The following is a 229,216-nucleotide window of genomic DNA, read 5'->3' on the forward strand; positions in this document are numbered from 1 at the left end:
AAGCGGTGTACTTTCAATCTTTGTCTGTTCTGGCAGTTTCGTTATCTCTCGCTTAGATAAGTGATTAACTGCGCGGTGATGAATTGTTTCAATCCGTCTGATGTGTCCTTCAAATTCCCGCAGGAGGTCTTCAAATCTGTCGAGGTCGTTTCGATGTTGCTGGAGGCAGCCGTCAATCTTCTCAAAATTTTGGCTAAGGTCTTCGCTACATCGCTCGATCGCTCGTCTTGCGATAGTTTCTGCAATTCCTTGAGCAGTTCGCTCAACGTCGATTCCTGCAAATCGAGTCGCTTCGATAGGGAATCGACCTTCTGATTGACTGGCTGCAAAGCTTTCTGCAATGCGCTCTCCAATAGCTGTCCCAATTCGTTCTCCAACACTTTGCTCAACGCATTCTTCAGTGTGGCTTCGTCGAGTTGCACGATCACTTGCGGCGGTTCGAGGATATCTTTCAACGGCGGTCGCTTTTTCCCAAGTTTGGTTGCGGGCATAAGTGTTGTCTTGTAGGTGAGTGAGGGTGATGACAGGTGTTGGGTGCTGATCTGGCGTAAATTGCTTGCCAGTTCTTAGATTCGTTGTAGTGATTCCAAAAGCAGGAAGGGTCTGGAATAGATTGCCTTGCGGCTCTCTTTCGTCTCCGATGAATAGCACCCTAGCTTGCGAAACTTCAGCGCTCTGCATAAGACGATAAAAATTGTGCGCCGTCAACGATTCCGCTTCCCTAATGAGCCAAATTTCGTTTGATCGTTCTTCGGTCTGATTGAAATCTGATCGAGGGCTAAATTCCTGCACGGTGTAACCTTGACTTTCGGCAATTTGTCGATACAGGGTCAGTGCATAAGTTGGCTCATCTTTTTCCACTCCCTGCCACGCAATAAATTGGTCAGTTGATGTGGCTGCCATTCCTAATCCCTGTCGGCGTTCTTGCGTGAGAAATTCTGTGTCCAGTTCTGCCACGTTTTCCGAGGACGCGATCGCATTCCCAGATCCCTGTCCTTGCTGCACCGTTTGAAGAATCTCCCGCTTGCGTTTGACTGCGGTTTCGGTGGTGTAAAGATTGAGCGACAGATTGATGGCGACGAGTCGATTCATTTCATCGATCGCGTTTTGCAGTTGCTCCCAGGATTGCTGTCCGACAGAATCTTCCAGTGCAGGCTGCTCAATCGCTTCTCGGCAAAACTCAAATTCCTGATGTTCAGCAATCTCAAGCCCCACAACAGCAGCGGTAGCTGCCTTTTCTCTTCCAATTTCCGATACACTTTGGGCTTGATCAGATTCAGGAGTCGGGGGCAATTCCAATTTTTGTTCAGCGATCGCCCGTTCCCATCCCTCGATCAGCGCATCTAAAGGAATTTCTCTTTTATGCTGACGAGTGTGGAGCGTGGCTTGCTCGTACAGTTTGGCATCCTTTGACCGCTCAGATTGTTCTGCGTAACTCTCAATTTGCTGGCGACGAGAGCTGAAGAGATCACAAAGAGGTTTGCTATATCCCCTCAACTCAAACTGCCCATTCTTCCTCGGCTCGATTTCGTAGCCCATTTGTCGAAGTTCGTAAGCAATCTGATTCTGGTAAATTTGCCCCACAAATTTCTTATATGTGGTCATCTCCTCATTACTCAACGCCCGCCAGCTTCCGTCTTCGAGTTGTGTGGTGTTCAGGACGAATGCGTGGGTGTGGAGCTGCGGATCGCAGTTCCGACTCGTTGAATGGGGAAACAAAGCAGCCGTAATATTTCTAGTGAGAATTCGTTCTTGGCGTTGCTGTTGTCGATTCCAGACTCTAGCTTGGGGATAGCGATCTTCCATCGCAGTAAGTGCCACCGTAACCGCATGGTTGTGAGCTGAGATAACTCTTCTATCTTGTTGCAGGAGTGCCGCGATCGAGACGCTTTTGGGAGCCGAGAAACAGAAGTCTGTTCCCGCCCGATGCTTTTCTAAATTAATCGGTTTCGCGTGCAGCGAGTTCCCTGCCAAATCTACGCCAAGCACCAACTGATTGAACACTTCAGGCACAACCTCTCCTTTCAAATTCAGTGTTGCTGCACCTTTGCCGAACCAGCAGGATTGCAATTCAGAGGGATCGTTGCTGTTGAATCTACGATCGTCGTCTTTGCCGTGGTAGCCTGCTGCTTCTGTAGCACTCAAATTTTTAGAAGAAAGCATGAGTCACTATCCGTTCTGACTTTCTGAACCATAAGCTTTGCGGAACAAGGATCTGAGCGATTCTGAGCGGATTTCGTAGCGTCATGTGTGGGGAGTGGCAGAAAGGACGAATTCAGGAATACAGCCCAAGGAGCAATACGCAGTAAAAGTATGAAATCGAACACAAGCATTGAGAAGATAAAATGGGTCTTCAGTGAGAAAAGTGAAGCGAGATCTTCTGCGTGTATGGTTCTATTTAACCTAACAAATAAAGCTGATTTTGAGAGAAACTATCCTATAAATTCTAAAGTTATAAACTACGTTCTTACATCCTTATACCCTTACACTCTTATAGGTTTATACGTAAATTAAATATTAAAAATATCTGAATAGTATGCGCGATTTGGTTCTTTTAATTAGCATGAATACAAGTATTCAATGGTGAGAAAATGGCACGCAAGAAATCAAAAGAAGAGCAAGAACAACCAGACTGGCAGGGAGCTAGAGCAGAATTGGCATTCTGGGCGGAAACCCCAAAAGAAACGCCATTAGAGAAGTTTGTTCGAGAAGAGTTCAAAATGTTTCAAATGGCTTTAAGTCAGGGTTACACTTTCGCAGATATTGCTAGCTGGTTGAAAGAGAAGAAAGTGCCTGGAGCTTATTCAAAAAGTGTAGCTGCGGCGATCAAAAAAGTAGAAGCAAAAAGCGAAATCACTCAACTTCCAGCGCAGCTATTTACCGAAATTTCGAGTAGCTTTTTGCTAGGCGAACCGCAAGCGACGGAAATCAATTCACAGAAGCCTTATCTATTAAAAGGAAAGGAAGCTTGCAAGATTGTGATTGGATTAGAGACGCAGCCTGAAGGCAAGATTCAGTTTCGGATTCTTGGAGATGAAGATGAGAAAAATCACGCCATAAAAACAGAAAACATGGTGAAGAATTTGCGCGGACCGATCGAGGAAAAAGACTTGAATGCGATCGCAGCAAAGTTGGCAAAAATTGCAGATTGATTGTGTGTCATTTGTAACGCGATCGCGCATAATGAAACGGCATCACTGGGAAAATCGTGATGTCGTTTCTGTAATCATTCAAGGCTTGAGGGCGGGTATGCGAAACCAGAAGGAAACCATTCGCAAGATGGTCACTTATCTGAATAACGAGGAAAAAGATGGGGGCTTCTGGTTGCCCAACATTCAGCGTCCCTTCGTGTGGAGTGAGGATCAGATTGAACGGTTGTTCGATTCCATCATGCGCGAGTATCCAATCAGCACACTGCTGATCTGGCGCACTAAGTCTCCAGTTCGGCGACGGAAATTCATTGACAATTACAAATACTCGCTGAAACTGACTGATTTTCATGTGCCAGAGGACAGCAAGGTAAAACTTCTGGTGCTGGACGGTCAGCAACGGTTGCAAAGCCTATTTATCGGACTGAAGGGGAGCTATGAGAAAAAGGAACTGTTCTTTGACATTCTGAGCGGTGATTTGGTTGCGCCTGAAGACATTCGTTACCGCTTTCGCTTTTTCGATCCTAATACAGCAAAATTTCCGTGGGTAAAATTCAAAGCCGTTGTTTTCAGCAATGAGCTATTTGGTCGGCTTGCAAGGTCGATCGCGAATGGTGCTGAAGAACCACTCAGCGATGGTCAGCACGATCGTATCGAGGATAATGTTGCACGAATCGTCAAGCAGTTTTGCACCGATGAGATCATTGTCTATCAAGAACTCGACGGTGTGGATAATCCCAAGACGTATCGGGAAGACGACGTGGTTGAGATTTTCATCCGAGCCAATGCTGGCGGCACGAAACTTGGAAAATCGGATCTACTGTTTTCGCTGCTGACTGCAAGCTGGGAAGATGCCGACGAAAACTTAGAGGGATTACTGGAAGAATTGAATCGGACGGGTTACGACTTTACTCGCGATTTTATTTTGAAATCTTGCTTGAGTGTTCTCGATCGCGGTGCGCGGTACGAAGTCTCGAAGTTTCGGGATGGTGTAACGCGGGAAGAAATCGTGGAGAAATGGAACGCGATCGCGGATGCCATCAAAGCGGTGAAAGATTTCGTGTATGGCAAAACGTTTCTCCGCAGCGATCAGGCGTTGCCGTCCTATCTGTCGCTAATACCCTTGATTTATTTTCGCTATCACTTCCCCCAGCAGTGGAAAGACGCGCAGGATTTAGACACGTATCTACTCCGCAGCTTAATCACTGGAGCGTTTAGCGGAACGCCAGACAACTTGATCGATAAATGTACGCGCCACATCACGGAGATTGGCGATTTTGAGGTGCGCCAAATATTCGACCTCATTCGGGCGGATGGCAGAAACCTTGATATCACCGCAGACACAATTTTGAGCCAGCACTATGGCTCGAAAAACATTCATCTGATCTTCAATCTCTGGTACAAAGACTTCAACTATCAGCCAGCTTATGAGGGCAGCCTGCCGCAGGTGGATCACATTTTTCCACAGTCGCTACTGCGATCGGTGAAAGTTGCGAATCCAGAAACGGGGAGACATAACATCTTGCGCTACAAATGGCAGGAGCGCGATCGTATTGCGAACTGTATGCTGCTGACGGCTGAAGAGAATGGGGCAGGCGGAAAACGTGATATTCCACCGGAAATCTGGTTCAAAGATAAACCAGATAGTTATTTGAAGATGCACCTGATTCCTAAAAATCCTGAACTGTGGAAGCTCGAAAATTTTGAAGCATTCATCAAAGCGAGAGAAACGCTAATCATCGAGAAGTTTCAGCACATGATTCAAGCTACAGAGTAAGTTTGTCTTTTCAACTGGCTCTACCTCACCTCGAATTTTAAGCCCTCAAATTGGCAAAGTAATCGAGCAACTCTCGGTGGAGGAAGCGGTAACGACCGCCGTTGCGTTGTAGGATGCGGCGATCAGTGCAGTAGTTGAGGAATTGCGCCATGTTCCAGGGGGCAATGTTATTTTGCCAAAGGACGAAGCGGAGACAAACGTGCTGAATGCAAGCAATTCCACCGCCAAAGTTTATGCCAATCAAAAGCGCCATCAGTAACCCAGGCAGTAAGAAGTCAGGAAAGTTTGCGATCGCAGCATCTAGAAGACGATCCCACGCTTGTTCGGTGCTTGCCCAACTGATAAGAGGCGAAGACATCGCGAGAATTACCCCTGCTGGGTAGCTCAAAGCGCTTGTCCACAGCATACTTTGTAGGGAATTTTGGATACCTTGATTGGGGCGCGATCGTATTTTCAAATTCTGCTTTAGCCCGCCAATTAGCTCAACAATCAGCCCAACAATCAGCCCAAAAATTAGTCCATCAATCAGCCTACTCAGCCCAAAGATTATCCCATCCCGACCAGAAGACAGCCCACCAATCAGCCCAAGCAGTCCAAGAATCAGCCCATAAGTCAGTCCAGCAATTAACCCATTCTTTAACTCGCGTAACGTTTCTCGTCGCACATCCTGCGACATCGAAACTCTAAAGGATTCGACAGGATCAATATTACTCAGTCTAAAAATCAGCCCAACAATCAATCCATTCAGCCCAACCATCCCAAAAACCAGCCCAACAATCAGCCCATTCCTTAACTTGCGTGACGTTTCTCGCCGCGCATCCTGCGACATCGAAACTCTGAAGAATTCGGCAGGATCAATATTACTTAGTCTAAAAATCAGCCCAGCAAACAGCCCAGCAAACAGCGCATTAATCAGCACATCCTGACCAAGAATTAGAATATCAATCAGCCCAACAATCAGCCTAACAATCAGCCGATTTCGACGAAGTAACCGGGGTGCTTCAATCCAGTCAGGTTGTATATACTCAATCAGAATCTCTATCTGATTTCTCTGCTGCAACTGCCTCGCCAACCAACTCAAATATCGTTCTGTTTCTGTACAGTTTGGCTCCTGCTCTACTGTTCTGTAAGCCCAAATTTTCTTTTTTAAGTCCTCCCGCCGATCGCTCTCCCGCACTTCTTTCGATAACCGTCGATCGACATATCGCCCTAACAGTTCCGCCTCACTCGCAAACGGCGATCGCGGATCATAAACCTGAGCCGCCAGCGAAAGAAACAACGGAATCCGCAACAATCCCGGATCGCCCTCCTCGGTCGGCTGCATGAATTTTTGCATCGCTGGAACCGTTTGAATTGCGTTCCACAAATCAGAACCAACGTGCCGTAAATACTCCTGAATTTGTGAGTCGCTCAAGGGCTGAAGACAAACCGCACCATTCAAATTTCCTAACTTCATCCCCACTGTTTCAAATTCTTTGCTTCGACAGCACACAACCAATTGAGGATAATGCCGCGCAAATTCATTGATCTTTTGCGTACATTTCTGCTGTCGCTCTAGTCCAAGCTCATCCAACCCATCTAATAGCGGCAACAGCACCTGTCGATCAACCCATTGCTCATATAATTTCGCTTTCCGATTGCCCCCGTGCAACTCATACAACTGCTCAGTCAGCCATTGCTCGATCGATTGACTATCCTCGCGCCAAGTAGACAACTCAAACAACACCGGGATCACAGTTTTCGGTTGCGCCAGCGCTCCCATTACTAATTGCTCCGCCAATCCTAACAGCGCCGTGGTCTTCCCCGCTCCCGGCGCACCTAAAATTAGCAGTTTTCCCGTCACATCATCGCGCCCAAATGTTTGAATCAACAATTGATTCTCGATCGTGCCTCGATCTTCTCCGTGAATCTGTAACCGCCGCTCTGCTTCTAAAGGCGATCGATTCACAGGCGCGAACTGCTCCTCGATCGACACCTCCATCAGCGTTCGATTCTGCAACAGCACATCACTCAGCCGCTTGCGAATTTCCGGCAACTGCTTTTTCACCAACAGATTATGTGCCTAATCCCAATCGACCCCAGACGGATTAGCTTGACCAAACAACTGCACGATCGCTCGATTAATCGTGACTTGATTTTCATGGCTATTCTGAAACCCGATCGCAGTCTGCCCGCCTTGGACAAGTTGAACATCACTGTCTTGAATCGAACCTTCGCCAATCTGTTGATTTTGAGAGTGATCTTGAGAAGCCATCGTCGTTCTACAGTCCGAAAAAGTGAGCTGCTACACCAAGCCACGGCGCGATCGCTTTAAAGACCCCTGCTCCCGTCTGCCACAAACTCTTCCCGGCTTCCGAAGTTTCGTTCAGATTCTTCATTGCCTCGCTCACTCGCTTCAAATTCTCTCCAACTAAGCTTTTATTCGCATTTTCCTTTCCAGCTTCCCGCTTTGCAGGTTTAAGATAATCCAACACCTCATCCTGCTGCGCTTCATCTAAACCCGATTCCTTGACTGCCTTTTCTAGTTTTTCCAACAGTTGAAGAACTTCAGCCGTCGTGATGCCTTGCGTCTGATCGTCGGAGTTGCCGCGTTGGGTTGCGGCGAGGTCATTACCCGCTTGCGCCTGCTGAATCTGACTACCTGAAACGTTACCACCGATCGATTGAGATTGAGTTGGGGGCTTCTTTCCAAACATGGACAATTCGTTAAAGTTTTCCTAATTGTAGAAACTATTCACCAGATCCTTGTGGCATTACTGAAACTTTAAAGGATAAAAATGACCAATCGCACTTCGAGTGGAGCGCTTAGAGCTACTACTGTCAGGCATCTTGTCAAAAGGCGGCGAGCGACTCCAAGAAGTTCATGATCGACTTCGAGAAATTGAGCGATCGCACGAGTGATTTCACACAATTCCACCAGCAGGGCAATTTACCCGAAAAAAGGGGGCGGTAGCCCCCATAAAAGCAACTGCCAGACCAAACCACCTTCCATCAAACGAACGGATTTTTGATCCACTTTTTAAGAAGTCGTTCCCGCTCTGCTGGATTGCCCTGGAATGACTCCAAAGCGTGACCACCAGTGACATTGCGCGTCGGGTCAAACACCACCAACGCCACTCGATCGAGGGTAGCTGGAACGTAATATTGATAGAAATTGATTGCGATACCCGAAACTTGGCTCGGAACGAAACACAGCGTCAATGTGAGTCCACTGTTGTTTTGTTCTCGAAAGCGATTCGTTGTGTAACTTTCCCACGCCCAAATGCCATCTTCGTCACCGTATTTACCACTAATAAAAACGAGAGAGGGATCGTTCTTGAGTTGATTGTACGCAGCTAGAATTTCTTCCATTGTTCTTTCCTTGCTAAATCAAACTGTTGGGTAGATTTCCAGAAATTGAGAGAGTAGAGTATTCAGTCTTTGGCTAGTTCCGATCGTTTTCTCGTCATTGACTCCTACAGCCGCAGCATCCAATTCGGTGACTCAGCAAATGGGTTATCGAATAGATAAACAAAATTTCCTGCAACATGATTTGATGTGATTCTTATGACTGCACTACTGTGAAATTCTCCACCTTAAAGACTCATTAGAAGATTCAAAATGATTGAAACCTAATCTTCAATCTCTGTAACCGCAATCGTTGTCTAAGCACAAAAGACGTAACTGTAACCGCTGTACTGCCTGTAAATGCGTTGGTTACGATGGAGGTTCGCCTTTCTTGACTATTTAGATACGGCTACATTCAAGTATCAATTACTCGGTATCCACTTTCAGTCTCCTGAAGCAAACCTAGTGCGATAGCTTCATCTAAAAAGGGCTGAATTGCTTCATTCGATGTGATCTTGCGATCGCGCTTATTGCCCCATAAAAGAATGGCATTCCGTCGTGTAATCACTGTTCCAATTTTGGTCTTTAACCATCGAATAAAGTCACCCATTAATGGCAAAGCATCTGTCTCATCAAAATCACTTGCAAGATCGTCGTAGAGCGATCGTGGATCTTCAGAGTTAGTGACATCACTTGATTCAAAAAAGGTATCGCGTTCTGTCAGGCGAACTGGATTCGACCAATTCTTCTAATCGTTGACGATCGCTTTTCTGAATCGATTGATGAGAAGAAACCGAAGTAAAATTCGCGGCAACCTTTGTCGAATTCATTAGAGGAAGCCAACGACCTGCTACCCCAATTAATCGATCGAGTCCCAATTCTTCACATTCATCCAAAACATCGCGATCGGGCTTTCGCTCCGGAGCCAGCCCATTATTCTTCGCCGTGAGATATGTTGTTTCGTTCCAGCCAGGAGTTGCAGTCGGCACTTGTGCGACAAAGATAGGATTCATTGCCGTGACATTCGCTTTGGTCAGCCCCAAATCACCCATCGCTCCGGTCGGTGCGAGTGCCCAAATTACTAAACCGCGTTTACTTCCCATGCTAGAAATATCAGCCAGCTTGCCTTTCACCCCATTGACAAACTGAGTCGCGATCGCAGAATCCAAGCGTACTGCCGTTCCCATGATGCTATTGAGTTCATCAATCACGAGGATTTTAGGACGTTCAACGCTCGAAGGCATTGTGGTGAATTCTTCAAGCAAATCGTTCCACACGCCATAGGCAAGTCGCTTCTGCGTGTCGGACAACTCAGGGAAATAAAAGCCGGAAACGCGATCGCACATTGACCAATAGCGCCCATCTTCTTCAGGAATAAAGCCAGCCGAGATATAAAAAATACTGACATTTTGACCGAACCGTAACCGGACGAAACCAAGAGCATCTGAAGCGAGTTGTGATTTTCCCGTACGCGAAGCGCCAATAATAATTCGAGAGATGATAAATTTCCCAGCCGCCATCATCTCGGCAATGTTCATAATTTTGCGAACATTCTGAGGCGCGACCGGAGGTTGGGCTTGGGTCATATTTTGCTGAGAGAATGCTGCGATTTTGGAGGAATTGACAGTTTCACGAGATTGAACTGGATCAGGTGGGTAATGTGCCCAGTTCGAGGTGTCTTCAGCTTGTGGAAGCACAGGCTTATCGTGTTTTAGCTCATACTGTTCTGGGAAATCCCAAGCTCGATTGCTCAACTCAACCCCTCGTGTATCCGCAAATTTCAGCTCCTGGTAGACAGCATCACGACCTGCTTGCTCGACAAAATCCTGAAAATCATCACCTTCCAAGAATGGTGCAGCCAGCCCATTCTTGATAATCAGGTCTTTTGCCTTCTGTTTTTGAGTTTCTTTGTCGAAGATGCGTTTGACCATCAAAAGTCCGATCGCAATCCCTGCAATCGGAGAGGCAAAGCTGGCAACTCCCAAACCCGCAAACAGGGCAACCGCAGTATCCAGCATATAGCTGTCTTGATCGAGAGTCTCAAACGCACGTTCGCGCCACTCGATCGGTTCGCGATGATTCGATTTCGCAACAAAGCTAGACATAATGAATATCCCCAAACGTGAATACCAGGACGAGCGCACCCGTCCTGGACAGTCAGTTAAGCTCGCGATTTCCGGTAGAAGTAAATCAATGCGCCAATGCCAAGCAAAACTCGCAAAATCACTTCAATCGCAAACATTGTGCAGAGCGTCAGCGTGATATTCATCCAATTCAGGCGCTGAAACGCTCCGGTGCTGAGATAAAGCACAAACTTGAGGAAGCCACCCTCACACGGCGGATACACGATCGAGCAAATCACAAAATCTAAAATGTATGCCGCGATGCGAATCTTGCCCAAGTTCCGCAGAATCCCCAATGGCAGTTTGTTATACGCCGACTTCATGCCGACAGCAACCGGATCATCTTTATCGGTGATCGGGACGCGATGGGTACGATCGTGTTCGTCCAACATCACCCGCAGCAAGGCTTTGTCGCGAAATAGTACGATCGGAGCGCATTGAGCAAATTGAATAAAGCCCCACAACACAATGCCAAAAATCCATTGGGAACTTCATCCCAATGCCCGCGCTACGCCGCCGATCAGGGGAATCTTGCCGATAAAGCGACCAAAGCCAGTGACATCAGTTTGACCGAGCAGTTTTCCGACGACCGCCACGTAGGGATTGATGTTGAGGTAGGCAAAGTACAGTGCTGCAAGGCATCCCAGAACGTATAGGATCTTGAGAAATGTGCGGATGAACGCCTTGCCACTGCTGTCGTCGTAGTATTGGGTGGCGCGACTCGTTGTTTGCGAAGTGTTTTGATAAGTTGATTGACTTTTTGGATTCATAGCATTCACCGTTGATTAGGTTTCGTTCGTTTGACCTGACTGGCTCCTGCACGTTTGATCGCAGCTTCGACTACTTCCCTGTTTCCGGTAAAGGCAAGATGCTTGACCACAGGCGTTCTGGTCGTTGCGTCTCGGACAATTTCTCCGGTATTTCCACCTTCATCGCAGACGGTTGTACCCGCAGGTAGCGGAAAGCCAGTAGTGCGATCGCGGACAGGTTGATCTTCCTGGAGTGCTGCAAACTTGGACGGATCTTTGACCGCGACGACAAAGAGACAGCCGCGCTGATAGCGAGCGATCGCAATCTTCTCTTTCTCAGCTTTGTCGTCTTCGGATGCGAGCAGATCCATTTGCTGTGCTGTATTCGACTGCATCTGATTGCGGAGTTGCCCCATTTGCTGAACGTTTGTCGCAATGTTGTCCTTCGAGGCAATTGTTGCGATCGCAGCAACCACCAACAATCCGATGTTGAATTTATTGCGTTGCAATTGGCGTTTAAGTCGAGGGTTCAAGATACTGCCTCCAATCTTTAGTAATGAGTGAGCGATGGCGTTTGAAGCGTTTTAATCGTTGCTCTAATGCCCGTGCCTGTGACTCGGATTCACAGATTAGAAATTTGTGAACAGAATAGGCAATTCCCCGCTCATTTGCAGCTTTCAGCATTCGGCTTCCGGTGCCGTTGCGATGTTGCTTCATGCGCTGATTCAGGTTCTTACAACTGCCCAGGTAAAATCGTGCGCGATGCTTTGGTGATCCGAGTGGATAGACCAGGGCGATCAGGTAAACGAACCCAATGCCCTGCTGGTTCATGACTGATAAACACCCTCGCTAATCTGATTGATCAAAGCAGACATGAGCGGCATTGCGTCACAGTCGTCTGCGTTGTAGCGAATGAGAAAGTTGAGAAATTCGCAAACATTGGGTGTGGCTTCGCCGTGAAAAATCTCGATCGCGGTATCTTTCAAAGCCTGGGGTAATGTCATTCCGCCCTTGTTTGATAAATGAGATTCGGTATCGAAGCCTTGCCACAGCGAGAGAATCCCGATTAGCGTAAATTTTTCTACAGCAGTCAGAGCTTCAAAGTGATTGCCGAATTGATCCATCAGTTCAGCGATCGCGGGAGTTTCGTGATAGTAGGTTGCAAGCGAGTGTTTGGTTGGCATAATTCAAAAAGCTCCTAGATTGTTCAATTTGTGGAGTCATAGCCGTCCGATGGTTGGTCGCCGGGGACGGCTATTTGTTTATTGAGCAGTGCGAGATTGGCACTTAGCTATCCAGCAAGGCAAGCAATTCTTCATCTGCGGTTTCAGTTGATTGAGACGAGAGATTAGTTTGCACAGTCCGTTGTTTGAGTTGTCGCTTGTAATCGTTCAAAACGAAAGTAATGATCTCGGTAGGATCGTCTGTCCCCAGTTGTGTACCGATTTCGTTAACAAAGGGCTGGAGATATTCCCGAATGCTGCAACGCACCATCAGCTACCTCTTCGTTGCTTTAGTTGGGCAAGTTTTGCAAGACCACGAGCGTTTGCCCAATGCCCTTGAGTAATCGGCGTAATTCCCTTTGCAGTCAGTAGTTGCGTGATTTGAGGAAGTTCAGAACCTCCACCTACTGCCAGAACTGCGCTGCTGGTAGCTCTCCAAGGTTCGCCTGCCTTTAACGCCGTAGCGAGGGTAGATTGCACCCACGGTTTCAGTTCGACTTGATAGATGTGGCGGAAATTCCAGCCAGTCGTACCATACTCAAAGGTTTTTGCCTCGATCCCGGCTCTAATGATCTGACGATCGCCTTCACCATTTAATTGTTTGCGGGTTTCTAGATTTCGAGCGATCGCATCAATTAAATTCTCGACTCCACCTGGCGTAACTTTGCGAATGAGAAGTTTTCCTTTCGCACCAAAAACGCTGATGATGCAAGTTCCGTTGCCGAAGTCATAGAGAAGGGACTGTCCTTCTGACTCAATTTCGGATCTGGCAGTCACGATCGCGCCCACACCTTCTTCAACAACTGCGACGACTTTGACCCCGATCGTTGACACTTCTTTTCCATTGAAGCGAACAGTATGATTGCCATTGAGCAAGCTAGAAAGCTCATGACCAAAAGCTTGGGCATCTTGAATGCTGGCTACGAGCGTGAATGCCCAGTGAGACTGATGCGGCAGAGTTGCGATCGTGCCCAACAAAAGTTGTAAACCGTAATTCAATTTGCCTCGCCGATCATCCACAACGCGATAGTAACCCATAGGATTTTGCTGGTAGGCACTAATGCCTGATAGCCATCGATGGCTAATTAGCTCAGAGCGATCGCCACTAACGTATTCAACTAAACCAGTCAAAGGATCATAAATTTCGCTGTAAATTGGTAAAACATAAGACGGAATTAGGATTTCAGTCTCCTCAAAGATTAGATTTGTAGAGCCATTGCCGCAATCAAAACCTGCTGAAAGATTAATGAGCGGTGACCGCCTGTAAGTGGTTGTAGCTGTCAGTGCTGAAGTGTTGGGTGTCATGCTATTGACCCTATATAAGTAATTCAAAGCCTTGTAGCGTGAGGCATTAGCTGAAGATTTCCGTCTTGATTGGTTCACTGGCAGCGATTCCCAACCAGAGTTTAGAATTGGCTACCTCTGTCGCTAAACGTATGTTAGCATAGAATTACCATAGAATTAGATGCTGATAACATCTTTCGTTATGGCATTGCATCATTAGCGACACAAGGGAGGCTAAAATTCCATGGCACTAACGACTTCAACCGAAATGAGTAAGCGAACAACGATCGTCTTGCCCGACAAAATTTTTGCAGATCTCGAAAAATGGGCAGATGAAGAAGGCAGACCAACCGCGAATCTTGCAGCTTTTTTAGTAGAACAAGCTGTAAGAGCCAAATACTCTTCTGAATATCCAAAGCCAGAAAGTCGGACAAAAGACTAGCGCCGAAGAAACTTTATTTTTCAGAACTGAGGTGATAGCCAAGATGACAAAACAACTTTGGGAAAAGACAGTTGTTGGTAAACCATCTGCCCTATTTTGTCCAAGCAACGATGAGGAAATGTGTCTGTATTTACAACAGTTCTGTTTTCAAATAGAACTACCTCATGACCTCGGTAGAGGTCATCAAACTGTAGTGGAGTATGAGATTCTCCACCTTCAAATGATGGGTTACTGGTATGCCTATCACTACTTAGGAGAACGTAAAGCTGAACTTTTGCGAGAACTAGAATCAGAGCGCGGAGCCGGGTTTGAGCCAATGGCTCATGCTGCCTTTGCCCTACTAGAACTGTGTAAATGCTGTGTCCAAAGTGGGTATTTCCATCATTCATCTCAACTCATTTCAGTCTCTTACCAAAACTTTTATCAGGTTTGGATCTGCTTGCTGGTTGATGATATTCAAAGTGAATTGAAGCGAGGATTTCGCAAAAAAGAAGAAATTACTTCGATTAGAAGGGAAATTGACCAGGGGCGAGATTTGATCAAAAAACTTGAAAACATCCAAGTAGGAAAGGAAAAGGCAATAGACCTCTCAGGCAACGAGGAATTGGGATTGGTAGAAAACTCCGCTCTTGGAGCGTTGATCACAAGCATTGCTGCTTTTAGAACTGAGCCTGTTCCGAATAAAATCTGGAGGGCTTGGAATTATTACTTATCAAGGTTGAAGAAAGTAGCTACGAAGCAAAGCGAACCGGACAACGGACCCATGTTTTACATCGATGAACAGGGGCAACTCTGGCTTAAAGGCAAGGGTAATCAATCGCATTTATACCCTGAAGAAGACGCGCAGAAGATTTCAGCAATGGTTGCAGCACAGACTAACTTCTGGAAACGACATCCTGTCAGAATTCGCTAGCGTTGGATTGGGTTCGTAGAAAACTATGCAGAGGTGAATCGTTCAGGATACATACTTACCATGTCTTTATTTCAAGTGCTAAGTCTAACTGGTAATCGAGACCGCAGTGCAAACTTGCATCGCAACCTCAGCGGGTTTCGGACTTCTTTCCAGAAAAAGCTACGAGGAGAGCAGTGTGTAAAACAAAGAACTAGGTATTCATTGTTCTGTGTGCAAGAGTTAAAAGAGGCTAAGAGTTAACCAAACGAAAGGGAGAATTGAAGTGCCCCATCCCCGTTTAGAACAGTATCCACTTGATCACTTGGTAGCTACTAAGCTAAATGATCGAGATTATCAAAGTCTGCAAAAAAGAGTGAAGGAAGAAAGCTCTAGCCAAGCTTCTTTGGTTCGTCTTGCAATTCGCAACTATCTTCGATCGTCTTTTTAGGGCAGTCAAGTTTGCGAAAACAGCATTTACTTCTGGAGGTAATTACTACTCAAGAAAGTTGGATTCGCAAAGGGTTGACGTGAAGCCGTCAAACTCCGCAACCAGTGATAACTACAGTGCGAATGGGCGGGGAGACTAACTGAAAGCTTTGGCGAGCGCAGAAGTTAGTATCCCCTTGATTCACTATTTCTAATTCTAGGGGAACTTCACTCTATGACGCAAGAGTGTCATTGGATAAATTACCCTAGCCGCTGCATGGTCAACATCTCTAGCGCTCGCCTTTTGAACTAATCGAAAAACTAAGAACGAGCGTAAGGTTTTGCCCAATGTCAGCAAAGACTCAATTCATTGATCGCAATGTAGTGATTGCATTCCTCTCATTGCTCGGATATCAGGACAACGACGAAGTTTTCCTTCGGTTTTTCTACCCTAGCGGTGACCCTCGCAAAAAATCGGATAAAGGCAGGAAGTTGAACGCCAAGTTTCCTAACTTACCTTGGGAACAGATGGAGCAATTGCAATCGGCAGGTTATGGGTGCTATGTAGTTGTAAATGGGGGCGGACATAGGGACTCAGAGGTAATTTTGGGTCGTGCGATTTTTTATGAACACGACAACCTGGATAAAGTGGTTTCTCGTGATCTTTGGAAAACACTGAATCTGCCTGAGCCGACTTGCCAAGGAGATACGGGCGGAAAAAGTATCCACACTTATCTACGCTTGTCGAATTGCACTATTGATCAATGGACGAATCTACAGCTTGATTTGCTGGAATTTGCAGATGCCGATCGCAGTAACAAAAACCCCAGTCGTGTGATGCGCCTTATTGGTGCTACCTATCTTGCACCTGGACGGGAGCCAGTTCAGTCCGAGCTTATCAGTTGTTCTAACAAAGTCTACACTTACGAAGAATTGCGAGCGGCTATTCCTAGACGAAATGAGTTAGCGATCAAGCGGCAGTGGAGTGAATTTGATCGACAATTCAAATTGCCCACGACTAAGCGAGTACCTTTAATCGAGTGTCTCAGCAGAGCTAATCGTGTACTAATTGAGCAGGGCACTGGAGAAGGGCAACGCAACGATCGAGGATATGCTCTTGCTTGCGATTTGATTGGTGTTTCCAATTACCTGTCCAAAATTGCTCAACCTTACGAGGGTGAACCAAAGTTGTTATTTGAGCAGTACTGTAGCCTCTGCTCACCACCTTTAGAAGTTGCCGAAGCTGAATCAATCTGGCGAAGCGCAGAAGTGAGATCAACAGGCAGCAGTTTGTCTGAAAGTCAAATCGAAAATTGCATCAAAGGCTGGGAATGGCGGCAGAGATCGCAAGAGACTCCTTCAGAAATTTACAAGAGCCATTCAGAGGTGAATTACAAAGTTCCTGAGCAGACTAAAGCTGAACCCACTGAAGACCTCCCAAACTTTGAAGACACTATGCAACAGTTAGATTTGATCTTTGAGGTCTTTGGAGTCGGAACAGCCCGCTGGAAATGGGAAATTGGAGTTTTAGCTAAAGCGGTTAAACGAAGTCGATCAGAACTCCTCGAAATTTACCAAGACAAACAGAGCGAGACTGAACCGTTCGCCCCGGTTGATGTCACGGACTTTCTCAGTTCAGACCAACCGGAGCGCGAATGGTTGATTGCTGGGCACGTTAGCCTTGCTAGCACGATCGGTCTCATTGCTGATGGCGGCGTTGGTAAAACCTTGTTGGTGTATGACTTGTGCAAGGCGATCGCGACGGGCAACTCCTGGAACGGATTCAGATCGAAGCGATCAAAGGTGCTAATAATCCAGACTGACGAACCAGAAGTCGATACTAGGGAACGCTTAAATATTGCTGGTTTTCAAGCTTTAGAAGCTGGCTGGATCTTTATTGAAACGAATTGGCAATTCTGCAAAATAAGACAGTTAGAAGACTGGATCGAACAGCATTTTGCGAGTGAAAGTGGGTTTGTGGTAATTGACTCAATGTCCTCGGCAAACCGCTCCACACAAGCCGAAGAAAAGGATTCGTCTTACGCGGCTCCACTCTACAGCTTAAGAGACATTGCAAATCGAAGAAACGTCACATTCGTCATACTTCACCACACCAATAAAATGGGCGGTGCACGAGGAACGACGGCTTTTCGGAACAACTTGTCTGAAGTCTGGGTGTTGCGAAAAGGAGACCCCAAAGACAATTTAAAGCCAACACAGCGAATTTTAGAGATCGAGAAGTCGAGGTCAGGCTGTAACGGAATTTTCCAGATTGAGCTTAACGTTGATGATTACTCTTGGGACTATCAGGGTGATTTTGGGCTGGACGAAAACACACCTGTTCCATTGAAAGCGAGAATTCTCAGTTGGTTAGAGCAAAACCGTGGAACGAAATACGAAGCTGAAGAGTTACTAGAAGTTTCCACAGTAGGTGCTGGCAGCACAAAAGAAGCCATTCGCAAGCAGTTAGAACGGTTGAAGCGGCAAGGGTTAGTAGACTGTGAGGACCGCACTCGCCAATCTCAGGCTGGTACCCGTCGTTACAAAGTTTATTTCCTACCTGCTGCTCCAGTAGCTTCTGGACAAAGCCCTGACTCGCCTACCCTAGAAGCTTGTCCAGAAGCTAGTGCGAATCACTCATATCCAGATGCAGCAAGCCTTAGACCTTCTGGACAAGCTTCTGGACAATTAGCTTCTGGACAGCTTCAATGCGAACTTACAGAACTCACCTTGCCATTTGCCTCTGGTGAATACGCCGAAGACGATTGGACGGAGATTGAGAACGCTGCTGCTCCCAATCCTGAAGAAAATGGCAGGGATTTAGCGATCGGGGACAAAGTTCTTGCATACCACTCAGAACATTGGGAAGAGGCAGTCGTACTTAAGATTCCAATCAATGCTTCAAACGGCAAGAGTATTCGTTGCTGGAAGGTTCGTTTAGCAAACGGAAATGAAGTTCATATTTGGGAGCGCAGAAATTTAGCACCGCCTCACCATATACCTGACCAGTCCGAACTGTGAAAGAACAAGTCAACCACAAGGACGCGAATAAAGATGCTAATTCCCAAGAGTTCCTTAATCAAAGCTTGCCACATTCTTCAACCAACTTAAACTTCACAAATAACGATCGTGACCACCGAAAACTCAACCGAAATTCTCATACGCGCGATCGCGATCCTTGAACGCGCTGAAGCAATTCTCAATCACATTGAAGTCGAATACTTTTCACCTCAAAGTGAATGGGTGGATAAACACGCTGCTTCTAAGATTGTGAACAAACACTGGCAAACGCTGAACGTTTGGAGACGCGATAAAGCGAAGGGCTTAATCGAAGGGATTCACTGGCAGCACGACGGCGGTGAAGTCGTGTATCACGCTGAGATGCTGAAAGACTGGTATCGTCACCGTCGCAATCCTGAAGCTCACTTACGCACCATTGAGCAATCTGCCAAATCTCAGGCAAAGCGGCGCAAACCTGCCTAGTCCGCCAGAATATCAGGAGTCGCGATCATGCCCACTGATTCCAAATACGAATCTTTCAGCACTTTGGGATCGTGCCTCGTAATCGTTGCGACCTGCTCGATCGTCATTCCGTGTTCATAAATTGCATTACTGACAAAACTTTTTCTCAGCGTGTAAGGTCGCCTGTAGTCGATATTCTGTTTTTTGAGTATTGTTTTCCATGCTCCTTTATAAAACGTCTTTGCATTCAAATTCCCGCCTTTTTTGCCGGGGAAAACAAGCGCTTCTGGGTCAAAGTCCTCTGGTCTTCTTCGTTTCAGTAGTTCGCTAACTCGCAGTGGTAGATTGACGATCGCGGCATTGTGCGCCTTGGTTGGTTTGCGCTTATTTTTCGTGGTAATCGATTCGCCAATCCAGACCTCAGTTAGCTCATCATTAAAGTGCTTCCATTGCAGTGCAAGCGCTTCTCCGGTTCGACATCCCATCGACAAAAAGAATTCAACAAAATCAGCATAGTAACTGTATTGAGGGTCAGTTCGGAATGCTTGAACGATCTCTCTTAGCTCAGTTGTGCTAAATGCTTTTTCGCCTTGGGTTGGGGCAACTTTAATCGATTCGTGTACGACCTTCCAAGGATTGCGACCCTTGACGTACTCGCGATCGCTTGCCCAGTCCCACAACGCTTTCATCATGCCGATGCGCTCCTTTAGCGTCACGTCGCTGAGTTTCGTTGCTAAGTAATCTCGAAATCGAGCAGCACCAGATTCGTCCAGCGTGGAAACGGGATTCTTTTTGAAAAACTCCTTTACCGTGTTAAAAAGTGCCTTGTACTTATCGAGCGTCGTTTCGTACACTTTCTCAACTTCGATTTTGTACTCTAGCCACCGCTCATATAGTGTTACCACACTCAAAGTCGTAGACTGAAGCTGACGATCGGTATATTTATTCAAACTGGGATCAAACTGTCGGGTGTGGAGATCCGATTCAATCTGACGCGCCTTGGCTTCCGCGATGCGACGATTGATTTCAGTGTCGGGTAGCCCCAATGCCAAGTAGAAACGTTTACCGTTACCACCGAGATCCTTTGTCCATGTCCAACGGAGTTTGAGCCGGTCATCGATCGGCAGAATAGTAACGGTTCCCGATGTAGATTTTGCTCTAGGCATAAGGGAAAAGTGGGGCTAGCTTTTATTGGTGCGAAACTGGTACGACGGATTGGTGCGGTGTTCTTCTGGGGGTAATGGGGTTGGTGCAGCACACCAATTTCACACCAATAAACACTCTAGAACCCAACAAAATCGCTCCAGATTCATCAGCTAGTCTACACCAAGCGCAAAGGCGCACCAAAAGCGAAGGAGGCTCAAAACCCTTCAGTTTCAAGCCTCCCAGCTAATCGGAGCGGCGGGATTTGAACCCACGACCCCTACTACCCCAAAGTAGTGCGCTACCAAGCTGCGCTACGCCCCGATGCGCTTTCTGCCTATGCCCCGTAGAGCCTTCAGATTCAGAATACCACTTTTTGAAGGTTGAAAATTGGTAAATACATTTCTGAACACCAATTCCGCCCCTCAATTGGCGGCATGACAAATTATAACACGGTTTGGGTGAGAAGACATCAAGGCTTTACAACCGACTGAAAACGGCTGATGGCATTCAAATAAATAGAGACATCGTTTTGACTTTTGGCGACCTGCCACAGTGTCAGAATGCAACGGTCATACGTCATTGCCCCGTAATTTGAAAGCTGGAAATAACAAATGCCTTTGACCCATTGCCATTCGGGGGGTTCTTGGTGCTGTTTTAATACGAAGTTCTGGAGAGTCCTGACTTTCCACCCAAACATTTTTGCCGCATTGTCTTGGCTGATCTGCTGGCAAACCTCATCTAACATTAGAGTGTTCTTCATAGCGTCTCGACATCACAGAACTTCATTCGGTGTCTTGTTTGTTTCAGCTTTAGTTGCTGAATTAAGCTGAGTAGGCGTTGATCGTGGTCTGCAATCAGATCTGGGCAGCTTGCGCTTGTTGTCGGTGCAGTTCAATTTGTCCTTGTTGGTGAGCAGCTTTTAACAGGGGTTGGATGAGAGCCAGAGGCAGAAGATCAGATGCGAGATGGCGTAGATTCTGGCGATGGTGTTCAGATTCGCTCCGAAGCTGTTGAAGCTGCTGGTTCAGTTGGGGAGCGGCTTCGGCAAGGTTTCCGCCTTCGGCATCGAATTTGGCTTGCGCCGATCGTAGATTGTCTTCTGCGGTTTCGAGGGTTTCGATCAGGGTGTCTAGGCGGTTTTGTTCGGTTTGTAAATCGATTCGCTGCTGGTTGAGCCGTTGCTCGATCGCGTCTAGCGCTTGTCGATCGCGCTTTTCTGCCATGTCTCGACGTTTGCGGCTGACGAGAATTTCGAGGTCGGTGACGAGTCGATCGCTGAGTTCGAGTCCGAGGACGGCGCGAATGGCTTCGACGACGCTGGCAGGGGGGACAGACCCTTTAAACTGGCTGCCCCTTCTTCTGTCAACAGTGCAGCTTTCAATCAATCTGAATCATTCTGCTTGCAACGCTGATGAATTCTGGTGAGTGCTTGATCGGAATGGGTCGGCTCCATTCGCTGCCAGAAATGATGTTCTGCCTATGTAGCAAACCAATCATACGCTCAATGGCTCTACGAGACCCGATTAAAGTCATTTTCACAGGGTTATCGTCTAAGGAAGACTGTACGAAGTTCTCTTCTGGTCGTTGACCCAAATCGTCTGAGGCTTCTCTGTCAATGAACATCTTAAATACTCCATGTTTGAAATGACTGTCACACGAAATCGTCACAGTCCAATTAGTATTTAATACTAGCACAGTCCAATTGGACTGTATACGAGGATGCAAAGCTCTGACACGATTAATCATGCTTAGAGCAATTCTTCGTGTTAGGGCGTATGGGAAAAGCGGGTAAGGTTCTAAAAACAGTGATGCAGAATTACGGCATCAGTCAAGGGAAGTTAGCAGCAGCAATGGGAATTGGTGCATCCAATGTCTACCGTTGGGCGAACGAAATCCGCGATCCAGGTTCAGAAACCGTGATGAAAATTTTGGAAGCATTGGAAAAGTTGAACTCTGATGCGGCTACAGAATTTAGAAGGCTATATATGAGCAATGAGCTAGAGGAAGATGACTAAGCAATCTTCCAGAATTTTCGATGCCATTGCAGAGAGTCGATTCTGGGATTGTAGATTTCATTGTTAGGTAGAAGAATAGCTTCTCCGTCAAAATCTCGCATCGATCGCAAACCGTTCGGTGTTTCTTCGTGAAAGCGATCGCGAGGTATAACAATCCGATAATTCTCATCAATGCTAAACCAACCTCGATCGAACGCCCAATGATGATTCTTACAAAGTGCTAACCCATTATCGAAGTGATCATCTCGGAACTCAGAAAACGGCTTGATATGCGCTCCATCTACGATATCTTGGCTATTTTGACTCACGACTTTCAATCTGCAAAAGGCGCAACGCTGTTCATAGAGCGAAACTACAATTCGTCGAAAAGCCGCATTTCTGACGAAGGCTTTATCCTGATCCTTCAAATCACCGATCGTGTAGGTTGCTCCACCTTTCTCAAACAATCGAAGCTGAACGTTCTGAAGCTCATCAACTTGATACAACTCATTAAACTTTTGAGATTTAGCTGGAAACCATTTTTGAATTAAAGCTTCGGCTAATTGAACTCTTCTAGCGGCATCTTGTAGATACTCGAATAGCTCATCGTCTACATAAGCGTACTTCACAGCATTTCTTAGAGCAGACAAGCCCTTGATTTTGGTTTTCGTAGCGATCGTTGCCTCAAATCCAGGATTCGGCATGAGATACCAGAACTTATCGCCAGTGAGATGATAAAAGGGCAAAGCAATATCTGATCGATGCTCAGTAGTAACTAAGTGAGATGGACCCGTAGGGTTGGACAAGAAATAGATAGTGAATAAGCTACAGTTCTAGATCTCAATTCTACTAACTTTACTGATCTAGATTCAATTCACGCTTTTGCTTCTTTCATGTTCACATTCTTTAGACTACTACAATACACTTGATTCGGTGTCTTGTATTCTAATCCTTGATGTGGTCTGACTTGATTGTACCATTGAAACCAGTGTTTCACTTCTTGATTCAAATGCTGTCCATTCTCGAATGACTTGAGATAAATCAACTCATACTTCAAACTCCGCCATAATCGCTCAATGAAAATGTTGTCATGACATCTGCCTCGCCCATCCATGCTGATGTTGATTTGAGCTGCTTGGAGACAATCGATGAACGCTGTCGCCGTGAACTGTGCGCCTTGATCACTGTTAAAGATCTCTGGCTTGGGATAACCCGCTAATGCTTCATCCAATGCCTCCACACAAAACGCCACTTCTAACGTGTTTGAGATGCGCCATGACAAGACTTTGCGGCTGTACCAGTCCATCACTGCTACCAGGTAAAAGTGTCCCTTCGCGCCTGGAAGATAGGTAATGTCGGTACACCAGACCTGATTCGCATTCGTAATGGCTAATCCTCGCAGCAGATAGGGATAAATCCGATGCTCTGGATCGGCTTTGCTGGTATTGGGTTTCGGATAGATCGCATACAACCCCATCTCCCGCATCAACCGTTGCACCCGTTTTCGATTCACGTTGTACCCTCGCGATTGCAGAAACACCGTCATTTTCCGACTGCCGTAAAACGGCGTTTCCAAGTATTGTTCGTCGAGCAACCGCATGATTGCCAGTTCTTCTTCCGACGGCGGCAAAGCTTGGTAGTAGAAACTCGATCGCGCAATGCCCAACAATTCACACTGACGCACAATGCTCAACTCTGGATGCTCTGAATCTACCAAGGCTTTTCGGTCGGCAAGCCCAATCGTGCCGACCTGTTGGCTAAAAAATCTCGCTCCACTTGCAACTTGCCAATTTGTCGATATAACTCGTCAACTTGGGCGCTCGTTTCTGGCTCCACTGCACTCGATTTCGCACCGCGTTCAAACAACTCACTCGCACCGTCCAAAAGCTGCCGTTTCCAGTTGTGGATCATCGTGGGGTGAACGCTGTAATGACTCGCGATTTCCGCGATTGTCTTTTCTCCTTTAATCGCTTCGAGGGCGACTTTGGCTTTAAACTGGGCGCTGTGTTGTTTACGTTTGTTTTGGCTCATATCTACTCCTACCATGAGGTTGAGGGGTGTAGCTTATTCACCTGTCCAGTTTTTTTGTTCCACTTCAAAGTTCGACCAGTATTTGAGAAAAGTTGCAATGAGTTCCGGAGATAGATAAATCTGATTACGCTCAATTTTATTTTGTTCAAATAGTTCAATCACAGAAAGTAACAAACATGGCTTATGAGGAGCAACACCATGAGCATTATCAACCCTGAGTTTCGTGAACTTGTAGGTGTAAAAGTTTAGATCTTTGTTCATATACACTGCTCCTCTCAAGATAAATCTATGTTTAGTGATGCCCTAGAACTTGTATTAGCTGCTCAACTTGGTCAAGTTTGTTATAGAACCATCTGTGAATGAGGATAGTAGTTAAGCTAACTCTTGAAGCTGGCTCTTGTAGTAATTCAAATAGTGCATCATCGATCTGAGCGTATTTAACCGCCTGCTTCACTTCCTGAAAGGTCTTAAGCTTTATCTTAGATGTGATAATCTTTCTAATTCCTGGGTTTGGTGTTAGATGCCAGAATTTGTCGCCTTGCAAATGAAAGTAAGGTCTAGATATGTCTGGATTATGACGTTCTGAACCTAAATAGCTCCAAACCTGTAAGAAAGTTTCAATCAAGTTAGAAGACAGAAAGATTTGATTTCGTTTGATTGTGCCTGTTCTGATTAGTTCAATGACAGTCAGAACTAAGATGGGCTTGTGAGGCGCGATACCATGAGCGCGATCGACTCGTAACCGTGAGAATCGAATCGAGTAATATTGCAACTGATCTAAGTGATCAAAAGTAGCCATACATCACTCAAAAAACATATTGAAATTGATGTCCTCGTTGTCCTGTTCAAGTTTAGTTTTACTTAGAATCAATAGAATTTGCTTTGTGTAATTTTCAGCCCCAAACAATTCATTTTTTAGAATTCTAAAGCCTGCATTTGCATATTCTTCAAACACTCTAAGCCGCAGATCCTCATATTCTTCAGTTGAAGCAAGAGTCTTTGGATCTGCTGTTGCTGTAATTGCGAGTAAGTTGATTACAGACTCGTAGCCTCTTGTAAAGAACTGCTCTTGTGGAATTGGATCAGGCTCTTTTAAGGAAATTTTCTCTAGAGGTTCACGTTTCTTACGCTTCGCACCCAATACAGCCGCAAAAGTCACAATATCAGCATAAGTTTGAAAAGGCGAATTAGGCGTTACAGAGTTCTTTAGAGATCGAACAAACTCCGCTTTATCTTTTGCAACTCTAACTCTACCTTTCATGAATTAACGATCGCACAATAGCGTTTATTTTAAATCCCTCTGGAAATTCTGAACATTCTTTATCAGATGAACAATCGCACAAACTCCCTCAAGTTCGATCGCACTATCCCTTCCGCCCAAATCGATCGACTAACTCCTCCCGCGACAACCGAATCAATAAAGGCATCGCCTCAGTCACCGGAACCTCTAGCAACGCCTCAACCACGATCGACAACTCCTCATCCAAATCGCCAAACCGAGTTTCGAGCAAACTCTCGATCGCCCCGCGCCGCTCTTCCTGCCGCCCTTCCTGCCGCCCTTCTTGTCGCCCTTCTTGTCGCCCTTCTTGCAGAGCTTCCTGATACACTCGACTTCGCTTCAGATCATCTAATCCCAACATAGATTGAATTTCCTCCCGGCTTAACGATGCGAATTTGTAAACAACGATCGTTTCAACTAAATCAATTATCGCTTGGCTTGAAGCTTCGTCGATCGATTCTTCCTGCGTTCGTTCAATTAATTGCCTCGCCTGCGTAACAGCCGTTTCTTCTGGCTCAACCACCAGCTTGACAACCCCAACGCTCAAGGGCAACTCTGCCACTGACCCCAATTCATCCAAATAAATCCGTCTCACTTTTGGGCTATCCACTAGAACCTGATATAGCCTCGATTGATCCGGTTCTGTACTCCGCGTAGGATAAATCAAAACTCCCTGCCAATCGTAAGTATCTGGATTCTGATCCAAATAGAGAAAAAGTTCAGCAAAAAATCGATGGTGCAGCCGCTGATCTCTCTGCATCTGAATTTCACAAAAATAAGCTGGACGATCGCACTTGGTCGGCAACAAAACGCCATCGATCCGAAACGCAGTTTGCTTAATTTCAACAGAACGAAACGTATACTCTCTGGCGGTGTCTCCAGATTCTCCAATCAGTTCAAAGAAAATGCTGGGCGCAAGTTGGAAGATCCGATAAAACAGGCTATCCGTCTTCATCCATCAGCCTCTCGATCGACTTCCAACACCTCCGTATACTCAAACTCATTTGGACTCTGCCGCACCAGTGGAAACGTTCTGCCATTTAGCTCGATCAATTCCGATTGACTTTCTGGTTTCGCAGAATTAAACACCAAAACATATTCCTTGCCAATGTAAGGAGCCATTTCCGTTTCGACCTCACCGCGCCATTGCGTCTTCGTTGCTAACACCACTAACTGATCTGCCAGAGTCGGAATCAGCCTCGCAATCTGACGACGATAGTTCTCATCCAACGTGCCAAACGGAGAATCCATCACGATCGGGAAACTACTATCTGCCAACCCAAGCAGAGAATATTTCTTGCTCCAATAGCGGACGCGATCGATCACACTGCCAATAAAAGAAAGGCTCAAAATTTGGTTCTCCCCAGTCGAGGGAGCGACGACACTCTCGCCATCCATCAGCGTTTCGATTAGAACCAATTCATAATTTTCGGTGAGTTTTGGCACTTGAGTCTTAAACGAAACCTGTCGAAAAATCTTCCTTACCTTCTCTTCCAGCTTCTCCCGAAACTTTTGATCCACTCGTCGCCGCACTTCTTCAATTCTGACGATCGCATCTTCAGCCGCCGTAATTTGCCGCTTGATCTGCGCCTGCTGTTTACTCTTCGCCTTGAGATCTTTGATTTGCTTATTCAGGTTCGCGACTTCTGCATCAATTTCGTTAATATCCCGCGCCGCATTCTCATCTTCTCGATGCAGTTCAATAATCTTATTTTCAATCTGCTCCAATCGCTGCTCCATACCCTGCACATTCACGTCTTCGCTACCTTTCAACTGTTCTCGAATGTCGTCAAGCTGCGTTTCTAAAGTCGAGAGATGACGGCGCAAATTCTCAATGCTGGCTTGCTCTTGCTCCACCTCTGCCCAAAACTCAGGAATTTGCCGTTCGATGCTGCTCACTTCGCCACCCATGCGAATCACCGCCTCTTCGACATCCTGAATCCCAGAGCGATCGAGCCACGATTCCACTTGCTTTCTCGGTTTTGTCCCAGCTTTCAACGGAGTGCCACAGATACACGATTCCTCTTCGAGCAAATCTTCCACAAACTGCTGCTTGATTCCGGCTGGAAGCTCTCCTCGTTGTCGTAATTCGTCTGAGAGCGTGCGAAATTGAGCGATCGCATCCGTCAAAAACACGGCGTAGCCTCGCGCTGAAATGGTGCGTCGGAGCTTATCTTCACTCCGGTCTAACTGTGCCTGAATCTCCTCAACCTGCTGCTTGAGATCGTCTCGTCGTGCCTGAATCTGTCCAATCTGATCGGAAGCTCGTAATGCTGCACTGGTCTGAGTTTGCAAATATTTCTGATCTTCCATCTCGATGACAAGCGCCTCTCGCTTGATTTCGAGTTCTGTCCTCTCAGCAAGGAGATCATTTTTAGCTTGAACCAAGCGTTTTGTCTCAGGATCACCAATTTCTGCGAGTTCTTTATCTAGCGATCGACGCGCCTCTTTCAAATGATGAATCGCACGATCCAAAACTTCCACACTCAGAAGCGTTTTGATCGCTTTGGCGATTTCTGATTTGTTTTCAGACTTTGCCATTCGATCGATGCGTTCCCCATCAAAGAAGAAGTAACGATGCAGGCTATCTGGCAAAACCTGTCCAATTTTATCTTCTGGTAGTTCGGGCGGTTTGACCAACTTGTTATTAATTTGCAGCGCCAGTTCGCCCCCTTGTTCTTGCAGATCGGTTGAATTTGTTTTTTCGACGTAACACGATCGACGAGCACGATAGCGATTGTTGTTATGTTCAAACACCACTTCAACCCAACAATCGACCCGACTGTTTAATGCAGTTTCTGCGATCGCTCGTTTGTTAATATGCTGCTCTGGCGATGCAAATGCTCCCGTGTGCTGTCCATACAACACCCAGGTAAACGCATTCAGCAAAGTCGTTTTCCCTGCACCATTGTTGCCATGAACAACGGTGATACTTCGCCCTAAGAAGTTTGCGAATTCGATTTCGACTTCACCCCAAAACTGGCGGAAATTGAACAACTTAATCGAGAGTAGCTTCATTCAACCGCGTCCTTAATGATTTTGAGAATGTCTGCTTTAATCCTGGGTCGATCTGAGTGTATGTTCTCTTTCTCTAGAAGAATCACATCTCGAATAATCTTTTCAACCTCGGCAGGTGCGGTTGTAATCGGCTCTTCAATGTCATTTGTTTCTGCATTCATGATCAAAGCTCTAACAATTGATACTTTTCTTGCAAAGGTAGCAGTATTTTTCTGGCTTGTCCGCTATTGATGGCTAAATCCGCGAATTCAATAAACCGCCGTAACTCTTTTCGGAGCAGCGATCGCTCTGTGCTCCAAGATTCCCGACCCAAATCAGGCGGAATCACAATCATGTCAAACAGTTCTGCTCTTTCCTTGCCTGGACTCGGACGCAGAATCCGCCCTCGACGCTGAATGAATTGTCGAGGATTGCTACTGCTTGCCAAAATCACTGCCGACCGAATCGCCGGAATATCGACCCCTTCATCCAAACAACGAATCGCAACCAACCCTTGCAAGCTCCCCTGAGCGAATTGTTGTCGAAGCTCCTCCCGCTCAACCAATGTTGTTTCTGCCGTGTAAGGTTTCACACGATACCCCAATTCATCTAGTAAAGCTGTCACAGCTTCAAGGTGACGAGTACTTTCTTGTGTCACCTCATCTTCCACCGAACCATCTCCACAGTAAAACAGAGTATGTCGCGTCTGAAGACGATTCATCATCAGCGATCGTAAAGCCTCTAACTTATTCGCTGCTCCTCCCACGAGTCGAGCGCGTTGCATCAGTAAAGCCGTCAATGCCTCGTTTTCGTTGATGTCACCTCCCATTGCGATCGCTCGACCAATTTTACTGCTGAGTTCGGCATACTGATCGATCTCCGATCCCGTCAACTCCACCAAAATTGGATAGTAAACATAGGGAACTAATGCCTTAGCTGCGATCGCATCTTTGAGCGTAAACTCCGGCTCCAATACAGAACCAAAATAATCAAATAGCCGTTCACTCCCTTGTTCATCAAAATATCGTTCTGGCGTTGCAGAAAGTGCTAACCGTAAAGGAATTGCTTGAGGCAAGCTCGCCTCCAAACGAGTTGCTCCTAGATTATGCGCCTCATCACCGATAATCAGCGATCGCTTGGGGAAGAACTGAAGCTGAGACTGAAAACTCTCTCGAATCAAGGTTGCATTCGTGGTGATCACACTCATAAACGGTCGGTTGCCAGAATGCACAGCGAGTAACTGAGATTGCAATTCTCCTTGCCAATTTTGCGCTGTCTCAAACGCCAAAATTGGCTCCAACCCGAATTTTCTCGCCTCTTGTGCCCATTGAGTGACCAGATGACGGTAAGGACAGACGATCAACAATCCTTGAAGGGGCTTATTTTGTTGAAAACTCTTGCGGTAAAGTTCAGCCGCGATCGCGAGTGCAGTAATCGTCTTGCCACTCCCAGTCGCCATCTTCAAAGTGCCACATCCTTGATTCGCAAACCAATTGTCGATCGCTTGTCGTTGATAAGAACGAAGCGTTAACCCACTTGGAAGCAAAGGATATAAAGACGGAGTAACAGAATACTTAGCGCTTGGCTCTCGTACTCCCGTCGGCATTCGTTCAGAACAAAGCTTGAGTAGTGATCGCTTTGCCGCCTCTGGAAACTCCAACACTTCGAGATTGAGCGTTTTGTTGTCCCAAAGTCGCTGGAAATCGTCAATTTTCTCAGCAATCCGCTCATCGTCGCCAACTCGCCACGAGCGAAACACATCAATACATTCAAAGTTATTCCTCAATGCACTCACGCTCTCATTCGCAGAACCTGAAAACACAACGGTATTTCCCGCTCGATCGACAAATACGCCCAACTTCTCGTGATAAATTCCTTGCTCAAGGTTTCGATGAACTGCAAGCTTGATTTCTAGCAAGCCATGTCTCAATAACCAAGCAAGACAAGCAAGGCGATCCAAAATCACCTGCTCAAAATCTTGCTCCAACTCTCGTGATAACGCCTCTGCGATCACTTGCTCCCGCTGCTTCAACCCTTGCTGAATCGCATCAATATCTTCAGCTGAGAGATGGGGTGAAGCCACGAGTCGCATTCGCCCTTGAGACTGAATAAACGCTTGGAGTCCTTGTGCCGCAGCCGTCAACGCACTACTGGAAAAGAACCCTACAGCCCGACTATAAGTGACGGACTGCTGAAAGCAAGGAATGTAGAAATCCTGAACGAGATCTGCGCGATCGGTGCGATATTGATTCCGAAGCTTCAGTTCCTTTAAGCTCACAACTTCGCCCAGCTATCACCGATCTGAGTTTAGCCTCTCCTACAAGAATCACGCTTGCTAATTCAACTGATTAATCAAATCTGCTGCGATTTTAGACGTGTGATTCAGAATCCGACGACTCCGTTTTAATCGCAACGAAGTCGCCGTTACTACTTTTACTGCTCAGTCTCAGTTGATTGGGCACTTCCTAATTCAAATGATGGCACTTGGATGTGAGCGTTGCCTTTGGCTCACGCGAAGCGTGTCCGAACCAGCATAATGCTCCTCAATCACCGCCACCGAAGTTCCACACCAATCCGCAACGCGACGCGAGGGCACACCACTTTCCAGACAGAGCGTGATGAACGTGTGCCGACAGTTGTATTGGGGCAAATACTGCCGCACCTTCCCTTCTGCAACCAAGCGCTCAAGGATCGGCTTCCAAACCCGATTTAAGAAGTTATGCGTGTGCAACTCTTTGCCATTCTTAGCTGGAAAGACCAACATTTCTGGATGACAGTCTTCGGGTCGAATCGCCTTGAATAGCGTCCTCAACTCTTCGTTAATCGGGAAGTAACGAGGTGCATGGGTTTTGGTATCCTTCCGAATGCGAACATCGGTCGGCATGGCATCACAGATGTAGATGCGATTTTTTTCGACGTGCTTCCATTTGAGTGCGATCGCTTCTTCCGGTCGGCAGCCTGTGTGAAGCAGAAACTTCACGTAGGGAGCATAAAAGGAATGACGCACAGGAGTGAATTTCGGGCAATAGGTGTCGTTGTCAAAGGCGGCAATGATCGCTGCGACGCATTCTTTGGAAAACGGCTTCCGCGACACTCGACTCGCTTTGCGGCTCTTCGTCTTGATTTCAGCAACCAACTCTTTGAACGGGTTCTCGCTCACCAACTTCTTCCGAATGCCCCAATCACAGCAGGCGCTTAGTTGCTTGAGAGTCCGTTTTGCCATCTCCGCAGCATACTTACTAAGCAAGTGGGATTGAACTGCGGTAGCTTCGCTCCACGTAGTGCCCGCATCTTCTAAAAACGGCTTCGGGAATTTCTGAATCCGCTTCTCAATTTTGCCGTAATCTCGAACAATCGTGCTTTTCTCCAAATGCTCTCGCTGAAACTCGGTGTACTTGTCCCACAACTCAGCAAGGCAGGTCTTGGGTGGTGTTGGAATTGGTGTACAAATTGGTGTACTGGCAGTTGCCACGCTGAGCGCAGTTTGCGGCTTATACCGCTCTAGCGTCGGATCAAAGCGCTCGTAGATGATGTCCGATTCAATCTGCTTTGCCTTTGCCTCAGCAATCCGTCGATTCGCGATCGTGTCGGTCAGTCCTAGCGAGATGTAATGCCGTTTGCCTGCGTAGCTAAAACGAAGCTGTAACCAATCTTTGGAAACGATAATGGCCACAGATCCTTTGCGATTGCGATCTTTCGGCTGTTTTCTGGCTTGCATGGTGGTTTCTCCTAAATAACAGAGTTAACACCCCTTACAGTCCAAGGTAAAGCTGAAGTCTTGGGAACGGCTGAAAATCCGTACACCATTTGTACACCAGTTTTCGCTCCAAAAACGTCCAACGTGAAATTGGAGAAATCCTCGAAAGAACCTCTCCAATCCCTTTCTAGAGCTTGATTTCTCCTATGGCTCAGGCGAGATTTGAACTTGCGACCTTGGGCTTATGAGTTCTTATACCAAGTCCGCACGTAGAAGTTACAAAAATAGCGGTGCTAACGCCAAAATGATCAGCACAAACACTGCTATTAACGAAAGTGCGATCGCACATCCAACCACAACTAAAAAATCTCTTTGAGCGTTATTCATGCCGCTACCTTCCCGCCGGCGTGGATCACCCTCAATTCCTGTGAGAGCTGCTCTAATGCGATCGCTTGTTCTAACAGCGTGATTCGGTCATACTCTGGCAGATCGCTTAATCCCTGAAGCAAACAGCGAACAAAACTCTCAATCTTACGGACGTGCTCAGGATCGAGGTGTGTGCTTTCCATTGGTCATCATGCCGGGTGTGAGTCGGTCGATTTTTTCATTAATCAAGATTAAAGCCTGATGATTTTGTCTGAGCGCGTGAAAAATCTCTGTCTCGTTGCGCTTGCTGATTTGCAGTGCCGTATTGATATCGGCAGTCGTTGCACTCATGCGCTCGATCGCGATCGCAATCTTGTCATGACTCTGTTTGAGCTGCCGTAACACTTCACTTTGTTGTTTGAGTTCATTCGCACGATCGGCGCGTAAGTCCTCGATCAACGTCCGTGTCAGTTTGTCATCACTCGCTTCTTTCGTCTTAAAGAAGCTGACCGCCTCTTTCACGACATAGACCGCGATCGCGGCAATGATCCCGCCCTCAATCAGTGGAGGAGCTGGAGGAAGCGTGATTGGTTGGGGTTGAGTTTGAGCAATCAGAAATTCATTCATAACTAATTGAAAAACCTTAGCTCAGTAGTAGACAGAAACCCAGATGAGAGAATTCGCCAAAATCGCGCTGTAATCGGTTGCCCTAGCGCAAACAGTCGGAACTGATTCGGTCCGGAATCGAGTACATCTGCGACGGTGAGTGCGGTGAGCCAGTTCACATCGTCGGTAGAGTACTGCAACACTTTTCCGTTCAAGTAAGCTGAAACGCCGCCCCATCCCGGAATATTTCCGCCACCTAGCCGCACTGCCCGAACCGTGACCGCACTCGGAAAGGTTGCCTTAATCCATTCGACAGTGCTGCTATTTGTTCCAGCTCCCGTTGTCCCGTTGTTGTCAGAAAGATTGGCAAACGTGCCGATTAAGCCGCTAAAAACAGACGATTGGGAAGCAGTGTAAGCGGTGGTGATCACGTTGTATGCGAGCGGAGTAGGAGCGGCGATCGCCTGCAAAATCTGACTCTGACTCGCTTGGATCTGCTGCAAGGTTGCAGAATGATCGCTCTGCTTTGTCTGAATCTGCCCTAACGTAACGGTCTGGCTGGATTGCCCATTGAGCAACGTGGTAAGCGCGGTCAAGATTGCAGGATCGATCGCTACAGGTTGATCCAATCGCTGCAAAATCTGATTCTGACCTGTTTGCAGCGTATTGAGTTTGAGGACGTGCGCGATCTGATTTTCGAGAATGGCTGTGATGTTTGCAGACATCCCAGGATCGAGATCAAGCGCATCGATCGCTTGCAAAATCTGAGTCTGACCAATTAACACGGGCTGAAAATCAATCTCCCCGTTACCATCTCCCTCAGACAGAAAGACAGAGGATAGTTCAACCTGCACATCAAACGAGGTGGCGGGAATGGGCAATCGAAGCGCGATCGCACGATTGATAAACACGGCGGGATTCTCAAACTCGAAAATCTGAGCGTAAGCAGTCGCAACAATTTCGCGCTGATCAAACAAATCACCATTGTCTAGATTGACTTGAGCCACTGATACCGGAATGCCAGCAGTCCCAAAGGTCAAGCGGATATATCCAAGACCAGGCGCGATCGCGGGTGTGAATTGCCAGTCTTGCCCGATTCGGATTCGTGCGATCGTGCTCCAACTCATAGCGACTGTCTCACTCCCCCGCCTAAATGGTCTAGAGAAATCGAGTTATTGGTAGTGCCCAACGTTTTGATAATGGTTGCCCCGAAGAACATCCCCTGTGCAGGCACTCCCCCAACTCCCTCTAGAGCGAAATTGTCTAAATAGAAGCTCATTTTGGAATCTGCGATCGCAATTCTCAGATCGCGATTATCTGAGCTAACAGAGTTGATCGAAATGCCCGTATCGAGGGTCTGAGGGCTAGACCCCCCAACGGTGATGATTCTCCAGTTTGGGGAGCTGGCTAGATTTGCCTCTAACAAAACGCCGGCTGTCGGTGTGCCTGATTCGTTGTTGAAAAATCCGAGTCTGATAATCGAGTAGTCAGAGGCGGTTTGATTACTGACGTAAAAACGGCTTCTGAACAAGTCAGCTTTGCCCGCTTCTCGATCGAGTCGAATCGCATCTAACGCAGTTCTGATCGTCCGTCTTGCTCCTACGGCGGTTCCACTATTGAGCCTGTAATAGCCGGTAGAGGTGCCCGTGAGGAAGCTTGCACTCTGTCCAGTGCCCGATCCACCTTCAATGAAAGGCGCGATCGAGCCGCTGTAGAAATCGTTGAATAGATAGTCTGAGGGATTGAAGAATTTGTGCAGAGAGTTAAAGTCTTTCCCCACACAAACGATCGCATTATCTGAACGTTTCAGGTAAAGCTTTCCATCTGCAACATTGATCGCTAATTCTCCTAAAACTAGCTGACTAGCAGTAGGGATTCTATTAGCAACATCGGAGTTTTTCAGCTTTACCTGAGTCATTAGTAAGTGCCCCCATCAATCACTAAATCAGCGATTGCTTCATCGATCGCGTTTCCTAAATCTTGATGAGTCACAAAAGCACCCGATCCGCCGATTGTTTCAGGTGTGCCATCGTCTTCACCAATAAACAGCTTCTTAGAAACTGCTGAATAAGCCATCTCACCAGGCGCTAGATTTGTGGGTGCTCCGGTCTGTTGAACTGAACGTTTGATCTGAATTTTCTGAGACATTGCTAGTATTCTCCACCGTCTAAATCTTCGCCGTTTGTCAGAAGTCCTTCGATCCATCCATCACCGTCAAAGTCGGTGTTTTGCTCATTCTCATCACCAGGTTGAACCGGAAAACTTGAAAGAGCGCGATCGAGAATGACCTGAGCGTTGTAAATCCAATTGAGCGGAACAAATTCAACCCTAAATAGCGGTAGCCATTCAGGAATCGGAATGATTTCAGAGTCTTGCACTACGAGCTTTGAGAGGGCTAAATCTCCCTCTAGAGTCAAGATTCGTAAATAGCCTATTCTTCGGTATCGAATCTGATCGGACGCGAGAATTAGCCCTCTCACTCGTAGGAAGCGAGCTGCAATCAACAATGGATAGCGCTGAGTCTCTTCATTCCGCTGAGAGACTCGTAAAACTGCTATCCGCTCCCAATCCATTAGACTAGCGACACGTCGATCGCTACTCGCTTCAGTTGCAGATACTTATCTGGATGTGCAACCTGAATGTTTCCGAACTGAGTCATCAATTCAACTTCTGGTAGTTCGCCATCAGTAAAGGTTTCAGCAGCGTCTAGATCGACTTGCGTTGCTGTTGCAGTGAGCGATCGACCGTTCCAGTAACCAACGAGAACGTTCGCGCTTGCTGCGTCTTCAGAAGCAGCGATCACATATCCTAATGCAGCCATGAGAATCTCCTAAAAGATTGAGAAGTAAAGTGTGCGAGGATTTCCCTTGGCAAGGAGCTAAGGGAGAAGTCAGTCAAATTATGAGTAAGTCCGCTTGCGAACGCTGCGAATCTTTCTAACTTTGAAAGCTCCGATCGTTTTGTCCTTCCCTTGCTTAAAGGTTTCCTCAATTTTGGGAGTCGGAACATAGATCGTACGAGAAGCCGACCGGGTGCCAATTCTGCCAGCAGCAGTAAGCTTCACAAGTAAGCCATTTTGAAGCGCATCAGACAAAGAGACATCCTGCGCGTTTTCATCAGGCGTATTGCCTTTGTCGGTAAATCCCATCGTCGCAAACAGCGATCCTTGAGTGCGGGAATTCGCCATTTGAATCTGATACGTGTCATCACCAATTTTGAATGTCACGTAAGAGCGTTTACGTGATGGGTTTGCTGGAGTTGCCATATGATTAACGTCTTCTAAAGACGGAACAAGGTTATCTAAACCCGTTATATGGCTGGGATTTGCGCTTAGAAAATGTCTAAAAGCTTAAGCTTTCGGATTCAGTAGCGTGTTCGTAAACCCTTGCTGCATCAGCCTCACAGCGATTTGATTGCGGGCTAAAAATCAAAATAGCGAAATCTACGCATACAGCAACGACCAGTGATGGATCATTAGGCTACTAACTTCCGTGGATTTCGCTATCAATTTTTTATCGAGGTTGTCTAAGCAACAAAGTTCTAGAACCATAGCCCGCGATGAATAAATCCGCTTGCTGCAAGGTCATAATCGCGGTGGGTCGTCTGTCTCCAAGCCGTTTAGTCTCTCCTAAAATTCGCTTTGTAGGAGGCGTTGAACGTCGTTTCGTGGATGCCCTAGAAAACTTTGATTCATCAAAGCTAATGGATTGATCAAGCGAACAATCGAGCAGCTTTCTAACTAAATCTCGTGCGTCGTTTTCTTGAAAGGCTGCAATCCGCAACTGATAGCCATTTGCTTTATCTACATAGGCGTAAGTGGTTTGTGCAACTTGGTGCTTAAAGGTTTGTGGAAAATTCCGCTTGATGCTCATAGCTAATCGATCGATTTTTGCTTCATCTGCGCTAGTTGCAAAATCCTCTTTGAGCAGTCGGAATGAACATCGCATCGTGTGGCGTTTTTTCGCCTTTCGAGCTTTCATACTCTGTTTCGTTTCTGCAAACAATAAAATCACCTGCGGGTTGCCTTCCATCGTGATAATTTCGCGCTCTGGGGCTAACCATCCACGCGGCTCATCCATCGCGCCGCACACCATGTAGAAAAGCAGCATTCGCAGCATGGTCATATCGTTATTGTCATTTTCAACATGAGTACAAGCGCGTTTTAGTGCCCCACGAGGCGTGCTAATGTCATCATCGTCCGTGACATCTTTGAACCATTCCATCACCTCTTTGTTGATCGTTTTGCGAATGGTGTCTTGAATGAACTCAGGCGGGCTGAATTTATTGTTCATCGCTGTTACCTCCCTCAACACGATCGTCTTTCTGAATGTCTGGAGCTACACTTCCCGCTTTGCGCTCAGTCTCTTCAGTTTTCACAGGTTTATTGTCAGGACGTGATTTTGGTGTGAGTTCCTCGATCGCTTTCTTGAATTCAGCTTTCTGTTCTTTCAGTTCCTTGACTTCATCGCTGATCGAGCGAACATCACTTACCACGCTACTAATCGAGGATGCCGCATCATCAATGTTAGATAGTCCTTCGGTCATGCGCTCTAATTTACGCTGTGTTGCAGTCTGAGCGGTGACTTGTTCAGGCATCCAGCTGTAGGCGTTTTCTCCCACTACTCGGAAGCGTTTTAGAGCATTACCAATCTTTCCGGTATTTTCTGCGGTGAACTCAGCGATATTTCGCGCTGAATCTGCGATCGATTGCACTGTCCAAACAACGTTTGACGCAGTGGTGACGATGCGATTGAGCTTAGTAAATGTTGCTTTAGTTCCGTTCCAAACATCTTTACCTAGCGCGTTTTCCATTGTTTCGTTTACTGCTTTACCTAGCACTTCATTAAAGTCAAAGGCTTCTGTCACTTCTTTATCGAGTCCGAACATTGGTCCGAATGTTTGCACTGATTCTGTAACAACACTGCCTAATGTCTGTCCGAGATTTGCAGATAGCATTGCAGCATTGTGCAACGTTGCAGCGGTGCTTAAAACGTTCATTACTTGAGTTAAACGCGCTCGTAGTTCAGCTAGACCAAAGCGCGATCGAATATCGGCAGTACGATCGCCCATCATCTGAACAAACGGAGCCATGTTTGCGGGCACCTGTATGACCTCCTGAGCATAGACCGGGCGACCTAACAAACGATTCCAGCTTACGAACCGCTTAACTGTGACTGGCACCATTTCATTGTTAGTTCGTTGATTAAGCTGTAAATCAGCAATACAGGAATTTTGGCAAAGTTCAGGGGGTGATCTGTCTGGCTCTACTTCTCTACGTTGCCGCTGCTCAATCTCTCGAATCTTTTCATCGGGTACCCGTCCCTCTTTACCGCCAACGTTCGTCGTAACGCGCTCTTGAATGATTCTTTCTGTCGCAGATCCCGTTCGAGTGTTTGTAGACGTTTGTGTTTCTGACTGACCGACTCTGATTTCGTTTCGTCGAAACTGTTGCTGTTGTTGCTCAGTGACTTCTCTAAATCGTTGCTGTTGATACTCAAACCCAGGACGCGATCCTCCCCGAACGTCAACTAGACCAGGCGGCGGGACAGGAAGCGGGGGAGGAATTGGAATCGGTTGCGGGGTCGGTTGCGGTGCGGGTTGCGTCCCTGTTCCCGTTCCCGTCCCTGTTCCCGTCCCCGTTCCTGTTCCTGTGCCCGTTCCTGTAGCATCTCCAACGCGAGTCGCTCCATTCGGTGCTGGAGAAACGACGGGTGCGGGGGGCGGAAAACTGCCGATTAAGCCGATCGGCACTTCGGGCGGCTCATAACTGTCATATGTTCCTCGTCCCTTTAGCTCTGGCGGGGTGGCGGTTCCCGGTACGGGTCTAATGGTTAAAGTTGAAATATCAAGCTGTGGTCCGTTGTCGTTTTCATACGTTGATGTACCGTTTGGTTGAGTGAACTGGACAGAATAGCGCCAGTTTGGGGGGTAGATTCGTGCAAGCGGTTCGGGAGTTGAACGAATTTCAAAATCAAGCACGTCGTATTCACGGTAGTCACTAACAGCGGGTGCCCAGAATCGCAGGCGAACGGCACCGCTAAACGAAAATCTAGGTCCTGGTGTTGGCTCAAATCCTTCACGTCGCTCTACTCCCGATCCTGGCTGTAATCCGGGCGGGATGTTGCTGTTAGGCGCAGCATTCCCGCTAGTTCGTCTCCAGATTTCGTCGCGCTGTTGTTCTGTTAGTGGCGGTTTCCCAAGTAATCGCCGTATTTGATCCGCAGCACCATTCACGGCAGTTCTCAAACCACTCTGAACCGGTCCGCTATTAAGTGCCGCACTAAGTAGGGCACCAGCAGCGGCGGAAACCCCAACGCCAGCGGGTGTGCCTCCGAATCCACCACCAGCGCTCACACTTCCCCCACGTCCGCTCAATCCACTGCCTAAGCCACTTCCGACGTTTGGAGTACCACCGGGCGATGGGGTTGAAGGTGGAAGTCTTCGCGGCATGGTTAGCCCGTTGGAGGTTCTTCCACGCGGGCTGTTTAGCTGCCATTCTTGAATCGTGCCTGTCCCCCCTCCCGGCTGCATGGCACGATTGACAACCGTTGGACGGGTTGAATTATAGGTTTGAGTGTTGCTCTGGTAAGGATAGGGACTACTCGATCGCGGCGTTGGTCCGCGATTCGTCGTTACAGTGGGAGACGGATCAAGGGTTGTGTCATAGAGTCGCGATCGCAGATAAGGATCGCTCGGAGCTGGCGAGTATTTGTCATACCATTGAGCGGTAGAAAAGCTGTTTGGTACAGTCGGATTAGCTCTTGTTTGTGTGGACATAGCAATAAAAAAGAACGTCGATCGACGTTCTGAGTAGGAGGAGTATCGATCGACTTAGTTCGTGGTGTATGCAACGGGAATCTGCGCCTGAGAGATTTCTTTCACGCTCATCCACAACTTGCGCGAATCGGTTTTAAACTCTGGATCTAACTCCAATGAGAGGCGCAGAAACAATCGATCCGTTCCATCAGCGGCGCGAAAAATGCCGTTTTGAGCAATCAGCTCACGAATCGTATCGCTTTCTAAAACGGAATCGGTCGGATTGACTCGACAGAGGCACAGAACCACCCAGGCGGCTAATTGTTCAAGCGTGGTGATCGAGTTCGGGATCTGAGTCTGAATATTGACTGCGCTCATGAAATTTTCTCTCACGATTTACACGCTAGTAATTCCCACGAATGACCGAAATCACAGCAAAAAAGCCCTTTCTAGAGTCAGAAAAGGGCATGACGCTATTTGATTCTTCCCGATGCTTTCAACCCTACTCGCGTGTTTTTTGCTCTGGGTGCTTTACCTTTGGTTCGATCGACAGAGGTTGATTCGCTTTACACACAAACCAGCACCGACTTATCAGACTCATCGCAGCTCCACACCGAAACCTACAAAACAAAAGCGGAATCCTCGATATCAACGATTTTTCGATGCGGTCACTGGACAGACTCGACCCCAACCGACGAAACCAAAATTTATCAATTCAGCGCCAAACTCAAGCCACACCTCACAGACTTCATACCCTCAGTCAACACCGAAACCACCAAAAGAAGCGACTCCCTCACCCCAACCGTTACAGCGATCGCAACCTCCCACAATCTCTAGACCTCCTTCATCTCAGCATCAATCAGAAATTAACTTTGATGCTATCGGGCGGGAAGCGGCAAGAAGACGGCAAGATTTTGCCAAGGTGTCATCTAAAACGCAATACGAGCTTTACCGGCTGGCTCATGGTGATGTGAAAATGATCGATCGATTGCTCATCCATACGCGCTCGCGCAATCCCGATCGACCTGAGCAGTGGATCTGGGAGAAAGTCATCTGTGATTTAGAGCGCGATCGCGGTTATCGATAATCTCAACTTGAGACGAAACCCGCGGGACTAAAACCGGACTAAATCACCGTTTAGTGATGATTGAGAAAGCCCATTTTCTCGTGAGTCCCAATGAGACGATCGAACGAGAAAATGGGCTTTGATGAGTGAGGTTCTGCGGATCGACGCAGTACTTCAATTACTCAAACGGAATATCTTCACAGGATCGCTTTTCTATTTCAGCCTCAATTTCAGCGATACATTTTTGCCCGTATTCATGCCACGGTCGCCAACCAGATTGATTCACAATAAATTGCCACCCTTTTACGATCGAGGCTAGTTGCTCATAGCTGTAATTCTCCCAAGGCTCGAAGGTTGGATAAACATTAATCATTCTTTTCTCCAAAAAAGTGTAGTCTTGCGGTGTGATGCAGTACTTCAAGGATCGGTTTCTTCGGGTGGCTCACGTCGATCGATGAATTCTTCAATCATGCGGCGATTCTCGGTTTGCAGTCCGCGAATCTCAGATTGCATTTCGTCAATTCGCATAATCGTTGTATCGATTCGCGTGACTACGTCGCGCTGAAGAGCGATCAAGTCCTGCATGTTTTGAGTCAGAGTGCGCTGCCCTTCGAAGAGTGAGTTGATTTGTTCTTGCTGCGATCGCATCTGGACATCATGAGCGCGTAAAGTTTGTCCTGTGTAGTCGATAAATTGAGTCAGTGCAGCGGACAAGGTAGAAATAGTTTCCGGTTCATTTTGTTCTGACATAATTAGAGTGATTTTCATTGTTTCAAAAATTATAAACCCCGGCAGTTTGTGTGCGGGGTTTTTTCATCGGTGTAAAATCGGTGTCGTTCCGGTGTTGGATCGGTGTAAGTTCCGGTGTAGCCATCGGTGTGTTACACCGCTAAGGACACCGAACACCGCACCGATTCACCGATTTACCGATCCGCGTGATTCAAAGTGTTAGGAGAAGTCGCCATTCGCGCATAGAAGAATCGCGCCATTCTCCGAGTTGAATCCCGGTTAATGCTACTAACAATTCACGCAAATTGTCGGTGTTTAAGCCGTAGTTTCTCCCCCAGTTTGAGCGGATTTTCTCGATACTAATCCATCCGTCTTTATCGGCTTGCTGTGTGCCTTTCGCGCTGAGATATTCGAGGCATAGCCAGCCAATATCGCCGCAAGCTTGCATGACATCCTGTTTCACTTTTAAGAGATAGGTTGCTTGCTCTGGCGGTGCCAGCTCAGCATGAGGGGTAGTGCCCCATTCTTCGGTTTGTTCGGGATAGAGGTTTCCGAGTTCCTGCATTTGCTGATTGTGGTCTAAGTCCATCACTGCGATGTTGCGGTGATGCTGATTCATCATGCTGTGTGAGAGTTCTCGCTCAATCAGGGATTCTGTGAGGTCTTTTCGCCGTCCTTCTTTCTGCCACTTGGGGAGAATGTGAAGCGCGTGAATGAAGCAGAGAATCGGCACTAGAAAGGTGAGGAATTGCACTGCGGGCGGAAGGAGTCGCGCAAAGCAGACTAGACAAAACCAGGTGAGGCAACCCGCGCCAAAGGTGAGCGCCCATTGTTGCCCGTAGTGGGATTGTGGCATCCATTTCAGGTAGTGAGCCATCCGATTAACCCTCCAATCATCAGAGTGAGAAATAGCGCGATCGACATTCCAAGCGTGGTGTCTTCAGTCCAGCCAAAATGCTGATCGAGGAGTGGACCGGCAAAGTACGCCATCAAAGTCAGAACGAATACGAGGAGCAGCAGTACCCATAAGCCGATCGTGAGTGGGGGAAGGTGACGCGCCATTAGTCCGATAAAAGAACTAATGGCTAGACCTAACCCGATGAGAGTCGCCAGTCTAGCCAGTTTGAACATATTCAGTTACCTCCAGTGGGTTTACCAGTTTGAGGGGTGAGCGATTTCTTCTACTAGCCAAGGATTTACCCACATGGGGCAGTGATTAACGCTCCTTACCGCTGTGTTGACCCCGACGAAATTACCAGCGCTTGCTAACTTCGGAATAGAGCGCTTGATATTCGCTCACTCTCACCTCTGCTTCATGATGTGCCGCACTCAGCGAGTAGCCCATCTTGGCGTATTGCGGGGTGAGGTTGTAGAGCGTGTTGGCTTTGTTGACATCCACTTTCTTTTTGGTGGCAGTCGTGCGGGCAACGGTGGTCTGATAACCACGGAATGATGCTTGGTCGGATGCGTCCGATTGCTCGATCGACCGTAGCGATTTGTATGCCTGACGGTTGACTTTCGCCTGTCGCTGACGAGTCGCTGCACTGACCCGCAATTTATCCGCTTCTTCTTGGGTAAAGTTTTTGTGATTGGTGACAACTTTCTCGGTGCGGATTTCGGAAGCGTCGCCGGGGTTCCAGGGAGTGGGTGCGCCACTGGCGACGTTCATCACGTCGTTCTTGGTCATGATGCGGTTGATTTTGGCAGAGTTGCCGCTGGATGTTCCAAGTCTCATTTTGAATTTCTCCTAATGTCTGTAAGTTGAAATCCCCTGCTTTGAGGGATTTAGAGGTTAGCGATTGCAGAATGCAAAGCAGTTCGTCGGAACCACTTTTTCTTGGGTGACGATGACGGGCTTTTCGATGATTACGGGCTGGTTAGCGGTGGCAGCTGGTGGTGACATCGATGTGACCACAACTTGGGTCACGGCGGCGATCGCGGTCATCGTCGCGCCCATGAGTAGCCAGAATAAGCCGTCTTTTTGGCTCATCAATTTGGCGATCGCACTTTCGGGCACGATTCGATAGTCGATGCCGTTGTGACGATGGACCGGGAAGTCTTCAACGTTGGGACTTTGCCAGGGGATCGGTTTGTGTTTGGTCAGATTTGCCATGATGGTAGGTAGAAAAAACAACAAGGGCGATCGCGCTTCCCGATGGAGAAAGCACGATCGCCCGTTTCATCAATCAATTTTCGAGATTACGTACATAATTGGATTGCTCCGTGTTACTTGCAAGGTGGACGGAGTGCAAGGGGAGCGCGTCTCCCCTGCAACTAAGGCTTAATTGGTACTTGTTCTCCTCCTAAAAACGAACGGTTCTTACTGTGACGCTGATGTGTAGTTGCTGGCTACGCCTCAGCGTTTTTGTTTGTTAGGTTTCGTGTGCGCTTGCTCGGTCTAGAAAATCCGCGATATCCCAATCAACACTCTGCAACTCTCGAACAAGAGAACGCATTTGCGGAACTGTCAGAGACATAGGTTTGGCTCCGCGCTCCCATCTACTGATTGAAACGACGGAAGCGCCTAAACGCCTAGCAAGTTCTTCCTGGGAGATATTCCCAAGCCTTTCACGTAGTGCTTTCAAGGGTGATCCGCCTTCCTCGGATTGCAAGTTTGCTTCTATCATCTTATCATCAGGACTAGTCCCAAAGACAAGTCTTAAAGACAGGTTTTTGGGTGTACGATGCGGCGCGGGGTGAGATTTGCCGTCCTTCCCCGTGTCGCTACCCAATAATCCAACAAATCAGGTGATTTACCCGATTACCTCTACTGCCGTTGCTCATGCGAACGGCAAAAAGTCCAAAAGAAAGCGCGATCGCCCCCTCACCAGGAACGCGATCGCGCTTATCAATCAACTGTTTCTTATCAATTCATCATCTATCTACACAGAGGATACACGATGTCAAGCCATACGTTAAAACCGCTTTGCTACTATCAATCCGACCGTAGAGACGAAATCCTGAGTACGATCGCGCTTGAATTTGGCGATCACTTCGAGAAACTCACGATCATTCAGAAACGAGAAGCCCTTGCCGTAATGGGTCTTACTACTTTTGCGGAATCGCTCAGTGAAGCGCAGGTGATGTTTCACTGCTCAGTCATGTTTTCATGCGTTCCCCGAAACTTCTATCTCTTGGCAGAGCAGCTCACTCCAGATGGACGGCTGGCACTGTCGATCGCCCTGGCTCAATCCCTCCGGACTTACTCATGAACGATTTAGATAAGAATCACATCAGACGGCTTGAAAACCAAATCAGCGTTCTAACTCAGCAACTCATTCAAGCCAATCACGATATTGCCCGATTGCATATCCATCTCGGAAATGCGATCGCAGAATCCGACTCGATCGACTGGCAACGAACCGGAACCAAGATCGAAGGCAGAATTGCCGCACTTGAATCGCTTAAATTCAAACAGTCGCACACCTGGTAAGACAAAAGCCTGACGGCGAGATTGACCCCTACACCGTCAGGCTTTTGCTTGATATTGATCCCACGCGCCTAGCAAACACCATTTTGCTAGGACTTTTCACGCGAAAAATTACGTAACTTGTTGGAGACACTTCAAATGGTAGCAAGCCATAACACCCCCGTCCAATTCGACATTCGCAATTTTATCGAATTCGACTCTCAGAATCGCGCCATCTGCCCCGCTTGCCAATCTGCCAAAGGTGAGAGCTACACCAAGCGCAATCTATCCGTTGCACCGAATGGCGCTTACAAATGTCATCGCGGTTGCACCTCTGGAGAAATCAGATCGGCATTAGGAGCGGAAAAACCGCGTCAAGTGCCAACCGCGATCGCAAAACCCGCCACAAACATCACTCTGCCACCGCACCGCATCAAAGAAGCGCACGATCGACTGATGGCATCTGACGGACCCGCGAAACAGTGGCTACACGATCGAGGCATCACCGACGGACTGATCCAGCGTCATCAGATCGGCATCACCCGCGCCAAAGTCAACAATCAACAGCACTTGCCCGCAATCACGATTCCGATTCCCGCGAATGCTGACGGCACCCAGTTCTACCAGAAGAAACGAGTCGCGCCCTGGATCGACGAATCGAATCAACCGGAAAACTATAAGCCGTGGTCACAGTACGGCATTCCTAACAGCGTTTATTTCACCTGGCTACCCGCGAATGCGACTCAAACGTATCTCTGTGAGGGGGAATGGGATGCGATTCGACTCGGTGATCTGTTGAGAAATGCAGACTTAGAAATTGCCTGCGCCACATTCACCAGCGGGGCGGGAAATGTGCCCGGTCAAGATCAACTCGACCTACTGCCGGGTGAGGTGATCATCTTTTACGATCGCAATGACGCGCCACTGAAGAACGGCGATCGCCCCGGTGAAATTGGGGCAAGAAAAATCGCTAAAGCACTCGGAACCCGCGCCAAAATCGCATCTGTCCCCATGCTCGACGATTGCAGCGTCAAAGGTTGGGATGTCTCGAACGCGATCGAGGCGGGCTACTCGCTAGATGACTTCAAACAAGCGGCTGCCGAATCACTCGCGCTACAACCCGATGAACCGAAGAAGCGAGAAAACCCGCTACGAGCGCGGATGATCAAAAATATCGATCTGATTGCGCGGGCGGCAGATTATATCGACTGGCTTGTTCCAGACCTGCTCACCCCAAACGAACTCTTCATTCTCGGAACTCCCCCACGAACCGGAAAATCATTGTTTTGTCTGACGCTGGCAAAAGCGATCGCTACGGGTGGAACCTTTCTCGATCGTCCCGTTACTCAAGGGTCAGTGATTTATGTGAACTGCGAGGACGGTGAAACGAAAGTGAAATACCGTCAAACGGCTCAAGGTTGGGAGCAGTGGGGCTATGACCTGCCCGTCTACTGGTTCAACGAATTCAAACTCTCAGAGTTGAGTGACTTACGAGAGTTGATCGAAGAAATCGGAGATGTCCGCCTGCTTGTACTCGACACCTTAAGCCGGGTGAGAAACGACAACGCGAAAGAAAGCAGTTCTGAGATGGGACGGATTTTAGAACCGCTCCAGCAGCTCGCACGCGATACCGGCACCTGCGTTCTACTCACTCACCATCTCTCTGAGGCGACGCTCGAAAAAGATGATGACCCCTTTAAGCTACTGCGCGGTAATTCATCAATTCGATCGACTTGCCGGGGGGCAATGGTGATGTTGCCGGGTGAGAACTGCTATCGGCTCATCAGCGAAAACGGTTGGTGCGATCTCATGGATCTAAACGTTCGCATTCAACCTGACACGCTCGAATGGAAATTATTGGGCAATTGGAACCCGCGAGTCGATGGAGATATGAAGCAGCAAATTCTAGATCATTTGAACTTAGTAGGAATTGCAACGATTCAAGAAATCGCCACTGAACTTAACTTTAACGCGGGGTCTGTTTGTACTATTTTGCACCGTCTCCAACGCGAAGATATGGTCGAAAAAATCGGCGGGAAGGGTCGTCAACTGGCACACTACCAGCGTAGCGCCACTTTGTCCCAACAACTCAATATGCTGTTAGGACACCAGAACCCAGATGACACAAGCGATACAGCTTGTCCTAACAAAAAAATATTAGAGAATGATCTGCCTTTAAAAGTGATCAATTCCCCCAAAAGTGATCAATCAGAGACGCAAGAGAATTTTCCTCATGAGAGAAAGGTGATCACTTTTTCCCAAAATGATCACTTTTTTTCTAATACTCCCCCTCTGTTAGGACAAAGCTGTAAGCCAGATCCCGTAAGCGATGTATGTCCTAACAGCCCAGATCGCCTGTTAGGACAAGGTGATCAACTGTCACACAGGTTAGACCCTGTATTGACACCCCTAAAAGTGGGTGATCGAGCGGTCTATATCGGTCCGGATAAACCGATGAGTATGCTTTGTGGCAACCGTCATTTAGAAATCTTAGAAATGCAGAATGACCGGGCGATCGTCAAAAACAAAAAATGGGTGGTGAGCCAAACTGTCCCGCTGGCAGATCTGCGACGGGTATAGGGGGCTATGCGACGGCATAGCATCGACTCCTACGAACTGCTTCAGATTTGGCTTGCATACACCGAGTTTCAGTCTCACCAGCTTGAACCGTCCACCCTAAAGCGCGACTACGGCAAAATTTCCAAACGAGTCGCGCTCATGCCGCCATTGAGCGATGAAATCGCGGTGCGCGATTGGCTTATGCGACGGTATTCGACTGAAACCGTAAGGAGAATGCTGCAAAAATTTTCCGCTTGCTGTGGTTGGGCAGTACGATCGCGCTACTTGAAGGTGAATCCCTATGACGGTCTAGATAAAGACTTTCGCAAGAAAGCGAACAATCACGATCGACGGGCATTCACCGCCATAGAACGCGATCGCATTCTTACAGCAGTTGAGGAAAATCGCTTTGCCAGTCGTTACGGCAAATGGAAGCACTCGTTCTATTTGCCGTACTTTCAATTTCTGTTCTGGACCGGCTGCCGATTAGAGGAAGCGAACGCGCTCCACTGGCGGAATGTGTCTAAGAATTGCGATCGCGTCAAATTCTGCGAAGCACTCCCTGCTGACACTCGCATTCTCGGAAGCATCAAAACTCACAAAATTAGAGAGTTCAAGTGTAATCGAAGACTAATCCACCTCTTACAGAGACTCGATCGAGTTGATTCATTCGTCTTTCTCTCACCTGGTGGATCAGCGATCGATTCACACAACGTTTTAAACCGCACTTGGCGACCCGTCCTAGAAGAATTAGTCGATGAATCCGAGATACGCGAATACCTACCGTTGAAACACTGTCGCCATACGTTCATTACACTGGCACTTGAAGCGGGAATCGAAGTTAAAGACGTTGCTGCACTTGTTGGTAACTCACCAGACGTGATCTATCGCCACTATGCCGCGAAGAAACCAGATCTTGATTTACCAGAATTCTGATCAAAATAAGGGGTAAATTCTCGATAGAATTTACCCCTTACAAATCGCTAAAACCGATGGCTCAGGCGAGATTTGAACTTGCGACCTTGGGCTTATGAGTCCCCTGCTCTAACCACTGAGCTACTGAGCCGTACGCATTTGATGATACCACAATCAAATGCACGAATAAAGCGATCGCATAAAAAAGAATGGAGAAGATAAATTACCTTCTCCATGTCAAATCTCAGAACACTAGCTGCGAGACTGAGGCAACATTGCCATCGGATTCACAGCACCGCGACCCGGTAAATGCACCTCGAAGTGAGAGTGCGGTCCAGTACTAAATCCAGTGCTACCCATCTCCGCAATTTGCTGACCTTGGCGAACCTGCTGACCGACTCGAACCAAGACGCGGTTGTTGTGAGCATAGAGCGTCACACTTCCGTCCGCATGTTCAACTTCGACGAGGTTACCGTAACCGCCATCGTTCCAGCCTGCGGTGACCACTTTACCCGGAGCCGCAGCAACGATCGGAGTTCCGACTGGAGCCGCAATGTCGATACCTTTGTGCATCCGTCCCCAGCGCCAGCCATAGGGGGAAGTCAGAACACCCTTCGCGGGCCAGACGTAGCCGTTGAAGCGCCGGTTTGGCATGTAAGAGTCAGGACGACCCAGTGAGGGCAGATTCGGTGAGACGGTTTTGCCGACTGGAGAACGTAGAATCGGTGCATACGATTCAGAACCCGCTGGAGCCGCTGCAACAACTTGAGTTTTTGGCTTCGGTGCATCTGCCAGCATCCGCTCTAGTCGAGTTTGACCCGCAGCAGTGGGTACAGTTCGGCTCTCAGTCCGCAATGTCGCAGCGGGAGTACTCGGTCTAAACTGCGGATTGACGCGACGCGAAGGAGTTTCAGCAGCCGAAACTTTCGGAGCCTCACGCAAGGTCGATCGAGAAGACTGATACCGTTCCCGCAGGCGCGATATTTCCGATAACAGGGTGTTTACGTACTGATCATCGCTGCGACGAACCTCGACAGGTTGCGGTGCAGCAGAGCGGTTCCGAGATGGACTGAAAGCAAACTGACGGGCATCGCCACCTACTGCTAGGGGAACATTCGGAGTGACTGGATTTTGAGTCGAAGCAAGGCTTGGAACCGTTGGCACTTGAATATCAGCCGCGACTGGGGCTTGAGATTCAGAAGGGGGCGCAGGTTGAGGAAGCGCTTGAGCGATTTTTTGTGGCACCTTGATGAACTGGTTCGCTTGCACCAAGTTCGGGTTACTCAACTGGTTCAGTTGAGCGAGTTGGCGTGCTGAAATGCCGTGTGCTTGAGCGATCGAGGAAAGGGTTTCACCCGGATTCACGCGATACGTCATCAGGTTTGACGCATTCGACTGCGGCAGGGTTGCGACCTGCATGGGGGTCGATTGGGATTTTGCAGACTCCTCAGACTTCAACTCCGCCAAGCTTTGCTTCAATCGATCGCGATTCTGTCTCAATCCTTCGATCGCGGATTGTTTCCGCTTAACGGCCACCGAAGGAGCACTCTCTGCCTTGCTGACTTGCGGCGGAATCACGGGAACCGCTTTGAGATCAGGCAGGGATTGAATCGTCGTTCCAGCGATTTTGGCTTGATTGGTCGCGGGCACTTGCAGGACTTGTCCAACCGAGAGAACGGCAGTGGTCTGCAAGCTGTTCAAATTCGCCAACTTTGCGGCATCGATGCCGTAAAGCTCTGCGATTTTCCAAAGGGTTTGACCTTCTTGCACCGTATGGCTGACGGTTGGGACGGTTGCAGTAGGTTCGGAAACCTTGAGCGCATCTGCTGGAGTAGCCGTGTTCGGTGTCAGGTCGGATGTCGCGGGTTCAGCGGGGGTGGCGGCTTCCGCTTGCTGAGGAGCGGCTAAACCATAGGCACCGACTGAAAATGCGAGTCCAAGCATGGCAGCAGAGGTGCGAACGGTTCGGTTTGCCTCTGGAGTAAACTGCCGGGGGTGCTCCTCCGCACTCTCGGATTCGAGTACGCTATAAGGAACAGAATTTGGGTCTTGCGGAACTGCTCGTTTCAAAAAAACGACCTCCTAAAGTGTGCAGCATTTAACTGTCATCGAGTCCGAAACTTGGTGCCAGTCACTCGATTAAGTTTTTATCAGACAATCTAACTAGAGTCAGCGGTGATCCCCAAGCAAGACTACCCTACTTTCCGGTTTTTGGGAAATTTTGCTCAGTGGCTCTACTCGAAAGAATCGATAGCAGATTGTCTGAGCGACTGTCAACTCGTGAAGATGGCTTTGAGTGGCTGAATGGCAATCGTCACAAGGGCGAACAGAGTTTTGAAAATTCTGAACGATCGAGGGACTTAGAAAGCGATTCGGTGTGCTCATGTGCGACTCAACGAGTGGGACTGGGTAATCCTTTGTGAATTGATCCGACTGAAATCTTTTAGAACAAATTCGAGATTTTAGTCAAGTCGTTTCTTGTCCGTATTTGATGACAAGAAGTTAATGTAAACCATATCATCGCTCAACCGTAATTTCATGCAGGCGAATTTGATTTATTTTTCTTAGCGCTTTTATAGGGATTGCTGAGAGTCCTGACTAGCAAAGAGTTGAACCCCTGAATAAAGGGTCGATCGATTAAATTGAATTGATAGAAAAACCGCAGAATTACGGGCGCGAAGGATGAAATTTTCGATATGGATTTCTTATCTAAAAATCGCGATTTCGTGTTCCAAATCACTAATTTTTCAGGATGGATTTGCATTTTCTTGCTCAATCGAAAAGTGCGATCGCGCGTTGAATGGCGGAATTTTGCAGTCGATCGCGCGTTGATTTTCACGTATCTATATATAGATATCTAGCTGAGATATCCGAGTTGGCGACGGGCTTCAAATAGTCCAAGTGCGGCACTGACGGAAAGGTTGTAGCCTCGCACTTTGGGCTGATGGATAGGAATGTACGCAAGGACGGGGCAGATTTGCATCACGTCTTCTGGGAGTCCGTTGGTTTCGCTGCCGAATAAGAGCCAGTCGGAGTCTTGATATTCGATCTGGGTGAAATTTTGTGTGGCTTTGGCGCTGAAGCCGATCCAGCGCCCGCCTTGGGATTCGGAGTAGGTGCGAAAATCGTCGATCGAGTCGTGGATTTTGAGCGGGACGAATTCCCAGTAGTCGAGACCTGCACGTTTGAGGTAGCGATCGCTGATTTCAAAGCCGAGGGGTGCGACCAGATGGAGTTCGGTCTGAGTCGCGGCGCAAGTCCGGGCGATATTTCCGGTATTGGGAGGAATTTGAGGATGAACAAGAACGACTTTAGGCATGAAGTAAATCGGAGAGTGAGGAAGGCGGAACATCACTTTAGGGGAAAATTTGCGTATTGCTGCTTATATACAATTTCTTAATGATCAAAAGGGCAAGATGAAGCATTAGATATTCTAATTACATCCGAACATCTATCGAAAGGTGGGTGAAAACTTATGTTTTGTCATCGGTTCTTTATTTTTCTGGGGTTTAATCTGTCTGAGGTCGCAAGTTAGGTCAGACAAATGACGGAAAAAGTCTAGACAAATTGCGGAGTGAAGAAGTTTGATGAATTTTGTCGTGAATTAAATTGGGGAGGAGGCGCGATCGATCGTGTTTTGTGATAGGAAATACCATTTGGTGCCGTCCATTTTCGCGATGGGAAGACGGCGATTCCTGTTGAATTCATGTGTGATGTAGGTGTGATCGCGTTTATCGGTCAGATGAAGCGGTGTAAATCGGACACGAAAAAACCAGGAACACAGAATTTATTCTGCTGATTCCTGGTTGTCTGAATATCAATTGGAAAAATTAATTTTTTTGAACAGGTGCGGGAGATGCCTGTGAACTTGGAGCAGGACTCGTGGGAGTCACTCCAGCGGGCGGAGTTGTGGGGCTAGTCGTTCCACCTTGTGCCGCAGGTTGATCAGTGCTTAAGCGAGTAATTTGATCCTTAAATTGAGCGGGAGCCAGAGAAATCGCCTTATCAAAGAGCGGTTTCGCTTCATCTTTCTTGCCTTGCTCTTTAAGAACCAGCGCTTTGTAAAGAACGGGCTGGAAGTCATTCGCATTCGAGTTCGCGGCATCATCGAACGCGACTAATGCGTCGTCGTATCGTTTCTGAGACGCGAAGACTTTACCTAATAGAACTTGTACAGCGGTGACATCGACGCTATTCGGTTGCGATTTGTTCGCGGTTGGGGCTTGCTTAATCGTGTCTTGTAGAAGTCCGATCGCGGCTTCCGGTCGCTGCTGTTTGATTAATAAGTCAGATAATCCAGCCAATGCACTCACATCACCCGGCTTGGATTGAAGAATCGATCGATAAGCCTGTGCTGCTCCTTCGGGATCGTTCAACTGCTGTTTTGCTTGCGCGAGTAGAACGCCGTATTCGGTCTGATTTGGGTTCAGTTTGGCTAATTTCTCTAGCGGGTCGATCACTCCTTTTACATCACCAAGCTGTAATCTTGCTTCGAGCAGTCCCCGAAGTGCGGTAGGGTTTTCGGGTTCGCGTTTGAGGACTTCTTCGTACCCTCTAGCGCGGGCTTCAACATCTGCCTTCTGAGGAGTCGCAGCTTCAGAGGGACTCGGACTCGGTTTGTTCGCTTGGGGATTGGTGAAGGCTGAGGTAATCAGTGGAAGCATCGTGACACCGAGTAAGCCGACAGTTGCCACGATCAGGACAATATTTAGCAGCCAACGATTCTTCCGGATGTCGCTCACAGGATTACCTCACAAGTTTTCGCAGAGTGGATTAGCTAAGACGGAGTTAGCAGATTCAACGATAGCGCAAAGTTGTGAAAAAGGAGCAGGGAAAAGAGGGTGGGGAGTGGGGCTTTACTTGACTCCCTACCCCTTACTCCCCACTCTTGATTTTTCTGATTAGGCTTGAGCAGTTTGACGCGGAACTGCTGGGCTGGGCATCGATCGAGATTCTTTGGCTGAATCGACTTCGGTGATTTCGATGTGATTTAACAGCGTGGTGACGAAGGCGAAGAGCAGGAAAGGAAGCGATAAGACCAGGATCAATCCAACTGTTGCGAGTGCGTAGACGGGACGACTTGCACCCATCATTGCCATTGCAGCGGCAAGCGAGATAAAAATCACGATGAGCCAGACGATGATCTGACCATAAATATCGCCGAATGAAAGCGTACAAGTTAAGCGATACCGTTGCATATTATTCATGGTTTCTCAACGTAAAACGATTTAAGCAGTTCTCTAAACCTAGCGTTAACTTTTGGTGCAAGTTGATTTCTTCCAATTTTCGCAACCTTTTTTAATTTTCTTTTACGGTTAGTAATACCTTGTAGTGAGTGGGGAACGTGATCAACCCGGAGATCTGGATAAATACAAAATTGACGCAGGTGGACCAATTTTCCTTGTACGCTACAGGGTGTATCTGTTTGGACGATCGCACGATGCCGCAAGAACGAATTGAGATCTTATCTGCTGAGGAAGTCCGTCGAACGGTCAATCGACTGGCTTCGCAAATTGTCGAGCGATCGGGAGATTTATCAAAATTAGTTTTGCTCGGAATCTACACGAGAGGCGTTCCATTGGCGAAGACGATTTGCGATCAGATTCAGGTTTTGGAAAATGTTGTGATTCCGTTGGGTGCGATCGACATTACGTTTTACCGCGACGATTTAGATACGATCGGGGTTCGAACTCCTGCTAAAACAGAGATCTCATTTGATCTAACTGGAAAAACGGTGGTCTTGATCGATGATGTCATTTATAAAGGGCGAACGATTCGAGCGGCGTTGGATGCGGTGAATGATTATGGGCGACCGGAAGTGATTCGATTGGCAGTGTTAATCGATCGAGGACATCGTGAAGTGCCGATTCATCCAGACTATATTGGAAAACAGCTTCCGACCGCTAAAGAGGAGATGATCAAGGTGTATCTCCAAGAAACCGACGGGCGGGATGGGGTCGAACTTGTGAAAGGATAGGAAAACGGGAATCGAAATACTTTTATGAGTGGAGCAATGGAAACTCAGAATCGTAAAGCCGATCATCTGAGAGTGTGTCTGGAAGACGATGTGCAATGTCGAGAGACGACAACGGGACTCGAAAATTATTACTTTACGCATTGCTGTTTACCGGAACTCGATCGAGCAGAAATTAACATTCAAACCACTTTTCTGAATAAGCTACTGAGCGCACCAATTCTGATTTCTTCGATGACGGGCGGGACAGAGTTAGCGAAAACGATTAACTATCGACTCGCTGCGATCGCACAAGAATATCAGTTAGCGATGGGAGTCGGCTCGCAGCGAGTCGCGATCGAGAATCCGGAGGTTTCGGATTCATTTCGGTTAAGAGCGATCGCGCCCGATGCTTTATTGTTTGCAAATTTGGGAGCCGTTCAACTTAATTACACCTACGGAATTGAGCAATGCTTGAAAGCGGTGGATTTGCTCGAAGCGGATGCGTTAATTTTGCATCTTAATCCGTTGCAGGAAGCCGTACAAACTCGCGGAGATACGGATTTTCGAGGATTGCTCGATAAGATCGCGGTTCTGTGTGACAAGTTGCCTGTTCCGGTGATTGCGAAAGAAGTGGGAAATGGCATCTCGAAACCGATGGCGGAGAAATTGATTGCGGCGGGGATTAGCGCGATCGATGTGGCGGGCGCGGGCGGCACTTCCTGGGCAAAAGTCGAAAGTGGTCGCGCTCAAGATCCGAAACAGCGTCGATTAGGTTTGACGTTTGCAGATTGGGGAATTCCGACAGCGGATTGCATTACGCAGATTCGGCATTTGTCGGCAACGATTCCGCTGATTGCGTCGGGTGGATTGCGAAACGGATTAGATGTCGCGAAAACGATCGCGCTCGGTGCAGATTTAGCAGGGTTGGCGTTGCCGTTTTTGCAGGCGGCGAACGAATCCGAGGAAGCGCTGCATTTGTTAGTGGATATTTTGAAGGCGGAAATTACAACGGTTTTGTTTTGTACCGGGACAAAGGATTTAGGGGAATTGCGGCGATCGGGAGTGCTACAACGGCGGTAGTTCATTGAATGAAAATCGATCGCAAAATCAAAAACACAATTCCGCTGAAAATCGCCGATATCGGAATCGTCACTAACCACGTCAACACAATTGCTCGAATCGTTTCCATCCGAACCGATTTCAATCCCTGCACCAATCCCACACCAACAACGCCGCCCACCAGCGCGTGAGAAGTCGAAACAGGCAACCCATATCGAGATGCAATCAAGATCGTCGTAGCAGTTGCCAATTCTGCACACAGTCCGCCGCTGGGTTGCAATGAGATAATCCCTTCCCCGATCGTAGAAATCACCTTTCCACCCAAAACCGCCAATCCTGCCACAATTCCCGTCCCACCTAAAACCAATATCCAAATCGGAATTTCAAAATCTTGAACTGTTCCCGATCGCAAAACAGAGACGATCGCAGCAAATGGAGCGATCGCATTCCCCACATCATTCGAGCCATGAGCAAACGCAACAAAACACGCACTCACAACCTGAAATTTAGCGATCGTAGATTCTACCGTTTGTAAATTTTGAAACGCTGAAATCGATAAAGTACTGATTGCAACGACACCTAGAATCAGAGAAATATTTTGAATCGATAGATGAATCGCGCTTTGAATTGATTCTGCGATCGTTGGAAAAACAATGACACCAAAGATTCCAATCAGAACTGCACTAATCCAAGGAATCCATTGCTGTAAACGTGCGATCGCATTCGGTTGATCCAAAATGAAACGCTTAATTGTGCTATAAAACATCGCTGCAATTAGACCGCTCACGAATGGCGTAACAATCCAAGTGATTGAAATAAGTTCGATCGCATTCCAATTCACCGCATCGAGTCCAAACGCCAGCGAACCCACTCCCGCGATCGCGCCCACAGTCGCATGAGATGACGAAACCGGAAATCCAAACAAAGTCGCCACATTCAGCCAGATTCCCGCTGCAACGAGCACTGAAATCATGCCAATAATTAACATCTGCGGCGTGAATTGAGCCGGATCGAGAATCCCTGTAATCAGCGTCTCGGAGACGTTACGACCAAACAAAACGGCTCCAGTAAACTCTAGAATTCCGGCAATAATTAGGGCTTGTTTTAGCGTGACCGCTTTCGAGCCAACTGAAGTTCCCATCGAATTCGCGACATCATTTGCGCCTAAATTCCAGGCTAAATAGAACGCTAGTAAGCTCGATAAAATCAGAATCATCGTGAAAGCTCCGAAGCCAATTCACGTAATTTTCGTAATCCAGACAGCGATCCTCGAATTAATCGGCTTGCCGCGATCGGTCTTTTCATCATGGCGATCGCCATCGGAATCGCCTGAATTTTGCCATCTGAATTAATCACGGTGCTGAGATCCGGTAAATCGCCGCTCAGATCATCGCTGACGACTCGAAGCATTGCCACCGATCGCTGTTCCAAAATCGCGAATCCCTCCATATCGACCACAGCTGCTTTGTAGAATTCGCCCAAACTGCGTTTCTCAGTCACCGAACAAATCACGCGATCGCTCATTAATCCCAGCACTGGAGAAACCTGAAACTGATTTTGTAGTCGATTTGTTAAAGCGCGATCGCATTCCTGCACCTGTCCAGACAAATTGACACAGGCGTGATAAAGCGCGATCGTGCCGATTTCAAACTGAGGCGATAAACTGCCACATAGACCCATCACCAAAACATCCGATGCTTCAGAACAGCGATCGAGATCTCTTATAGCGGCTGCCCCTGCTGGAATGGCTATCACTTCTGGTGGATTTTTCTGAGCGCGAACCCCTTGAGAGACCGCTTGATATTCTGCACCTTGAGGAACGAGAATGACGGAAACCATCAAAAAAATAAAGTTTTACAACAAAATCTCGCGGTAAAACGGAGACACTTTCGATCATCTCAAATTCTTGTCGCTAGTTTACTTTTAGGTTTGATTTCTATGGATTTACCCACTCCACCGACTTCGCGAGAACGCTTTAATATTTCACGAATTGCGATCGCGAAACCTGCCCTCACCATTTGCATTTGGATTTTTATTACCGTTGCGGGTCTGTTCGCATTCAGTTCTCTAAAATACGCGCTGTTTCCTGACATTACGTTTCCGGTTGTCGTGGTGAATGCACAAGCGCCCTTAACGGTGACGACTGAAACAGAAAAACAAGTCACAGCACCGATCGAGCAAGCTTTGAAATCGATCGAAGGCTTGAATGATCTTCGCTCTTCAACGTTTCCGAATCAAACTGCGGTCAGTCTCTCGTTTGCGGTCGGTACAAGTCTGGAGGAATCCGGTCAAAGAGTTGAAGCGGCAATGAAATCGGTCACACTGCCGAAAGATTCAAAATACACGGTGACTGCACTGAATTTAAACGAATCCGCAGCGGTGAGTTATGCGATCGAAAGCACTTCGCGCAATCTCCAAGACTTAGTAAATGTCACTAACAATCAAATCGTTCCACAGTTGACGAAAATTCCGGGTGTTCTGAAAGTGAACGTGTTGGGAGCGGGTGGAAATGAACAAGGTGCAACACTGACGCGATTTAATGGAAAAGATGCGCTCTCCGTTCAAGTGATCAAGCGCGGGAATGCGAATACGCTCGAAGTCGTTGATGCGGCTGAGAAAGAAATCGCAACGCTAAGACAGAATCTTTCTAATGTCACGATTACACTTGCAGCAACGCAAGCGGAATTTATTCGACGGGCAACGCATTCTACGATCGAGGCGTTGATCGAAGCGATCGTGTTATCAATCATTGTGATTTTCCCATTTCTGCGGAGTTGGAGAGCGACGTTAATTTCTGCCTTAGCAATTCCGATTTCCTTACTTGGAACGTTTATTGTGATGGCGTTCTTCGGATTCAACTTAGAAACAATCACATTGTTGGCGTTAGCGCTCGTGATTGGCAGCGTCGTGGATGATGCGATCGTGGATGTCGAAAACATTAGCCGACACATCGAAGATGGAGCCACCCCAAGAGAAGCCGCGCTTCATGCCACGAATGAGATCGGATTAACTGTCACCGCAGCAACGTTTACAGCCGTTGCAGTCTTTTTACCGATCGGCTTAATGGGCGGTGTGATCGGTCAATTCTTCAAACCATTTGGAATTACTGTTTCGGCTGCGATGATTATGTCGCTCTTAGTCGCGAGAACATTATCGCCTGTTCTATCAATCTATATGTTGCGGAAACGTCCGGGACAAAACCAGAATCATACGAATGGGATTTGGTCACGGTTTAGCGATGTGTATTATCGATTGTTGCGCTGGTCATTGCGGCATCGGCTGATTGTTGTGGGAATTGCGATCGCGAGTTTTGCAGCGGGAATTGCAATCATTCCGATGATTCCTCAAGGCTTTATTCCGAAGCTCGATCGAGGTGAATTTAATGTTCGCTATACGGCTCCCCTGCCACAGATTCCACCCCAAGAAGAAATCGCCCGCATTGTGGCTTCCGGTGGACAAGTTCCGCAGATCAATCCGCTGCAAGATTCGCTCAATGTCGCGAAACAGCTTGAAGATGCAGTCCGAAAGTCTCCGGATGTCCAAACCATATTTACAACCGTGGGATCGCGTGAAGGAGAACCGAATAAAGGTTTGCTCTATGTCAGATTAAAAGACGATCGCTCTACTCCGACTGCAACCGTACAGGATCAACTGCGATCGACTTTGCCCCAAATTTCAGGAGTCTCTACCAGCGTTGAAGATATTCCCTTTGTCGAAGCAGGGAGCCAAAAGCCGCTTCAGGCAGGGATTAAAGGCGATGATTTAACAACGTTAGAGAAAGCGGGAACTGATTTGAAAAATCGCTTACAAACGATTCCCGGAATTGTAGATGTGACTCTAAGTGGAAGTAGCAATCGCAATGGACTTCAACAAATCGATCGACGAAACGGGCAGCGAGTCGTTTATGTCAGTGCCAACTTAGGTAAAGACCTTTCTTTAGGCGATGCAACCAATCGATTGGTCGAAGAATCAAAACCGATTCTGCCAGTTGGAGTCACACTGAGTTTAGGTGGCGATTCTGCCAGCAGTCAGGAAATCTTTGGGAGCTTTGGTAAAACATTAGGACTATCAGCGCTCTGTATTGTGATTGTTCTGGTCTGGTTGTTTCGTAGTTTGATTGACCCGATCGTGGTTGCTCTCTCTTTGCCTCTCGCGCTCGTGGGTGCAATGTTGGCGTTGTTAATTACTCAGAGTGATTTCGGCATGATTTCGCTGATTGGTTTTGTGTTTCTGTTGGGATTGACGAATAAAAACGCGATTTTGATTGTCGATTACATCAATCAACTCAGACGCGAAGGCTACGATCGTAATGCAGCCATTCTCCAAGCCGGACCGATTCGGCTCCGACCGATCATGATGACGACTGCTGCAACGATTCTGGGAATGGTTCCGATCGCAATTGGTTTAGGAGCCGGATCAGAACTACGATCCCCGATGGCAGTCGCGATCGCAGGTGGATTAATTACCTCAACTTTACTCAGCTTATTTGTGGTGCCTGTGGTTTATACATTGCTCGATGATCTGAAGCCTGGAAAGCGTCGTTAGTAAGAGTGATTTAACGCGATGAAAGCATTTGTTACAGGTGGGACAGGTTTCGTAGGAGCAAATCTTGTTCGATCGTTGCTCGAAAAAGGGTTTGAGGTGCGCTGCTTGGTGCGTCCTGACAGTCGATTAGAAAACTTACAAGGATTGAATGTTGAAATTGTTAGAGGCGATTTGATCGATGAACAATTAGCCCAATCCATGCAAGGATGCCAAGTACTATTCCACGTCGCAGCACATTACTCTTTGTGGCAGCGCGATCGAGATCTGCTTTACCAAAGCAATGTTCTCGGTACTCGAAATGTGCTCACAGCGGCAAGAAAAGCGGGAATTGAGCGATCGATTTATACCAGTTCGGTTGCAGCGATCGGCATTGATCCCAGGGGTCAACCGACAACAGAACAGTATCAGTCTCCAGTCGAAAAGCTCATCGGACACTATAAAAAATCGAAGTACTGGGCAGAACAAGAAGCCATTGTTGCAGCCCAATTCGGTCAAGATGTGGTGATTGTTAATCCGAGTACACCGATCGGCGCGTACGACATCAAACCGACACCGACCGGAGATATTGTCCTACGATTTTTGCAGCGTCGAATGCCGTCTTATGTGGAAACGGGTTTGAACTTTGTGCACGTTCGCGATGTCGCTGCGGGACATTTACTCGCCCTTGAGAAAGGCAAGACCGGAGAACGCTATATTCTCGGCAATGAAAATCTCAGCTTGAAACAACTTTTAGATGAACTGAGTCAGATCACTGGATTAAGTGCGCCTGCTCGATCGGTTCCTCTGTGGTTGCCGCTGAGTGTGGCATGGATTGACGAAGCGATTCTTACAAAATTTGGTAAAGCGCCGTCAATCCCAATCGATGGGGTGAGAATGTCAAAACAACCAATGTACTACAATCCGGAGAAAGCGATTCGTGAGTTGGGACTGCCTCAAACGCCAATTCGCACCGCTTTGGAAGATGCCGTAAACTGGTTTCAAGAAAATTTATCCGTTCAACCGATAGTGAGGAGATAGGAATGGGTGTTCCCTTACAGCAAGTGATTGGGATTGGCTCTTATTTAGTCAAACAGCGCCTGATGGGGCGAAAGCGATTTCCTCTGGTCTTGATGCTAGAACCGCTGTTTCGATGCAATCTAGCCTGTTCTGGCTGTGGCAAAATTCAGCATCCCGTCGAAGTGCTGAAACAAAATCTCACTCCAGAACAATGTTTTGCAGCGGCTGAAGAGTGTGGTGCGCCAGTCGTATCGATTCCGGGAGGCGAACCGCTGCTGCATCCACAGATTAGCGAAATTGTTCAGGGATTGATCGATCGTAAAAAATTCATCTATCTCTGCACGAACGGATTGCTGCTCGAAAAGAGCCTCGATAAGTTCAAACCCTCGCCCTATTTCACCTTCATGGTGCATTTAGATGGAATGCGCGACTGGCATGATCAATGTGTCGATCGTAAAGGCGTGTTCGATACGGCGGTCAAAGCGATCAAAGCCGCAAAAGCCAGAGGTTTCCAGGTCAACACGAACACCACCATCTTTGAAGGTGCTAATCCTAAAGAGATGCACGAGTTCTTCGATTTCTTGAACGAACTGGGTGTGGATGGAATGCAAATTTCTCCCGGTTATTCCTATGATTGGGCACCGGATCAGGATCATTTTCTCAAGCGCGAACAAACTCACGCCCTGTTCCGCCAAATCCTAGCACCGATGAAGATGGGTAAGAAGTGGAATTTTAGCCACAATCCGCTGTTTCTCGATTTTCTCATTGGTGAGAAAGACTATGAGTGCACACCTTGGGGCAGTCCAAGCTACAGTGTTCTAGGCTGGCAAAAACCTTGTTACCTCCTGAACGAAGGACATTACAAGACGTTCCAAGAGCTATTGGATAATACCGATTGGAGTCAGTACGGACGGAAGAGCGGCAATCCAAACTGTGCAGATTGTATGGTGCATTGTGGCTATGAACCGACAGCCGCGATCGATGCAATGCAACCTCAGAACATCGGTCGGGCGATGACTTCGGTGTTAGGAAAATAGCAATCCGGGTAGAGGCGATCCGCTGGGTCGTCTCTTTTACCGGGTTTGTCGATCGAGATCACAATCATAGCGGCTCTGAACAATTTGCAGCGGTTTCCAGCGCGAAAACCAGTACAAGCTATGAAAAATCCTCAATGAATTTTCTGAAGCTTCAAAGCTTACTAGCGCAATGTTATTCACGCCAATGATCTCCCGCCCGTCTTGAAACCATTTCCATTTCCAAAACTTCAACCACGATCGGTCTTGCTCAATCACCACCCAAGAGCGATCGAGATTCGGGCTATATCTCCGAACGGCTCTGCGTCGTAACCATCCTAAAGTGCATTTCCAGTCCGGCGGCTTCACAAATCGATTTTTTGAGGTTTCAATCATTCTAGCGGGACGATTCCAACCGAGCCAATGACGATCGGGTTCCGGTAGCAACCAATCTTTTAAGCGAGTGTGCAGAATCCGCGTCAGAAGTTCCTCATTTTTGATTGCGCTACAGGTGAGTTGAACGAGTGTATCGGGTGGTTCGAGCTGGTCTAGCTTTTGATGAGACAGTCGAATCGTGGAACTGTAGTGAATGTCACCAGAGAGAACTACGATCGCGGAATGCGCTTCAAACAACATCGTCAACACTGTTGCTAGTGCTGATGTATCAATATTCCAGGCATCACCGACATCCGTTGAGAAAACTTTTTTCTGGCGTAACTGCCAATGATGAATGCGATCAATGATTTTCAAGCCAAAGAGATTAGTCGGCGTAATCAAAATGGGGAATTGCTCCGGTGTACAAGCTTGGAGCAAAGAGAGCTGCTGTTTTAATGCACTTGGACAAAGTAACATCGGGGGTGCGACCGCCTTTGAGACTCCATACTGCTCTGCTTGTGTCCCCATCGGATAGCCGCGCCACGTTCGAGTATCTAACACAGCAATCCGATGACAAGGACTTGGAATACTGTAGTACCAAGTAAGCGTTTCTGAATGTCGATCGAGAATCATTACATCCTCATCGCGCACCAATTGAGGGAGTCCAGTTTCCGGCTCTTCGGGCGGCATTCCAGTGTAATTCGCGATCGCTTGATAGGCATCCTGATCAGTTCCTTTCGACTGTGACCAAGTTTGAGCCGCGTTTAACAATCGTTCTCCAGCTTGTCCCGCTTCAAATTGCTCTGGTGTATTTCCCCAACCTTGGAACATTGCATAAGCGAGCATTGCATTTTGTACGACTCTGCGCCCCAAGGGTCGCCCATACACTCGGAAACACCAAGCTCGATTTAAGTTCCAATCATCGCTCACCTCATGATCATCAAAAATCATATAGGTGGGAATGTTCGCCATCGCTCGTCGAACTTTCCAGAGGGTATGAGCAAATTGATGAATGTTCGGATGGAGTTCAATCTTTAGATTCGATGCCGCCCAAGCGACCGGAGACCAGACTAAAAGATAGGTCGCATAGTATTCTCCCAAGCTAAAGAGATGGTTCGTGACCTTGGTGCGCTTGTGTCGTAAGCCTGCGGTGAATCCTGCTTCTTTTGTGGCAACATCCGCTCTTTGTCCCGGTTGAAACTCTGAGGGAACACAGTAATCAATGTTGTCGCGTTGACCGATCGGTAATTTTTCCTGCCATCCGAGCAGCGTATCTCCTAGCGAACTTGCCAGCTTGAGAAAGAGATCAGCAACATCATCCCCGTAGATTTGATCACCTGTGAGAAACAATTGTTGCGGTCGATCGCGTAATGAAGCGGCTGTCGTTTCTAACAATTGATCCAAAATCGGCAAGGCATCGATTCCATGTCCGTGAGGTTTGCGACAGGAACCCTGAACGAACTTGAGATCCTCAATGCGATCGGGAGGTAGTACAAAGGTCGGTTTCTGGTGATCAAAATAGCTGAGTCTAATTTCTGGAAAGCGTTTTGAAGTTAACGCGGCTTCAAATTCGTAAGTTCGTTCAGCCGTCGTGAACTGTAGATCGTAAGCATAGATTTGATCGTTGTCTAAAACGCTCTCAGTTGATCGAGCGGTCACTGCAACGACATGAAGAAATTCTCCGATCGCAATTGTCGATCGTGTTCCTTCCATGACAGGGCGATCGATTTGTTCATTTCTGTAGATTCGCAGATTAACCGTACAAGCTTGCTGAAGTGCAACCCAAACCGTCACTGATTCTGGTTCAGTTCGTCGCAAGATTGGACCCGCCAACACTAAAGGCAACTCAGAGAAATCAAACATCTACGAATTCTGAGAATAGAACTACCAACATTTTGCCCGATCGACTGCTTTTTGCCATTGTTTGAAATCAGACTGCACCGAAGTTGATCGCGGTTCAAAAATGCGATCGATGACTCGATGTTCAACTAATTGATCATAACGCTGCCAAAATCCGCTGGCGAGTCCTGCCGCAAACGCCGCTCCGAGAACGGTTGTATCGCGAATCGCTGGACGCTCGATCGCAATGCCTAATACATCGGCTTGAAGCTGCATGAGAAAGTTATTTTCACAAGCTCCACCATCGACTGCAAGTTTCTGCAATGGAACCGGGCTATAAGTTTCAATTTCATCCACGACTTCTTTCACTTGAAACGCGATCGCTTCTAACACGGCTCGAACCATGTGTTCCCGCCTTACGCCGCCTGTGATTCCTAAAAATGCTCCTCGTGCGCTCATGTCCCAATGTGGTGTTCCCAATCCGCTCAATGCAGGTACAAAGTACACGCCGCCATTATCGGGAACTTGTTGTGCGATCGCTTCGGTTTCTTGTGCGGTTTTGATTAGTCCTAATCCATCTCTGAGCCATTGAACACAGGCACCGCTCGTGAACAGACTGCCTTCGAGTGCATAGCCTACCTGATTGTTCTGTGTCCAAGCGATCGTGGAAATCAATTGTTGATTCGATCGCACAATCTCCGAGCCAGTATGAGCGACAAGAAAGCTCCCGGTTCCATACGTGCATTTCATCAATCCAGGTCGATCGCATCCTTGCCCGAACAATGCCGCCTGTTGATCCCCCAGAATTGCAGTAATTGGAAGTTCAACTCCCAATAAATCCGTTGTTCCGAATGTTCCTAGACTTGGCTGAATCGAAGGCAAAATCTTTCTAGAAATGCCGAATATCTCCAGCAATCGTTCATCCCACTCCAGCGTTTTCAAGTTCATTAATAAAGTGCGACTGGCATTGCTGTGATCGGTCGCGTGAACTTTCCCACGGGTCAGATTCCACAAAATCCAAGTATCGATCGTGCCCGCTAAAACATTGTCTAAATCAATGCCTTGAACTTGATCAAGCAACCATCTCAGCTTTGTTGCAGAAAAATAGGCATCAATCACTAAGCCTGTTCGATCGTAGATTTCTTCAGTAAATCCCTGATCTCGCAATTGATTACAAAAATCTGCTGTTCGTCGATCTTGCCAAACGATCGCCCGATGCAGTGGCTTTCCGGTGTTTTTGTCCCAAAGTAAGCAAGTTTCACGCTGAACCGTTAAGCCGATCGCGGCAATCTCCGCCGGATTGATCGATTGAATCGTCGATCGAATCACCGATTGTGCTGCATTCCAAATCTCTTCAGCATCGTGTTCCAACCATCCCGGATGCGGATAGTACTGTTTCAATTCCAGATAGGCTTGTCCGGCAATCGTTCCGGTTTGATCAAAGAGAAACGATCGATTGCCTGTCGTACCGAGATCGAGAGCCAGAATATACTTTGCCATACGTCGCGCAGAAGATTGTCCAACACTGACAATAGCGAGAATCGGGAGTCATCGATCGTGACATTTTTTGACTTCTCTCCTGTCTTTAGTCCCCTTCAGTGGACTTCGCACGATTAGCCCCGAATTCTATTTCGGGACGAGTGAGCAACGAAGCAAGCCAGCACGTCCAACTCAAGTTCAGAGTTAGAACTTGCCAACATAACAAAAAGCTGGGTTGCAAGAGATTTCCCCAAGACCCAGCCTCTTAATGGTGATTTACGACTTGCTGAACTTAAATAATCCCGCGAATCTCTTCAACAATGCCATCGCGCAGCAACACCTCAACATTCATCTTCTCGATCAAATTATCCCCCGGCTCAATCCGAAACACGCTCCCGATCTGACCTTGCTGCACCTCTTGATCCAACTCCAAAATCTGAACCTGTTGAAGCTGCTGTAAGGTCTGATTCTTTTGTTCGAGCAATTCACTTTTGCGCTGATTGAACTGCATCCGAATACTTTCACTTTGCTGCATCGCCTCCGGACTTCCCGGTTGCAGCGTTTGTCGCTGAATTTCAGTCAACACCTGCTGCATCTGCATTTCAAGCTGCTGTAACTGATTATCAGTCTGATTTAACTGCGCCTGTAACGTTTGCTGTGCTTCGTCCTTCCATCGGGGTGTCACCACCGCTTTCACATTCACATTGCGCTGCAACAACAGATGAGACTTAGAGATTTCCATACTGTGACTCAGAGTAAAAACTAGGGGAGGGGGGGCTAGGGAGTCATCATAAACGCTTTCGCCCCCTTCAAGACAACTACGGCGAAAACATCTCGTCAATCATACCTTGGTAGCGCTCCATCACCACGTTTCGCCGGATTTTCAAGGTCTGCGTCAGTAAGCCATTCTCCATCGTAAACGGCTCCGACAACAGCCTAAAATAACCAATTCGATCGTCTGGACGATAACCCGGACGCTCTTTGACTAATTTCGCCAATTCTTGCCGGAACAATTCCTGTACGGCTGAATCTTGCAGGTCAACACTGCCGCCGCGCCACTGTTCCAAAGCTTCCATATTCGGCACAACTAATGCCCCCAGAACTTTCTGATCTTGTCCAACCAGCATGATTTGATCCACGTACGGACTTCTTAGACACGCATCTTCGATCGGTTGCGGCTCAATGTTCTCGCCGTTGGTCAGCACGATCGTATCTTTCGCCCGTCCCGTGATGATCAAATCGCCATAGCGCGTCACCATCCCCAAATCGCCACTATCAAACCAGCCCTCTTTGTCGATCGCTTTTGCGGTCGCCTCCGGATTCTTGTAATAACCCTGCATAATCTGAGCACCCCGCAGCAAAATCAAGCCCCGCTGCCCGATCGGTAAATCTTTGCGCGTCTCTGGGTCAACAATCCGCGTTTGGGTTCCCGGTAATGCTTCGCCATCGGCTCCCCGAACATTCCGCCACGGACGACGCGCATGAGTAATCGGAGAAGTTTCGGTCAGTCCATAGCCGCCCAGAATATTGATGCCGACAATCTCGAAAAAGTCTTCTAAATGTTCCGCGATCGAGCCGCCGCCGCTGACCACGAACTTAATACAGCCGCCCGTTCCTTCTCGGACTTTTTGGTAAACCAAGCGATCGCCCAATTTGTGAAAAGGATATCGAATCGCTGCTTGCACCTTCGCTTTCAGTTTCTCAGAACTCGATGGATCAAGGTAATCCAAGTTCAAATTCTCCGCCGTTCGTTTTGCCACAATGTACTTCTGGCTTTGATCTAAGAAAAACTTCACCAACTTCTGCTTTTTCGCAGGTTGGTCACGGAATTGTTTCTGAATGCCTTCGTAAATCGATTCCCACAGTCGCGGTACACCCACCATGTAATGCGGTCGATGTTCCTTAATGTCTTTTTTCACAAAGCGAATGTTTGTATAAATCTGAGAGCAACCATTCGAGAAAATGAAGTACTCAAAGGTGCGCTCATAGCTGTGCCAAATTGGAAGAATGCTTAAAACCCGCTCTCCCGGTTGCAGTTTCGCGACCGCATAAGCACCATTCACTTCATATAGTAAATTTCCATGACTGAGCATCACGCCTTTTGGCATTCCCGATGTTCCCGATGTGTACATCAGTGTGGCTAAAGTCTGCCGATCTTGTTGAACAGGTTGAAGCGTGTGAGATCTTCCCAGCGTGATCACTTCAGAAAAGTTCATCACTTTGTAAGTATCTGAAGTTGCCGTCTCGTCGCTGAGCAAAATCACAAATTGCAGCGGCACTTCTGCCAGAATCGGACGTAATTTCTTCAGCAAGTCCGCATCTTGTAAAACGACCCCCACCGAGCCGCTATGCTCCAAAATGTACCGTAACTCCAATGGATCAGCTTGAGCACCTCGCACCACATCTACGGCTCCCGATCGCATAATTCCCTGATCCGCAATCAACCACCGAGGAGAGTTATCCGCAAACAATGCGATCCGCGGTGGCACGTCGTCTGCTCCATCGCTCCGAATCTCTAACGCCTGAATCCCCGCTGCAAACCGCTGCATCTGCTCATAAAGCTGTGCGTAGGTCAGTTTGACTTCTGGGGTACTGTGCGGGTCGTAAACCGCTAAAACATCCGCGTACTGCTTAGAAATAATCGACCACAGTTCCGGCAAAGACTGCACCTGGCGATACGGGGCTTGTTCAAACGGCACAGAGGGATAAGCACGGCTCATGAGCGAAACTCCTGTGATGAGTGAGTAATTTAACGGTATTCCCTAAGTCAAGGGTTGAACCACCGAGAGCAGACAGAATTCATTTTGTCTGATACGTGCGCCGCTTGTGCAGTTTTCCTGAGGAGGATGTTTGAAAAGTTGTCGTTCGTTGCAACGTCCCGCCCTGAAATGAATTTCGGGCTAATCGACGAAAGTCCTTTTCAAAGGACTAAGAACTTGAAAATAGCTCCGAGTCTACTTCAGTAGACTTTCCACCATTAGCCCGAAATTCATTTCAGGGCGGGCGGCAATCGAAGCGAAGAGACTTTCTATACTTTTCAAACACTCTCTAAAGCGCGCGATCGACGTTTCTCTAGGATCACGATTGAGTTTTCTTGAAGATTCAGTAAAGCCTAATTTTATTTTTATATGATTTCAATGATTACACTTGCGATCGTCTCTTCAAATCCACGATGCTAGATTTTATCGTTCACCCCGATTTAGAATGTCGCCTGTGATTTCTGGAGGGATTACGCTCATCGTCGCCGTGTTGACCTTGATCCACTTTGGCTCAACGAGTTTGAACGATCAGAGCCGCGCTTGTGAGACAACGCAGGTGTATCGATGGAGCGATGGCAAGTGTTACATGCCGCAGGGAGAGTGATACGCTTTAAGTCGAAGCGTTTGGATTAACCAATCATGCCGAAAGCCATTTGGAACGGAGTCGTTTTAGCCGAAAGTGATCGTACAGAAGTGGTCGAGGGGAACCAATACTTTCCGCCCGACTCGATTAAGTCCGAATATTTTCAAGACAGCAGCACTCACACCACTTGCGGCTGGAAAGGTATCGCCAGCTACTACAACGTTGTGGTGAATGGTCAAACCAACAAGGACGCAGCCTGGTACTATCCCACGCCCAAAGATGCGGCGAAGAACATTACAGGTTACATTGCTTTCTGGAAAGGCGTAAAAGTCGAAGCTTAGCTCACCAAATCCTTGCTAATTTCAGCACCAAGCCCGGTCATTCTGGTTTAACGACCTGATCCGGGCTTTTCTTTGTGCCGTTCGCTCCGGATCTCAGACTCTGAGCCGGAACATGAACCGCGATCGGAGTGTGTTCTGAGTGAACCAGCACTGTAGTCATGATGAGCTTTGCTGCGATAGAGCAGAAGAACGAACCAATTAGCCTGCGATTTTGAAGCGGCTGGGGTTTTCGGCAACTTTCTCGTAGCTACCTTTTCTCATGCCGTGTGCCAACGTCAGTGCAATCCGCTTACGAGCTTCCGGAACATTCACACTCGGCAGCGAACCATACAGAATTTCGATCACTTCATCGGTCGTGAAGGTGTCGCTGGGAGAACCACTCAGCACTTTCAGGACTGCTTCTGCGGGAGTCATTCCTTTGAAGTCGCGCTTCATGGTGGCATCAAATGGAACCGGAGGTTTTACATTGCGGGTCTTCTTGGGAGCCGCTTCTTCGGTCTTCTTCTTGCCGCGAGTCTTCTTCTCAGGAGCCGCTGTAGTGGTTTCCTCGACTGCTGCTTTTGCTTTGCCGCGTCCTTTGCGCTGCTGTTTGGGCTTGGCTTCGGGTTCGGGAGCCGCTTCAACTTTCGGAAGCTCGATCGCTGCTGCGGCTTTCTTACCTTTGCCATTGGTTGGAGGTTCGATTTGTCCACCGAGCAAACCATTGAGGTATTCGAGGGTTTGATCAATCTCAGTGGTAGCTGCTGAAACTGCGGCTTTGATGATCGAATCACGATCGCTCGTCAGTCGATCGCGTTCTTGTTCTAAGTTCTTGCGGACGGAGTTGTCTAAGATAGCGTAGGGCATTGTTTTACCTCACTGTAAATTGTTCTTGATTGTAGTACCTGTTGGATCAATCAGAACAATAATTTTGCAATTTTGTATGTTAATTTTGCACTTTTCTTAGCTGCTCTGCCTACTGTTGATCAACTATCAGATCATGTAATGCTTACGATCACAGTGTTTCAGCCATTTTGATAGTCCATTCCAGGATAGATAAAAACTTGCCTGTAAGTCCGACGGCGCGGGTTTCAGCCGATGGAGTACTGTGATTTTACTGTCGAAATTTCACGAGTGCTCCATCATTTGTTGTGATTTGATCACTTGGCTTCCCAGTCAAAGTTGATCAGCTTCAGATGATCCGGGTTGGCTAACAGTTCTTTTGCGAGTAGATAACCTGCGATCGTCCAAGTTTGATATCTCCGTGCTTCTTTGCCGATCAATCGACCATCGGGACCGTCATAGTATTCGGGGAAGTGATCTTCGAGTAATCGACGTTCTGCAATGGCGATCGCATGATGCGCGAGTTCTCCGCGATTCATCTTTTTCGCCGCTGCGGTGAGCATCCAAAGTAAAACGGGCCAACTCCCGCCATTGTGATACGACCAAGGACGATTCTTTGGATCGGCTCCGGTGACAATGCGCCATTCGACATCTTCAAGGGCAGGATAACAGAGCTTCATCGGCATCTGTCCGACTAAATCAGTCCAGCGCAGTTCGATCAGGTTCAGAATCTTGTGAGATTGTCTTTCAGTGGCGAGTGCAGACACGATCGACATCAGATTTCCAATCGAAAAGAAGCGCACATCCAACTGTGAGGGTCCTAAGTTCCCTGCCATGTATCCGCCTGCTTCTGGCAACCAATTTGCCAGCTTGTAGAACGGGATTGAATCAGAATAGATGTTGAACTGGTTGAGCGCCTCTTCGCCGTATTCTTCGACTCGATAGCGGTAAATCACATTCAACCGCTCTGGATCGAGCCAATAATGCTCTCTCAGTTGCCGTCTGAGCGGAATTAAACGGCTGTGAATCCCCTGAATCATTTTCTGGTTTTCATCGCTCTCGACGAGCAATTCTAGGCTGGCTCTGAGGGCAGCATAGAACAGAGCTTGAATGTCGAGCGGATGACCATAGGTTCCCATACGTCGATCGATCATGCTGGCACCATCGGGAACCAACACCATCGGATACATGTCAAACCGTGTCACCAAGCAGAGTTCTAAGATAAAGCGAATGCCTTCTTGCACCTCTAATTGAGAAGCAAAACTAATGTCTCCGGTGGCAATCACATAAGCTCTGAGCAAAATGATCCACCACAATCCGGAATCAGCGGGGGCAACTCTCCCGATCGCATGATCACCAAAGTCGGCTTTGAGATACTCTCCGCCTTCGTAAGCAATAATTTTGAAACTAGCAGGCATCAAGCCGCGACTGGGTTTAGAAGAGTCGAACTGAGTCGTTTTCGGCTGGAGTCTTAACGTTTCTTCGAGAAAGTTGCGAACCATCTCAAATCTGCCCCGCATTAAAAACAGCAGCGCGGATGAAATAAAGTCTCGGACAAAACATTGGTCGTAGTTCAGGGCGGCGATTTCAGTGTCACAGGCAGCGATCGTGCCAATCTCTCGACCCTGATAATACACAACCGATTTTTCTAACAATTCCCAGGCTCTCTCTTCGATGCTCAAGGTCTAAATCCTCGAAATCAACAAAGGTCTATCCTAGAGCATATCTTTTGGAGTGCGATGCGACTTTACGATCGATTCATCTGAGTCAATTGGCGTTATTGGTTCAATGTTCTGAGTTTCTCCTGTTCATATTGCTCAAGCAGCAGTGCAAACAGTTCTTGGTTCTGGTAAAGGCTCTCCAGTTTGCTCGTAGGCGGCAACCAGCGATTCAAGTGCCTCAATTCCATTGGTAAAGGCTTCTTGATAGGTTTCTCCATGTGTTTGCCAGTGCTGACCTGGAAAATCAGGAAATCCGACTAGAAAACATTCATCTTCGTCTGACCACTGAATCAGCATCTGATATCTAAGAGGACGTTTGAAAAGTATTTAAGAACACTTCGCTACGGTTCGATCCCGCCCGGAGCTAAACCTCTGGGCTAATGGGCGCAACCCTGCTAAAGCAGGCTAAATTGCAATTTCTGCGGCGCTTAGTCCCGTTGAGGGGGCTTTCCTCTGTTAGCCCGGAGGTTCAGCTTCGGGCGGGTGAATGCAATCAACGGCTACTTTTAAAACACCCTCTAAGGTTCATTGTTCTAGCGCTTCTCGACTCGGCAACGACCCTCGATCGAACATTTCTCGCGTTCTGCCACGATCGAGGCTAAATCCGGTCTTCCCGTCAATGCCAAGCGCCAATCTGCCCAAATCTCGTACAACTTGTCAGCAAGCCAGCCAAACACCGGAATTTTGGTAATTGCATAGACCCAGCCCATGCCGAGCACTTCGTAAACGCGCCGAAACACCTCGACATTCTTAATTGTGCTGCCATCGGGTAGTACGGCGTGAATCCGACCCATAGCGGTTTCGTAATCAATCCCACCGTTCTCTTCAGGGGAATAGTTCGCGTCGGCAATGTCTACAAATGCGACTAAACCCCGATCGTTGTCTCGCCGTTTCAAAAAGTTGACTTCTCGCATACAGAGCGGACATTCACGATCATAGAGCAGCTTGATTTTCCAAGTGGGATTTGTCATCGGATCTGAACCTTTTTCTTTAATTTTACAGTTCTTAATGCCTCTGGTGGATTGTATACGAAGAACTTTGGCTCTAAGCTATCCCTGATTGAATTGTGGGGCGGTTATGACTCATTCTCGGATTCCTAAGTTGGCGGTGTTCGCGTTGATTGCGATCGCGCTTCTTTGGGGCTACAGTTGGACGCAGATGAAGATTGGTGTACAGTACTCTTCGCCGTTTGTGTTTGCCGCCTTGCGGAATCTGGGGAGCGGGTTGATTTTGCTGAGTGCGATTCTCGTTCGAGGACAGTCCCCGAAACCGCAGCAAGTTCCGCATACTTTCTTGTTGGGACTGTTGCAAACTGCTGGATTTAGTGGATTTGCAGCTTGGGCGTTGGTGAGTGGAGGAGCCGGAAAAACAGCGATTCTGGTGTATACGATGCCGTTTTGGACGCTGTTGTTGGCGTGGTACTTTCTGGGGGAGCGGATTAAGGGCTTGCAGTGGATCGCGATCGGGATTGCGTTTTCCGGATTGTTGCTGATTCTTGATCCATTTCGATTGCAGGGCACTTTGTTCAGCGGAATTTTGGCAGTGTTAGCGGGGTTGAGTTGGGCAGGTGGAGCCATTACTGCGAAAAAAATGGATATGGCAAACGTGAATTTGCTGTCGTTGACTGCTTGGCAAGTGTTGTTCGGGGCAGTACCGCTGATCGCGATCGCGCTGTTTGTTCCGGCTCCTCCGATTCAGTGGAACTCTGCCTTTATCAGTGCACTGGCTTACAATGTGCTGCCGGGAAATGCGATTCCGATGTTTTTATGGATGTATGTGCTGAGTCAGCTTCCAGCAGGCTTATCAGGTTTGGGGATGTTGATGACTCCGGTGATGGGGGTGACGTTTGCAGCGTTGCAGCTTGGAGAATATCCGCAACCGCATGAATTGGTCGGGATGGGCTGTGTGTTGGGGGCATTGGTACTGACAACGATCGCGAATCGAAAATAGTTCATCGCCAGTTCGATCGATTCCAGTCATACATTCCTTGAATCTCATATTCCTGACCGTTCTCAAACCGAATGGTACAGCGTGTCTCTTGTGAGTTATCTGCTTCGATCAAGCGAATCACAGTGCAGGAGTACCATTCTTCGTCGCCATCTTGCACCCATTCCCAAAGCGTATTTGAGACTTCAATGCGATCGCCAATGTTCAATCTCGTTTCTCGATCGCGATATGCCGCTAAATCTTCAGGCAGAATCGAATTGAGCCACGATAAACCAAACTGGTCTCTAATGAATTGCATTGCTCCAGAATCGCGATTTTGCAGCCAATCATTTAACAGTGAGGTCTTCCAGTCCGGTTCAGACTGAGCAAACATCAATAAAGCCTGCCGTTGTTCCTCGGTTAATTGTGCGAGTGGATTGGTGCGGGTTTCTTGATGCAAAGTCGATCGCAGAATGTCTTTTTGCTCTGGATCAAGCGGATGTCCCAGACGTTCACATTGCTCGAAGGCTTTTTGCAGTAGCCGATCAAGTTCGGAGTCGCTCATGGTTCGATCTGTAAGGCGAGTTGATACAGGTGACGACGCGGTAAAGCGGTTTGTTGAGAAAGCTGGCGGCTGGCTTGCGATCGAGAAACTCCCTGCTGCATGAGCGCGAGTAATTCAGCTTTGAGAACCTCCTCAGTTAAAACAATCTCTGTCGGTTCTGCACCAGACACAATCAGCGTAAATTCACCTTTTGGCTCATGAGTTGTGTAATGGGCGATCGCAGCTTCGACGGTTCCGCGCCAAAATTCTTCGTGCAGTTTAGTGAGTTCTCGCGCTAAAACAATTTGTCGATCGCTGCCTAAAACAGTGGCAATGTCTTGGAGTGTTTTCTGCACTCGATGCGGAGCTTCGTAGAAAATCAGAGTGCGATCGTCGGTAATTAATGTTTCCAAGTGTTCGCGCCGTTCGGTTTCTTTTGCAGGTAGAAAGCCTTCAAAGACAAATCGATCACTCTTGAGTCCCGAAGCACTTAAAGCAGTCATCGCGGCGGTTGCTCCCGGAATTGGAACAACTGGAATTCCATTTTCTGCACAAGCTTTTACCAGTTCGTACCCAGGATCAGAAATTCCGGGCATTCCTGCATCGGTCACAAGTGCGATCGAGGTGCCTTGCTGTAAGCGAGCGATCAGTTCTGCGGTTCTTGTATGTCGATTGTGATCGTGATAGCTAATCTGTGGCGTTTTAATTTGGAAGTGCTGTAAGAGTTTTCCAGTGTGGCGCGTGTCTTCGGCGGCAATCAAATCTACAGTTTGCAGAGTCCGGACTGCCCGAAATGTCATGTCTTCTAAATTGCCGAGGGGTGTGCCCACAATATATAGAGTTGCTGTCATGTCAAAATTATGTCAAAACGTGGCTTATTTGTGGGATTGGTGACGCTAGATTTAATCTATCTTGCGGATGCACCTCCGATCGCGAATCAAAAAATCGTGGCAAAAGAGACGACGATCGCGGCTGGAGGTCCTGCGACAAATGCCGCGATCGCATTTCAACATTTAGGCACTTCTGCAACATTAGCGGGCGCGATCGGCTCACATCCTATTTGTCATTTAATTAAAAGTGACTTGGAAACTTGTGGTGTTCAGATCATTGATCTTGATCCAACTAAAACAGAATCGCCGCCTGTTTCCTCGATCGTCGTGACTCAATCAACAGGCGATCGAGCAGTCGTGTCAATTAATGCCGTGAAATCTCAAGTGATGATTGATTGTGAAAATCTTCTCGATGACATTGATATTGTCTTGATCGATGGACATCAGATGCAGCTTGGAGCCGCGATCGCAAAACAAGCCCGTGAGAAAAACATTCCGGTTGTGATTGACGGTGGAAGCTGGAAACCTGGATTTGAAACCGTCTTACCTTATGTAGACTATGCGATTTGCTCTGCCAACTTCAAACCACCCACCGACCAAACCGTCTTTGATTATCTACAAAGCTTTGGAATTCCAAACATTGCGATCACACAGGGAAAGAATGCGATCGAACTCCAAACCCTTGAAATTGATGTTCCCAAAGTTCCAGTGATTGACACACTCGGTGCAGGCGACATCTTTCATGGTGCATTTTGCCACTATATATTAGAGCACTCTTTTACAGACACACTTTCAAAGGCTGCCAATGTTGCTTCACATTCCTGTCAGTTCTTCGGCACCCGCGAATGGATGAAACGACACCTATAATAATGAGGCTGTTTGGATGATTACGATGAACTTTGAAGGTATTTGTGCGATCGCACGTCGAGTCGGTTGGGGAGCCGCAAACATTCTGGTCGAACAATCCCGCAACTTTGAAGTCGAGAAATCTGGTGATAGTCCGGTCACTTCAGCGGACATTGCGGCAAACTCGTACATTCTCGAAAAGCTGCAATCGGTGTTCGATCCACAAACCTTTGGTTATCTCAGCGAAGAAACTTATCAATCTGAACCTGCTGAAGTTCGTCTCAGTCGTTCTTGGGTGTGGATCATTGATCCGCTCGATGGCACTAAAGATTTCATCAACCGCACCGGAGAATACGCGCTGCATATTGCTCTCGCTTATCAAGGTCGTCCCGTCGTTGCGATCGTGGCTTGTCCCGCAGTCGGTAAACTCTATTCTGCAACCTTAAACGGCGGAACTTGGGTCGAAACTCAAAACGGCGATCGACATCCAGTAAAAGCTTCAGACAAATCCAACTTTGAAGATCTCACCGTCGTTGCGAGTCGCAGTCATCGCGATGTGAGATTTAATCAACTGATGGAACAATTCCCTGTGAAACAACAGCGTCAAATCGGCAGTGTCGGCTGTAAGATTGCTGCGATCGTCGAACAACAAGCCGATCTCTATCTTTCTTTATCGGGAAAATCTGCTGCGAAAGATTGGGATTTTGCCGCTCCTGAACTGATTTTGACCGAAGCAGGCGGACAGTTCACTTATTTCGATCAATCTCCAGTGCAATACAATCGCCAGGATGTTAGCCAGTGGGGAGGAATTCTTGCCAGCAATGGAAAAATTCACCGTCAACTGTGCGAAACGGCAACAGATTTAGTTGCAAAAATTGATCAATAATTTCCCGATCTGAGGTTCAATGGCAGGGAAGTAGAAAAGCGCGATCGCATTTTTCTCCCTAACCCCCTAACGTATCCTCATGAAAATCAATCGTACCGGGCGCATTCTCGCCCAGAGCTTAGCGCTGTTCGTTCTAAGCTTTGGGATTCTCACGGCTCCGAATTGGTTACAGTCTTCGTTCGCGCAGAGTGTGGTAAACAGCGCTACCCAGCCTGCTGAACTGATCGCAAATCAACGCTTCGCTCAGATCAATGTTCAAGTCGAGCCATCTGCAAATTCGACGATCGCAGGATTTGCGTATTCCGGCGATCGTATCCGCGTCCTCAGCCAAACCCAAACCAGAGACGGCAGCACCTGGTACAAAATGGAATCGAATCGCTCCGGTATCATTGGTTGGGTACAAAGCAACCAAGTTCGACTCCTAGCCGCCTCTGCGCCGAAAGTAATCACGATCCGCAGCACCCCCGCCCCCGATCCACTTCTCCTGCCCGCCTCTAATTGTGCTCCAGTCTATCCCGTCCCGATTCCGGTCATTAATCAGGGATTCGGGCGAGTCAGCGATCCATTTAATCCGGGACAAACTCATTTCCATACCGGAGTCGATTTCGATGGCAAAGTTGGCGACCCGATCAATAGTCCGATCTGTGGCGTGGTTTCGTATGTCGGACGTGAACAAGATACGAACAGTTACGAATGGGGTTACGGTTGGCACGTCAAAGTTCGAGACAGCCAAGGACAGATTCACCTGTTTGCTCACATCAGTAAAGCCTATGTTAAACCCGGTCAAACGATCACACCCGGTCAATTGATTGCCGCGATCGGGAATAACGGCAATTCCACCGGACCGCATCTGCACTATGAAATTCGCCAAGGTGTAGATACTTATCAAAGCGCGATCGATCCGATGCAATTACTCGATCGGGCTGGACAAGGTGGAGTCCGACAAGCAGGCGTGGAATCTCCTTCGACTACTCCCTTACGCTTCTAAGGCGTGTTTAGAGGTGGCTCACTTCGTTACACTCCCACCCTGAAATGAATTTCGGGCTAATGGTGGAAAGTCCACTGAAGTAGACTCCGAACCCATTTTCAGGCTCTTAGTCCATTGAAATGGACTTGCGTCGATTAGCCCGAAATTTATTTCAGGGCGAGACAGAATCGGAGCGCAGGAGCTTTAAAGCACATCAGAAAGGTTCAGAAGTAAACACCCCTGAACCTTTCGGGCGTTCTATCTCAACCAAGAGCTAGACACCCAGCCGCCACTGGATAGCTGAGTATAACCCCCGCTGCGCTGTCCCGATAAGCGCACAACCGTCCCATTGGAAAGACTGCCGATCACACCGCCGCCAGGATTCGATCGAATCAGCAAATTACTGCCATTCGTGGAAACGGTCGCCGAGGTAAAGTTACCGCCGCCCCCAGTGCCGCCACCGGAAACAGTTGTGGCAAATGCAGAAGAGAACCAACCACCATCAGGCAATTGATACCAGCCTCCCGATTCGCGGACTACCCGGACTGTTTCACCCGCAAAGAGCGGTCTACCATTCAAGCTAAATCCGGTTCCAGGACCATTTCTCACGTTAACAGTCGTGGTTGCTCTCACAGTTCGATTGGTCGGTGTTCCCCCGCCGCCAGCTCCGCCTCCAGAAACCACTTGTGCGAACTGTGAAGAGAACCAACCGCCATCGGGCAATTGATACCAGCCATTTGATTGCCGAATCACTCGCACCGTTTCACCCGGATTCAGCGGTCTACCATTCAAGCTAAATCCGGTTCCAGGACCATTTCTCACGTTAACGGTTGTGGTTGCTCTCACAGTTTGATTAATCGGAGTTCCCCCGCCCCCGACTCCACCGCCGCCAGTCCCAGGTCCTGTGGTGACGAAAGCGGACGAGAACCAACCGCCATCGGGCAATTGATACCAACTTCCCGATTGATTCACGACTCGCACGATTTCACCGGGGAAGAGCGGTCTGCCGTTCAAGCCGAACTGGGTTCCAGGACCGTTGCGGACATTGAGCGCAGAAACGCTGGAATTCACTTGAACCGTAAAGGCTTGAGCATCGGGTGCTTGAATGATCAAGATCGAGGCTCCGAGCATCAATCCGGCGACACTAATCCAAGCTGAGCTACGAAGATTTATGCAGAATTTTTTCAGCGATCGAGCGAACCGAGTCAGTGCGGAATGCAGATGGACACTGACGGTTGCAGCGTAAGCAGATCTTTCCATAGTTTCCTGATGATTGGATATTAAACCAGTCTCCTGATGCTGAGGCAAAACTCAACACCAAACTTGCTGGAGAACAATCTCACTTAGTTCCTACCAAACAATTCCAGATCTAAGTTGATCGAATTCTAGCGACCTGTTTTGGGGTCAGGATAGGGACTGTGATGTCTCTTCGCAAATTTCAATATCTGTATGTCATCAGAGAAATATGTTTGCAAACTTGTATCGAAATGCGATCGCTACGGGTGAGTAAGGTACGCCTATTATCAATCAACCCGAGTGGCAATCACTGCATAAAACGGATCGCCTCCAGACATCCCAAATAACTGTAGGACGGGCGGCGTTTGAGATTGTTTCACAATCACTTCAGGCTGTGAAAATCCAGGAACCGCTTTGAAGTAGTTTTTCACCAGTTCAACGCGATCGCGTTCTGCTCCATCTCGCCAAGCTGCGATCGCTTTTTGATAAAACATCCGATTCGAGAAGCTAACAACCGCAATTCCACCCGGTTTCAAAATCCGATGAATTTCGTTAAAGATTGCTTCAGGATATTGAACATACTGTACTGAAACAGTATTCAACACCGCATCAAATGACTGATCGGGCAGTGGCAACTTCGGGTCTAAGTTCAAATTCTGCACAAAGTAGTGATTCAGTCTTGAATTTCGCGCAAGCTCTTCTCCATTCAATCCATGTCCTTCCACATGCTCGAACTGAACATCATCGGGCAAATGTGACACCCAACTGCTCATCATGTCAAAGATGCGCGAATTCGGCTTTAAGCGATCGCGATACAGATCAGTCAACTGCTGAATAAATCCTTCATCTACATGCGTGACAAAGCGCGGCTGCTCATAAAACAAAGCATCATTCGAGGGGTCTAACTTTTCTCGCTGATTCGGATTAAGCAACATACGATCGCAGGACAACAATAAAGTTATGTTAACAAATTCTCGAATCGCTTTCTCCGTCTCAAGCAGGAGCACAAAGTATCATAAGGAAAAGCATTGAGACAGCCAATGGTTCAAGCAATTTCTAAGCAAATCGTTAGCCTCAACCAAGTTCACGAAAAATTTGGACTCAGACGGGCAGACAACGATCGCTTTTTCACCGAATGGCGGGAAGACATCGTGCCTTTGAGCGCTGGAGACACAGCACGCCTTGACCAAATCAAACAGCGATACGACTATCAACAAGCAGATAGCCCAATGCTCGAAGAAACCGTCAAATTGCTGATTGTGTCTCCGTTGCTTGATTTAGCAGGATTCTACGAGCCTCCGTTTCGGTTTAGAGCAGAACTGCCAGTCAGTTTTAAGTTTGAAGATGAAGAAGAGATTCAGGGACGGCTTGATGCACTGGTGATTCAGCAGCGATTCTGGGTTTTAGTGGTTGAGGCAAAACAAACGAAGGCTTCGATCGAGGTTGGAATTCCTCAGCTACTCACTTACATGATGGCGAATCCGAACCCGCAGCAAGCCGTGTTTGGATTGGTCACAAATGGAAGTAGCTTTGCATTTGCGAAAGTGCTTGAGCAAGCTTATGATTTCTCAGATGTTTACTCGCTAATTTCCCGGCGCAATCAGCTTTACGATGTGCTGAGCATTCTGAAAAAGATTGGAACGCTGATCAAATAAGTGCGATCGCTAAACCGCTTGTCCGTTGCGAATCTGTGTTGCCCAAAGTTGGTTCTGATCAAGGGTCAGCACAATTTTTTTATAAAACTCGTTCTCAAGCTCTAAAACTAAGTAGCGCCCTGAGCGAGTCGCATACCAGAATTCCTTTCCTCGATCGGTATAGTAAGTTCCCGCCTTGATCACTCCCGGTAAATAAGTTCCCGGCAATCTTGCATCTGTCCAACTGCTCGGAGGTTCTTCAGTTGAAACTTGCTTGATGTGAGTTAGCGGAATGTGCAGATCAGCATTGTAGTAAAACGCCCAAAATCGTTCCCACCCATCCAAGTCAATCTTTAGCTGATCATCAGAAATAGAGAGTTGCATAGTTTGTCCTAGGTCTGATTCATTAATCTCGATCGCGTCCTTCTACCATAGCAATTCGCGTAGTTTTTCCAGTAAGCACGATCGACAACCGCAAGAACGCCCACGTAGAAATACGATCGACGCAGAAAAATCCGTCAAAACCGATAGTGAAACCTGCAAACATCGCCGTGCATTCCAAAAATCGGTGGCTATTCTGATCAGTGTAGCCACCCGGAAAATCTGTATGAAAAACCGTCACTGGATGATTGCTGGAACTGCGCTGCTCCTGATGAGTTGCCAACCGAATCGCACCCCTCAAGCTAACGTTCCGTCTCCTCAAGCGTTTGCGAAACCTGTTGTACCTCAGAAACTTGAGACGGTTACGCCGATTAAAGTTCCTGGCATGATTCCCACGACCGATAATAAAACTCCGTTCATGCCTGTGGCGGTCGATAGCACTCGTGATCCTTTTGCGGCTCCAACGCTTTCAACTGAACTTCAAACAACCGTCATTCCTCAAAAAACAATCGCAGCGAAATCCTCGATCGATGCTCAGCCCATCGTTCCCCTTCCTCAGCCCGTTCTTCCAATGCCGCAGACGGTTTCTGTTCGCCCATTGCCCGCGATCCCGATTGCGCCGCCTCCCATGCCCCCTGTGTCCCAAGCGAATTTAGCAGACGCGATCGCGCTGACCGGAGTCATCCAAACCGGAAACCAAGTGAGCGCCATCATCGAAGATACAGATGGCACTTCTCGATCGGTGCAAGTCGGTGAAAAGCTGGCAAATGGGGCAGTCACCGTCAAGCGAATCAATTTGAACTCAGGCGGCGATCCGTCGATCGTACTCGTTCAAAACGGTATGGAACTGATTAAAACGGTCGGTCGATCCGAAGGCTCGATCGCTCAAGCGTACTAATCGGAAATCCCCCCCGTCTTAGACCAGCGATCCGATCCTCGTCTCTTGCTTGAAATTGCTACATTAAGAAGTCTAGGGTTGCGTCCTAACCTTAGATTGAGATTGCCGCATTCGTACAAGGATCAGATATGAAGCTTACCAAAAAGAACCTCGCAGAAAAGCTTGATCACGTTTACGATGTCATCATCGTTGGCGGGGGAGCGGGTGGACTTTCCGCAGCGATTTATCTCCAGCGTTACCGATTATCATGTCTTGTGATCGAAAAAGGTCGCGGGCGATCGTTCTGGATGCAGGAGCTTCAAAACTATCTGGGCTTACCGCCCGGAACTCCCGGACGCACGATGCTTCAACAAGGTCAGAATCACTTTCTTTCTCTCGGTGGCGATTACCTCATGGGCTTTGTCGAGGAAGTGAAAGATGAGGGTGACACCTTTGCAGTCAAAACCAAAATCGGCAAAGTCGAAAGTAGCTACCCGGTCTTCCGCGCCAAATACGTTATCGCTGCCAGTGGCATCATCGACCATCTGCCCAAACTCGATGACATGCAGAACGTTTTCGATTACGCCGGACACAATCTGCACGTCTGCATGATTTGTGACGGGTGGGAAATGGCGGATACGAAATGTGGCTTATTTGCCGGAACCGAAGGCGCGATCAATACGGCTTTCGTGCTGAATTGGTTTACGCCGTACATTACGGTGTTTACTCAAGGCTTATTTGAAGTCAGCGATGCGATGCGTGAGAAATTGAAAGCGCACGGGTATCCGCTGGTCGAAATGCCGCTGAAGCGATTTATCGGACATGACCACACTATGACCGGGGTTGAACTCGCGGACGGCAGCACGATCGAGCTTGAAACCGGACTCGTGGCAATGGGTTCGCATTTTTACAACGGTTACTTACAAGGCTTGGATCTCGAATGGAAAGGCGGAAATCTAGCCACCGATAATATGTGTCGGACATCGCATCCGAGAATTTTTGCGATCGGAGACTTAAAAGAGGGGTTAAATCAAGTATCAATTGCGGTCGCGGATGGTACATTGGCGGCAACCGCAATCTGGCGAGAAATTCGTCGATCGTCTCCTCCGCGATTGTGGGAGGAAAACCTCAACTTGATGACCCCAGGAGTACCTGTCTCGTGATTCAACTCGATGCTTCTCAAGCCCAACAAATTCACGCTGAAAATCTCCGCCTCCAAGAGGAACTGCAAATGCGCGATCAACTCGTGCAGCAGTTGTCTCAGGAGCTTTTCCGGTTGGTAAAAGGCAATGCGATCGCACCCGTTCCAAGCTCCGATGAACCGTCAGAGCGGCATCTGGCAGAAGTCCAATCTCTTAGAGAGCAGCTTCACACGGTCGAACAGCAAGTCACGTTCTACCAAGAGCAGATGACACAGCGCGATCAGGAAATCTACGAACTGCGCCAGACGACTCAGGAACTGACTGAGCGATCGAAGATGCTGGAACAGGTCGTGCAAGAATTGCCCAAGGTCTACCGCCAGAAGTTTGCCGAACGAATGCAGCCGGTTCGGGAGAAAGTGGCGATGATTCAGCGGGAGAATCGTCAACTTCATGCAGAATTACAAAGCGTCAATTACCGCCTTGCGGTGAAGAATCGCCGGAACGGGCATCTTGATTTACCCACTTTTCCACGGGGTGAAGGTGACATTTCTTTGCCCACGTTTGGGAACGCTTAGAACAGAAATTCTAACGCAATTCATCAATAAAGCCCTCGCAAAAATCAATTTGCGGGGGCTTTTTGTTGATGACTTCGATGCGAATTCAAGCAAGCTGCAAGACATCTTGTGACCGCCCAAACGATCGCGCAATTGCCTCATAATTCTCAAAAATCGCAAATGCCTGATCGAGTTGTGTAATCTCAAAAATCAGTCGAGATGAAGGACGCAACCCGCACAGTACCATTTTCGTGCCCATTTCTGTTGCCGTCTTCAATCCACCCACCAACGCGACCAATCCTGAACTATCGATAAACTCAATTCTCGACAAATCGATAATCCAAACCTTATACCGTCTAGGAGCGAGTGTGACCCATTGTTGCTGTAGAGCCTCACCGCCCACCACATCCAGCCGTCCCTGTGGCTGTAGCACAATCTCTTCGTGCTGCTCAACTAACGCCATGCTTTTCCCCCACACCAGTTCAAAATCGTATGTCGATCGTTTATCTCGAAACTCTGACATCTTAAAGCGTAATCGGAGTACCGTTAATTCGACGACGATCGCGCCTTGAATCGTTCCGCCACTCGGTAGATCTACGCATCTAGAGTACTTCAACTATAAAGAGTCTCTTTCCGGACGTAAGCTGCGATCGCTTGACTTTCATCGAATCTTCATGTTCGTTTGCATCGCGATTCAATTTCAATAAAGCTTTTCTGTTCTTATAGAAAAATACGGATGAAATTGAATCGGTTTCGCAAAATCATTCTGATTCTCGTTGACACTTCGGACGTAAGCGCGTCAAGATCAAAGGAAGATGAAGCTTTGTAAAGGTTATCGTAAATGTCATTCGACTTTATTTCGCCAGAAGCGATCGAGCAAATTGCTCAACAGTACGGATATTGGGCGATTTTTTTCGGGATTTTATTGGAAAATTTGGGACTGCCGATTCCGGGTGAAACGGTGACGCTTGCAGGTGGATTTCTAGCAGGCAGTGATCAGTTGAATTACTGGTGGGTCGTAGGTGATGCTGCGCTTGGAGCCACGATCGGCGGCAATATCGGCTATTGGATTGGGCGGTATGGCGGCTGGGCACTGTTGCTGAATTTAGGTAAGCTGTTTCGGATCAAAGAAGCTCAAATTGAGGAATTGAAGCGGCAGTTCGGTGAGAATGCAGGCAAAGCGGTGTTTCTCGGTCGATTTGTGGCACTGCTGCGGATTTTTGCGAGTCCCTTAGCGGGAATTGCTGAAATGCCATATTGGAAATTTACGCTGTATAACACGATCGGTGCGCTGACTTGGGCGACGGTGATGGTGTCACTGGCGTATTTTGCGGGTCAGATTGTGCCGCTAGAGAAGCTGTTTACGTTGGCTTCTCAGTTTGGTATTGTCGCGTTCTTGCTGGTGGCAGCTTGGGTTGTAGTGCCATTGTGGTTGGAATCGCGGAAGTCGAAGCAACTCATTTCTGAGGGAACTGCGATCGTGCCTGACGAAGCGAAGGAAGATTAACCTTACAACGTTTGATCATGGATTTCCCTATCTTTTGCGATGGGGAATTTTTTGGCGCGATCGCTTCATCAAATTCAATCCGCATTCTGAACCATCTGTGTAATCCTGGATCATGCACAAATTGTTCTAGCTTTCTAAGGAACCCATCATGGACGATAAATTAATGCTCATGATTCCAGGACCGACTCCGGTGCCGGAGCAGGTCTTATCGGCAATGGCAAAACATCCGATCGGACACCGGAGCGGTGATTTTGGCAAAATCGTGGCAGAAGTCACTCAAAATTTAAAGTGGCTGCATCAAACTCAAAATGATGTGCTCATTCTCGCGGCAAGTGGGACGGGCGCGATGGAAGCGGGCATCATCAATTTCCTCAGTCCGGGCGATCGCGTTTTAGTTGGAACGAATGGTAAATTCGGGGAACGCTGGGCAGAAGTGACTGATGCGTATGGATTGCAGACTGAGCGCGTGACGGCAGAATGGGGTAAACCGCTCGACCCCGAAGCGATTCGGGAACGGTTGGAAAGCGATCGAGAAAAACAAATCAAAGCCGTGATCATCACGCACAGTGAAACTTCAACGGGTGTGATCAATGATTTGGAAACGATCAATCGCTATGTGAAAGCACATGGCGAAGCGTTGATTATTGTGGATACTGTGACCAGTTTGGGTGCGACCAGTGTTCCCGTCGATGAATGGGGCTTAGATGTCGTTGCATCAGGATCGCAGAAAGGCTACATGATTCCGCCGGGATTAGGTTTCGTTGCTGTGAGTCCGAAGGCTTGGGAAGCTTATAAAACTGCGAAATTGCCTCGGTACTACTTGGATTTGGGCAAATATCGTAAGTCGAGCGCGAAAGATACCACTCCGTTCACGCCTGCGATTAACTTGTTCTACGCGATGCAAGCTGCTCTGAGAATGATGCAGGCAGAAGGATTAGAAAACATTTTCTCAAGACACGAACGGCTTCGGACAGCAGCACGAGCGGCAGTTAAAGGTTTAGGAATGCCGTTGTTTGCAGCGGATGAGTGCAGTAGTCCAGCGATTACCGCCGTGATGCCGAATGGAGTCGATGCAGAACAAATTCGGAAAGTGATGCGGAATCGGTTTGATATTGCCCTCGCAGGTGGACAAGATCATCTCAAGGGGAAAATTTTCCGAATTGGTCACTTGGGATTTGTCAGCGATCGCGATCTTTTAACTGCGATCGCTGCTCTTGAAGCGACTCTGCAAGACCTCAACTACGACGGATTCACGCCTGGAGCGGGAATTGCTGCCGCTGCGAGCGTTTTATCGCACTAACGTTGATCAAGGATTGTCTCGATCGTCGGGGGATTAGCTGCCTGTTGCGTTTCGTACAATCGAGCCGCCGCAGCTAGTCCCATAAATCCCCAAAGCACAATTCCGAATGGAGTAAGAAAGACTGTATTCAGACTGATTTGGGAGACGGTGGCAATGACGATCGCACGACAGGCACCGACAAACGGATCGTTTGAGGCTTGGCGAGTTTGCAGCGCATTCACGACCAGAAGCACCATTCCTGCAACATAAGGAATCGTGCCAATCCAGCCCAAATTCAAGAACAGCGTTAAGATCCCGCTATCGTTTCCGCCGATATTTGCATCTCGAATCACGTATCCTAAACCGCGCCCTTCGATTTCGCTGAAGGCTTCGCTTAAGAGATTGGAATAGCCGAGACTACGATCGATAAAACTCCCGTCCTGTTGCGCAGAGAAAAACGTTTGAAATCGCGAACTAATCACCGTCGAAAAGGGTTCAATCATCGCTAATGGCAATACGACGAGAGACATCACCATTAACGTCACAATCAACCGCATCTGGAGTCTGGGCTTCAACGAAGGGATGAAGACGATTAAACCAATAAACCAACTCAGCCAGGATGTTCTCGCCAACGTTAAGAGAAACGCCAAATAGCCAAACGCTGAGGATGCAATCTTGATTGGACTCTTAATTGCAAACAGCAATAACAATCCTGCCACCATTACGGTCGCAAAGGGTTGTGGAGAGTGCATCGTACTAAATACACGGATGCCTAATGGATTTGGTGTTCCGAACGAGTAAATTTGCAGCAGATTAATCAAATTTTGCAGCCAATACTGATCCCATACGGGCGCGACCAGAAACTGGATTACTCCATAAATTCCCATAACCAAAATTCCCCACAGGAAAGTTTTTTCGGTAACGCGCTTGAGTTCGGGAAAGTTTCGCCAATGGGAAAAAATATAGTATCCGAATAAGATCGGTGTCATCCAGCTCAATAGTGCGATGATTACGGTCTGGGATGAATAGCTTAACAGTCCAATGAATGCTCCATACAATACAGCAGCAGCAGACATGACAAAAGGAAGTCCATTTCCTTTGATTGCTTTGGGTAATTGAATGAGTAACGTCAAAATCGGTATAAATGCGACGAAAAATGGAGCAAGTAGGACTGGATTTGGATCGAGCCAGCCGACTTCCCAATCGATTAATCGACGCACAAACGGGGTGAGAAACCACAGCCACCAGGTATATCCGATGTAGAAAATGGGATATCGAAAAAAGAGGAGTGCTCCAACCGCTAGACTTCCCGCAGGAAAGACTAATCGAAGGATTGAGGCAGCATTTACGGCGAGACAAAGGGCGGTGAATGCAATGAGGCAGCCAACGAGCAGCCAGGGTTCAGAGAGCTGCGGCGATTTGGGTTGAGGTTGGGTAGTGTGCATAAATTTAGGTGGGGGTAGAGACACGATTAATCGCGTCTGTACGTGGTCGGGTAATCGCGTTTGTATATCGTGGGTCGATCGCGTTCATTCGTCATCCATTCAGGCGATAAATCCGATCGCAGTTTCCAAGCCAAGTCATACAGGTTGAGATTCTCCTGAGCGATATTTTTCCAACTGTAGCGCTGTGCAAATCGACAAGCATTCTGCCTGAGTCGATCGAGCAAACCGCGATCTAAAATCAACGTCTCAATCGCTTGCTCGAAGGCGGCTCGATCGCGACAAGGCACGATCAACCCAGTTTCTCGATCGCGCACAATTTCCATCGGTCCCGGTGCGGTTGTAGTTACCGGAGCCAGTCCGCACGCCATCGCTTCTAAGAGTGCAACCCCAAAGCCTTCAGAAATCGTAGGCATGACTTTGATGTGATGCCCTTTGAGCAATTCTGGGAGTCGATGATTTTCATAATAAGGAATGACGGTTAAGCGATCGCGCACCTCTGAATCGAAATCAGCATAAACCTGCTCTGCTGGAATCTCAGTTCCGAATAAGCTGACTTCGAGTTTCGGATAGCGTTTGAGTAGCGCATTCAACGCAGGTGAACCATACTGAATGCCTTTACGAACAATGTAGCTGCTAACTTGAGCGATTTTAATCGGTTCATTTTCGGGCGGGGTTGGCTCAAACGATCGATTCAACATCGTTTCAGGAATGCCGTTTGGGACAACGTGAGCGCGATCGGGATGAACTCCTAACTTTTCGACGACGTAATCGCGATCGCGATTGTTCAACAACAGAACGAGATCCGATTGCTGCATCGAAGTTGCTGCTTCCCAGAGACGAATACTGCCTCGGTAGAGTGGGTATTTCCATTCGAGTTTGAGATTTCCGCGCTTGGCTTCTTCGAGGTATTCCAAATGTTCGATGTGTTCTAAGCCGTGACAGCGGGCGACTAAGAGCGGACGAGTTTTGCGGAATTTTTGCAGGATTAAGCCCCAGATCCAGGCATCAGCGGTCGAGGCATCGATGACATCGATCGAGGATTTCGAGAGCGATCGCACAATTTTCGCAGCGGTGAATTCAGGAAAAAGTAAGAATTTTGCGAGGGGATGTAACGATTTTGGCAAATCACTGAGTGAGTAAAACTCGGTTTGATGTCCTAATTTTTCATATTCTTCACCTAAGCGCTGAGTGACCCCAAAACCGCCAGCGTTTGAATCAGCAGGATAATGAATGGTGAATAGGGTTTTCATTAGGAAATAACCAGTTCAAGTAGGTTCTTTTCGATACCATCGATCAATTTCTCGTAACTAAAATAATCGGAAACATACTGACGACACTGTATTCCTAAAGTTGGATCTTTTTCTCGCCAATCAATGACGCGATCGAGACACTCTGCCAAATCTTCTGCATTTCCAGGCTCGAATAAGTAATCGTCGAATTCCCCTGCTAAAATCTCAGGATTTCCGCCAATCCGACTGGCAACTTTGGGCACACTGCAGGCAAGCGATTCAAACAAACCTAAACTACAAGGCTCGCTCCAGATGCTCGGTAAAACGTTCACATCGCTGGCATGATAAAGCGAAATCGGATTCGCAAGATGTCCGACGAATTGAACTTGATCAGAAACGTCTTGAGAGTCAGCTAATTGAGTGAGCGATCGTAAATAATTCATGCCTTTGTCTTCACACTCGCGCCCTTTAGAAAAACTGTAATGTGTGAGGGGTTTTCCAGCAATCAGCGTTTTGATTCTTCTTCCTTCCTTCATTAAGATCGCAGTCGCTTGAATCAGGGTTTCAAGTCCTTTTTCCCGGTCGATTCTACCGATATAGGAGATGATTTTTGTGTCATCAAAAATACCCCATTGCTGTCGTGCTTGAATTGAGTTTTCAGCAGGTTTGAATTTCTCTAAATCAACGCCGTTATGTACGACTCGAATACGATCGCTGTCCGTTCCAAACTTGATCCAATCTTGTTTTGTCTGATGAGAAACCGCAATAAATCGATCGACGTTTCGCAATCCAAATTTTCGTTGTCGATTCAGTTGCAGTGGTGGAAGTTGTAGATAACACACATACGGGATTTGGCGGAAAAACGAAAGTGCAGACGCAAATAATGAGAAATGATAGTCGTTGCAAAATATGACGGAATTTGGCTCGATCGAGAGTTGCCTGATCTGAATCAAGCTTGGTAGAAATCGCATCGTGCTAGTTAAACTTCGCCAATCGAAACCGTAAGCGCTAATTTGAATCGTGCGATCGCAAAACGATCGATATTCTGCTAATAAATCTCCTGGTTTGAGATAGAGCAGGGTGATTCGATGCCCGCGCTCGAAGAGTCCACGACAGATGGTGAGTAGGTTTGTTTCTTGTCCTCCGCGCTGACTGGTGACGTGATTTTCAAGAATAATCAGATTCATGCAGTTTGTGCAGTGGTTGATTCGTTGCAAGTCAGACTATGTTTATAAATTTCTCGCTTCGTTCACTCCCGCCCCGGAATGGAATTCGGGGCTAATCGTGCGAAGTCCTTTGAAAAGGACTGAAGGACTGCGTTTGGGTTTTAGTCTCCTTCAGTGAACTTCGTTCTGTTAGCCCCGGAATGGAATTCCGGGGCGGGCGAAACCGCAGCGAGAAACCTTCAAAACACCCTCTAACCCGATCGCAGTTCGTGCTGAATTCGGTGATACTGCCAAAGTCGCCCCCGCTTTTCTAACAACGTCTGATAGCTCCCCTGCTCGACAATCTGCCCCTGCTCCATCACCACCACCTGATCCGCTCGAACGATCGTTGAAAGCCGATGTGCGATCGTAATCACGGTTCGCCCTGCGGATAATCGCTCTAACGATTGCTGAATCAACTGTTCTGACTCAGAATCGAGCGCACTGGTTGCTTCATCTAGAATCAAAATTTCTGGATCACGTAATAAAGCACGAGCGATCGCCAATCGCTGTCTTTGTCCCCCAGATAATCGCATTCCTCGATCGCCCAACACGGTTGCAAACTGTTCTGGCAATTCGAGAATAAAATCTAGTGCATTCGCTTGTTCTGCGGCTTGCCAGATTTGTTGATCGCTCATGTCTTCTAAACCGTACGCGATATTGTCACGCACCGAAGTATTGAAAATAAACGTATCTTGACTCACGATCGCCATTTTCTTTCGCAGCGATTCGAGCGTGAACGATCGCGCGTCTTCACCATCAAACAGAATCTTGCCAAAGGTCGGATCGTAGAATCGTGGAATCAGATCGACTAGCGTTGATTTCCCAGCACCAGAGCCACCGACGATCGCGGTTGTGTGCCCTTTTGGAATGCAGAGTGAAATCTCTTTAAGCACTAATTGATCGGGATCGTAGCCAAAATCGACCGCACAAAATTCGATCGCGTGATTCAAACTTTTGAATGTGCGATCGCCCTCGTGTAAATACGGTTTGTCATCGCGCCGCAGCAATTCCCGCAAATTTCGGATTGATCCGCTTGCCGAAATTAACTGCACTCGACTACCGTTCACTTCATGAATGGCAGGAACCAACCGGAACAAAATAAACAGAAATGTAAGCAGAGATGCCGTTTGTAAGGTGCCATTCTCCACAAAGACTGTGATCGCCAAGATGATCATCACAATCAGAATCGTGGTCGCTAATCCTTCGGCTAATGGACGCACGATCGCACCTTGCCGAGTCGCTTTCGTACCAGCTTTGACGACTTCTGAACTAGCAGTGTAAAATCGCTTGCGTTCATAGTCTTGAGTCGCAAACGCCTGAACCGTCCGGATGCCGTTAATCAATTCCAAAGCGGTACTGGTAAATCGCCCATTTGCAGCAGAAACCGCAACGCTTTTCGATCGCACTCGATCGTTTAATCGAGAAAGCACGATCGCAACTACACCAAATAACGCTAAAGAAATGATCGTTAATTGCCATGAAATGGTGAATAACAATGCTGAATACAAAATCAGCGTCAATATTCTAATAAAAATAAACGAACACAACGCAAACGCAAAATTCAACCGACCGATTTCAGTTGTGATGGTATTAATCAGTTCACCAGAAGCAACTCGATTGAAATAACTAAGATTCACCGCCTGTAATTGCTCGAAGACCTGACGGCGCAATCGATCCACTAACCGCTGCTGAGCTAAATCGGTATAGACTTGAGTAAAGTAATTAAATCCGGCTCGAATCCAAGCCGACAACAGAATCAGACTCGATACGCGCAACAGTCTTTCAGTCGCTCCGCGATCGACTCCCAAAATCCAAACATCAAACCAATTGAACCCAGTGCGAAACGGTTCGAGCGTCGGACTCACCAAGTTTTGCAGAAACGCTAAAAGGAATCCAAAACCGAATCCTTCAAACGCCGCAGACCCGATCGCAAAAATCATAGCCGCGATCGCAACTCGTGGGAAGAATTTGAACTCCCGAAAAATAAATCCGTATTCCTGCCAAAACCGAGTCGTGCTGAAAATTCGTTTAATCCGTCGGGGCATCCCGGTTTCCTCTTAGTCTTGCAATCTCAACAATAGAATTGCACCAAGATTCAAAACGCCCCAAAGCCTGATAGTACTTTCGGAACCGTTCGCAGCAGAATCTTGAAATCGCCCCTGAGTGACCAATTTCTAAGATATTCTAAATCGCGATCGTTCACCGCATCCAAATCCAAAACTGTCGATCGAGCTTCTACCTGCCACGCGCCCGTAATTCCCGGCAGTGCATTCAGTCGCGTTTGCATCTCCGGACGAATCCGCAGTGCATCGTACAACGCCCAAGGTCTGGGACCGACAATGCTCATCTCGCCCCGCAGCACGTTAATTAACTGCGGCAATTCATCCAAGCTATAGCGCCGCAACCATTTCCCGATCGGTGTAATTCTCGGATCGTCTTCGCGCTTGTGCAAACAGTCCGCCGATTGATTCGCCATGATGCCATGATGCGCCTGTTCCGCATTCATCACCATCGTCCGAAATTTCAGCACCCGAAATAATTTTCCGCGCTGACCGACTCGCCACTGGCTGAACAAAACCGAACCCTCAGACGTGAGCGCGATCGCGACTGCAATCAAAACAAACATCGGACTGAGCAAAGCTAACAACAACGCCGCCACACTCCAATCCAAAATCCGCTTGCAGACCCACAGAAGTTCTCTCCGGTTCGGAAGATGAGTCGCAGGAGGCAACCGTAAATAGAGCGTTTTCCCGGACTGTTTACACGCTTCTGCCCATTCCTTGATGGTCGATTCTTCCAAGGCTGGATCAATCCGTACCAATCGAATGGGAGAACGCTTAAGGCACTCAGTTAGCCAAGTTGGATTCGAGAGCGGCGGAAGTGGGGGTTGCTTGGAAGTGCGATCGCGCTCCTCTGCTGCTGGTTGCAACACGAGAAGCTGAGTGCGCCGCCAGTACAGAAAACACCGTCGGCGATCCTGCGCTACGTCTCCGGTCTTTTCCCGGATTGGACTGGGCGTTCCTTGCAAAATTAGCGGATTAAAAGTTGTCATGAGGTATCCGGTAAAGTCGCGAAAATTCGGATTTTTGAAAGGCAGAGTTGACAGTCAATAGAGCACCCTAATGAACTTAACTGCTTCAAAGATACTGTACGTTTAAGCCTAAGTTTCAGGGAAACTACTCGAATCATTAGTCACTCAAATCTTAGTAGATTTAATGAGAAATGTGTCCACCAACAGTAAGAAGAAAAAGAGGTTCTATCTTTTGGAATAATTGCAATTCATTTTACTGAATCTGGTTAAATTTGTATTCACCTTTAGTCGTAATTCAGCAATATTTCTAGATAAAGAGGGTTATATCCTATACCAAAATACATTCTGAATCTCAGTATTGGCGAAATAAATAGCACGGTAAAGCTGCTAATTTGTACCGGGATCAAGCGATCGCTTTACTTTTTTCATTTCAGCAATTTAGCACTCCGCTGATCGTCACGATTCTCGCTTTCATGAATACGAATTCATAAATTTAACCGAAGCCTAAACTGCGATCGTATTCCTATTTTCCTAATCTTTAATTCTGTCCTGTCATTTGTCATAGCTCGATCGGACTGTGACAAACGACATCATCTTTCTAAATGAAGAGATCGAGGAACTCAAAATAATTAGGAGAACAAATCATCGGACTTGTTCTCTTGCAAGAAAAGTGAAGCTTTAACACAAACTTCTTTAGAGGATGTTTGAAAAGTTGTCGTTCGTTGCAACGTCCCGCCCTGAAATGAATTTCGGGCTAATCGGCGAAAGTCCATTGAAATGGACTAAGAACTTGAAAATAGCTCCGAGTCTACTTCAGTAGACTTTTCACCATTAGCCCGAAATTCATTTCAGGGCGAGATGCAATCGAAGCGAAGAAACTTCTTATACCTTTCAAACATCCTCTTAAGCCGTTTGAGTCGCCGATCGATAGTAGTAGCTATGTCCGCTCTCCGAACAGTTCGCCACAACACCCACCAAATTCAACCGACTCAACATTCCGACCGCCTGCGACACTTCGTTCTTATCCACATGTCCCATGCGCCCCACTAACAGCGTTCCATCACAGAATGATGCCGCCAATAGCGCATCCACGATTCCCAAAACTGGAGGACAATCGAGAATCACTAAATCGTAATGCTGCTCGAACACCGTCATCAAATCGCGCATCCGTTTAGAACTGAGAAGCTTCACCGAATCGGTCGGAGTCGGTCCAGCCGTCAGCACCGAAATCGGTAAATCACTATAGGTACTAGCAGGTTGAATCGCTGCCTGAGTTAAAGCGCGATCGCTCGTCAACAACGTGGATAATCCATGCTCGTTTGGAAGCTGTAGCTGCTCGTGCAACCCAGGACGGCGCAAATCCGCATCAATCAACAAGACCCGCTGATGAAGCCGCGCCGCACTAATCGCCAATCCTAGCGCCACCGTCGATTTTCCTTCACCTGCAAGCGCCGAAGTCACAACCAGCGATCGCATCGGATCACCATCAGTCATCAATTGCAGATTCTTGTAGATCAAATCAAGCGATTCCCGGAACGGTGCCCAGTGCAGGACTTGTAGCATCGAGGTGTCACCCGTCGATCGACCAAAAGCAAAGTTCGTCGTCGGCATTAGTTCCGACATCGGTAGTTCTGGTACCATGCCGATCAGTGGAATCGATGCCTGCTTGGTCAAGTCTTCCGATGTCCGAATCGATTTATCTGCCGACTCGCGTAAGAAGGCTGCAACAGACCCAAGCATCAAGCCTGCTGCCCCTCCAATCAGGAGATTTCTCAACCAATTAGGACCGACTTGGCGACCGACTTTCGCCTGCTCCACAATCTGCCAGTCAAAGCCACCACGGGCAATCTCTAAGCCTAATCCCTGCCGCGCCTTTTCTAATTGATCAAGCGTGTCCCGCTGGAGTTTCACGGTCGGCAGCAAGCGATTGTATTCCGCCAGTAGTGTTGGGAAGCGTTGCAGTTGAGACTGTAATCGCTGAGCTTCTGCCGCTAATGTTTGATCTCGCGCTCGTGCGGCAAAAAAGTCTACTTGCGCCTGGGTCAGGTCGCTGGCAAACTTCAGGTCATTTTCACCCAACTGTCCGGTTGAGAATAGCGCAGAATCTGATCCCGCGATCGCGCCTGCATCCGCCCCCAAAACCCGCTGCGCTTCTTGCTGCAACAAGGCAACCTGCCGCTGACGCTGATCTAACAATTGCTGCACAAACGGCGTTTTACTGGTAAATCGCGTTTGCTGCTGAGCCAGTGCAACTTCGGTTTTTTGAATCTCCGCTAGTAGCGCTTGATACTGATTCGATTGGCTCAGTCTTGATGCGATCGTCGCTTGTTCCGGCGATCGGGCAAGTTGCTGCTGAAGCGCTAAAAATCTCGCTTGTGCGCTTGCGAGTTCACCTCGATTCGACTGCTGATCTTTCTGCAATTCCCGCAGCGATTCAATCAAGGCTCTCGATTGGTCTTCTGGGTCAACCAAATTCGACGACTTGCGGAACCGTTCCAAATCCGCCTCAGCTTTATTCACCTTTTCTTGCACTTGCGGAATTTGGCGATCAATAAACGACAGCCCCTTCGCCAACCGATTCCGCTGCTGCTCTAGGTTGTAATCTTGATAAACTCGTTGCAGCGATTTGAGCACTTCACGGGTTTTAACGCGATCGTAGTCGATATAGCTCATCTCAACGATGCTGGTATTCACTCGCTCACTACCGCGTAGTTCTTGAACTTGAGCAATATTGAGCCGGTTTCTCAAGCGATCGACATCAATATCGCTGTATCGCGGCTGCAATTCATCCACTGCCCGCTGCAACAGTTGAGTACTCCGCATTAAATTCACTTGTGTCGCGGTATCGCTCTCGACATTGGGATCAGCGAACGAAGGACTGTTATCTCCGGGGGCGCGTCGTTCTCGATAATTCGATTCAACGAGCATCTGCATCGTACTGCGATACGTCGGTGGCATAAAAGCAGTGACCGCTGCCGCCAGCGCGATCGTTCCTGCGACTGCGCCGAGGAACCAGATCTTCCGGCGCATCAACACGCCAAAAAGCTGACCGTACCCTGGATCAGGTTCTTGAGCCGGTGGGGATGGATTGAACAGGGTGATATTGCCTTGCGCCACGATCGTTTACTCCGTTGATTCTAAATTTCAGGAAACTATAAAATCCGTCGAACTGCAATTACCCAGTGCCACAAACTTCTGTGATCACGCCTTCGATCGATTGAAAAAAGGCATCTTCTGAGAATTTCGTCATCGCGTGATCGCGAATTTTCTGATAATTCCACTCGATCGCTTTTGCTTTGAGCAATGCCCGATGGAGAGCTTGTGGGGTTTGCGAGTTGAAGAATACACCCGTAGTGCCTGGAATCTGCGTATCGAGCACACCGCCTTCGCCGTAAGCAATGACTGGAGTGCCGCTGGCATTGGCTTCGATCGGAACCAGTCCGTAATCTTCCAGTGCCATCACAATTACTGATTTCGATCTCGACAAGAGTTGTTTGCGTTCGGCATCGCTGACGTGTCCCAAGAATTTCACGTTTTTCATTGCCCGCGCTTCTAAGACTTCGCGCTCTGGTCCATCGCCTGTCACAACCAAATTCCAGCCCAACCAGTTAAAGGCTTCGACGACGACATCTAATCGCTTGTAGCTGACCAATCGTGCCGAAGCGAGGTAGAAATCTTCTTTCTGATTTGAGAAAGCAAACTGCTGACTATCGATCGGGCAGTTAATCACTCGTGCAGGCTTCTGATAGAACTGCTGAATTCGCCCTGCCACAGTGCTTGAGTTCGCAATATAAACATCTGGCTCTTGTGCATATGCCAAATCTGCTTTTCGCATCGCTCGAAAGACCTGTTCCAAGAGCGGCAGGAATCGTCGATAAGCAGTGTACTCTCGCAGATACGTCTTGGTATCCCACAGGAATCGAGTAATGTTGTGGCAGAAACAGATGTGCTTCGCATCAGGGCGCTTTCTCACGGCTTTAGCAAAGCTCGTCGTACTGCTGATGATTAGATCATAATCGCGCAAGTCCAACGCTCGAAACGCAGAATAATACAGCGGTGCCAACAGCTTGAAATAGCGAGAAGCGTTAGGAATTCGCTGTAGATAGGTGGTGAAAACTTCTCGATCGCCAAAATCGATCGAGGCTTCCGGCTCATACAGCGAGGTGAAGATATCTGCATCCGGGTAGCGCCGACAAAGCATTTCAAAAACTCGCTCTGCGCCGCCTTTCTGCGTTAAGTAGTCATGGACTAGGGCAACTTTCATGACAAAACTGTGAAGGAAACCGAAAACTCGAAGCCTCGAATTGTATCTCTGGATCGGTAAATCGATCGCGTCGCTGATTTGGCGGTACCCAATGAAGCCCCAATAAGAGCTTCAAAGACATCTACCCCAGAATTTAGAGTAGAACCTTACCGAGGCAACTGTAAATTTTTCATGAAGGTTTAAGCATCTTTCCGATGACAGAGATGCGCTCTAAGAGCGGACTATATCGAAAGACAGGGGAAAGTTCAATCTTTGCGCTAGATTTCTAATCTTCGTCCATTTCGTCGGCTCTCAAATCTCCAGGCTCATTGAGCATTTGAGGAGTCACGGCAGGATTTTCAACGATCTCTCTAGGATCACCCTGGTAGCCACCGCTGTAGACGAGATCGTCTGGATTCACCACTTTTTGATTTTTAGGTGGCGAATCGTCGGTCGGCTTCGGTAAGCGTTCTGCTGGTTCTGTCATAAATCAAACCCGAATTTTTCTGAATCCTACGGGTTCAATCGCTGAACTTCCCCTACCCGAAGGCGGAGTTAGTCTTTCAAATTGTGCATTTCCAGCCAACCGGGAACATAGTGACTCGATTGACGCAGCGCTTTATCGATCGCTTTATAGTGAGGATCTTTTTCTTCGACTAATGCCCAGAACCGCGCTGAGTGATTGAGGTGTACTGTGTGGCAGAGTTCATGGACAAACACATAGCGCACAAGTTCTGGCGGCAGGAACAATAATTTATAGTTCAGGCTAATGTTGCATTGTTGAGAACAGCTTGCCCAGAGCGTTTTCTGTCCGCGAATCGAGGCTTTATGAAAGGGTAGCTGCAATTCTTGACTGATTGACCACAGCCACGGAACTAACCGCTGATAAGCTTTGTGGGTTAACCATTGCTGCAATAGAGCGCGACAAAGCTCCTCATTATTTGTGTTGCCGCGTAGAATGAGCTTCGATTTGCCTTTTTCGGTCAGGGTCACACGCGAAAATCCGGTAGGCTGGTATTCGACTTCCCAAAGTTGGTCGATCGCTCTTAATGCCAGTTGATCTGGCAGAGCGGGAGAAGCCTCGAATTGTTGTCGCTGTGCTTCGAGGCGGTCGATCGTTCGCTCAATCCAACTTTGCTTGGTCTGCAAAATTTCAGGGATTCGGCTCTGGTCAAATCCGTGTGGGATGATGACTTCTAAGCCGCCCTGTACCGTCATTCTGAGGCTGACGTGTTTCGCTTTAATGCTTTCTCGAACTCGATACTGAGGGAGTTCCACAAGCTGACCCTTAATCAGTCTTGACTCAACCATTGGTACCCATGATAGCAATTCCAAACCCGTTATCTATACTACTAGATTCTCCTAGGTTTGGATCAGCATTCTGGCTAAGAGTCGAACCGATTCGGAGCAGCTAAGTTCAAGAATCGCGTAAATTGCGGCTCGAATAGGAGTTTGATTGTCCCGGTGGGTCCGTTTCGGTGTTTGGTGATTAGAACTTCAGCGATTCCGCGATCGGGTGTGTCCTCGTTATAATATTCGTCGCGATAAAGCATCATTACAAGGTCAGCGTCTTGTTCTATACTTCCACTTTCACGAAGATCTGACATCATCGGGCGTTTATCAGCGCGGCTTTCAACACTTCTACTGAGTTGAGACAGTGCAATAACAGGCACATTCAATTCACGGGCAAGTCCTTTTAACGCACGAGTAATTCGCGCTAATTCTTGCACTCGATTTTCGCTGCCGCTGCCTTCCATCAATTGCAGGTAGTCGATCAAAATCATGCCGAGTGCGCCGCCTTGTTCGGCTTGAAGCTTACGGGCACGCGATCGCATTTCCACAACGCTAATATTTGGCGTATCGTCGATGAAGATTCTCAGTTCTGACAATCGCCCGATCGCATTGCTCAACGGTTCCCAATCTTGTGAGGAGATTCTGCCCGATCGCAGTCTGCCACTTTCGATCCGCGCTTCACTTGCTAACAATCGCTGCACGATCTGTTCCTTCGACATCTCTAAGCTAAACACCGCAACCGGAAGCTTATACTGCGCGGCAATATTTCGCCCCAAACCTAGACAGAACGCCGTTTTTCCCATTGACGGCCTCCCTGCCACGATGATCAAATCCGATCGCTGAAATCCCTGAGTTTTGCCATCGAGATCGTAGAAGCCCGAAGCTAATCCAGGAAGTGCCATTCCTGCCGATCGTTCTTCGATCTCAGCAAAAGTTTTGGTCAAAATGTCCGCTGTGGCAATTAAGCCCTGATTCGGTCGGACTTGAGTAATGCTGAACACCTTTTGTTCTGCCTCGTCCAAGACTTTTTCTAAGTCTTTCGCGGTTTCATGTCCAAGCTGTGAAATCTGATGTCCGGTGCTGATCAATTTTCGGCGGAGAAACTTATCGACAACTAAAGCTGCATACTGATCAATATTGACTGCGCTCACAGTTCGATCGACCAGTTGCACCAGTTTTGACTGTCCGCCTAACTTTTCTAGTGATCCGCGATCGTTGAGCCAAGTCGAAACGCTCATCAAATCGGTTGGAGATCCCTGCTGGTGAAGAGCAACGCAGGCTTTATAAATCTCTTGGTGAGCGCTACTGTAGAACGCTTCAGGGCGCAGAATGTCGAGAATGCGGGTAATCGCTTCCGGATCGAGGAGAATTCCGCCTAAAATTGCCTCTTCAGCATCAAGATTCTGAGGGGGAATGCGATCGTTAACGGGTTGGAAATTGAATTCTTGAACCATGATGCTGAGAAGCAGTAGCGGGAATGGAGTGGGGGCTGAATCAAACGTTATCCGCAGACTCAACCCCCAACTATACAGCTATTTCCAATCTTAGCAAGTTTTAGTAACTCTGTACTAAGCCGCAACGACTCGAATCACGACTTTCGAGGTGACTTCTGGGTGCAGTTTGATTTGAGCCGTGTATTCTCCAAGCTTGCTGATATCGGGGAGCGTGATTGTACGTCGATCGATATCCTGATTGGTCTTCGCCTTGATTGCATCGGCGACATCTTGGTTTGTGACCGTTCCGAAGATCGAATCGTTTTCGCCCGCTTGTTTCTCGATGTCAAATCCGCCAGCGGTTTCGATTTCCGCTGAGATTTGAACGGCTTGCTGTTTTAATTCGGCTAACCGTTGTTCTTCCAATTCGCGCCGACGGGCGACCTGTTTGAGAATGCCAGGATTGACCGTGGTTGCCATGCCTTGAGGCACAAGATAGTTTCTCGCATAACCGGGTGCGACTTCGACTAAGTCCCCGATGCGTCCTAATTTGCTGACGTTCTGCGTGAGAACGAGCTGAATCCGCTTCGCCATAATTCTAAGTTCTCGATTGTTTCCGCACAAATAGTCCATTCTACAGGATGGAGACACGAATCGATCGCGTCTTTACTTTGGCAAAAGATGATCGATGTTCTCGACCAGAATTTTCATCGTGGGTTTATCGACACAGGATAAATGCGTTCCGGGCAGAATGTGAACGGTTAATCGATCGTCTGCCAGCGTGCGCCAACTGACCCACATTTCCGAGGGTTTGGCTTCTTCTTCACAAATGAATAGCTGGATGGGAAAGGCGCTCTTTCGGGGACGGTAGCGGCGAACAATGCGACCATGCCGCCAGTAGGGATCAGTGTTGCCTGTGAGATTGTCGATCGCGCTAAACAGCGTCATTCTCACCACGAGCTTTAAGCTCCAAATGATTTTTTTAAAGAACAGCAGAGTGCGATCGTGGAATTGCAGCGATCGACTTTCTACAGGAAACGCATTCCACCGAGTCAGCAGTTCCAGCGGTAAGTGAAAATTCCGTACAACTGGCAACTTTTGCAGCACTATGAATCTTTTTGGAATTGCCATCATATTCACAGGGGCAATCAAAGCGAGTAAAGCGACTTCTTGCCCTTGATCGTATAACTGTTGAGCGATTTCATACGCGACCGCAGCCCCCATCGAATAGCCGATTAGGTAATAAGGACCCTCTGGTTGCAGGTGTCGCATTTCTCGAAGGGTGTAGCCTGCCATCATTTCGAGTGTGGTTTCAGAATCGATCGACAATTCCTGAATGCCGTAAATCGGTTGTTCTGAGTCAAGATGAGCGCGTAAACCTTCACAAAATCGGAAGGTTCCCGTTGCGCCGGGAATGCAGAAAAGCGGTGATCGATTGGAATTGCCTGCTTGGAATTGAATTAGGTTAGGAGAGAAATCGGCTTGTTCATTGTCGATCGCTTGGCTCAATTGCCGAATTGTCGGAACTTGATACAGCAGTGCCATTGGAATCGATTGACCCAAAGCTTGCTCCATTTTTGCCGCGAGTTGCAGCATTAAGAGCGAATGTCCGCCCAGCTCGAAAAAGTCATCGTCTAACCCGATCGGCTCAATCTTGAGAACCTCTTGCCAAATCTGTACGAGTTGATGTTCGAGCGTGGTTTCAGGAGGCGCAATTGTTCGAGTAGAAATCGAGGGTGCAATCTTTTGCAGTGCTTTACGATCGACCTTTCCATTTGGAGTTAGCGGAAAAGCTTCTAGCTCGACAAACGCACTCGGAATCATGTAGTTCGGCAGTAATTGTTTCAAAAACCGCTGAAGGTCTGCGATCGGGGCTTGAGTCACGAGGTAAGCGATCAATCGTTGCGACTGAGCTAACACGATCGAGTCCGTAATCGCGGGATGCTGATTGAGTGCAAATTCGATTTCTCCAAGCTCGATCCGAAATCCTCGAATCTTGACCTGATCATCATTTCTGCCGAGATATTCTAGATTTCCATCTGACCGGTATCGCACCAGATCGCCCGTTCGATAAAGTCTTTGAGGCGGCAATTCTGAAAACTGATGCTCGATGAATTTCTCTTGCGTTTGTTCAGGGCGACGCAGATAGCCGCGTGCTACTCCGAATCCACCAATATAGAGTTCTCCAGCGACTCCGATCGGAACAGGCTGCATCTGAGCATCGAGCACATAAGTCTGAGTATTTGCGATCGCACGTCCGATCGAGAGTTCACCTTGATCAAATCCCGAACGAATCGGATCGTATATTGTTGCAATCACAGTTGCTTCCGTCGGTCCGTAAGTGTTGATCCATCTCGGGTAGTTCCCAACTCTTTCTAACCAAGTGAGATAAGTCGATCGAGAAGCCTTTTCTCCCCCGACGATCACTAATCGAACCGCATCAGGCAACACCAAATCTAACTCTGTTAATCCATAAACAATCTGATGCCAGAGTGCTGTTGGTAGATTGAGGACTGTAATTTGATGTGATTCAACGAATTGTAAAAACTGTTGAGTAGACATCAAACAATCCGGAGATCGAAGTACCAACGTTGCACCACAGATTAACGTCGGGAAGATTTCCTCGATCGCAATATCAAAGCTCAGTGCCGAAGCTTGCAAAACGCGATCGCATTCCTTCAATTCATATTCTCGAATCGCTGCCAGATTGTGATTGACCATGCTTTGATGTTCGATCATCACTCCTTTGGGTTTCCCAGTTGATCCCGATGTGTAGATCACATAAGCAAGATGATGATTCTGAACAGGACTGTGAACGGGTGCTGTACTAAACGAGTCAATCCCAAGTGAAGTGAGCAACAATGTCACCTGAGCGTCTTCAATCAACAATTCTAGCCGCTCTTTCGGATAGGTCGGATCAAGTGGAACAAATGCGCCACCTGCTTTGAGAATGCCGAGAATTCCAACAATGAAGTCGATCGATCGCTCCATGCAGATCCCAACTAAACTACCGGGCTGCACTCCTTGAGCTTGTAGAAATCGTGCGAGTTGATTCGATTTCTGATCAAGTTCGCGATAGGTTAGTCGGTCTTGATTGAATTGAACCGCGATCGCATCGGGTGTCCGAATTGCTTGAGCCGAAATCAATTCATGCACACACTGAGATGGAATAGGTTGAGCCGTACGATTCCACTCAATTAGCAATTGATGTTGTTGTTTGGCAGGCAAAATCGAGAGATGCGAAATCGATGCTTGAGGATTGAGAATCACACTCTCTAACAGCGTTTCAAACTGTTGAGCCATGCGGGTAATCATCTGGGCTTCAAATCGATTCGCGTTGTACTGCCACACTAAATTAAAGCGATCGCCTGCCTCAACGACTTGCAAATCTAGATCAAACGTTGCACCGCCTTGATGTTCGAGCAAATACGGTTCAAAGGTCAGCCCTTCAAACGATCGATCAATCCAACGATGTTTTTGCCAGGTAAACGTAACCGAGAAAAGACGGCTCGTTTTCTTCTGTTTGACTAATTCTTGTAGTGGTAAATCTTGATGCGTTTGCGCCTGACGAACAATCTGATCGACCTGCTCTAGAAGTGTCTCAAATCCAAGCTCTCCGTCAATTGGAATCCGCAGCGTCACCATATTCGAGAAGTAGCCAATCACATCACGGAACCAGTCCGTTCCCCAACGTCCCGCCATCGCACTCCCGATCGCTAAATCACTCTCACCTGTATAGCGATACAGCAACACCAGAAACGCCGTTAGCAAAATGCGATACAAACTATAGCCCTGAGGCTGAAGCGGCTCAATCAGATGATCGGGCAGTGGAAAAGATTGCGTTTCACTCCGCTCTGTTTTTGGGTGAGACTTGCTCGGTAAATCGATCGCAGGCAGTTCCCCCGCAAGTTGATTGTTCCAAAAGTTGAGCAACTCTTTTGCGCGATCGCTCTCCATCATCTCGCGCTGCCAATTCACATAATCAATGTATGTCGATGCTTGCACCGCGCTTCGCGATCGCACTTCAACGCTTTTTCCTTGATAAGCCCGTTCCCATTCCTCCAGCAGCAGATCAAACGTCCACATATCCCCTGCAATATGATGCAGTGTGATTACCTGAACACACTCTTGAGCACTGCATCGAAACAAGCACACTCGAATTGCAGGTTCTGTCTCTAAGCGAAATGGCTTTGCGGTTTCAGCTAAAATCTGAGCCTTCAAAGTAGACTCATTCCAGCCAATTGCCTGAATCGATCGCAGCGGAATCTGACCTGATCGCACTACTCGAAACGGGGTTCCATTCGCGTCACCGTAGCGCGATCGTAAAATTGCATGAGCCTGAAACACCTGCTCCCAAGCCTGTTTCCAAGCAGCTACATCCAACTCACCGAGAATCCGAACTGTGTGATAGATATTGTAAGCACTGCTTTCAGGATCAAGCTGATACAAGAACCATAAACCTTGCTGCTGCCAAGAAAGAGAATATTCAACCGAAGCTTGAGTGGATGAATGGATGGCGGTCAAACTTTGCATATTAATATCGATCGATTAACAATGGATCTCAGGCTGCCACAGTAAGTCACGGCGTACATCTACACACACCGATCAACCTAACTTTCACGGTGTACACATTAAATTGGTATTTGCTTCGTTTCAGTCGGCTTCAGCCCCTAAATTCCCCACGGGTGGGGGACTTTGAATATGAGCCGCTATTTTGCCTGTGTGATCTGTGCCACTCTTAGTCCCCCAGAATGGGGGATTTAGGGGGCGAAGAATTTCGGCAATGACCAATTTGATTTACGCGTACACGGTAGCTGCCCAACCCGAACAAATTCGTGAATCTGTAGAAACTGAAAAATCTGTGTATGAACCGCGAAAACTCAACCTGGGTAGAAGAACTTGCCCTGAAATAACTTGCTCTCAACCTCCGTCTGCCTAGAAATCACGGTTAAGAGCCATAGTTTATTACGATACTGTCCTATATTCTACAGAGCTTATAAATTAATCGTCTACAGTGTGCAGAGAGTATCCGTTTCAACTAGACGAAACTGTAATAGAACGCTCACACTTAAGAATTTACTAAAATCACTCCTTCCACTTCCGTCAGCTAACTCTTTGATAAATCAGCAATCAGCCAACCCGATCGCACTTTATGACAATTCTCTACCGTTTGCCAGGTCTAGAATCGATGTCTCACAAAATACTCGATCGCACCCAATTTTCTAAAATCTGTTGCACCAATTTCCAGGAAAGGTGTTATTCTGAAAAAGCGCAAAACGTGCGGGCATAGTTTAGTGGTAAAACACCTGCCTTCCAAGCAGGATATCCGGGTTCGATTCCCGGTGCCCGCTTTACCAAACTCAAATCATTAAAACTGCCGTAAAAAAGGCGGGCTTCTGCTGTCTCCGTGGGATAATTGCCTCACACAGAAAAAGGGTTTCTACCCGCGTGAGGAGATGAATATGACACAAAATTTCTGGCAAAAATCACTTTCCGCTGTCACGATCGCAGCTCTGTCTGCTCCAGTGATCATGCCTGCTGCAATGGCGCAAACAGGCGGCTCTCTGACTGGGCAAACCCGCTGCGCGAAACAATCGACGGCAATTTTTGCTCAGCGATCGGCAGCCAGTCCTGTCGTTCGCACCTTAGTTGAGAATCAACCTGTAACCCTGGCTGAAAACACCTCAGAAGGCGGCTTTATCGCGGTGAATGCGCCCGTTCGAGGCTTCATCCAGACTGTTACCTTAAGACTTTGTCCCACCGGAGGCAATCCCAATCCAAACCCGAATCCCAGTCCGACTGCAACCTGCCGCCGTGTGACTCAAACCCAAGGCTTGATCGTGCGTCAAGGCGCGAATGTTTCTTCTCAGGTCGTGGGCAGTGTAGGAAACAATTCACAAGTCTTCCTCACCACAAATCCGGCGACAACCAGTGTGGATTCGTCCGGACGGATCTGGGTCAGACTGGCAAGACCGGTTGCAGGTTGGGTGTCTAACGGCTTCCAGAATGTGCCTGGAACCAATTTGGTGAATTGTCAATAGTTTGCGTTTAGGTTAATCGAACCCAATAACCGTAGAGCGACCAATCGCGTCTCTATGGTTATTGGGTCAACGCAAAACGGATCGCCAGAATTATCGATCGACAATTCTATTTCAACGATCCCAACTGCTGACGAATTTCGCGCGGCAATAGAATGCCATCGATCGCATGAATCACGCCATTAGAAGCCAACAGATCCGCTTGCACGACTCGTGCACTATTAACAATGACGCGTCCTGGAGTCACATCCAGTGAAACCCCACCTCCTAATGTCTTGAGATTTCCATTGCGTAACTGTTTTGAAGTGAGTTCACCCGGTACAACGTGGTAAGACAAAATTCGTGCTAGAAGTGCTCGATTTTGAGGTTGTACCAGCTTTTCCACTGTTCCAGGAGGGAGAGCCGCAAAAGCCGCATCCGTAGGTGCAAAAATTGTCACTCGTTGACCCGGTTTAATCGCGTTTCCGACTCCAGCCGCCTGGATCGCAGCCGCCAGCGTCGTGAACTGTCCAGCACTAGAAGCTTGCTGTAATAGTTGAGTAACGGTGAGATTCCGAGTGTTAACTGGAGCAGGTCTTGTCGTTGGCGTGGGGCTAGGTGTTGGAGATTGAGCAGTCGCAGAATGTGCAACGATCGTCAACGAAGTTACGATCGCCATTAACAGAACGAATTTACGAAATTGAGCAAACATTGAAACCCTATCCTTTCAATAAAAGCCACCGATCAAGTTATTACCCTTGTTAAATTATTTCAACAGCATTCGGATAGATAAAATAACGCTGGCAAAAATGGTAAGAATAATAGACTAATCACTGTGATGAAGTCGGCTCGATCACATTCGGGTCGCTCCATATCCGAATTCCATCTGTTCCCGCTGCCACGATCGCTTGTCCTCCGAGTGCAAATCTGACAAACAAACTGCTGTAAGATGTGGCAACCAGTGATCCCAGCGATCGCTCTCCCAATAGATGCCAGAGATGAACCGCTCCCGCCGCAGAAGTCGCCAAAGTTTGTCCATCTGGACTAAGCGATAAGTCAGAGGCTCCCGCATCAAACGTTTTTAACAACGCTCCATTTCGCAAATCCCAAAGCTTAAGCCGACTGCTTCCGGTAATCAAGGTCTGTCCATCTTGGCAAAAAACCAGTCCTGTCACTTCACCAGAATCGAGTGTTTTTAACCGATCGCCTTCTTGAACTTGCCAGAGTTCCGTTTTGGTATGATCGCCGATCGCGAGTAGTTTCCCATCGCTGCTAAATTGCATCGATCGAATCGGCTGATCCCCGATGCTATAAAGTCGCTGACGACTAGCAACATCCCAGACCTGAACGCCCACCGGACTAAATGCCCCATCTGCCCAACGTCTGACCGTGCTAGAACTCGCTAAAATCCGGTTATCTGGACTAAACACTAATTCAGAAGCTCTACCCGCATTCAGCGTCGAATACAATCGATTGTTCGACAAATCCCAAATCTTAATCGTGCCGTCCAAACTGCTGCTTGCCAGAATCTTTTCATCTGCACTCATCGCGATCGCGCTAATCATATCCGTATGATCGACCAAACTCGACAAGCGTTGGCGCGTTTTCAGATCCCAAAGGTCGATCGCTTGATCGTGTCCGACTGCCAAAATCCGACCGCTTGAACCGACTGCGATCGTGGTTGCTTTATCGCTGGTAAGAAGTTCAGGTTGGCGAAAACAAACGATATCCGCTGCATAGATGGGAATACAGACAGGTTTATCGATGCGGGAAGAAATGGCAGGCTGAAGGAAAAAAAACGCCATCGTCAGGAGCGCCACGATCGCGACTCCGGCAAGGCTCAGTTTCAATCCAAAGCGATTTTGAGACACGGCTTTTCGACTCGGTGATTCTTTCTAGGGCGCGATCGCAGCGAAAAAACGCAGTGCTATATTAATGGGAATTTACTGATTTTAAAGAAAAGTGAACAAAAATCGGGCACTGACCACGATCGCCCTGATGCTAACAACGTTCCTCAGCGTTGTCCTGCTTTATTTAGGGGTCGATAAATTTTATTACGTTCTGGCTGGAGGACGAAAATTCGCCACCTTTCCTGATCTTAGAACGCAATTGGCGGTTGGGGGAAGTTACCTGCTGTTATCGATCGTTTATCTGATCTGGTTAGCAAATTTGCTCAGTTCATCTTGGCTGCATTCAACCTGGAGTTTCCGCACGATTCTCCTCAAAACTTCATTTTTCTGGCTCGCTGCTTTTATCGCCTACCCGCTGGGCAATGACACTTATTTATATCTCCATGCCGGATTGATGAACCTCAGCGGGGTTAATCCGTATCTCACTCGTGCAGCCTCTTATGTGACTGAATTATCGCCCTATGTGGATTGGGGGCAGACTTCAACCTACGGAATCGTTTCGCAGGCTTTATTTACGTTTTCTGCTTTATTCGTAACGATTCATCCCATCGTTGCCCTTCATGTATTTAAACTCATCTGCTTAGCATTGCATTTATTTAATGGCTATGTAATTTGGCGTTGGTTGCCGATTCCAGAACGCGGCAGAATTACGATCGCTTATCTGCTCCATCCGCTGTTACTGATGGAGCAAGTCAGTTCTGCTCACGTCGATATTCTCGTTTCCACGAGCCTTGTGCTATTTGCCATCTCATTTACTCGACAACGCTTTTGGCTGGCGTTTGGTGCGCTTTGGGGCGGTGTTCTGGGAAAAACGCTACCGATTATCTGGGCACCTTGGGTTGCAGTCACTCTACTCCGTCAAGGTCATTGGAAATGGTTGCTGGCAATGGTTGTGGCATCGGGCGCGATCGTCACTGGACTCTGGTTTACCGTGATGCCGGAACTCGCTGCATGGCAAAGTGTTCTCAATCCTGGAGTCGCCGGACAATACCAATCGTCGCTGATGTCGATCGCTAAATTTGTCCTGGATCTTGTCCGGATTTTCACTCCCAACAATCTCACGCTAATCGAACAGCGATCAATTCTCGCGACTCTTTCCAATGCCACCCTGATCGGATTCTTTTGCTTCTACTGTTGGCAACTTTGGCGTAGCGATAAACGCTGGAACAATACGCCTCAAATGTTGCTCGAAGATATGGGCTGGACAACAATGATGCTGTTGTTGTTTGCGACCTCTTGGTTAATGCCTTGGTACTGCTCAATTCTCATCACTTTCGCTGCATTGATTCCACAGTCTCGCATCTTCGGACTGACGACTTTAGCCTTTGGCTTGTCGAGCAGCGCCCAATACGTACTTGGAACCAATAGCAGCACGAAGAGCTTTGTCTCGATCGGCATTCCCATCCTGACCCTAATCATTAGCTCGATCGTACTGCGATCGAGATCCACGCTGCCGCCTGAGCCTCCCCAAGAACTGAAACCGCTACCAGAGCCAGACCCAACGGCAGAGCTGAATTAACTTACTTGCGACGAACCGCGATCGTGTAAGAAGGACGCTGTTTCTCTTCTCGTTGCGTCTTCACAATCCGCAGCGTTTCATCGACATAGACATGCTCAAACTTCGGTGTAGCGCGATAAGTCTTCTCTAACTTTTTCAAAGTCGTTTTATCCACATTGTCGAGCTTCAATTCCTGCGGCAATGAGGTCTTCTGAGTAAACTCATTCCAACGCGACTCTAAGACTTTATGAAACCAAGCTTCAGCCCGCTCGATCGTTAACGGAATCGCTCTCCATCTCAAAGTTTGTTCGATCGCAACATTCTGAATAAACCATTCGCCATCCCGAATCTCGAACTTCTGCATCACCATGAAATCGTAGGCAGCTAGGATTGGGTCAAGCCACTTAAATCGCGATCCGGGTGCATACCGCGCAATATTCGCATAGTAACCGTTCTCTAGAAAGATTTGATAAGAACAATCGTGCAGACGACCGGGCAACACATCATGGAAGGGAATCGTAGACCAAACAGGTGTCCACACACCAAGCACGATCGGAACCTGAGATTCAACTGCTGGATAAGGATTCCGCTGCTGCAATTCTTCAAAGTAAGGAGCCAATTCGTTCTTTGCGTAGGCAACCTTTTGATTGAGCGGATCAGTATCTCGGTCGTGAACCAGCGATAAAAGTTCAGCTTTCAACTCTTCGGTTGTCAGTTGGCTGAGGCGATTGATCTGAATATTGGCGACCATAATGTTGTTCCCACCCATAAAATTGCTGCGATTTAACCCAAATTTTAAAAAATTTAACAATACGATCGCTCTATCCTCTGGCGGGGATTTCGCTCTACTTGAAGAGGGGTTTCCGCCTAACGCGGTGAAAAGTGGCGCAATTCTGGATTCTTCTGATAAAATGGCTCAGGTCAATGCTGGTGTAGCTCAGTTGGTAGAGCAGCTGATTTGTAATCAGCCGGTCGCAAGTTCGAGTCTTGTCACCAGCTTTCAAGAAAATCAGGCACGTAAGGCTTCTAGCCCTTGCTGCGAGTCAATTTTTCAATCGCCTCGAAATTGGCGTTGGTCTTTTTTGGGTCAAATTAGAAGGCTTTGAATCACGATTGGGGTAAATTTGGGCTTACAGGTGTAGGTTTATGGTGAAGCTACCACGATGAGTTCAAGACTAAAGCAAGCGTTGGTTGCGGAACCAGGGGGGGCATCCGGATCGGTATCTGCTGGAGTTCTGCCTGAGTGCCGAGCGTGAGCATCCACAAGGTCGCAACCGCCATCGCCAACCAATGGCGTTCCGCGCGTTTGGGGTCAGTGATGCGCGAGTGTTGCCAACCCCAGCATTCGAGCGGCTTCGTCTGGAAACAGCGCACCTGCCCCTGCCATTGTTCGTCGAGTGCCACAATCTGACGCATCGGTTGCCAATCGCCATCGCTCACGCATTGTCCCGTTTTGTTCGGGGCTTGTATTAATTCGCCAGCGCTGCCCCAATACTGCACTGAAATGGAGAGAACCGTCAGACGGTCTTTCTACGTAGTCACGTCCATCGCTAAAAATAGCTCCCGGCACCGCGTGGGCAACAACGACATGACCCACTGCAACATAAACCTACACCTGTAAGGGATTTAGGGGGCGAAAAATTTTGGCAATGACCGATGAATTGACAATGAATCAAGTGCTAAAGCCGCCTTGCCACACATCCTTTGCGGTCTTGATCCGATCGCGGTTCCTGCCAAGAATACGCAAAATGACTCACCGAAGAAATTCTAGGTGACAGCGATCGCAATGCCTCCATTTGCACCTCTAACGGCGGACGATTACTAATTGACTCCTGCCAAATTCCTGCTAAAACAGGTTTTACCTCCGTTCCTGGAGATGCTTGGGCTACCACCCGCTGAACCTGCTTCACGATACAATCTGCATTGCCACAAGTCGCATAAGACATCGGATTCCAGGAAATATTCTTAGGAAACCGATCCCAAGGCTGTAATCGCGAATCATATCCCCGCCCGATCGCTTGATTGCCTTCTGGAAAAAACACTGCACCCGCTGGCAATCCCGCCTGTTGCACCGGATAAATTGCAACATTGAGAAAATCTACGACTCCTTGCATCGCATGAGCCACACTCAATCGCCATAAATCCGTTTTCAAAACGCCCGCTCTTTGTCCGACTGTTCCGCGAGTATCGATCGCATTTAGAACTCGCCCCTGCCACATCGGAACTCGCTCACGCGGAAACAATTTATCCACCGCAGCAACATCACTCGCACTAATCGACCCTCGATCGAGATATCGCTTGATCAATTCCCGTCCTTTGTTGTTCAGTCCTCGATCGATGAGTGCCTGTCTCGATGCCTCCCCAAACACCCACAAATCTTGCACACTAGTTGCAACTGATGCTTTCCCTCGACTGCGCGGATAGCGAATGTAATCAAACAAAACCCCGTCTGGTCTGCGCTTTAGGACTGCTTGCACCATGCGGTAATAATCCTGTTTCGCCGCCAGGCTGTACGGATCGATAAACGCTTCATCAGGGTTCAATGTGCCTAAATCGGTTCCCAATCCTGCGATCGTATTAGCCGTAAAACTGGTCTGTCCGCGACCATTGCGCAACAATGAAACCTGCTTTTCGGGCTTAATCGCATAGGTGTAACCGAAATTCATGCTGAACATCCAAGCATAAACTTTCAGACCGCGATCGCGTCCTTTCTGAATCACTTCAGCCAGCAGATCGACGTTGTTCGGAGATTGAATCATCGATTGCCAGGCGGTCGGATTGTCGTTTGCGGGAAGCAGAACTTGACCGTTAAAAAAAGTCTCGACGTAAACTTCGTTGTAGCCGCGATCAACAATGCGATCAAGCACTTCCTCGATCGCTCCTGGTCGAGCATCACAGGCATAAAGCCGTAACCAAATTCCCTGGGTTTTTAGCCAGTTTTGATTTCGACATTGCCGTAATTGATCCGCCTGTTGGCGAAGGAGCGTTTGATATTTTTGTTGTGCTTCTGCTCCACCTTTAAGCGCTTCACGACGAGCAGCATCTTTTTGCTGAATCGTTCCCGAAGTTTGCTGACAATAAGGAAGAAAATCCGCTTTTGCAACACTGCGCCACACACCTTGGAGAATTAAGCTCGTGGTGACGATCGCGAAAACTAAGCCATTCCGAAAAGAGATTACTCTCATAAATTGATGTAGATGAACTCGACAGGTTCACAGCCAAGACAGAGTTTATCGTCTTCTGTCCGAGAATCTGAACCGTAGCGATCGTGTCTTCACCGACATGAAATCAGTGTGAGTAGCGATCGCTCAAAAATTTTTAGAAACGGAACTTGCGATCGGCTTCCTGAATTCGCAAATCGTTAATACTCGCTTCTCGTCGCCGCATCAAGCCATTCTCAGCAAATTCCCACTGCTCATTGCCATAAGAGCGAAACCAGTTTCCAGAATCGTCGTGCCATTCGTACTCGAACTTTACTGAAATTCGATTGTCCGTAAAACTCCACAATTCTTTTTTCAATCGATAGTCGAGTTCCTTGTCCCATTTGCGCTTGAGAAAAGCTCGAACTTCTTCGCGTCCATTGAGAAATTCTGAGCGATTTCGCCATTGAGAATCTTCGGTGTAGGCGAGTGCAACGCGATCGGGATCGCGAGTATTCCAAGCATCTTCAGCCGCTTGTACTTTGATCTTTGCCGTTTCAAGCGTGAATGGAGGTAAAGGCGGTTTCGTTTCCATAACATCAAACTATCGGGTCGATCGCTTATTCTAGGCGGCAACGTTGATCGAGCAATGGACAAAATTCTTAAATTTCTACAGCAGAAAGCGCACCAGTTTGAGAACTCGTGCGCTTCTTAGAATTCGGGGAATCAAAGCGAGGGGATGCTTTAAATTCTTTTCGCTACGTTGCTTACTCGCCCCGGAATGGAATTCGGGGCGGGAGTGACCGAAGCGGAGAGTTTCAAAATTAGCCTGCAAGATCCTCTGGATTCGGTCCAGCTTCAATGCCAAGCTGTTTGTGGCTTTTTTTCAGTTGCTTCCACAGCGATCGAATTTCTTGAAACGATTCTTCCGGTGTGATTTTGCCGCCTGTTTCGAGACAGCAGATATACGACACTCGCTGAGAAAACTCCTGCAAATTCGCATTAAACACCAAGTTCTCTGGTTTGACTTGTCCCCGATAGCGGCTGCGCGGGTATAAGAAGTTGTGTTGATCTGCCATCTCTGATCTCCTTTTAAGAAAAGTTTTGGTGTTTGCGCTTCAGTGGACATCAACCACTGGGTTGCACGGTACGATTTTTCTCCTGTATTTCGAGGATGGGAATCTGAATCGAATTTCTAATTTACCCTACCTTAACCTGATTTTAACCTAGTCTTTTGGTAGATGCTGTACCAAAAAATACGGCTTCATCTAGATTAGACAGAGCCGTATTTCTGAACATCACTCGATAGTATAATTTCTTCTTAATCTGATTCGGGTCGATTAAACCTGCTTAATCGCCAAACTCATCACTAGTCCCAGCTAATAGCAATTACTTTAAAGATCAAATAGTTCGCTTAAAATCGGGTCATCCGAACAGATGCCATAAAACTGTTCCAGCGGTTTTGCATCTGTTACTGATGCTGGGACAGGTTGATAAATGACCACAATGTTATGCTTTTCATTACCTAGAGCGATCAACGATTAAATCGATTAGTTGATTCACTACTCGATCGCGAGATAAATCGATCGAGTTTTCTCCCCCTAACATTTTTTGCAGAATCACCCAAGACACCATTGATCCAAAAAAGATTTGGGCGATCGCTTCTGGATCACGAATGTTTAATTCTGGATGATGTCGAAAATACTCAGATAACAATCGCTTCCCGCGTTGGGCAACGGTTTGGATGAATAGCTCTGCTAACTCTGGAAACCGCTCAGATTCAGCAATTACAATCCGCAGTAAGGGCACATAGTAACCGTTATCGACTACTTGAGTGAAGTAAATTTCTGCTAATCGTCGCAGCAATGTTTCAGGATCAATCTGCTGATGATCCAGGTGAAACACCGCTTCAAATCGAGAAAGCGTTTCACCTTCGATTAGCGATCGAAACAATCCTTCTTTGTCTTGAAAGTGACTATAAATCGTTTGTTTAGAAACGCCCGCCTCGGCAGCTACGCGATCCATACTAGTTCCTGCATAGCCCGATCTCAGAAATACGTTCATTGCCCCTTTGAGAATTTGGTCGCGTTTTGCGGTTTGTCGATCGCTTGTCACTGACATTAATTTTTCCAAAGCAATACTTGTTTAATCATACTAGACCGTCTAGTATGATCTGTATTCTGCCAACAGAACTTAGTAAAAGTCATATGACTCAAACACTTCCTCAACCTGCGGATCACGGTGTGGCTCCGGTTACAAAGCCCAAACGATCGAAGAAACTGCTGATCATTCCGGGGTTAATTGCGATCGCGGGGATTGGGTTTGCGACTTGGCGATTTTTGCCGCGACCAGAAGCGACGACTTTACCGCTGAGCGGACGGATCGAGGCAAATGAAACGGATATTGGGGCAAAAACAGCGGGTCGAGTGACCGATATTAAGTTCCGCGAAGGCGATGAAGTGCAGAAAGATCAGATTGTGGCTCAGTTAACGGATGAGGAAGTGAATGAGCAGTTACGAGCTGCAGCCGCACAAGTCGCATCCGCCCGACAAGAAGAACAGCAAGCCCGTTTAGATATTGCGGTGGCAGAAAGTAAGATTCAGGAAGCACAGTTGAATCTCCAACAATCTCAAGGAGATGCACGCGGACGGATTGATCAAGCTTCTTCGACCGTAGCGGCAGCGCGGGCACAGTTAGCACAAGCAAATGCGAATGTGAAAGAAGCGGAAGCGCAGTTAAAAGAAGCACGATCGAGAGCGAATCTAGCGGTAAAAGATCGCGATCGCTTTGCTCAACTCATCAGCCAAGGTGCAATCAATAAACAACAATTCGATCAAGCTCAAACGAATGTCGAAACTGCACAAGCAGCGGTTGATACTGCAAACGCAACACTACAAGCGCGTCAAGAAGCGGTAAATGCTGCAAATGAACAGTTTAGAGCAGCGGAAGGTGGACTTACACAGACCGAAACAACCGGGTTAAATCCGGACATTCGGACTGCACAGTTATCGGGATTAGAGCAACAGCGGGAACAAGCTCGATCGCGGTTAATTGCGGCTCAGGCGAAAGTGAAAAATGCGATCGCGAATCAAGCACAAATTCAGCGACGATTAGATTCGTTTGTGGTGAAAAGTCCGATTCATGGAGTCGTGACAGCGCGACCCATTGAACCCGGAGCCGTGGTTGCCACTGGAAGAACTTTGTTAACTGTGATTGATTTGAACACCGTTTATCTACGGGGATTTATTCCTCAAGGTGACATTGGAAAAATTCGGGTCGGGCAACGTGCTCAAGTATTTCTTGATTCCGATTCGAAGAAGCCTCTTAGTGCGAGAGTTGCCGCGATCGATCCAAAAGCCTCATTTACGCCAGAAAACATCTATTTTCGAGACGATCGAGTCAAGCAAGTGTTCGGTGTGAAAATTACGATCGATGATCCGGGTGGATTTGCAAAGCCTGGAATGCCCGCAGATGGGGAAATCATTCTCAAGGATTAGTCATGACTTCAGCCGTTGAATTCACTCCGAATGCTGCTTTTGATACGATCGATTCTGTCGTTCAAGTTCGCCAGCTACACAAACATTATGGTCGGCTGGCGGCGGTTCGCGGCATCGATTTTAGTGTAGCTCCAGGAGAACTGTTTGGGCTGATTGGTCCAGATGGAGCAGGAAAAACGACGACGTTTCACATTCTGGGCGGCATCATGGAGGCGACCGCTGGAGAAGTTCAGGTGCTGGGCTTGCAGGCTCGTGATGCACGCTTACAAATTGGTTATCTGACTCAACAGTTTTCATTGTATTTAGATTTAAGTATTGATGAAAATTTGCAGTATGTTGCAGGTTTGCGAGAAGTTCCTGAGCAGCTATTTCAGCAGCGACGAGCGAAGTATTTGAAGTTAATGAGCTTAGATCGATTTGGCGATCGATTAGCCGGACAGCTATCGGGCGGAATGAAACAAAAGCTGGCGCTTTGTTGTGCGTTAGTATCGCAACCAAAAGTATTATTGCTCGATGAACCGACAACGGGCGTTGATCCGGTTTCGAGGCGTGAATTTTGGGATGTGTTGGCAGCATTAGCAGCGGAGGGAGTGACGATCGTGGTTGCGACTCCGTATCTCGATGAGGCTGAACGCTGTAATCGAGTGGCATTGATGTATGACGGCATGATTCAACAGCTTGGAACGCCCGCCGAATTACGTCAAAGTTTAGGATTGCATCGGCTTGAAGTTCATACACCACAGCTTGAGATTGCTGAACAGGCTTTAAGTGGAAGTTCTGGAATTGCAGATGTTCAAACTTTTGGCGATCGATTAGATGTGTTAGTCGCTGATCCGAATCGAGGAGAAGGGGAAATTCGGGAGCAATTTCGCGATCGACACCTCGCTTTAACTTCGATCCATACTGCCGAACCCACATTAGAGAACGTCTTTGTTACACGATTGCGCCAACAAGGATCAGCCCCGCAGTTTCTAGAGTTTCCGCGTGGTCGATCGGGACGTAAATCTCCTCAAGACACTGCAATTTATGCTCACAATCTCGATCGAGTATTTGGCACATTCCAAGCAGTGAAAAATGTAAATGTGGAAGTGCGCTACGGAGAGATTTTCGGATTGCTCGGTGCAAATGGAGCTGGGAAAACGACCACGATTAAAATGCTGTGTGGATTGCTTCCGGCAAGTTCTGGAGACATTTCACTTGGCGGAGAACGCGGAAATTTACGAAGCAGTGATCTAAGAAAGCGGATTGGCTACATGAGCCAGAAATTTACGCTGTATGATGACTTGTCGATCGTGCAAAATCTCGAATTCTACAGCGGTGTTTATGGTGTTCCTCGAAAGCTCAGACGCGAGAAAATTGATTGGGTGCTGGCAACCTGTGGACTAGAAGGACAGGAAAACATGCTCACCGGACAGTTACCCGGAGGTTGGAAACAGCGAGTCGCGTTTGGTGCCTCTGTGCTGCACGAACCGGATATTCTATTTCTCGATGAGCCGACTTCTGGCGTTGATCCACTAGCACGACGACAATTCTGGCGATTGATCAATGACTTTGCCAGAAATGGTACTGCGATTTTAGTCACGACTCATTATCTAGAAGAAGCAGAACAATGTAATCGAATGAGCTTTATGGTCGCGGGTGAAACGGTTCTAGAAGGTTCACCCAATCAGGTGAAAGCTGCCCAACCAGGACAACTCATCGAGATCGTGATTGATCAAACTCAAGCTGCTTCTAATCTACTAAAACAACAAATGGAAAGCTGGCGAGTGTCGATTTTTGCCGATCGCTTACATGTGGTGATTGATCATCCCGAAGAAATTGAAGAACTGCGATCGCGTCTCCTCGCTGCTCATCTTTCTCCCCACTCCCTACTCCCCATTCCCTACTCCCTCGAAGATGCCTTCATCGGAGTCGTCCAACGCGCTCAAAACAAACTATGAAACGCATCCTGGCTCAATGTAAAAAGGAACTTGCCCAGTTTCGCCGCGATCGATTAACATTAGCGCTTGCGTTCATTCTGCCCTTGATGACGCTCTTCATCTTCGGCTTTGCGATTCGACTGGAAGCGAAGAACATTACTTTGATTGTGCAAGACTTCGATCGCAGTAATCTGAGTCAGTCATACACCGAGCGATTGTACGCGACGAATCAGTTTACTCCAGTGCAGTGGAACGGGCTTGATCCGGTGAAAGATGGTATCGATCGGGGAATTACTAAAGCTGCGGTGGTCATTCCACCGAAGTTTAGTGCGGATGTCGTTGGAGGTCGATCGAGTACTGTTCAGGTGCTGATTGATGGAACCGATGTGAACAATGCACGAGTGATTAAGAACAGCATTCAGGCGTTTACCAATTCATTTATTCAAGATCAGAATCTATCACAGTCACCTTCTCAACTATCAGCCAGCATTCGATTGTGGTTTAATCCAGGGCGGCAAGAATCGCTCTACATTGTTCCGGGTGTGTTTGGTGTGATTTTGGCAATCTATCCTAGTTTACTTGCTGCCCTGGCAATGTCGCGTGAGAAGGAGCAAGGGACAATTTTACAAACCTATGCTTCGAGTATCAGTGCAGCGGAATTGCTACTTGGAAAATGCTTAGCTTATTTCATTGTGGGGATTGGTCAGGCTTTTGTAGTCATGGGGATCGGGTGTGCTGTTTGGCAGTTGGGATTTGCGGGTGATCCTTCGCCTTTGTTTGTTGGAGGAGCGCTCTTTCTAGTTGCAAGTGTGATGTTTGGATTGTTTATTGGAGTGCGGGCAAATAATCGATCGGTAGCAGTTCAAGGAGTCGCAACCGCAGGATTTTTACTTGCACTCTTGCTATCAGGATTTATTTATCCGCTCAGTAACATTCCATTTCCGTTGTCGCTCGTGAGTAACATTGTTCCTGCTCGGTATTTTATCGAAATTTCTCGTGATGCGTTTGTTCGTGGAACAGGCTGGAGTGGGGTTTGGATTGCTCCGGTACTGCTCGCGGTGTTGGCGTTTGTTCTGTTTAATGTTTCGCGTCGAATTCTTGGTCGAATGCAGCTTCCTGGGTGATGGATATGAATATTTTTCGACGTTTGTTAGAAAGCCGCTTCTTTGTTTTGGCAGTTAAGGAAATTAGTCAAATTCTGCGGAACAAACAGCTTATTTTTCTGTTAGTGTTTCCGCCAACGATTCAATTGTTGATTTTTGGATTTGCACTGAGTCCAAGCGTTGAGAATCTCAAGTTGGGCGTGATGGATTATTCTAATACGCCGATGAGTCGTGAACTGACCGCAGCACTAACGGCAAATGGAGTCTTTGAAGTGAAATCGAGGACGATCGATGAATCTGATCTTAGTCGCCAAGTTCGACGCGGTGAAATCACAGCAGGCTTGATCATTCCGACGGATTTTAATCGATCGCTACACTCTGACAATCACCCTGCTGAAGTTCAAGTGCTGATTGATGCGGTCGATGCCAATACTGCCGGAATTGCCAGCGGTTATGCAACTCAAATTATTAATCAGTTCGGACAGCGATTTACGCCTGAAGTGGCTCCCCCGATTCAGACTCAAGCAACCATTCTCTACAATCCGGGCTTAGTGTCGAGTTGGTTTATTGTTCCAGGTGTGATTGGATTAGTGTTGAATCTTGGTAGTTCGCTGGTTTCGACCGCTGCCGTGGTGCGTGAGAAAGATACTGGAACATTAGAACAGCTTTTGATGACTCCTGCGGCAGAGTGGGAGATTATTTTGGCGAAAGTGGTTCCTTTGTTTGTTCTGCTCTTGGGCGAAGTGATATTAGCGCTTTCGGTCGCGCATTTCATCTTTCAAGTGCCTTTTCGAGGCAGTTTGCCACTGTTTCTGTTCTTCTCTGGATTGTATGCTTGTGTCGGGATTGGAGTCGGTTTTTTGCTGGCAACGATTTCCAAAACACAACAGCAAGCGATTCTCACTTCGTTTTTTATCAATCTACCTTTGATTCAACTCTCAGGCGCGATCGCTCCGGTTGAAAGTATGCCGAAGTTCTTCCAAATCGTATCACTTGCGAATCCGCTCCGGCACTATGTCAAGATTGCACGCGGCGTGTTGTTGAAAGGAAACGGGTTAGATGTACTGTATCCAGAAGCGATCGCATTATTTTGTTTTGCGATCGCACTTCTGTACATCAGCACCAGTAAGTTTCGGAACCAGCTAAACTAAAGGCTTTGTTTCAATTGGAAGTTCTAGCACAAACTCTGTGCCTTGACCCGGTGTAGACTCACAGGATAAGTGCCCGTGATGTTTCTCGACCACAATTTGATAAGCGATCGACGATCCTAATCCGGTGCCGCTTCCCACAGGTTTTGTTGTGAAAAATGGATCGAAAATCTTTTTCATCACTGCTTGAGACATTCCAATGCCGTTATCTTTGATCCGAATCGCGACTCGCTCTGGGTGAATCACTTCAGTTTGAATTTCGATCGTTGGAGTCCAAGCAGAAAGTTCGTGCTGTGAACGATCAAGCAGTGCGTCGATCGCATTACTAATTAGATTCATCAAAGCTTGATTGATTTGATTCGCGTAACATTCCACTTTAGGTAAATCACTGTAAGTTCTGACGACTTGAATCTCAGGAGTTGTGGTGGTTGCATTCAAACGATGCTGCAAAATTAGCAACACACTATCAACGCCTGCATGAAGATCGACCGATTTCATCTCAGATTCGTCTAATCGGGAAAACGTTCGCAAACTCAGTACAATGTCTCGAATCCGCTCGCTTCCACTCCGCATCGAGGTCAGTAACTTTTGTAAATCGAAGGTCATGAACTCTAGATCGATTTGCTCGATCGCAGTTTCAATCTCAGGAGTTGGATTTGGGTACTCACGCTGATAGAGCAAAAGTAAATCTAGCAAGTCTCGAAAATAGTTGCTTGCAGGAGTCAAATTGCTGTGAATAAACGTAATCGGATTGTTAATTTCATGAGCAATTCCCGCGATCATTTGTCCGAGCGAAGACATTTTCTCGCTTTGAATTAACTGAGCCTGTGTCATTTTCAACTCTTTGAGTGCTTTAGACAGACTGTGATTTTTTTGCTGTAACTCTTGAGTTCGCTGCTCGACTTTTTGTTCAAGCGTTCGATAAAGCATCGCGTTTTGGAGTGAGATCGCTGCTTGTGCGGTGAGAATTTGCAGAACTTCAAGTCGATCGCTGGTAAATGCCGCAGTTGTCAGATTGTTCTCTAGATACAAAATGCCGATCGTTTGACCTTGATTTTGCACCGGAGTACAGAGAACACTCTTTGATTGATGCTTCCGAAGATAGGCATCTGAAGCAAAAGCTGCTTCTGTGTAAGCTCGATCGAGCACGATCGCGTCTGAAGTTCGCATCACATAGTGCACGATCGATTGTGGAATCAATTCACTTTCTTCTACTGGAGTTGCAGCGATGATTGATCCATTTTGTGGAGTTGCCTCAGCGATGACCTGCCACTGCTCATTCTCAGGACGCATAAACACACAGCGTTCTGCTCCGGCATTCTCGATCGCTAACTGCATCAATGCCGAAATCAGTTTCTCAAGCTCGATCGCGCTCGACAAGGCTTGAGAAGCTTTGACAATTGCAAAAAAGTCGAGCATCACGGTGCCTTTCATGCTGCTCGACAAAGAGCTAATTCCCTCAGATGAAGTCGTAATGTGAGAAGTCGATTGTCGTCTGGAAAGTTGTAGGAGCGAGAATTGTTGAGGATAAGCAGTTTCTAGCTGTTGAACTTTCGCGAGAGCACCCCAGCGAAGATAACCGTAGTAAGTATCGGCAAAATAAGACTGCGCTAGTTTTTCCTTTTGCCATTGACAATAGAAGTGCACAGCCCGTTCATTTGCGATCGCAGCTTCATGTAAGTATCCATTTTTCTGAGCCGTTGCGATCGCCCGATCATATTGCTCGATCGCTTCTAGTTTCTGATCAAATACCCGATGTCGCTCTGCTTCAACTAGCTCGAATCGATGCTGATAGTTAACGGGAGCGAAAGTTGACCAGTGTGAAAGCTTCGCTTGATTTGCCGTGAGTGTTACTAAAATCTGAGACTGTTCAGACCGAGAAACATTCGGATAAACCGCGAGTCGAGCAAGTGAATCATAGAAATGCAATAACCCAGCAGCAGTATCAGAACTTAAACTGTCTAGATAAATTTTTGCGCGATCGGAATATTCTAAAGCCTGCTCATACTGTCCAAACAGATAAGCAAGAATCAATTTTTGAACATAGAGCTTGCAAATACTACTGTAGTCGTTCCGTTGCTGATAGTGCTCTAACTCGATCGATTCATCATAGCCCTCACCGATCAAAACATAAGGATTCTCACTTGGATTGATCAAATTCAGAATCACTTGATGCAGCATTTGATTGACTGATCGAGGTGTTTCTTGTTTGAGTTGCGCGATCGCTTCAGTGTAAGTAGAAATCTCTTGCACCAGTTGCGTCAACTCTTTACCGATATAATAAGAACCTGCACAATAATTGTGTAGTGCAAACGCTGCTGCTTCTAGATCACCTGTCTTTAGTCCGAGTTGATACGTCTCAAGCAGGTTCGGCAAAACAGTATGAATGGGTTCACGCCAGTGTTTGACTAACGAATTGACAACCATCATCGTCAATGGTTTGAGTGATTCGACCGCATAACGATCGAGGAGTGCGATCGCAAGCTGTCCGAACTGATAGCCCTTGTCAATCTCGCCCATGCCACAAAGAGCTTGACCCTGTGCCGCATAAGCAAACGCAGATTCAGGAGCATTACCGTATTGCAACGAGAGCTTTACTTGCTGTAAAATCACGACTGCTGCCAAGGTTGGAGAAACGAAGTAAGCAGCACCCGTCATGCTTGCCAAAATTCGCATTGCAGAAAGGATGTTCAAGTTCGTCATCGGCGGCAATTCGAGCAAATCCGCGATGTTTCGTTCTGCTAATTGTGCGATCGCTTCTCCAAATGCGTGTTGCACATCGATTTCGGTCGGTTGCTCTGGTAAGATGATCCCAAATTGGCTGAGAATTGTGAATCCAGTCGCGATCGCAGCTTGCCGATTTCCTTGAGCCTTTTCTGCTTCAATTTTGACCTGATAGAGTCTGACTTGCTCTAGTGGTGTTTTTGCTTGTTGTAGTGCCGAAGTGATCCATTGTTCTGTTTGGGTAAAATGCCCACTCAAGTAAGCGGTTTCTGCGGCTTCTTCATGCAGTTTTAGTGCCAAATCATAGGACTGCCAGCAATCTTCACCGAGTAGTTCAATACCCGTCTTGCAATAGTCAACGGCTGTTTGATAAGCGGTGGATGCTTTGGCTTTTTGTCCTGCTCTAAGATTCAAGCGGGCAAGTTCTTCCCGTTTGACTGAATCGCTAACCAGGGTTGCGCCGAGATTAAGAGAATTGACGATCGCGAATAAATGCTCCTCTCGCTCAGCTTCTGGAATCGATCGCAGCAACAATTCACCGATTTTCAAATGAGTTGCAGGTTTTTGATTGTCCTCGATTAATTGATAAGCGGCTTGCTGAATTTGGTCATGTGCAAATCGATATTGTGCAGATTGTTCGATCGGATCAACTGAGTGATCTTGAAAGACTTTGTAGTTGTCATCGCTTGGGAAAATCAGCTCTTCTTGTAGAGCCGCCCACAGATTAGCGGCAGTTTTGTTTGGGGATTGTTCTGCGATCGCAGATAGCATCTCTAAGTCAAATGAATTCCCAATACAAGCTGCTAGTTTCAGAACCGCTTGAGTGCTTTCTGGAAGTTTCTGTAACTGTGATGCCATGAAGGTCACAACATCATGACCGAGCATCAAGCTTTGACTTCGAGCTAAATCATAGTTCCAAACACCGCAATTTAAGTCGAATTGAATCAGTTTTTCCTCATACAGCAGCTTGAGAAATTGACGGCTGAAAAACGGGTTCCCTTTTGTTTTGTGATACACCAATTCAGTCAGCGGAGTGGCTTGCTCAGATGTGTAATTGAGCGTTTCGGCAATCATCTGATTGAGATGGTGTGGCTCTAGAGGAGTGAGCGCGATCGTATTAATCGTAGTGCCATTTTGCCGAAGTTTATCGAGAGTCAGCATCAGAAAATCAGCGATCGAAACTTCCTCTTCTCGATAAGTTCCAATCAGCAATAAATAGCCTTTGTTGCTGTCTTCCATTAAGACTTGCATCAGGTTTAGAGAAGCGAGATCTGCCCACTGAAGGTCATCGAGAAAGATTACTAGCGGGTGATGCTCTTGTGCGAAGACTTGAATAAACTGCTGCAATAGTAAGTTAAAGCGATTTTGTGCAGCGATGCCCGTTAGTTTGGAAGCAGGACATTGTTCACCGAGAATGGTTTCGAGTTCCGGAATCACTTCGATTAGAACTTGAGCATTTTCGCCCAAAGCTCTTAACAGCTTCAATCGCCACCGTTCTAATTGGGCGGTACTTTCAGTGAGAAGCTGTCTGATGAGATCTCGAAAGGCTTGAATAAATGCGGAAAAAGGAATGTTTCGCTGAAACTGATCAAATTTTCCTTGAATTAGATAGCCTCGTTGTTTCGTCGCGTCTTTGCTCAGTGGCTTTTGAACTTCCTGAATGACGGCAGTTTTTCCCATGCCCGAAACGCCCGCAACGAGTATGATTTCACTCGCACCTTGAGCAATTCGATCGTATGCTGCAATCAGCATTTCAACTTCTCGATCGCGTCCATACAATTTCTGCGGCATCACCCAGCGATCGCAATAATCTTGCTGCCCGATTTCAAACTGAGAAATCTGACCTGTCTGATTCCATTCGCGCTGACAAATCTCTAAATCGTGCTTCAATCCTCGTGCACTTTGATATCGCTCTTCCGCATTTTTCGCCATCAGCTTCCTCACGATCGCGGTGAGAACGTGCGGGACTGCGGGATTAATTTGCTCGATCGAAATCGGTTGTTTTGCGATGTGTGCATAGATCAATTCCATCGCATCGTCCGATTGAAATGGAAGTTGTCCCGTTAAAAGTTCGTAGAATGTTGCACCTAAAGAGTAAAAATCAGTGCGGTAATCAATGCCGCGATTCATCCGTCCAGTTTGCTCCGGAGACAGGTAAGCGATCGTGCCTTCCAAAACGCTTGGATTTGTTGCCGTCTGCCTTTCTTGCGGCAGTAAAGAAGCGATGCTGAAATCGATTAATTTAACTTGCTTAGTCTGAGGATTGATTAAAAGATTATCGGGCTTAATATCTTTGTGAATGATGCGGTGTTGGTACAAATCAGCGAGAATCTCAGCAATCTTAATCGCGATCGACAAGAATTCACCGACATCAATCCGCTGCGCCGCGAACTTCGCTGCATATTGCCTCAGAGAAATGCCGCCAAAGTCCTCGGTCACAATGACAAAGCGGTTTTGATAAGTCTCTAGTTGATAAGAACGAACCACACCGGGAAGATTGATATCTTTAGTCAGTGTGTACTGATTTTTGAAATGAACTAGCTCGATCGTGTCTGGATACGGATTTTTTAGCAGCTTGAGAATGACGAATTTGCGATCGATGTGGCGAATCGCTCGATAAACGAGAGTACGAGATCCGTCGTAGAGGGTTTCAACGACTTCGTAGCCAGCAAGGTGAATGAATGTAGCAACCATACAAGACTGAGGGCACGACTTGGGGCAAGTCCAGTGTGCCCACTCTTACAAGCGAGTAATACCCAATTAGTCTCTTTTAGATGAAGTATCTGTTCTACCAACCCCAAGAGCCAGTTTCGCCCTTAAACGGCCCAACTACATCGCTAGTAATCCACCCACCATAAAACTGTCCAGGTTGAGGTATGACCTTTTCGCCGTCTACATAACAGGCATCCATCGGAGCAGCGTAAAACGCAACATAGTTTTCGATCGCCTGAAAGTTCGGAGTTGGACTGCTATAGTACCAAGCCACATCAACGGCAATTTTTTCCCCAACTTTGACGCTGTAGTAACTCCCCTGCCCTTTCCATTCGCAGAAGGTCGATCGATTCGACGGTATCAAATAGTGCTGCCCAATGTCATCAGGTGGAATGTAGTAGGTCGGTGGATGACTGGTTTCGAGAACCCGCATTGCTTTCACGGTATCCACGATCGTCACTTCATTAAAAACAATCTGGATTCGCTTGTGAACAGGTTCTAAGCGAGGAGGACGCGGATAATCCCAGACAGATTCTTGTCCGGGCTGAGGAGGAATCGGAGTAGGGCGCATAGTGTCTATTTTCGGTAAGCGATCGCAAAACGGTCAATTCCAGCCAAATCTTTATGGACTGTAATGCGATCGTAGCTTCCCTGAGCCGATAATAGCGAGACAATTTCGTCTGCCTGCCCCATCATCATTTCCACCATCCAAACGCCGCCAGAAATTAAATAATCCGGTGCAGTTTGAACCAGATGCCGAATGCTTTCTAAACCGTCAGAGCCGCCATCTAAAGCTAAATGAGGTTCGTGCAATCTCACTTCAGGTTCAAGTTCTAAAACGGTTTGAGTCGGAATATAAGGCGGATTTGAGACAACACCGCTGATCGAATGTTTCAAATGCTCGATCGGCTCAAACCAATTTCCTTGATAAAACTGAACGCTGACATCGAGCATTTCCGCATTCGATCGCGCAATGTTCAACGCTGATTCACTCTGATCGACTGCATGAACGATCGCACTCGGTAAAGAAAGTGCAAGCCCGATCGCGATCGCACCGCTCCCCGTCCCCAAATCGACCCACTGACCCGCTTTCAGGGTTGAATCTTGAGCCATTGCAAAATCGATCAATAGTTCTGTTTCCGGTCGAGGAATCAACACGCCGGGAGCAACTTTTAATTCAAAATTTCGCCAAGGAGCAATCCCCGCTAAATATTGAATCGGCGTTCGTTCTTCGATGCGTTGTTGCCAAGCTCGATCGAGATCAGCGATCTGCACTTTCGATCCGATCGCGTGATCCGGTTGTAATCGCAAAAAAAGTCGATCGATTCCTGCGAATTCTTGCAAGAGCCAATCGACTTCATCTGGGGAAATGTCGTGAGCGATCGACTGATGTTTCGCGGTCGATCGCCAATTCCAAAGCTGACTTCCAGGAATTAAAACAGTCATCCAGGATTAACGCTTCGGAGGTTGTTGCGGTTGTGGTCTTTGTTGCTGCGGCTGTTGTTGCGGTCTTTGTTGTTGTTGCTGCGGTCTTTGTTGCTGTTGACGTTGTACAAATTCCAGCGTTTCTCTCGGCGGAATCAGCACAATCTTGTCAAGCTGCGGATCTTTCTCGCGCTGCATCGCCTGCATCACGCCTTCGAGCGGAAAGACCTGAATATCAACGGTGGCAGCGAGATCCGGTTTTTGCTGCTTAAATCGATCGACCAACGGCTGCAAGTCTTCTTTGTTAAAGAACATCGGAATCACCGATGTGTTGCCTTCTTGAATCGTCAAGAAGCCTTTGTCCTTACCCGCACGAGCGACAAACAGCGGCGTTCCGTTGAACTGAGCCACTTGCTGACCGTTCGCTTTGAGAACCGCGAGCGCAGCATCGAGTTGTTGTTTCGCGGGCACGTAAGCGAAATCGAGCTTCTCAGTCTTACCTTGAGTGCCTTGATTCAATTGAAAAACTTCTGCCAGCGACACGGGCACGACCCGGACATCTTTTGCGAGTGCGGGATTTCTAGTTTTGAGATTTTCTAAAAACGCATTCGCGTCTTTTTGGCTGATAAACACACCTGCCACAGGGTTTCCTTTCTGACCGTTTGGCGGTTGAGCAACCAGCGGCGCACCTTGATTATTGGCGATCGTAAAAACAGGGACAACCTGTAGCTTTTGCTTGATCTGCTCTGGGGTGAGGGCGAGCGCTTGTAACCCCGCAAGCAGAGTGCTACCCACAATTGCAGCAGTTGTACTCCAACGTACCAATGACTTCATGTTTGCTCCTGGCTAAAAACGATGACCGAAATCCGAAGCGTTTACTGTCCCATTCGATCCGGCTGCAACCTCGATCGCTGCGTCGAATCGGTTTTGTTTATCCGTCTGACCTAAACTGTTACGAATTAGTTTCCGCACCGTTTGGATAACAGACATTCACGATGTTTGAACCTTTTATTCATCAATTCTTGGAAATATTAGCATCGATTTGTGCCGCCGTAACATTCGAGTTACGAACTGCCTTTGGATCATTTTGTCGATCGCTTTCTATTTAATTTGTGCTGAAGCGAACAGTTTTTGATGGGAAGGAAATTTGAGAAGTCAGGTTTAATACTGAAGGCAAATTTGCGCGATTTTGGGGATCTTTAAGCTGTTTGTTCGACGGTAGGGAGTGGGCACACTGAATCAGAGTGGTTGCGTCCGTAGTATCACTGAGCTTCGATTCTTCCGAAGTTTGCGCGAATTCGCCTCGTTCGTTATGGTGCTGAAGATATGAGTACACAGTCAGGTAGACAGCCTTATGATCTGCGATCGGATGCTGAATTGATTAATGAAATCGATTCGAGTGCTGAGCAGTTGACTTCTGGATCTCCGGAGATCTACCAGACGCAAGAAACGCTTTATCAATTTTTATTAGAAATTGTCAGAGAATGGCTTCCTGAAGAAGTTTTATTAGAATTTAAGCGGCTGTTTTTTTATCAAATTGATTCACCGAGTTCTGAGGCAGTTGAAGCGGTTCATCAACTTGTTTTACTGAATGATGAAACGGAATTTAGAAATGCTTTGAAACGCTGTTGTTATATTTTGATCAATAATTGGGATGCTGCACGACAATACAAAGCAATTCAAGATTTAGTTCAGTCGTTTCAAGATTCTACGATCGAGGCTCAAGCGATTTCACCAATCATTAAACGTCTAAAAAGCTGGGTCGAAAATTTCAAAAATAGCTCAGACTATGAAGAACTAAGATTATTTACGGCTCGGTACGAAGAGCAGCAAAAATCAAAATGGATTAGCCGCTACACTTCTTATTTACTAGTTCCTCAGTATGTTGAAATTGCGAATCCGATCGAGCAACGAGAAGCCGCCCGCGCTCTTTCTCGACAGCTAAAAGACCGCTTCAAGTTTGATCTAGCGATGTATATTGCTAGATCTCAATCTGCAAGTTCACCAGAAAAATTGCCAAAAAATCCAACGGCTTTAGGTGACAATGTTTTGATGCTAATCAAAGCGATCGTTGCAAAACGCGGACAATACAGCTATGCCAATTTAGCCAATATTTTTATCAATCAGATTCAAACGCTGAATTACAAAGAATTCAAGCAAAGCCTTCAGAAGTATTTGATTTTCTCAGTTGATCACAATAGCGATCATGCGATCGCACTTCAATCAAAACTTGCAGAGAAACTAAAATCTCTCTATTCTGATTACGATTCTGTACCATTAACTGATGCGCTAATCTTAAGAACTTGCAATCGAATTATTGAGACTTTAACCACTGAGAATCGGCAAGACCCTTCACCGCTTTTCACTGTGCTATTGTCTCAGGGTAATCCAATGACTTTGGTGATTGTTTTACTGAAGCTCGTTTTGATTTGTAATGCTTCTCGATCGCATCTCGAAGCGCAAATTGCTGTTCTCATTCGCCACTACGAACAATTTTCTGAACAAGACTGCGGCTGGGTGATTAACTTCCTCGAAATTTTCAACGTTACATTTGCGATTCACGCCGAGAATGTCCAGTACAACCTTGTGAAAATGCAACAAGCTCAAGAAGCTGCACCTCAAACGAACCTCGACCATTATCGAATTTTTTCGCAGATGAAGCCGATTATTCGTCCAAAACCTGATTCAGCGTGTTGAACTGTCGATCGCTGCAAGTCCCGCCCCCAATCCTTCAGCCAACGTATTGATAAATCGATATAACGTAACGGCTCCGATTACTTGCGCCGTGGGAAATTGCTGACTGAATATTGCAACCGCGATCACTTCAAACACACCAACCCCTCCCGGCAATCCAGGAATCACAAATCCCAACAACCACGCCCAAGCAAACCCACTGATTAAAAGTGGCAACTCAGAACCCGCAATCGGACGCAGCGCTAAAAAGACCAGCACAAACCCGATCGATCTCAATCCTAAAAATCCCAATTCACCCGCAAACGGTAAAAGCGGATATCGATCGATCTGAACTGGCTCAGTTTTTTTCAACTTTCTCAAAACGAGATTCAGAAAGAACGGATGAACGCTAATGAGAATCACGATCGCAATTCCAAGCTGAAGCCAGGAATGGAAGCCCGCGATCGCAAAAAAACAAGCCGCCGCAGCCATCAACAGCGATTCAAGTAAAAGACTTAGAGTCGCAGGCGCGATCGCAATTCCGATTTGTTTCGCGGCGTTGACTCGTCCATAAAAATGCCACACATTTCCCGGCAAATACTTCGCAATATTGGTCTTGAGATAAGTTTGAGCGCCCCAAGCTCCAGAAACCCGATACGACAAAAATCGTAAAATCCAACTCCAAACATAGCCCGCGAAAATGTGCGCGAATAAAGTGATGCCAAGCGCGATCGCCAAACAAGCCACACCCGCCGCTGTGATTCTCAGTCTTGTGACTTCTTCCCAATGCTTCTGAAGTGTTTGAACCAGGAAGAACACAACCGCTGTGAGAATCAGCCAACGGAACGCAGATTTAACAGATTTAGGACGGAATCGCTGCATAGTGTCTTAAAATCGCTCTTTCCAGCGTAATCCTTCTCAAGACAGAAAGCGATCGAGCCTCTACATCCAATGAATGTGACTTGCGCTAGAGGAAGAAATTCTCAAACGCTATGTATGGTTGAAACGCATCTGGGATCAGTGTTTTGCCCTGATGCCAGATTTGAGCGGGCATTCCCGTGGACACAACAAGGAGCGCAGCATGAAACGATTCAAGATTAAACAGCTTTTCGCCACTGTCGCGATCGCATTTGTCCTGTTTTTCACCACTGCTTGCACCAGTGGTAATCAGATCGGAGCGAATCCCAAGTCAGAGACTCGCATCGCTGATCTCGGTGTCAAAAGCAATGCCTCAGATCTAAACTATGCGGGTTCGGATGTTTCTTCATCGAGCAACCCCGATGTCGGTGCATTACAGCAAAAATCGTTGCCGCCCCTGCCCAATTCCAAACAGCCGATGATCGATCGAGCTGATCCTAGCTCGAAAGTATTCGAGCGGGCAGGGCAATCGATTCAAGATGCTTCTGCGTTCTTCAAAGACACAGCCAACGCTGCAAATGAGCGCCCAGAAAGCAAGGCGAACCCTGCGATCGAAAAGTAGTATTTCAACTTTCATGATTTAACTTCAACGGAGATTCTTATGAGCAAATTTGCATCTTTTATCAAATCGCTACGTTTAAAGCAGATTGCGATCGTCTTTTTCGCAGGTGCGATGTTGTTATTTAATACCGCTTGTAGCAATTCGGCTCAAGCAAAAGTGCCTCCGACCGACGGGGGTCCTAATCCTGTCGGACAAACCCAACCTTATGAAGGTGGCATGAACAATTTCAGCGACACGCCGCCTGGACAAATTCCCTCTGAAAAGGCGAGATCACTGGTGGATAATGCAGAGCGCAACATTACCAGTGATGACCCGACTAAGGCAGAACCGCGCAACGCTAAGCTTTACAAGAATCCGGGATATGCGGCTGATCGCACCAAAGATACGATCGGTGATGCGATCACGTCCCGTGCGAACAATGCAAAAGAAGAAGTTCAGAAAGTTGGACAGCGTGTGAGTAACAGCGGCGAACGTGCAGTCGAGAAAACGAAAGAACTGGGTGGAAAAATTGGCAAGGGTGCAGAAAATGTAACTGACAACGTGACCAATAGCGCTGTCGGTGCAGGTGAAGCAACCAAATCTCAAACCAAATCCGCGACGAAAGCAGCGAAACAAGCAGCGAAAGACGCGATCGACTAATTCCATTGTTTCTCCTCTAGTTACCTCAAGTCTGAGCCAAGGTGAAAAACCTTGGCTTTTTTTGTGGGAAGATCTTGACATTCAAATTTTACATATTTATTGTGTATTTATAACTGAATTTAGGCAAACCGATTTGTTTATTTTTGGTGTGACACTGACGGTATTGTTTCGTCAGTCGTGAGTGAAGAAGTACTGAATTCAGCCTCATCTCTACCTATGGAGGCAATTATGTCCCTGTTGCAATCGTTTCGTTCATTTTTCTCGATCGCTGATCCCTATTACGAACCCGATCCTGAAACGGCGCTAATGGTCTTCGATTTGCAGGAAATTGCAGTCGTGTGTCACAAGCTTCGTCCTCGGCAATTTGGACAAGTTGAATATCGAGGACGGTATTGGAGCGCAACTTGTCTAGAAGATTTGGTGCTCCTGCCTGGAACTCGTGTCAAAGTGGTCGATCGTGTGGAGTTGATTCTTGTGGTTACACCGATCGCGGCAGTTCAATCTCGTGCTGTATTGTCCAAGAAGCGCATTGAGCAAACTGCTTAATTCAAGGATCGTCTGGGGTTTTGTCGATCGCAGATGATCCAATGTAAGAGTTGTGTTAAATTTACACAAAAGATGCTCAGATCCAACACAAATTTCTTAATCTAGACTAGAACTATGAAGCAACGAGACTGCACACGTGAGCAAATTCAGCCGACCCGGTGCTGCTTTTGGTGCAGCTTGGATGTAAAGTTCGGAGATCGCGTAGTCGCTCGTAGAGGATCAAAACAATCATGGCGGAGAATACTCCTGTAGCAGAAACCCCATCACAGAAACGTGCTGGACTCAAATCTGCAACACCCAAGCTAAAGAAGCGATTGAACTTAGATCTGTCGCCAGAAGCCTACGATTTGCTCCAAGAACTCGCAGAGGAATCAGGCAAGAACATGGCGGAAGTCTTACGAACGGGACTGGCATTGTATGGGATCGCGCAGGAAGAAAAGAAAAAGGGACGAAGCTTGGGCGTTGTTGAGGACGATCGAGTTGTAAAAGAGATCGTGATTCCGTAACGGTTGACTGTATCCGATTGAAAAAACTTAGGACGGTGATTCCTCTTCAAGCCAAAGTAGATGACTCAAGAGTGGCGTAGGTGGAGTGTGAGTGAGTCGCGCTGTAGTGTTTGCTCGACATCGTTCTGAGGCTTTTTAAATACGGAGGTTGGATATGGATTTGCTGGAGGATTTTTTTGCCCGAAAAAAGCTGTACGAAACTGCGATCGAGGTTTCCAGTATCGAAGAAACGATGACGATAGATTCGCCTGCACCCCCAGTCATTCTCGTGATTAAAAAGGGTGAAATTAAACCTCGAAAACTCCCCCGCAGACCTGCACTTCATCGGGCAAAGATGCTAATGAAAAGCGATCGTCAATGGTTGGAATGGGTGTTAATTCCGATCGCGGTCGGTCAGTTTTGGTGGTTGGCGTTACTGTCGCTGCCTGCTTTGAGTGCTCAAACTCAGTGCAGTGATTATCTATCCCGGAATCTGATTCAAGTCTCAGTCGAGTTAATTCGTGAATCATTCAAACTGTGATCGATCCAGTCAGAAATCGCTTGATTGACCACTTCTGGAGCTTCCGCCATTACTAGATGTCCAACATTTGGAACGGTGATGTGCTGGCTCTGAGGTTGATCTTGCAATAAATTTGCCAACCATTCATGCCCCATTGCAGGCGGAAACATTGGATCGTCTCCTCCTGTAATTACTGTGACGGGACATTTCAGCGGATGGTGTTGCCCGTTGTATCCCCAAAAAGCCTCGATCGCTTCATACGGATGAGCATCACTCGGAGCCGTATTGCGATCGTGAAACTGCGCGAGAGCTTCATTTTGATCAGCCACCATCAGCGATCGTAGTAATTCCTGCACCAGTTGCCAGCGATAGACATGATGACCGCCGATCGCAAAGAATTTAATGAGTGGAATTTCCCACCAGGGCGTGAGATTGTGCGTTCCACCGCCGATCGCGATCAGGGCTGTCGCAGCGTGTCGTTTTGCCCATTCCAACCCCACTGGAACTCCGTAACTATGACAGCAAAGAATGGGGCGATGTAGCTTGAAATGGTCGATGAGTCGCGTTAAATCTCGCCGATGTCGTCCGACGGAATAGCGGCTGTAGCGTTCAGATTGTCCGTGTCCTGCCAAATCATACGTGAGAATTTCTTGTCCTTGCGCCTGGAAATAGTCCCACTGCAAGCACCAATTTAATCGACTGCCTAACCCACCGTGAACGAACACGATCGCTGGAGATTTCCCTGGAGAGTGTGCGACTTGTAAAGTAACTTTGCCGAGTTTGATCGGGGTTCCGTCTAGGCTGGGTGCGGCAGTCGATCGCGTCATCTCAGTTTGCGGTTGGGGTAAGTACGCTGAGTTTGTGGAAATAGATAGCGCATTGAGGTCAATCCTCCGAGTGTGATCGCGCCGATGATCAGGATGACAAGAGCTATAGGAAGCATAACAGGGGGTTAGGAGAGTGTGACCCTGTTATTGTATAAACCTGATTTGACTGGCTTATCACGAAGAAATGACAAGAAAATGACAGTGTGAGAAATTTGTCAAACTTACGTTAAGAGGACGTTTGAAAAGTCTTCGTTTGTTGCACTGTCCCGCCCTGAAATGAATTTCGGGCTAATCGACGCAAGTCCATTTCAATGGACTAAAAGACTGAAACTAGCTCCCAGTCTACTGAAGTAGACTTTCCACCATTAGCCCGAAATTCATTTCAGGGCGGGAGGCAATCGAAGCGAAAAGACCTTCTATGCTTTTCAAACATCCTCTAGGTCAGAATCGCGCCGCCCATCAGCCGTTGATAGCGATAGTCTAGTTCGGCTTTCATCGCATTCCATTTCTCGATCGTTGGATCTTTCTGGATCGTTCTTTCCGCTGCATCCCGCGCCAGGACTAGCACTTCTTGATCCTCGACAAGGCTCGCTAACGCAAAATCGGGCAATCCTGACTGCCGCGTTCCTAAAACCGCTCCCGGACCTCGGAATCTCATATCCATTTCTGAGATAAAGAATCCGTCCTGTGATTGTTCGAGAACGGTTAATCGCTGCCGAGCCGTTTCGCTCTTAGAACTACTCATGAGCAAACAAAACGACTGTGATCCGCCGCGTCCGACTCGTCCCCGAAGCTGATGAAGCTGTGACAGTCCAAACCGTTCAGCGTGTTCGATCATCATCACGGTTGCGTTCGGCACATCGACCCCGACTTCTACCACCGTTGTAGACACGAGAATCTGAGTTTTGTTGTCGCGAAATTCGGTAATGGCTTCGTCTTTTTCGGCGGAAGTCATTCGCCCGTGAAGTAAGCCTACGTTGAAATCCGGGAAAACATCTTCTTTCAGGTGTTGGTGTTCGTCGATCGCGGATTTGAGATCCAACTTCTCGGATTCCTCCACCAGCGGCAACACAATGTAAATCTGCCGTCCTTGAGCAATTTCGCGCTTCATCAGATCGTATGCCTGTTGTCGATCGCGTCCCGTCAATACGGTGGTCTGAATCGGCTTTCGTCCGGGTGGCAATTCATCAATTTGACTTACATCTAAATCGCCGTGTAATGTCAGCGCCAACGTTCTCGGAATCGGCGTTGCGGTCATCGTTAGAACGTGGGGATGTTCACCTTTTTGCTGAAGGCGGGCGCGTTGTTCGACTCCGAAACGGTGTTGTTCATCGATTACGACCAAACCTAATCGATCGAAGCTCACCGTATCCTGAATCAGCGCATGAGTTCCGACTAAGAGCGGCAATTCTCCGGTTTGTAACCCGTTATGAATTTCTCGGCGTTTGGCGGCTTTGGTTGAACCTGTGAGCAATTCCACAGGCAAATGAAGCTGATTAAACCATTCAACCAATTTTCGATAGTGCTGTTCTGCGAGAACTTCAGTCGGAGCCATAAACGCCGCTTGATAGCCCGATTGAATTGCCGCCAGAATCGTAATCACCGCAACAACCGTTTTTCCTGATCCCACGTCACCTTGAATCAAGCGATTCATCGGGATCGGACGCTGAAGATCGTTCAAAATATCGTTCGTAACGCGCTGCTGAGCATTCGTTAGCTTGAACGGGAGCAGTTTATAAAAATCATCGATCAGTCTGCCTGTCGGAGCGAGTACAGCACTGGCTTGAGTTTGCCGCTGCTCGTATCGTCGTTTGAGTAAGCCGAGTTGTAAATAGAAAAATTCATCGAAGACTAAGCGACGACGCGCGGACTCTAGAGCATCGGGATCGGTTGGGAAATGGATATTCGCGATCGCGTCCTGAATTCCAACCAGTCCATACTCGGTCAGCAATCCTTTGGGGATCGGTTCGTGCAGATTTGCGATCGCAGGGAGTGAAGTCGAAACTGCTCGACGGACTAAATCCGCTCCCACGCCTTCAGTCAATGGATAAACCGGGACAATGCGCCCCACGGCTGGAGAGTTCAGCGATTCGCCTTCTTGATCGAGTACTTCGATGTCCGGATCTTCGAGGCTGACTCCGCCGAATTTCGTTTCTTTGACTAGACCTGAAGCCGCGATCGAGGCTCCTTTCGGATAGAGCCGTTTCTGTTGTTCTTGCCATCCGCGACTGGCGAACCGACTCCCCATATAGAAACGAGTAATTTTCATCTGTCCGCTCGAATCTTGAATTGTTAATTCTAGAATCGTGAGTTTGCTATTACGCGGACTTGTGAAGCAATTACAGTTTTTGATCGTTGCCACGATCGTTACCGTTTCCCCTGGCTTGAGGTCGCGGATATTCACTTGGCGGGCGTAATCGATGTGATCACGTGGATAGTAGTACAACACATCTCGAACGTAATAAAGTCCGAGTTTGGCAAGTTTTTCCGCGCTTTTCGGTCCGATGCCTGGAAGATAAGTAATTGCTTGGATCAGTGGAATATCGCGGGGCGGAGTTTCGGGCGCGATCGGAGCGGGAGCAACTTTACGAGTCGAAGCGGTTTTTTCTTTAACAGAGGGCGATTTTTCTGGGACGGAAGCTGCTTTCTCTTCGGCTTTCTTGACCTGATGAAGGAAACGACGAGTTTCAGCGACAAGATGCTGACGTTGAGCGAATTCGAGTTCGGGATATTTGGCAAATTGACTCGCGATCGCTTGACACTTCTCTCGTTCCGACTTGGGTAATTCTGTGCTCGAATCGCTCAAGCTCAGATGCAAAAACTCACTGAAGCGAAATTGGTTTCCCTCCAGGTCATTAAATCCGCGATCGGCTTCCACCGATAACGCTTTCTGTAACCGCGTCAAATCCATAGAATTCAGTCAGATGAAGCGATCTCACCCGTTTTTATTGATGAAGTCTAGCAAAATTCGTTGATGAATTGCGCCGAGCGGTCGGATTTGGTTCGCCCGATCGCTAAATCGCTCTCCCTGTTCGATTTGCGATCGCGTAAATAATCCCAAATCCCAACCTTCCAGCAATGTCAGACCCGCGATCCCCACCGTCAAATCAGCCACAAACACATGACGAATTGCGCGATCGTCTTCGTAAATCCCAAACTTTTCAACTTCAGCAGGCGAATAACAAATTTCCTCTTGCAACTCGCGCACTACGGCGATCTCTGGCGATTCATCTAGCTCGATGTGTCCACCAAATAGACCCCAATGTCCCGGATACGCAATATTCGGAATATTATCACGGAGTTGTAAGAGGAATTGATCTTGTTTTTGAAGAATCGCAATCGCAACTTCTGGCTTCATTGCTGCTCAATATAGACAGTGCTTTGATCCTGACCCGCAAGATCAATCTTTTGAAGCTTCACTGTACCTGAAACCGTGACCGAACTGCCGACAGGTGGAATCGATCGAGTCGTCACGATCCAAATGCTTCCCGAATCATCCTGGACTTCATACGCTCTTTGTCCGCCCGCCAAAGGAGCCTGAGCCTTAATTTTTCCTTCCACCTGCACAACCCGATCGCGCTTCGACCCCACATCACGAGCCTTCACCCGTTCCCCTGGCTGCAACATCGTAATCACATTACTCGATGCCGCTGGCAAATTCGGAGACGTGCTACACCCGATCGCGCTCAAACACAGCGCCACCAAACCCATTCTTGAGAAACTCATAGTCAACCTGCCCTTTGAAATAGTTCAGTCAGAGAGCAACCCTTCACAGCGTCTAACTCGATCGCAAATCTGCGACACTAGATAAGTCGATATTCTAGAAATGCAAAAGTTCCAGAACCGAAACCGGGAAAATCGAATCTTCAATCTGAGAAATCTTGGTTCACATTTTGAACGATTTTCATAAATTTTGGTGAGAATTTTTACATCATTACAGGTTCCTATGTCTTCGATCGCTCAACTCCTCGACGGAAAAGCGCTTGCCCAAAAGATGCAAGCCGCGCTCACCGAACAAGTCCAATCGCTCACGGCTCGGTTTGGTCGTCCTCCAGGTCTTGCCGTTCTCATGGTCGGGGACAATCCCGCCAGTGCCGCCTACGTCCGCAATAAAGAAAAAGCCTGCGCTGCGGTCGGGATCGCGTCTTATGGCAAACATTTCCCCACCGAAACGACTCAAAAAGAACTCGCGGCTGTAATTGATGAGTTAAATCAAGACGATCGCGTAGATGGCATTCTTGTACAATTGCCGCTCCCGGATCATCTCGATAGCGTTGCACTTCTAAACCAAATTCACCCGGATAAGGACGCGGACGGTTTGCACCCAATGAATCTGGGGCGACTGGTTAGAACTGAGCCAGGATTGAGAAGCTGTACGCCCTACGGAGTGATGCGGCTGTTAGAAGAATATCAACTCGATCCGCGTGGTAAAAAAGCAGTCGTCATCGGGCGCAGTATTTTAGTTGGAAAACCGATCGCGTTAATGCTGCTCGATGCGGATGCCACTGTAACGATCGCGCATTCCCGCACCCCTAATCTGGCAGAAGTCGCCCGTGAAGCCGATATTCTCGTTGCTGCGGTTGGTCGTCCAAATTTAATCACCGCTGACATGGTAAAACCCGGTGCGATCGTCGTTGATGTCGGCATTAACCGAATCACCGACGACACTGGAAAAAGCCGATTAGTCGGAGATGTGGATTTCAATGCGGTACAATCCGTGGCGGGATATCTTACGCCCGTTCCGGGTGGAGTTGGTGCGATGACTGTGACCATGCTGTTGCACAATACAGTATGGAGCTATCAACAACGCTTCCAACGTTAAGTGAACTTTACATCAAACGCGCATTGAATCGGAGGATATCGGAATGGTCGTGACAGGAGAAACGCAATCAAATCAAGCCTCCCAATTTGATTTGAAAGGCTATTTAGCGGCAAAGCAGCAACAAGTTGAAACCGCCCTCGATCGAGCATTTCCCGTGGTCTTCCCCGATAAGATTTACGAAGCGATGCGCTATTCGCTGTTCGCAGGTGGAAAACGCTTACGTCCGGTGCTCTGCCTCGCTACCTGTGATCTGTTGGGTGGAACGCCTGAAATGGCAATGCCGACCGCCTGTGCCCTCGAAATGATTCACACGATGTCGCTGATTCACGACGATTTACCCGCGATGGATAACGACGATTACCGACGCGGCAAATTAACAAATCACAAAGTATTCGGGGAAGCCGTCGCAATTCTGGCGGGAGATGGTTTACTCGCTTATGCGTTTGAGCATATTGTAGAAGAAACAAAGAATGTTCCTGCCGATCGTTTAATCAAAGTGATTGCTCGTCTCGGTCGTGCCGTTGGAGCCGCTGGACTGGTCGGTGGTCAAGTGGTCGATCTCGATTGCGAAGGCAAAAAAGATGTTACCCTCGACACACTGAATTTTATCCACACTCACAAAACAGCCGCGTTACTCGAAGCCTCAGTCGTTAGCGGTGGTATTCTTGCGGGAGGGTCTGATTCTGATATCCAACATCTGACGCGATATGCTCAAGCGATCGGGTTAGCGTTCCAAATCGTTGATGACTTGCTCGATATCACCTCGACGCAAGAAGAACTTGGCAAGAGTATCGGTAAAGATATGACTGTCGAGAAAGCGACTTATCCCCGTCTGCTCGGAATGGAAGAATCGCGTCGTCAAGCGGAACAACTGGTCGAACAGGCAAAAGCGGAAGTCGCTGGATTTGGTGAAAAAGCGATTCCCCTGATGGCGATCGCAAATTACATTACCGCTCGTAAGAATTAAGTAGGGAGTGGGGAGTGGAAAAGTGTTTATCCCTGCCTCCTATCTCCCCACCCCCTACCTCCCCACCCCCTACCTCTCTACCCCCCTAAGAAATGCAGGACTTTGGTGACATTGTTGATAACAGAGTGCTGCTCCTAGCTCTCATTGCCTGTTTGATTGCCCAAGCGACAAAGTTAATCATCGAACTGATTGTGCATCGCAAAGTGAATTTCAAAGTGCTCGTGGAAACAGGCGGAATGCCCAGTTCCCATTCGGCACTCGTAACCGCGCTGGCAACCGGAGTTGGATTAACCGACGGTTGGGACAGTACACAATTCGCGATCGCGACGATCGTCGCTTTTATCGTGATGTACGACTCCCAAGGGGTTCGTCAAGCGGCAGGCAAACAAGCCAAAATTCTCAACCAAATCGTCGATGAATTGTTCACAGGAGAGCATCATTTCAACGAAGCCCGCCTAAAAGAATTACTCGGACATACGCCAGTGCAAGTGATTATGGGATCACTGCTTGGAATCGTGGTTTGTGTGGTGGGTGATTGGTGGTTGGGTGGCAGTTGGCGATCGCTGTTTGTTCAAATCGCAGGGGTGCATTAGAAACTTTCGCACTAGTGAAATTTGTGGCTGTGAAACTCGATCGCTGCAAATCCGTGATCGCTCGAAACCAAACGAGTTTCTTTACGATAGAAAAATTCGCGCATTTTGGGAGCTAAAACGATCTCTCTAGCTGAGTTGATTCCTTTAGATCCCGTTCGCCTAGCATTTGCTTGGACACAATCGGCGCAAGTTCCCTTAATTCTTGGGCAAACGAACTTCTTTCGGGAATTTGAGATTTGTTTTGAGCGATCGCGTCAGACGATCGAAATCACTCGCTACTGACTGTCCGTTGCAAATTCAGTTTGAAAAACAAGAGTCAGCAAGTCGATTACTAACCGAATGGTGCTATCTCGATTCCAAACGCAACCAATCAAGCTTTGACATGACGAATAATATTGAAGCCCTCATCGTCTGAGGGTTCCTGAAAGTACTTGGTAATCGCATCAAACTCAGCCTCGCTCGTAAATGCTGAACCTTCAGGAAGTTGATTGCTCCGCTCCCGTAATTGACGCTTGCACACCTCATCAGAGACATCGACATAGTGCAACTCATGGTCAGCGATCGCACTTTCAAATAACGCTCGAAACCATTCCCGCTGTAATCTCGTGTTGCCAGGAAAATCAAGCACAACCGATACACCCTGTGAAAGCAGTGCAGTAATATGCCGTGTCAGCACGTTTTGTAGCCTGGATGAATATTTCACGAAGTCAGGAATGTTCATAATTTCGTCTGGAAACAATTGCTCCAGCCACTCATCCTGCACGATCAGAACAGCATTTTCTCGTTGTGCGATTTCCCTTGCAAGAGTGGATTTTCCCGCTGCCATCTTTCCACAAAATAAGTAGAGCTTTCCTGCCTGCTTCATGCTCTCTGTTCCTTCTAAACGACTGACATGAGCAATGTTACTTGATCGCTGCTTCACCCACATCGCCACAAATTCTCAATCGCTCAAAATCGGAAATGGTAAGCTAAGAAACCGCTTGCTCGAAAAATTCGCGTCCGAGTGGGATAGTCGGCATGGCACGATCGAGAAATATGATAGAAAAGGTAAGCATTTGGGTAAGTTTGATCCGATTACAGGCGAACAACTAATTCGTAAGGTTACTCGATAAATAGCTCTATTTTGATGCCAACCGACCTGCAAAAGTTCAAGCGAGATGAAAGCTGACCTTCTCTCGCTTGAAGCTATGCCCTAAGCGCCGATGAACGCTCCTAGTCGTTGTCCAGACGCGATCGTAAAGTTGCTCGTCGGGACGCTCACCGCTGTTGTGGTGTTCACTCGTGCAACTAAATCATTTGCGCCACCTGTAACCACGAATAAATCGAATCCTCCACTGCGGCTCACAGTTCGATACGTTTCACCCAATCCCAGTTGAATCACATCGCCACTGGAAAAATCACGAACTCCAACCACATCGTTTACGCCATTGAACTTATAGAAGGAACCACTACGATCGCCAAAAATAAAGCGATCGTTTCCTGATCCACCTTCAAGATCATCAATTTCACTCCGACCTCTTGCCGCTGCATCCGTTCCATTAATCACATCATTTCCGTCTCCACCAACGACAAAATCCGTTCCTGCACCTCCTGATAGAACATCATCACCACCGCGCCCGAAGATGCCATCATTGCCCCCGAAGCCATTTAGAACATTATTGGCGTTATTACCGTCGAGGTTGTCGCGATTTTGCGTTCCGTTAACGTTGCGGAAATTCTCAGCAAAGAAGTTTCGCAAGCCTAACCCAGGAATATCGCGCACCTGCAACAGATTATTCAGCAATTGCACATTGATGCTGGCTCCTCCGGGTGTGGAAAGCGCGTCGATCGTATTCGTTTGATTCACTGCACCAATAATGCGATCGACCTGGAACAAGGTGTCCTGTCCTGCCGAACCTTTGTTGATGACCCCTGTAGGGTTAATCGTAATCGCAACATTTAGCGGGCGATAGTCGATCGTATCAAAACCCGCGCCGCCCTCAATGCGATCATTTCCGCGAGTTGCATTGAAAAAGTCATCGCCCCCAAGACCGCTCAGTAGATTGTTACCGTCTGATCCGGTAAAGGTATCATTGTTGCTCGTTCCGGTTGCATTGACAAAGTTCTCGATCGTAAATCCACGAAATCCAATTCCAGGAATGTTGCCGACATTGATAAAGCGACCGCCTAGATTAACCTCGATCGCAGTACTTCCGCTCGTAATCGAAGACGCATCGACACTGTTTGCAAAGCCCGCTTGTCCGACAATCCGTTCAACAAATCTGAGCGTGTCTTGTCCGAACTGTCCCTTATCGATGACTCCAGCGGGTCTGAGCGTAATCGCTGTGTTCAAGCCATACACTACTGCATCAAATCCTGTCCCCGCATCAATAGAATCATTGCCACTGGTTGCTGTGATAGTATCGGAACCGCCTAAACCGAAAATGCGATCGTCTCCCGATGTCCCCCGCAAGAAATCAAAGCTTTCGGTTCCCGTAATCGTAGCTACATAAGCAGCCGTAACCCCAGCACTTCGAGCGAGTGGAATCGGGTCGGATGCTCGATCCAAAGCGCTACGCAATGCTGTAGAAGTTCCTAAATCAGTCGTGAGTGAAGGATTCGTCCGGGTATCAGAGCCGAAGTTAATCATTGTAGTTTTCTCAGAAATAAAGACAGTAAAAATGAAGCGATCTGCAATGGCACATCACTGATTTGGGTTGCGATCGCGGCTTGAGATGTCACAGTTTCGCGGCTGTGCGCTGATTCAACTGCCGAACACCGTAAGCAATCAAAGGTCATCTGAGTATGTACTCGCTTTACCGGAGCAATCTGAATTTTTCGCTCTGATCTGCGGGGTACACAAAGATATATTCCTGAGTAGGAAAAGGTTATGCAGTGTGAGTGAATTTTGGAATTTTGGCTCTGTCGATCGCGATCGTGCTCTTCATCAGAAGTGCTTTAAGATAGTTAGAATGCAACTCGTTGCGATCGAGAATGAACACTATGACTCAGCAGGAAGATGCTCAGAACTCCCCTCAGTTGCATACGTCTGAACTATTACGGAATCTGTTAGAGCAGCATTCTGGAGAAACGATTCGACTGGGAGATTTGATTCGGAGTTTGGGGAGTCGTGCGTTTGGTCCGACTTTGTTGCTTTGTGCACTCCCAGAAGCTTTACCGCTGCCTGTTGCGGGTGTTTCTGCGATTATTGGTACACCACTGTTTATTTTTTCGCTTCAGCTATTGTTGGGATATCGTGCGCCTCGCATTCCGAAGTGGCTATCGAAACGGGAATTCAAGCGGAAAGACTTTGAGAAAGCTGTTAATTATATTCTGCGGTATCTTCAGCGGTTTGAAAAGGTAATTCGTCCGCGCTGGCAGTTTGCGACGACACCCTTTGTGGAACGGCTTTTAGGACTACTGTTTCTGCTTTTGGCATTTGTGATCATGCTCCCAATTCCGTTGGGGAATATGCTGCCCGCGATCGCGATTGTGGTGATCAGTCTTGGATTGATCGAGGCAGATGGGGTGCTGGTTGTGGTGGGAACGATCGCATCGGTGATCATTTTAGTTGTGATGGCGGGTGCGATCGCGGCTCTCTTTTCCTGGTCGCTGCAATGGGTGAATCAATTTTTGCGGCGTTAGAGGGTGTTTGAAAAGTATAAAAAGTCTTTTCGCTTCGATTGCGTCTCGCCCTGAAATAAATTTCGGGCTAACCGTGGAAAGTCTACTTCAGTAGACTGGGAAGTAGTTTCAACCTCTTAGTCCATTGAAATGGACTTTCGCCGATTAGCCCGAAATTCCATTTCAGGGCGGGACGTTGCAATGAACGAAGACGTTTCAAACACGCCTCCTTAAGACGATTGCAGTAGATTCTTCAGTTCTTGCTCTCGGTGTTCTAGTCGCTCTGCTAATAGATTGACCACAAATCGATGCACATTCGCAGCGAGTAGCGGATCAGTCGTTTCAATTTGCTCGAAAGCTTCAGAAGAGAGAAAGTAAAGTGTACTGGGCTTATCTGCGATCACAGATGCCATACGAACGGTCTGGCGATAGAGTCCCATTTCACCGATCGTATTCCCGATCGTATAAGTCCGAATCCGTTTGGTTTGGTTCTGTTCTAGTTCTAACACTACACTTACTTGACCAGAAGCAACAAAGTACAATCCATCAAACGGATCGCCCTGGCGAAAGAGATATTCACCAAGCTGAAGTGAGCAAGTTTTGAGCAATGCCATCAAGCGATCGACTTGATGTGTATCAATGAAAACGGATTTGAGATAGCGACTTAAGGCGCGATCGGGCACTTCTGAATCGGGTGCAATTTGATCTAGATGATGGGTCTGAAGAATCTGCTGTTCGCACCATTCTAAACCTCGATCAAGATCATCAAATCGATGACACATTGGATCAGACTCTTCCAAACAATCCGCTTGATCTAATCTCTGTTTTGCTTCTTTTGAAAGTTGAGTAAATAAAAGATGAACGGGTTTTTGATTAGCAAGCTGTTCAAGTTTGGCAAAGCTTAAAACGGCAGAAGCATCTAGATCGTTGACTAATCGGAAGTCTAAAATGATGTATTGAATTTGTGGAGTTTGGGAAATGCGATCGTGAATCAAATTCAATAACTTATTTGCAGTTCCAAAAAAGATCACGCCCTGCAACTCTAGCACTAAGATTCGATCGCCTTGTGCTTCAAGCAAATCCATCTCTTCTGGAGTCCGAAGCACATTACTGTGATAGTACCGTCCTGAACTGATGCGCTTTGTGACAGCAAGCTGACTGTAGTTAATGACAAAAAGTACGATCGCTGCCATTAATCCAACTGCAATGCCTTGTAGATATCCAGCGGTTGCAGTCACCGCAACGATGAGTAATACGATCGCGTAATCTGATCGAGCAAACTTAAACCAAGCCTGATAGATCCATTCGTACAAGGGTTCCATTCCATACAGCAGCGGGATTCCAATCAGAATGAACTTTGGGAAATACGCTAATCCTTCTGCACTTCCAAACGCGATCGCGACACACATTGCAGCAATGATTCGCCCGACCGATCGTGAAGTTCCGCCTAATTGTTTGACTAATGCCGTTTCATTCAGGCTAGAGAATCCACCTGCGCCACCCCCGATTCCAGAGACGATCGAGGCTGCTCCAGCAATTCTCAATTCTCGGTTTAAGTCAAAATCGCGTTTGACTAACAATTCAATGCCGTTCGCATTTAGCAATAGCGCGATCGCATCAATCAACCAAAGAGCCGCTAAGGTTGGAAGCTGTTGAGCGACGACTGTCCAATTTGCACCCGTCATGGCTGGAATTGTCTTGAACTGGAATAGTCCACTAGCGGGCATTGTTCCGAGTAGAAGTTGTTGTGTGGTGGCTTGAGGAATCGAGGTTCCGGTCACAGCCATTCCTAAATAGAAAAGCGCGATCGATGCGACAATAATTCCTGGAAGTAGTAAGAAGTGCTGAATTGATTTGGGCAAGATGTACATCGCGATCGCAAAAAAGACCGCAGGCAACCACTGAAACAATACATTTGGCTGCAAAAACTGAGCCACATTGAGATGGTCGTAATCAACACCGCTTAGAGATTGAAATGCGCCTTGAACTAACAACAGTCCTGTACTCGCAATAAATCCACCCACGACTGGATAAGGAATAAATCGAATCAATCCTCCGAGCCTAAATCGTCCCAACGCCATCAAAATCGCACCACCCACGATCGAATTGAGTACGATCGTGGCAGTCAAAGTCAGCAATTTTTCCTCCGTTGTCGCATTCGGCATCAAATCCGCGATCTGACGAGCCACAAGGCTAAGAACCGGGATCGAATTATCTGAAAGCGTTGCGACAACTGGAGGATAAGCACTGAACGAAGAAACGATCGTATTGATAACCGCAGCACTGAATAACAGCACTCCAATTCCCCAAGGCAACACTTCAGAGAATCCACCCGAAAAGATGACCACCCCAAACGAAACGCTGGTAATCACAGTCAAGATCCCCATTGTTCCGCCTGAGATCAAATTGAGGAACAATCGGTTTTCTCGCTTCTTGGTGGGATCAATCTTCACGTAGGGGAATCAATAGCGATTTGAAAAGGCAATTTCTAGACTATCGGAGCGATCGAGGATTAGTCACCCTAAATCAAGCGAAATCTTTCTCCAGATGGAAACTTTTCACCCGCAGAGAGGGTTAAGTTCAGTCTGAAGTCCAGTATGGCTGCGGTTATGGAACTACAAGAACTCTTCAATGGAATCCTTGTGCAAGACTTATCTGAAGAGTTATCTGGTTTTTTCGCAACGAACTTATTCACGTTCGGCGGAAAGCAGTTCTCGATCGGCTCTATGGTCGAGATTCTGATCCAAGTTGTGATTGTTCTGGTTATTTCTAACTTAACGAAGCAAATTCTGAAGCAGCGAGTGTTTCCAGGATTCGGGATCAATGTCGGAACCCGCGAATCGCTTTCAACGATTGTTAGCTATGTGGTTACGATTATTGGATTCTTTATTGTTATTGAAACGACTGGAATTAATCTAAGTTCTTTAACAGTATTTGCAGGTGCGATCGGGATTGGATTCGGGATTGGCTTGCAGAACATCACGAGCAATTTCATCAGCGGCATTACCCTGCTATTTGAACAGCCCGTGAAAGTGGGGGACTATATTGAAGTGGATCAAATGGCGGGAATTGTTGAAGAGATTTCGATCCGATGTACTACGATTCGTACAATCAATGGTGTGTATGTGATTGTGCCGAATAGTCGGTTTCTTGATAATAGTGTCGTGAACTGGAGCTATCGTGAACCCGAATGTCGCTTGGTTATTCCTGTTTCAGTGGTCGATGAAAGTGACTCGTTGACGGTGATGGAAGCATTGTTAGCGGCTCCCCGTCAAGAACCGAGAGTGCTAACTTCTCCTTCCCCGGAAGTGTATTTCAAGGGATTGGATGTTGAAAATTCAATGTTGAAGTTTGAACTATTAGTCTGGATCGAGCGTCCGATCGAGATGGATTCGATCAAAAGCGCTTTGTATTTTCTGATCGAATCAGAATTTCGCGATCGCGATCTCGATACAAAAGCGGCTCCAAACGATATCACATTGAATGATTTACCGACGATCGTGCAACTTTTTCAGAAAACCGAGCCTCAAAATGGTTCAACAGCCCCCGTTTTGCAGTCTGAAAAACCAATCAGCGGTTGGCTTTTGCGCGATTTGCTCAGAAAGGTGAGCTATTTCCAGCACTGTTCTGATGTGGAACTGCGGCAAGTGATTGAGAAAGGCTACCGGAGGAAACTTTCAGCGGGTGAAGTGATTGCGCGAGAAAATGATCCGGGCGATTCCTTTTATCTAATTTTGTCGGGTGCGGTTGAAGTCGTGGTCGAGTCAATCGATCGACAAGTTGCTGTGAGACGGGCGGGGGAATTTATCGGTGAAATGTCGCTGTTGTTGGGAACGCCTCGGAGTGCAACGTTACGCACTATAGAAGATACGATTTTGTTTGTAGTTGATCATAGTAATTTGCAAAGTTTACTCAGTAGTCATGGAGAGTTAGCCGATCAGATTGCAGAAGAGCTTTCACAGCGACAAGAAACGCTGAAAAGTTTGGGCGTGACCGTGATGGAAGCAACTAAAGAAGAAACGCAATTTGATGTGATTCGGAAGCGGATTCGATCGATTTTTGATTTGTGACTCCCCTCTTGGGATAGATACTTGACAGGGTTGAATGGCGGTAGTGTGGTTTGAGTTTTTCTCACTGCGTTGTTTGTCCGCCCCGGAATGGAATTCGGGGGCTAACAGAACGAAGTCCACTGAAGGGGACTAAAAGACAAAATCAGTGTTTTCAGTCCGTTTTAACGGACTTCGCACCATTAGCCCCGAATTTCATTCCGGGGCGGGCAAACAACGCAGTGAGAGATGTTAGAACACGTCTTAGAGGATGTTTGAAAAGTGTCGTTCATCGCAGCGTCCCGCCCTAAAATGGAATTTCGGGCTAATCGGCGCAAGTCCATTAAAAATGGACTAAAAGTCTGAAACTTGCTCTGAGTCTACTTCAGTAGACTTTCGTTGGTTAGCCCGAAATTTATTTCAGGGCGGGAGCACAACGGAGCGAAGGAACTATTTATACTTCTCAAACACCCTCTTAATCTCGGCTACGAACCACTCGCGGCGATCGTAATGTTACTGTTACTCTTCCACGTTGACGAAGACATCTATGCGATCGATAGTACTCACATTGTCGAAGTGCTACCGCTGGTTATGCTGCGAAAAGTTTATCAAGTTCCTGATCATGTTGCAGGCGTGTTTCGATATCGAAACTGCATTGTTCCGGTTGTGGATTTGTGTGAGTTGATTCGAGGAGAGCGCTGTCGATCGCGCTTCAGTACTCGAATTATCATGATTCGATATCAGACCAGAACTGGAGAAAATGCCTACGTTGGACTGTTAGCGGAACGAGTGACAGAAACACTCGATCGACCAAATTACGCTCCTTCAGAACAAAGTCACGAATCTTATTTAGGCGAAGTCTGGACGCATGAGGGCGAAATGATTCAGCAATTTCGCTGGGAACCTTTGATCTCCGATGTTCGGAATACTGCGTTGATTGCTGGAGGAACTGAGTAAGTGAATGGTGCAAGCAACGATTGAAGCAATGCTGAAACAGAAGATTGGACTCGATGCGAATAGTATCGGGTCAAACGCGATCGCATATGCGATTGATCAACGTCGATCGCGTTGTGGTTCTCCAACTTTGCAAGATTATTGCGATCGATTAAAGCACTCTTCCGAAGAATTAAGTGCCCTGATCGAAACGGTGGTTGTTCCTGAAACTTGGTTTTTTCGCGATCGAGAACCTTTTGTTTGCTTGAAACAGTGGATTCAAAACCATTGGAAGCCAACGAGGAAATTGCGAATTCTGTCTGCGCCTTGTTCGACCGGAGAAGAAGCATATTCGAGCGCGATCACACTCCTAGAAGCAGGACTATCAACAGAACAATTCCGAATTGATGCGATCGATATTAGCCAGGTCGCTTTAGAAAAGGCAAAACAAGCAATCTATACCAAGCGATCGTTTCGCGGAAAAACAGAGATCAATCCGCTGTATTTTGAAGCGGTGAATGATCGATATCGAGTACGATCGCAAATTCGTCAAGTCGTTCAATTCATGCAGGAAAATCTTCTAGAGCCGCGTTTTTTACTAGAGCGGCAGTATGACGTGATCTTTTGCCGAAATTTGCTGATTTATCTTGATGCAGAAGCGCGATCGCAAGTGATGAAAACGCTCGATCGTGCTTTGAACGTGTCAGGGTTACTCTTTGTCGGATCGGCTGAGACTTCACAAGTTCCGTCTGCTCACTATGAATCGATAAATCATCCTGCGGCGTTTGCTTATCGAAAAGTAGAACGACCGGAACCCGCACCCCTTAGGGTTTCAGCACTCAAATCACTACCGCTACCGAAACAAATTCCGAAAGTTTCGCAGTTAGAACAGGCAAGACTCTGCCTCGATCGAGGTCAATTTACCGAAGCTGCTCGACTTTGCGAAGCGCATCTTAGCATCGATCGGACGGACACAGAAGCTTACCTATTACTGAGCAAAATTTATCAAGAATTAAACCAGCTTCCCGAAGCAGAACAAGCCTTACAAAAAGCAATTTATCTCAATCCTAAATTTTATGATGCACTGATTGAATTAGCTGTCCTCAAAGAACAACAAGGAGATTTCGCAACTGCAAAGATTCTTAGATCAAGAGTTCAACGGCTTCTCAACTTATAGCGGTAAAACTATGTTAAACAAAATCACGAATCGAATTTTACTCGGATATGCTGTTCCATTATTGTTTTTGATTGTGCTGAGCGCGATCGTTTATCGTTCAACGACGCGCACCTTCGAGCTACAAGCCGAAGCACAAAAGGCTGAGCGTAATATTCGTCAAACCGATGAGCTTGTTGATGGTGTCAATCGCATGATTGGTGCAGGTCGGGGTTACTATATCTTTGCAGGGCAACAAAACTTTCTCGATACTTACAATTCAGGACGGATACAAGCAACGGAAAAAGCTCAACAACTTCAATCAGCCGAGAGCGCGACCGTCCGCAATTCAGTTGGTGAACTCGCACAGTTAGTTAAACAATACGATGATATCTTTCAAAACGCATTTAGATTGATTAATCAGCGCAATCTAGGACAAGCGAGAGTAGAACTTGCTAAACCCAGAATTGCAGATGTGTTAGAGCGGCGAAATCGGGTTGTAAGTGAGCTTGAGAATGAATTGAAGCAAATCAATCAGGCTGTCGCGGATTCTCAAGAATTTTTGCTGAGATTAATTGTGATTGGAACAGCACTAGCGCTGATTTCTACGATCGTCGTCGGCTTACTTAATAGTTTGCCACTCAAGCGACAATTGCCCAAAGTCGTGAATGCTGCTGAAGCGATCGCAGATGGCAATTTAACTTATTCGCTGGCTCAAACCAGAGATAAAACTGAGGTCGGACAATTGCTGGCTGCCTTTCAGAATATGATCAAAAGCTTGAATGGTCTGATTTCTCAAGCTCAGCGATCGGGAATTCAAATCAGTACTTCAACAACGCAGATTGCCGCCGCCGGAAAGCAACTCGAAGCGACTGTAAACGAGCAATTCGCTTCAATGAATGAAGTGAACGCAACAGCGAGACAGATTGCAATGACAGCAGGAACTTTAGCACGATCGATGGATGATGTGGTTAGAACTGCACAAGAAACCACAAATGCGGCTTCTGAGAGTCAAACGAATTTAGACAAGATCCAGTCCGCGATGCAAAGACTTGCCTACACGACCAATTCAATTTCATCGAAGCTGAAAGTGATGGACGAAAAAGCGAACAATATCAATACTGTGGTGACCACCATTACTAAAGTCGCTGACCAAACCAATTTGCTCTCTCTCAATGCTGCGATCGAGGCAGAAAAAGCCGGAGAATACGGAGCAGGATTTGCGGTTGTTGCTCGTGAAATTCGACGACTAGCGGATCAGTCCGCCGTTGCAACCTTAGAGATTGAGCAAATGGTGAAAGAGATGCAATCCTCGGTATCGGGCGGTGTGATCGAGGTAGACAAGTTTCGAGGTGAGGTGAAGCAGTATGTGGATGAAGTGGGGAATGTGAGTCAACAGATTACAAACTTTATCACCGAAGTTCAAGGACTAGCACCTAGATTTGTCACGGTTAGCCAAAGTATGGATGAGCAGTATCGAGGAGCGGAGCAGATTAGTACCGCGATCGCGCAATTGCGAGATGCGTCACAGCAAACGGTGCAATCGATTCAGGAGACAAACTACGCTTTGACGCAGTTAGATGACGCGACAAGAGGCTTACAGCGTGAAATTTCACAGTTCAAGGTATAAGCCATGATCACGATCGAAGAAATGAACGACTGTTGGAATCGGATCGGGGTTGAGGGCGATCAAAGTTGCGATCGACTAGAACAAGTCACGCATTGTCATAACTGTTCGGTGTTCTCTCGGTCTGGACGGTTGTTACTAGAACGTGAAGTTCCGAGCGAATATATTCAGGAATGGACGAATACGATCGCAGAACGCGGATCGGCTCTGAGTGTACGATCAACCGAGGAAATGCTGTCGTTGATTCTGTTTCGATTAGGCAATGAACGATTTGCGATTTCAGTACGATCGCTACAAGAAGTGATTCGACCAACTCAGATTCACACCTTACCGCATCGGAGCAATCATTTGTTTTTAGGTCTGACTAGCATTCGAGGTGAAATCTTGCTTTGTGCATCACTCAGAGCATTTCTGAACATAGAAACTGCTGCACCTTCTGACCGCGAACAAATGCTAATTGTGGGAACAACAGCGCGAAGATGGGTTTTCCCCGTCGATGAGGTGTATGGCATTCAGCGTTACCCCTTGCACGAGATTCAAGATCCGCCTGCTGTTTTGCTGAAAACGAATGCGGCATATACTCAAGGCATTCTCACTTGGAACGATCAAAAGGTGAATTACTTGAATGCAGAATTGCTGATTGATACGCTCGATCGGAGATTGCTATGAGCTATTCAATGCGCGATCTGTTCCAGCAAGAAACGAGAACTCATGTCGATCGCTTAAAACACTACTTTACTGAGTTGCAGCAACATCCAGATCGAAAAGATGATATTGATGCGGCGTTGCAATCGATTCGTGCGATCGTGGGTGCGGCTCATTTGATTGAGTTTGATGCGGCGATTCATTTATCAGAAGTGATGCAATCGTGTTTGAGTGCGGCTTATGAAGGTCGCCGTTCTTTAACGGCGAACAAGCTCGATGCTTTACTACATGGATGTACGCTGCTTTCTCAGATGAGTCAACTTGAGGGAACTAAAGGCTGGTTGTCGAATCATGCTGAGGACTTAGAGAAAACACAGAGCTTGATCAGTGAAGCACAAACTTCGCAGCCCTTAGCCCCCACTTCTGAGAAGGGACAAGGTTCTGATTCCCCTGGCGTAATTCCGAATCAATCTGTTAATGCTATCGATCCTCGCCCCCTAAATCCCCCACGAGCGGGGGACTTTGAGCGTGAAATTTCCTCGGAAGGGACGGCTCCAGATCTCAAAGTCCCCCAGAATGGGGGATTTAGGGGGCTACCCGGATCTGTGGCACCAACAGATCAATTTGGTATGAGGGAAACCCCCGTAAACAAAGCCGATCGATCTGAATCAATCCCTGAACCGTCGATCGAGGAATCCGCTTCGTCATCGGCTCAAAATATCGCTCAAAATGATCCAGAACTAATGGAACTGTTTCGGCAAGAAGTCGAAGCACAAACCATTACATTGAATCGGGGACTCGTCGCGATCGAAGCTCACCCAAACTCACGCCAAGAACTCGAATCCCTCATGAGAGCCGCTCACTCGATCAAAGGAGCCGCCCGTATCGTAGGGCTAGATATTGCTGTCGAGTTAGCTCATCAGATGGAGGATTGTTTTGTCGCCGCTCAAAAGCAATCTCTCACACTCAACGCCGCTAAAATTGATGCACTATTTCGCAGCGTTGATCTGACTCAATCCATTAGCCAAGCGCAAAACATTCAACACTGGCTTTCACAACATCGCTCTGAACTAGAATCAGTCCAACAATTACTTTCTCTTGACACTGCTCCAACCTCACCACCGATTACGCCGCCCCCGACTCCTAAAACTCCTGAACCGCAAGAGACAGATACCAATTCGCAGCGGGTCAGCTCTAGCACACAAGAACGCGATCGTGTGGTTCGCATTAGTGCTGATAACTTAAATCGGATTGTGGGACTCGCTGGAGAATCAATGGTCGAAGCTTATTGGCTCCAGCCGTTTGCTGAATCTTTGATGGAACTGCGATCGCAACAAATTGTGCTTTCTAAAGCACTCGAAGACTTACAGCAAGACCATCCCATCGCACAATTAGACCACTTACGCCAGCAGGAGCGGGAATGTCGGGATTTATTGAGCGATCGCATTGCTGAATTAGGAGAGTACATTCGTCGGACTGATAATTTATCCGATCGATTATATCGAGAAGTGATCCAATCTCAGATGCGACCGTTTGCTGATGGTGTACAAGGCTTTCCGCGAATGGTGCGAGATTTAGCCAGACAGCTTGGAAAGCAAGTTCAATTCTCAATTGTTGGAGAAAATACGCCTGTCGATCGAGATATCCTAACCAAGCTAGAAGCACCGATTACGCACATTTTGCGAAATGCGATCGATCATGGATTAGAGCTACCAGAAGAGCGCATCAAAGCTGGAAAATCACCGGAAGGAACGATTCAACTCGAAGCCTCGCATCGGGGCGGAATGTTAATGATCACAATCTCTGATGATGGTAAAGGGATTGATCCGGATCAAGTCCGCAAACAAGTGATTCGCCGTCATCATGCACCGCCAGAAGTTGCACGACGGATGAGTCACACTGAACTGATGGAATTCCTTTTTCTGCCCGGATTTTCACTCTCGAAACAAGTGACAGAACTCTCTGGGCGAGGAGTTGGATTAGATATTGTCAAAGCAATGGCGCAAGAAGTCGGCGGAACCGTTCGGGCAGTGTCTTCACCCAATGCTGGAACAAGCTTTCATCTACAGTTGCCGCTCACACTTTCGGTTGTGAGAACTTTGCTAGTAGAAGTATCGGGCGAACAATATGCGTTTCCTTTGTCGCGGATCGATCGCATTCTTAATCTCGATCGCAATTCCATTTCAGTTGTCGAAAATCAATCCTACTTTACCTTTAACAATCAGCATATCGGTTTGATTTCACTTGCTCAAGTCTTTGATTTACCTCAATCAAACACGGTATCTGAATCGCTGTGTGTGATTGTTCTGAGTTATCAATCGGCACAGTATGGATTGATTGTCGATCGCGCATTAGGAGAGCGAGAATTAGTGGTGCGTCCACTCGATCCGCGTCTTGGAAAAATTCAAGACATTAGCGCCGCCTCTCTGATGAGCGATGGATCATTAGTCTTGATTGTGGATGTCTCGGACTTAGTTCGATCGATGAATAGCCTGCTAGATGCTGGAAAGCTTAGTGCCCCGCGCCCGGTCGCAAATCAACCGCCGAAAAAGCGGATTCTCGTGGTCGATGATTCGATCACGGTGCGAGAAGTCGAGCGCAAACTGCTAGAAAAACAAGGATATGCCGTAGATGTCGCGATCGATGGCATGGAAGGTTGGAACGCGGTTCGCAATCAAGCTTATGATTTAGTGATTAGCGATATTGACATGCCCAGAATGAACGGAATCGAGCTAATTCAGGAAATCAAAACTCATCCCCGACTGCGATCGACTCCGGTGATCGTAGTGTCTTACCGCGATCGAGAAAGCGATCGACTTCAAGGTTTAGATGCGGGAGCCGATTATTATTTAACGAAGAACAGTTTCCAGGATGATTCTTTGATTCAAGCTGTGGTTGATTTGATTGGGCAATGAACGATGAGAATTGCGATCGTCAATGATATTAGTTTGGCAGTTGAAGCCCTGCGGCGAACCTTAAAACAAGCGCCGCAGCACGAAATTGCTTGGGTTGCCTACAACGGATTAGAAGCTGTGAACAAATGCGTCCACGATCGCCCAGATTTGATTCTGATGGATTTGTTTATGCCAGAAATGGATGGCGTAGAAGCAACTAAACGCATTATGCAGCAATCTCCCTGTGCCATTCTGGTTGTCACTGCGGATGTGCAACATAGTTCCGCAAAAGTATTCGAGGCGATGGGATACGGGGCACTTGATGCCGTCAATACACCGACCTTCGGCAAAGAAGATTCTCATTTATTGCTGTCGAAGATTCACACGATCGGGAAATTGATCGGCAAAACTAAGTTTGTCCCGATTCAGTCCAGAGTCCCGCTGATTGTCATCGGAGCTTCAACCGGAGGACCGAAAGCGATCGTCACGATTTTGTCTCAGTTGCCGCCTGATTTTGGATCAGCGATCGTGATTGTGCAGCACGTCGATGTGCAGTTTGCCGCCGGAATGATCGATTGGTTGAATCAGCAAACTGCTTTGGAAGTCAGAAAAGCAAAAGTTGGCGATCGACCTACCAAAGGAATTGTGTTATTTGCCTCAACGAATGACCATCTTTGTTTGCAGCCAAATGGTACGCTGACTTACACGCCGCATCCGATCAGCTATCCTTACCGTCCTTCGGTTGATGTTTTTTTCAAAAGTGTGGCGCAGTATTGGACGGATCGAGGCACAGCGGTTTTACTTACAGGCATGGGACGCGACGGAGCAGAAGGATTGAAAGCATTACGGCAGCAGGGATGGTACACGATCGCACAAAATGAACCGAGTTGCGTCGTTTATGGAATGCCAAAAGCCGCGATCGATCTCGGTGCAGCGGTCGATGTTTTAAGTCCTGACGCGATCGCATCTGTTTTACTCCATCGTTCTCATCACTAGCCATGAGCGATTCCATCACCGTTCTTCTCATTGATGATCAAGCAATCATTAGCGAAGCCATTCAGAAGATGTTGGCTCCCGAATCGGATATTAAGTTTCACTATTGCAACAATCCGTTAGAAGCGCTCAAAGCAGCAAAACAATCTAATCCAACGGTGATTTTGCAAGATTTGGTGATGCCACAGATGGATGGATTGTTACTGGTGCGATTTTTGCGATCGCGAGATGCCCCCACCGCTGATGTCCCTCTGATTGTTTTATCGAGTAAGGAAGAACCTGTAATCAAAGCTCAAGCGTTTGAACTCGGTGCGAATGATTATTTAGTCAAATTGCCCGATCGCGTTGAGTTGATTGCCCGAATTCGCTATCACTCGAAAGCTTATATCAACTTACTCAAGCGTCAGGAAGCGGAAGCACAATTGCGTGATGAGAACTTGCGACAAGCTCAGTACATCGAACAAGTCAATAAGCTGACAACAGCGGCAGTTTCGGTTGAAGAGAACACTTTTAAGCCAGAAGATTTAGGTGAAGTCAGCGATCGATCTGATGAGCTTGGACAACTCTCACGAGTGTTTGTGCAAATGGTGAATACGGTGAACAATCGTGAACAAGAGCTAAAACGTTTAAACGAGTCTTTTGCGCGATTTTTTCCGGCTGAATATCTACGATTTCTACGAAAAGAAACAGTCACCGAAGTACAGCTTGGGGACTATGTGAGTAAAACGATGGCGGTGATGTTTAGTGATATTCGAGCGTTTACAACCATCTCCGAATCGATGACCCCGCAAGAGAACTTCGCTTTTGTCAATGCTTACCTCAAGCGCGTCAGTCCAGAGATTCGCAATCACTACGGCATTATTGTTAAATTCTTGGGCGATGGCATGATGGCAGTGTTTCCCGATGGTGCAGATGATGCGGTTGCGGCGGGCGTTGCAAAACAGCTTCGAGTGCAAGAATACAATGTCGATCGAGTCGCACAAGGATATTTGCCTGTGCAAGTTGGGATTGGGATTCATGTCGGTCACATGATGCTAGGAATGGTAGGCGAAACGAATCGAATTCAAGGCGATGCGTTTTCAGATAACGTGAATCTCACCTCTCGCTTAGAAGGATTGACCAAGTATTACGGCGTATCGATGCTGATTTCTGGACAGACTTTAGAGTATTTGAGCAATCCGGATCAGTATCAATTTCGGTTTCTCGATCGAGCGATCGTCAAAGGTCGAAATGAGCCAATTACAGTCTACGAAGTGCTCGATGCTGAGACAGAAGAGCATCGAGAGATGAAGCAGAAAACTCGATCGACGTATGATCAAGGAATTGAATGCTATCGACAACAGAAGTTTGATCAAGCTAGATCTTGTTTTGAATCCGTTCTAGCAGCGAATCCAGCCGATAAAACCGCAAGGTTATATGTCGATCGTGTGGTGGAATTGCTCGACCGAGGCGTGCCCGAAGATTGGACGGATGCTTGGGCATTTAGTGAAAAATAAACGAACGCTCTCGTTTTGTAAATCTGAATTAAGATGGTCATGCCCTCGTTACCCGATTCGATCGTATGTCCGACCTCCAAGCAACCTTCTCAAGCCTAAGACAAGCTCTTGATCAAATTGTGGTCGGTCAAAATGCACTTGTTCAACAGCTTCTAGTCGCCTTGCTATCGGGGGGACATGTGATTTTAGAGGGCGTTCCGGGAACTGGAAAAACGCTACTCGTCAAAGTCATGGCGCAACTCGTTCAATCAGAGTTTCGCCGCGTTCAGTTAACTCCAGATATCTTACCTTCGGACATTCTCGGCACGAATATTTTTGACCTCAACTCTCGAAATTTTGTGTTAAAAAAAGGTCCTGTTTTCACGCAAATTCTTTTAGCAGATGAGATTAATCGGACTCCACCAAAAACACAATCCGCCCTACTAGAAGCAATGGAAGAACAGCAAGTCACTTTAGATGGCGAGAGTTTACCCTTGTCCGAATTTTTCTGGGTGATTGCAACACAGAATTCATTAGAGTTTGAAGGAACCTACCCGCTCCCAGAAGCACAACTCGATCGATTTCTCTTCAAGCTAATCGCGAACTATCCCGATCCAGCCGCCGAGAAGAAAATGCTGCTGAATCACCAAGCTGGCTTTCAGGCAAAACGGCTGGATTTAAAACGAATTCAGCCCCTAGCAACCGTCGAACAGATTCTAAAAGCGCGGCAACTTGTACGATCACTCACTGTCGAAGAACCAATTCTTGATTATTTACTGTCCGTTGTGCAGAAAACGCGGCAGCATCCTGATCTAGTGTTGGGAGCTTCTCCACGATCGGCGGTTGCTTGGTTGAATGTGAGTAAAGCTCATGCCTGGTTAGCAGGTCGAAACTATGTCACTCCGGATGATATCAAAGCAGTTGCATCTCCATTGTTGCGACATCGATTAATCCTGCGTCCTGAAGCTCAGTTAGATGGCGTGAATGTGGATGCGGTGATTAATGCCATTCTCAATCAAGTTGCTGTGCCACGATAACTATGATTTCTTCACGTCGAACTTACGGATTATTGTTAGTGAGTGGCGCGATCGCTGCCGTTCTCTTTTTGTTTAATCCCGGATTGTCGATCGCACTATTGCTACTGTTCGATTTGATTGTTCTAGGACTTGCATTTTGGGATAGTTCACAAGTCAAACCTTACCGCGTAAAGGTCGATCGCCAGGTGGCATCAAGATTGTCGATCGGGCGCGATAATTTAGTAACTCTGGGCGTAGAATCAGGCGAAAAACCCGTAGAGGTTCGGATTTATGACCCGTATCCGATCGAGTTTGCTGTCTCATCGATGCCACTCGCAATCAAGCTAGGCGCAAATCTAAATCAGCAACTTTCATACACCGTAAATCCTTCTTATCGAGGTGAATACCACTGGAAAGACATTCAGGTGCAACAGTTAAGTCCGTGGCGGTTAGCGTGGCATCGTTGGAAAATTCCACAAGAGCAAAAGGTTTCAGTCTATCCAGATTTGATCGGACTACGATCGCTCTCAATCCGTCTCACGCTAGAATCTTCCGGCTCAATTCGTCGCGCTCGTCGATTAGGCATTGGTACTGAATTTTCTGAACTGCGAGAATACGGAATTGGTGATGATCCGCGCTTCATTGATTGGAAAGCGACCGCACGACGTGGACAGCCTTTAGTGCGAGTATTAGAACCGGAACAAGAGCAGACTTTGATTATTTTGCTCGATCGAGGTCGGTTGATGACTTCGCAGGTGAAAGGATTATCGCGGTTTGATTGGGGATTGAATGCGACATTGGCACTGGCGCTGGCGGGATTGCACCGGGGCGATCGAGTTGGGGTTGGGGTGTTCGATCGACAAGTGCAAACCTGGATTCCTCCAGAACGTGGACAGGCACATTTGAATCATTTAATCGAGCGGTTAACGCCGATTCAACCAGAGATTTTAGAGCCAGATTATTTAGGGGCAGTGACAACCCTAGTGAATCAACAGGCGCGACGTGCTTTAGTTGTGGTGATTACCGATATTGTGGATATGACAGCCTCCTCTGAACTGCTCGCTGCATTGGGAAGATTGACACCGAGATATTTACCGTTCTGCGTGACGTTACGTGATCCACAGGTCGATCAACAAGCGCATACCGTTACAGAAGATTTGCCCTCAACGTATGAAAGAGCCGTTGCACTCGATTTGATCGCTCAGCGGCAACTTGCATTTAGTACCTTGAAACAGCGGGGCGTGTTGGTGTTAGATGCGCCTGCGAATCAGATTACTGAGGAATTAATCGATCGATATCTTCAGTTGAAAGCAAGAAACCAACTTTAGATACAGTGGAGAAAGTTTTTCTGATTCTCCTATGAGCCTCCAACCCCAAACCATTCTCTTTGCTCAGCACGGAATGACCGATCTCTCTGGATGTCAAACGATTTCCCGTTTGGCGTACGCGCTGGATCTAAAAGATACGCTAGTTGTCGCACCAGAACTACACTGGGTCAGAACGCTATTTTATCTAGAACCGCTGATTCAGAGTGTGCAGGCAATTGTGCTGGAAACTTTGAGCAAGTATCCAGGAGTGCCGATTCGGATTATTGCGACTTCGATGGGCGGCGTGTTGTGGGTGGAATTGCTCGATCGACATCCGGAGTGGTGGTCGCGAGTTCATTCGCTCGTGTTGCTGGGTTCACCGATCGGTGGATCGCACATTGCTCGAATGGTTGATCCGTACGGTTGGGGAATTGGGATTGCGCGGGATTTGGCAATTGACCGGAGTGCGATCACTCGAAAAATCGTTGCAGAGATTCCTACGCTCGTGATCGCGAGTGACTGCGGTAAAGGTGATGATGGAGTCGTTAGCGTAGAATCAACCGTGATTCGAGGTGCCGAGTTTGTCTGTCTTTCGGGTGTGTCTCACTCAGATTTGAGATGTAATTCTGCGGTGATGCGGGAAATTTGGAAGTTTTACGCGAAGTTTGCGGAGGTCGAGCCGTGAGACTCGCTAGACTTCAAGAAGTTGTCGTGAATTTGTCCGAATATGAGCTTGATGCCTGTGTGGGGTTCTCTGCTGATTTTCATTCTGTGCCCGATTTTGGGCGGGTTGCCGCTAGTTGGTTGGATCACCAGAGGGCTGAGCCGAAAACGTTTGTCAGAACTGGGAACCGGAAATCTTAGCGTTTCCGCAGCGTTTTATCACGGGGGAAAGGTTGTTGGCATTCTGGCGGTACTGTCTGAGGCGTTGAAAGGGATTTTTGCGGTGCTGTTGGCGCGATCGTTCTTTCCGAATAGCCCAGAGTGGGAAATTATTGCGCTGATTGCATTAGTGTATGGACGGTACTTTATCGGGAAAGGTGCGGGCACAACGAATGTCGTTTGGGGCTACGTGGTGCATGATCCGATCGTGTCGTTTCTGGTGTTTTTGATCGGCGGAATTGGCTTTACGATTTTTCGAGAACGTCGATCGGGAAAGTTTGGCGTATTAGTGCTATTTCCTTTGATTACGGCTCTAAGACATCCACAGGAAACGCCGTTGATTTTAAGTTCGATCGGGCTTGCAGCTTTCTTGTGGTGGATCTATAACCAGATTCCAGATGACTTGGATTTGAAATCAGACAATGCAGAGAGAGGATCGAAAGCCATGTTTCAATTTCTTCGGGATGATCGATCGCTAATTTCACTTGATCAAACTTTGGAAGCTGAAAAGGTTGGACAAAAGGCGGCGACTTTATCAGCATTAAAGCGATCGGGCTATCCGGTTCCGGAGGCTTGGATATTGTTGCCAGGAGATGATCCGAAACCGTTGATTGAAGCGCTGCACCCTTCTAGAGAGCATCCGCTGATTGTACGATCGTCCGCGATCGGAGAAGATGCAGAATCGGCTTCAGCGGCGGGACAATATGAATCGATTCCAAACATTACGCATCGAGAGTTACTGTTACCTGCGATCGTGCGGTGTTTGGAATCGTATGAGCAGGACTCTGCTGTGAAGTATCGGCGCGATCGCAATGTTGCAGAGGCTTCGATGGTGGTACTCGTTCAGAAACAAATTCAAGGTATCTATTCGGGAGTTGCATTTAGTCGTGATCCGATCGCAAGACAAGGCGATGCGGTATTGATTGAAGCCTTACCGGGAAATGCCGATCGCGTGGTTTCCGGACAAGTTACCCCTGAAAGCTATCAAGTGAACGTTCGGGAAGTTGGTACAGATTGGAGATTGCCTGAAACAACACTAGAAGTGGAAGGAGCGGGAACTGTTCCATCAACGGTAATTCAGCAAGTCGCCTATCTAGCGCGGCATTTAGAAGAACATTTTCATGGTGTACCCCAGGACATTGAATGGAGCTTTGATGGAGAACAACTCTGGGTGTTGCAATCTCGATCGATTACCACGCTGTTCCCGATTTGGACTCGGAAGATCGCCGCAGAAGTGATTCCGGGTGCGATTCGTCCTTTAACGTGGTCGATTAATCGCCCGCTGACGTGTGGGGTTTGGGGGAAAATTTTTACGATCGTTCTGGGAGAACGTGCAGCCGGTCTAGACTTTACTGAAACCGCAACCTTGCACTATTCACATGCTTATTTCAATGCGTCGTTACTCGGACAAATCTTTCGACGAATGGGATTACCGCCAGAGAGTTTAGAGTTTCTCACCAGAGGCGCGAAGTTTAGTAAGCCACCTTTACGATCGACTGTTTCAAATTTACCGGGACTGTTGCGGTTACTCCAGCGAGAAATGCGATTAGAAAAGGATTTTTCGCGAGATCAAGAACTCTATTTCAAACCGATGCTTCAGAAGTTGGAACAACCTCTAGAAACCCAATCCGTCTCAGACCTTTTACAACAGATTGAGCAAATTCTTGAACTATTAGAACGAGCGACTTACTACAGCATTCTTGCCCCGTTGAGTGCTGCACTTAGAAAATCAATAGCTAAAGTGCCAGATGAAGCTTTAGATAACAGTGATACTCCAGAAGTTGCAGCTTTACGATCGCTGTCTGATCTTGCAACTCAAGCTCGATCGTTGTTGAGCAGCGATAAAGGTGTCTTTGTTCAACTCAAACAAACGCATCAAGGGCAAGCTATCTTAGAGCAATTCGATCGGTTGTTGAATCAATACGGCTACTTGAGCGAAGTCGGTACAGATATTGCCGTTCCAACTTGGCGCGAAGAGCCTCAACCCGTTCGCGAACTATTCAAACAATTCTGTCTAAATTCATCACCAGAGCGATCGACACCCAAAATTAAAAATAAAGGTGTTCAGCAACGAATTGCATTAAAAGGCAAAGTAACAGAAATCTATAGTCGATTGTTAGCAGAACTACGCTGGAGATTTGTCGCGATCGAACATCGCTGGATTGATTCCGGTGTTCTCAAACAATCTGGTGATATCTTTTTTCTCACTTACGATGAGATTCGTAGTTCAAACACACAACTAATCGAACAACGTCGATCGCGCTTTGATCACGATCGACAACTTGCCCCAATTCCGCAGTTAGTTTATGGCGATGATCCACCTACTCTGCAGCTTCCAACCTGGCAAGCCTCGAATCGACTTCAAGGAATTGGAGCCAGTGTGGGACAAGTCGAAGGCACGATTCGAGTGATGCGATCGATGAGTGGATCGATGAATGTCGATCGGGATACGATTCTCGTTGTGCCTTATACGGATTCGGGCTGGATGCCTGTATTAGCAAGAGTTGGCGGACTCATTGCGGAAGTGGGAGGACGATTATCGCATGGCGCGATCGTGGCACGAGAATATCGCATTCCTGCGGTGATGGATGTCGCTCATGCCACTGAGATTTTGCGAGATGGGCAGCGAGTTCGGATCGATGGACAGCAAGGAACAGTGGAGATTTTGTAGTCGTTCGTTGCAACTCCCGCCCTGAAATGAATTTCGGGCTAATCGGCGCAAGTCCATTAGAAATGGACTAAGAACCTGAAACTGCCTCCCAGTCTACTTCAGTAGACTTTCCACGGTTAGCCCGAAATTCATTTCAGGGCGGAAGTGCAACGGAGCGAAGGGACTACTTATACTTTTCAAACACCCCCTAAATCCCCCACGAGTGCAGGGTAGTTTGACTGTTAGCAGGGAAGATAGATTCCGTCAGGAAACATTTTCTAAGCTATCCGAGCAAGTTTTTTCTCGCTCGTTCTTGTCGAGATTCAGCTTCTTCCATCACCTTCGCGAAATCCTCGATCGCTTCTCCCGGATAGTTCTCAAGAACTCTCGTCGAAAGCGAAATCCGCCCCCGTCCTTCATCCAAATCAACAATCATGGCTTTGATCACTTGTCCGACCTGCAACAGTGAAGACAACGATTCGATATAGTTTTTGCTAATTTGATTGATGTGCAACAATCCGGTTGTACCATCGAACTCAGCAAACGCTCCAAATGGCTTGAGGCTGGTAACGGTTGCTTCGACCAGTTGACCGACTTCTAGCTGACTGAAGTTTGCCGCTCTAGCAGCGAGACGATTCGAGAGCACGATTTTATTGCGATCGCGCTCCAAATCCAGAATCGTTGCCGATAGCGTCTGTCCTTTTAGCGCCTCTAAATTTTCGCGCTCAACTAAGTGCGATCGTGGAATGAACCCCCGCAAACCCAGGGCATCCACCGTCACGCCTCCTTTATTAGAACCCGTTACGCGCACCTGCAAACTTTGATTCGTCGCCTGCAAATCGACCAACCGTTCCCAAACTTTCCGCAATTCAAGCTGACGCAGCGAAATCGTTACCCGCCCATCTGCATCTTGTTCGCGAACAATGATGAATTCTCGCTCTTCATCGAGTGGGAGAATTGCCGACACATCCGCCACCCGTCGAACGCTTGCTTCCTCGATCGGCAGAAATGCAGGAGATTTTCCGCCAATATCGACCAAGGCACCATCGCTTTCATAGCTAAAGGCTTTGCCCGTTACCAGTTTGCCTTTCTGAAACTCGTAATCGTGCTGTTCGAGGGCTTTTTCAAAATCTTCCATCGAGAAGGAAGCAGTCGTCCGATCTGGCATTGCAATGTAATTCCTAAAAAGTACGATCGCCACTATTGCGGCTTCTCAATTCTAGTGCGTTAGTCTAGAAAATAACGCTTTTACCTGTTCCCAAGCATCAGCGGCAGCTTCAGGATGATAGTCCGATCGCTGATCACAGAAAAATCCATGCCCCGCTGAATACCGAAATACCTTGTGATCGATATGATTTGCCTCTAGAGCCGCTTCCACTTGATCAATTTGTTCGATCGAAATCAGCGGATCTTGAGTCCCGAAAAAGGCGTATAGCGTTCCTTTAATTTCTGAAGTTCTCGTGATGGTCGGCGCTCCACCGCCCGGAGTCATCGTAGCAATTCCCGCTCCATAAAATGAAGCCGTTGCCTTAACTTCCGGTAAGGTTGCCGCTAGGTACGCCACATGCCCCCCGAAACAAAAGCCGATCGCACCCACCTCTTGAAATCCTTTCGTTTGAAGAAACGCGATCGTCGTTCTTAAATCACTGAGTAATTGATCCGCAGTCGTTTGATCTTTGTGCGATCGACCGAGTTTGGTATCGTCCTCGCTGTATCCCACCTCGAAGCCGGGAGCGGTTCTCTGAAAAATAGCGGGCGCGATCGCGACATAGCCTTCTTGGGCAAATCGCTCTGTGATCGATCGAATATGCGAGTTGACACCAAAAATTTCTTGAATCACAATCATTGCACCCTGTGCAGCCGTATCCGGTTCTGACAGATAAGCATCGATTTGGAGGTCACCATTTGAAAGTTTGATCCAGGAGGAATTCACGATCGTATTTATTTCACCACGCAACAGTTTGTATTCTGAACGAAACTCGAATTCAATGCGATGAAAATTTGCCATTCATCGCCATACTTTACCGAAAATGGCAATCGAAAAACTACGGGTTATACTATTTCTATCAGGGGTGGTGAAAACGTTGAAAGCGGGACTTTAGGAGGCTTGAGCCAGCTCAGCATTATTACTGAGTAGCTTAAGTCAACCAGATCACAATCCGAAGATACACCCAACTTTCCATTTTCTGTGTCACCTAAAATAGTGGACGGCTTTGGCAAATTCTGAGCAAGAAGTAATGTACAGATTTGCTGTGTAACATCAACACTTATGAGTGAGATTTGAGGCGCGGGTATGGTGCAATTTCATATACAGCCAGATAGCGATATCCCGGCATCCACTCAACTCTATAATCAAATTTTATTTGCGATCGCGTCTCGGCAGTTTCCACCGGGACACCGCTTACCGAGTACTCGTCAGTTGGCGATGCAGACGGGCTTACATCGCAATACAATCAGTAAAGTTTATCGTCAACTCGAAGATGCAGGAGTCGTTGATGCTCAAGCGGGTTCTGGTATCTATGTACGTGATCAGGGACACGCAACCGCAGCACACATCAAATCGCCGCTGCTCGAACAATATCCACAAGCACACAAAATCATTCAATCGAGCCTAGATGAGTTGGTCAAACAAGGCTGTTCGCTCGGACAAGCGCGGGAATTATTCTTGGCAGAAGTAGATTGGCGGTTGCGCTGTAGTGCTTCGGTTCTCGTAACGGCTCCCTCACACGATATTGCCAATGGCGAAGTTTTGTTGCGGGAATTGGAGCGTGCTTTAGCGATTCCCATGCAGCTTGTTCCGATGGAAGAACTAGGGCAAATTTTGGATCAGACGCGATCGAGTACGGTGGTGACAAGCCGTTATTTTATTGCTCAAGCGGAAGCGATCGCATCTCCGAAAGCGGCACGAGTGATTCCGGTTGATATCTACGATTTTGAGCAGGAATTAAAGCTGATCAAAGCGATGCAGAAAGGAACTTGTGTCGGTATTGTCAGTTTGAGTGCGGGGACTGTCGGTGTGGCAGAAGTGATTATTCACAGTTTGCGGGGCGATGATTTGCTCGTGATGACCGCACAAATGAACGATCGATATAAGCTCAATGCGATGGTGCGAACGGCACAAACGATTTTCAGCGATCAAGTCAGTTGTGCCACAGTGAAAGCGACGATTTCGGCTTCTCGCGATGATATTATTCGTCCTCCTCAAGTGATTTGCTGTGAGAATTTCATCGTGAGCAAATCGATCAATCTCCTCAAACGAGAGTTGGGATTGGAATAGAGGTGAGATTGCTCTAAAACACGAGCTAAAAGAATGTTTGAAAAGCTGTCGTTCATTGCTCCAGCCCGCCCTGAAATGGAATTTCGGGCTAATCGACGAAGGTCCTTTGAAAAGGACTTAGAGTTTCAAACTGACTCCCAGTCTACTTCAGTAGACTTTCTACGGTTAGCCCGAAATTCATTTCAGGGCGGAAGGTAATCGAAGCGAAAAAACTTTTCATACCCTCTAAGACTTTCCTTTGGGGTACACAATGCGTTGATGATTCGACTGTTGCCATACCTGAACAAACACTTGCGCGATCGTACTCATCTGCGATCGCGTTAATCCCGATTCATCTAACTGCCCATCTTTCCACCGGGCTGCCAAAATTTTATTAATCATGTTCAAAGCTTCTTCAGGAGTCGCATCTTTGAGCGATCGTAGTGCTGCTTCACAAGCATCCGCTAACATCACAATGCCTGTTTCGCGGGATTGCGGAGCCGGACCGTCATAGCGAAAATCAGATTCATCAACAATGATCGACGAATCAGCTTTGACTCGTTGTTGAGCTTGATGATAGAAATACGCGATCGTCATTGTTCCCTGATGTTCTGGAATAAAGGCTTGCACTGCTTTTGGTAATCTCGCTCGACGTGCCATTACTATGCCTTCAGTAACGTGCTTTTTGATAATTGCAGCACTGATCCAAGGATCAGCGATCGCATCATGTTTGTTTGCGCCACCCATTTGATTTTCAATAAATCCTAGTGGGTCGTGCATTTTACCAATATCGTGATAGAGTGTTCCAGTTCTTGTGAGTTCAACATTACAGCCCAATTCACGCGCCGCAGTCTCCGCAAGATTTGCCACAAACAATGTATGCTGAAACGTCCCTGGTGTTTCTGCTGCTAACCGTTTGAGCAAAGCACGATTTGGATTTGCTAACTCAACTAAGCGGAGTGTTGTAACCACATCGAATAGATGTTCTAAATAAGGACTAATCCCGATCGCAACAATGCTCCAAGCAAGTCCTAACAATGCTTCTAAAACAGCACGACCGAGTAAGCTATACCAAACCACTCCAGACATTGCGCCGAACAATAAATAGAGCAAGCCTTGAATCAGCCCAACTCCCACGCCGAGAAACGCTAACTCTTCCCGCGATCGCACTCTTGCCGCTAGTGCTGCCACAATCAATCCAGCGATCGCACTTGGAACCCACTGCATCAAGCTCAATCCCATCCCGATCGGTAGCATCACCGTAATCAATCCAACTGCGGTCATGGCTAACACTGAACCATAGAACGTGCCCATCAAAAAGCCGATCGCAGGTAAATTCGTTGAAGGTGCATTGATAATAACCATCAACGGTGTACTTAAACTCATCAATCCGATTAACCAATAATCTCGATTTCTCAAGCCTTTCGGGTGATAGCGCTGCTCGAATAACCAGAACAAGGTCACTGCACCACTGATCAATCCACCAAACCCAATCAAGCTAAACCAACTAGTTTCACGCCGGCTCAAACCAAAGTAGTCCAGCACCATAAAATTGCTGGCTGATATCTCTTGCCCTTCTTTGACAATCACTTCTCCCCGTCGAACCTGAATGATTACAGGTTGAACTTCTTGCGCTGCTTTTTCAGCTTGTAACCGAGTTTGTTCTTCGTCTTTAACTAAATTTGGCTTCAGCGAGGTGAGGAGTAATTTAGTCGCGATCGCTCTCGATTCTGATGGAGTTGCACTCTGAAGATTTAGCGCGATCGCAGTTTCAAGTTGAGCCTGATTGATGCCGGGTGAAATGCCTTGTGCCAGCATGCGATCGGTCACTTGCATCACTTCAGTCTGTGTTTTCTGCCAAGCTGCATCAGGGATCTCAAACAAAGTCGGATCGTAAGGCGGTTGAGTGAGTGCGATCGTCGCGGCATATTTTTGTCGTGCTGCTGTGATTTGATTCGTCAAACCGGATACACCATCGAATGAAGTTTGATTCCGATAGCGCATTAATTCTTCAGCGGCTTTGCGTTGAAGGGGATCGACGAGCTTGTCGAGTGGATCAGTGCTGCGATTTTGAAGGGCAGTAACGATCGCTTTCCATTCCCATTCTTCAGCATTACGAAGATATAACTGTGTTGATTCTGAAAGTGTTTCTGTTTCAATGTAGGGGAATTTTCCAATCTGTTGCCGGAGTGTGCCTCCTTTTGCTAACTGGGCTTGCACCGCTTGTCTTGCTTGATCAGATGCAACCATGTCCAACATGAACATTGGTACTGAGATATTTCGGGCTGCTTTACGCTTTTCTTCGGTCGCTTCTTTGTTGACGATCGTGGCGTTATTCGGTGCGGTGATGGTATCGGTTGCCATCTTGCCCACACTGAGACGCGGTTGATTGTAGAACTGTCTTCCCAAAGCTCCCGTCAGAACGATCGAGGCTGCGACAATCAGAACCGGAGCAGGCACTGTCGGCTTATGGGTGAGTTTCTGAAGTGCTTTGACTCGTTGCAGCGATCGTACGGACGCAGAGTGGCGAAGATGGCTTCCACCTTCGCTGCACATTCGCTGAAGTTGTTGCGCCCAAGAGCGAAGGGAATTCATCACACTGCTCACTACTGATGTGTTGCAATCTAACGATTCATTATAGAAGCCAAGCGACAAATCGAATTTTTACCTGTTCGATTCTACGTATAAAAGTTCACGACTCAGGCGATCGTGAATTCTCCCATTGGTTGCCAAAATTCGACCAGACGAAAGCTGAATCGGAGTTTGATCGTAAGCGGTGACTTTTCCGCCTGCTTCTTCGACGAGGACGATTCCGGCTGCAATATCCCAAAGCGATAAGCCGCGTTCCCAGTATCCGTCGAGTTTTCCAGCGGCAACATACGCGAGATCAAGCGCTGCGGCTCCATCGCGCCGAACGCCTTGAGTAAGATGCGTGAGATGAGCGAACTCCGGATAGTTCGTATCTGTGGTTTGTCGTCGATCGTAGGCGAATCCGGTGACTAACAAGCTTTTTTCTAATTCGCTGATTGAAGAGACTCGAATCGATCGACGATTACAAGTCGCCCCTAATCCTTTCGCGGCTCGAAATAGTTCCTGATGAATCGGATTAAACACCACACCGACTTGGGGAATGCCTTCGATGAGAAGCGCGATCGACACTGCCACAAACGGATACTGATGCGCGTAGTTGGTTGTACCATCGAGCGGATCGATCGCCCAGAGAAATTCACTTTGTCGATCGCCCATTTGCCCAGATTCCTCTGCCAAAATCGGATGCTCTGGTACATGACGCTTCAGAACTTTGAGGACTGCATCCTCTGCTGCTCGATCGGCTTCGGTAACGAGATCTCCGGGTCGTCCTTTTTCGCGAATGTCTTCGAGCTTGCCCCAATGAGTTTGGAGAACGGCTCCAGCACTTAACGCGGCTTCGGTCGCAATGTCGAGGAAGATTTCTAGTTGATGAGGATTCATAGAATTAAGGCAGAAGGCTCAAGCTATTCTATGATTTCGGGGGAAATGTCGATCGATCTTCTGCCTTTTGAACGATTAGCGTTCCGATCGCTTTCATGGCTGCGGTTCATCTGCTTGAAGTAGAATTTGAGCGTAGAGCGCTGAACTGACTCTGAAGGACGCTTGTTGAATCAAGGCATCTAAAATGGGTTGAACTTGTGGAATCAGTTGACGTTGCTTTGCAATCAATAGAACACCGAGAATTCCGATAATTGGGATTCCTAATTTCGCGGCTTCTTGTCTGCCTCTGCGCTCATCCATCAGGAGTTCATCGGCTTGCTGTTCTAATGCCAGCACGATTGCACATGATTTGCCTGGATCAAGTTTTTGATCTTGCTGTAGGGTGTTTGCCATTGCGAGATTGACGATTTTTTTTGTTTCAATCCAATCGAGTGATAGAACTGCTTGAATTTCAGAGCGTGAGGCGTTACTGAGTTCTTGTGCAACGACATCGGGAATCAGAACTTTGCCATAGATGCTCTGAAGAAGCCAGAGATAATTGATGATGGCTAAGTTTCCAATTGCGGAGGTATCGCTGACGATGATCATAACCAGCCGCGTTCTTGAAGATGTTGTACGTCTTGTTGAAATTCTTCGACATCGTAATGGATGCAGATGCCGCGATCGCTAATCAGTTTTTGGAAGTCCATGACGTGCATTCCTGCGATTTTGCTGGCACTACCAAGGCTGACGCGATCTTGTTGAAAAAGTGCGATCGCGACTTCTTGGCGTAAGTCTGACTCTGTTAAAGACAGATTATCAGGGAGGTCAATCGTGATTTGCATTGATCAAGCGATGAGAGGGATGGTTTGATTTTAGCGTGGGAGAGTTTGACGATCGCGTTTGCAAATCATTAGGCTATTTCACGTCTTCGCTGACTCCTTCGAGAAATGCGTTGCCTTCGGCACAGCAAAGCTGCCCGCGCCTTTGCCCCAGGGATTGGATTCGACGAAGTGTTCTCCGACTTTGACCGCTGCTTTTTTGCCACCGTTCCAAAGACGTTTGAGGTTGAGAAAGTTCTGCCAGCGTGCATCAATGCGTTTAGCTTCTACGTCGATCGTTCTTGTAATTTCGGTTTCGTCGGTGAGACTGGAATTTTCTTGCTGTAGTTCGTCGATAAACTGCTTGTAGTTTGCCAGTAAAATCTCAAAGTTTTGCTCTGTTCCATTGATGTGCTGAGTAAAGTCTTGTTTGCTGCCTTCTGCTGCGTAGTTAACGCCGATCGTTGCGTTTTGCTGATTAAAATCGGTGCTTTGTCGGTCATGAGTGTTAGCTCCTGTGTTTGAATTGTGATGGATTGTGAGTGATCGCTGTTTTGTGGGGTTTGTCGATCGTGCTTCGCAATCGTTTGATAAACAATCTGATCGCCTTGAACGGTTTCAGCGAGATTTCCAATATTTGCGCCTCGAAGGTCAAATTTAGATGAGTCAGACATTGCGATTGTATTGATCTAGTAATTGTTGGACGAGTGTTTGGGAGACGTGAAAGGAGGTTTGCTGGAGTTGTGCGATCGCAGTTGGAAAATCAATCAGTCCTGCAATTCCAGCACGATATAAGATGCCGAGTGTGCCGATAACGGTGAGATTAAGCTGTTGAGCGGCAGCACGGGCATCGAGATCATCGATGATTGCAAACTCAGCTTTGAGTGCGGCTGCGAGAGTGATGGCTTCGCGTTCTCCAGCACCGAGATTAGCAGGGAAGGAAAGAAGGGGTTGAGAGAGAGTTTGAATGTTGAGCCATGTGGGAGGGTGTTGAATCCAATTGCAAACGGATTCGCCTGCTTGTTCGTTGAGAAGCTCTTGTTGCACGGCGGTTGGAATCAGAATGGTTTGGAAAAGTTGTGGGAGTACTTCAATGTGATTGATCAGGATGAGATAGCAGATGGGAGAGGTATCACTGATGATGATCATGGAGAATTCGATCGAGAGCTTGGATGTCTTGCTGAACGTCTTCTAGGGTGAGGGAGCGGATGGCTCCGTGTTCTTTGAGGAAGGCATCGGTGGCGAGATGGGAGGGGAGATTGAGGAGGTGTTGGACTTCGGCGGCGGTGATGAGGTGATTGGTGTATGCCTCCAAGGCGATCGCTTCGAGGGCGCGTTGGGAGAGGCGGGGGAGATGGGGTTGAAGACGATGTTCGAGGTCGGCGGGGATGGGGATGTTCATTGGGGTTCCTCTGGTTGGGTGATTTGATTGCCTTGGACTTCGTGGGCGAGATTGCCGATCGTGGCTCCTCTTAGATCGTAGGTGATATTTGAGCGATCGCTGTTTTGTGGGGTTTGTCGATCGTGCTTCTGCTGTGTTGTCTTTTTCCAAATTTCTGCTGTGGTTTTGCGAATGGTTTCGATCGTAATTGTTTTAATCTTTGCTATTCTTCGCCTGCCATTTGTAGCACTTGTTGATAAAATGCAGGACTTATCCAGGTTCCCTGGTCGATTAATCCATTTAGCAAAGGAGAGACATCACTGATGATTCCTTGATCTTTGGCAAGGAGTAGAGTTCCAATCGTTCCAATAATTGGTAATCCCAGCGTTTGAGCAAGTTTGCGTCCTGCTCTTTCATCCATAAGCAATCGATCGGCTTGCAATTCTTCTGCAAGTGCAATCGCAGCACATTCACCCCGATCGAGTCCAGGAATGTTTAGAAGTTGTTCGATTCGTTCGGTCTGCTGAACAGGTCGTATTTCAATCCAGGTTGCATTCGGAATCAAAAGTTTGGCGGGATGATTTCCGGTGGTGAGTTCTGTATGAACAGGTGGCGGGATGAGAATTTTGGTAAAGAGAGACGATAACAAATCGAGGCGATCGATTTTGGCAAGTTCGCTCAGGGGTGTCGTATTAGAGACAATGATCACGATTAAAGCAGATTGCGAGTTTCAGCGATTTCTTGGGCGAGTTCTTCAGGAGTTTGTTCTGGAAAGATTGAGATTTTGTACTGTGCCATTAAATCTAGAATTTCTAAACGGCTGAGGTTAAGACTCTGCGCGGCGTAACCTGTGCTGATGCTGCCGTGGCGTAAGAGTTCCATCAGATAGGATTCACGCGCTTTGGACTCTGCTTGCTGACGAATCGCATCATCTAATTGAATGTCTGCTGGAAGATCGATCGTGATTCGCATAATTTAGGCTCCTTGGTCGGGGGTTTCACTCAGTTTATCGAAATAGGTGATGGCTGCTTTTGACCAGACGCTTTCTTCGAGGTAATGCTTGGCGATTTCTGCAAGGGTGGCTTTGATGGCTTGCAAATGGCGCTCTGGATTTAGTAGTTGTTGGCGGAGGGTGACGAGGGGATGAGTTGTAGATTGTTGGATTTCGGTAAATTCTGCATCGAGGATGGTGAGGGCTTGATACTCGGTAGTGACTTGGGGATGTTGTGTTTGGAGTTGAGTGAGGAGAACGGTGAGGTCAGTAATCGCAGTTTTGATTTCGGGATCTGTAAGGTGGTTATTTTCGATATACTGATCGACTTGCTCAAAGATTTGCACTTTCTGGGCATTCGGAAAGTTGTATTTGGATGGATTGCTCATTCTGGACTCTCTTGTGATGAATTGAATTGGACTTCAGCGCGAGTGATGATTTCTTTGACTTCATCGGCAGTAATATCAACTCGATCTGATTTGGAATAGAGGGTGATGAGAAGGATTTGTGTTTCTGTTTTGAGGTAGTAGATGATTCGATAGCCGCCGCTTTTACCTTTCTGTGCACCGCTATTTCTGACTCTGACTTTGAAGAGTGTGTAGTTCATGCTAGGAATTTGATCTCCAGGCAGTTCACCCGCTTCTAGCTGATTGATAATCGGCTGGATGTCGATGCGAATGCGGCGATAGCGTTTTGCTAGTTGGCGAACTTCGTTTTCAAATCGATCGCTTACTCGAACTTCAACAGGTGGATCAATCGACATCCACATTCTCCCAAAGTTGAGAGACAGGTTTGGTTCTTCCAGCAAGAACATCTTGCCAGCCTTGGTAAAGTCCTTCTCGAATCTCTTCGATCGAGGTGTCTTCGAGGTCTTCCTCGGATTCAGCAATCAGGACAATAACGCGCACTCGACTATTTTGAGCGAGATTGAGCGGTTCATCGAGGGCGAGTTGTCCGGTTTCGGTGAGGGTTGCAGTGGTTTCGATCGCTTTCATGGTTGAGTTTCTCTAGGTTTGCGGGTGATGTATTTCTATGATGACGGATCTCTGAGTGGGGCTTCGTGGTAGAGATCGACGTTTTCAAAGATTTTAACTTCGGTGGCGTTGGGGAAGTTGTTGATTGTGGCAGAGCGATCGCTGTTTTGTGGGGTTTGTCGATCGTGCTTCTGTGCTTCCAAGTGAGCTTGATAGATTTCGTAGTTGTAGAATTGGCAACGTCTTTGGATGGAAACAATTGTTCTCAAAATTTTGTCCCATTCTCCATCCCAACCGACTTCAAGATTTCCCAATGTGTAAAACATGTACTTAAACAGGGGAGTGAGCATTGTACAATCCCCTAATTTTCCAATGCCGTCAATAGCTGCTGCACGTACTCCTGTCAAACACTCACAGATGTCATCTTCTAGGATCTCAAAAGCTACTGAAGCAATTTCTGGATAGTTCTTTATTCTTAGTAGCGCATCTAGAGCATCACTCCTTAGTTCATCAGGAGTTTCTACATCTCTTACAGTGCTGAGTAAAATCCTAATCGAGCCTTCATCGCCTTGTTTGCCAGCTTCACTTAACTGATATAGCCAAGCCCTCACTTCGTTGCTATTGAAGTGCAGCGCTTCAATCTCTTCCGACAAAGATTCATCAGCTTCGATAGACGACTTGACTCTCTGGAGATGCAATCTGTTTGTAACTATAGATAGTATCTCTGGTAGAAATTGAGGAGAACAACTTTTTGCAATGCTTTCAAGAATATGACTTAGATTTTCTGTATCAGAATCGATCAAGATTCTAATTAAATCTTTACGAAAATTTTCTTGTTGCAAGAAGAGTTCTACTAGAGCAGGAGTAACTTGAGTACTTGGATTTTTCACAAGCCCAATCACAGCGGCATCACGAATATCAGGATTATCACATTTTAGAGCTTCCTCAAGTGCCTCTACTAATCTAGGTACAGCAGCTTCTGAACCTGAAGCACTTAGCAGTCGAACTTTCAGAGCATCGCTAAAACAGGGAAGGTTGATTATTACACCCAAATCAATCAACCTCTCTACTTCTGGGAACTTCTCAAAAAACTCATCTCGTAGATTCTGAACAAGCGTTCTTCTGTCAACGATACGTATCATTTGTTTCTCGCCTTCTCCAAATCTTCTGGCATCTCCAATAAACTGAACATCTAAGGAACTTATTAGTTCAACTGCTTGATCTTGTAAACGATTTGGAACTCCTCCAGCCAATCTTGCTCCTAATATCAAATCTACTTCAAGCGCTAGTTTCACTAATCGTAATGCTTGAGCTTCGGTCTTTATCATTGGCAGCATCAATGCTACCGGTTCTGTCCATTTCAAATAATTCAAAAATTCGCATTTCAGTTGCTCATCACCTAATTTCGTCAACTGCTCTAGTAGCGTCTCTGCGCCATAATATTCTTGGATCAGTTGATGCCGAAACTCTAGCTCCTCTCGATTCGCTCCTGCTTGAATTAAGTGATACTTCTGCAAATCTCGCACACACTTCCGCGCAAAATCCTCTGCATACGGTACTCTTCCCTCTAAAAATTGAGCGATCGCTCTCACCGCCTCTTCAAACCCGATCGCTACTCGAAACTCCGTCGGCTTCTCCCCCTGCATCATCACCCAAGCCAACTGCTGAAGCACAGGCTTCCACCAGTCCTTGTCGCTCTCAACTCTCACTCCTTCTTTCAAATTCCGTTCATAATGCTGCGTGAATTCTCGAAACACCAAACCTAAATTCTCTGGAATTCTGCCCGTTCTCTGAAATACGCCACAGAGCATCTCTAAAAGTAGCGGCGTTTCTCCTAGCTTCTTTAATCGATCGCTTAATTGATTCAAAAATTCTTCTGTACGCTCTGGAAAATATTGCCTGACGAATTCCCGAAGTTGAGCAGGGGTCAAAGGCTGCATCTCTAGCTGCTTCTCAATTCCCAAATATCCACCGACCGCTAAATCGCGAGTCGTGAACACCATCAACACGTCAGGATTATCTTCTCGGAAGTTCTGCAATTCCTGCCGCAAGTCTTGACGCGGAATTTCATTCACCCCATCCAATAACAGCAACAGCTTGCCATCAAACAAAAGATCATTAACTTCTGATTCACTGCAACGCAATCGACCACGCCGCAAAGTTTTCTGAATTAATTCTAAAATTGGCTTATCAGACCGAAGTTGTACCAAAACTGGAATCGGTAAAGATGAATCGTCGATTGCTCTTGTTGCCTCATCTATTAACAACTGATTCAAGGCTGTAGACTTGCCTGATCCCGGTCGCCCAATCAATAGGATGTGCTTATGTTTGGTGTAGAGGTCGCGAAGCCCCTCAAGCACTGGAACTGAAGCGGGTTCTTCCCTTTGTTCTTTCTGCTTCTCTTTCACCACCTCTCGCGCTGTCAATTTGAGCTTAGGTCTTTCTTTAGCATCGGTTGAGACATAGAAAGACTGTCGCTTCTCAGAAGCGTCTTTGATCGATTGTTTGAGATAGGACTGAAAATCGAGAGACATTGAGAAACACGATCGAAGGAGCTTGTCTTCAATACTACACAAACTCCCTTCGATCTCCAGGATCGCTTGAGGATTTTTAGGCGATCGATAACCCACCCTTACGCGATCGCAATCGGCAAGTCAAACTCTAAAAATTTCTTGTTATCCTGGACTGGTACTGCTATTCTATTTCAGTCGCACCGCTCCACTTCTTGGGGCATTCTAAGCAGTACCGTTGCTGATGCCTGAATTATGTCTACTTCTTTGCCGAACGCTCCGCGCCACGAAGTGCATGCACTCGAATCTTTGTCGCTCGAAGAAGCACTCAAACACTATTTTGGGTATGACAGTTTTCGTCCAGGTCAACGGGAAATTATTGAACATACCTTATCCAATCGCGATCAGTTGGTAATTATGCCCACGGGGGGCGGAAAATCGATTTGTTTCCAGCTTCCGGCATTGTTGAAACCGGGATTGATGATTGTGGTGTCGCCGCTGATTGCATTAATGCAGGATCAGGTCGAACTGTTGCGCGATAACGGGATTGCAGCGACGTTTCTCAATAGTAGTTTGTCGGCTGAAGAACGTCGATCGAGAGGCCGAGCGGTGATGGAAGGGCGGATTAAATTACTCTATGTTGCACCAGAGCGATTGTTGAGTGAGGACTTTCTGCAAGGGGTGATGCCGCATATTACGGAACGGGTCGGGATTTCGGCATTTGCGATCGATGAAGCGCATTGTGTGTCCGAATGGGGACATGATTTTCGACCGGAATATCGGCAATTGAGTGTTTTACGATCGCGCTATCCGAACATTCCGATTATTGCTCTAACAGCAACGGCAACTCATCGAGTGCGTGAAGATATTGTTCAACAATTGAACTTACATCAGCCTCGTGTTCATGTGTCGAGCTTTAATCGAACTAACCTTTACTACGAAGTTCGCCCGAAGACTAAGACTGCTTATCAAGAAGTCGTTAAACACATTAAAGAAACTCCGGGTTCAGGAATTATCTATTGTTTAAGTCGAAAACGAGTTGAGGAGATTGCGACAAGATTAAAGCAAGATGGAATTTCAGCGCTGCCGTATCACGCGGGTTTGAGTAACGAAACTCGCAAAGAGAATCAGACGCGCTTTATTCGGGATGATGTGCGGGTGATGGTCGCTACGATCGCGTTCGGCATGGGAATCAATAAGCCAGATGTTCGATTTGTGATTCACTATGATATTCCGAAGAACATTGAAGGTTACTATCAAGAATCAGGACGAGCGGGGCGAGATGGAGAACCTTCGACCTGTACGCTGTTTTATAGTTATGCGGATGTTAAGACGATCGAGTACATCATTTCTCAGAAAGTTGATCCGAACACTGGGGATGCACTCGAAGATGAGCAACGAATTGCAACTCAGCAATTGCGCCGAGTGATTAACTTTGCAGAAGCAACCGAATGCCGTCGAACCATTCAGCTTTCCTACTTTGGTGAAGATTTTCCAGGAAGCTGTGATAACTGTGATAACTGCAAGTTTCCGAAGCCTGTAGAAGATTGGACAGTGGAAGCTCAGAAGTTTCTTTCTTGTGTAGCTCGGTTTGCTCAGCGGGGGCGAACATTCGGAATGGTTCATACGATCGATGTTCTACGCGGTTCCAAAAGTAAGCGAGTTCTGGATAATCACCACGATAGTTTGAGCACTTACGGGATTGGAAAAGACATCAGTGCAGAAGATTGGAAAACGCTAGGACGCTCTTTGATTCATCAGCGGTTAGTCGATGAGTCGAGTGATGGCTATTCAGTTCTAAAGCTAAATGATCTGAGTTGGGAAGTACTCCGGGGAGAGCGGAAAGTTAGTATTGCGATCGATAAAGCGAAACCTGCGGTAACAGTTCAGCAAATTACTCCGGTTGATACACCAGAATCTGAAGAATTATTCGATCGCTTGCAAAAACTCCGTAAACGATTGGCTGATGAACAATCAGTGCCGCCGTATGTGGTGTTCTCGAATGCGAGTTTGCGAATTATGGCGCAACAACAACCGCAAACCCGTCAACAGTTCTTGAACATCTCTGGAGTCGGAAGTCGCAAGCTTGCACAGTATGGCGATGTGTTCTTAGAGGAAATTCGATCGTTTAGACAAGAAATCGGCTTACCGATCCAGACTGAGACCGCACCAGAACCAACCGTGACGAAGCTCGATTCGGCTCCCATTCCACCGGGTGCGAATGAAGCAACATACACACAGCTTTATACACTTGAGCTATTCCAGCGAGGTAAGAAACCGTCAGAAATTGCAGAAGAGCGGAATTTGCGCTTGAGTACGGTGATGACGCATTTGGCGGAATTGATTGAGATGAAATATTCAGTCGAACTCGATCGATTAGTTTCGCGCGATCGACAAGCGAAAATTCTCGAAGCGGTGCAGCAAGCGGATGAATTCTCGCTGTCTAAAATTCGCGATCGCTTAGATGAAACGTACGGATGGGATGAAATTCGATTAGTGCGATCGTGGTGGACTGCTCAGAATAACTAAAGCTCTTTGAATTCGTACACAACAATTCCAGTTTCCGCGTCATTGCTAATCTCGACATAGCCACTTTTTAGCATCTGATTCAGTAATGTTTCGACTTGCTGAAAGCTTAATCCGGTTGCCATTACGCCTTGAGTCACAGAGAGTTTTCCGCCGCGTGATTCGGCAGCTTTGAGAAGCTCGATCGTGGCTTGCTGTTGAGAAATTGCCGGGGGTACATCGAAAAGTTTTGGCGATCGAAGTCCTGCAAACTTTTTAACGGGAAGGGTAACTTGCTCGATTTTGAGTGTGGTTGGATTTTGGTCTAACAAAGGCTGGTATTTTTCAGCCAATCGCGCATTATGCACCTCAACCATTTTGGGAATCAAGATCAGATCCAGCAATTGCCCGAATCCAAATAGCCCAAATGTGCCGAGCCAGAGTACCCCTGTAGCTTTTTCGCCATTGTACAAACGGTGTAATCCTGACACACCAAACAATCCGCCTAACCAAAGAACGTAAGCGACACCGACTTTATTCATACTCTTGACTCGATCGCATATCGACATGATAACGAATCGTTAGCTTTCAATCAGCGTCCTTAAATCAGCTTCCGAAAGGATTGTAACTCCCAAAGATTGAGCCTTTTCAAGCTTCGATCCCGCCTTCTCTCCAGCCACTAAGTAATCGGTCTTTTTGCTGACTGAGTCGCTAACCTTGCCTCCCGCCTGTTGAATGAGTGCTTGAGCTTCATCGCGCTTCAAAGTGGGTAAAGTCCCCGTGATCACAAAAGTTTTGCCCGAAATCGCGGTTTCAACTTGTGCCACTGGAGCCGCTTCACCTTCGAGTTGCACCCCTGCTTGACGTAATCGATCGACAAGTTCCTGATTCCCATGATTCTGAAACCACTCATACACCGATTGAGCAATCTCAGACCCGAATCCTGGAACGGCTTCAATCTGTTCGGGTGTCGCTTGTGCGAGTTGGTCAACTTTCGGAAAAACTTCAGTGAGTGTTTGCGCGTTCACACTGCCGATATGACGAATTCCTAAACCGAATAAGACTCGCGACCAAGGCTGAGATTTTGAATGCTCGATCGCATTAACAATCTTTTCAGCGGACTTTTTGCCCATGCGTTCTAGGGTTAAGAGTTGCTCGATCGACAATTCATAAAGATCCGCCACCGAATGCACTAGATGACTATCGACCAATTGAGCCACCAGTTTTTCACCGACTCCATTAATGTCTAAGGCATCCCGACTCGCCCAATGGGTTAACGCTCCCCGTAAAATCGCTGGACAAGACGCATTAATACATCGAGTCACTGCTTCATCTTCCGGTTTAACCACAGCTTCACCACACTCCGGACAGTGAGACGGCATCTCATACGGTTGCGCTTCCGCAGGTCGTAACTCTTTGAGAACTCGCAACACTTCAGGAATAATTTCGCCTGCTTTGCGAATAATCACCGTATCGCCAATTCTGCAATCGAGTTCTGCAATACGATCGCGATTATGCAACGTCGCTCGTGAAACGGTTGTACCCGCTAATTGAACGGGTTTTAATTCTGCAACGGGTGTGATCGCGCCAGTCCGCCCGACATTGACGCTAATGTTTTCCAAAATAGTAGGAGCTTCTTCAGCAGGGTACTTCAGCGCGATCGCCCAACGCGGAAATTTTTGCGTAAAGCCGATTCGTTCTTGCAGCGCGAGAGAATTAATCTTGATCACAACGCCATCGGTCATGTAGCGCAGTTTCGTTCGATCGATTGACCAGCGATCGCAGTATTCCTGCACTTCTTGAAAATTCGCACACCGTTGACGCTCTGGATTCACTCGAAAGCCCATGTGTTTGAGCAGTTCCAAGGCTTCCCACTGAGTGTGTAACTCACCAGGAAAGTGCAGCGTATAAGCAAAGAAATCTAATTGACGTTGGGCAACAATTCGCGAATCGAGTTGCCGGAGTGTACCAGCGGTTGCATTTCGGGGATTGGCAAAGAGGGATTCTCCGGCTTTTTCTCGATCGCGGTTAATCTGCTCAAAGGTATCGAGAGAAAGAAACGCTTCACCCCGAATTTCAATCAGTTCAGGCGGATTTTCTAAATTGAGCCGCAGCGGAATCGATCGAATCGCCCTCACATTTTGGGTAATTTCTTCGCCAGTCACACCATCGCCGCGAGTTGCACCCCGCACGAGAACGCCATTTTCATAAGTTAGCGCCAACGCATTCCCGTCAATTTTCAACTCGCAAACATAGTCATATTCGGTAACATCGGAAGCCGCTTTTTTCCAGCGCTGTTCCCAGGTTGCTAAGTCATCGTTACCGAAAGCATTCTCTAAGCTGTAGAGTGGAACGTTATGCTTGACTGAAGTAAATTGACTCGCAGGACGTTCACCGACGCGCTGAGTAGGGCTGTCCGATGTGATCAGTTCTGGGTACTGAGTTTCGAGGGTTTGCAGTTCGCGATAGAGTCGATCGTAAACGGCATCATCGATCGTCGGTGCATCGAGCACATAGTATTCGTAACTCGCTTTTTGCAACAGGCGTTTGAGTTCTTGTACTCGCTGTTGAATCTCCGGAGTGAATTGCGCGACTGAATCCATGCCTCTATCCTTTGCCCATTAAACAGAGCTTAGTGTACTGCGGAAAATCACTCCTCTACCAAAAAAGTGATCTCGCAGATATTTTAGTACTATTGAACTATTTAGCGCAAGCAAAGATTAACGAATATTTTTAGGAGAAGCAGGCGGTTTGGGAGGCTGAGGCTCGTGGTGATCAAATACCTCATCATCGATCGCGCCCCGCACTGAAAATGATTGCAGCGGAATGCCAATCTGAATTCCTTCCACATCCAAAGCGTTCTTTAACCGCTTGCGAAATTCGCGCCCGACGTGCCACTGCTGCAACGGTTGAGTTTTAATCCAGATTCGCAATGTCACCCCTTCATTACTGAGATTCTCAACGCCTAAGACATCGGGTGACTCTAGAATCTTGCTCTCCCAGTCTGGATCGTGGCTGAGTTCTTCCCCGACTTTTTCGATCAGGTGAATCGCTTGATCGACATCAGCATCGTAAGAAATGGCGATCGCTAAATCCACCCGCGACCAATCCTTCGACAGATTTTCGACAATGGTAATTGAGCTATTCGGAATCGTGATTAGTCGCCCTTCTGAGTTCCGAATCTGTGTGATCCTGAGGCTAATCGATTCGACCAATCCGCTCACTGTTCCGACTTGGATCACGTCCCCAACTGCATATTGATCTTCAAATAGAATTAGAAATCCATTGATCACATCTTTAATCAAGTTTTGAGATGCTAAAGAGATACCGATCCCAATAATTCCAGCACCCGCTAACAACGGTAAAATCTCAATTCCAAGCAACGACAAAATTGTAATCAGAGCAACGCTAATCCAAGCAAGTGTTACCAAGCCTTTGATCACCCGCGAAAACGTTGAGAATCGCAGTGCAACCCGTTGAGATACATCCGGAGTGGATTGCTGAGAAATATCTAATGCGCCAAAAATTCGATCGATTAACAAATCACTCAATCGACTCAGTAGATATGTTGAAACAATTACCCCCAAAACTTTCAGCGGCGTAGATAGTACGAACGGTTGCAGCGATCGCGTTTGAGGAAACAGCCCCAAGATAATAAATCCACCTGCCGCCCAGATTAACAATTGAACTAACTGAAGCGATCGACGTTGAACATCTCTCATGGTTCGCTGCTGTCGATTCGCTAACTGTTGCTTCACGATCAACTCAGTGCGGGAACTCGCTTCTTCTGGGACATTCGGCGGTAATTCAGAAAAATTTGGGTCTTTAGTCTGCGATCGCTTCTGTCGTTTTCTCAAAAAACATTGCACCCGTGACACGATCCAACTGAGCGCGAACATTCCGCCCAAAATCGCGATCGCTTTTCCGCTTTGTGCTGCCAAATTATCGGGTTGGCGTTCCTGTCGTGCCGTTGCTAAACCATCTCGAATGACACGGGTCAATTCTTGAGCATAAACTGCTGGCTCTTGTCCTTGCAATTGAGCATCTAGCGTTGTCACCGTCATGAGGTACTGCCCATTCACCCGAATGATCGGGAGATTGCTGCTCGAATCGATCGCTGACGTGACTTCTAAACCAGAACTCGATTGATTTGCAAATCGGCGCAGATTTGTCTCAATGCCTTGGACTCGAAGATCGAGTGCGCTGGTTTGATTCGGTTGGTCTGACTCGCTATTCGCAGCTACCGCAACCCGAAACAGTTCCCGCCCATCTAACCGGACTGGAGCCGTTCTCACATCGGTATTGCTCAATTGCGGCAGTTCAATCTTCGGAGTCGGCAGGATGGGACTTTGTGCCAACACCGTTGGAGTCAGAATTAGCAGAAAGCTCAATACGAGCGTGAGAATAAACCGACGCGATGCCTTTGGCACAGGGAAACCTGCTCTCACACCACACCTCCTAGTGCTCATCAATCGAGGATTCTAGTTGAAGGATCTCGTCGATCGTCTCTCCACTAAGAAAGATGCCTCTTGAGTGAAAAGATATCGTAAGAGGTTAGAGAATGCTTTAAAGTCTTCTCGCTGCGTTGCTCACCCGCCCCGGAATGGAATTCGGGGCTAATCAAACGAAGTCCACTAAAGGGGACTAAAAGCCAAGATCAGTCTCTTCAGTCCTTTTCAAAGGACTTCGCACCGTTAGCCCCGAATTCCATTCCGGGGCGGACGTGAACGAAGCGGAGGGATTCAACGACACCTTTTAACAATCTCAACAACTCACTAAGCCCATTTTCAAAGCGCGAATAATTGCCTGAGTCCGACTCGTCACCCCTAACTTATGAAAAATCGCCGTTAAATGCGCCTTTACCGTCGCCACTGAAATATACAACCGAGTCGCAATTTCTTCATTCGATGCGCCCTGAACGAGCCAAGTCAACACCTCCTGTTCTCGATCGGTTAAATGCAATTTCGCTTTCGCATCCAACGCTTGCCCATTGTAAAACCGGAACATCTGAAAGAACCGCGTCGCCAAATCTGGAGAAAGATAAACCTGATCATTCAACACGGTTGTAGTCGCATTAAACAATTCGGTTGCTAGTTCCGTCTTGACCACGTAACCATTTGCGCCCGCTCTCATCGCTCGAAACACCCATTCTTCTTCTTGATGTCCAGAAACTACAAGAATCTTCGATCGATGTTCCAATTTCACCAATTCATTCAGCGCTGTGATTCCATCGCCGTTCGCTAATTCCATATCGAGCAAAATCAACATTGGGCGTTGTTGTTCTGCGAGTTGTATCGCTTGATCGGTAGAAGCTGCTTCTCCGATGACTTTGAATTTTCGATCTTGAGTCGTGCTGTAGAACTGAAGCAGCGTTTGAAGTCCCTGGCGAAACTTGCTGTCATCATCAACTAATAAAACTGAAATTTGTTGCTGGGCGGGAACTGTAGAAATCATGTTGCACTCGTAAAAGATGGAACTTCGATCGCAGGAACGATCGATAATTTAGGCTGTTGTCTTGGAAGGGTAAATGAAAAGGTTGCGCCGCCTGTCGGACGGTTGCTGACCCAGATTTGACCGTGATGCGCCTGAATGATTTTTTGAGCGATCGCCAATCCCAGTCCGGTTCCTTCCGGGCGACGCGAATAGAACGGGGTGAAAACTTGCTCTAGATCGACTTCTGATAATCCTGTCCCTTGATCAGAGACTTCGATTAGAATCTCTTGCGGTGAAACTTTCCAAGCGCATTCGATCGTGCTCGATTCAGGACTAAAGTAAATCGCATTCGTCAGGAGATTATCGAAAACTTGCTTGAGTTGCCACGCATCGACATCGATCGACAGTCGCGATCGGGAATATTCCACGCGAATTTGCTTTTCTGTTAACCAGGGTTGAAGCTGTTTCACGCTCTGAGTCAGGATCTCACTCAAATCATGCTGCTCGATTCGGAGCGGTTTTTGTTTAATGGAAATTTGTTTGAAATGGCGATGAATATCTTGAATCGAGGATTGAATTGACTCTAAATACGATCGTGATTCGTTTTCAAGCACCGTTGATAAAAGGACTTCTGTATAGATTTGAATTAATGCGATCGGGCTTTTAACCTGATGTTCGATGTGTTGATTTCTTTGCTCGATTTGCTGTTGTGCCTGACGTTGAATGGAAAGCTCTCGAACGGTTGAAAGATGATGACTTAGAAGATTCGCAACGTTTTCAATAAAGTGTTTCTGTTGAGAAGTTAGAAGCTTGGTTGTACCCAGTAGTAAATATTCGGGCTTACTCTGGCTGATCGGGCAGGCATAGAATCGCCGCCGTGACCCTGTAAACACTTTTTTCAAGCGCCCAACAGAATTTTTGATCCACCAAGATTCTGAAGCGAGAAAGGACTGGTCATCTGGCTCTAAAAGCGACCAAAATTCTCGACCATAGACAACCGACTGACGTTTCGACTGTTCTGGCGATTGATAAACCAGTCGAATTCCGACACCCGGCAAGACCGACAGGATTTGCTCAATTTGAAGCCGACAGAACAATTGCAGCGGAGAATCAGGCTCAACTGTATCAGGAGCAATTGAAGTAGGACGCAGAACAACAGAGGGAACAACGGCTCGCATAACACCACAAAAGTCCGGAAGATCAGGGAAGCACAAGCAAGCACATCACCGTTTAGGTAACCTAAACTAAATGAGTTGCAACTTAAGCACATAGTTAAAAAAACATACTTTCAGATAATCGCATCACCGAAAAATCCTCAAAATTCCCTGATTTTCACAAAATATCTCAGCAATTTCACTGAGGAAAGCAATATTAATAGCACATATTTTGTAAAGACCCGATTTCGGTATAGGTTTTTCTTGATTCTCCTGGAAGTAGGGAAACCCGCACTCACTACATAGCAAGCCTCGCCCAATAAAATAGAAGCGCAAAGCGCGATCGTCGCGCACAATGAAGAGCATTCCACCTTCTAAGAATCTGGACGAGGCTTATGACAACGATCTTAGAGCAGGGAAATATCTCAATTCATACTGAGAATATTTTCCCAATTATCAAAAAGTGGCTGTATTCGGATCACGAGATTTTTCTGCGTGAATTGGTATCGAACGCGATCGATGCCATTCAAAAGCTGAATATGGTATCTCGCTCCGGTGAATTTTCCGGCGAGGTGGGCGACTTAGAAGTCTTGATTACGATCGACAAAACGAATCAAACGCTGTCGATTTCAGATACCGGAATCGGAATGACTGCCGACGAGGTGAAAAAATACATCAACCAAGTCGCCTTTTCCAGTGCAGAAGAATTCGTCGAGAAGTACAAAGCTAGCGGCGATCAGCAAATTATTGGACATTTCGGTTTAGGCTTCTATTCGTCGTTTATGGTGGCGAAACAAGTCGAAATCGATACGCTTTCCTACAAAGAAGGCGCACAAGCGGTTCACTGGTCTTGTGATGGCTCTACAGAATTTAGCCTCACAGATTCAGCGCGATCGACACGGGGAACTACGGTTAAGTTAACGCTACAAGATGAAGAATTAGAATATCTTGAGCCACACCGCATTCGTCAGTTAGTCAAAACCTACTGCGATTTTCTACCGTTCCCGATCAAGCTGGAAGTTCTGGCTGCCGAAGGTCAAGAAATGACCGCTCCAGAACAAATCAATCGCCAGAAAGCGCCGTGGAAAGAATCCCCAAGCAATCTGACGAAAGAAGATTATCTAGAGTTCTATCGCTATCTCTACCCGTTCCAAGAAGATCCGCTCCTTTGGGTTCATCTGAATACGGATTACCCGTTTGTGGTGAACGGTATTCTCTACTTCCCGAAGCTTAAACCGGATGTCGATGTCACCAAAGGACAAATCAAACTCTTCTGCAATCAAGTGTTTGTCAGCGATAACTGTGAGGAAGTTGTCCCACGCTTTTTGTTACCGCTGCAAGGTGTAATTGATAGCGTCGATATTCCGCTGAATGTATCTCGAAGCTTTTTGCAGAACGATCGAACCGTTCGACGAATTGCAGACTACATTGCGAAAAAAGTCGGCGATCGCTTAAAAGAACTCTACCGCGACGATCGAGAATCCTATGTCCGCAGTTGGCAAGACCTAGGAACGTTCGTAAAATTTGGTTCTCTCAACGATGACAAGTTCAAAAAACAAGTTGAGGACATTCTGATTTATCGCACCACTGCCAGCGAACCGCCGAAAGTGGAAGTCCAAACTCAAGAAAGCGATGCGTGGCAAGACGCTGCACAAAGCAATACTGTAGACGGTAAAACTTACACCACGCTCAAAGAGTATCTAGAGCGGAACAAAGACCGTCACGAAAATCGAGTGTTCTACTGCACTGATGAAGTCACACAAGCAACTTATGTCCAGTTGCACACCAGTCAGGGCTTAGAAGTCCTATTCATGGATTCCTTTATCGATAGTCACTTCGTCAGCTTCTTAGAGCGGGAATATTCACATATCAAATTCTCTCGCGTTGATTCTGAACTCGATGAAACGCTGATTGATAAAGACAAATCTGAGATTGTTGATCCGAACACGAATCAGACTCGTGGTGAACAGATCAAATCATTGTTCCAATCTGCGTTAGGCAAGCCGAAATTAACGGTCAGAACCGAAGCATTGAAAGGAGATTCTGCGGCTCCGCCTGCGATGGTTTTATTGCCGGAACATCTGCGGCGAATGCAGGAAATGACCGCGTTACTGCAACAAAGCTCGATCGAGTTTCCTGAAGAACACATTCTGTTAGTCAACACCTCACACCCGATGATTCAGAACTTGATGAACATTAGTCAAGGTGCGATCGTGACTGGCGATTCGAGTTCTCCCTCGGCTGAACTTGCCAATATGATTTGTCATCATGTTTATGATTTGGCATTGATGGCTCAGAAGGGCTTTAATGCAGATGGAATGAAGGCGTTTGTTGAGCGATCGAATCAGGTACTCACGAAATTGACTGAACGTGCTTTGAACTAACCCAAACAAAAACCCTCCTAACTCAAACCAAGCTAGGAGGGTTTTCAAATTTAAAACCAATTAGACCGCAGCAAAGTATTCTTTCGACTTCACCGGATCAGGACTCATCGTTTGATCACCCGGCTTCCAACCTGCGGGACAAACTTCATCCGGGTGCGATTGAACATACTGAATCGCTTGCAGCGTCCGCAACGTTTCATCCACACTCCGACCGAATGACAAGTTATTGATCGTCGAATGTTGGATCACACCATCTTTGTCAATGATGAACAAACCGCGCAGTGCAATTCCTTGTTCGGGGTCGAGAACATTGTAAGCGGTGCTGATTTCTTTTTTGATGTCAGAAACCAAAGGATAGTTCAGGTCGCCCACGCCACCCGACTTACGATCGGTTTGAATCCAAGCCAAGTGTGAAAACGCGCTATCTACTGATACTCCAAGGATTTCAGTGCCGATCGCTTTAAAGTCTTCGTAGCGATCGCTAAATGCGGTGATTTCGGTCGGACAAACAAAGGTAAAATCGAGCGGATAGAAGAACAGCACGACGTATTTACCGCGATAGTCAGACAGTTTGATGTCTTTGAATTCCTGATCGATGACAGCCGTTGCTGCAAAGTCCGGCGCGTTCTGACCGACACGCAAGCATCCTTCTTGGGTCATGGGATTTAATTCTCCTTGCAAGAGTAGCAGTGTTCGTCTCAAGATTACGAAACAGTTACAACTATATCATAGTCATTACGATTTTGACCTACGATGATCCCTGAAGTTGAAACTGCACTTTTACGCCTGCATTCCCGTCGCTCAGAGTGGCTGAAAGTCAGTACAGAGGCACGAATCGATTATTTGAAGCGCTGTATGGCGGGCGTGATGGAAGTCGCGGAAGAATGGGCGATCGAGGCTTGCAAAGCGAAAGGAACTGAGTCAGCCGGGGAAGAGTGGCTCACGGGAGCAGTGCCGACCTTGATGATGTTAAGAGCGATCGTGAGAACGTTGGAAGGACGATCGACGAAAATTGAAAACGGAATTGCGCGGGTGTTTCCGGATCATTTGCTCGATCGATTGTTGTGGCTCGGATTTCGGGGCGAAGTTTGGGTCGATCGAGCTTCAACTGTAAAACACGATCGCTCTGCAATTTCCTTGGTATTAGGTGCGGGAAATGTTGGCTCAACCGCTCCATTAGATGCACTTCACAAGTTATTTGCAGAAAATCAAGTCGTTCTACTCAAAATGAATCCCGTGAATGACTACGTGGGGAAATTTTTAGAGCAAGCCTTCGAGCCATTGATCACCGATGGTTTTTTGCAAATTGTTTACGGTGGTACAGATGTCGGAAGCTATCTTTGTCAGCATCCTAAAATTGATTCGATTCATGTCACTGGGTCACATCATACGTATTACGCGATCGCAAATTCATGCTCAAAACCCATTACTTCCGAACTCGGCTGTGTCACTCCCGTTCTAATCGTTCCGGGCAATTGGTCTGAATCTGATCTGAAATTTCAGGCGCGTCATGTTGCCAGCATGGTTGTGCATAATGCGAGTTTTAACTGCGTGGCAGCGAAAGTGATTGTGACCGCGAAAGGATGGAAATTGCGCGATCGCTTTCTCGATTTACTCCGACAAGAATTTGCGAAAATTCCGAATCGAAAAGCGTACTATCCGGGAGCACAAGAGCGATATCAAGCGTTTCTCGATCGCTATCCCCAAGCCGAAATCTTTGGCACTCGAACTCAAAACATTGTGCCGTGGACGTTCATTCCAGAGATTCAAGATCACTATGCTTTGCAGACTGAAGCATTTTGTGGTGTGTTGGCGGAAGTCAGTTTAGAGGCAACGAGCGCAGAAGAATTTCTCGATCGAGCCGTTCCCTTCTGCAATGAGAAAATCTGGGGGAATCTCTCTTGTGTGATTTTGACGAAAACACCTGTAGAGAAAGCGATCCGAGATTTGAATTATGGCGCGATCGGCGTGAATGTTTGGACAGGTGTGATTTACGCTTTACCAGACTTAGCTTGGGGTGCGTATCCCGAAAATGAGCACAATGATATTCAATCGGGTCAAGGATTTGTGCACAATGCTTATTTCCTCGATCGACCCCTGAAATCGGTTCTTTATGCCCCGTTCCGAATTCGTCCAACTCCATTCTGGTTTGCCGATCATCACAATTTGCTCCAGTTTGCGAAACGGGCAGCAGAACTGCAAATTTCACCAACTTGGAGCAAATTCGTTCAGGTTATCTTTGCGGCAGTTCGAGGTTAGGCAGATTTCGGTTTGAATAATCCGCCGAGTTTTTCGCCCACAGACGCGATCGCGCTCTGAACCGCATTCTGAACCCCTGGCTGTGGACGAACTGCCAATTGGATTTCTTCGTCTTTGAATTCTTTCAATCGATAGCCGTATTCCAAAGAATCGCGCTCTTGTCGCAGTCTGGGAAATAAGCGGAATGCGCCTTTCAAGAGTTCTTCTTCGTTGGCAAAAATGGCGGCGTTGATTTGCGTCGATCGTTTTACTGCGACCGCGCCGATCGGGAACCATTGAAGCTGCTTTTTGCCCTGGACTCGGAGATAAATTTCATATTCCGGGAGTCCTTTCGATTTGAAATCATCGAACTGCTTAGAAGCTTGAGTCCGCTTCTCGGTTCCCGTCGATTTTTTCTTCTCTTTATGAACTTTCTTACCGAATCCAGGAGAGGTTGTCATAGTTGCAGTTACAAAATGTCCTATTACAAAAGTTTACATCATTCTCAGACTGCACCCAATAAACTCGCCATTAATGCTTTTTGTGCGTGCATTCGATTTTCCGCCTGATCCCAAACTTTTGATTGTTTGCCTTCGATCACTTCATGCGTGATTTCTTCGCCTCGGTGAGCGGGAAGGCAGTGTAAAACGATCGCATCTTTTTCCGCATAGCTCATCAGTTCGTCATTCACTTGATACGGCTGAAAAATTGGAATTCGGCTTTCGGCTAAATCTTCCTGTCCCATACTTGCCCAGACATCGGTGTAAATCACATTCGTGCCTTTAGTCGCAGCGATCGCATCTTCAGTCAGCACAACCTCAGATTTTCCGTCCGCAATCTTTTGAGTCAGTTCAACGATCGACGAATCCGGTTTGTAATCCGCAGGAGTCGCAATTCGCACATTCATCCCCACCAAAGCACACCCAATCATGAGAGAATGCGCCACATTATTCCCATCACCAACATAAGTGAGGGTCAAACCAGACAACGTAGAGAATGTTTCTTGAATCGTTTGTAAGTCTGCCAAAATTTGACAGGGATGCTCTAAATCAGTCAAGGCATTGATGACGGGAATTTCCATCTCGTTTGCAAACGTTTCGAGATCCGACTGTTCAAAGGTGCGAATCGCGAGAATATCGAGATAGCGATCGAGCACTCGTGCCGTATCTGCGATCGGTTCTCCGCGACTAACTTGAGTGGCATTCAACGGCAGATCTAAAACTTGACCGCCCAAATGATACATTGCAGTCGAAAAGCTCACACGGGTTCGAGTCGAGGCTTTATAAAACAACAATCCCAACACAGGCGCGTGACCCTTCACGATCGGGCGCGGCTGCAATTTTCCTACCTTTAATTGTGCTGCAATCTCTAATAGTTCCAGCACTTCATCTGAATTGAGATCGGACAATTTCAATAAATCTCTTCCCTTGAGTGATCCCATCTGATGCCTCTCTTAAAAATTAAAAATCGCTCCCTACTTGAGCGTAAAGGAGCGTTCTGTTACCAAGAGTAGCAAATCTATCCGATCGAGCAAAATCCGACTTAAGCCGCTTTCAATTGCACCAACAATTTCTGCCATTCTGCTAACATTGCCGGATCGGACGGTTGACCCCGCACCATCAGCACGACCCCTTCTTCAACCTGCCGCACTCCAAACTGATTCTCATTCACCAATTTTTCTAAAACAGGCAAAGTTCGGAACAATTCAGAGCGACTATCTTTAAACGCTTTACTGTGAGTTTTCAGATTCCAAAGATCCGCGATCGCATATTCAATGTTGACGATCTGTTTCTGCTCGTTGTAAATCTCCAGCACCGGAAGCCGAACGATAATGCGGCGCGTCGAAAGCTGTGGAATCAGATGTGTCGTGGTACTCACACTCACATCTTTTGGAACATTCCGAATCACATTATTAATATGAACGGCTCTTTCCCACTGGCGCGGCAACGGAACATACACTAAAGGGCGCACCGAATCTGGGATGATAAACGAAAAAGCTCGATTTGGATTGCCGCTGAACATGAAAATCAAAGACAGCACAATGCAGATCTTCCACCATCGACGAAACTTTGGCGTAAAGCGATCGGGGTGACGTTCCCACCACAAAATCGCTCCATAAAACAGTCCTGGAACAACGGTTACTGCATATCGTAGCCAAATCGTTAAAGCCGTTTGTCCCGCTTGAGAAAAAAGCACAATCAGTGGAAATCCAGCAATGATCCAAGCGGCTCCCGACACCGCAGGCACAAACGCCAGTGAAACCCAATGACCCGCGAGATAGTTCATTCGTCGATCGAAGGGCAAAAACAAATATTCCGCGAGTCGAATCGGATGTGTAATCATGCCCCACAGCACTTGTAGTGTCGTCGGTTCATCCGTGTCTACAAACTGTCTAAATCGCTTTGCCAGATACAACCGAGACACATCTGGCGAAAACTGCGGCTGAATCAAATTCGTGACAACGACCACATAACTAAAACTGACCAGACAGAGCGCCACCCCAATCCAAGGATGCCGCCGACTGACGATTAGATAGACTCCGATACCAAAGAGAATAATTCCGATTTCTTGTCGAACACCCAGCACCAAAGCCACACCAATCCAGAACCAAACCCATTTCTTTTTTTCTAATGCCAGCAGCGTCCCAAATGCAAATAACGGAATCTGACAATGCTCATAAAAGTTCGCCACCGTTGAGCCAATGACCGGGATCGCGCTGTAATAACTGCCTGTAATCCAAACTGATAACTGGGGCGATAATCGTTGTCGTGCCAGCGCATAGAGCATCAATCCTCCCGCCGTCATCAATCCAACTTGCAACACGAGCAACGTGATCGGATGCGGAAAAAGCGCGTACAGCGGCAACCATAATAGAAAGTCAATAACGAAATGTTGACCTAGATGGATAAAAGATACGATCGGAGTCGCTCCGTCTTCGAGTGATGCAACAGAGTTCGCGGAAGTCAGTGAACTTTGGAACCAGCGCCCGTGTAGATTATTCCAAAACAGTTGATTGAATAATCCTTGATCGTAAGAGGTATAGAAAGAGAAATAGCGATTGAGCGAAATAGCTAATACAAGACAAAAAAAGATCGCCGCTAAAATCAAGGCTCGTCGGAATCCTTTTTGTTCTCGACTCGGTAAAATCGCTTTCAACGCTTTCATTTCATCTCCTGCCAGTCTTTCGTCAATACTTCGCCCCATTTTGCCGCGAGTCCGACTTGAGTGAATGGAACCTCAATCGTGCGATCGCTTAATTCAAACGCCAACTCGACCTTTTTCCCCTTACTCGGTGGCGCATTCAAATTAACCGCTTGATCATTCACCAACAAGCGAATATCCTTCACCGCTTTCAGCGAAAAAGATTCCGTTTCGGTCACTGCTTTTCGAGTCGCCTTTCCCACGGTTAAGACATCTTCTTTTTGTCCCAGAACCGAGTAAATATCATATTTCGCCCGTCCAAACGGGTCTGCCCAGCGTCGATAAGTTTCGAGCGTTTGATATTCATTCCATCCCGCATACGCAAGTCCGATAAACGCCGCCAACAAGGGCAACCACAAGAGACCGTGGATCATAATCGCATCTGTTCAAGAAACATTTCCCATCGTATAGCTTCATTGTTCTAAACACACGAGAACAGAGGTATCCGCTATCGTGATGCTAGTAGGATTAGACACCCATTCGATATGAGAAAGCTCCTGATCATCGCCCTGGCTCTTGTGGGATTCGGTTGGGCGATCGTCCAATTTCCGGGTTTAGCCGCTCAAGGTGTGTACGAAGATATCATTCTCGATTTCCGTGATGATCTCGCACCCGCTGAGATTCAAACTCAGTTGAATACGATCGCCGAAAATTATCACGTTCAACCGAAGTTAAATAGCCGATTTTCAACCCCCGAACATCTCTACATTGTTCCCGGTGATCAGACGCTCCTCAAAGCGCTGAAGCAATCCGATCTGAAGCGTTACACCGAAGCGATCGAGCCTGATTATCTCTACCGCATTCCCGGCGGTGAAACCCTCAAATCCGTTGATTCTAAGTCTGACCCTAAACTATCGGCTCAAGCTCCAAACGATCCGATGTACAGCAAACAATGGAATCTGCACAGTATCGGTATCGAATCAAGCTGGACAGAAACCAAAGGACGCGGTGTAACCGTTGCGGTGATTGATACTGGAGTCTCGAAAGTTCCCGATCTAGAGCAATCGAATTTTGTGACTGGATACGATTTTGTCAACGATCAAGACAATGCCGAAGATGATAACGGACATGGAACACACGTTGCAGGCACGATCGCACAATCGACTAATAACAATTTCGGTGTTGCTGGAATTGCTTACGAAGCAAATATTATGCCGCTGAAAGTTCTCAGTTCTTTCGGAGGTGGAACCGTTGCCGATATTGCCGAAGCGATTCGATTTGCAGCCGATAACAAAGCCGATGTGATTAACCTCAGTTTGGGAGGTGGCGGCGAAAGTTCGGTTCTCAAAGATGCGATCGATTACGCTCACAGTAAAGGAGTGGTCGTAGTTGCAGCGGCAGGAAATGCAGATCAAAATGCAGCAGATTATCCGGCTCGATATCCTCATGCGATCGCGGTTGCGGCGTTAGATGCCTCTGGCGAAAAAGCGCCTTATTCTAATTTTGGTGCAGGTGTAGACATTGCCGCTCCGGGTGGCTCGACTGTTCAAGGTGAAGCGGGTGGCATTCTGCAAAACACGCTCAATCCGCAAACAGGCGAATCGATGTTTGCCGCTTTTCAGGGTACGAGTATGGCAGCTCCTCACGTTGCAGGAGTTGCCGCATTAATCAAAGCCGCAGGTGTGACCGAACCTGATGAAGTGTTAGCCGTTCTGACGCAATCAGCGCGGAAAGTTGAATCCGATGAACTCAATCATTTCGGAGCCGGAAAACTCGATGCGTCGGCGGCTGTAAAACTTGCACTCCACGGCAAAATTACCTTTAACGACTTCTTCCGGTGGTTGCGCGATAATGGCTATCTCAATCCGCGATTCTGGATCGATGGTGGCGTGATTGCACTCTTGCCCAAAGTTGCGATGGTGCTCGGATCTTATCTCTTAGCATGGTTCTTGAGAGTCTACTTCCCGTTTAGCTGGAGTTGGGCAATGTCTTCGGGGTTAGTGATGGGAAGTTCTGGATTGTTCTTCCTCAAAGGACTGTACCGATTCGATATGCCACAATTCCCGTTCCGCATTTTAGGAAGCTCTCTACCGGAACTCGGTAGCGCGATTCAAGCAAGTGGCGCACTTAATCCGATTTCTGCCAGTGTGGTGATTCCGTTTATTCTGCTTGCGTTATTGTTAGGAAATTCTCAGGGTCGATCATTTGCGATCGGAACCACGATCGGGGTCACGGCATTCCTGGGAATTAGTGCGATCGTTGATCCACAACTGATGTGGCTGGGGGGTGGCTTGATCGGTCGAACTTATCTTGTCGTTCAAGCGATCCTCTGTTTTGGACTGGCAAGACTCGCTCTACAAGCAGGAGAACGAACGGTATGACTGTGACAGGTGTAATTCAGCGTAAAGGATTTGGAACGGGGGCTTGGGCGATCGATGCCGAGAATGGCAAGTCGTACGAGTTGCACAATCCCCCCAAAGAACTGCAAGAAGCGGGTCTCAAAGTCAAAGTGGAAGGTGAGGTCCGTGATGATGTGATGAGTTTTGCCATGATTGGGCAAATTCTCGAAGTGAAGCAGTTTGAGATTCTATGAGCGGTTTAGCGCGACCGATCTTTTTGACGAGCCAGAAGACGATCGCGCAGTCCTGCTGATGGAAAACGTTGTTCATTTTCTGCTCGAACTCCTTTAGCAAGTTGCTGCTGTTGTTCCAAATAACGGTCTATCTCGTCTCGATTTCGCAAGTAGTAGCTAATCACAGCATATACATCCGCTAAATCAAGTGAGGAGTATTGTGCTGCGATTTCTTCTGCTGTTGCTCCTTGCTGAAAAGCATGAATCAATGTTTCTAGAGTCACTCTCGTTCCACCCACAAGAATCACGCCGTCTGCGTTTTTAGCCAACGGAACAGATTGAGCCGCGATCGGGAATATAAACGGCATATACAAAAGCTCAAAGTTGGAATGCTCCTTGATCGTATAGTATTCCTAATGCAAGCGGACTGAAGGACTGTGAAGTTTTTGGCGGATGAGAATTTGAAAGGATCGCTTGTGCGAGGATTGCGCTACCAGCGACCTGATCTGGATCTAGTGCGGGTTCAAGATATTGGTTTGTCTGGTGCAGATGATCCAACTGTATTAGAATGGGCAGCGCAAGCAGGGCGGGTTTTGATTACACATGATGTGAAGACAATCACGAAATACGCCTACGATAGACTATCGCAAGGTTTGGGAATGCCTGGAGTGATTGAGGTGAACGATCGGAGTGCGATCGCTCAGTGTATTTCAGATATTCTTTTGCTTGCTGAGTTTGAGGAAGAATGCTGGGGGCAAATTCGATATGTTCCCCTTTGATCTAAAAAAGTGCAACCGAGAAGGTAAAAATTCCTGTCTCAGTTGCACTTTTTGTTTTGATAGATTCTACAAGCTACTGTGGGTCTTGATTCACCGGAACTAACTTGTAGAGCGTTTCACCGTTCGGCTTATCTGCTGGAGGTGCAGCCGCTGGTAGATTGACAATTCGTTGCGCTGGAACCTGAACATCATTCGCGAGCGCTTTCACTGCATTCACTGCATTTGTCACAGTTTTCATTGTTCCACTCACACCCTCTGCGGTTTGTCGGACTGTACTCACAGTACTTCTCACCGTTTGGCTCACGTTTGTGGTCACGCTACTCACCGCATCATTCACATCTTTGGCAGAACCATCAATGTTTTCAGCAACACTGCTCACCGAACTGCCAATCTGCTGAACGGCTTCATTGAGATTGTCAGCCGTAGATTTCGCGGTTCCTCCCACGTTTCTAATCGTTCGATTAAATCGCGCTGTTGTTTCTGGGGTCAAAAGCGCTGCGACCAAACCGCCCAAAAGTGCCCCGATCGAGGCTCCAATGACAATTCTGGTCAAACCGCTTCCGTTCCCCGGATCATCATCTCCTGGTGAGTAGCTAGAACCATTCACCGGAGGGGTTTCTGCTGTTGAGAACTGATTGCTATTCACCACGATCGCAGGTCTCCTAATTTGCTCACTTGAAGGGTTGAATCAGTCTGTTCGCTCAAACGTCTCATAGTAACTGGTAGTGGTTGGATCGACTGCGGCTTCCTCGCTCATGCCTGAGTATCCGTAAGACGGCTCTGCGTCCATTCCAGACGGCTGCATCGAATCGATGTCCATCTCGATCGACTTGCTTGGCATTCCTTGATCCATCATCGATTGTCCTGTGGTCGCAACATCGTTGATGGTTTGGCTGGTTGTTCTTCCGGTTTGGTCGATCGCATTTGCAGTTGTAGAAGCAGCTTGCTGTGTGCCTTTGCTAATTGCTTCACCCGTTTGCTGAATCACATTGGAGGTGCTGGATGCGACTTGCTGAACGCCTTGTGCGACGTTCTGTGCAACTTCAGATGTTCCACCGACAACGGCGTAGCTTACACCATCTCCAATGCTTTGTGCGGCTTCTCCAAGACCTTTTGCGGTTGTTCCCAGTCCTTCACCGATCGTGCCGAGTGCTTTGCCAAATCCTTTAGAAGCGCGGTTGAATCCTTGAGACAGTTTTTTACCAGCTAAAAGTCCGATCGATGCACCGATCAGTCCGCCGATTAATGCTCTTGTAAGCGGGGAGTTAGAGGAACTGTCCGATTTGATTTCGGGTTGATTGTTCGTTGCGGGTTGGCTACTTGTTTGAGGTTGGTAGGTGCTTGATGTCGAACGGTATTCTGATGGTGGTGTAGACACCGAGGGTTGAGAATTGCTGGCTTGAGTTGTAGAGAATTGATTTTCGCTTACCATGATGTATTTCCTAAAGCAAAGCTTGTTAATTCATGAATGACAAAGTGCATTGCCATCTACAGCAAAGCTAACGGCTTTACTTTAGGAGAAAATGCCTCTAAAGGCTGACTTATCTTTATTCGCAACTAACCAAAAAAAGAAAGATGGAATTCTGAATTCATTGCTCAAGGACTAGAGAAATCAGTCATTTGAGAGAGTTTTATCTTTCTCTTTCTATTAAGGCGTGTTTTAAAACCCCTCGCTTCGTTCACTTCCGCCCCGGAATGGAAACGTCTATCGCCTGAATTATGCAGAGGTAGAATCTAAGTGCCAGCAAATGAGACAGCGCAACGCGTGCGGTTCTCGTTGCTTGAAAGGCTGATGGCTTCAAGAAAAGAGGATTCTATATTACGGTTGATCTAACTTAAAAATCATTCAAATTTTATTTACTTAAACCTGAAATAAAGCATTCACTCTTCTTTAAGGGCATCCTATCAAGTAATGTTTCGAGAAAGTGAAACGAGATGAATCGTGCTTGGCTCAGCTTGGGATTGATGGGGATGGGGTTGATAGTCAGTGTCGATCTCAGTTCGGCTCAAACGGTCGTACCAGATGGGTCATTGAATACGATCGTCAACACTTCAAACAATCGTGACTTCACCATCACCAATGGCGCCGCAGCAGGTAGCAACCTGTTTCACAGCTTCCGCGAATTCTCGATTCCAACAGGCGGTTCTGCCACTTTTGATCTGGTTAACACGCATAATATTTCCACGATTTTTAGTCGAGTAACTGGTAGCAATGTTTCTAGCATTGATGGACTAATCAAAACCAGTAACAGCATCAGTCCAGTGAGTTTATTTCTCCTCAATCCCAATGGCATCCTCTTTGGGACAAATGCTCGACTCGACATCGGTGGATCGTTCATTGGCACAACTGCTACCAGTGTCAAGTTTGCCGATGGTACAGAGTTTGCCGCCAATTCGAGTACTGCACCGCTCTTGACGATGAGTGTGCCGATCGGCTTGCAAATGGGACAAAACCCCAGTGCAATCTCAGTCAACGGAACCGGACACACGCTGCAATTGCCAGGTACTTATGCACCCGTGATTAGAACCAGCCCACCCACATCCGGATTGCAGGTCAAGCCGAATCGAACTCTGGCACTCGTCGGAGGCAATGTGACGCTAGATGGCGGCGTTCTGTCAGCCCCGCAGGGAAGGCTAGAGATCATCAGTGGTAGCAGTGGCAGCGTCAGCTTAATACCCGTTGCTCAAGGCTGGGACTTGAATGCAGATTCTCTGCAAGCTGATCGAGATATTTTGCTCACGAATCGATCGTCCATCGAAGCGAGTGGAGCGGGCAACACAGCCCTTCAGCTTGTCGGCAAGACGATTCAGATTCGCAATGGCTCGATCGCGCTCATGGTAACTCAGGGATCTCAACCGCCCGGAAGTTTTCAGATTAAAGCGTCCGAAGCCTTTCAACTCTCTGGACTGGATCGATCTGGCAGGCTTGGCAGCTTTGTGATCAATGATGTCTTTGCTGGAACAGGTGCAGATATGTTGATCGTGGCTCCTCAGATCAGGCTATTAGATGCGGCGATGGTTCATGCGAGAGCCTTTGGCAGAAGTCAAGCAGGGAATGTTGCAATCAAGGCATCTTCGATTCAACTCGATGGACAATTCGACACCAATTCGACAATCCGCACTAGACTTGCTGCTTCAACACTCGGTCAGAGCAATGCAGGAATCCTCACGATTTCAGCGGATCAACTCCTTGTTCTCAATAGTGCAATCATTTCATCTTCTAACCTGGGCAGCGGACGGGGTGGAGATATGATCATGGTTGCCAATACGGTCAAGGTTGATGGCTTTAGTCCGCTCACTCAACAGCCCGCTCTCGTGACTGTCTCGGCTTTAGGAGTAGGGAATGCAGGCAAATTGAGCATCAACACCCAAGAATTAAGCGTGACTCGCGGAGGCAATATCAACACGTCAACGCTAGCGAGCGGTAATGCTGGCAGTTTGGAGATTACTGCGACTCGATCGATCGAAGTGAGTGGGGGTGTGCCGTCCTTGAGCGGCGAGGTCGAGGTGAGTAGAATCGCGTCGGCGGCAAATGTGGTGTCTCGCGAGACTCAACAAAATCTAGGATTGCCGCCAATCCCAAGTGGTGCAGCGGGCAGTCTGACCCTCAACACACCCTCGTTGAGTATCCTAAATGGCGCGACGGTTAGGGTTAGCAACCTGGGGTCAGGAAACGCTGGGACATTGAACATCAACGCGAACTCTATCTACTTGAACGGGGGTAGCATGATCGAAGCGGTGACTGCGGTGGGCGATGGCGGCAATCTCTCCCTAACGGCTCAAACGCTCTTACTGCGCGATCGCGCTTCGATTACGGCAACCGCAGGCGGAGCAGGCAACGGCGGCAACATCACCATTCAGTCTCCGATCGTGCTGGGATTAGGAAACAGTGACATTGTTGCGAATGCGGACAGGGGGCAAGGGGGCAATATCGCCATCACGACTCAAGGTATCTTTGGCTTGCAGAACCGCGATCGCCTCACACCCGCCAGCGACATCACCGCCAGTTCCAAATTTGGCATTAACGGAACTGTTCAAGTCAACAATGTTGGCGTTGACCCCAACGCTGGCTTAGTCGAACTCTCAAACACCCTGATTGATCAAACCCAACAACTTACAGCAGGATGTTCCTCGAATCAAGGCAGCAGTTTTGTGATGACGGGACGCGGGGGCATCCCAATGAATCCGCTTGACCAAACAGCAGGTCGCCATCGCACTTGGACAGATCTGCGTTCTCTCTCTCTAAGCAATCAACCTGTCAGGGCTGAATCAACTTTACCATTAGTGGAAGCCACGGCTTGGAAACGCGATCTCAATGGGAGAGTCCAACTGATTGCAGAAAGCCCTATACCATCGACGCAGACTGCGACTTGTGCAGGAGGTGATCGCTAGGAGGAAGTGAGATCGTAACAGGGCGGGGGCACTCTACAGATACCCTTTCTCTTGAAATAGAAAGCTGTGAATCGTGCAGTCATTGATCTAGGTTTGCTCTGCTTTAGTGCTGGTATGTCTAGTAGATGAGTCAGAAGCGGTTGCATCGATCTCAGGATAAGGTTCTCAACTCCTAGCATAACTCAGGCGATAGACCCGAATTCCATTCGGGGCTAACAGTGCGAAGTCCGTTGAAACGAACTAAAGAGACTCAAATTGGCTGTTAGTCCCCTTCAGTGGACTTCGTTTGATTAGCCCCGAATTCCATTCCGGGGCTAATCAAACGAAGTGAAAAGGACTTAAAACACGCCCTAGACCAGTGCAGGCTCTGGTAGAGCGCCTTGCATTCGACTTAACCAATCAATTAAGTTCGTTAATTGTTGGTCAGCACTAAGCGCACCTAAGCCGCGAACCGTCACTTTTCCAGGCGTGAAGACAAAGCGCGATCGTAGATGCTCCGGTAAGTTCTCTTTCAGCAAGTTCCAAGCTGGCTCTTCCATTGGTGTTTCTAAAGTCACATGCTGTTTACCTTCAGGTTTAATCCGAGAGAATCCAAGTTTTTTCGCAGTTTGCTTTAGTTCCATCACACGAAGTAACTGTTGAGCCGCGATCGGGATTTGCCCATACCAATCATTCCAATCGGCTGCGACTTGCACTAATTCTTGTTTTGATTGGGCAGCAGCAACCGCACGATACGCACTCATCTTTTGATCTAAGTCGGGAATGTAATCGGCTGGAATGAAGGCGGTGAGACTGAGATCGATTTGTGTATCATCGACTTGCGGAATCTCTTGACCTCGAATTTCTTGAATTGCTTCTTGCAGCATTTCCATGTAGAGATCAAAGCCGATCGCATCCATTTGTCCGGATTGTTCTGCACCAAGCAAGTTACCGACTCCTCGAATTTCCATATCTCGAACGGCTAACTGATAGCCTGATCCAAGCTGGGTAAATTCTTGCAATGCTCTTAATCGTTGTCTTGCTGCATCTGAGAGTTGATATTGTTTCGGATAGAACAACCAAGCATGAGCTTGAATGCCTGCTCGTCCGACTCGACCCCGTAACTGATAAAGCTGGGAGAGTCCGAACTTCTGAGCATCTTCGATCAGAATGGTATTGACTCTCGGAATATCTAAACCGGATTCGATGATCGTGGTACAGAGCAGCACATCCGCTTCGCCACCTCCAAAAGTCAGCATCACCGATTCAAGTTCAGATTCGGGCATTTGACCATGCGCGATCGCAATTCTCACCCCCGGAATCATTTCACGAATTCGAGCAGAAATCTCTTCAATCCCTTCAACACGCGGCACGACGTAGAAGATTTGACCCCCTCGATCGAGTTCTTGCCGAATTGCCGATCGCACCATTTCAGCATCATACGGTGATAGATGGGTCTTAATCGGACGACGAGAAGGCGGCGGTGTAGTAATCAAGCTCATTTCTCGCACACCAGAAAGCGCCATGTACAATGTTCTTGGAATCGGAGTTGCACTCAGCGTGAGAACATCAACTTGAGTTTTGAGTGATTTGATCTTCTCTTTCTGATTCACTCCAAATCGTTGTTCTTCGTCAACCACTAACAACCCTAAATCTTTGAATGCAACCCCTTTTCCTAACAGTTGATGGGTTCCAACAACAATATCTAACTCTCCGGTGATCATTCGTCGCTGAATGTCTTTGCGCTCTTCAGGACTTCGGAAACGATTGAGCAAACCGACCTGAATCGGATACGGTGCAAAGCGTTCTTTGATCGTGTGATAGTGCTGTTGAGTCAGAATTGTAGTGGGTGCAAGTAAAGCAACTTGTTTTCCAGCAGTGACAGCTTTGAAGATAGCTCGAATTGCAACTTCAGTTTTACCAAAGCCAACATCACCGCAAACGAGGCGATCCATGGGTCGATCGCTTTCCATATCGAGCTTCACATCTTGCACCGCTTTTAATTGATCCGGTGTTGGCTGATACGGGAAAGAATCTTCCATTTCTTGTTGCCAAGGCATATCATGCGGATAAGTAAACCCTTGTTGCTGTGCTCGTTGTGCATAGAGTTGAAGTAAGTCAACTGCAACCTTTTTAACTGCCTTGCGAACTTTGGATTTGGTCTTTTCCCAAGCCTTGCTCGACATTTTATTTAGTTCAGGTTTCGCATCTCCCACGCCTCGGAAGCGGGATAATGCACCTAACTGATCGGCTGCAACTCGTAACAATCCATCTGCATACTTTAGGACAAGATACTCACGAGTTTCATTGTTAATGGTTAAGCTTTCGAGCTTGATAAATTGCCCAATTCCATGACTTTTATGAACTACAAAATCACCGGGTTGTAGCTTGTTTGGATCAACTTGCTTCGATGCCGCTCTACGACGTTTGCGAACATAGGTCGGAGTGGCTAAAGTTTGCTGTCCAAAAAACTCTTTATCAGTAACAACGACTAAGCGAAATGTTGGCAGGATGAAGCCTTCGAGTTCTGCTAAACCAGAGTATTTCAGCGCAACAGGAATGTGCTGAGTTTGCAGTTTGTCGATCGCTAAATAATCCCGCTGATTCGGAACAAACTGCGCCGGACAATCATGCTCTTGTAACAGTGCGACCGATCGCGAAGGTTGCGCCGATACAAGCCAAATTGCAAAGTTACGATCGCGCTCTCCCCGCAGTGTTTCCGCTAATCTTGCAAACTGATGTGGAATCGCTGGAACCGGGCGAGAAACGAGATTTAAGCCTTTTTTCTCTTCGGCTAATTCGTTTACGTGAATGCGATCGAACTTTTCAATCTCGATCAATGAAGCTTCTAAACTTCGGTGAATCTTTGGTAAGCTCGGCTTGACTTCTTGCCATTGTTCTTCGACGTGTTCAATCCAGCGATCGCTGTGTGCCTGAGTCATTTCAGGTTCATCGATCGCAACGATCGTATTGCTTGGTAGATAGTCTAATAAAGATGCAGGGTGATCAAAAGCTAATCCTAAAAATCGACGCATTCCCTCGATCGAGACACCTTCTGCAAATCGTTCTTGATCTTCGGGTGATAGATACTCTAGAACGGTTTCATCTAATGCAGATTGAATAATCGGACTAAAGCTAGTCGGTGTTAGTGTAACTTGAGTAACTCGATCGAGCGATCGCTGTGTTCCCGGATCAAACTCACGAATCTGGTCTAACTCATCCCCGAATAGCTCCAATCGAACCGGTAACTCTGCTGCAACTGGAAACACATCAATAATGTCCCCACGTCGGCTCCATTGACCTTCAGTTTCAACTAAGTTCGCCCGTTCGTATCCCAATTTCGCTAACTGATCGCTCAACTGTCCCAGATTAATTTCTTTCCCTTTTTCTAGAGTTAGAAAATACGGCGAAAACGCTTCGGGTGGCGGTAAATGGGGCTGTAGAGCACGTTCGGTTGCCACGATCGCCATTTTCTCCGATCCCTTGACCAAATCGGCTAAAGTTTGCAACTGTCCCCAAGTCATTTCAGCTTCGGGATCAAACGGCTCATACGGCGACGATTCCGAAGTAGGGTAAAAATGCACGGTATTCCAGCCCATCGCATCCATCTGAGCGCTCCAGCGTCCCGCCTCTTCCAGCGTTGCCGTCACCACTAATAAAGAGCGATCGCTATTCTGCGCCAGGGTCGAAGCGACAATCCCTTTCGCCAAACGCGACAATCCAGATAAATGTAACGTCGAATGCTGCTTGAGCTTACTGAGTAATTCTGCGGTGAGCGGCGATCGACTAAGTGCGCGAGTAATCGAAGAAAAAGCCATGTCGGACAGAGAGAGCTTAATGGGTCTTTACATTCTATCGAATCAGGATTCGACCAACCGCATCCGACGCGATCTGGAATACAATCGTCCCTAAAAACCTGTAGAAATCTATAGGCACGTTAGCCGAACAATGCTGCTAACGATTCGTGCTGAGGAGTCTCACCTCAGTTCAGAAGTGCCAATGGCTTCCCATCCGACCTGTCCACTCGCGCAGACTTATCGAATAGGCTGACCTCCGACTCGCTGTAAGCGACACTGGTGAAAAAGCTGTGGCGACGCATCCCCTTCAGCTTTTTCGAGAGCGCATTCCAGAAACTCCAAACGTGCTTGTGTCTCTCCACTGGCAGACAGGAGGCGGACTTGGCTGGAATGCGCTCTGACTTGTGCAAAGCTCTACGCGCTAGAACCAATGCCGCAGCCGTATCAGAACTCAGTCCGTACAACTGCATAAACTTGACTAATCCAATGAGCGAACTGTAAGCAGGATTGACGCGAATCAATTCAATGCCGAAACGCTCACATCGACTGAACAACATCGCATCAAACAGGCTGTAAGCAAAATTGGACAGCATTCTCGCATATCGCACACCTTGTTCGCGCATCGATGCTTTCTTGCGCTCAAAGTCTAAGCGCTCAATCACAATCGGGCAACCAAACGATTGGGCAATCCCAACGAGTTGAGCGCAGACATCACCCACGATCGCTTTAGTTTGCTGCGTCGTTTTATCTTGCAGTGTGACTCGAAACTGCCCATGTGCTTTGAGATTGCCTTCAGCATCACAGTACGACCAGCCGATGACACCGGGATTCAAGTCCACGCCCAAACACCCATTCCGGCGATGCGATTGATGCGGGACGGCAGGACGCTCGACTGTCGCAAAGACATACCACTGCTCATTCTTTTGTGCAAATCTGTAGCTAATCGCTTTGTGGTTTTCCCGCGCCCAATCAATGTCATTCTGCCCGTAAGCAAAGCGAATCCCCTCGGCTTGAACATACTGCCCAAACTCAGCTTCAAGGACAGGCGCAACACGAATCTTCAACGTGTCATCCGCGCTGAGTTGGCAGATTTGGCAGCCATTCGTTTCGTCAGAAAAACCGACACAGTAAAACTGTGAGTTACGGTGTTGTTGCCACTGGTTTAACCATTGTTCATGCGAGACAAAGCCATTGCTCTCTAGGTTGTACTGAGCAGTCCACAGCTTGCGTCCGCCAAAAATCAGACGCGGTTTCGTTTGAGTCAGTTGCGCTAATTTGGAGCGCAGACTGTGGAGACGACGCGGTTTCTGATGCAGCTTCCACCTTAAAGATTGGCGCGGTGTCTTTGCGTCCGGTTGTAATGGACAAGCCAACGGAATTTTGAGCAGTTGTTTCTTCCACTTCTTGATCAGTTTCTCTAGGTCTGTAATCTGCGATCGCAGTTGTTTGAGTTGTCGCTTGTGGCATTCTGCGCGACTGCGAATCTTCCCTTTGAGCGTGGCATAAATCGAGTTAAACTGACGCGCATTAATGCCATAAATGCGCTGATACTCCCGCTTGAGTTGTGCGAGATCTGTTCCTGCCTCTAAATCTTGATACAGCGCCCGTTCAACGCCAGACATCAATGAACTCATCCGCTCACAAAACGGGATAAGTGCCTCTGGTAGCTTGGTCTGGTACGTAACGCTGCTCATTGTGCTTAAACAGGTTCTTTTGAGTCGTCTAACAGTTTTCGCCCTTTGACAATATACGATGCAATCTCACGACGAATGACTTCGCTCATCGTTGTACTGTTTGCCATACACCAGGCATCAAACGCTGCTTTTTCATCCGGTTCGATTGCCACTTGGATAACCTCGTTTTTCTTACGCTCTAACTTCTTTCTAGGCATGATTTAACTCTAACTCATGCTCAGAATTATATCAACAAAATTATCTAGATAAAAATCAGTGTCTTCACTGAAGTCATCTAGCTATTTATCTAGATAAAAGCTGTTTATCTAGATAAAATTGGAGCATAAGTGAGATTTCAATAGGTTCCCTCAGATTTCCTCAAGATTTAGGGTAACGGCGCTTAACCCTTGTGAAATCGGGAATTTCGCCTTTTCTCTACCCAAAGTTAGACCAAAATTCAACCCAATGCGACGGTCGATCGACGATACACTTATACAATTCGTTGCTCTCGGCTAAACTTCCCCGAATGAATTCGCTTACCTCAGACCTGCTGACTATCCTGTTTCTGACATTAGCAAACGGGCTATTTGTCATGTCCGAACTCGCGATCGTGTCCGCTCGCAAAGTCCGCCTCCTACAAGCCGCGAATCAAGGCGACACCAAAGCAAGAGCGGCACTCCGACTAGCGGAACAACCGAATAACTTTTTAGCGATCGTTCAAGTCGGAATTACGCTGATCGGTATTGCATCCGGTGCATTCGGGGAACAAGCGCTAACCCGCCGACTTGAGCCGTTTTTCCGCTCTTTCCCCGTTCTCGAACCGTATAGTCAGCCGCTTGCTTTTGGCATTGCAATTCTGACGTTGACCTATCTCACGCTGATTGTCGGTGAACTGGTTCCGAAACGGTTGGCACTCAATTCACCCGAAGCGATCGCGGGTTGGGCAGCGGTTCCGATGAGTTTGATGGCGAAAGCGGCAGCCCCGATCGTCTATTTACTCAGTGCATCTACCAATCTCGCCGTTCGACTCTTGGGCATTCGTCCATCGGATGAACCGCCTGTGACTGAAGAAGAAATCCGCGTGATGATCGAGCAAGGCACAGAGGCGGGAATGTTCGAGCAGGCGGAAGAAGACATCATGAAACGAGTGTTTCGCTTAGGCGATCGACGAATTAGCTCTCTGATGACTCCCCGATTAGAGATTACCTGGATTGATTTAGAAGACTCGATCGACGAAATCCAGCGTCAGATGATGGATAGTTCGCATGCTCGATTCCCAGTTTGTCAAGGTGGATTAGATCATCTATTAGGGGTCGTCCAAACCTATGATCTTTTAGTCACCCTGATGTCTGGTCAACCACTGGACTTTACCACTTCGCTTCAGACTCCGGTGTTTGTGCCTGAAAGTACTCGTGCCTTAAAAGTTTTAGAACTGTTCAAACAAACGGGAACACAGATTGCATTTGTAGTTGATGAGTATGGTGTGATTCAGGGATTGGTCACATTGACCGATGTGTTGCAAGCGATCGTGGGCGACATTCCAACTGTCGAAGAACTTGCAGAACCGCAAGCAGTCCAGCGTGATGATGGCTCCTGGCTGCTCGATGGAATGTTGCCAATCTATCAATTCAAAGAGATCTTGCATATTGAAGATCAAGAACTGCCCGGAGAACAACGCGGGAGCTATCAAACTTTAGGCGGATTTGTCGTCATGTATCTCGGTCGAATTCCCACTGCTGCGGATGCGTTTGAGTGGGAAGCGTTGCGGTTTGAGGTGATGGATATGGATGGCAACCGAGTGGATAAAGTTTTAGTTGGGGCGGCAAATTCTAGAGAAACATCGGAATGATCTAAAGCTCTTCACGAATAATGCGCTCGACTTCTTCAACAGGCAGTTCGACGATCTCAGCAATGTAATCGATGCTTTGTTCCCTGTTCAGTAAGTTGCGAATTACTTTAAGATTCGTCTCGTGTTGAAGCTCTCTGTAAATTCTAGTTTCACGGAATGGTGTTAGATTTAGCATGAGTTCCACCTCTTCTCGGCTCAAATTGACAAGCTTGTAAACGATAATTGTCGAGATAATATCAATTATCTCATTTCTATCAAGAAGTGGATCTGTCTCTTGTTGGACGCGATCGATGATTTCTCTTGCTTGCGCGATCGCTTCTGATTCGGGCGCGATCGTGAGCTGCATCAAATTAATTCCGATTGGTTGCTGATCTCGATCGTTTAACTCGTCAAGATAAATCCGTGTCACCTGCGCTCCACTGAGTAAAGAACGGTGCATCGTCGTATTCGTCGGCTCTAGATTACGAGAAGGAAAAATAATCACACCATACCAATCGTCATAGAGTGTTTAGTTGCGATACAGATACAGAAGGGATTCCGAAAAGAAACGATGATAAAGAGATTCATCTTTCTGAAACTGCATCTCAGCAAAAAAGATCACTCTGGGAGAAGCATCTTCGGGCGGCAAAAATACGCCATCGATCCGAAATGTGGGTTCTTTAACTTCGACTGACTCGAATCGGTAACGTTGGGCATCAGGAGGTCGATCGTCTACTAGCTCAAAGAGCAAGCTAGGAAAACGCTGAAAGATAGTGTAAAAAATGGCATCACGTCGCATATTTAGAATTTGATGAACTTAGATTATTACTTACCTCAGTGCAGCATGGATTGCTAACCAAATACAATCAGGATTAGAACTGGTATAGCTCACACGATGTTTCTGATGTGCAGGAATCAACACATAATCACCAGTTTTAAGGTCGATCGACGTTCCATCCTCGTACATTAACTGCGCTTCCCCTTGCAACAGCAACACCCATTCATCACGCGGCTGATCGTACCATTCTCCCTCTGGTGTCGTTTGTCCAGTTGAAATAATGCGCTCAATTAGAATTTGATCCGTCTGAATCAAGGGTTCAAACAGTTCTCGATCGAGCATTTCTTCCGGTAATTCAAAAATATTCATGGTGCCAGTGATGATTCTCGATCGCAATGGTACGCTAAAGAAACAGCACTCTGGAAGCACCAACCATGCACTTGACGGCAAAAGAACTTGAAGCTTTAATGCCCGATGCGACACAACTCAATAGCGATGAGCCAGAAATGGAAACTTCTTTACACTATGCTCAACTCGCGTTATTGGTGAATTGCTTAGAGTGGTGGTGGCGCGATCGAGAAGATTTTTTCATCGGTGCAAATCTGACGATCTACTTCAGCCGCCAACAATTGAAAAATCGCGATTTCCGAGGACCGGATTTCTTTCTAGTTAAGAACACGCAGAAATATCCGCGTCGATCGTGGGTCGTCTGGGAAGAAGATGGACGTTATCCCGATGTCATTATCGAATTACTTTCCGACGAAACCAAGAACACAGATAAGGGATTGAAGAAAGATCTCTATCAAAATCGATTCCGAACGGCAGAATATTTCTGGTTTTCACCGAGTGATCTTGAGTTTGCTGGATTTCGATTAGCGGGAGAACAGTATCAAGCGATCGAGCCAAACGCAAATGGTCAACTTTGGAGCGAATCGTTAGAGTTATTTTTGGGCGTTCACAACAATCAATTGAGATACTTTCAACCAAACGGTGAGATTGTCCCAACTCCCGCTGAGGCTGCGCTTTCAGCCCAACAAATAGCTGAACGACTCGCTGAACAATTACGATCGCTTGGTATTGATCCAGAACTTTAGGAGGACATTTGAAACAGGTCGTTCCTTGCATTCATCCGCCCCGGAATGGAATTCGGGGCGGGACAGTAACGAAAACAAAGAGACTTTTTATACGTTTTATACGTTTCAAACACCCTTTTTATACGCTTCAAACCTCCTCTAAGACTTACCCCACGATCCAGCCTCACATCGAATCAATCGATCGAGCGTTTGAATCGATCGAGCATTTTTAGAAGTCCTGACTCGTCGCTCCATTGCTACATTCGTCAACTCCATCGACAGTCGAACTAAATACGCTTCATCTTCAGCCGTTTTCACTAATTCGGGATTGAGCGATCGCAGATTTCCATTCAACGATCGATTCAAATCAAACTTAAACTGGCGGCTCAAAGATTCAATCACAAAGCGCTGTTCAGGGCGGGCAATTTTTGCTAAAGGTGCGATTGTTTGTCCTAAAATTTGCTCTCGCATGGTTGGATTGTTCACTTGTCGCTGAAGCCAAGCTTCCGAAGTTGAAACAGGTAAATCCGTGGTGAACTTATCAATCTTGGCGTAGGCGTGAGCTTCAGAATACGAAATGCGTCCGTCTTTGTTGTAGTCTGCTGAAGCAACTTTGCGACCAATGCGATCGCGTCCGGTTAACCCAGCAAAAAAGCTCGAACTATAGTCGCGATAGTCTGCTTCGTTCACTTCTGGAGTACAGCCGACCGAAGGACGAGATTTAATCGTTGCAAAAAATCCGCAGCGGGTTTGCAACGCGATTCCTTTGTTTGGATCACCCCCGTTGTAGATCAAGTTTGCAAAGGAGCCAGAGTAACATTGAGACATCATCGTGACAAAGGGCTTGTTTTGTGGAAGTCGATCGAGCATTGCGGTAAAGTTCTGCACACTCAATTCGCGATCGCGCCACATCAGTAAACTCGAATTATCCTCATTGACGCGATTGTGTCCGCCATGTCCTGAAAAGTAGAAAAACAATGGAGTTGCTGTTTTCTCTTTGGCAGCTTGAGCCATCCAAGTTTGTAAGTTCGCAATGCTCGAAGCCCCTTGCACATTTGGAACAGTGTGAGCTTTGAACTGTTGATCGCCTTTTTCGTCTAAATATCGAACCGTTTTTTCGCCTGTGTTGCCGTTTGCAAAATAAATCGGTGCATCGCTTGTGGAGTATCCGAGTTCTTTTAGCGATCGCTGAAAATACAGCATATTTTTCTCAAGTGCAATCTCATTGTATGAAGGCGCACCACCGCCCCCAAACACGAGAAAATTTTGTGTAGTTCGCTGACAAGTCGGCTTATTTTGGCTAATCGCTTGTGAATCCGTCAATGTAAAACTGGCGATGCTGGCGAGAACTACCGGGATAAATCGTTGCATCATAGTAACTATTGTGACCTTTCTAGAAATTATACCTAAGCTACAGTTGGCGAATGGAATGAATCAGCCCTTCACACACTTTTGTTAGAAAATCGAAATCTAGTGTTTCAATGCGATCGCTCGGTTTGTGATAGTTCGGATTCCTTAAATTTGCGGTATCTGTCACCATTAATGCTCGATAGCCTCGATCCCAAAACGCCGCATGATCACCCCGACGAGTATCCGGCACAATCTTGCCCCGCATTCCCGCCGGAAGCCATTCACATCCAATGTTCGATCGACGAATTTCCCGACTCAATCGCATCAGATCTGGAATGGTTGGAATGTTGCCGATTAGTGCAATGAAGTTTCCTTGATCCGGATAAAACCGCTCTAATCCTGCGGGATACAGTTGTGAATTGCGATCGTGATTGCAGTATCCCAACATTTCCAAAGCAATCATCAATCTCAAAGGTTCACCATTCAATGACATTGCATACTGACTGTTACCGTGTGTATCTGTTTGCGTAAAGTTCTCTTCTAGATCAAAAGCAACTAATCGAATCGGATAACGGGCAGATTGTTCAGAAAAAGCCTTTGCCATTTCTAGTAACACAGCAACTCCAGTCGCATTGTCATCTGCACCCGGAGAATTTGGTACAGCATCATAATGTGCGCCGATCAAAATGGGGGGTTTTCGATTCTCGCGCCCTGCTAGATTCAAAATCCAATTGTAGTGAGTGCGCTTTCCCACTTGAAACGCCTGATATTCAACCGTTCCCCAGTGTGAAAACTGTTCGCGAATGTATTGCTGAACGTAGAAATGTCCTTGAGTTGCAAAGAATGGATCGCGATCGCGACTGATCACCTCAATATGCGATCGCAGTCTTTCAGTTAGCTCTTGCATGAATCCTCAAACAAACTCACCTTGAGCTACCAGAATAACGTTGCCACCCACTGAGATCTCAAAAGCTTCATTCTCTTTTTTGGCTCTTAACATCAGCAACGAAGGTCGTCCGATTTCATAACCTTGCTCCACTTGAATATCAATAGAACTCTGACCAAAGTAGGCATATTGAACTAGATATGCCGCTAGACATCCATTGGCGCTACCTGTTGCCGGATCTTCTGGCGGTCCACCTAATGGCTCTACAAACACGCGCACACTTAGTTGATTGTCTAAGCTGCGTGTTTCGGGACAAAAGATCAAAATCGCTTTCGCTTCTGTTGATTCTACTAGCTTGAATAGTGCGGCTCGATCGACATTCGCTTGTTGTAATGCCTCTAAGTTTTTCAGCGGAACAATGATAAAGGGTAAACCTGTGGAAACTTCCTCGATCGGAGTGCGATCGTCAATTTGATCCAAACTCAATCCTAAGACAGGCGCGATCGTCTTCGGATCAAATCTCTGCCCAAATTCCGGTGCGTTTTGTCGCATCCACAGGGCATCAATGTCTCTTTCGGCGTAGTTCAATGTAACGGCGATCTGACCGACTGCAAGATTCAATTTCACGATAGATACGGATTCTTGAATGATTGACTGTTGCAGAACGAACGCAGTACCGAGGGTAGGATGTCCCGCAAATGGAAGCTCTTGGTCAGGTGTAAAAATGCGGACGGGATAGCCGCCATTCTGCGGAAATTCCGACAGAATAAATGTCGTCTCTGAATAGTTCATTTCTTTCGCGATCGCTTGCATTTCCTCGGTTTTCAGAGAAGCCGCGACGCGAAACACCGCAAGTTGATTCCCCGCATATTTGCGTTCAGCAAACACATCCACAATGTAAAACTGCAACGTCATTATTTAATCCTCATATGTGCCAAATGGTACATGAATTAACCAGGCATTCTCCAAAGTTAAGCAGATTTACGCCCTTCGGTGAATCCGTTTTGTGTCACGAGAACTTTATAATAAGTTTCGGCAAAAGTGTATTGCTGTTTACAATTTTGAAATCAAACCAACAATGTTGATACTTGGACTTATGTGGGTTGCTTCGTGGTTCAGTGGCATTCCCAATGTGGGAAGCAAGCTACTCGAAACACCCAAATTCCTCACTCATGTTCTGTGTCATAGCCGTGTGTGCCAATCCACACTTTCGCGCTCGTCCTCGCTGCAACTGACGAGTGCAACGCTACAGAACTCTCCTTCAGAATCTTCCAACCTGTCTGCCCCCAACTGGCTCAGCACGATCGAAGGCTTGATTCTTGCTCCAACCGAAGATCCGCTCACTGATTTCGTCGGTTCGATGCAATCTCTGTTTAATCAACTCCCGATCGTTGCGGCTTCACAAGAAACTTCTTCCTCGGTCGCGATCGTCGAAATTGGATTCGATGGAACGCCGTTAACGCAAAGCGAAACACGCCCAAAACTCGGATTTTGGCAATGTCCGACTACTTCAAATCGTTCCCGTGGGTTTCAGATTTGGGTCAAGGGCTGTCAAATCGCAACGTTAGACGATCGCACCTCGGCTACGATTCTCGCTCAACAGATCGCAAAACTGATCGAAACGCCAGATCTTGATGCGTCAAAGCTGAAAGCCGCGATCGAGAATAAACAACCTGTTGCGAAATTAGACGATCGCATCATTTTCACCGTCACCGATCGTCTCTCCTCTCAACTCGCCCGCCCTGCGGAATTAATCGCGATCGACTGGGTGAACAATCTCCGCATCGCGCTTGGACAAACCAGCATTCCAGTTGTCGATGCTCAAATGGAGATGTACCAGTTAGCAAAAACGAACAACAGTATCGACGGCATGGCTTCGTGGTATGGTCCCTATTTCCACGGTCGCCAAACCGCAAACGGCGAAATCTTCGACCAAAACGAACTCACCGCAGCGCATCCGACCCTACCACTTGGCACATTTCTCAAAGTCACCAATCGCCTGAACGGGAAAAGCCTAGTCGTCCGAGTCAACGATCGCGGACCGTATTTTGACAATCGCGTCCTCGATTTGTCCCGCCGCGCCGCCGCAATTCTCAACAGTGAAGACAAAGGAGTCGTGCCGATCGAAGCCGTGGTCATGCAGTCTGCCGTCATTGCCCAAACCAAAAAGCCACCGCAGCAGGTCGCCCGATTGGTCACAGGCTATTAGTGCAGAATGATATGACGCTTGGCATCGATCGCTAGCCAACCCTCTTGTTTCAACTGCCCGATCAATCGAGTCACGGTGACTCGTGTTGTTCCGATCGCATTCGCTAATTGCTGATGCGTCAGTCGAATTTGCAGCCGTGTTCCACGCGGAGCCGGTTGCCCGACTTCATGCTGAAGCAGAATTAATAACTGCTTCAGCCTTTCTTCGACCCGGCGACAACCAGACAAAGCGAGAAATGCTTCTGCTTGCTGTAATCGACGGCTCAAATGACGAAATAGCCCTTGACAGAGGGCGGGAGATCTTTCGACTTCCGCCACCGTCAAAGGCAACAAATCCACATCGGTTAACGCGATCGCGTTATACGGTGTAATCCACGTCAGCGGCAATCCAAACGGCATTGACGGGGTTGCAACGCCCAGTAGCGCTTCATCTCCGGTCGGGTGCAAGGTGTTGAGCACCACTACGCCTCGACAAACGACCCATAACTCATTGGGGCGTAGCGAAATTGTTTGACCACTGCGAAAGGGTTGTAATGTACGCTCTCGATAAAGTTGTTCCAGTAACTGTCTTGAATCAGGCAGTTCAATCAACGGTGTTGCGAACGATTGGATCATCGATCCGGCTCCATCCTGAAATCCCGCCTCTTACTCTAAGGGTCTAATACCAAGGACAGGTAATTTTCAGGTTGGGGTTTGGTTAAGATTTGGCGGTATTTCCAAAGAAGCGATGAGAATTGCTACTTGCACACTTTCGCTTCCCGCGACAATAATAGTTCCTAATGCTTAGTGTTTAAGGATAAATCCGTGGCAGAGGAGAAACTAGGTTCAGGTGGCAAAGCCGCGATCGAGAATACCTATTACGGACTGTTAGGACTGCATCCTTCAACTTCGGTACGTGAGATTCGACAGGCATATCGAGAACGGAGTAAGCTGTATCATCCCGATACAACTGAATTACCGCAAGCGATCGCCACTCGAAAATTTCAAACGCTAAATGAAGCTTACGCGACTCTAAGCAATCCTGAACGTCGCGCAGCTTACGATTTGTCGATCGGTTATTCTCGCGTGGTCGTGGTTCGACAGTTACCGAGCTTACACAAAACTGATAAACCAGAGCCAAATTCCTCAGCTTATTTAGACGCAACCGATCGCCCCCTTTCTCCTGGTGAACTCTTCGCCCTTTTCATTCTTGGAATTACCTTTGTTGGCTGTTTGATTTTGGCAATTACGATCGGCATTACTCGCGGCGATCAAGCTTTTCAACCGCTCACAGCGAATCGTCCCCCGATCGAACAAATCGAAACCGCCCCACCTTCCCCAGATCAAGCGACAATAGAATCAGTTGAAATTGATTCTTTTTATGACGCTACCTCCCGGTGAAACGCCCCTGTACAATCATCCATTGCCTGCGATCGAAGCGTGGCTATCTGAGCAAGGCTGTGAACAAGATTCAGAAGATTTGCACTGCTGGACAATTCAGCGTTCCAAATGGCAAGCCGAATTGATGCTGGATGTCGATCAGTTGAGTGTGCGATATCTCAATGTCGAGGGACGAGATATTCAGCGATCGTTTAAATATTCGCTCAGTCGTCAAGATATCGAGGATGCTGTCTTTTCAGGACCTTAAATTCCCATGACACAAGCCAAACCAAGATTTAGAACCTTCGAGGAATATTTGGATTATGACGATGGTAGCGATCGACGCTATGAATTGGTGGATGGGGAGTTAGTTGAATTGCCTACTGAAAGTTGGGATGCGGGCGCAATTTCGCTTTATTTATTCACACAGCTCCTTCAGTTTGTTCCTTACTATCTGATTCGTCACAAAGACGCAGAAATTGCAGTAAGAAGCGCTTCTGTGAAAGCAAGAATTCCAGATTTGATGGTCGTGACAGAAGCAACTGCGATCGAGATGTCTGGACAAAAAGGACTAATTCCTCTCGATTCTGAGCCTCCAATCCTGGTTGTCGAAGTCGTCTCGCCCAGAGAGCCTGGACAGCAAAATTACGATCGTGATTACGTTGAGAAACGTACAGAATACGCATCGCGAGGCGTTCCAGAATATTGGTTGATTGATCCAGATCGAAGCGTTGTCGTTGTGCTGTATCTGGAGGGAAACCAGTATATAGAAATTGGCGCGTTTAGAAATGATGATCGCATTTCTTTCCGCACTTTCGCTAACCTAAATCTAACTGCTGCTCAAATTCTTAACGCAGGGCGTTAGAGCTTGTTGCCAACTTTCCCAAATCGGCGTTCTCGTTGCTGATAAGACTTCAGCGCTAGATGGAATTCAGAACGATCAAAGTCGGGCCACAACGTATCGGTCACATACAATTCCGCATAAGCCGCTTGCCACAGAAGAAAATTACTCAATCGCATTTCTCCGCTCGTCCGAATCATCAGATCCGGATCGCAAATTCCAGTTGTGTATAAATGCCGCTCGAACAAGCTTTCATCAATCTCTTCCGGTTGAATCAAACCTTGTTGAACTTGAGCCGCGATTGATCGACAAGCCTTAATAATTTCTTGCCGTCCCCCGTAATTGGTCGCGACCGTGAAGCGAATCCCTTGATTGTCTTTAGTCTCAACGATCGATCGCTCAATTTCCGCCTGCAAACTTCTCGGTAGCGCGTCCAAATTTCCGACAAAATTGATCCGCACATCTTCTTTCATCATTTCGCGCAGTTCTTGACGCAGCACTCGTTCAAACAGCGTCATCAAAAACTCCACTTCTTCGAGCGGTCGTCCCCAGTTCTCGGTCGAGAACGCATAAGCCGTCAGCGCCTCAACGCCCCAATCCCGACAGCACCGCAGTAAATCCTTCAGCACATCCACTCCACGACGATGCCCCATAATCCGGGGTTTCCCTTGTCGTTTCGCCCATCGTCCATTCCCGTCCATAATCACCGCAACATGGCGAGGTAAGCGATCGCGGTCTAAATCAGCAGGTAAATCTCTTAAAACGGGGTGCTTAGCAGTTGTCATTGGTGAATTCGGGGGAACGCCGATGAAAGGATCTGAGAATCAATCTGGTTTTAGCAGAATTAGGAGTCGCCGCGCTTACGTTCATTTTGAATTCGGCGATCTTTTAAACTACCTTCATTAAATAAACGCGAGAATAAGAATACTGCCTTTGTCCGGAATTGACGACCGAGAGATTTCAGATCGCGTGAGACGGGTTCGCGATCGCCCGACTGTGAAAACCGTTCTTCCAAAAGCTCCTTTAGTTTACTGCTCGTTAAGGGTCGATTTAATATTCCTCGTTCCGCGAGTGAAATCGACCCTGTTTCTTCAGATACAACGACACAAATACAATTTTCGAGTTTTTCGGTAATTCCCATTGCGGCTCTGTGGCGGGTTCCCAATTGGCGTGAAGCGGTTTTTTCAGATAAAGGCAGAATCACACCTGCGGCAATAATGCGCGATCCACGGATCAAAACTGCGCCATCGTGTAGGAGCGTCGTGGTTTGGAAAATGGTTTGTAAAAGTTCTTTAGATAATTCTGCATTGAGCTTGACACCGGGAACGGAAAAATCTCGATCGTCGATCGCAATTCCCGTTTCAATAATCATCAGTGCCCCTGTCCGATTCTGTGACAGCCCTTTCACCGCTTCGACAATCTCATCGATCACGCTGTCCGAACCTGGCAAGCTCCGATTCGAGGGCTGAAACAGTTGGCTAATTTCCCCGCGTCCAAGCTGTTCTAGAAATCGGCGGAATTCGGACTGGAGAATAAACGCCATCGCGACCGCCGCCCCAACAACGAGATTGTTCAGCACAAAACTGAGTAATGCGAGATCCATCCGCCGACTAATCGCCGCCGCCAGCATCAAGATAATGAAGCCGCGTACCATCCAGAGGGTTCGGCGTTCTCGTCCGATGATCACCAGCATGACGTAGGTGAGCGCTAAAACTAGCCCCACATCGAGCAGAAACCGCAGATTTTGCAGAACAAAAGTCAGCACAGCGTTTAGAGCATTCGGAAGGAGAAGCAAGGGTGGGATTGTCGCTTGATTCAAGCTAAGAGCAGAGAATTGCAACTGAATTTCCATCTTTGCCAATCCTCACCCTTCCTCGTTCATCCTTCATCCTTTATTTCAGTCTGTCCGGGACTCGATCGTGTCGAATCAAATCTTCATATGTCTCCCGTTCCAGGATCAGGTTCGCTTCTCCTTCGTGAACGAGTACCGCTGCGGGTTTAGTCAGACGGTTGTAATTCGATGCCATGCTGTAATTGTAGGCTCCCGTTGCCATCACGACGAGAATATCTCCAGGTTCCGTCTCAGGAAGTGGCAGATCTTTGATCAAAACGTCTCCCGATTCGCAGTGTTTTCCAGCGATCGTCACTGTTTCTTTCGCTTCATCCGACATCCGATTGGCAATCACCGCCCGACAAACCGACTGATAGGTAATCGGTCGCGGATTATCCGACATGCCGCCATCTACACTAATATAAGTGCGAATTCCCGGAACGGTTTTGCGTCCACCGACGGTGTAAGCCGTGATACAAGAAGAACCGATCAGCGATCGACCCGGCTCACAAAGCAATTTCGGCAACGGCATCTTTTCCGCTTCACAAGCTTTGATCATCGATTCCGCAACAATTCTCACCCATTCATCAATGCTAGGCGGATCATCGCTCTCGTTGTAGCAAATTCCCAAACCGCCCCCGATATTAATTTCTGAAACATTCAAACCGTATTGAGCGGCTTTCTTCACCCATTGCAGCATGACACCCGGTAAATCTCGGTGTGCTTGCAGTTCAAAAATCTGCGATCCAATGTGGGCATGAAGTCCAACGAGTGAAACGCTCGGATTTTGGCTGATAAATTGGAAAATGTCTTCGACTTGATTTGGATCAAATCCAAATTTGCTGTCTAAATGCCCAGTCCGAATGTATTCATGTGTATGACAATCCAATCCGGGTGTGATTCTCAGCATGATTCGGATCGGTCTGTCGCTTTCAATCTGCGTCAATCGTTGAAGTTCAAGCTGGTTATCGACCACGATCGTACAACCCGATTTCGCTGCGAGTTCCAATTCAGCGATCGACTTGTTATTTCCATGCAGATAAATCTTCGCTGGATCGGCTCCCACCTGAAGCGCCGTATAAAGTTCGCCTCCGGTTGCCACATCAATGCCCAATCCTTCATGAGACACGATCGAGCAAATCGCCAAACAGTTCCAAGCTTTCGAGGCGTAGAGGACTTGAGCCTCTGCCGGATAGTACCGTCGAAACGCATCGCGATACTGTTGGCAAGCGGTTCTCAGTCCTGCCTCATCCACAATATAAAGCGGCGAACCGAACTGTTTTACCAATTCGGTCACATCACAGCCACCGATTTCGAGATTATCTCGATCGTTGACTTTCGCCGTGAGCGGCATCAGAAATTGATTCGGAGAGCGATTAACTCCCGATTGTGGAAGATACTGGCGACCCGAAGAAGTCGCCGCGAGAGGGGTCGATACCATTGCGGGGTTCCTCAATGCTGGCAAGGTGTTGTCGTTAGCTTTTTTGCAACTCCTCACCAGTGTACAATTGAGGGCTGTTCGTTTGAGCGAATTTTGTGCGATCGCTGATCTCAATTAAACTCTCTCGCTTGCCTGTTCCTGTAGCGTACTAAATCGCACCTCTTTAGACAAATCTACAATCTCTCTGCCACTATCAGCCTCTTTCTTACGAAGGTCTGCAAAGATTGCATCTAAATCATCGTTCAAAGATTTCGCATACGCTTCGCGAATTTGGTGAATTTCTTCTACGATCTCATCCGTCCACATGACCTAATCTCCCATCAACTCATTAGGCGTACAGAGAATCGGCAACCGATAGCCAAAATCAAGACCAATCTCTGCCAACTTCCTTTGAATCTGAGCGTTAGCAATATGTTTACAGTTCCAAGTTAGCAGATAATCCATAGCGTGAACGGTCGCGGCGGCGATGTGAATTGCATCTACCTTTGCCTTTAGAGGAAGGTTACTTCGATCGAGAAATCGTTTTGCCAACTCTTGCACAGCTTGGTTCAATTCCAGCAAGGGAAAATCCCGCAGTAACTCTAGCCGTTGAGATGCGATCGCTGTGTCCCCCTGTGCCGCTTCTTCTAGAACTGCTTCCGAAGTGTAAAGCGTGAAATCATTTCGACGATATTCCCACCAGTCCTTTGTGATTTCCGTGTTTGCAGCCAAGATTAGATTTTTCGTTGATCTAGCGGTGAGATAACCCAGGATACTCGTTTCAATGTAGACAGTTTCACTCATATACGGCAAAGCAGAGGGTGATTGATTTTAGCTGCTGAGCGATCGCTTCTCACTCTGCAACTTCAAGATGCGATCGCATTCTCTCAAGTGCGATCGAAATCAGAATCCGATAAAGATTGATTTCTTCTTACTTCCAATTTTTGCCGAATCGCTGCCTGTACCTTCTCATCAAAATCAGGATCATCAGGACGAGCGATAATTCTGCGGGGGCGTTTGTTAACTCGATCAAGATAGGCTTGGAAAGCAGCTTGGTCGCCCCGATGCTTGAGAAAATACTGCTTTAATTCAGCATCAGACATTGAATCGTAATTCATCTGATAGTTCTCCAGCACGTAAAACTTGGAACCCAATTATTAATACTTCTCATTGCGAAGATGTATAAAAAGTTTCGATGAACTGTTAGACCTAGACTGAAGCCAGTAATTATTATTTTCAGTAGCTCCTCATGTCAAAGTCATGCTGAAATCGTTACTCCTTGGGACCCCGATCGCTATCCTATCAACCTTATCTTTGCCTGCTTCTGCTACTGATTGGCGAACAGTGGGAGTATCAACCCGAACTCGTGAAACAGTTGCAATCGATATGAGTTCAATCAATCGTGTTTCTCGATATGATGTTCAGTTTCGATACCTCATCGGAAAGGATTTGGTGCAAGCATCAGTTAACTGCGATTCTTCCTTGGTAACTCCCAATATTGGTAAGCCATTTGTTCCAGATATGACTGGAGCGACAAGAGAGATGATTAAGTTGGCTTGCGGAGAGAAAGAGAAGCCAAATTCCGCGAATTATGAACAGGGGTACGGACATGGCAGTAGGGTATCTGCTCCTGCGGAGCGTGGGCTAGACTTGCGAGGATTCTGGGTGTCAGATAGAGCGATTTATGCAACACATGCGCTTCTTAACACCTTTAATCACCCTCTTGCTTATCGATATGATGCCTCTAAAATTGCCGATGATATTGCTTTTTACTGTTACTCTCGCAGTCGCGGAATTACTGATCAACAGTTTGTGGAAATTATGACTGGAGAAGTTATAAAAGCTGATGGTCCTGGCTCTGTTAAAGGTGCTGTCATTCAATACCAAGTAGCAACGCGCGCGATCGCTAAAAGTTACGTCTGTCCGCAGTTCAAAGATTAGCTGAGTTGTGGAAAGGCGATCGGAACTTGCTCAGTTCGTTCAGGCGATCGCGCTCCCGTTGCCACCGCATGAATCGTATGCAGAATCTCGGCTGAATAGTAACGATTGCCACAGGTATCATAAACGTCGATCGTTGCATTTCTAAAATCATAAACTCGCCTTAACGAATCCACTCATCGATCGATTTAACCTCAAGCTACTCGCCGCGAATTTCGACTAACGCCTCGCTCGATCGCAAAAGTTCCAGTGCTTGCGGTAAAGCAGCAGTTAAGATCTCCCGCAATCGAGCATTGGAAGTATTTCCACAAGTCAGCCAAATCACCTGCGGCGGTGAACCTAGCCTGTCTACTAAATCAGCGAAATCACTGTCTTTCGTCATCAAAGTAACGGATTGTGCTTTCGCCGCCTCGAAGATCTCAGAATCTTCAGAATCTCTCAAACCAACATCTCGTAGGGCGAATGCTGTAATGCCAAACGTATTTGTGATCCAAGCGGCGATCGCTGGCGACAAGTGGGCATCGATCCAGATCGTCATGCAACTAATACTGGATGATTAAGCTTGCGTGAAGCATAGAGAAGTGAGGCTTTCAGATCATCTGCTTCCAAATCGGGCATCTCTTCCAAAATTTGTTCAGCACTCAGTCCAGCCGCAAATAGATCTAACACATCCGATACTCGAATTCTCATACCTCGAATGCAAGGGCGACCGCCACACTGTTTAGGATTAATCGTGATTCTTCTGAGTAGCTCTGACATCGTGCTGCACTCCGAAACAAAAGCCTGTTTCAGTCTAACAAGCGGATAACGCAATTCATCAAGCTTCGATACAATCAAAACCGTTCTTCTCTCGTATCCGCGTGACCCCTCTAACCCTCAAAACGATCGATAAAACCCTCCTCCCCCAAGTCCTCGAACTCGATCGCATTTGTTTCGACGGACTCTGGACACTCGACGGCTACCAGCGCGAGGTAGACAGCCCCAACAGCGAACTGATCGCCATCATGCAAGACGATCGCTTAATCGGATACGGCTGTTTCTGGGCGATCGTCGATGAAGCGCACATTACCATCATTGGAATCCACTCCGACTATCAGCGGCAAGGATTGGGAAAATTGATATTAACCGCGTTGCTTGATCGCGCCTGTCAACGGCAGATGAAGCACGCTACATTAGAAGTCAGAATTTCTAATCAATCTGCAATTTCTTTATACGAGAAATTCCAGTTTAAAGTTGCGGGAGCGCGTAAGAAATACTACGCTGATACGGGCGAAGATGCGCTCATCTTTTGGCGCGGCGGACTTCAGACGGCTGAATTTCAAAATACCTTGAAAGAAAAGTGGTTAGAAATCTGCGATCGTCTCGGTCAGCAACAACGGACACTTCACGATCCCGCATCCCTGTTGAGCCTCGAAAAAATCAGCTTGACTAATCGATGAGGAATCGATAACAATCTGCCTTTGGTAGTAAATCACACAATTCTGAATCGAAATTCCTTAATGGGCGTTCGGTAATCCTCCCATCTACCTGTTGCGATAGCTCGTAACCGGAAAGATCCACTATGCTAGAATCAGACCTACGCAGCAGGTGATGGAAATACGCCATGTTTGAACGCTTCACAGAAAAAGCCATTAAGGTGATTATGTTAGCCCAAGAGGAAGCACGCCGCTTGGGTCATAACTTTGTGGGTACAGAACAGATCCTCCTGGGTCTAATCGGAGAAGGAACGGGTGTCGCTGCCAAAGTCCTCAAATCGATGGGAGTGAACCTCAAGGACGCTCGCATCGAAGTTGAGAAAATAATCGGTCGCGGATCGGGCTTTGTTGCCGTGGAAATTCCCTTTACCCCACGGGCAAAGCGCGTCCTGGAACTATCACTTGAAGAAGCTCGCCAACTCGGTCACAACTATATTGGAACCGAACACCTGCTTTTAGGTCTCATCCGAGAAGGGGAAGGCGTTGCTGCAAGAGTCTTAGAAAACCTCGGCGTAGACCTCTCGAAAGTCCGTACTCAAGTGATTCGGATGCTGGGTGAAACCGCCGAAGTCACATCCGGCGGCAGCCAAGGTCGCACCAAAACCCCGACCCTGGACGAATTCGGCTCGAATCTCACCCAAATGGCAGCCGAAGGTAAACTCGACCCCGTGGTCGGTCGCCAAAAAGAAATCGAACGAGTCATTCAAATCCTCGGTCGGCGGACGAAAAACAACCCCGTGTTAATTGGTGAACCGGGTGTGGGTAAAACCGCGATCGCTGAAGGACTCGCCCAACGCATCGCCAATGATGATGTTCCTGACATCTTAGAAGACAAGCGCGTTGTGACCCTTGATATCGGTCTGCTCGTAGCAGGAACGAAGTATCGAGGTGAATTCGAGGAACGCTTGAAAAAAATCATGGATGAAATCCGCTCCGCCGGAAATGTCATCCTCGTGATCGACGAAGTTCACACCCTCATCGGTGCGGGTGCAGCAGAAGGCGCGATCGATGCCGCCAATATTCTCAAACCTGCGCTTGCCCGTGGTGAACTGCAATGTATCGGTGCGACCACGCTTGATGAGTATCGCAAACACATCGAACGAGATGCCGCACTCGAACGCCGCTTTCAGCCTGTGATGGTCGGTGAGCCGTCGGTCGATGAAACGATCGAAATTCTCCGAGGCTTGCGCGAACGCTATGAACAGCACCACAAGCTGAAGATTTCAGACGAAGCGCTCGAAGCCGCAGCGAAACTGTCGGATCGTTATATCTCAGATCGATTCTTGCCAGATAAAGCGATCGATTTGGTTGACGAAGCTGGCTCACGGGTTCGGTTGATTAATTCCCAACTGCCACCCGCCGCGAAGGAACTCGATCGCGAATTGCGTCAAGTCCTCAAAGACAAAGACGATGCGGTGAGATCTCAGAATTTCGACCGAGCAGGTGAACTGCGCGATCGAGAAATGGAGATCAAGGCAGAGATTAGAGCGATCGCGCAAACTCGCAAAACCGAATCAACCGATGAAAATGCTTCTCCGGTCGTGGGCGAGGATGATATCGCTCAAATCGTTGCATCTTGGACAGGTGTTCCGGTGAACAAACTCACCGAATCCGAATCCGAGAAGCTGCTGCACATGGAAGACACGCTGCATACTCGCTTGATCGGTCAAGACGAAGCAGTGAGAGCCGTCTCGCGTGCAATTCGTCGGGCACGAGTGGGATTGAAAAATCCGAATCGCCCGATCGCGTCCTTTATCTTCTCCGGTCCGACTGGGGTAGGTAAGACCGAATTGACGAAAGCACTGGCGGCATACTTCTTCGGTTCAGAAGAAGCGATGATCCGTTTGGATATGTCGGAATTCATGGAGCGTCATACCGTTTCTAAACTGATCGGTTCGCCTCCTGGATATGTCGGTTACAACGAAGGCGGTCAGTTAACCGAAGCCGTTCGTCGTCGTCCTTACACGGTTGTGCTCTTCGATGAAATCGAGAAAGCGCACCCCGATGTCTTCAACATGCTGCTGCAAATCTTGGAAGATGGTCGTTTGACCGATGCCAAGGGACGCACCGTAGACTTCAAGAACACGCTGCTGATCATGACCTCGAACATTGGTTCTAAGGTGATTGAGAAGGGTGGCGGCGGACTTGGATTCGAGTTCTCCACCGAGAACGAATCGGAATCGCAGTACAACCGGATTCGCTCCTTGGTGAACGAAGAACTGAAGCAGTACTTCCGTCCTGAGTTCTTGAACCGACTCGACGAAATCATCGTGTTCCGTCAGTTGAACAAGGGCGAGGTCAAGGAGATTGCCGATATCATGCTCAACGATGTGTTCAAACGTCTGAAAGAGCAAGGGATTACGCTGCAAGTCACTGAGCGATTCAAGGATCGTTTGGTTGATGAAGGGTATAACCCTAGTTACGGCGCACGTCCACTTCGTCGGGCGATCATGCGATTGCTTGAAGACTCGTTAGCTGAAGAAATTCTGTCGGCACGAGTGAAAGACGGCGATGTTGCCACCGTTGACGTGGATGAAAACGGACAAGTCAAGGTTTTACATGGTCAGGAACGTGAATTGTTGCCGCAAGCAGCAGAGTAAGTTCTAATCCTTAAAACTCAAAGCGGTAGGAGATTTAAGAATTTCCTACCGCTTTTTTGTCACCTAGAAGATTTTCATGTTTTAGAAAACGCTGTTGACTCTCACCGTATAATACGTGCAAGTAAGAAAGGCTCTATTTAACCTATTCGTTTGGCGTGAAAGTTGAGGAATAAATTGCACTATGGCAAGAAGTAGTTTTTTGGCTGACTTTCAAAAGTTCTTGATGCAAGGAAACGTGATTGACCTTGCAGTTGCGGTCATTATCGGTGGTGCATTCGGGAAAATTGTAGATTCGCTTGTGACTGATATTATTACGCCTGTGATTCTCAATCCAGCGATGAGTGCTGCGGGTGTGAATCAGCTAGAAAATTTTGCGCCGAACGGCATCAAAGTTGGTCTATTTCTAGCTGCCGTGATTAACTTTGTTGTGATTGCGTTTTGTATCTTCTTGCTGGTTCGTGCATTTGAGAAAGCAAGACGGCGGTTTGCGCGGCAAGAAGCGATCGAAGAAACCGCAGCCCCCGTTGATCCTGTCGTTGTGTCTCAAGAGCGTTTGACTGATGCGATCGAACGTCTGACCAATACGATGAATCGCTAACCAAAATTCGCCCTCGTTCAGATGCAATGAGGGCTTTTCATTGGATTCGATCGGGTTCAACTTCGCTCCGCTCTTCCATCACAAGAATGACTCCTTGAATTTCTAAATCAGTGCCGATGAGCGGTGTGCAAGTGACACGACAGCAAATTCCGCGCCCACGTCGGTTAATGGCATCAAGTACGATTTCGATCGCGCCATTGGGTGAACCTGCTAAACAATCGCGAATCGGTTGACGTAACTGCGCGACAGGTAGCCCGATATCGAGATTGAGAAAGTTTTGCGCGATCGCTTCTTCGGGACGCAATCCCCAGAGATCTTCGGCTCGATTATTCCAAGTTTGAACGTACAGATCGCGATCGACCACCACAACGCCACCTTTCAAGCTGGTGAGAATCGAGGCGAGAAAAGCATTGCTTTGATTCAGTTCTTCACTGCGTCGCTGTAACTCTACATTCACGGTTTGGAGTTCTTCATTCGTCGATTGCAACTCCTCGTTCATTGTTTCTAATTCTTCATTCGTCGATTGCAATTCTTCGTTTGTAGTTTCAAGTTCTTCGTTGCTCGATTGCAATTCTTCGTTTGTGGTTTCAAGTTCTTCGTTACTCGATTGCAGTTCTTCGTATGCCATTTCGAGTTCTTGATTGGAGTGTTCGAGTTCTTCTTGGAGATGCTTCGCGCGAGTGACATCGATAAAGCCTACGCAAACTCCGATAACGGTGTTAGCAGTGTCAAACAGCGGCGAGATTTGAACATCGAAATAGAGCATTTCGTCTCGGTGCGGTTGCCAAGGAACTTCACGGAGGTAAATCGTGCGACGAGTGTTGTAGATTTGCTCGATGCACGATCGCAGTTCGACCGGGCGGTAAGAGATTTCTAAATCTTGGAGCGGACGACCGAGATCGCGTAGGGCAATCGAAAAGAGCGATCGGGCGCACTCATTTGCGAGCGTTAACGCGCCATTCACATCAATCACGAGACGAGCGATCGGGGCAGCTTCAAAGGTAGCTTCTTGGAGTCGCACATGATTCGATAAGTGTTTCACGGCTTCATCGCTCCCGGTTTGCGCCATGATTTGCAGACGATCGCGCAAATTCAGCTTTGAGACTCTAGTGAAGACGCGACATCTAAGATGAATCGGAGTGAAAAGATTGGAATGCGTTAATAGCATTTCGGCTTTACCGAGAAACAGAAAGCCGCCTTCTCTCAGCGCGAAATGATATCGGGCTAGGATGCGGGTCTGTGTTTCTGCGTTGAAATACATTAAGGTATTTCGACAAATCAGCAAATCAATTCTGGAAATGGGTGCATCCTGAATCAAATCGTGACGACCAAAAATCAGCGATCGACGT

Annotated in this window: 225 protein-coding genes, 4 tRNA genes and 1 pseudogene (2 of these 230 only partly in view); 80 read left to right on the top strand and 150 right to left on the bottom strand. The window is 47.4% G+C overall.

All coding sequences use genetic code 11. The features are described 5' to 3' along the window. Positions 1–2,163: the 5' portion of a MobF family relaxase gene (gene mobF / locus NIES2104_RS25580; protein WP_059001136.1), read on the bottom strand. It extends 708 nt beyond the left edge of the window; only the first 2,163 of its 2,871 coding nucleotides appear in the window; the start codon lies at positions 2,161–2,163; its stop codon lies beyond the left edge, outside the window. 428 nt (positions 2,164–2,591) lie between these two features. On the opposite strand from mobF, the gene NIES2104_RS25585 reads away from it, so the two are divergent. Both NIES2104_RS25585 and NIES2104_RS25590 read left to right on the top strand, forming a co-directional pair. Further along, positions 2,592–3,152, top strand: coding sequence for a hypothetical protein (locus tag NIES2104_RS25585; RefSeq protein ID WP_059001139.1), 561 nt, complete (start codon positions 2,592–2,594; stop codon positions 3,150–3,152). Next, positions 3,115–4,926: a DUF262 domain-containing protein gene (locus NIES2104_RS25590; RefSeq protein WP_202815117.1), complete on the top strand. Its 1,812-nt coding sequence runs from the start codon at positions 3,115–3,117 to the stop codon at positions 4,924–4,926. The genes NIES2104_RS25585 and NIES2104_RS25590 overlap by 38 nt, the downstream gene beginning before the upstream one ends. 37 nt (positions 4,927–4,963) lie before the next feature. On the opposite strand, the gene NIES2104_RS25595 is transcribed toward NIES2104_RS25590, so the two are convergent. The 13 genes from NIES2104_RS25595 to NIES2104_RS25650 form a co-directional block, all read right to left on the bottom strand. Next, the gene (locus NIES2104_RS25595) at positions 4,964–6,973 is read right to left on the bottom strand and encodes an NACHT domain-containing NTPase (protein ID WP_202815118.1); all 2,010 of its coding nucleotides are present in this window, start codon (positions 6,971–6,973) and stop codon (positions 4,964–4,966) included. A gap of 15 nt (positions 6,974–6,988) precedes the next feature. Then, entirely contained in the window at positions 6,989–7,180 is a 192-nt protein-coding gene (locus tag NIES2104_RS32720; RefSeq protein ID WP_202815119.1) for a hypothetical protein, read from the bottom strand. A 7-nt stretch (positions 7,181–7,187) separates the two neighbouring features. Next, positions 7,188–7,622, bottom strand: a complete 435-nt coding sequence (locus tag NIES2104_RS25600) for a hypothetical protein (RefSeq protein WP_059001141.1) — start codon at positions 7,620–7,622, stop codon at positions 7,188–7,190. A 295-nt stretch (positions 7,623–7,917) separates the two neighbouring features. After that, positions 7,918–8,277: a hypothetical protein gene (locus NIES2104_RS25605; RefSeq protein ID WP_059001143.1), complete on the bottom strand. Its 360-nt coding sequence runs from the start codon at positions 8,275–8,277 to the stop codon at positions 7,918–7,920. Between the two features lie 391 nt (positions 8,278–8,668). Then, positions 8,669–8,863, bottom strand: a complete 195-nt coding sequence (locus NIES2104_RS25610) for a hypothetical protein (RefSeq protein WP_059001145.1) — start codon at positions 8,861–8,863, stop codon at positions 8,669–8,671. Between the two features lie 88 nt (positions 8,864–8,951). After that, positions 8,952–10,358, bottom strand: coding sequence for a hypothetical protein (locus tag NIES2104_RS25615; RefSeq protein WP_059001147.1), 1,407 nt, complete (start codon positions 10,356–10,358; stop codon positions 8,952–8,954). A gap of 56 nt (positions 10,359–10,414) precedes the next feature. Continuing rightward, positions 10,415–10,843 carry a hypothetical protein gene (locus NIES2104_RS25620; RefSeq protein WP_059001150.1) on the bottom strand — a complete coding sequence of 143 codons (429 nt, stop codon included), beginning with the start codon at positions 10,841–10,843 and terminating at the stop codon, positions 10,415–10,417. Positions 10,844–10,867: 24 nt separating this feature from the next. Continuing rightward, on the bottom strand, positions 10,868–11,146 hold the full coding sequence (locus NIES2104_RS25625; RefSeq protein ID WP_059001152.1) for a hypothetical protein: 279 nt from the start codon (positions 11,144–11,146) through the stop codon (positions 10,868–10,870). A gap of 5 nt (positions 11,147–11,151) precedes the next feature. Next, positions 11,152–11,658, bottom strand: a complete 507-nt coding sequence (locus NIES2104_RS25630; RefSeq protein WP_059001154.1) for a hypothetical protein — start codon at positions 11,656–11,658, stop codon at positions 11,152–11,154. Continuing rightward, positions 11,642–11,956, bottom strand: a complete 315-nt coding sequence (locus NIES2104_RS25635) for a GIY-YIG nuclease family protein (protein ID WP_059001155.1) — start codon at positions 11,954–11,956, stop codon at positions 11,642–11,644. The genes NIES2104_RS25630 and NIES2104_RS25635 overlap by 17 nt, the downstream gene beginning before the upstream one ends. Further along, positions 11,953–12,309, bottom strand: coding sequence for a hypothetical protein (locus NIES2104_RS25640; RefSeq protein WP_059001158.1), 357 nt, complete (start codon positions 12,307–12,309; stop codon positions 11,953–11,955). Before NIES2104_RS25640 ends, NIES2104_RS25635 begins: the two co-directional genes overlap by 4 nt. Positions 12,310–12,412: 103 nt before the next feature. Continuing rightward, a complete protein-coding gene (locus NIES2104_RS25645) occupies positions 12,413–12,619 on the bottom strand; it encodes a hypothetical protein (RefSeq protein ID WP_059001160.1) in 207 nt (68 codons plus the stop codon). Further along, positions 12,619–13,653: a hypothetical protein gene (locus tag NIES2104_RS25650; protein ID WP_059001162.1), complete on the bottom strand. Its 1,035-nt coding sequence runs from the start codon at positions 13,651–13,653 to the stop codon at positions 12,619–12,621. The genes NIES2104_RS25645 and NIES2104_RS25650 overlap by 1 nt, the downstream gene beginning before the upstream one ends. 223 nt (positions 13,654–13,876) lie before the next feature. Here NIES2104_RS25650 and NIES2104_RS25655 point away from each other — a divergent pair, with 223 nt between their 5' ends. The 4 genes from NIES2104_RS25655 (at position 13,877) to NIES2104_RS25670 (ending at position 18,875) form a co-directional block, all read left to right on the top strand. Beyond that, entirely contained in the window at positions 13,877–14,074 is a 198-nt protein-coding gene (locus tag NIES2104_RS25655; protein ID WP_059001165.1) for a hypothetical protein, read from the top strand. Between the two features lie 43 nt (positions 14,075–14,117). After that, complete coding sequence (locus NIES2104_RS25660; protein ID WP_059001166.1) at positions 14,118–14,987, top strand: hypothetical protein; 870 nt, start codon at positions 14,118–14,120, stop codon at positions 14,985–14,987. A 753-nt stretch (positions 14,988–15,740) separates the two neighbouring features. Continuing rightward, the gene (locus tag NIES2104_RS25665) at positions 15,741–18,413 is read left to right on the top strand and encodes an AAA family ATPase (protein ID WP_059001168.1); all 2,673 of its coding nucleotides are present in this window, start codon (positions 15,741–15,743) and stop codon (positions 18,411–18,413) included. A gap of 108 nt (positions 18,414–18,521) precedes the next feature. Continuing rightward, positions 18,522–18,875, top strand: a complete 354-nt coding sequence (locus tag NIES2104_RS25670; protein WP_059001171.1) for a hypothetical protein — start codon at positions 18,522–18,524, stop codon at positions 18,873–18,875. Here NIES2104_RS25670 and NIES2104_RS25675 read toward each other — a convergent pair. The 4 genes from NIES2104_RS25675 to NIES2104_RS25690 form a co-directional block, all read right to left on the bottom strand. Next, positions 18,872–20,020, bottom strand: a complete 1,149-nt coding sequence (locus NIES2104_RS25675) for a tyrosine-type recombinase/integrase (protein WP_059001173.1) — start codon at positions 20,018–20,020, stop codon at positions 18,872–18,874. The two genes, NIES2104_RS25670 and NIES2104_RS25675, sit on opposite strands and share 4 nt — an antisense overlap. A gap of 227 nt (positions 20,021–20,247) precedes the next feature. Then, positions 20,248–20,321, bottom strand: a tRNA-Pro gene (locus NIES2104_RS25680). A gap of 148 nt (positions 20,322–20,469) precedes the next feature. Continuing rightward, entirely contained in the window at positions 20,470–20,760 is a 291-nt protein-coding gene (locus NIES2104_RS25685; RefSeq protein WP_059001175.1) for a hypothetical protein, read from the bottom strand. A gap of 94 nt (positions 20,761–20,854) precedes the next feature. Beyond that, positions 20,855–21,385: a hypothetical protein gene (locus tag NIES2104_RS25690; RefSeq protein WP_059001177.1), complete on the bottom strand. Its 531-nt coding sequence runs from the start codon at positions 21,383–21,385 to the stop codon at positions 20,855–20,857. 378 nt (positions 21,386–21,763) lie between these two features. Here NIES2104_RS25690 and NIES2104_RS25700 point away from each other — a divergent pair, with 378 nt between their 5' ends. Next, on the top strand, positions 21,764–22,015 hold the full coding sequence (locus tag NIES2104_RS25700) for a helix-turn-helix transcriptional regulator (protein ID WP_304608012.1): 252 nt from the start codon (positions 21,764–21,766) through the stop codon (positions 22,013–22,015). Here NIES2104_RS25700 and NIES2104_RS25705 read toward each other — a convergent pair. From NIES2104_RS25705 to NIES2104_RS25805, 21 genes are all read right to left on the bottom strand, one after another. Continuing rightward, the gene (locus NIES2104_RS25705) at positions 22,012–22,800 is read right to left on the bottom strand and encodes an HNH endonuclease (protein ID WP_225895285.1); all 789 of its coding nucleotides are present in this window, start codon (positions 22,798–22,800) and stop codon (positions 22,012–22,014) included. The genes NIES2104_RS25700 and NIES2104_RS25705 overlap by 4 nt on opposite strands. Positions 22,801–22,868: 68 nt before the next feature. Then, positions 22,869–24,025, bottom strand: a protein-coding gene (locus tag NIES2104_RS25710; RefSeq protein WP_156427044.1) for an IS3 family transposase whose coding sequence is annotated in 2 segments (ribosomal slippage) — positions 22,869–23,761 and positions 23,761–24,025 — 1,158 coding nt in all. Because the reading frame shifts where the segments join, the coding sequence is not laid out codon by codon here. A gap of 33 nt (positions 24,026–24,058) precedes the next feature. Beyond that, positions 24,059–24,286 carry a hypothetical protein gene (locus tag NIES2104_RS25720; protein WP_059001185.1) on the bottom strand — a complete coding sequence of 76 codons (228 nt, stop codon included), beginning with the start codon at positions 24,284–24,286 and terminating at the stop codon, positions 24,059–24,061. 31 nt (positions 24,287–24,317) lie between these two features. Then, positions 24,318–24,824, bottom strand: coding sequence for a hypothetical protein (locus NIES2104_RS25725; protein WP_059001187.1), 507 nt, complete (start codon positions 24,822–24,824; stop codon positions 24,318–24,320). Positions 24,825–24,827: 3 nt separating this feature from the next. Beyond that, on the bottom strand, positions 24,828–25,286 hold the full coding sequence (locus NIES2104_RS25730; RefSeq protein ID WP_059001189.1) for a DNA phosphorothioation-associated protein 4: 459 nt from the start codon (positions 25,284–25,286) through the stop codon (positions 24,828–24,830). Between the two features lie 103 nt (positions 25,287–25,389). After that, entirely contained in the window at positions 25,390–26,259 is an 870-nt protein-coding gene (locus NIES2104_RS25735; RefSeq protein ID WP_059001191.1) for an Rpn family recombination-promoting nuclease/putative transposase, read from the bottom strand. Then, a complete protein-coding gene (locus NIES2104_RS25740; protein WP_059001192.1) occupies positions 26,256–28,322 on the bottom strand; it encodes an AAA family ATPase in 2,067 nt (688 codons plus the stop codon). The genes NIES2104_RS25735 and NIES2104_RS25740 overlap by 4 nt, the downstream gene beginning before the upstream one ends. Continuing rightward, complete coding sequence (locus NIES2104_RS32490) at positions 28,319–28,483, bottom strand: hypothetical protein (protein WP_192843629.1); 165 nt, start codon at positions 28,481–28,483, stop codon at positions 28,319–28,321. Before NIES2104_RS32490 ends, NIES2104_RS25740 begins: the two co-directional genes overlap by 4 nt. Before the next feature lie 2 nt (positions 28,484–28,485). Continuing rightward, positions 28,486–30,579 carry a DNA phosphorothioation system restriction enzyme gene (locus NIES2104_RS25745; protein ID WP_072218136.1) on the bottom strand — a complete coding sequence of 698 codons (2,094 nt, stop codon included), beginning with the start codon at positions 30,577–30,579 and terminating at the stop codon, positions 28,486–28,488. Between the two features lie 192 nt (positions 30,580–30,771). Then, on the bottom strand, positions 30,772–32,019 hold the full coding sequence (locus NIES2104_RS25750; protein WP_059001194.1) for a tyrosine-type recombinase/integrase: 1,248 nt from the start codon (positions 32,017–32,019) through the stop codon (positions 30,772–30,774). Positions 32,020–32,381: 362 nt separating this feature from the next. Then, positions 32,382–32,567 (bottom strand): hypothetical protein, encoded by a 186-nt coding sequence (locus NIES2104_RS25755; RefSeq protein WP_059001196.1) that lies wholly within the window; start codon positions 32,565–32,567, stop codon positions 32,382–32,384. Further along, positions 32,542–32,991: a hypothetical protein gene (locus tag NIES2104_RS25760; RefSeq protein WP_059001198.1), complete on the bottom strand. Its 450-nt coding sequence runs from the start codon at positions 32,989–32,991 to the stop codon at positions 32,542–32,544. Before NIES2104_RS25760 ends, NIES2104_RS25755 begins: the two co-directional genes overlap by 26 nt. A gap of 2 nt (positions 32,992–32,993) precedes the next feature. Continuing rightward, positions 32,994–34,097 carry a discoidin domain-containing protein gene (locus tag NIES2104_RS25765; RefSeq protein ID WP_059001201.1) on the bottom strand — a complete coding sequence of 368 codons (1,104 nt, stop codon included), beginning with the start codon at positions 34,095–34,097 and terminating at the stop codon, positions 32,994–32,996. Then, positions 34,094–34,888 (bottom strand): hypothetical protein, encoded by a 795-nt coding sequence (locus NIES2104_RS25770; protein ID WP_059001203.1) that lies wholly within the window; start codon positions 34,886–34,888, stop codon positions 34,094–34,096. The genes NIES2104_RS25765 and NIES2104_RS25770 overlap by 4 nt, the downstream gene beginning before the upstream one ends. Next, the gene (locus NIES2104_RS25775; RefSeq protein WP_059001205.1) at positions 34,888–35,118 is read right to left on the bottom strand and encodes a hypothetical protein; all 231 of its coding nucleotides are present in this window, start codon (positions 35,116–35,118) and stop codon (positions 34,888–34,890) included. The genes NIES2104_RS25770 and NIES2104_RS25775 overlap by 1 nt, the downstream gene beginning before the upstream one ends. A gap of 2 nt (positions 35,119–35,120) precedes the next feature. Then, complete coding sequence (locus NIES2104_RS31980) at positions 35,121–35,387, bottom strand: hypothetical protein (RefSeq protein WP_192843630.1); 267 nt, start codon at positions 35,385–35,387, stop codon at positions 35,121–35,123. 155 nt (positions 35,388–35,542) lie between these two features. Beyond that, positions 35,543–35,791 (bottom strand): hypothetical protein, encoded by a 249-nt coding sequence (locus NIES2104_RS25785; RefSeq protein WP_059001210.1) that lies wholly within the window; start codon positions 35,789–35,791, stop codon positions 35,543–35,545. Between the two features lie 78 nt (positions 35,792–35,869). Beyond that, positions 35,870–36,235, bottom strand: a complete 366-nt coding sequence (locus NIES2104_RS25790; protein WP_059001212.1) for a hypothetical protein — start codon at positions 36,233–36,235, stop codon at positions 35,870–35,872. A 247-nt stretch (positions 36,236–36,482) separates the two neighbouring features. After that, on the bottom strand, positions 36,483–37,262 hold the full coding sequence (locus NIES2104_RS25795; RefSeq protein ID WP_059001214.1) for a hypothetical protein: 780 nt from the start codon (positions 37,260–37,262) through the stop codon (positions 36,483–36,485). Beyond that, on the bottom strand, positions 37,252–39,747 hold the full coding sequence (locus tag NIES2104_RS31985) for a hypothetical protein (protein WP_059001216.1): 2,496 nt from the start codon (positions 39,745–39,747) through the stop codon (positions 37,252–37,254). Before NIES2104_RS31985 ends, NIES2104_RS25795 begins: the two co-directional genes overlap by 11 nt. Positions 39,748–39,801: 54 nt before the next feature. Then, a complete protein-coding gene (locus NIES2104_RS25805) occupies positions 39,802–40,104 on the bottom strand; it encodes a hypothetical protein (protein WP_059001218.1) in 303 nt (100 codons plus the stop codon). A gap of 112 nt (positions 40,105–40,216) precedes the next feature. Here NIES2104_RS25805 and NIES2104_RS25810 point away from each other — a divergent pair, with 112 nt between their 5' ends. Then, a complete protein-coding gene (locus NIES2104_RS25810) occupies positions 40,217–40,813 on the top strand; it encodes a hypothetical protein (RefSeq protein WP_059001220.1) in 597 nt (198 codons plus the stop codon). 157 nt (positions 40,814–40,970) lie between these two features. Here the strand turns inward: NIES2104_RS25810 and NIES2104_RS25815 are convergent, their stop codons facing one another. From NIES2104_RS25815 to NIES2104_RS33840, 7 genes are all read right to left on the bottom strand, one after another. Beyond that, a complete protein-coding gene (locus NIES2104_RS25815; protein WP_156427052.1) occupies positions 40,971–41,165 on the bottom strand; it encodes a hypothetical protein in 195 nt (64 codons plus the stop codon). 44 nt (positions 41,166–41,209) lie between these two features. Beyond that, positions 41,210–41,542 (bottom strand): hypothetical protein, encoded by a 333-nt coding sequence (locus NIES2104_RS25820; RefSeq protein WP_059001224.1) that lies wholly within the window; start codon positions 41,540–41,542, stop codon positions 41,210–41,212. Positions 41,543–41,732: 190 nt separating this feature from the next. Continuing rightward, positions 41,733–42,398 (bottom strand): hypothetical protein, encoded by a 666-nt coding sequence (locus NIES2104_RS25825; RefSeq protein ID WP_059001226.1) that lies wholly within the window; start codon positions 42,396–42,398, stop codon positions 41,733–41,735. Beyond that, positions 42,383–42,652, bottom strand: a complete 270-nt coding sequence (locus NIES2104_RS25830) for a hypothetical protein (RefSeq protein WP_059001228.1) — start codon at positions 42,650–42,652, stop codon at positions 42,383–42,385. Before NIES2104_RS25830 ends, NIES2104_RS25825 begins: the two co-directional genes overlap by 16 nt. 121 nt (positions 42,653–42,773) lie before the next feature. Further along, a complete protein-coding gene (locus NIES2104_RS25835) occupies positions 42,774–43,190 on the bottom strand; it encodes a hypothetical protein (protein WP_225895286.1) in 417 nt (138 codons plus the stop codon). 123 nt (positions 43,191–43,313) lie between these two features. Continuing rightward, the gene (locus tag NIES2104_RS32495; RefSeq protein ID WP_059001232.1) at positions 43,314–43,634 is read right to left on the bottom strand and encodes a hypothetical protein; all 321 of its coding nucleotides are present in this window, start codon (positions 43,632–43,634) and stop codon (positions 43,314–43,316) included. A 259-nt stretch (positions 43,635–43,893) separates the two neighbouring features. Next, on the bottom strand, positions 43,894–44,148 hold the full coding sequence (locus NIES2104_RS33840) for a helix-turn-helix domain-containing protein (RefSeq protein ID WP_059002072.1): 255 nt from the start codon (positions 44,146–44,148) through the stop codon (positions 43,894–43,896). A gap of 273 nt (positions 44,149–44,421) precedes the next feature. Here NIES2104_RS33840 and NIES2104_RS25850 point away from each other — a divergent pair, with 273 nt between their 5' ends. The 4 genes from NIES2104_RS25850 to xerC all read left to right on the top strand — a co-directional run bounded on the left by NIES2104_RS25850 (position 44,422) and on the right by xerC (position 48,425). Then, the gene (locus NIES2104_RS25850) at positions 44,422–44,733 is read left to right on the top strand and encodes a hypothetical protein (protein ID WP_059001234.1); all 312 of its coding nucleotides are present in this window, start codon (positions 44,422–44,424) and stop codon (positions 44,731–44,733) included. Further along, positions 44,730–44,954 carry a hypothetical protein gene (locus tag NIES2104_RS25855; protein ID WP_059001235.1) on the top strand — a complete coding sequence of 75 codons (225 nt, stop codon included), beginning with the start codon at positions 44,730–44,732 and terminating at the stop codon, positions 44,952–44,954. Before NIES2104_RS25850 ends, NIES2104_RS25855 begins: the two co-directional genes overlap by 4 nt. A 135-nt stretch (positions 44,955–45,089) precedes the next feature. After that, complete coding sequence (locus tag NIES2104_RS25860; protein ID WP_059001236.1) at positions 45,090–47,510, top strand: AAA family ATPase; 2,421 nt, start codon at positions 45,090–45,092, stop codon at positions 47,508–47,510. A gap of 6 nt (positions 47,511–47,516) precedes the next feature. Then, positions 47,517–48,425 carry a tyrosine recombinase XerC gene (gene xerC, locus NIES2104_RS25865; protein ID WP_059001237.1) on the top strand — a complete coding sequence of 303 codons (909 nt, stop codon included), beginning with the start codon at positions 47,517–47,519 and terminating at the stop codon, positions 48,423–48,425. 57 nt (positions 48,426–48,482) lie between these two features. Here the strand turns inward: xerC and NIES2104_RS25870 are convergent. Both NIES2104_RS25870 and NIES2104_RS25875 read right to left on the bottom strand, forming a co-directional pair. Next, positions 48,483–48,555 (bottom strand) — tRNA-Met (locus tag NIES2104_RS25870). Positions 48,556–48,656: 101 nt separating this feature from the next. Further along, positions 48,657–50,474, bottom strand: a complete 1,818-nt coding sequence (locus tag NIES2104_RS25875; protein ID WP_156427055.1) for a peptidoglycan DD-metalloendopeptidase family protein — start codon at positions 50,472–50,474, stop codon at positions 48,657–48,659. A 188-nt stretch (positions 50,475–50,662) separates the two neighbouring features. On the opposite strand from NIES2104_RS25875, the gene NIES2104_RS32500 reads away from it, so the two are divergent. Beyond that, a complete protein-coding gene (locus tag NIES2104_RS32500; protein WP_192843631.1) occupies positions 50,663–50,827 on the top strand; it encodes a hypothetical protein in 165 nt (54 codons plus the stop codon). A 434-nt stretch (positions 50,828–51,261) separates the two neighbouring features. Here the strand turns inward: NIES2104_RS32500 and NIES2104_RS25885 are convergent, their stop codons facing one another. The 3 genes from NIES2104_RS25885 to NIES2104_RS25895 form a co-directional block, all read right to left on the bottom strand. Continuing rightward, on the bottom strand, positions 51,262–51,723 hold the full coding sequence (locus tag NIES2104_RS25885; RefSeq protein WP_059001240.1) for a tRNA (cytidine(34)-2'-O)-methyltransferase: 462 nt from the start codon (positions 51,721–51,723) through the stop codon (positions 51,262–51,264). A 511-nt stretch (positions 51,724–52,234) separates the two neighbouring features. Continuing rightward, positions 52,235–53,146 (bottom strand): lipopolysaccharide assembly protein LapB, encoded by a 912-nt coding sequence (locus NIES2104_RS25890; protein WP_059001241.1) that lies wholly within the window; start codon positions 53,144–53,146, stop codon positions 52,235–52,237. A gap of 159 nt (positions 53,147–53,305) precedes the next feature. Then, the gene (locus tag NIES2104_RS25895; RefSeq protein ID WP_059001242.1) at positions 53,306–53,611 is read right to left on the bottom strand and encodes a hypothetical protein; all 306 of its coding nucleotides are present in this window, start codon (positions 53,609–53,611) and stop codon (positions 53,306–53,308) included. A gap of 233 nt (positions 53,612–53,844) precedes the next feature. On the opposite strand from NIES2104_RS25895, the gene pyrR reads away from it, so the two are divergent. After that, complete coding sequence (gene pyrR / locus NIES2104_RS25900) at positions 53,845–54,381, top strand: bifunctional pyr operon transcriptional regulator/uracil phosphoribosyltransferase PyrR (protein ID WP_059001243.1); 537 nt, start codon at positions 53,845–53,847, stop codon at positions 54,379–54,381. Between the two features lie 36 nt (positions 54,382–54,417). Beyond that, the gene (fni, locus tag NIES2104_RS25905) at positions 54,418–55,440 is read left to right on the top strand and encodes a type 2 isopentenyl-diphosphate Delta-isomerase (protein ID WP_225895287.1); all 1,023 of its coding nucleotides are present in this window, start codon (positions 54,418–54,420) and stop codon (positions 55,438–55,440) included. A 1-nt stretch (position 55,441) separates the two neighbouring features. On the opposite strand, the gene NIES2104_RS25910 is transcribed toward fni, so the two are convergent. Together NIES2104_RS25910 and NIES2104_RS25915 are read right to left on the bottom strand one after the other, a co-directional pair. Next, positions 55,442–56,635, bottom strand: coding sequence for an inorganic phosphate transporter (locus tag NIES2104_RS25910; RefSeq protein WP_059001245.1), 1,194 nt, complete (start codon positions 56,633–56,635; stop codon positions 55,442–55,444). After that, a complete protein-coding gene (locus NIES2104_RS25915; protein WP_059001246.1) occupies positions 56,632–57,258 on the bottom strand; it encodes a hypothetical protein in 627 nt (208 codons plus the stop codon). The genes NIES2104_RS25910 and NIES2104_RS25915 overlap by 4 nt, the downstream gene beginning before the upstream one ends. A 99-nt stretch (positions 57,259–57,357) precedes the next feature. Between NIES2104_RS25915 and NIES2104_RS25920 the strand changes: the two genes are divergently transcribed. Genes NIES2104_RS25920 through hpnH form a run of 3 tightly spaced genes read left to right on the top strand, consistent with a single transcriptional unit; the run spans position 57,358 to position 61,997 of the window. Then, the gene (locus NIES2104_RS25920; RefSeq protein ID WP_059001247.1) at positions 57,358–59,964 is read left to right on the top strand and encodes an efflux RND transporter permease subunit; all 2,607 of its coding nucleotides are present in this window, start codon (positions 57,358–57,360) and stop codon (positions 59,962–59,964) included. 18 nt (positions 59,965–59,982) lie between these two features. Beyond that, positions 59,983–60,981, top strand: coding sequence for a hopanoid-associated sugar epimerase (gene hpnA, locus NIES2104_RS25925; RefSeq protein ID WP_059001248.1), 999 nt, complete (start codon positions 59,983–59,985; stop codon positions 60,979–60,981). A gap of 2 nt (positions 60,982–60,983) precedes the next feature. After that, the gene (gene hpnH / locus NIES2104_RS25930; RefSeq protein WP_059001249.1) at positions 60,984–61,997 is read left to right on the top strand and encodes an adenosyl-hopene transferase HpnH; all 1,014 of its coding nucleotides are present in this window, start codon (positions 60,984–60,986) and stop codon (positions 61,995–61,997) included. A 36-nt stretch (positions 61,998–62,033) separates the two neighbouring features. On the opposite strand, the gene NIES2104_RS25935 is transcribed toward hpnH, so the two are convergent. From NIES2104_RS25935 to NIES2104_RS25950, 4 genes are all read right to left on the bottom strand, one after another. Then, on the bottom strand, positions 62,034–64,211 hold the full coding sequence (locus NIES2104_RS25935) for a hypothetical protein (RefSeq protein ID WP_059001250.1): 2,178 nt from the start codon (positions 64,209–64,211) through the stop codon (positions 62,034–62,036). A 21-nt stretch (positions 64,212–64,232) separates the two neighbouring features. Continuing rightward, positions 64,233–65,687, bottom strand: a complete 1,455-nt coding sequence (gene glpK / locus NIES2104_RS25940) for a glycerol kinase GlpK (RefSeq protein WP_059001251.1) — start codon at positions 65,685–65,687, stop codon at positions 64,233–64,235. A 271-nt stretch (positions 65,688–65,958) separates the two neighbouring features. After that, complete coding sequence (locus tag NIES2104_RS25945) at positions 65,959–66,408, bottom strand: YlqD family protein (RefSeq protein ID WP_059001252.1); 450 nt, start codon at positions 66,406–66,408, stop codon at positions 65,959–65,961. Between the two features lie 76 nt (positions 66,409–66,484). Then, complete coding sequence (locus tag NIES2104_RS25950; protein ID WP_059001253.1) at positions 66,485–68,386, bottom strand: long-chain fatty acid--CoA ligase; 1,902 nt, start codon at positions 68,384–68,386, stop codon at positions 66,485–66,487. Positions 68,387–68,870: 484 nt separating this feature from the next. On the opposite strand from NIES2104_RS25950, the gene NIES2104_RS31995 reads away from it, so the two are divergent. Both NIES2104_RS31995 and NIES2104_RS25955 read left to right on the top strand, forming a co-directional pair. Then, entirely contained in the window at positions 68,871–69,029 is a 159-nt protein-coding gene (locus tag NIES2104_RS31995; protein ID WP_156427056.1) for a hypothetical protein, read from the top strand. A gap of 35 nt (positions 69,030–69,064) precedes the next feature. Further along, positions 69,065–69,349 (top strand): DUF427 domain-containing protein, encoded by a 285-nt coding sequence (locus NIES2104_RS25955; RefSeq protein WP_059001254.1) that lies wholly within the window; start codon positions 69,065–69,067, stop codon positions 69,347–69,349. Positions 69,350–69,386: 37 nt separating this feature from the next. On the opposite strand, the gene NIES2104_RS33605 is transcribed toward NIES2104_RS25955, so the two are convergent. The 5 genes from NIES2104_RS33605 to NIES2104_RS25975 all read right to left on the bottom strand — a co-directional run bounded on the left by NIES2104_RS33605 (position 69,387) and on the right by NIES2104_RS25975 (position 72,863). Then, complete coding sequence (locus tag NIES2104_RS33605) at positions 69,387–69,509, bottom strand: hypothetical protein (protein WP_263971041.1); 123 nt, start codon at positions 69,507–69,509, stop codon at positions 69,387–69,389. A 38-nt stretch (positions 69,510–69,547) separates the two neighbouring features. After that, complete coding sequence (locus tag NIES2104_RS25960; RefSeq protein WP_059001255.1) at positions 69,548–70,195, bottom strand: hypothetical protein; 648 nt, start codon at positions 70,193–70,195, stop codon at positions 69,548–69,550. 293 nt (positions 70,196–70,488) lie between these two features. Next, complete coding sequence (locus tag NIES2104_RS25965; RefSeq protein WP_059001256.1) at positions 70,489–71,853, bottom strand: glycoside hydrolase 100 family protein; 1,365 nt, start codon at positions 71,851–71,853, stop codon at positions 70,489–70,491. A gap of 135 nt (positions 71,854–71,988) precedes the next feature. After that, positions 71,989–72,189, bottom strand: coding sequence for a type II toxin-antitoxin system HicB family antitoxin (locus NIES2104_RS25970; RefSeq protein ID WP_059001257.1), 201 nt, complete (start codon positions 72,187–72,189; stop codon positions 71,989–71,991). A 236-nt stretch (positions 72,190–72,425) separates the two neighbouring features. Then, positions 72,426–72,863, bottom strand: coding sequence for a thiol-disulfide oxidoreductase DCC family protein (locus NIES2104_RS25975; RefSeq protein ID WP_059001258.1), 438 nt, complete (start codon positions 72,861–72,863; stop codon positions 72,426–72,428). Between the two features lie 106 nt (positions 72,864–72,969). Between NIES2104_RS25975 and NIES2104_RS25980 the strand changes: the two genes are divergently transcribed. Continuing rightward, complete coding sequence (locus NIES2104_RS25980) at positions 72,970–73,842, top strand: DMT family transporter (RefSeq protein ID WP_059001259.1); 873 nt, start codon at positions 72,970–72,972, stop codon at positions 73,840–73,842. Between the two features lies 1 nt (position 73,843). On the opposite strand, the gene NIES2104_RS25985 is transcribed toward NIES2104_RS25980, so the two are convergent. Further along, positions 73,844–74,383: a hypothetical protein gene (locus NIES2104_RS25985; RefSeq protein WP_059001260.1), complete on the bottom strand. Its 540-nt coding sequence runs from the start codon at positions 74,381–74,383 to the stop codon at positions 73,844–73,846. Continuing rightward, positions 74,380–75,213 carry a 16S rRNA (cytidine(1402)-2'-O)-methyltransferase gene (gene rsmI, locus NIES2104_RS25990; RefSeq protein WP_059001261.1) on the bottom strand — a complete coding sequence of 278 codons (834 nt, stop codon included), beginning with the start codon at positions 75,211–75,213 and terminating at the stop codon, positions 74,380–74,382. Before rsmI ends, NIES2104_RS25985 begins: the two co-directional genes overlap by 4 nt. Before the next feature lie 9 nt (positions 75,214–75,222). Here rsmI and NIES2104_RS25995 point away from each other — a divergent pair, with 9 nt between their 5' ends. The 3 genes from NIES2104_RS25995 (at position 75,223) to NIES2104_RS26005 (ending at position 77,912) form a co-directional block, all read left to right on the top strand. Continuing rightward, positions 75,223–76,059, top strand: coding sequence for a sugar kinase (locus NIES2104_RS25995; protein ID WP_059001262.1), 837 nt, complete (start codon positions 75,223–75,225; stop codon positions 76,057–76,059). Between the two features lie 25 nt (positions 76,060–76,084). Beyond that, positions 76,085–76,924, top strand: a complete 840-nt coding sequence (locus tag NIES2104_RS26000; protein WP_263971042.1) for a 3'(2'),5'-bisphosphate nucleotidase CysQ — start codon at positions 76,085–76,087, stop codon at positions 76,922–76,924. Between the two features lie 79 nt (positions 76,925–77,003). Continuing rightward, a complete protein-coding gene (locus NIES2104_RS26005) occupies positions 77,004–77,912 on the top strand; it encodes a M23 family metallopeptidase (protein WP_059001264.1) in 909 nt (302 codons plus the stop codon). A gap of 237 nt (positions 77,913–78,149) precedes the next feature. Here NIES2104_RS26005 and NIES2104_RS26010 read toward each other — a convergent pair whose 3' ends face one another. Together NIES2104_RS26010 and NIES2104_RS26015 are read right to left on the bottom strand one after the other, a co-directional pair. Next, entirely contained in the window at positions 78,150–79,151 is a 1,002-nt protein-coding gene (locus NIES2104_RS26010; protein ID WP_059001265.1) for an SH3 domain-containing protein, read from the bottom strand. 263 nt (positions 79,152–79,414) lie between these two features. Further along, positions 79,415–80,062 (bottom strand): class I SAM-dependent methyltransferase, encoded by a 648-nt coding sequence (locus tag NIES2104_RS26015; RefSeq protein WP_059001266.1) that lies wholly within the window; start codon positions 80,060–80,062, stop codon positions 79,415–79,417. 105 nt (positions 80,063–80,167) lie between these two features. On the opposite strand from NIES2104_RS26015, the gene NIES2104_RS26020 reads away from it, so the two are divergent. Beyond that, a complete protein-coding gene (locus NIES2104_RS26020; protein ID WP_059001267.1) occupies positions 80,168–80,782 on the top strand; it encodes a type I restriction enzyme HsdR N-terminal domain-containing protein in 615 nt (204 codons plus the stop codon). 9 nt (positions 80,783–80,791) lie between these two features. Here NIES2104_RS26020 and NIES2104_RS26025 read toward each other — a convergent pair whose 3' ends face one another. Both NIES2104_RS26025 and NIES2104_RS26030 read right to left on the bottom strand, forming a co-directional pair. Next, the gene (locus tag NIES2104_RS26025) at positions 80,792–81,145 is read right to left on the bottom strand and encodes a hypothetical protein (RefSeq protein WP_059001268.1); all 354 of its coding nucleotides are present in this window, start codon (positions 81,143–81,145) and stop codon (positions 80,792–80,794) included. A 22-nt stretch (positions 81,146–81,167) separates the two neighbouring features. Further along, entirely contained in the window at positions 81,168–81,308 is a 141-nt protein-coding gene (locus NIES2104_RS26030) for a hypothetical protein (protein ID WP_156427057.1), read from the bottom strand. A gap of 60 nt (positions 81,309–81,368) precedes the next feature. Here NIES2104_RS26030 and NIES2104_RS26035 point away from each other — a divergent pair, with 60 nt between their 5' ends. From NIES2104_RS26035 to NIES2104_RS26045, 3 genes are all read left to right on the top strand, one after another. Then, on the top strand, positions 81,369–82,040 hold the full coding sequence (locus NIES2104_RS26035) for a hypothetical protein (RefSeq protein ID WP_059001270.1): 672 nt from the start codon (positions 81,369–81,371) through the stop codon (positions 82,038–82,040). Between the two features lie 128 nt (positions 82,041–82,168). Beyond that, on the top strand, positions 82,169–83,182 hold the full coding sequence (locus NIES2104_RS26040) for an NAD(P)/FAD-dependent oxidoreductase (RefSeq protein WP_059001271.1): 1,014 nt from the start codon (positions 82,169–82,171) through the stop codon (positions 83,180–83,182). Continuing rightward, positions 83,179–83,736, top strand: a complete 558-nt coding sequence (locus NIES2104_RS26045; RefSeq protein ID WP_059001272.1) for an Npun_F5560 family protein — start codon at positions 83,179–83,181, stop codon at positions 83,734–83,736. Before NIES2104_RS26040 ends, NIES2104_RS26045 begins: the two co-directional genes overlap by 4 nt. A gap of 85 nt (positions 83,737–83,821) precedes the next feature. Here NIES2104_RS26045 and NIES2104_RS26050 read toward each other — a convergent pair whose 3' ends face one another. Further along, entirely contained in the window at positions 83,822–84,331 is a 510-nt protein-coding gene (locus tag NIES2104_RS26050) for an STAS domain-containing protein (protein ID WP_225895288.1), read from the bottom strand. A 225-nt stretch (positions 84,332–84,556) separates the two neighbouring features. Between NIES2104_RS26050 and NIES2104_RS26055 the strand changes: the two genes are divergently transcribed. Further along, positions 84,557–85,222, top strand: coding sequence for a DedA family protein (locus NIES2104_RS26055; RefSeq protein ID WP_059001273.1), 666 nt, complete (start codon positions 84,557–84,559; stop codon positions 85,220–85,222). A 148-nt stretch (positions 85,223–85,370) separates the two neighbouring features. Then, positions 85,371–86,522, top strand: coding sequence for an alanine--glyoxylate aminotransferase family protein (locus tag NIES2104_RS26060; RefSeq protein WP_059001274.1), 1,152 nt, complete (start codon positions 85,371–85,373; stop codon positions 86,520–86,522). Here NIES2104_RS26060 and NIES2104_RS26065 read toward each other — a convergent pair. From NIES2104_RS26065 to NIES2104_RS26120, 12 genes are all read right to left on the bottom strand, one after another. Beyond that, positions 86,519–87,946, bottom strand: coding sequence for a glucose-6-phosphate isomerase (locus NIES2104_RS26065; protein ID WP_059001275.1), 1,428 nt, complete (start codon positions 87,944–87,946; stop codon positions 86,519–86,521). The two genes, NIES2104_RS26060 and NIES2104_RS26065, sit on opposite strands and share 4 nt — an antisense overlap. Before the next feature lie 26 nt (positions 87,947–87,972). Continuing rightward, positions 87,973–89,196, bottom strand: a complete 1,224-nt coding sequence (locus tag NIES2104_RS26070) for a glycosyltransferase family 4 protein (RefSeq protein WP_072218138.1) — start codon at positions 89,194–89,196, stop codon at positions 87,973–87,975. Continuing rightward, positions 89,196–90,362 carry a glycosyltransferase family 4 protein gene (locus NIES2104_RS26075; RefSeq protein WP_059001276.1) on the bottom strand — a complete coding sequence of 389 codons (1,167 nt, stop codon included), beginning with the start codon at positions 90,360–90,362 and terminating at the stop codon, positions 89,196–89,198. The genes NIES2104_RS26070 and NIES2104_RS26075 overlap by 1 nt, the downstream gene beginning before the upstream one ends. Before the next feature lie 230 nt (positions 90,363–90,592). Continuing rightward, positions 90,593–92,428 (bottom strand): heterocyst formation ABC transporter subunit HepA, encoded by a 1,836-nt coding sequence (hepA, locus tag NIES2104_RS26080; protein ID WP_059001277.1) that lies wholly within the window; start codon positions 92,426–92,428, stop codon positions 90,593–90,595. A gap of 50 nt (positions 92,429–92,478) precedes the next feature. Continuing rightward, positions 92,479–93,435 (bottom strand): heterocyst development glycosyltransferase HepC, encoded by a 957-nt coding sequence (hepC, locus tag NIES2104_RS26085; RefSeq protein ID WP_059001278.1) that lies wholly within the window; start codon positions 93,433–93,435, stop codon positions 92,479–92,481. 882 nt (positions 93,436–94,317) lie between these two features. Beyond that, positions 94,318–96,531 (bottom strand): polysaccharide biosynthesis tyrosine autokinase, encoded by a 2,214-nt coding sequence (locus NIES2104_RS26090; protein WP_082690084.1) that lies wholly within the window; start codon positions 96,529–96,531, stop codon positions 94,318–94,320. A 58-nt stretch (positions 96,532–96,589) separates the two neighbouring features. Then, entirely contained in the window at positions 96,590–97,678 is a 1,089-nt protein-coding gene (locus NIES2104_RS26095) for a glycosyltransferase (protein ID WP_059001279.1), read from the bottom strand. A 265-nt stretch (positions 97,679–97,943) separates the two neighbouring features. Continuing rightward, complete coding sequence (locus NIES2104_RS26100; RefSeq protein ID WP_059001280.1) at positions 97,944–98,144, bottom strand: hypothetical protein; 201 nt, start codon at positions 98,142–98,144, stop codon at positions 97,944–97,946. 68 nt (positions 98,145–98,212) lie between these two features. After that, positions 98,213–98,968 (bottom strand): M48 family metallopeptidase, encoded by a 756-nt coding sequence (locus NIES2104_RS26105; RefSeq protein ID WP_059001281.1) that lies wholly within the window; start codon positions 98,966–98,968, stop codon positions 98,213–98,215. Between the two features lie 74 nt (positions 98,969–99,042). Continuing rightward, the gene (dnaB, locus tag NIES2104_RS26110; RefSeq protein ID WP_059001282.1) at positions 99,043–100,404 is read right to left on the bottom strand and encodes a replicative DNA helicase; all 1,362 of its coding nucleotides are present in this window, start codon (positions 100,402–100,404) and stop codon (positions 99,043–99,045) included. A 114-nt stretch (positions 100,405–100,518) separates the two neighbouring features. Continuing rightward, positions 100,519–101,016 carry a 50S ribosomal protein L9 gene (gene rplI, locus NIES2104_RS26115; RefSeq protein ID WP_339375225.1) on the bottom strand — a complete coding sequence of 166 codons (498 nt, stop codon included), beginning with the start codon at positions 101,014–101,016 and terminating at the stop codon, positions 100,519–100,521. A gap of 33 nt (positions 101,017–101,049) precedes the next feature. After that, the gene (locus NIES2104_RS26120; RefSeq protein ID WP_059001283.1) at positions 101,050–104,916 is read right to left on the bottom strand and encodes a non-ribosomal peptide synthetase; all 3,867 of its coding nucleotides are present in this window, start codon (positions 104,914–104,916) and stop codon (positions 101,050–101,052) included. Between the two features lie 747 nt (positions 104,917–105,663). Between NIES2104_RS26120 and NIES2104_RS26125 the strand changes: the two genes are divergently transcribed. Continuing rightward, positions 105,664–105,734: transfer RNA gene (locus NIES2104_RS26125), tRNA-Gly, on the top strand. Positions 105,735–105,845: 111 nt separating this feature from the next. Then, positions 105,846–106,424, top strand: coding sequence for an SH3 domain-containing protein (locus tag NIES2104_RS26130; RefSeq protein ID WP_059001284.1), 579 nt, complete (start codon positions 105,846–105,848; stop codon positions 106,422–106,424). A 106-nt stretch (positions 106,425–106,530) separates the two neighbouring features. Here NIES2104_RS26130 and NIES2104_RS26135 read toward each other — a convergent pair whose 3' ends face one another. Both NIES2104_RS26135 and NIES2104_RS26140 read right to left on the bottom strand, forming a co-directional pair. Further along, positions 106,531–107,112 (bottom strand): fasciclin domain-containing protein, encoded by a 582-nt coding sequence (locus NIES2104_RS26135; RefSeq protein WP_059001285.1) that lies wholly within the window; start codon positions 107,110–107,112, stop codon positions 106,531–106,533. A 118-nt stretch (positions 107,113–107,230) separates the two neighbouring features. Further along, positions 107,231–108,271: a WD40 repeat domain-containing protein gene (locus NIES2104_RS26140; protein ID WP_059001286.1), complete on the bottom strand. Its 1,041-nt coding sequence runs from the start codon at positions 108,269–108,271 to the stop codon at positions 107,231–107,233. Between the two features lie 127 nt (positions 108,272–108,398). Here NIES2104_RS26140 and NIES2104_RS26145 point away from each other — a divergent pair, with 127 nt between their 5' ends. Next, positions 108,399–109,829: a hypothetical protein gene (locus NIES2104_RS26145; protein WP_225895289.1), complete on the top strand. Its 1,431-nt coding sequence runs from the start codon at positions 108,399–108,401 to the stop codon at positions 109,827–109,829. Position 109,830: 1 nt separating this feature from the next. Here NIES2104_RS26145 and NIES2104_RS26150 read toward each other — a convergent pair whose 3' ends face one another. Continuing rightward, positions 109,831–110,559: a hypothetical protein gene (locus NIES2104_RS26150; RefSeq protein WP_059001288.1), complete on the bottom strand. Its 729-nt coding sequence runs from the start codon at positions 110,557–110,559 to the stop codon at positions 109,831–109,833. Positions 110,560–110,734: 175 nt separating this feature from the next. On the opposite strand from NIES2104_RS26150, the gene NIES2104_RS26155 reads away from it, so the two are divergent. Further along, positions 110,735–110,807: transfer RNA gene (locus NIES2104_RS26155), tRNA-Thr, on the top strand. Positions 110,808–111,120: 313 nt separating this feature from the next. Here the strand turns inward: NIES2104_RS26155 and NIES2104_RS32000 are convergent. The 5 genes from NIES2104_RS32000 to NIES2104_RS26180 form a co-directional block, all read right to left on the bottom strand. After that, a complete protein-coding gene (locus NIES2104_RS32000) occupies positions 111,121–111,405 on the bottom strand; it encodes a hypothetical protein (RefSeq protein WP_156427058.1) in 285 nt (94 codons plus the stop codon). An 82-nt stretch (positions 111,406–111,487) separates the two neighbouring features. Continuing rightward, the gene (locus NIES2104_RS26165) at positions 111,488–112,993 is read right to left on the bottom strand and encodes a hypothetical protein (RefSeq protein ID WP_059001290.1); all 1,506 of its coding nucleotides are present in this window, start codon (positions 112,991–112,993) and stop codon (positions 111,488–111,490) included. Between the two features lie 133 nt (positions 112,994–113,126). Beyond that, on the bottom strand, positions 113,127–113,543 hold the full coding sequence (locus NIES2104_RS26170) for a nuclear transport factor 2 family protein (RefSeq protein WP_059001291.1): 417 nt from the start codon (positions 113,541–113,543) through the stop codon (positions 113,127–113,129). Between the two features lie 229 nt (positions 113,544–113,772). Further along, positions 113,773–114,027, bottom strand: coding sequence for a hypothetical protein (locus NIES2104_RS26175; RefSeq protein WP_059001292.1), 255 nt, complete (start codon positions 114,025–114,027; stop codon positions 113,773–113,775). Positions 114,028–114,469: 442 nt separating this feature from the next. Continuing rightward, on the bottom strand, positions 114,470–115,069 hold the full coding sequence (locus tag NIES2104_RS26180) for a TetR/AcrR family transcriptional regulator (RefSeq protein ID WP_059001293.1): 600 nt from the start codon (positions 115,067–115,069) through the stop codon (positions 114,470–114,472). An 86-nt stretch (positions 115,070–115,155) separates the two neighbouring features. Here NIES2104_RS26180 and NIES2104_RS26185 point away from each other — a divergent pair, with 86 nt between their 5' ends. The 4 genes from NIES2104_RS26185 to NIES2104_RS26200 are packed head-to-tail and all read left to right on the top strand — an operon-like array spanning position 115,156 to position 120,618. After that, positions 115,156–116,445, top strand: a complete 1,290-nt coding sequence (locus NIES2104_RS26185) for an HlyD family secretion protein (RefSeq protein WP_082690085.1) — start codon at positions 115,156–115,158, stop codon at positions 116,443–116,445. Between the two features lie 2 nt (positions 116,446–116,447). Further along, positions 116,448–118,385, top strand: a complete 1,938-nt coding sequence (locus NIES2104_RS26190) for an ATP-binding cassette domain-containing protein (protein ID WP_059001295.1) — start codon at positions 116,448–116,450, stop codon at positions 118,383–118,385. Further along, on the top strand, positions 118,382–119,488 hold the full coding sequence (locus NIES2104_RS26195) for an ABC transporter permease (protein ID WP_059001296.1): 1,107 nt from the start codon (positions 118,382–118,384) through the stop codon (positions 119,486–119,488). Before NIES2104_RS26190 ends, NIES2104_RS26195 begins: the two co-directional genes overlap by 4 nt. A 5-nt stretch (positions 119,489–119,493) precedes the next feature. Next, positions 119,494–120,618 (top strand): ABC transporter permease, encoded by a 1,125-nt coding sequence (locus NIES2104_RS26200; protein ID WP_059002076.1) that lies wholly within the window; start codon positions 119,494–119,496, stop codon positions 120,616–120,618. Here NIES2104_RS26200 and NIES2104_RS26205 read toward each other — a convergent pair. The 5 genes from NIES2104_RS26205 to NIES2104_RS32005 all read right to left on the bottom strand — a co-directional run bounded on the left by NIES2104_RS26205 (position 120,610) and on the right by NIES2104_RS32005 (position 128,466). Beyond that, positions 120,610–126,033 (bottom strand): ATP-binding sensor histidine kinase, encoded by a 5,424-nt coding sequence (locus tag NIES2104_RS26205; RefSeq protein ID WP_059001297.1) that lies wholly within the window; start codon positions 126,031–126,033, stop codon positions 120,610–120,612. The two genes, NIES2104_RS26200 and NIES2104_RS26205, sit on opposite strands and share 9 nt — an antisense overlap. Positions 126,034–126,127: 94 nt before the next feature. Continuing rightward, complete coding sequence (locus NIES2104_RS26210; RefSeq protein WP_059001298.1) at positions 126,128–126,622, bottom strand: DUF427 domain-containing protein; 495 nt, start codon at positions 126,620–126,622, stop codon at positions 126,128–126,130. 5 nt (positions 126,623–126,627) lie between these two features. After that, on the bottom strand, positions 126,628–127,497 hold the full coding sequence (gene prmC, locus NIES2104_RS26215) for a peptide chain release factor N(5)-glutamine methyltransferase (RefSeq protein WP_059001299.1): 870 nt from the start codon (positions 127,495–127,497) through the stop codon (positions 126,628–126,630). 6 nt (positions 127,498–127,503) lie between these two features. Next, positions 127,504–128,310: a Tic22 family protein gene (locus NIES2104_RS26220; protein ID WP_059001300.1), complete on the bottom strand. Its 807-nt coding sequence runs from the start codon at positions 128,308–128,310 to the stop codon at positions 127,504–127,506. A 12-nt stretch (positions 128,311–128,322) separates the two neighbouring features. Further along, positions 128,323–128,466, bottom strand: a complete 144-nt coding sequence (locus NIES2104_RS32005) for a hypothetical protein (protein WP_156427059.1) — start codon at positions 128,464–128,466, stop codon at positions 128,323–128,325. Between the two features lie 336 nt (positions 128,467–128,802). Here NIES2104_RS32005 and NIES2104_RS26225 point away from each other — a divergent pair, with 336 nt between their 5' ends. After that, on the top strand, positions 128,803–130,173 hold the full coding sequence (locus NIES2104_RS26225; RefSeq protein ID WP_156427060.1) for a hypothetical protein: 1,371 nt from the start codon (positions 128,803–128,805) through the stop codon (positions 130,171–130,173). On the opposite strand, the gene NIES2104_RS26230 is transcribed toward NIES2104_RS26225, so the two are convergent. Then, the gene (locus tag NIES2104_RS26230) at positions 130,162–131,031 is read right to left on the bottom strand and encodes a lysylphosphatidylglycerol synthase domain-containing protein (RefSeq protein ID WP_059001301.1); all 870 of its coding nucleotides are present in this window, start codon (positions 131,029–131,031) and stop codon (positions 130,162–130,164) included. The two genes, NIES2104_RS26225 and NIES2104_RS26230, sit on opposite strands and share 12 nt — an antisense overlap. Before the next feature lie 199 nt (positions 131,032–131,230). Between NIES2104_RS26230 and NIES2104_RS26235 the strand changes: the two genes are divergently transcribed. The 5 genes from NIES2104_RS26235 (at position 131,231) to NIES2104_RS26255 (ending at position 133,840) form a co-directional block, all read left to right on the top strand. Continuing rightward, on the top strand, positions 131,231–131,629 hold the full coding sequence (locus NIES2104_RS26235; protein WP_059001302.1) for a hypothetical protein: 399 nt from the start codon (positions 131,231–131,233) through the stop codon (positions 131,627–131,629). Positions 131,630–131,668: 39 nt separating this feature from the next. After that, the gene (locus tag NIES2104_RS26240; protein ID WP_059001303.1) at positions 131,669–132,268 is read left to right on the top strand and encodes a DUF6658 family protein; all 600 of its coding nucleotides are present in this window, start codon (positions 131,669–131,671) and stop codon (positions 132,266–132,268) included. 228 nt (positions 132,269–132,496) lie between these two features. After that, on the top strand, positions 132,497–132,814 hold the full coding sequence (locus NIES2104_RS26245; RefSeq protein WP_059001304.1) for an NfeD family protein: 318 nt from the start codon (positions 132,497–132,499) through the stop codon (positions 132,812–132,814). 230 nt (positions 132,815–133,044) lie between these two features. Further along, positions 133,045–133,320, top strand: a complete 276-nt coding sequence (locus NIES2104_RS26250) for a hypothetical protein (RefSeq protein WP_059001305.1) — start codon at positions 133,045–133,047, stop codon at positions 133,318–133,320. Positions 133,321–133,474: 154 nt separating this feature from the next. Next, entirely contained in the window at positions 133,475–133,840 is a 366-nt protein-coding gene (locus NIES2104_RS26255) for a hypothetical protein (protein ID WP_059001306.1), read from the top strand. Here the strand turns inward: NIES2104_RS26255 and NIES2104_RS26260 are convergent. The 4 genes from NIES2104_RS26260 to NIES2104_RS26275 all read right to left on the bottom strand — a co-directional run bounded on the left by NIES2104_RS26260 (position 133,798) and on the right by NIES2104_RS26275 (position 138,372). Beyond that, the gene (locus tag NIES2104_RS26260; protein ID WP_059001307.1) at positions 133,798–134,646 is read right to left on the bottom strand and encodes an alpha/beta fold hydrolase; all 849 of its coding nucleotides are present in this window, start codon (positions 134,644–134,646) and stop codon (positions 133,798–133,800) included. The two genes, NIES2104_RS26255 and NIES2104_RS26260, sit on opposite strands and share 43 nt — an antisense overlap. A gap of 436 nt (positions 134,647–135,082) precedes the next feature. Further along, positions 135,083–137,557, bottom strand: a complete 2,475-nt coding sequence (gene recG, locus NIES2104_RS26265) for an ATP-dependent DNA helicase RecG (RefSeq protein WP_059001308.1) — start codon at positions 137,555–137,557, stop codon at positions 135,083–135,085. A 24-nt stretch (positions 137,558–137,581) separates the two neighbouring features. Beyond that, positions 137,582–138,004, bottom strand: a complete 423-nt coding sequence (locus NIES2104_RS26270; protein ID WP_059001309.1) for an NUDIX hydrolase — start codon at positions 138,002–138,004, stop codon at positions 137,582–137,584. Further along, positions 138,001–138,372, bottom strand: a complete 372-nt coding sequence (locus NIES2104_RS26275; RefSeq protein WP_156427062.1) for a hypothetical protein — start codon at positions 138,370–138,372, stop codon at positions 138,001–138,003. Before NIES2104_RS26275 ends, NIES2104_RS26270 begins: the two co-directional genes overlap by 4 nt. Positions 138,373–138,592: 220 nt before the next feature. Here NIES2104_RS26275 and folD point away from each other — a divergent pair, with 220 nt between their 5' ends. The 4 genes from folD (at position 138,593) to NIES2104_RS32015 (ending at position 141,310) form a co-directional block, all read left to right on the top strand. Continuing rightward, positions 138,593–139,468 (top strand): bifunctional methylenetetrahydrofolate dehydrogenase/methenyltetrahydrofolate cyclohydrolase FolD, encoded by an 876-nt coding sequence (gene folD / locus NIES2104_RS26280; protein ID WP_059001311.1) that lies wholly within the window; start codon positions 138,593–138,595, stop codon positions 139,466–139,468. Between the two features lie 43 nt (positions 139,469–139,511). After that, entirely contained in the window at positions 139,512–140,435 is a 924-nt protein-coding gene (crtE, locus tag NIES2104_RS26285; protein ID WP_059001312.1) for a geranylgeranyl diphosphate synthase CrtE, read from the top strand. Positions 140,436–140,560: 125 nt separating this feature from the next. Beyond that, on the top strand, positions 140,561–141,028 hold the full coding sequence (locus NIES2104_RS26290) for a divergent PAP2 family protein (protein WP_370561212.1): 468 nt from the start codon (positions 140,561–140,563) through the stop codon (positions 141,026–141,028). 105 nt (positions 141,029–141,133) lie between these two features. Then, positions 141,134–141,310: a hypothetical protein gene (locus NIES2104_RS32015; protein ID WP_156427063.1), complete on the top strand. Its 177-nt coding sequence runs from the start codon at positions 141,134–141,136 to the stop codon at positions 141,308–141,310. An 88-nt stretch (positions 141,311–141,398) separates the two neighbouring features. Here the strand turns inward: NIES2104_RS32015 and NIES2104_RS26295 are convergent, their stop codons facing one another. Then, entirely contained in the window at positions 141,399–141,893 is a 495-nt protein-coding gene (locus NIES2104_RS26295; protein ID WP_059002078.1) for an ATP-binding protein, read from the bottom strand. Positions 141,894–141,927: 34 nt separating this feature from the next. On the opposite strand from NIES2104_RS26295, the gene NIES2104_RS31050 reads away from it, so the two are divergent. Continuing rightward, positions 141,928–142,140, top strand: a complete 213-nt coding sequence (locus NIES2104_RS31050; RefSeq protein WP_072218139.1) for a colicin E3/pyocin S6 family cytotoxin — start codon at positions 141,928–141,930, stop codon at positions 142,138–142,140. 80 nt (positions 142,141–142,220) lie between these two features. Here NIES2104_RS31050 and NIES2104_RS26300 read toward each other — a convergent pair whose 3' ends face one another. Both NIES2104_RS26300 and NIES2104_RS32505 read right to left on the bottom strand, forming a co-directional pair. Next, complete coding sequence (locus NIES2104_RS26300) at positions 142,221–143,657, bottom strand: calcium-binding protein (RefSeq protein ID WP_059001314.1); 1,437 nt, start codon at positions 143,655–143,657, stop codon at positions 142,221–142,223. Next, complete coding sequence (locus NIES2104_RS32505) at positions 143,654–143,806, bottom strand: hypothetical protein (protein ID WP_192843632.1); 153 nt, start codon at positions 143,804–143,806, stop codon at positions 143,654–143,656. Before NIES2104_RS32505 ends, NIES2104_RS26300 begins: the two co-directional genes overlap by 4 nt. 195 nt (positions 143,807–144,001) lie before the next feature. Here NIES2104_RS32505 and NIES2104_RS26305 point away from each other — a divergent pair, with 195 nt between their 5' ends. Further along, the gene (locus NIES2104_RS26305) at positions 144,002–144,652 is read left to right on the top strand and encodes an exopolysaccharide biosynthesis protein (RefSeq protein ID WP_225895290.1); all 651 of its coding nucleotides are present in this window, start codon (positions 144,002–144,004) and stop codon (positions 144,650–144,652) included. Between the two features lie 209 nt (positions 144,653–144,861). Here the strand turns inward: NIES2104_RS26305 and NIES2104_RS26310 are convergent, their stop codons facing one another. Beyond that, positions 144,862–147,084: a solute carrier family 23 protein gene (locus tag NIES2104_RS26310; protein ID WP_059001315.1), complete on the bottom strand. Its 2,223-nt coding sequence runs from the start codon at positions 147,082–147,084 to the stop codon at positions 144,862–144,864. A gap of 144 nt (positions 147,085–147,228) precedes the next feature. On the opposite strand from NIES2104_RS26310, the gene NIES2104_RS26315 reads away from it, so the two are divergent. From NIES2104_RS26315 to NIES2104_RS26370, 12 genes are all read left to right on the top strand, one after another. After that, entirely contained in the window at positions 147,229–148,701 is a 1,473-nt protein-coding gene (locus NIES2104_RS26315; protein ID WP_225895291.1) for a mechanosensitive ion channel domain-containing protein, read from the top strand. A gap of 486 nt (positions 148,702–149,187) precedes the next feature. Further along, entirely contained in the window at positions 149,188–149,634 is a 447-nt protein-coding gene (locus NIES2104_RS26320; RefSeq protein ID WP_059001316.1) for a chemotaxis protein CheW, read from the top strand. 4 nt (positions 149,635–149,638) lie between these two features. Further along, on the top strand, positions 149,639–150,787 hold the full coding sequence (locus NIES2104_RS26325; protein ID WP_059001317.1) for a protein-glutamate O-methyltransferase CheR: 1,149 nt from the start codon (positions 149,639–149,641) through the stop codon (positions 150,785–150,787). A 10-nt stretch (positions 150,788–150,797) separates the two neighbouring features. Then, on the top strand, positions 150,798–152,393 hold the full coding sequence (locus tag NIES2104_RS26330) for a methyl-accepting chemotaxis protein (protein WP_059001318.1): 1,596 nt from the start codon (positions 150,798–150,800) through the stop codon (positions 152,391–152,393). Positions 152,394–152,414: 21 nt separating this feature from the next. Continuing rightward, positions 152,415–153,059, top strand: a complete 645-nt coding sequence (locus NIES2104_RS26335) for a chemotaxis protein CheW (RefSeq protein WP_202815121.1) — start codon at positions 152,415–152,417, stop codon at positions 153,057–153,059. Beyond that, on the top strand, positions 153,056–155,950 hold the full coding sequence (locus NIES2104_RS26340; protein WP_156427064.1) for a hybrid sensor histidine kinase/response regulator: 2,895 nt from the start codon (positions 153,056–153,058) through the stop codon (positions 155,948–155,950). The genes NIES2104_RS26335 and NIES2104_RS26340 overlap by 4 nt, the downstream gene beginning before the upstream one ends. 3 nt (positions 155,951–155,953) lie before the next feature. Further along, positions 155,954–156,925 (top strand): chemotaxis response regulator protein-glutamate methylesterase, encoded by a 972-nt coding sequence (locus tag NIES2104_RS26345; protein ID WP_059001320.1) that lies wholly within the window; start codon positions 155,954–155,956, stop codon positions 156,923–156,925. Between the two features lie 2 nt (positions 156,926–156,927). Next, positions 156,928–158,418, top strand: coding sequence for an adenylate/guanylate cyclase domain-containing protein (locus NIES2104_RS26350; protein ID WP_072218141.1), 1,491 nt, complete (start codon positions 156,928–156,930; stop codon positions 158,416–158,418). A 65-nt stretch (positions 158,419–158,483) separates the two neighbouring features. Beyond that, the gene (locus NIES2104_RS26355) at positions 158,484–159,434 is read left to right on the top strand and encodes a MoxR family ATPase (protein ID WP_059001321.1); all 951 of its coding nucleotides are present in this window, start codon (positions 158,484–158,486) and stop codon (positions 159,432–159,434) included. 2 nt (positions 159,435–159,436) lie between these two features. After that, positions 159,437–160,741 carry a DUF58 domain-containing protein gene (locus NIES2104_RS26360; RefSeq protein ID WP_059001322.1) on the top strand — a complete coding sequence of 435 codons (1,305 nt, stop codon included), beginning with the start codon at positions 159,437–159,439 and terminating at the stop codon, positions 160,739–160,741. A gap of 31 nt (positions 160,742–160,772) precedes the next feature. Continuing rightward, positions 160,773–161,405: a hypothetical protein gene (locus NIES2104_RS26365; protein WP_059001323.1), complete on the top strand. Its 633-nt coding sequence runs from the start codon at positions 160,773–160,775 to the stop codon at positions 161,403–161,405. A gap of 42 nt (positions 161,406–161,447) precedes the next feature. Next, positions 161,448–164,273 carry a glycerol-3-phosphate acyltransferase gene (locus NIES2104_RS26370; protein WP_059001324.1) on the top strand — a complete coding sequence of 942 codons (2,826 nt, stop codon included), beginning with the start codon at positions 161,448–161,450 and terminating at the stop codon, positions 164,271–164,273. A 262-nt stretch (positions 164,274–164,535) separates the two neighbouring features. Here NIES2104_RS26370 and NIES2104_RS26375 read toward each other — a convergent pair whose 3' ends face one another. Both NIES2104_RS26375 and NIES2104_RS26380 read right to left on the bottom strand, forming a co-directional pair. Then, positions 164,536–165,420, bottom strand: a complete 885-nt coding sequence (locus NIES2104_RS26375) for a S1 RNA-binding domain-containing protein (RefSeq protein WP_059001325.1) — start codon at positions 165,418–165,420, stop codon at positions 164,536–164,538. Positions 165,421–165,471: 51 nt separating this feature from the next. After that, positions 165,472–166,260 (bottom strand): dienelactone hydrolase family protein, encoded by a 789-nt coding sequence (locus tag NIES2104_RS26380; protein ID WP_156427065.1) that lies wholly within the window; start codon positions 166,258–166,260, stop codon positions 165,472–165,474. 285 nt (positions 166,261–166,545) lie between these two features. On the opposite strand from NIES2104_RS26380, the gene NIES2104_RS26385 reads away from it, so the two are divergent. After that, positions 166,546–167,529: a GntR family transcriptional regulator gene (locus NIES2104_RS26385; protein WP_059001326.1), complete on the top strand. Its 984-nt coding sequence runs from the start codon at positions 166,546–166,548 to the stop codon at positions 167,527–167,529. A 225-nt stretch (positions 167,530–167,754) separates the two neighbouring features. Here the strand turns inward: NIES2104_RS26385 and NIES2104_RS26390 are convergent, their stop codons facing one another. From NIES2104_RS26390 to NIES2104_RS26450, 13 genes are all read right to left on the bottom strand, one after another. Further along, a complete protein-coding gene (locus tag NIES2104_RS26390; protein ID WP_059001327.1) occupies positions 167,755–170,103 on the bottom strand; it encodes an HD family phosphohydrolase in 2,349 nt (782 codons plus the stop codon). A gap of 69 nt (positions 170,104–170,172) precedes the next feature. Beyond that, positions 170,173–170,979 carry an inositol monophosphatase family protein gene (locus NIES2104_RS26395; RefSeq protein ID WP_059001328.1) on the bottom strand — a complete coding sequence of 269 codons (807 nt, stop codon included), beginning with the start codon at positions 170,977–170,979 and terminating at the stop codon, positions 170,173–170,175. A gap of 93 nt (positions 170,980–171,072) precedes the next feature. Then, positions 171,073–171,567, bottom strand: a complete 495-nt coding sequence (locus NIES2104_RS26400; protein ID WP_059001329.1) for a DUF3368 domain-containing protein — start codon at positions 171,565–171,567, stop codon at positions 171,073–171,075. Then, positions 171,564–171,803: a UPF0175 family protein gene (locus tag NIES2104_RS26405; protein WP_059001330.1), complete on the bottom strand. Its 240-nt coding sequence runs from the start codon at positions 171,801–171,803 to the stop codon at positions 171,564–171,566. The genes NIES2104_RS26400 and NIES2104_RS26405 overlap by 4 nt, the downstream gene beginning before the upstream one ends. A gap of 263 nt (positions 171,804–172,066) precedes the next feature. Continuing rightward, positions 172,067–172,453, bottom strand: a complete 387-nt coding sequence (locus NIES2104_RS26410; protein WP_059001331.1) for a hypothetical protein — start codon at positions 172,451–172,453, stop codon at positions 172,067–172,069. Further along, positions 172,446–172,928, bottom strand: a complete 483-nt coding sequence (locus tag NIES2104_RS26415; protein WP_059001332.1) for a DUF3368 domain-containing protein — start codon at positions 172,926–172,928, stop codon at positions 172,446–172,448. Before NIES2104_RS26415 ends, NIES2104_RS26410 begins: the two co-directional genes overlap by 8 nt. Further along, on the bottom strand, positions 172,912–173,181 hold the full coding sequence (locus tag NIES2104_RS31055) for a UPF0175 family protein (protein WP_072218142.1): 270 nt from the start codon (positions 173,179–173,181) through the stop codon (positions 172,912–172,914). Before NIES2104_RS31055 ends, NIES2104_RS26415 begins: the two co-directional genes overlap by 17 nt. Before the next feature lie 202 nt (positions 173,182–173,383). After that, positions 173,384–173,869 (bottom strand): DUF3368 domain-containing protein, encoded by a 486-nt coding sequence (locus NIES2104_RS26425; protein WP_059001334.1) that lies wholly within the window; start codon positions 173,867–173,869, stop codon positions 173,384–173,386. Positions 173,870–173,871: 2 nt separating this feature from the next. Then, positions 173,872–174,132, bottom strand: a complete 261-nt coding sequence (locus tag NIES2104_RS26430; RefSeq protein ID WP_059001335.1) for a UPF0175 family protein — start codon at positions 174,130–174,132, stop codon at positions 173,872–173,874. 3 nt (positions 174,133–174,135) lie between these two features. Continuing rightward, entirely contained in the window at positions 174,136–174,540 is a 405-nt protein-coding gene (locus tag NIES2104_RS26435) for a hypothetical protein (RefSeq protein ID WP_059001336.1), read from the bottom strand. Next, positions 174,537–174,914 (bottom strand): type II toxin-antitoxin system RelE/ParE family toxin, encoded by a 378-nt coding sequence (locus NIES2104_RS26440; protein ID WP_059001337.1) that lies wholly within the window; start codon positions 174,912–174,914, stop codon positions 174,537–174,539. The genes NIES2104_RS26435 and NIES2104_RS26440 overlap by 4 nt, the downstream gene beginning before the upstream one ends. Beyond that, positions 174,904–175,146, bottom strand: coding sequence for a hypothetical protein (locus NIES2104_RS26445; protein ID WP_059001338.1), 243 nt, complete (start codon positions 175,144–175,146; stop codon positions 174,904–174,906). Before NIES2104_RS26445 ends, NIES2104_RS26440 begins: the two co-directional genes overlap by 11 nt. A 35-nt stretch (positions 175,147–175,181) precedes the next feature. Then, positions 175,182–177,659 carry an NACHT domain-containing NTPase gene (locus NIES2104_RS26450; RefSeq protein WP_156427066.1) on the bottom strand — a complete coding sequence of 826 codons (2,478 nt, stop codon included), beginning with the start codon at positions 177,657–177,659 and terminating at the stop codon, positions 175,182–175,184. Positions 177,660–177,890: 231 nt separating this feature from the next. Between NIES2104_RS26450 and recQ the strand changes: the two genes are divergently transcribed. Continuing rightward, positions 177,891–180,164, top strand: coding sequence for a DNA helicase RecQ (gene recQ / locus NIES2104_RS26455; protein ID WP_059001340.1), 2,274 nt, complete (start codon positions 177,891–177,893; stop codon positions 180,162–180,164). On the opposite strand, the gene NIES2104_RS26460 is transcribed toward recQ, so the two are convergent. The 5 genes from NIES2104_RS26460 to NIES2104_RS26480 form a co-directional block, all read right to left on the bottom strand. After that, on the bottom strand, positions 180,161–180,682 hold the full coding sequence (locus tag NIES2104_RS26460; RefSeq protein WP_059001341.1) for an NINE protein: 522 nt from the start codon (positions 180,680–180,682) through the stop codon (positions 180,161–180,163). The two genes, recQ and NIES2104_RS26460, sit on opposite strands and share 4 nt — an antisense overlap. Positions 180,683–180,721: 39 nt before the next feature. Further along, positions 180,722–182,743 carry an NAD-dependent DNA ligase LigA gene (gene ligA / locus NIES2104_RS26465; RefSeq protein ID WP_059001342.1) on the bottom strand — a complete coding sequence of 674 codons (2,022 nt, stop codon included), beginning with the start codon at positions 182,741–182,743 and terminating at the stop codon, positions 180,722–180,724. A gap of 117 nt (positions 182,744–182,860) precedes the next feature. Further along, a complete protein-coding gene (locus NIES2104_RS26470; RefSeq protein WP_192843633.1) occupies positions 182,861–184,588 on the bottom strand; it encodes a mechanosensitive ion channel family protein in 1,728 nt (575 codons plus the stop codon). A gap of 316 nt (positions 184,589–184,904) precedes the next feature. Beyond that, a complete protein-coding gene (locus NIES2104_RS26475) occupies positions 184,905–185,594 on the bottom strand; it encodes a response regulator transcription factor (protein ID WP_059001344.1) in 690 nt (229 codons plus the stop codon). Then, positions 185,591–186,751 (bottom strand): sensor histidine kinase KdpD, encoded by a 1,161-nt coding sequence (locus NIES2104_RS26480; RefSeq protein ID WP_059001345.1) that lies wholly within the window; start codon positions 186,749–186,751, stop codon positions 185,591–185,593. Before NIES2104_RS26480 ends, NIES2104_RS26475 begins: the two co-directional genes overlap by 4 nt. A 371-nt stretch (positions 186,752–187,122) precedes the next feature. Here NIES2104_RS26480 and htpG point away from each other — a divergent pair, with 371 nt between their 5' ends. Then, positions 187,123–189,111: a molecular chaperone HtpG gene (gene htpG / locus NIES2104_RS26490; RefSeq protein ID WP_059001347.1), complete on the top strand. Its 1,989-nt coding sequence runs from the start codon at positions 187,123–187,125 to the stop codon at positions 189,109–189,111. Between the two features lie 60 nt (positions 189,112–189,171). On the opposite strand, the gene NIES2104_RS26495 is transcribed toward htpG, so the two are convergent. After that, positions 189,172–189,771 (bottom strand): peroxiredoxin, encoded by a 600-nt coding sequence (locus NIES2104_RS26495; protein WP_059001348.1) that lies wholly within the window; start codon positions 189,769–189,771, stop codon positions 189,172–189,174. Positions 189,772–189,864: 93 nt separating this feature from the next. On the opposite strand from NIES2104_RS26495, the gene NIES2104_RS26500 reads away from it, so the two are divergent. Next, positions 189,865–191,370, top strand: coding sequence for an aldehyde dehydrogenase family protein (locus tag NIES2104_RS26500; protein ID WP_059001349.1), 1,506 nt, complete (start codon positions 189,865–189,867; stop codon positions 191,368–191,370). On the opposite strand, the gene NIES2104_RS26505 is transcribed toward NIES2104_RS26500, so the two are convergent. The 4 genes from NIES2104_RS26505 to NIES2104_RS26520 all read right to left on the bottom strand — a co-directional run bounded on the left by NIES2104_RS26505 (position 191,367) and on the right by NIES2104_RS26520 (position 194,924). After that, positions 191,367–191,810, bottom strand: coding sequence for an HHL1-like protein (locus NIES2104_RS26505; protein ID WP_059001350.1), 444 nt, complete (start codon positions 191,808–191,810; stop codon positions 191,367–191,369). The genes NIES2104_RS26500 and NIES2104_RS26505 overlap by 4 nt on opposite strands. A 44-nt stretch (positions 191,811–191,854) precedes the next feature. Beyond that, positions 191,855–192,790: an ornithine carbamoyltransferase gene (gene argF / locus NIES2104_RS26510; RefSeq protein WP_059001351.1), complete on the bottom strand. Its 936-nt coding sequence runs from the start codon at positions 192,788–192,790 to the stop codon at positions 191,855–191,857. Positions 192,791–192,891: 101 nt separating this feature from the next. Continuing rightward, positions 192,892–194,514: a DUF2079 domain-containing protein gene (locus NIES2104_RS26515; protein WP_082690086.1), complete on the bottom strand. Its 1,623-nt coding sequence runs from the start codon at positions 194,512–194,514 to the stop codon at positions 192,892–192,894. Beyond that, positions 194,511–194,924 carry a hypothetical protein gene (locus NIES2104_RS26520; RefSeq protein WP_059001352.1) on the bottom strand — a complete coding sequence of 138 codons (414 nt, stop codon included), beginning with the start codon at positions 194,922–194,924 and terminating at the stop codon, positions 194,511–194,513. Before NIES2104_RS26520 ends, NIES2104_RS26515 begins: the two co-directional genes overlap by 4 nt. A 111-nt stretch (positions 194,925–195,035) precedes the next feature. Here NIES2104_RS26520 and NIES2104_RS26525 point away from each other — a divergent pair, with 111 nt between their 5' ends. Together NIES2104_RS26525 and NIES2104_RS26530 are read left to right on the top strand one after the other, a co-directional pair. Beyond that, positions 195,036–196,871 carry a S8 family peptidase gene (locus tag NIES2104_RS26525; RefSeq protein WP_059001353.1) on the top strand — a complete coding sequence of 612 codons (1,836 nt, stop codon included), beginning with the start codon at positions 195,036–195,038 and terminating at the stop codon, positions 196,869–196,871. Continuing rightward, positions 196,868–197,083, top strand: a complete 216-nt coding sequence (locus tag NIES2104_RS26530) for a hypothetical protein (protein WP_059001354.1) — start codon at positions 196,868–196,870, stop codon at positions 197,081–197,083. Before NIES2104_RS26525 ends, NIES2104_RS26530 begins: the two co-directional genes overlap by 4 nt. Before the next feature lie 5 nt (positions 197,084–197,088). Here NIES2104_RS26530 and NIES2104_RS26535 read toward each other — a convergent pair whose 3' ends face one another. Beyond that, positions 197,089–197,430, bottom strand: coding sequence for a DUF433 domain-containing protein (locus NIES2104_RS26535; protein ID WP_059001355.1), 342 nt, complete (start codon positions 197,428–197,430; stop codon positions 197,089–197,091). Positions 197,431–197,499: 69 nt separating this feature from the next. Between NIES2104_RS26535 and NIES2104_RS26540 the strand changes: the two genes are divergently transcribed. Beyond that, positions 197,500–197,841 (top strand): DUF5615 family PIN-like protein, encoded by a 342-nt coding sequence (locus NIES2104_RS26540; RefSeq protein ID WP_059001356.1) that lies wholly within the window; start codon positions 197,500–197,502, stop codon positions 197,839–197,841. A gap of 73 nt (positions 197,842–197,914) precedes the next feature. On the opposite strand, the gene NIES2104_RS26545 is transcribed toward NIES2104_RS26540, so the two are convergent. Beyond that, the gene (locus NIES2104_RS26545; RefSeq protein WP_059001357.1) at positions 197,915–198,490 is read right to left on the bottom strand and encodes a hypothetical protein; all 576 of its coding nucleotides are present in this window, start codon (positions 198,488–198,490) and stop codon (positions 197,915–197,917) included. 39 nt (positions 198,491–198,529) lie between these two features. After that, positions 198,530–199,273, bottom strand: coding sequence for a hypothetical protein (locus NIES2104_RS26550; protein ID WP_059001358.1), 744 nt, complete (start codon positions 199,271–199,273; stop codon positions 198,530–198,532). A gap of 503 nt (positions 199,274–199,776) precedes the next feature. On the opposite strand from NIES2104_RS26550, the gene NIES2104_RS26555 reads away from it, so the two are divergent. Then, positions 199,777–202,233 carry a filamentous hemagglutinin N-terminal domain-containing protein gene (locus NIES2104_RS26555; RefSeq protein ID WP_059001359.1) on the top strand — a complete coding sequence of 819 codons (2,457 nt, stop codon included), beginning with the start codon at positions 199,777–199,779 and terminating at the stop codon, positions 202,231–202,233. 350 nt (positions 202,234–202,583) lie between these two features. Here NIES2104_RS26555 and mfd read toward each other — a convergent pair whose 3' ends face one another. From mfd to NIES2104_RS26570, 3 genes are all read right to left on the bottom strand, one after another. Beyond that, complete coding sequence (gene mfd / locus NIES2104_RS26560) at positions 202,584–206,030, bottom strand: transcription-repair coupling factor (RefSeq protein WP_059001360.1); 3,447 nt, start codon at positions 206,028–206,030, stop codon at positions 202,584–202,586. A 164-nt stretch (positions 206,031–206,194) separates the two neighbouring features. After that, positions 206,195–207,703: an IS200/IS605 family accessory protein TnpB-related protein gene (locus NIES2104_RS26565; protein WP_072218144.1), complete on the bottom strand. Its 1,509-nt coding sequence runs from the start codon at positions 207,701–207,703 to the stop codon at positions 206,195–206,197. Positions 207,704–207,708: 5 nt separating this feature from the next. After that, positions 207,709–207,900, bottom strand: a complete 192-nt coding sequence (locus tag NIES2104_RS26570) for a hypothetical protein (protein WP_059001362.1) — start codon at positions 207,898–207,900, stop codon at positions 207,709–207,711. Between the two features lie 308 nt (positions 207,901–208,208). On the opposite strand from NIES2104_RS26570, the gene NIES2104_RS26575 reads away from it, so the two are divergent. Further along, entirely contained in the window at positions 208,209–209,531 is a 1,323-nt protein-coding gene (locus NIES2104_RS26575; RefSeq protein WP_059001363.1) for a hemolysin family protein, read from the top strand. Between the two features lies 1 nt (position 209,532). Here the strand turns inward: NIES2104_RS26575 and NIES2104_RS33110 are convergent. Both NIES2104_RS33110 and NIES2104_RS26585 read right to left on the bottom strand, forming a co-directional pair. After that, positions 209,533–210,309 (bottom strand): annotated as a pseudogene (locus tag NIES2104_RS33110) (Rpn family recombination-promoting nuclease/putative transposase). 30 nt (positions 210,310–210,339) lie between these two features. Next, a complete protein-coding gene (locus NIES2104_RS26585) occupies positions 210,340–210,657 on the bottom strand; it encodes a cupin domain-containing protein (RefSeq protein ID WP_059001364.1) in 318 nt (105 codons plus the stop codon). Positions 210,658–210,722: 65 nt separating this feature from the next. Here NIES2104_RS26585 and NIES2104_RS26590 point away from each other — a divergent pair, with 65 nt between their 5' ends. Then, on the top strand, positions 210,723–211,382 hold the full coding sequence (locus NIES2104_RS26590; protein ID WP_059001365.1) for a Uma2 family endonuclease: 660 nt from the start codon (positions 210,723–210,725) through the stop codon (positions 211,380–211,382). A 138-nt stretch (positions 211,383–211,520) separates the two neighbouring features. Here NIES2104_RS26590 and NIES2104_RS26595 read toward each other — a convergent pair whose 3' ends face one another. The 3 genes from NIES2104_RS26595 to NIES2104_RS26605 are packed head-to-tail and all read right to left on the bottom strand — an operon-like array spanning position 211,521 to position 214,512. Next, positions 211,521–212,735, bottom strand: coding sequence for a caspase family protein (locus tag NIES2104_RS26595; protein ID WP_225895292.1), 1,215 nt, complete (start codon positions 212,733–212,735; stop codon positions 211,521–211,523). Positions 212,736–212,772: 37 nt separating this feature from the next. Then, entirely contained in the window at positions 212,773–213,618 is an 846-nt protein-coding gene (locus NIES2104_RS26600) for a M28 family peptidase (protein WP_059001367.1), read from the bottom strand. Positions 213,619–213,624: 6 nt separating this feature from the next. After that, on the bottom strand, positions 213,625–214,512 hold the full coding sequence (locus tag NIES2104_RS26605) for a PhzF family phenazine biosynthesis protein (protein WP_192843634.1): 888 nt from the start codon (positions 214,510–214,512) through the stop codon (positions 213,625–213,627). Between the two features lie 181 nt (positions 214,513–214,693). Between NIES2104_RS26605 and NIES2104_RS26610 the strand changes: the two genes are divergently transcribed. Beyond that, complete coding sequence (locus NIES2104_RS26610; protein WP_059001368.1) at positions 214,694–215,806, top strand: septal ring lytic transglycosylase RlpA family protein; 1,113 nt, start codon at positions 214,694–214,696, stop codon at positions 215,804–215,806. On the opposite strand, the gene NIES2104_RS26615 is transcribed toward NIES2104_RS26610, so the two are convergent. After that, on the bottom strand, positions 215,803–216,420 hold the full coding sequence (locus NIES2104_RS26615) for a Crp/Fnr family transcriptional regulator (RefSeq protein WP_059001369.1): 618 nt from the start codon (positions 216,418–216,420) through the stop codon (positions 215,803–215,805). The genes NIES2104_RS26610 and NIES2104_RS26615 overlap by 4 nt on opposite strands. 189 nt (positions 216,421–216,609) lie before the next feature. On the opposite strand from NIES2104_RS26615, the gene NIES2104_RS26620 reads away from it, so the two are divergent. The 3 genes from NIES2104_RS26620 to NIES2104_RS26630 are packed head-to-tail and all read left to right on the top strand — an operon-like array spanning position 216,610 to position 218,029. Next, on the top strand, positions 216,610–217,185 hold the full coding sequence (locus NIES2104_RS26620) for a J domain-containing protein (protein ID WP_082690088.1): 576 nt from the start codon (positions 216,610–216,612) through the stop codon (positions 217,183–217,185). Then, positions 217,166–217,432, top strand: a complete 267-nt coding sequence (locus tag NIES2104_RS26625; protein WP_059001370.1) for a DUF3143 domain-containing protein — start codon at positions 217,166–217,168, stop codon at positions 217,430–217,432. The genes NIES2104_RS26620 and NIES2104_RS26625 overlap by 20 nt, the downstream gene beginning before the upstream one ends. A 6-nt stretch (positions 217,433–217,438) precedes the next feature. Further along, on the top strand, positions 217,439–218,029 hold the full coding sequence (locus tag NIES2104_RS26630) for a Uma2 family endonuclease (RefSeq protein WP_059001371.1): 591 nt from the start codon (positions 217,439–217,441) through the stop codon (positions 218,027–218,029). Here NIES2104_RS26630 and NIES2104_RS26635 read toward each other — a convergent pair. The 6 genes from NIES2104_RS26635 to NIES2104_RS26660 form a co-directional block, all read right to left on the bottom strand. Beyond that, positions 218,026–218,790, bottom strand: coding sequence for an isoprenyl transferase (locus NIES2104_RS26635; RefSeq protein WP_059001372.1), 765 nt, complete (start codon positions 218,788–218,790; stop codon positions 218,026–218,028). The genes NIES2104_RS26630 and NIES2104_RS26635 overlap by 4 nt on opposite strands. 59 nt (positions 218,791–218,849) lie before the next feature. Next, complete coding sequence (gene cdaA, locus NIES2104_RS26640) at positions 218,850–219,857, bottom strand: diadenylate cyclase CdaA (protein WP_156427067.1); 1,008 nt, start codon at positions 219,855–219,857, stop codon at positions 218,850–218,852. 40 nt (positions 219,858–219,897) lie between these two features. Further along, positions 219,898–221,277 carry a diaminopimelate decarboxylase gene (gene lysA, locus NIES2104_RS26645; protein ID WP_059001373.1) on the bottom strand — a complete coding sequence of 460 codons (1,380 nt, stop codon included), beginning with the start codon at positions 221,275–221,277 and terminating at the stop codon, positions 219,898–219,900. A gap of 114 nt (positions 221,278–221,391) precedes the next feature. After that, positions 221,392–221,583: a hypothetical protein gene (locus tag NIES2104_RS26650; protein ID WP_059001374.1), complete on the bottom strand. Its 192-nt coding sequence runs from the start codon at positions 221,581–221,583 to the stop codon at positions 221,392–221,394. A 3-nt stretch (positions 221,584–221,586) separates the two neighbouring features. Next, positions 221,587–222,060, bottom strand: a complete 474-nt coding sequence (locus tag NIES2104_RS26655) for a type II toxin-antitoxin system VapC family toxin (protein WP_059001375.1) — start codon at positions 222,058–222,060, stop codon at positions 221,587–221,589. A gap of 83 nt (positions 222,061–222,143) precedes the next feature. Further along, a complete protein-coding gene (locus NIES2104_RS26660; protein ID WP_059001376.1) occupies positions 222,144–222,374 on the bottom strand; it encodes a hypothetical protein in 231 nt (76 codons plus the stop codon). 268 nt (positions 222,375–222,642) lie between these two features. Between NIES2104_RS26660 and NIES2104_RS26665 the strand changes: the two genes are divergently transcribed. After that, on the top strand, positions 222,643–223,197 hold the full coding sequence (locus NIES2104_RS26665; RefSeq protein ID WP_156427068.1) for a hypothetical protein: 555 nt from the start codon (positions 222,643–222,645) through the stop codon (positions 223,195–223,197). Here the strand turns inward: NIES2104_RS26665 and NIES2104_RS32510 are convergent. From NIES2104_RS32510 to NIES2104_RS26675, 3 genes are read right to left on the bottom strand one after another with little or no spacing between them, the layout of a single operon-like run. Then, a complete protein-coding gene (locus NIES2104_RS32510) occupies positions 223,194–223,370 on the bottom strand; it encodes a hypothetical protein (protein ID WP_192843635.1) in 177 nt (58 codons plus the stop codon). The genes NIES2104_RS26665 and NIES2104_RS32510 overlap by 4 nt on opposite strands. Positions 223,371–223,393: 23 nt before the next feature. Further along, on the bottom strand, positions 223,394–223,732 hold the full coding sequence (locus NIES2104_RS26670; protein WP_059001378.1) for a DUF5615 family PIN-like protein: 339 nt from the start codon (positions 223,730–223,732) through the stop codon (positions 223,394–223,396). Next, positions 223,729–223,953 (bottom strand): DUF433 domain-containing protein, encoded by a 225-nt coding sequence (locus NIES2104_RS26675; protein ID WP_059002087.1) that lies wholly within the window; start codon positions 223,951–223,953, stop codon positions 223,729–223,731. The genes NIES2104_RS26670 and NIES2104_RS26675 overlap by 4 nt, the downstream gene beginning before the upstream one ends. A gap of 101 nt (positions 223,954–224,054) precedes the next feature. Here NIES2104_RS26675 and rimI point away from each other — a divergent pair, with 101 nt between their 5' ends. The 3 genes from rimI to mscL all read left to right on the top strand — a co-directional run bounded on the left by rimI (position 224,055) and on the right by mscL (position 227,867). Next, positions 224,055–224,633 carry a ribosomal protein S18-alanine N-acetyltransferase gene (gene rimI / locus NIES2104_RS26680; RefSeq protein ID WP_059001379.1) on the top strand — a complete coding sequence of 193 codons (579 nt, stop codon included), beginning with the start codon at positions 224,055–224,057 and terminating at the stop codon, positions 224,631–224,633. Between the two features lie 164 nt (positions 224,634–224,797). Further along, the gene (locus NIES2104_RS26685; RefSeq protein ID WP_059001380.1) at positions 224,798–227,269 is read left to right on the top strand and encodes an ATP-dependent Clp protease ATP-binding subunit; all 2,472 of its coding nucleotides are present in this window, start codon (positions 224,798–224,800) and stop codon (positions 227,267–227,269) included. Positions 227,270–227,450: 181 nt separating this feature from the next. Then, complete coding sequence (mscL, locus tag NIES2104_RS26690) at positions 227,451–227,867, top strand: large conductance mechanosensitive channel protein MscL (RefSeq protein WP_059001381.1); 417 nt, start codon at positions 227,451–227,453, stop codon at positions 227,865–227,867. Between the two features lie 37 nt (positions 227,868–227,904). On the opposite strand, the gene NIES2104_RS26695 is transcribed toward mscL, so the two are convergent. Next, positions 227,905–229,216, bottom strand: the 3' portion of a protein-coding gene (locus NIES2104_RS26695; protein WP_263971043.1) for a CheR family methyltransferase. Its footprint extends 566 nt past the window's final position; 1,312 of the gene's 1,878 nt are visible here — the last part of the coding sequence; the start codon falls outside the window, past its right edge; the stop codon is at positions 227,905–227,907.

The sequence above is a fragment of the Leptolyngbya sp. NIES-2104 genome (assembly GCF_001485215.1).
Classification (GTDB): Bacteria; Cyanobacteriota; Cyanobacteriia; order Leptolyngbyales; family Leptolyngbyaceae; genus Leptolyngbya.

Excerpts from the sequence above, each read along its gene's own strand:
- NIES2104_RS25585 (WP_059001139.1), top strand. The coding sequence starts at position 2,592 with ATGGCACGCAAGAAATCAAAAGAAGAGCAAGAACAACCAGACTGGCAG.
- NIES2104_RS25590 (WP_202815117.1), top strand. The coding sequence starts at position 3,115 with ATGCGATCGCAGCAAAGTTGGCAAAAATTGCAGATTGATTGTGTGTCA.
- NIES2104_RS32720 (WP_202815119.1), bottom strand. The coding sequence starts at position 7,180 with ATGGCTTCTCAAGATCACTCTCAAAATCAACAGATTGGCGAAGGTTCG.
- NIES2104_RS25600 (WP_059001141.1), bottom strand. The coding sequence starts at position 7,622 with ATGTTTGGAAAGAAGCCCCCAACTCAATCTCAATCGATCGGTGGTAAC.
- NIES2104_RS25605 (WP_059001143.1), bottom strand. The coding sequence starts at position 8,277 with ATGGAAGAAATTCTAGCTGCGTACAATCAACTCAAGAACGATCCCTCT.
- NIES2104_RS25610 (WP_059001145.1), bottom strand. The coding sequence starts at position 8,863 with ATGGGTGACTTTATTCGATGGTTAAAGACCAAAATTGGAACAGTGATT.
- NIES2104_RS25615 (WP_059001147.1), bottom strand. The coding sequence starts at position 10,358 with ATGTCTAGCTTTGTTGCGAAATCGAATCATCGCGAACCGATCGAGTGG.
- NIES2104_RS25625 (WP_059001152.1), bottom strand. The coding sequence starts at position 11,146 with ATGAATCCAAAAAGTCAATCAACTTATCAAAACACTTCGCAAACAACG.
- NIES2104_RS25635 (WP_059001155.1), bottom strand. The coding sequence starts at position 11,956 with ATGAACCAGCAGGGCATTGGGTTCGTTTACCTGATCGCCCTGGTCTAT.
- NIES2104_RS25640 (WP_059001158.1), bottom strand. The coding sequence starts at position 12,309 with ATGCCAACCAAACACTCGCTTGCAACCTACTATCACGAAACTCCCGCG.
- NIES2104_RS25645 (WP_059001160.1), bottom strand. The coding sequence starts at position 12,619 with ATGGTGCGTTGCAGCATTCGGGAATATCTCCAGCCCTTTGTTAACGAA.
- NIES2104_RS25650 (WP_059001162.1), bottom strand. The coding sequence starts at position 13,653 with ATGACACCCAACACTTCAGCACTGACAGCTACAACCACTTACAGGCGG.
- NIES2104_RS25655 (WP_059001165.1), top strand. The coding sequence starts at position 13,877 with ATGGCACTAACGACTTCAACCGAAATGAGTAAGCGAACAACGATCGTC.
- NIES2104_RS25660 (WP_059001166.1), top strand. The coding sequence starts at position 14,118 with ATGACAAAACAACTTTGGGAAAAGACAGTTGTTGGTAAACCATCTGCC.
- NIES2104_RS25665 (WP_059001168.1), top strand. The coding sequence starts at position 15,741 with ATGTCAGCAAAGACTCAATTCATTGATCGCAATGTAGTGATTGCATTC.
- NIES2104_RS25675 (WP_059001173.1), bottom strand. The coding sequence starts at position 20,020 with ATGCCTAGAGCAAAATCTACATCGGGAACCGTTACTATTCTGCCGATC.
- NIES2104_RS25685 (WP_059001175.1), bottom strand. The coding sequence starts at position 20,760 with ATGAAGAACACTCTAATGTTAGATGAGGTTTGCCAGCAGATCAGCCAA.
- NIES2104_RS25720 (WP_059001185.1), bottom strand. The coding sequence starts at position 24,286 with ATGAACAAAGATCTAAACTTTTACACCTACAAGTTCACGAAACTCAGG.
- NIES2104_RS25725 (WP_059001187.1), bottom strand. The coding sequence starts at position 24,824 with ATGGCTACTTTTGATCACTTAGATCAGTTGCAATATTACTCGATTCGA.
- NIES2104_RS25730 (WP_059001189.1), bottom strand. The coding sequence starts at position 25,286 with ATGAAAGGTAGAGTTAGAGTTGCAAAAGATAAAGCGGAGTTTGTTCGA.
- NIES2104_RS25735 (WP_059001191.1), bottom strand. The coding sequence starts at position 26,259 with ATGAAGACGGATAGCCTGTTTTATCGGATCTTCCAACTTGCGCCCAGC.
- NIES2104_RS25740 (WP_059001192.1), bottom strand. The coding sequence starts at position 28,322 with ATGAAGCTACTCTCGATTAAGTTGTTCAATTTCCGCCAGTTTTGGGGT.
- NIES2104_RS32490 (WP_192843629.1), bottom strand. The coding sequence starts at position 28,483 with ATGAATGCAGAAACAAATGACATTGAAGAGCCGATTACAACCGCACCT.
- NIES2104_RS25750 (WP_059001194.1), bottom strand. The coding sequence starts at position 32,019 with ATGCAAGCCAGAAAACAGCCGAAAGATCGCAATCGCAAAGGATCTGTG.
- NIES2104_RS25755 (WP_059001196.1), bottom strand. The coding sequence starts at position 32,567 with ATGGAAAGCACACACCTCGATCCTGAGCACGTCCGTAAGATTGAGAGT.
- NIES2104_RS25760 (WP_059001198.1), bottom strand. The coding sequence starts at position 32,991 with ATGAATGAATTTCTGATTGCTCAAACTCAACCCCAACCAATCACGCTT.
- NIES2104_RS25765 (WP_059001201.1), bottom strand. The coding sequence starts at position 34,097 with ATGAGTTGGAGCACGATCGCACGAATCCGAATCGGGCAAGACTGGCAA.
- NIES2104_RS25770 (WP_059001203.1), bottom strand. The coding sequence starts at position 34,888 with ATGACTCAGGTAAAGCTGAAAAACTCCGATGTTGCTAATAGAATCCCT.
- NIES2104_RS25775 (WP_059001205.1), bottom strand. The coding sequence starts at position 35,118 with ATGTCTCAGAAAATTCAGATCAAACGTTCAGTTCAACAGACCGGAGCA.
- NIES2104_RS25785 (WP_059001210.1), bottom strand. The coding sequence starts at position 35,791 with ATGGCTGCATTAGGATATGTGATCGCTGCTTCTGAAGACGCAGCAAGC.
- NIES2104_RS25790 (WP_059001212.1), bottom strand. The coding sequence starts at position 36,235 with ATGGCAACTCCAGCAAACCCATCACGTAAACGCTCTTACGTGACATTC.
- NIES2104_RS25795 (WP_059001214.1), bottom strand. The coding sequence starts at position 37,262 with ATGAACAATAAATTCAGCCCGCCTGAGTTCATTCAAGACACCATTCGC.
- NIES2104_RS31985 (WP_059001216.1), bottom strand. The coding sequence starts at position 39,747 with ATGTCCACACAAACAAGAGCTAATCCGACTGTACCAAACAGCTTTTCT.
- NIES2104_RS25805 (WP_059001218.1), bottom strand. The coding sequence starts at position 40,104 with ATGAGCGCAGTCAATATTCAGACTCAGATCCCGAACTCGATCACCACG.
- NIES2104_RS25810 (WP_059001220.1), top strand. The coding sequence starts at position 40,217 with ATGCTTTCAACCCTACTCGCGTGTTTTTTGCTCTGGGTGCTTTACCTT.
- NIES2104_RS25815 (WP_156427052.1), bottom strand. The coding sequence starts at position 41,165 with ATGATTAATGTTTATCCAACCTTCGAGCCTTGGGAGAATTACAGCTAT.
- NIES2104_RS25820 (WP_059001224.1), bottom strand. The coding sequence starts at position 41,542 with ATGTCAGAACAAAATGAACCGGAAACTATTTCTACCTTGTCCGCTGCA.
- NIES2104_RS25825 (WP_059001226.1), bottom strand. The coding sequence starts at position 42,398 with ATGGCTCACTACCTGAAATGGATGCCACAATCCCACTACGGGCAACAA.
- NIES2104_RS25830 (WP_059001228.1), bottom strand. The coding sequence starts at position 42,652 with ATGTTCAAACTGGCTAGACTGGCGACTCTCATCGGGTTAGGTCTAGCC.
- NIES2104_RS25835 (WP_225895286.1), bottom strand. The coding sequence starts at position 43,190 with ATGAACGTCGCCAGTGGCGCACCCACTCCCTGGAACCCCGGCGACGCT.
- NIES2104_RS32495 (WP_059001232.1), bottom strand. The coding sequence starts at position 43,634 with ATGGCAAATCTGACCAAACACAAACCGATCCCCTGGCAAAGTCCCAAC.
- NIES2104_RS33840 (WP_059002072.1), bottom strand. The coding sequence starts at position 44,148 with ATGATAGAAGCAAACTTGCAATCCGAGGAAGGCGGATCACCCTTGAAA.
- NIES2104_RS25850 (WP_059001234.1), top strand. The coding sequence starts at position 44,422 with ATGTCAAGCCATACGTTAAAACCGCTTTGCTACTATCAATCCGACCGT.
- NIES2104_RS25855 (WP_059001235.1), top strand. The coding sequence starts at position 44,730 with ATGAACGATTTAGATAAGAATCACATCAGACGGCTTGAAAACCAAATC.
- NIES2104_RS25860 (WP_059001236.1), top strand. The coding sequence starts at position 45,090 with ATGGTAGCAAGCCATAACACCCCCGTCCAATTCGACATTCGCAATTTT.
- xerC (WP_059001237.1), top strand. The coding sequence starts at position 47,517 with ATGCGACGGCATAGCATCGACTCCTACGAACTGCTTCAGATTTGGCTT.
- NIES2104_RS25885 (WP_059001240.1), bottom strand. The coding sequence starts at position 51,723 with ATGCCTAAAGTCGTTCTTGTTCATCCTCAAATTCCTCCCAATACCGGA.
- NIES2104_RS25895 (WP_059001242.1), bottom strand. The coding sequence starts at position 53,611 with ATGAATAATATGCAACGGTATCGCTTAACTTGTACGCTTTCATTCGGC.
- pyrR (WP_059001243.1), top strand. The coding sequence starts at position 53,845 with ATGCCGCAAGAACGAATTGAGATCTTATCTGCTGAGGAAGTCCGTCGA.
- fni (WP_225895287.1), top strand. The coding sequence starts at position 54,418 with ATGGAAACTCAGAATCGTAAAGCCGATCATCTGAGAGTGTGTCTGGAA.
- NIES2104_RS25910 (WP_059001245.1), bottom strand. The coding sequence starts at position 56,635 with ATGATTCTGATTTTATCGAGCTTACTAGCGTTCTATTTAGCCTGGAAT.
- NIES2104_RS25915 (WP_059001246.1), bottom strand. The coding sequence starts at position 57,258 with ATGGTTTCCGTCATTCTCGTTCCTCAAGGTGCAGAATATCAAGCGGTC.
- NIES2104_RS25920 (WP_059001247.1), top strand. The coding sequence starts at position 57,358 with ATGGATTTACCCACTCCACCGACTTCGCGAGAACGCTTTAATATTTCA.
- hpnA (WP_059001248.1), top strand. The coding sequence starts at position 59,983 with ATGAAAGCATTTGTTACAGGTGGGACAGGTTTCGTAGGAGCAAATCTT.
- hpnH (WP_059001249.1), top strand. The coding sequence starts at position 60,984 with ATGGGTGTTCCCTTACAGCAAGTGATTGGGATTGGCTCTTATTTAGTC.
- NIES2104_RS25935 (WP_059001250.1), bottom strand. The coding sequence starts at position 64,211 with ATGTTTGATTTCTCTGAGTTGCCTTTAGTGTTGGCGGGTCCAATCTTG.
- glpK (WP_059001251.1), bottom strand. The coding sequence starts at position 65,687 with ATGGCAAAGTATATTCTGGCTCTCGATCTCGGTACGACAGGCAATCGA.
- NIES2104_RS25945 (WP_059001252.1), bottom strand. The coding sequence starts at position 66,408 with ATGGAAATCTCTAAGTCTCATCTGTTGTTGCAGCGCAATGTGAATGTG.
- NIES2104_RS25950 (WP_059001253.1), bottom strand. The coding sequence starts at position 68,386 with ATGAGCCGTGCTTATCCCTCTGTGCCGTTTGAACAAGCCCCGTATCGC.
- NIES2104_RS31995 (WP_156427056.1), top strand. The coding sequence starts at position 68,871 with ATGTCGCCTGTGATTTCTGGAGGGATTACGCTCATCGTCGCCGTGTTG.
- NIES2104_RS25955 (WP_059001254.1), top strand. The coding sequence starts at position 69,065 with ATGCCGAAAGCCATTTGGAACGGAGTCGTTTTAGCCGAAAGTGATCGT.
- NIES2104_RS33605 (WP_263971041.1), bottom strand. The coding sequence starts at position 69,509 with ATGACTACAGTGCTGGTTCACTCAGAACACACTCCGATCGCGGTTCAT.
- NIES2104_RS25960 (WP_059001255.1), bottom strand. The coding sequence starts at position 70,195 with ATGCCCTACGCTATCTTAGACAACTCCGTCCGCAAGAACTTAGAACAA.
- NIES2104_RS25970 (WP_059001257.1), bottom strand. The coding sequence starts at position 72,189 with ATGCTGATTCAGTGGTCAGACGAAGATGAATGTTTTCTAGTCGGATTT.
- NIES2104_RS25975 (WP_059001258.1), bottom strand. The coding sequence starts at position 72,863 with ATGACAAATCCCACTTGGAAAATCAAGCTGCTCTATGATCGTGAATGT.
- NIES2104_RS25980 (WP_059001259.1), top strand. The coding sequence starts at position 72,970 with ATGACTCATTCTCGGATTCCTAAGTTGGCGGTGTTCGCGTTGATTGCG.
- NIES2104_RS25985 (WP_059001260.1), bottom strand. The coding sequence starts at position 74,383 with ATGAGCGACTCCGAACTTGATCGGCTACTGCAAAAAGCCTTCGAGCAA.
- rsmI (WP_059001261.1), bottom strand. The coding sequence starts at position 75,213 with ATGACAGCAACTCTATATATTGTGGGCACACCCCTCGGCAATTTAGAA.
- NIES2104_RS25995 (WP_059001262.1), top strand. The coding sequence starts at position 75,223 with ATGTCAAAACGTGGCTTATTTGTGGGATTGGTGACGCTAGATTTAATC.
- NIES2104_RS26000 (WP_263971042.1), top strand. The coding sequence starts at position 76,085 with ATGAACTTTGAAGGTATTTGTGCGATCGCACGTCGAGTCGGTTGGGGA.
- NIES2104_RS26005 (WP_059001264.1), top strand. The coding sequence starts at position 77,004 with ATGAAAATCAATCGTACCGGGCGCATTCTCGCCCAGAGCTTAGCGCTG.
- NIES2104_RS26010 (WP_059001265.1), bottom strand. The coding sequence starts at position 79,151 with ATGGAAAGATCTGCTTACGCTGCAACCGTCAGTGTCCATCTGCATTCC.
- NIES2104_RS26015 (WP_059001266.1), bottom strand. The coding sequence starts at position 80,062 with ATGTTGCTTAATCCGAATCAGCGAGAAAAGTTAGACCCCTCGAATGAT.
- NIES2104_RS26020 (WP_059001267.1), top strand. The coding sequence starts at position 80,168 with ATGGTTCAAGCAATTTCTAAGCAAATCGTTAGCCTCAACCAAGTTCAC.
- NIES2104_RS26025 (WP_059001268.1), bottom strand. The coding sequence starts at position 81,145 with ATGCAACTCTCTATTTCTGATGATCAGCTAAAGATTGACTTGGATGGG.
- NIES2104_RS26030 (WP_156427057.1), bottom strand. The coding sequence starts at position 81,308 with ATGTTTGCAGGTTTCACTATCGGTTTTGACGGATTTTTCTGCGTCGAT.
- NIES2104_RS26035 (WP_059001270.1), top strand. The coding sequence starts at position 81,369 with ATGAAAAACCGTCACTGGATGATTGCTGGAACTGCGCTGCTCCTGATG.
- NIES2104_RS26040 (WP_059001271.1), top strand. The coding sequence starts at position 82,169 with ATGAAGCTTACCAAAAAGAACCTCGCAGAAAAGCTTGATCACGTTTAC.
- NIES2104_RS26055 (WP_059001273.1), top strand. The coding sequence starts at position 84,557 with ATGTCATTCGACTTTATTTCGCCAGAAGCGATCGAGCAAATTGCTCAA.
- NIES2104_RS26060 (WP_059001274.1), top strand. The coding sequence starts at position 85,371 with ATGGACGATAAATTAATGCTCATGATTCCAGGACCGACTCCGGTGCCG.
- NIES2104_RS26065 (WP_059001275.1), bottom strand. The coding sequence starts at position 87,946 with ATGCACACTACCCAACCTCAACCCAAATCGCCGCAGCTCTCTGAACCC.
- NIES2104_RS26070 (WP_072218138.1), bottom strand. The coding sequence starts at position 89,196 with ATGAAAACCCTATTCACCATTCATTATCCTGCTGATTCAAACGCTGGC.
- NIES2104_RS26075 (WP_059001276.1), bottom strand. The coding sequence starts at position 90,362 with ATGAATCTGATTATTCTTGAAAATCACGTCACCAGTCAGCGCGGAGGA.
- hepA (WP_059001277.1), bottom strand. The coding sequence starts at position 92,428 with ATGCCCCGACGGATTAAACGAATTTTCAGCACGACTCGGTTTTGGCAG.
- hepC (WP_059001278.1), bottom strand. The coding sequence starts at position 93,435 with ATGACAACTTTTAATCCGCTAATTTTGCAAGGAACGCCCAGTCCAATC.
- NIES2104_RS26095 (WP_059001279.1), bottom strand. The coding sequence starts at position 97,678 with ATGAAAGTTGCCCTAGTCCATGACTACTTAACGCAGAAAGGCGGCGCA.
- NIES2104_RS26100 (WP_059001280.1), bottom strand. The coding sequence starts at position 98,144 with ATGACAGAACCAGCAGAACGCTTACCGAAGCCGACCGACGATTCGCCA.
- NIES2104_RS26105 (WP_059001281.1), bottom strand. The coding sequence starts at position 98,968 with ATGGTTGAGTCAAGACTGATTAAGGGTCAGCTTGTGGAACTCCCTCAG.
- dnaB (WP_059001282.1), bottom strand. The coding sequence starts at position 100,404 with ATGGTTCAAGAATTCAATTTCCAACCCGTTAACGATCGCATTCCCCCT.
- rplI (WP_339375225.1), bottom strand. The coding sequence starts at position 101,016 with ATGGACTATTTGTGCGGAAACAATCGAGAACTTAGAATTATGGCGAAG.
- NIES2104_RS26120 (WP_059001283.1), bottom strand. The coding sequence starts at position 104,916 with ATGCAAAGTTTGACCGCCATCCATTCATCCACTCAAGCTTCGGTTGAA.
- NIES2104_RS26130 (WP_059001284.1), top strand. The coding sequence starts at position 105,846 with ATGACACAAAATTTCTGGCAAAAATCACTTTCCGCTGTCACGATCGCA.
- NIES2104_RS26135 (WP_059001285.1), bottom strand. The coding sequence starts at position 107,112 with ATGTTTGCTCAATTTCGTAAATTCGTTCTGTTAATGGCGATCGTAACT.
- NIES2104_RS26145 (WP_225895289.1), top strand. The coding sequence starts at position 108,399 with ATGCTAACAACGTTCCTCAGCGTTGTCCTGCTTTATTTAGGGGTCGAT.
- NIES2104_RS26150 (WP_059001288.1), bottom strand. The coding sequence starts at position 110,559 with ATGGTCGCCAATATTCAGATCAATCGCCTCAGCCAACTGACAACCGAA.
- NIES2104_RS26165 (WP_059001290.1), bottom strand. The coding sequence starts at position 112,993 with ATGAGAGTAATCTCTTTTCGGAATGGCTTAGTTTTCGCGATCGTCACC.
- NIES2104_RS26170 (WP_059001291.1), bottom strand. The coding sequence starts at position 113,543 with ATGGAAACGAAACCGCCTTTACCTCCATTCACGCTTGAAACGGCAAAG.
- NIES2104_RS26175 (WP_059001292.1), bottom strand. The coding sequence starts at position 114,027 with ATGGCAGATCAACACAACTTCTTATACCCGCGCAGCCGCTATCGGGGA.
- NIES2104_RS26180 (WP_059001293.1), bottom strand. The coding sequence starts at position 115,069 with ATGTCAGTGACAAGCGATCGACAAACCGCAAAACGCGACCAAATTCTC.
- NIES2104_RS26185 (WP_082690085.1), top strand. The coding sequence starts at position 115,156 with ATGACTCAAACACTTCCTCAACCTGCGGATCACGGTGTGGCTCCGGTT.
- NIES2104_RS26190 (WP_059001295.1), top strand. The coding sequence starts at position 116,448 with ATGACTTCAGCCGTTGAATTCACTCCGAATGCTGCTTTTGATACGATC.
- NIES2104_RS26195 (WP_059001296.1), top strand. The coding sequence starts at position 118,382 with ATGAAACGCATCCTGGCTCAATGTAAAAAGGAACTTGCCCAGTTTCGC.
- NIES2104_RS26200 (WP_059002076.1), top strand. The coding sequence starts at position 119,494 with ATGAATATTTTTCGACGTTTGTTAGAAAGCCGCTTCTTTGTTTTGGCA.
- NIES2104_RS26205 (WP_059001297.1), bottom strand. The coding sequence starts at position 126,033 with ATGGTTGCTACATTCATTCACCTTGCTGGCTACGAAGTCGTTGAAACC.
- NIES2104_RS26210 (WP_059001298.1), bottom strand. The coding sequence starts at position 126,622 with ATGCGCCCTACTCCGATTCCTCCTCAGCCCGGACAAGAATCTGTCTGG.
- prmC (WP_059001299.1), bottom strand. The coding sequence starts at position 127,497 with ATGACTGTTTTAATTCCTGGAAGTCAGCTTTGGAATTGGCGATCGACC.
- NIES2104_RS26220 (WP_059001300.1), bottom strand. The coding sequence starts at position 128,310 with ATGAAGTCATTGGTACGTTGGAGTACAACTGCTGCAATTGTGGGTAGC.
- NIES2104_RS32005 (WP_156427059.1), bottom strand. The coding sequence starts at position 128,466 with ATGTCTGTTATCCAAACGGTGCGGAAACTAATTCGTAACAGTTTAGGT.
- NIES2104_RS26225 (WP_156427060.1), top strand. The coding sequence starts at position 128,803 with ATGAGTACACAGTCAGGTAGACAGCCTTATGATCTGCGATCGGATGCT.
- NIES2104_RS26230 (WP_059001301.1), bottom strand. The coding sequence starts at position 131,031 with ATGCAGCGATTCCGTCCTAAATCTGTTAAATCTGCGTTCCGTTGGCTG.
- NIES2104_RS26235 (WP_059001302.1), top strand. The coding sequence starts at position 131,231 with ATGAAACGATTCAAGATTAAACAGCTTTTCGCCACTGTCGCGATCGCA.
- NIES2104_RS26240 (WP_059001303.1), top strand. The coding sequence starts at position 131,669 with ATGAGCAAATTTGCATCTTTTATCAAATCGCTACGTTTAAAGCAGATT.
- NIES2104_RS26245 (WP_059001304.1), top strand. The coding sequence starts at position 132,497 with ATGTCCCTGTTGCAATCGTTTCGTTCATTTTTCTCGATCGCTGATCCC.
- NIES2104_RS26250 (WP_059001305.1), top strand. The coding sequence starts at position 133,045 with ATGGCGGAGAATACTCCTGTAGCAGAAACCCCATCACAGAAACGTGCT.
- NIES2104_RS26255 (WP_059001306.1), top strand. The coding sequence starts at position 133,475 with ATGGATTTGCTGGAGGATTTTTTTGCCCGAAAAAAGCTGTACGAAACT.
- NIES2104_RS26260 (WP_059001307.1), bottom strand. The coding sequence starts at position 134,646 with ATGACGCGATCGACTGCCGCACCCAGCCTAGACGGAACCCCGATCAAA.
- recG (WP_059001308.1), bottom strand. The coding sequence starts at position 137,557 with ATGGATTTGACGCGGTTACAGAAAGCGTTATCGGTGGAAGCCGATCGC.
- NIES2104_RS26270 (WP_059001309.1), bottom strand. The coding sequence starts at position 138,004 with ATGAAGCCAGAAGTTGCGATTGCGATTCTTCAAAAACAAGATCAATTC.
- NIES2104_RS26275 (WP_156427062.1), bottom strand. The coding sequence starts at position 138,372 with ATGAGTTTCTCAAGAATGGGTTTGGTGGCGCTGTGTTTGAGCGCGATC.
- folD (WP_059001311.1), top strand. The coding sequence starts at position 138,593 with ATGTCTTCGATCGCTCAACTCCTCGACGGAAAAGCGCTTGCCCAAAAG.
- crtE (WP_059001312.1), top strand. The coding sequence starts at position 139,512 with ATGGTCGTGACAGGAGAAACGCAATCAAATCAAGCCTCCCAATTTGAT.
- NIES2104_RS26295 (WP_059002078.1), bottom strand. The coding sequence starts at position 141,893 with ATGAAGCAGGCAGGAAAGCTCTACTTATTTTGTGGAAAGATGGCAGCG.
- NIES2104_RS31050 (WP_072218139.1), top strand. The coding sequence starts at position 141,928 with ATGTTACTTGATCGCTGCTTCACCCACATCGCCACAAATTCTCAATCG.
- NIES2104_RS26300 (WP_059001314.1), bottom strand. The coding sequence starts at position 143,657 with ATGATTAACTTCGGCTCTGATACCCGGACGAATCCTTCACTCACGACT.
- NIES2104_RS32505 (WP_192843632.1), bottom strand. The coding sequence starts at position 143,806 with ATGACCTTTGATTGCTTACGGTGTTCGGCAGTTGAATCAGCGCACAGC.
- NIES2104_RS26305 (WP_225895290.1), top strand. The coding sequence starts at position 144,002 with ATGAACACTATGACTCAGCAGGAAGATGCTCAGAACTCCCCTCAGTTG.
- NIES2104_RS26315 (WP_225895291.1), top strand. The coding sequence starts at position 147,229 with ATGGCTGCGGTTATGGAACTACAAGAACTCTTCAATGGAATCCTTGTG.
- NIES2104_RS26320 (WP_059001316.1), top strand. The coding sequence starts at position 149,188 with ATGTTACTGTTACTCTTCCACGTTGACGAAGACATCTATGCGATCGAT.
- NIES2104_RS26325 (WP_059001317.1), top strand. The coding sequence starts at position 149,639 with ATGGTGCAAGCAACGATTGAAGCAATGCTGAAACAGAAGATTGGACTC.
- NIES2104_RS26330 (WP_059001318.1), top strand. The coding sequence starts at position 150,798 with ATGTTAAACAAAATCACGAATCGAATTTTACTCGGATATGCTGTTCCA.
- NIES2104_RS26335 (WP_202815121.1), top strand. The coding sequence starts at position 152,415 with ATGAACGACTGTTGGAATCGGATCGGGGTTGAGGGCGATCAAAGTTGC.
- NIES2104_RS26340 (WP_156427064.1), top strand. The coding sequence starts at position 153,056 with ATGAGCTATTCAATGCGCGATCTGTTCCAGCAAGAAACGAGAACTCAT.
- NIES2104_RS26345 (WP_059001320.1), top strand. The coding sequence starts at position 155,954 with ATGAGAATTGCGATCGTCAATGATATTAGTTTGGCAGTTGAAGCCCTG.
- NIES2104_RS26350 (WP_072218141.1), top strand. The coding sequence starts at position 156,928 with ATGAGCGATTCCATCACCGTTCTTCTCATTGATGATCAAGCAATCATT.
- NIES2104_RS26355 (WP_059001321.1), top strand. The coding sequence starts at position 158,484 with ATGTCCGACCTCCAAGCAACCTTCTCAAGCCTAAGACAAGCTCTTGAT.
- NIES2104_RS26360 (WP_059001322.1), top strand. The coding sequence starts at position 159,437 with ATGATTTCTTCACGTCGAACTTACGGATTATTGTTAGTGAGTGGCGCG.
- NIES2104_RS26365 (WP_059001323.1), top strand. The coding sequence starts at position 160,773 with ATGAGCCTCCAACCCCAAACCATTCTCTTTGCTCAGCACGGAATGACC.
- NIES2104_RS26370 (WP_059001324.1), top strand. The coding sequence starts at position 161,448 with ATGAGCTTGATGCCTGTGTGGGGTTCTCTGCTGATTTTCATTCTGTGC.
- NIES2104_RS26375 (WP_059001325.1), bottom strand. The coding sequence starts at position 165,420 with ATGCCAGATCGGACGACTGCTTCCTTCTCGATGGAAGATTTTGAAAAA.
- NIES2104_RS26380 (WP_156427065.1), bottom strand. The coding sequence starts at position 166,260 with ATGGCAAATTTTCATCGCATTGAATTCGAGTTTCGTTCAGAATACAAA.
- NIES2104_RS26385 (WP_059001326.1), top strand. The coding sequence starts at position 166,546 with ATGGTGCAATTTCATATACAGCCAGATAGCGATATCCCGGCATCCACT.
- NIES2104_RS26390 (WP_059001327.1), bottom strand. The coding sequence starts at position 170,103 with ATGAATTCCCTTCGCTCTTGGGCGCAACAACTTCAGCGAATGTGCAGC.
- NIES2104_RS26395 (WP_059001328.1), bottom strand. The coding sequence starts at position 170,979 with ATGAATCCTCATCAACTAGAAATCTTCCTCGACATTGCGACCGAAGCC.
- NIES2104_RS26400 (WP_059001329.1), bottom strand. The coding sequence starts at position 171,567 with ATGATCATCGTCAGCGATACCTCCGCAATTGGAAACTTAGCCATCATC.
- NIES2104_RS26405 (WP_059001330.1), bottom strand. The coding sequence starts at position 171,803 with ATGCAAATCACGATTGACCTCCCTGATAATCTGTCTTTAACAGAGTCA.
- NIES2104_RS26410 (WP_059001331.1), bottom strand. The coding sequence starts at position 172,453 with ATGTCTGACTCATCTAAATTTGACCTTCGAGGCGCAAATATTGGAAAT.
- NIES2104_RS26415 (WP_059001332.1), bottom strand. The coding sequence starts at position 172,928 with ATGATCATCATCAGTGATACCTCTCCCATCTGCTATCTCATCCTGATC.
- NIES2104_RS31055 (WP_072218142.1), bottom strand. The coding sequence starts at position 173,181 with ATGAACATCCCCATCCCCGCCGACCTCGAACATCGTCTTCAACCCCAT.
- NIES2104_RS26430 (WP_059001335.1), bottom strand. The coding sequence starts at position 174,132 with ATGCGAATCACGATCGATCTTCCAGCAGACATTCAATTAGATGATGCG.
- NIES2104_RS26435 (WP_059001336.1), bottom strand. The coding sequence starts at position 174,540 with ATGAGCAATCCATCCAAATACAACTTTCCGAATGCCCAGAAAGTGCAA.
- NIES2104_RS26440 (WP_059001337.1), bottom strand. The coding sequence starts at position 174,914 with ATGTCGATTGATCCACCTGTTGAAGTTCGAGTAAGCGATCGATTTGAA.
- NIES2104_RS26445 (WP_059001338.1), bottom strand. The coding sequence starts at position 175,146 with ATGAAAGCGATCGAAACCACTGCAACCCTCACCGAAACCGGACAACTC.
- NIES2104_RS26450 (WP_156427066.1), bottom strand. The coding sequence starts at position 177,659 with ATGTCTCTCGATTTTCAGTCCTATCTCAAACAATCGATCAAAGACGCT.
- recQ (WP_059001340.1), top strand. The coding sequence starts at position 177,891 with ATGTCTACTTCTTTGCCGAACGCTCCGCGCCACGAAGTGCATGCACTC.
- NIES2104_RS26460 (WP_059001341.1), bottom strand. The coding sequence starts at position 180,682 with ATGAATAAAGTCGGTGTCGCTTACGTTCTTTGGTTAGGCGGATTGTTT.
- ligA (WP_059001342.1), bottom strand. The coding sequence starts at position 182,743 with ATGGATTCAGTCGCGCAATTCACTCCGGAGATTCAACAGCGAGTACAA.
- NIES2104_RS26475 (WP_059001344.1), bottom strand. The coding sequence starts at position 185,594 with ATGATTTCTACAGTTCCCGCCCAGCAACAAATTTCAGTTTTATTAGTT.
- NIES2104_RS26480 (WP_059001345.1), bottom strand. The coding sequence starts at position 186,751 with ATGCGAGCCGTTGTTCCCTCTGTTGTTCTGCGTCCTACTTCAATTGCT.
- htpG (WP_059001347.1), top strand. The coding sequence starts at position 187,123 with ATGACAACGATCTTAGAGCAGGGAAATATCTCAATTCATACTGAGAAT.
- NIES2104_RS26495 (WP_059001348.1), bottom strand. The coding sequence starts at position 189,771 with ATGACCCAAGAAGGATGCTTGCGTGTCGGTCAGAACGCGCCGGACTTT.
- NIES2104_RS26500 (WP_059001349.1), top strand. The coding sequence starts at position 189,865 with ATGATCCCTGAAGTTGAAACTGCACTTTTACGCCTGCATTCCCGTCGC.
- NIES2104_RS26505 (WP_059001350.1), bottom strand. The coding sequence starts at position 191,810 with ATGACAACCTCTCCTGGATTCGGTAAGAAAGTTCATAAAGAGAAGAAA.
- argF (WP_059001351.1), bottom strand. The coding sequence starts at position 192,790 with ATGGGATCACTCAAGGGAAGAGATTTATTGAAATTGTCCGATCTCAAT.
- NIES2104_RS26515 (WP_082690086.1), bottom strand. The coding sequence starts at position 194,514 with ATGAAAGCGTTGAAAGCGATTTTACCGAGTCGAGAACAAAAAGGATTC.
- NIES2104_RS26520 (WP_059001352.1), bottom strand. The coding sequence starts at position 194,924 with ATGATCCACGGTCTCTTGTGGTTGCCCTTGTTGGCGGCGTTTATCGGA.
- NIES2104_RS26525 (WP_059001353.1), top strand. The coding sequence starts at position 195,036 with ATGAGAAAGCTCCTGATCATCGCCCTGGCTCTTGTGGGATTCGGTTGG.
- NIES2104_RS26530 (WP_059001354.1), top strand. The coding sequence starts at position 196,868 with ATGACTGTGACAGGTGTAATTCAGCGTAAAGGATTTGGAACGGGGGCT.
- NIES2104_RS26535 (WP_059001355.1), bottom strand. The coding sequence starts at position 197,430 with ATGCCGTTTATATTCCCGATCGCGGCTCAATCTGTTCCGTTGGCTAAA.
- NIES2104_RS26550 (WP_059001358.1), bottom strand. The coding sequence starts at position 199,273 with ATGGTAAGCGAAAATCAATTCTCTACAACTCAAGCCAGCAATTCTCAA.
- NIES2104_RS26555 (WP_059001359.1), top strand. The coding sequence starts at position 199,777 with ATGAATCGTGCTTGGCTCAGCTTGGGATTGATGGGGATGGGGTTGATA.
- mfd (WP_059001360.1), bottom strand. The coding sequence starts at position 206,030 with ATGGCTTTTTCTTCGATTACTCGCGCACTTAGTCGATCGCCGCTCACC.
- NIES2104_RS26565 (WP_072218144.1), bottom strand. The coding sequence starts at position 207,703 with ATGAGCAGCGTTACGTACCAGACCAAGCTACCAGAGGCACTTATCCCG.
- NIES2104_RS26570 (WP_059001362.1), bottom strand. The coding sequence starts at position 207,900 with ATGCCTAGAAAGAAGTTAGAGCGTAAGAAAAACGAGGTTATCCAAGTG.
- NIES2104_RS26575 (WP_059001363.1), top strand. The coding sequence starts at position 208,209 with ATGAATTCGCTTACCTCAGACCTGCTGACTATCCTGTTTCTGACATTA.
- NIES2104_RS26585 (WP_059001364.1), bottom strand. The coding sequence starts at position 210,657 with ATGAATATTTTTGAATTACCGGAAGAAATGCTCGATCGAGAACTGTTT.
- NIES2104_RS26590 (WP_059001365.1), top strand. The coding sequence starts at position 210,723 with ATGCACTTGACGGCAAAAGAACTTGAAGCTTTAATGCCCGATGCGACA.
- NIES2104_RS26595 (WP_225895292.1), bottom strand. The coding sequence starts at position 212,735 with ATGATGCAACGATTTATCCCGGTAGTTCTCGCCAGCATCGCCAGTTTT.
- NIES2104_RS26600 (WP_059001367.1), bottom strand. The coding sequence starts at position 213,618 with ATGCAAGAGCTAACTGAAAGACTGCGATCGCATATTGAGGTGATCAGT.
- NIES2104_RS26605 (WP_192843634.1), bottom strand. The coding sequence starts at position 214,512 with ATGACGTTGCAGTTTTACATTGTGGATGTGTTTGCTGAACGCAAATAT.
- NIES2104_RS26610 (WP_059001368.1), top strand. The coding sequence starts at position 214,694 with ATGTGGGTTGCTTCGTGGTTCAGTGGCATTCCCAATGTGGGAAGCAAG.
- NIES2104_RS26615 (WP_059001369.1), bottom strand. The coding sequence starts at position 216,420 with ATGATCCAATCGTTCGCAACACCGTTGATTGAACTGCCTGATTCAAGA.
- NIES2104_RS26625 (WP_059001370.1), top strand. The coding sequence starts at position 217,166 with ATGACGCTACCTCCCGGTGAAACGCCCCTGTACAATCATCCATTGCCT.
- NIES2104_RS26630 (WP_059001371.1), top strand. The coding sequence starts at position 217,439 with ATGACACAAGCCAAACCAAGATTTAGAACCTTCGAGGAATATTTGGAT.
- NIES2104_RS26635 (WP_059001372.1), bottom strand. The coding sequence starts at position 218,790 with ATGACAACTGCTAAGCACCCCGTTTTAAGAGATTTACCTGCTGATTTA.
- cdaA (WP_156427067.1), bottom strand. The coding sequence starts at position 219,857 with ATGGAAATTCAGTTGCAATTCTCTGCTCTTAGCTTGAATCAAGCGACA.
- lysA (WP_059001373.1), bottom strand. The coding sequence starts at position 221,277 with ATGGTATCGACCCCTCTCGCGGCGACTTCTTCGGGTCGCCAGTATCTT.
- NIES2104_RS26650 (WP_059001374.1), bottom strand. The coding sequence starts at position 221,583 with ATGTGGACGGATGAGATCGTAGAAGAAATTCACCAAATTCGCGAAGCG.
- NIES2104_RS26655 (WP_059001375.1), bottom strand. The coding sequence starts at position 222,060 with ATGAGTGAAACTGTCTACATTGAAACGAGTATCCTGGGTTATCTCACC.
- NIES2104_RS26660 (WP_059001376.1), bottom strand. The coding sequence starts at position 222,374 with ATGAATTACGATTCAATGTCTGATGCTGAATTAAAGCAGTATTTTCTC.
- NIES2104_RS26665 (WP_156427068.1), top strand. The coding sequence starts at position 222,643 with ATGAGTTCAATCAATCGTGTTTCTCGATATGATGTTCAGTTTCGATAC.
- NIES2104_RS26670 (WP_059001378.1), bottom strand. The coding sequence starts at position 223,732 with ATGACGATCTGGATCGATGCCCACTTGTCGCCAGCGATCGCCGCTTGG.
- NIES2104_RS26675 (WP_059002087.1), bottom strand. The coding sequence starts at position 223,953 with ATGTCAGAGCTACTCAGAAGAATCACGATTAATCCTAAACAGTGTGGC.
- NIES2104_RS26685 (WP_059001380.1), top strand. The coding sequence starts at position 224,798 with ATGTTTGAACGCTTCACAGAAAAAGCCATTAAGGTGATTATGTTAGCC.
- mscL (WP_059001381.1), top strand. The coding sequence starts at position 227,451 with ATGGCAAGAAGTAGTTTTTTGGCTGACTTTCAAAAGTTCTTGATGCAA.